The 230,686-nt window shown below is 70.2% G+C and carries 192 protein-coding genes, 7 tRNA genes and 4 pseudogenes (2 of these 203 only partly in view); 65 read left to right on the top strand and 138 right to left on the bottom strand.

The genetic code is table 11. The annotated features are described in order from the left end of the window. Window positions 1-3,803, bottom strand: partial view of a MobF family relaxase gene (gene mobF, locus ACIREO_RS05070; RefSeq protein ID WP_404105180.1) — the 5' portion only. 640 nt of this gene lie to the left of the window's left edge; 3,803 of the gene's 4,443 nt are visible here — the first part of the coding sequence; its start codon is at window positions 3,801-3,803; its stop codon lies beyond the left edge, outside the window. A 250-nt stretch (window positions 3,804-4,053) separates the two neighbouring features. On the opposite strand from mobF, the gene ACIREO_RS05065 reads away from it, so the two are divergent. Continuing rightward, the gene (locus ACIREO_RS05065; RefSeq protein WP_404105177.1) at window positions 4,054-4,767 is read left to right on the top strand and encodes a hypothetical protein; all 714 of its coding nucleotides are present in this window, start codon (window positions 4,054-4,056) and stop codon (window positions 4,765-4,767) included. Between the two features lie 327 nt (window positions 4,768-5,094). On the opposite strand, the gene ACIREO_RS05060 is transcribed toward ACIREO_RS05065, so the two are convergent. The 20 genes and pseudogenes from ACIREO_RS05060 to ACIREO_RS04965 form a co-directional block, all read right to left on the bottom strand. After that, entirely contained in the window at window positions 5,095-5,271 is a 177-nt protein-coding gene (locus tag ACIREO_RS05060; protein ID WP_404105174.1) for a hypothetical protein, read from the bottom strand. A 3-nt stretch (window positions 5,272-5,274) separates the two neighbouring features. Next, window positions 5,275-5,928, bottom strand: a complete 654-nt coding sequence (locus tag ACIREO_RS05055; RefSeq protein WP_404105171.1) for a hypothetical protein — start codon at window positions 5,926-5,928, stop codon at window positions 5,275-5,277. A 44-nt stretch (window positions 5,929-5,972) separates the two neighbouring features. Next, window positions 5,973-6,251: a DUF6211 family protein gene (locus ACIREO_RS05050; protein ID WP_404105168.1), complete on the bottom strand. Its 279-nt coding sequence runs from the start codon at window positions 6,249-6,251 to the stop codon at window positions 5,973-5,975. A 199-nt stretch (window positions 6,252-6,450) separates the two neighbouring features. Beyond that, a pseudogene (locus ACIREO_RS05045) lies at window positions 6,451-6,588 on the bottom strand (DUF6349 family protein); the annotation flags it as partial. 10 nt (window positions 6,589-6,598) lie between these two features. Next, window positions 6,599-7,078 carry a DUF6349 family protein gene (locus tag ACIREO_RS05040; RefSeq protein ID WP_404105165.1) on the bottom strand — a complete coding sequence of 160 codons (480 nt, stop codon included), beginning with the start codon at window positions 7,076-7,078 and terminating at the stop codon, window positions 6,599-6,601. Beyond that, window positions 7,075-7,473, bottom strand: coding sequence for a DUF6181 family protein (locus ACIREO_RS05035; RefSeq protein WP_404105162.1), 399 nt, complete (start codon window positions 7,471-7,473; stop codon window positions 7,075-7,077). The genes ACIREO_RS05040 and ACIREO_RS05035 overlap by 4 nt, the downstream gene beginning before the upstream one ends. Before the next feature lie 44 nt (window positions 7,474-7,517). Continuing rightward, entirely contained in the window at window positions 7,518-7,943 is a 426-nt protein-coding gene (locus ACIREO_RS05030; protein WP_404105159.1) for a DUF6197 family protein, read from the bottom strand. A gap of 61 nt (window positions 7,944-8,004) precedes the next feature. Continuing rightward, window positions 8,005-8,652 carry a hypothetical protein gene (locus tag ACIREO_RS05025; protein ID WP_404105156.1) on the bottom strand — a complete coding sequence of 216 codons (648 nt, stop codon included), beginning with the start codon at window positions 8,650-8,652 and terminating at the stop codon, window positions 8,005-8,007. A 72-nt stretch (window positions 8,653-8,724) separates the two neighbouring features. Continuing rightward, complete coding sequence (locus ACIREO_RS05020) at window positions 8,725-10,200, bottom strand: DUF3560 domain-containing protein (RefSeq protein WP_404105153.1); 1,476 nt, start codon at window positions 10,198-10,200, stop codon at window positions 8,725-8,727. A gap of 329 nt (window positions 10,201-10,529) precedes the next feature. After that, on the bottom strand, window positions 10,530-10,952 hold the full coding sequence (locus ACIREO_RS05015; RefSeq protein ID WP_404105150.1) for a DUF6409 family protein: 423 nt from the start codon (window positions 10,950-10,952) through the stop codon (window positions 10,530-10,532). A 119-nt stretch (window positions 10,953-11,071) separates the two neighbouring features. Then, window positions 11,072-11,962, bottom strand: a complete 891-nt coding sequence (locus tag ACIREO_RS05010) for a hypothetical protein (protein ID WP_404105148.1) — start codon at window positions 11,960-11,962, stop codon at window positions 11,072-11,074. Window positions 11,963-12,088: 126 nt separating this feature from the next. Then, window positions 12,089-12,448 (bottom strand): hypothetical protein, encoded by a 360-nt coding sequence (locus ACIREO_RS05005; RefSeq protein WP_404105145.1) that lies wholly within the window; start codon window positions 12,446-12,448, stop codon window positions 12,089-12,091. Between the two features lie 62 nt (window positions 12,449-12,510). Beyond that, on the bottom strand, window positions 12,511-13,143 hold the full coding sequence (locus tag ACIREO_RS05000; RefSeq protein ID WP_404105142.1) for a hypothetical protein: 633 nt from the start codon (window positions 13,141-13,143) through the stop codon (window positions 12,511-12,513). 500 nt (window positions 13,144-13,643) lie between these two features. Further along, window positions 13,644-14,423, bottom strand: a complete 780-nt coding sequence (locus ACIREO_RS04995; protein ID WP_404105139.1) for a hypothetical protein — start codon at window positions 14,421-14,423, stop codon at window positions 13,644-13,646. A 1,068-nt stretch (window positions 14,424-15,491) separates the two neighbouring features. Next, window positions 15,492-16,709 carry a hypothetical protein gene (locus ACIREO_RS04990; protein ID WP_404105136.1) on the bottom strand — a complete coding sequence of 406 codons (1,218 nt, stop codon included), beginning with the start codon at window positions 16,707-16,709 and terminating at the stop codon, window positions 15,492-15,494. A gap of 135 nt (window positions 16,710-16,844) precedes the next feature. After that, the gene (locus tag ACIREO_RS04985; protein WP_404105134.1) at window positions 16,845-17,267 is read right to left on the bottom strand and encodes a hypothetical protein; all 423 of its coding nucleotides are present in this window, start codon (window positions 17,265-17,267) and stop codon (window positions 16,845-16,847) included. Between the two features lie 66 nt (window positions 17,268-17,333). Further along, complete coding sequence (locus ACIREO_RS04980) at window positions 17,334-19,118, bottom strand: ParB N-terminal domain-containing protein (RefSeq protein ID WP_404105131.1); 1,785 nt, start codon at window positions 19,116-19,118, stop codon at window positions 17,334-17,336. 93 nt (window positions 19,119-19,211) lie between these two features. Next, on the bottom strand, window positions 19,212-19,676 hold the full coding sequence (locus ACIREO_RS04975) for a DUF6197 family protein (RefSeq protein ID WP_404105128.1): 465 nt from the start codon (window positions 19,674-19,676) through the stop codon (window positions 19,212-19,214). A 29-nt stretch (window positions 19,677-19,705) separates the two neighbouring features. Beyond that, window positions 19,706-19,948: a hypothetical protein gene (locus ACIREO_RS04970; RefSeq protein WP_404105125.1), complete on the bottom strand. Its 243-nt coding sequence runs from the start codon at window positions 19,946-19,948 to the stop codon at window positions 19,706-19,708. A gap of 67 nt (window positions 19,949-20,015) precedes the next feature. Beyond that, window positions 20,016-20,753, bottom strand: a complete 738-nt coding sequence (locus ACIREO_RS04965; protein WP_404105123.1) for a DUF2786 domain-containing protein — start codon at window positions 20,751-20,753, stop codon at window positions 20,016-20,018. 565 nt (window positions 20,754-21,318) lie between these two features. Between ACIREO_RS04965 and ACIREO_RS04960 the strand changes: the two genes are divergently transcribed. From ACIREO_RS04960 to ACIREO_RS04945, 4 genes and pseudogenes are all read left to right on the top strand, one after another. After that, complete coding sequence (locus ACIREO_RS04960) at window positions 21,319-21,735, top strand: hypothetical protein (protein ID WP_404105120.1); 417 nt, start codon at window positions 21,319-21,321, stop codon at window positions 21,733-21,735. Window positions 21,736-22,413: 678 nt separating this feature from the next. Then, window positions 22,414-22,764 carry a hypothetical protein gene (locus ACIREO_RS04955; protein ID WP_404105117.1) on the top strand — a complete coding sequence of 117 codons (351 nt, stop codon included), beginning with the start codon at window positions 22,414-22,416 and terminating at the stop codon, window positions 22,762-22,764. A 570-nt stretch (window positions 22,765-23,334) separates the two neighbouring features. Further along, window positions 23,335-23,880: a DUF1643 domain-containing protein gene (locus ACIREO_RS04950; RefSeq protein WP_404105114.1), complete on the top strand. Its 546-nt coding sequence runs from the start codon at window positions 23,335-23,337 to the stop codon at window positions 23,878-23,880. 165 nt (window positions 23,881-24,045) lie between these two features. Continuing rightward, window positions 24,046-24,721 (top strand): annotated as a pseudogene (locus ACIREO_RS04945) (transposase family protein). Between the two features lie 53 nt (window positions 24,722-24,774). Here ACIREO_RS04945 and ACIREO_RS04940 read toward each other — a convergent pair. The 4 genes from ACIREO_RS04940 to ACIREO_RS04925 all read right to left on the bottom strand — a co-directional run bounded on the left by ACIREO_RS04940 (window position 24,775) and on the right by ACIREO_RS04925 (window position 26,550). Further along, window positions 24,775-26,010, bottom strand: a complete 1,236-nt coding sequence (locus tag ACIREO_RS04940) for a tyrosine-type recombinase/integrase (protein ID WP_404105110.1) — start codon at window positions 26,008-26,010, stop codon at window positions 24,775-24,777. Between the two features lie 104 nt (window positions 26,011-26,114). Next, a tRNA-Ile gene (locus ACIREO_RS04935) sits at window positions 26,115-26,188 on the bottom strand. Window positions 26,189-26,399: 211 nt separating this feature from the next. Beyond that, window positions 26,400-26,472 (bottom strand) — tRNA-Asn (locus tag ACIREO_RS04930). Between the two features lie 5 nt (window positions 26,473-26,477). Further along, window positions 26,478-26,550 (bottom strand) — tRNA-Asn (locus tag ACIREO_RS04925). Window positions 26,551-26,741: 191 nt separating this feature from the next. Between ACIREO_RS04925 and ACIREO_RS04920 the strand changes: the two genes are divergently transcribed. The 5 genes from ACIREO_RS04920 (at window position 26,742) to ACIREO_RS04900 (ending at window position 32,575) form a co-directional block, all read left to right on the top strand. After that, the gene (locus tag ACIREO_RS04920) at window positions 26,742-27,044 is read left to right on the top strand and encodes a YtxH domain-containing protein (protein ID WP_404105107.1); all 303 of its coding nucleotides are present in this window, start codon (window positions 26,742-26,744) and stop codon (window positions 27,042-27,044) included. A gap of 64 nt (window positions 27,045-27,108) precedes the next feature. Next, window positions 27,109-28,554 carry an FGGY family carbohydrate kinase gene (locus ACIREO_RS04915; RefSeq protein WP_404105104.1) on the top strand — a complete coding sequence of 482 codons (1,446 nt, stop codon included), beginning with the start codon at window positions 27,109-27,111 and terminating at the stop codon, window positions 28,552-28,554. A 112-nt stretch (window positions 28,555-28,666) separates the two neighbouring features. Next, the gene (locus ACIREO_RS04910) at window positions 28,667-30,400 is read left to right on the top strand and encodes an ABC transporter ATP-binding protein (protein WP_404105101.1); all 1,734 of its coding nucleotides are present in this window, start codon (window positions 28,667-28,669) and stop codon (window positions 30,398-30,400) included. Continuing rightward, window positions 30,400-32,322, top strand: a complete 1,923-nt coding sequence (locus tag ACIREO_RS04905; protein ID WP_404105098.1) for an ABC transporter ATP-binding protein — start codon at window positions 30,400-30,402, stop codon at window positions 32,320-32,322. The genes ACIREO_RS04910 and ACIREO_RS04905 overlap by 1 nt, the downstream gene beginning before the upstream one ends. Before the next feature lie 43 nt (window positions 32,323-32,365). Further along, a complete protein-coding gene (locus tag ACIREO_RS04900) occupies window positions 32,366-32,575 on the top strand; it encodes a hypothetical protein (protein WP_404105095.1) in 210 nt (69 codons plus the stop codon). Between the two features lie 29 nt (window positions 32,576-32,604). Here ACIREO_RS04900 and ACIREO_RS04895 read toward each other — a convergent pair whose 3' ends face one another. The 5 genes from ACIREO_RS04895 to ACIREO_RS04875 form a co-directional block, all read right to left on the bottom strand. Continuing rightward, window positions 32,605-33,681 (bottom strand): RNA polymerase sigma factor, encoded by a 1,077-nt coding sequence (locus tag ACIREO_RS04895; RefSeq protein ID WP_404105092.1) that lies wholly within the window; start codon window positions 33,679-33,681, stop codon window positions 32,605-32,607. 190 nt (window positions 33,682-33,871) lie between these two features. Next, on the bottom strand, window positions 33,872-35,776 hold the full coding sequence (gene dnaG / locus ACIREO_RS04890; RefSeq protein ID WP_404105089.1) for a DNA primase: 1,905 nt from the start codon (window positions 35,774-35,776) through the stop codon (window positions 33,872-33,874). A 96-nt stretch (window positions 35,777-35,872) separates the two neighbouring features. Then, window positions 35,873-37,132, bottom strand: a complete 1,260-nt coding sequence (locus tag ACIREO_RS04885; protein WP_404105086.1) for an NAD(P)/FAD-dependent oxidoreductase — start codon at window positions 37,130-37,132, stop codon at window positions 35,873-35,875. Between the two features lie 118 nt (window positions 37,133-37,250). Next, window positions 37,251-38,561, bottom strand: coding sequence for a deoxyguanosinetriphosphate triphosphohydrolase (locus ACIREO_RS04880; RefSeq protein ID WP_404105083.1), 1,311 nt, complete (start codon window positions 38,559-38,561; stop codon window positions 37,251-37,253). 36 nt (window positions 38,562-38,597) lie between these two features. After that, window positions 38,598-39,503: a sirohydrochlorin chelatase gene (locus tag ACIREO_RS04875; RefSeq protein WP_404105080.1), complete on the bottom strand. Its 906-nt coding sequence runs from the start codon at window positions 39,501-39,503 to the stop codon at window positions 38,598-38,600. A gap of 199 nt (window positions 39,504-39,702) precedes the next feature. Between ACIREO_RS04875 and ACIREO_RS04870 the strand changes: the two genes are divergently transcribed. After that, entirely contained in the window at window positions 39,703-40,458 is a 756-nt protein-coding gene (locus tag ACIREO_RS04870; RefSeq protein ID WP_404105077.1) for a vancomycin high temperature exclusion protein, read from the top strand. Between the two features lie 67 nt (window positions 40,459-40,525). Next, window positions 40,526-42,598, top strand: coding sequence for a molybdopterin oxidoreductase family protein (locus ACIREO_RS04865; protein ID WP_404105074.1), 2,073 nt, complete (start codon window positions 40,526-40,528; stop codon window positions 42,596-42,598). A gap of 27 nt (window positions 42,599-42,625) precedes the next feature. Here ACIREO_RS04865 and cutA read toward each other — a convergent pair whose 3' ends face one another. Beyond that, window positions 42,626-42,964: a divalent-cation tolerance protein CutA gene (gene cutA / locus ACIREO_RS04860; protein ID WP_404105071.1), complete on the bottom strand. Its 339-nt coding sequence runs from the start codon at window positions 42,962-42,964 to the stop codon at window positions 42,626-42,628. Window positions 42,965-43,021: 57 nt separating this feature from the next. Next, the gene (locus ACIREO_RS04855) at window positions 43,022-43,600 is read right to left on the bottom strand and encodes an NADPH-dependent FMN reductase (RefSeq protein WP_404105068.1); all 579 of its coding nucleotides are present in this window, start codon (window positions 43,598-43,600) and stop codon (window positions 43,022-43,024) included. A 69-nt stretch (window positions 43,601-43,669) separates the two neighbouring features. On the opposite strand from ACIREO_RS04855, the gene ACIREO_RS04850 reads away from it, so the two are divergent. The 4 genes from ACIREO_RS04850 (at window position 43,670) to ACIREO_RS04835 (ending at window position 46,668) form a co-directional block, all read left to right on the top strand. Next, window positions 43,670-44,464, top strand: a complete 795-nt coding sequence (locus tag ACIREO_RS04850) for an aminotransferase class IV (protein ID WP_404105065.1) — start codon at window positions 43,670-43,672, stop codon at window positions 44,462-44,464. Between the two features lie 28 nt (window positions 44,465-44,492). Next, the gene (locus ACIREO_RS04845; RefSeq protein ID WP_404105062.1) at window positions 44,493-44,969 is read left to right on the top strand and encodes a DUF5990 family protein; all 477 of its coding nucleotides are present in this window, start codon (window positions 44,493-44,495) and stop codon (window positions 44,967-44,969) included. Window positions 44,970-45,322: 353 nt separating this feature from the next. Continuing rightward, window positions 45,323-46,012 (top strand): hypothetical protein, encoded by a 690-nt coding sequence (locus ACIREO_RS04840; RefSeq protein ID WP_404105059.1) that lies wholly within the window; start codon window positions 45,323-45,325, stop codon window positions 46,010-46,012. A gap of 23 nt (window positions 46,013-46,035) precedes the next feature. Then, entirely contained in the window at window positions 46,036-46,668 is a 633-nt protein-coding gene (locus ACIREO_RS04835) for a class F sortase (RefSeq protein WP_404105056.1), read from the top strand. Between the two features lie 6 nt (window positions 46,669-46,674). Here the strand turns inward: ACIREO_RS04835 and ACIREO_RS04830 are convergent, their stop codons facing one another. Further along, the gene (locus tag ACIREO_RS04830) at window positions 46,675-47,466 is read right to left on the bottom strand and encodes a sulfite exporter TauE/SafE family protein (protein ID WP_404105053.1); all 792 of its coding nucleotides are present in this window, start codon (window positions 47,464-47,466) and stop codon (window positions 46,675-46,677) included. Between the two features lie 147 nt (window positions 47,467-47,613). On the opposite strand from ACIREO_RS04830, the gene ACIREO_RS04825 reads away from it, so the two are divergent. The 3 genes from ACIREO_RS04825 to nirD are packed head-to-tail and all read left to right on the top strand — an operon-like array spanning window position 47,614 to window position 51,796. Next, window positions 47,614-48,852, top strand: coding sequence for an NAD(P)/FAD-dependent oxidoreductase (locus ACIREO_RS04825; RefSeq protein ID WP_404105050.1), 1,239 nt, complete (start codon window positions 47,614-47,616; stop codon window positions 48,850-48,852). Then, window positions 48,852-51,437 (top strand): nitrite reductase large subunit NirB, encoded by a 2,586-nt coding sequence (gene nirB, locus ACIREO_RS04820; protein ID WP_404105048.1) that lies wholly within the window; start codon window positions 48,852-48,854, stop codon window positions 51,435-51,437. Before ACIREO_RS04825 ends, nirB begins: the two co-directional genes overlap by 1 nt. Next, window positions 51,437-51,796, top strand: a complete 360-nt coding sequence (gene nirD, locus ACIREO_RS04815) for a nitrite reductase small subunit NirD (protein WP_404105045.1) — start codon at window positions 51,437-51,439, stop codon at window positions 51,794-51,796. Before nirB ends, nirD begins: the two co-directional genes overlap by 1 nt. A gap of 61 nt (window positions 51,797-51,857) precedes the next feature. Here nirD and ACIREO_RS04810 read toward each other — a convergent pair whose 3' ends face one another. The 5 genes from ACIREO_RS04810 to ACIREO_RS04790 all read right to left on the bottom strand — a co-directional run bounded on the left by ACIREO_RS04810 (window position 51,858) and on the right by ACIREO_RS04790 (window position 59,336). Next, window positions 51,858-52,274 (bottom strand): VOC family protein, encoded by a 417-nt coding sequence (locus ACIREO_RS04810; protein WP_404105043.1) that lies wholly within the window; start codon window positions 52,272-52,274, stop codon window positions 51,858-51,860. 116 nt (window positions 52,275-52,390) lie between these two features. Further along, on the bottom strand, window positions 52,391-53,389 hold the full coding sequence (locus tag ACIREO_RS04805; RefSeq protein WP_404105040.1) for an ArsR/SmtB family transcription factor: 999 nt from the start codon (window positions 53,387-53,389) through the stop codon (window positions 52,391-52,393). 521 nt (window positions 53,390-53,910) lie between these two features. Further along, entirely contained in the window at window positions 53,911-56,622 is a 2,712-nt protein-coding gene (gene ppdK, locus ACIREO_RS04800; protein WP_404105038.1) for a pyruvate, phosphate dikinase, read from the bottom strand. A 571-nt stretch (window positions 56,623-57,193) separates the two neighbouring features. Then, window positions 57,194-58,342 (bottom strand): tRNA dihydrouridine synthase DusB, encoded by a 1,149-nt coding sequence (gene dusB, locus ACIREO_RS04795; protein ID WP_404105035.1) that lies wholly within the window; start codon window positions 58,340-58,342, stop codon window positions 57,194-57,196. A gap of 46 nt (window positions 58,343-58,388) precedes the next feature. After that, window positions 58,389-59,336, bottom strand: coding sequence for a helix-turn-helix transcriptional regulator (locus ACIREO_RS04790; protein ID WP_404105033.1), 948 nt, complete (start codon window positions 59,334-59,336; stop codon window positions 58,389-58,391). A gap of 149 nt (window positions 59,337-59,485) precedes the next feature. Between ACIREO_RS04790 and ACIREO_RS04785 the strand changes: the two genes are divergently transcribed. Continuing rightward, window positions 59,486-60,907 carry an MFS transporter gene (locus ACIREO_RS04785; protein ID WP_404105745.1) on the top strand — a complete coding sequence of 474 codons (1,422 nt, stop codon included), beginning with the start codon at window positions 59,486-59,488 and terminating at the stop codon, window positions 60,905-60,907. A 107-nt stretch (window positions 60,908-61,014) separates the two neighbouring features. Here ACIREO_RS04785 and ACIREO_RS04780 read toward each other — a convergent pair whose 3' ends face one another. The 3 genes from ACIREO_RS04780 to ACIREO_RS04770 form a co-directional block, all read right to left on the bottom strand. Continuing rightward, window positions 61,015-61,212: a DUF6243 family protein gene (locus tag ACIREO_RS04780; RefSeq protein WP_404105030.1), complete on the bottom strand. Its 198-nt coding sequence runs from the start codon at window positions 61,210-61,212 to the stop codon at window positions 61,015-61,017. A 186-nt stretch (window positions 61,213-61,398) separates the two neighbouring features. Next, a complete protein-coding gene (locus ACIREO_RS04775) occupies window positions 61,399-61,602 on the bottom strand; it encodes a hypothetical protein (protein WP_404105028.1) in 204 nt (67 codons plus the stop codon). A gap of 94 nt (window positions 61,603-61,696) precedes the next feature. Beyond that, window positions 61,697-63,079 (bottom strand): glycine--tRNA ligase, encoded by a 1,383-nt coding sequence (locus tag ACIREO_RS04770; protein ID WP_404105025.1) that lies wholly within the window; start codon window positions 63,077-63,079, stop codon window positions 61,697-61,699. A gap of 166 nt (window positions 63,080-63,245) precedes the next feature. Here ACIREO_RS04770 and ACIREO_RS04765 point away from each other — a divergent pair, with 166 nt between their 5' ends. From ACIREO_RS04765 to ACIREO_RS04750, 4 genes are all read left to right on the top strand, one after another. Further along, on the top strand, window positions 63,246-64,223 hold the full coding sequence (locus tag ACIREO_RS04765) for a metal ABC transporter substrate-binding protein (RefSeq protein WP_404105022.1): 978 nt from the start codon (window positions 63,246-63,248) through the stop codon (window positions 64,221-64,223). A gap of 78 nt (window positions 64,224-64,301) precedes the next feature. Then, on the top strand, window positions 64,302-65,042 hold the full coding sequence (locus tag ACIREO_RS04760) for a metal ABC transporter ATP-binding protein (protein WP_404105743.1): 741 nt from the start codon (window positions 64,302-64,304) through the stop codon (window positions 65,040-65,042). Next, window positions 65,042-65,941, top strand: coding sequence for a metal ABC transporter permease (locus tag ACIREO_RS04755; RefSeq protein WP_404105741.1), 900 nt, complete (start codon window positions 65,042-65,044; stop codon window positions 65,939-65,941). Before ACIREO_RS04760 ends, ACIREO_RS04755 begins: the two co-directional genes overlap by 1 nt. A gap of 65 nt (window positions 65,942-66,006) precedes the next feature. Beyond that, complete coding sequence (locus ACIREO_RS04750; protein WP_404105020.1) at window positions 66,007-66,441, top strand: Fur family transcriptional regulator; 435 nt, start codon at window positions 66,007-66,009, stop codon at window positions 66,439-66,441. Between the two features lie 63 nt (window positions 66,442-66,504). Here ACIREO_RS04750 and ACIREO_RS04745 read toward each other — a convergent pair whose 3' ends face one another. From ACIREO_RS04745 to leuA, 4 genes are all read right to left on the bottom strand, one after another. Further along, window positions 66,505-67,317 carry an isoprenyl transferase gene (locus ACIREO_RS04745; RefSeq protein WP_404105018.1) on the bottom strand — a complete coding sequence of 271 codons (813 nt, stop codon included), beginning with the start codon at window positions 67,315-67,317 and terminating at the stop codon, window positions 66,505-66,507. Window positions 67,318-67,342: 25 nt separating this feature from the next. Further along, window positions 67,343-68,089: a DNA repair protein RecO gene (gene recO / locus ACIREO_RS04740; protein ID WP_404105015.1), complete on the bottom strand. Its 747-nt coding sequence runs from the start codon at window positions 68,087-68,089 to the stop codon at window positions 67,343-67,345. Between the two features lie 56 nt (window positions 68,090-68,145). Next, entirely contained in the window at window positions 68,146-68,844 is a 699-nt protein-coding gene (locus tag ACIREO_RS04735) for a TerB family tellurite resistance protein (RefSeq protein ID WP_404105012.1), read from the bottom strand. A gap of 202 nt (window positions 68,845-69,046) precedes the next feature. Continuing rightward, complete coding sequence (gene leuA / locus ACIREO_RS04730; RefSeq protein WP_404105010.1) at window positions 69,047-70,840, bottom strand: 2-isopropylmalate synthase; 1,794 nt, start codon at window positions 70,838-70,840, stop codon at window positions 69,047-69,049. 291 nt (window positions 70,841-71,131) lie between these two features. Here leuA and ACIREO_RS04725 point away from each other — a divergent pair, with 291 nt between their 5' ends. Both ACIREO_RS04725 and ACIREO_RS04720 read left to right on the top strand, forming a co-directional pair. Continuing rightward, complete coding sequence (locus ACIREO_RS04725) at window positions 71,132-72,208, top strand: M4 family metallopeptidase (protein ID WP_404105007.1); 1,077 nt, start codon at window positions 71,132-71,134, stop codon at window positions 72,206-72,208. Between the two features lie 63 nt (window positions 72,209-72,271). Beyond that, window positions 72,272-72,538 (top strand): protealysin inhibitor emfourin, encoded by a 267-nt coding sequence (locus tag ACIREO_RS04720; protein WP_404105004.1) that lies wholly within the window; start codon window positions 72,272-72,274, stop codon window positions 72,536-72,538. A gap of 35 nt (window positions 72,539-72,573) precedes the next feature. Here the strand turns inward: ACIREO_RS04720 and era are convergent, their stop codons facing one another. From era to ACIREO_RS04705, 3 genes are all read right to left on the bottom strand, one after another. Then, the gene (era, locus tag ACIREO_RS04715; RefSeq protein WP_404105001.1) at window positions 72,574-73,548 is read right to left on the bottom strand and encodes a GTPase Era; all 975 of its coding nucleotides are present in this window, start codon (window positions 73,546-73,548) and stop codon (window positions 72,574-72,576) included. A 51-nt stretch (window positions 73,549-73,599) separates the two neighbouring features. After that, a complete protein-coding gene (locus tag ACIREO_RS04710; protein ID WP_404104999.1) occupies window positions 73,600-73,953 on the bottom strand; it encodes a cytidine deaminase in 354 nt (117 codons plus the stop codon). Between the two features lie 66 nt (window positions 73,954-74,019). Beyond that, on the bottom strand, window positions 74,020-74,841 hold the full coding sequence (locus ACIREO_RS04705; protein ID WP_404105739.1) for a helix-turn-helix transcriptional regulator: 822 nt from the start codon (window positions 74,839-74,841) through the stop codon (window positions 74,020-74,022). A gap of 219 nt (window positions 74,842-75,060) precedes the next feature. Here ACIREO_RS04705 and ACIREO_RS04700 point away from each other — a divergent pair, with 219 nt between their 5' ends. Continuing rightward, window positions 75,061-76,473, top strand: coding sequence for an MFS transporter (locus ACIREO_RS04700; protein ID WP_404104996.1), 1,413 nt, complete (start codon window positions 75,061-75,063; stop codon window positions 76,471-76,473). 21 nt (window positions 76,474-76,494) lie between these two features. On the opposite strand, the gene ACIREO_RS04695 is transcribed toward ACIREO_RS04700, so the two are convergent. The 5 genes from ACIREO_RS04695 to ACIREO_RS04675 form a co-directional block, all read right to left on the bottom strand. Further along, complete coding sequence (locus ACIREO_RS04695; RefSeq protein WP_404104993.1) at window positions 76,495-76,848, bottom strand: MmcQ/YjbR family DNA-binding protein; 354 nt, start codon at window positions 76,846-76,848, stop codon at window positions 76,495-76,497. Then, on the bottom strand, window positions 76,845-78,128 hold the full coding sequence (locus ACIREO_RS04690) for a hemolysin family protein (RefSeq protein ID WP_404104991.1): 1,284 nt from the start codon (window positions 78,126-78,128) through the stop codon (window positions 76,845-76,847). The genes ACIREO_RS04695 and ACIREO_RS04690 overlap by 4 nt, the downstream gene beginning before the upstream one ends. Then, window positions 78,125-78,622, bottom strand: a complete 498-nt coding sequence (gene ybeY, locus ACIREO_RS04685) for an rRNA maturation RNase YbeY (RefSeq protein ID WP_277334053.1) — start codon at window positions 78,620-78,622, stop codon at window positions 78,125-78,127. Before ybeY ends, ACIREO_RS04690 begins: the two co-directional genes overlap by 4 nt. A gap of 12 nt (window positions 78,623-78,634) precedes the next feature. After that, window positions 78,635-79,657, bottom strand: coding sequence for a PhoH family protein (locus tag ACIREO_RS04680; RefSeq protein ID WP_404104989.1), 1,023 nt, complete (start codon window positions 79,655-79,657; stop codon window positions 78,635-78,637). Between the two features lie 127 nt (window positions 79,658-79,784). Beyond that, complete coding sequence (locus tag ACIREO_RS04675; RefSeq protein WP_404104987.1) at window positions 79,785-80,888, bottom strand: carbohydrate kinase family protein; 1,104 nt, start codon at window positions 80,886-80,888, stop codon at window positions 79,785-79,787. Window positions 80,889-81,291: 403 nt separating this feature from the next. Here ACIREO_RS04675 and ACIREO_RS04670 point away from each other — a divergent pair, with 403 nt between their 5' ends. Further along, entirely contained in the window at window positions 81,292-82,629 is a 1,338-nt protein-coding gene (locus tag ACIREO_RS04670) for an MFS transporter (protein ID WP_404104984.1), read from the top strand. On the opposite strand, the gene ACIREO_RS04665 is transcribed toward ACIREO_RS04670, so the two are convergent. From ACIREO_RS04665 to hrcA, 8 genes are all read right to left on the bottom strand, one after another. Beyond that, a complete protein-coding gene (locus ACIREO_RS04665; RefSeq protein WP_404104981.1) occupies window positions 82,614-83,606 on the bottom strand; it encodes an adenosine deaminase in 993 nt (330 codons plus the stop codon). The genes ACIREO_RS04670 and ACIREO_RS04665 overlap by 16 nt on opposite strands. Window positions 83,607-83,616: 10 nt before the next feature. Continuing rightward, window positions 83,617-84,525, bottom strand: a complete 909-nt coding sequence (locus ACIREO_RS04660; RefSeq protein ID WP_404104979.1) for a ribonuclease Z — start codon at window positions 84,523-84,525, stop codon at window positions 83,617-83,619. Window positions 84,526-84,541: 16 nt separating this feature from the next. Then, the gene (locus tag ACIREO_RS04655) at window positions 84,542-84,901 is read right to left on the bottom strand and encodes a histidine triad nucleotide-binding protein (protein WP_404104977.1); all 360 of its coding nucleotides are present in this window, start codon (window positions 84,899-84,901) and stop codon (window positions 84,542-84,544) included. 137 nt (window positions 84,902-85,038) lie between these two features. Further along, window positions 85,039-88,281 (bottom strand): S41 family peptidase, encoded by a 3,243-nt coding sequence (locus tag ACIREO_RS04650; protein ID WP_404104974.1) that lies wholly within the window; start codon window positions 88,279-88,281, stop codon window positions 85,039-85,041. 155 nt (window positions 88,282-88,436) lie between these two features. Next, the gene (locus ACIREO_RS04645) at window positions 88,437-89,183 is read right to left on the bottom strand and encodes a 16S rRNA (uracil(1498)-N(3))-methyltransferase (RefSeq protein ID WP_404104971.1); all 747 of its coding nucleotides are present in this window, start codon (window positions 89,181-89,183) and stop codon (window positions 88,437-88,439) included. After that, window positions 89,180-90,253, bottom strand: coding sequence for a nitronate monooxygenase (locus ACIREO_RS04640; protein WP_404104969.1), 1,074 nt, complete (start codon window positions 90,251-90,253; stop codon window positions 89,180-89,182). Before ACIREO_RS04640 ends, ACIREO_RS04645 begins: the two co-directional genes overlap by 4 nt. Before the next feature lie 121 nt (window positions 90,254-90,374). Next, window positions 90,375-91,514: a molecular chaperone DnaJ gene (gene dnaJ, locus ACIREO_RS04635; RefSeq protein WP_404104966.1), complete on the bottom strand. Its 1,140-nt coding sequence runs from the start codon at window positions 91,512-91,514 to the stop codon at window positions 90,375-90,377. Next, window positions 91,515-92,531 (bottom strand): heat-inducible transcriptional repressor HrcA, encoded by a 1,017-nt coding sequence (gene hrcA / locus ACIREO_RS04630; RefSeq protein ID WP_404105737.1) that lies wholly within the window; start codon window positions 92,529-92,531, stop codon window positions 91,515-91,517. 164 nt (window positions 92,532-92,695) lie between these two features. Here hrcA and ACIREO_RS04625 point away from each other — a divergent pair, with 164 nt between their 5' ends. From ACIREO_RS04625 to ACIREO_RS04615, 3 genes are all read left to right on the top strand, one after another. Next, window positions 92,696-93,418 (top strand): MBL fold metallo-hydrolase, encoded by a 723-nt coding sequence (locus ACIREO_RS04625; protein ID WP_404104963.1) that lies wholly within the window; start codon window positions 92,696-92,698, stop codon window positions 93,416-93,418. A 25-nt stretch (window positions 93,419-93,443) separates the two neighbouring features. Then, on the top strand, window positions 93,444-94,262 hold the full coding sequence (locus tag ACIREO_RS04620; RefSeq protein ID WP_404104960.1) for a DUF3097 domain-containing protein: 819 nt from the start codon (window positions 93,444-93,446) through the stop codon (window positions 94,260-94,262). A 121-nt stretch (window positions 94,263-94,383) separates the two neighbouring features. Further along, window positions 94,384-97,269: a hypothetical protein gene (locus ACIREO_RS04615; protein WP_404104957.1), complete on the top strand. Its 2,886-nt coding sequence runs from the start codon at window positions 94,384-94,386 to the stop codon at window positions 97,267-97,269. A 13-nt stretch (window positions 97,270-97,282) separates the two neighbouring features. Here ACIREO_RS04615 and hemW read toward each other — a convergent pair whose 3' ends face one another. From hemW to lepA, 4 genes are all read right to left on the bottom strand, one after another. Further along, window positions 97,283-98,515 (bottom strand): radical SAM family heme chaperone HemW, encoded by a 1,233-nt coding sequence (gene hemW / locus ACIREO_RS04610; RefSeq protein WP_404104954.1) that lies wholly within the window; start codon window positions 98,513-98,515, stop codon window positions 97,283-97,285. Between the two features lie 11 nt (window positions 98,516-98,526). Further along, a complete protein-coding gene (locus ACIREO_RS04605; RefSeq protein ID WP_404104951.1) occupies window positions 98,527-100,482 on the bottom strand; it encodes a SpoIIE family protein phosphatase in 1,956 nt (651 codons plus the stop codon). Between the two features lie 231 nt (window positions 100,483-100,713). Then, window positions 100,714-102,603: an AMP-dependent synthetase/ligase gene (locus tag ACIREO_RS04600; protein ID WP_404104948.1), complete on the bottom strand. Its 1,890-nt coding sequence runs from the start codon at window positions 102,601-102,603 to the stop codon at window positions 100,714-100,716. Window positions 102,604-102,891: 288 nt separating this feature from the next. Beyond that, window positions 102,892-104,766 (bottom strand): translation elongation factor 4, encoded by a 1,875-nt coding sequence (gene lepA / locus ACIREO_RS04595; protein ID WP_404104945.1) that lies wholly within the window; start codon window positions 104,764-104,766, stop codon window positions 102,892-102,894. A 215-nt stretch (window positions 104,767-104,981) separates the two neighbouring features. Between lepA and rpsT the strand changes: the two genes are divergently transcribed. After that, entirely contained in the window at window positions 104,982-105,248 is a 267-nt protein-coding gene (gene rpsT, locus ACIREO_RS04590; protein ID WP_389194523.1) for a 30S ribosomal protein S20, read from the top strand. A gap of 240 nt (window positions 105,249-105,488) precedes the next feature. Here rpsT and holA read toward each other — a convergent pair whose 3' ends face one another. Next, a complete protein-coding gene (holA, locus tag ACIREO_RS04585; RefSeq protein ID WP_404104942.1) occupies window positions 105,489-106,478 on the bottom strand; it encodes a DNA polymerase III subunit delta in 990 nt (329 codons plus the stop codon). Window positions 106,479-106,567: 89 nt separating this feature from the next. Between holA and ACIREO_RS04580 the strand changes: the two genes are divergently transcribed. Next, window positions 106,568-106,813: a hypothetical protein gene (locus tag ACIREO_RS04580; protein ID WP_404104939.1), complete on the top strand. Its 246-nt coding sequence runs from the start codon at window positions 106,568-106,570 to the stop codon at window positions 106,811-106,813. Between the two features lie 51 nt (window positions 106,814-106,864). On the opposite strand, the gene ACIREO_RS04575 is transcribed toward ACIREO_RS04580, so the two are convergent. Together ACIREO_RS04575 and ACIREO_RS04570 are read right to left on the bottom strand one after the other, a co-directional pair. Continuing rightward, on the bottom strand, window positions 106,865-107,749 hold the full coding sequence (locus tag ACIREO_RS04575; RefSeq protein WP_404105734.1) for a YceI family protein: 885 nt from the start codon (window positions 107,747-107,749) through the stop codon (window positions 106,865-106,867). 687 nt (window positions 107,750-108,436) lie between these two features. After that, window positions 108,437-109,255, bottom strand: a complete 819-nt coding sequence (locus ACIREO_RS04570; protein WP_404104937.1) for an arylamine N-acetyltransferase — start codon at window positions 109,253-109,255, stop codon at window positions 108,437-108,439. 124 nt (window positions 109,256-109,379) lie between these two features. Here ACIREO_RS04570 and ACIREO_RS04565 point away from each other — a divergent pair, with 124 nt between their 5' ends. Then, window positions 109,380-109,835, top strand: coding sequence for a pyridoxamine 5'-phosphate oxidase family protein (locus ACIREO_RS04565; protein ID WP_404104934.1), 456 nt, complete (start codon window positions 109,380-109,382; stop codon window positions 109,833-109,835). Between the two features lie 122 nt (window positions 109,836-109,957). Here the strand turns inward: ACIREO_RS04565 and ACIREO_RS04560 are convergent, their stop codons facing one another. The 5 genes from ACIREO_RS04560 to leuS all read right to left on the bottom strand — a co-directional run bounded on the left by ACIREO_RS04560 (window position 109,958) and on the right by leuS (window position 118,754). Continuing rightward, window positions 109,958-112,504 (bottom strand): ComEC/Rec2 family competence protein, encoded by a 2,547-nt coding sequence (locus ACIREO_RS04560; protein ID WP_404104932.1) that lies wholly within the window; start codon window positions 112,502-112,504, stop codon window positions 109,958-109,960. Then, on the bottom strand, window positions 112,501-113,241 hold the full coding sequence (locus tag ACIREO_RS04555; RefSeq protein ID WP_404104929.1) for a helix-hairpin-helix domain-containing protein: 741 nt from the start codon (window positions 113,239-113,241) through the stop codon (window positions 112,501-112,503). Before ACIREO_RS04555 ends, ACIREO_RS04560 begins: the two co-directional genes overlap by 4 nt. A 769-nt stretch (window positions 113,242-114,010) precedes the next feature. Then, window positions 114,011-114,856 (bottom strand): DegV family protein, encoded by an 846-nt coding sequence (locus ACIREO_RS04550; protein ID WP_404104927.1) that lies wholly within the window; start codon window positions 114,854-114,856, stop codon window positions 114,011-114,013. Window positions 114,857-115,035: 179 nt separating this feature from the next. After that, a complete protein-coding gene (locus ACIREO_RS04545; protein ID WP_404104924.1) occupies window positions 115,036-115,734 on the bottom strand; it encodes a hypothetical protein in 699 nt (232 codons plus the stop codon). A 146-nt stretch (window positions 115,735-115,880) separates the two neighbouring features. Next, window positions 115,881-118,754 (bottom strand): leucine--tRNA ligase, encoded by a 2,874-nt coding sequence (leuS, locus tag ACIREO_RS04540; protein WP_404104921.1) that lies wholly within the window; start codon window positions 118,752-118,754, stop codon window positions 115,881-115,883. Between the two features lie 527 nt (window positions 118,755-119,281). Here leuS and ACIREO_RS04535 point away from each other — a divergent pair. Continuing rightward, window positions 119,282-119,871, top strand: a pseudogene (locus tag ACIREO_RS04535) (NADH-ubiquinone oxidoreductase-F iron-sulfur binding region domain-containing protein); the annotation flags it as partial. A gap of 122 nt (window positions 119,872-119,993) precedes the next feature. On the opposite strand, the gene ACIREO_RS04530 reads toward ACIREO_RS04535, so the two are convergent. The 9 genes from ACIREO_RS04530 to ACIREO_RS04490 all read right to left on the bottom strand — a co-directional run bounded on the left by ACIREO_RS04530 (window position 119,994) and on the right by ACIREO_RS04490 (window position 125,005). Beyond that, window positions 119,994-120,066, bottom strand: a tRNA-Ala gene (locus tag ACIREO_RS04530). Between the two features lie 165 nt (window positions 120,067-120,231). After that, the gene (locus tag ACIREO_RS04525; RefSeq protein ID WP_033305681.1) at window positions 120,232-120,465 is read right to left on the bottom strand and encodes a hypothetical protein; all 234 of its coding nucleotides are present in this window, start codon (window positions 120,463-120,465) and stop codon (window positions 120,232-120,234) included. A 405-nt stretch (window positions 120,466-120,870) separates the two neighbouring features. Continuing rightward, window positions 120,871-120,943, bottom strand: a tRNA-Ala gene (locus ACIREO_RS04520). A 115-nt stretch (window positions 120,944-121,058) separates the two neighbouring features. Next, window positions 121,059-121,712 carry a histidine phosphatase family protein gene (locus tag ACIREO_RS04515; RefSeq protein ID WP_404105732.1) on the bottom strand — a complete coding sequence of 218 codons (654 nt, stop codon included), beginning with the start codon at window positions 121,710-121,712 and terminating at the stop codon, window positions 121,059-121,061. Continuing rightward, window positions 121,709-122,140 (bottom strand): ribosome silencing factor, encoded by a 432-nt coding sequence (gene rsfS, locus ACIREO_RS04510; protein ID WP_404104918.1) that lies wholly within the window; start codon window positions 122,138-122,140, stop codon window positions 121,709-121,711. Before rsfS ends, ACIREO_RS04515 begins: the two co-directional genes overlap by 4 nt. A gap of 60 nt (window positions 122,141-122,200) precedes the next feature. Further along, window positions 122,201-123,931 carry an LCP family protein gene (locus ACIREO_RS04505; protein ID WP_404104915.1) on the bottom strand — a complete coding sequence of 577 codons (1,731 nt, stop codon included), beginning with the start codon at window positions 123,929-123,931 and terminating at the stop codon, window positions 122,201-122,203. Between the two features lie 19 nt (window positions 123,932-123,950). Next, window positions 123,951-124,568 carry a nicotinate-nucleotide adenylyltransferase gene (nadD, locus tag ACIREO_RS04500; protein ID WP_404104912.1) on the bottom strand — a complete coding sequence of 206 codons (618 nt, stop codon included), beginning with the start codon at window positions 124,566-124,568 and terminating at the stop codon, window positions 123,951-123,953. A gap of 38 nt (window positions 124,569-124,606) precedes the next feature. Then, window positions 124,607-124,768 (bottom strand): hypothetical protein, encoded by a 162-nt coding sequence (locus tag ACIREO_RS04495; protein ID WP_404104909.1) that lies wholly within the window; start codon window positions 124,766-124,768, stop codon window positions 124,607-124,609. Between the two features lie 84 nt (window positions 124,769-124,852). Next, window positions 124,853-125,005 carry a hypothetical protein gene (locus ACIREO_RS04490; protein ID WP_404104907.1) on the bottom strand — a complete coding sequence of 51 codons (153 nt, stop codon included), beginning with the start codon at window positions 125,003-125,005 and terminating at the stop codon, window positions 124,853-124,855. A gap of 111 nt (window positions 125,006-125,116) precedes the next feature. On the opposite strand from ACIREO_RS04490, the gene ACIREO_RS04485 reads away from it, so the two are divergent. Next, on the top strand, window positions 125,117-126,289 hold the full coding sequence (locus ACIREO_RS04485) for a M48 family metallopeptidase (protein WP_404104904.1): 1,173 nt from the start codon (window positions 125,117-125,119) through the stop codon (window positions 126,287-126,289). Here the strand turns inward: ACIREO_RS04485 and ACIREO_RS04480 are convergent. The 5 genes and pseudogenes from ACIREO_RS04480 to proB all read right to left on the bottom strand — a co-directional run bounded on the left by ACIREO_RS04480 (window position 126,201) and on the right by proB (window position 131,471). Continuing rightward, a complete protein-coding gene (locus ACIREO_RS04480; RefSeq protein WP_404104902.1) occupies window positions 126,201-127,346 on the bottom strand; it encodes a hypothetical protein in 1,146 nt (381 codons plus the stop codon). The two genes, ACIREO_RS04485 and ACIREO_RS04480, sit on opposite strands and share 89 nt — an antisense overlap. 326 nt (window positions 127,347-127,672) lie before the next feature. Further along, window positions 127,673-128,278, bottom strand: a pseudogene (locus tag ACIREO_RS04475) (hypothetical protein); the annotation flags it as partial. 77 nt (window positions 128,279-128,355) lie between these two features. Then, window positions 128,356-129,639 carry a glutamate-5-semialdehyde dehydrogenase gene (locus ACIREO_RS04470; protein WP_404104899.1) on the bottom strand — a complete coding sequence of 428 codons (1,284 nt, stop codon included), beginning with the start codon at window positions 129,637-129,639 and terminating at the stop codon, window positions 128,356-128,358. 97 nt (window positions 129,640-129,736) lie between these two features. Then, complete coding sequence (locus tag ACIREO_RS04465) at window positions 129,737-130,222, bottom strand: hypothetical protein (RefSeq protein WP_404104897.1); 486 nt, start codon at window positions 130,220-130,222, stop codon at window positions 129,737-129,739. A 130-nt stretch (window positions 130,223-130,352) separates the two neighbouring features. Beyond that, window positions 130,353-131,471, bottom strand: a complete 1,119-nt coding sequence (gene proB, locus ACIREO_RS04460; protein ID WP_404104894.1) for a glutamate 5-kinase — start codon at window positions 131,469-131,471, stop codon at window positions 130,353-130,355. 297 nt (window positions 131,472-131,768) lie between these two features. Between proB and ACIREO_RS04455 the strand changes: the two genes are divergently transcribed. Further along, the gene (locus tag ACIREO_RS04455; RefSeq protein ID WP_404104891.1) at window positions 131,769-133,184 is read left to right on the top strand and encodes a polysaccharide pyruvyl transferase family protein; all 1,416 of its coding nucleotides are present in this window, start codon (window positions 131,769-131,771) and stop codon (window positions 133,182-133,184) included. A gap of 9 nt (window positions 133,185-133,193) precedes the next feature. On the opposite strand, the gene ACIREO_RS04450 is transcribed toward ACIREO_RS04455, so the two are convergent. Continuing rightward, a complete protein-coding gene (locus ACIREO_RS04450) occupies window positions 133,194-134,414 on the bottom strand; it encodes a glycosyltransferase family 2 protein (RefSeq protein ID WP_404104889.1) in 1,221 nt (406 codons plus the stop codon). Window positions 134,415-134,657: 243 nt separating this feature from the next. After that, window positions 134,658-135,839 carry an acyltransferase family protein gene (locus ACIREO_RS04445; protein ID WP_404104887.1) on the bottom strand — a complete coding sequence of 394 codons (1,182 nt, stop codon included), beginning with the start codon at window positions 135,837-135,839 and terminating at the stop codon, window positions 134,658-134,660. Between the two features lie 421 nt (window positions 135,840-136,260). Here ACIREO_RS04445 and ACIREO_RS04440 point away from each other — a divergent pair, with 421 nt between their 5' ends. Continuing rightward, on the top strand, window positions 136,261-138,276 hold the full coding sequence (locus ACIREO_RS04440; protein WP_404104884.1) for a glycosyltransferase family 2 protein: 2,016 nt from the start codon (window positions 136,261-136,263) through the stop codon (window positions 138,274-138,276). A gap of 59 nt (window positions 138,277-138,335) precedes the next feature. After that, window positions 138,336-138,935 carry a dTDP-4-dehydrorhamnose 3,5-epimerase gene (rfbC, locus tag ACIREO_RS04435; RefSeq protein WP_404104881.1) on the top strand — a complete coding sequence of 200 codons (600 nt, stop codon included), beginning with the start codon at window positions 138,336-138,338 and terminating at the stop codon, window positions 138,933-138,935. Window positions 138,936-139,028: 93 nt separating this feature from the next. Here the strand turns inward: rfbC and ACIREO_RS04430 are convergent, their stop codons facing one another. The 24 genes from ACIREO_RS04430 to ACIREO_RS04315 form a co-directional block, all read right to left on the bottom strand. After that, window positions 139,029-139,823, bottom strand: a complete 795-nt coding sequence (locus tag ACIREO_RS04430; protein WP_404104879.1) for a class I SAM-dependent methyltransferase — start codon at window positions 139,821-139,823, stop codon at window positions 139,029-139,031. 176 nt (window positions 139,824-139,999) lie between these two features. Beyond that, complete coding sequence (gene rfbD / locus ACIREO_RS04425) at window positions 140,000-140,884, bottom strand: dTDP-4-dehydrorhamnose reductase (protein ID WP_404104877.1); 885 nt, start codon at window positions 140,882-140,884, stop codon at window positions 140,000-140,002. Next, window positions 140,881-141,867 carry a dTDP-glucose 4,6-dehydratase gene (gene rfbB, locus ACIREO_RS04420; RefSeq protein ID WP_404104874.1) on the bottom strand — a complete coding sequence of 329 codons (987 nt, stop codon included), beginning with the start codon at window positions 141,865-141,867 and terminating at the stop codon, window positions 140,881-140,883. The genes rfbD and rfbB overlap by 4 nt, the downstream gene beginning before the upstream one ends. Continuing rightward, window positions 141,864-142,931 (bottom strand): glucose-1-phosphate thymidylyltransferase, encoded by a 1,068-nt coding sequence (locus ACIREO_RS04415; RefSeq protein WP_404104871.1) that lies wholly within the window; start codon window positions 142,929-142,931, stop codon window positions 141,864-141,866. Before ACIREO_RS04415 ends, rfbB begins: the two co-directional genes overlap by 4 nt. Before the next feature lie 149 nt (window positions 142,932-143,080). Further along, window positions 143,081-144,316, bottom strand: a complete 1,236-nt coding sequence (locus tag ACIREO_RS04410) for a glycosyltransferase family 2 protein (RefSeq protein WP_404104868.1) — start codon at window positions 144,314-144,316, stop codon at window positions 143,081-143,083. Window positions 144,317-144,451: 135 nt separating this feature from the next. Continuing rightward, window positions 144,452-146,497: a hypothetical protein gene (locus ACIREO_RS04405; RefSeq protein ID WP_404104866.1), complete on the bottom strand. Its 2,046-nt coding sequence runs from the start codon at window positions 146,495-146,497 to the stop codon at window positions 144,452-144,454. Between the two features lie 130 nt (window positions 146,498-146,627). Then, the gene (locus tag ACIREO_RS04400) at window positions 146,628-148,130 is read right to left on the bottom strand and encodes a D-ribitol-5-phosphate cytidylyltransferase (protein WP_404104863.1); all 1,503 of its coding nucleotides are present in this window, start codon (window positions 148,128-148,130) and stop codon (window positions 146,628-146,630) included. 350 nt (window positions 148,131-148,480) lie between these two features. Continuing rightward, window positions 148,481-149,923 carry a GTPase ObgE gene (gene obgE, locus ACIREO_RS04395; RefSeq protein ID WP_404104861.1) on the bottom strand — a complete coding sequence of 481 codons (1,443 nt, stop codon included), beginning with the start codon at window positions 149,921-149,923 and terminating at the stop codon, window positions 148,481-148,483. A gap of 139 nt (window positions 149,924-150,062) precedes the next feature. Then, complete coding sequence (gene rpmA, locus ACIREO_RS04390; protein WP_404104859.1) at window positions 150,063-150,320, bottom strand: 50S ribosomal protein L27; 258 nt, start codon at window positions 150,318-150,320, stop codon at window positions 150,063-150,065. 14 nt (window positions 150,321-150,334) lie between these two features. Further along, the gene (gene rplU, locus ACIREO_RS04385; protein ID WP_018551604.1) at window positions 150,335-150,655 is read right to left on the bottom strand and encodes a 50S ribosomal protein L21; all 321 of its coding nucleotides are present in this window, start codon (window positions 150,653-150,655) and stop codon (window positions 150,335-150,337) included. A 373-nt stretch (window positions 150,656-151,028) separates the two neighbouring features. Further along, the gene (locus ACIREO_RS04380; protein ID WP_404104856.1) at window positions 151,029-155,066 is read right to left on the bottom strand and encodes an Rne/Rng family ribonuclease; all 4,038 of its coding nucleotides are present in this window, start codon (window positions 155,064-155,066) and stop codon (window positions 151,029-151,031) included. 229 nt (window positions 155,067-155,295) lie between these two features. After that, entirely contained in the window at window positions 155,296-156,075 is a 780-nt protein-coding gene (locus ACIREO_RS04375) for a TIGR03936 family radical SAM-associated protein (RefSeq protein ID WP_404104853.1), read from the bottom strand. A gap of 122 nt (window positions 156,076-156,197) precedes the next feature. Beyond that, window positions 156,198-157,331, bottom strand: a complete 1,134-nt coding sequence (locus ACIREO_RS04370; protein WP_404104851.1) for a hypothetical protein — start codon at window positions 157,329-157,331, stop codon at window positions 156,198-156,200. A 75-nt stretch (window positions 157,332-157,406) separates the two neighbouring features. Beyond that, the gene (locus ACIREO_RS04365; protein WP_404104849.1) at window positions 157,407-159,332 is read right to left on the bottom strand and encodes a TIGR03960 family B12-binding radical SAM protein; all 1,926 of its coding nucleotides are present in this window, start codon (window positions 159,330-159,332) and stop codon (window positions 157,407-157,409) included. A 50-nt stretch (window positions 159,333-159,382) separates the two neighbouring features. Beyond that, window positions 159,383-160,909 carry a CHAD domain-containing protein gene (locus ACIREO_RS04360; RefSeq protein WP_404104847.1) on the bottom strand — a complete coding sequence of 509 codons (1,527 nt, stop codon included), beginning with the start codon at window positions 160,907-160,909 and terminating at the stop codon, window positions 159,383-159,385. 51 nt (window positions 160,910-160,960) lie between these two features. Beyond that, window positions 160,961-162,154, bottom strand: coding sequence for a rod shape-determining protein RodA (gene rodA, locus ACIREO_RS04355; protein ID WP_404104844.1), 1,194 nt, complete (start codon window positions 162,152-162,154; stop codon window positions 160,961-160,963). Then, entirely contained in the window at window positions 162,154-164,331 is a 2,178-nt protein-coding gene (gene mrdA, locus ACIREO_RS04350; protein ID WP_404104841.1) for a penicillin-binding protein 2, read from the bottom strand. The genes rodA and mrdA overlap by 1 nt, the downstream gene beginning before the upstream one ends. A 64-nt stretch (window positions 164,332-164,395) precedes the next feature. Further along, on the bottom strand, window positions 164,396-165,058 hold the full coding sequence (gene mreD / locus ACIREO_RS04345) for a rod shape-determining protein MreD (protein ID WP_404104838.1): 663 nt from the start codon (window positions 165,056-165,058) through the stop codon (window positions 164,396-164,398). A gap of 11 nt (window positions 165,059-165,069) precedes the next feature. Then, a complete protein-coding gene (mreC, locus tag ACIREO_RS04340; RefSeq protein ID WP_404104836.1) occupies window positions 165,070-166,128 on the bottom strand; it encodes a rod shape-determining protein MreC in 1,059 nt (352 codons plus the stop codon). Window positions 166,129-166,224: 96 nt separating this feature from the next. Further along, a complete protein-coding gene (locus ACIREO_RS04335; protein ID WP_404104833.1) occupies window positions 166,225-167,244 on the bottom strand; it encodes a rod shape-determining protein in 1,020 nt (339 codons plus the stop codon). 293 nt (window positions 167,245-167,537) lie between these two features. Then, window positions 167,538-167,951 carry a nucleoside-diphosphate kinase gene (gene ndk / locus ACIREO_RS04330; RefSeq protein ID WP_014156293.1) on the bottom strand — a complete coding sequence of 138 codons (414 nt, stop codon included), beginning with the start codon at window positions 167,949-167,951 and terminating at the stop codon, window positions 167,538-167,540. A gap of 123 nt (window positions 167,952-168,074) precedes the next feature. After that, window positions 168,075-168,437 (bottom strand): DUF4233 domain-containing protein, encoded by a 363-nt coding sequence (locus ACIREO_RS04325; RefSeq protein WP_404104831.1) that lies wholly within the window; start codon window positions 168,435-168,437, stop codon window positions 168,075-168,077. Window positions 168,438-168,440: 3 nt separating this feature from the next. After that, window positions 168,441-169,964, bottom strand: a complete 1,524-nt coding sequence (locus ACIREO_RS04320; RefSeq protein ID WP_404104828.1) for a bifunctional folylpolyglutamate synthase/dihydrofolate synthase — start codon at window positions 169,962-169,964, stop codon at window positions 168,441-168,443. Between the two features lie 123 nt (window positions 169,965-170,087). Continuing rightward, the gene (locus ACIREO_RS04315; protein ID WP_404104826.1) at window positions 170,088-172,709 is read right to left on the bottom strand and encodes a valine--tRNA ligase; all 2,622 of its coding nucleotides are present in this window, start codon (window positions 172,707-172,709) and stop codon (window positions 170,088-170,090) included. 137 nt (window positions 172,710-172,846) lie between these two features. On the opposite strand from ACIREO_RS04315, the gene ACIREO_RS04310 reads away from it, so the two are divergent. After that, a complete protein-coding gene (locus ACIREO_RS04310; RefSeq protein ID WP_404104824.1) occupies window positions 172,847-173,881 on the top strand; it encodes a hypothetical protein in 1,035 nt (344 codons plus the stop codon). 69 nt (window positions 173,882-173,950) lie between these two features. Here ACIREO_RS04310 and clpX read toward each other — a convergent pair whose 3' ends face one another. From clpX to ACIREO_RS04285, 5 genes are all read right to left on the bottom strand, one after another. Next, window positions 173,951-175,249 carry an ATP-dependent Clp protease ATP-binding subunit ClpX gene (gene clpX, locus ACIREO_RS04305; protein ID WP_404104821.1) on the bottom strand — a complete coding sequence of 433 codons (1,299 nt, stop codon included), beginning with the start codon at window positions 175,247-175,249 and terminating at the stop codon, window positions 173,951-173,953. Between the two features lie 156 nt (window positions 175,250-175,405). Continuing rightward, on the bottom strand, window positions 175,406-176,089 hold the full coding sequence (locus ACIREO_RS04300; protein WP_404104818.1) for an ATP-dependent Clp protease proteolytic subunit: 684 nt from the start codon (window positions 176,087-176,089) through the stop codon (window positions 175,406-175,408). 67 nt (window positions 176,090-176,156) lie between these two features. Further along, window positions 176,157-176,762, bottom strand: a complete 606-nt coding sequence (locus ACIREO_RS04295; RefSeq protein WP_404105729.1) for an ATP-dependent Clp protease proteolytic subunit — start codon at window positions 176,760-176,762, stop codon at window positions 176,157-176,159. 285 nt (window positions 176,763-177,047) lie between these two features. Further along, window positions 177,048-178,463: a trigger factor gene (gene tig / locus ACIREO_RS04290; RefSeq protein ID WP_404104815.1), complete on the bottom strand. Its 1,416-nt coding sequence runs from the start codon at window positions 178,461-178,463 to the stop codon at window positions 177,048-177,050. Between the two features lie 150 nt (window positions 178,464-178,613). After that, window positions 178,614-178,690: transfer RNA gene (locus ACIREO_RS04285), tRNA-Pro, on the bottom strand. A gap of 167 nt (window positions 178,691-178,857) precedes the next feature. On the opposite strand from ACIREO_RS04285, the gene ACIREO_RS04280 reads away from it, so the two are divergent. Then, a tRNA-Gly gene (locus ACIREO_RS04280) sits at window positions 178,858-178,931 on the top strand. Between the two features lie 61 nt (window positions 178,932-178,992). Here ACIREO_RS04280 and ACIREO_RS04275 read toward each other — a convergent pair. Continuing rightward, complete coding sequence (locus tag ACIREO_RS04275; protein ID WP_404104812.1) at window positions 178,993-179,343, bottom strand: DUF1330 domain-containing protein; 351 nt, start codon at window positions 179,341-179,343, stop codon at window positions 178,993-178,995. 109 nt (window positions 179,344-179,452) lie between these two features. Beyond that, window positions 179,453-179,647 (bottom strand): hypothetical protein, encoded by a 195-nt coding sequence (locus ACIREO_RS04270; RefSeq protein ID WP_404104809.1) that lies wholly within the window; start codon window positions 179,645-179,647, stop codon window positions 179,453-179,455. 469 nt (window positions 179,648-180,116) lie between these two features. Here ACIREO_RS04270 and ACIREO_RS04265 point away from each other — a divergent pair, with 469 nt between their 5' ends. Continuing rightward, on the top strand, window positions 180,117-181,280 hold the full coding sequence (locus tag ACIREO_RS04265) for an acyltransferase family protein (RefSeq protein ID WP_404104806.1): 1,164 nt from the start codon (window positions 180,117-180,119) through the stop codon (window positions 181,278-181,280). Between the two features lie 48 nt (window positions 181,281-181,328). Here ACIREO_RS04265 and ACIREO_RS04260 read toward each other — a convergent pair whose 3' ends face one another. Next, window positions 181,329-181,829, bottom strand: a complete 501-nt coding sequence (locus tag ACIREO_RS04260) for an HD domain-containing protein (protein WP_404104803.1) — start codon at window positions 181,827-181,829, stop codon at window positions 181,329-181,331. Window positions 181,830-181,980: 151 nt separating this feature from the next. Between ACIREO_RS04260 and ACIREO_RS04255 the strand changes: the two genes are divergently transcribed. Next, a complete protein-coding gene (locus ACIREO_RS04255) occupies window positions 181,981-183,159 on the top strand; it encodes a cation:proton antiporter (protein WP_404104800.1) in 1,179 nt (392 codons plus the stop codon). 158 nt (window positions 183,160-183,317) lie between these two features. Here the strand turns inward: ACIREO_RS04255 and ACIREO_RS04250 are convergent, their stop codons facing one another. Further along, window positions 183,318-184,463: a PP2C family protein-serine/threonine phosphatase gene (locus tag ACIREO_RS04250; protein ID WP_404104798.1), complete on the bottom strand. Its 1,146-nt coding sequence runs from the start codon at window positions 184,461-184,463 to the stop codon at window positions 183,318-183,320. Between the two features lie 104 nt (window positions 184,464-184,567). Between ACIREO_RS04250 and ACIREO_RS04245 the strand changes: the two genes are divergently transcribed. Further along, window positions 184,568-185,800: a GNAT family N-acetyltransferase gene (locus ACIREO_RS04245; protein ID WP_404104795.1), complete on the top strand. Its 1,233-nt coding sequence runs from the start codon at window positions 184,568-184,570 to the stop codon at window positions 185,798-185,800. 46 nt (window positions 185,801-185,846) lie between these two features. On the opposite strand, the gene ACIREO_RS04240 is transcribed toward ACIREO_RS04245, so the two are convergent. Together ACIREO_RS04240 and ACIREO_RS04235 are read right to left on the bottom strand one after the other, a co-directional pair. After that, the gene (locus tag ACIREO_RS04240; protein ID WP_404104792.1) at window positions 185,847-186,668 is read right to left on the bottom strand and encodes an Fpg/Nei family DNA glycosylase; all 822 of its coding nucleotides are present in this window, start codon (window positions 186,666-186,668) and stop codon (window positions 185,847-185,849) included. Window positions 186,669-186,745: 77 nt separating this feature from the next. Continuing rightward, the gene (locus tag ACIREO_RS04235; RefSeq protein WP_404104789.1) at window positions 186,746-187,234 is read right to left on the bottom strand and encodes a ribose-5-phosphate isomerase; all 489 of its coding nucleotides are present in this window, start codon (window positions 187,232-187,234) and stop codon (window positions 186,746-186,748) included. 259 nt (window positions 187,235-187,493) lie between these two features. Here ACIREO_RS04235 and ACIREO_RS04230 point away from each other — a divergent pair, with 259 nt between their 5' ends. Both ACIREO_RS04230 and ACIREO_RS04225 read left to right on the top strand, forming a co-directional pair. Further along, on the top strand, window positions 187,494-188,933 hold the full coding sequence (locus ACIREO_RS04230) for an amino acid permease (RefSeq protein WP_404104786.1): 1,440 nt from the start codon (window positions 187,494-187,496) through the stop codon (window positions 188,931-188,933). 90 nt (window positions 188,934-189,023) lie between these two features. Then, complete coding sequence (locus ACIREO_RS04225; RefSeq protein WP_404104783.1) at window positions 189,024-190,331, top strand: FAD-binding oxidoreductase; 1,308 nt, start codon at window positions 189,024-189,026, stop codon at window positions 190,329-190,331. Here the strand turns inward: ACIREO_RS04225 and ACIREO_RS04220 are convergent. Further along, complete coding sequence (locus tag ACIREO_RS04220; RefSeq protein ID WP_404104780.1) at window positions 190,312-190,905, bottom strand: biotin transporter BioY; 594 nt, start codon at window positions 190,903-190,905, stop codon at window positions 190,312-190,314. The two genes, ACIREO_RS04225 and ACIREO_RS04220, sit on opposite strands and share 20 nt — an antisense overlap. A gap of 262 nt (window positions 190,906-191,167) precedes the next feature. Between ACIREO_RS04220 and ACIREO_RS04215 the strand changes: the two genes are divergently transcribed. Together ACIREO_RS04215 and ACIREO_RS04210 are read left to right on the top strand one after the other, a co-directional pair. Beyond that, on the top strand, window positions 191,168-192,565 hold the full coding sequence (locus tag ACIREO_RS04215; RefSeq protein WP_404104777.1) for an amino acid permease: 1,398 nt from the start codon (window positions 191,168-191,170) through the stop codon (window positions 192,563-192,565). A 119-nt stretch (window positions 192,566-192,684) separates the two neighbouring features. Continuing rightward, window positions 192,685-194,100 carry an amino acid permease gene (locus tag ACIREO_RS04210; RefSeq protein WP_404104774.1) on the top strand — a complete coding sequence of 472 codons (1,416 nt, stop codon included), beginning with the start codon at window positions 192,685-192,687 and terminating at the stop codon, window positions 194,098-194,100. 39 nt (window positions 194,101-194,139) lie between these two features. Here the strand turns inward: ACIREO_RS04210 and ACIREO_RS04205 are convergent, their stop codons facing one another. After that, window positions 194,140-195,105 (bottom strand): ArsR/SmtB family transcription factor, encoded by a 966-nt coding sequence (locus ACIREO_RS04205; RefSeq protein ID WP_404104771.1) that lies wholly within the window; start codon window positions 195,103-195,105, stop codon window positions 194,140-194,142. Window positions 195,106-195,165: 60 nt separating this feature from the next. Here ACIREO_RS04205 and ACIREO_RS04200 point away from each other — a divergent pair, with 60 nt between their 5' ends. After that, window positions 195,166-196,368, top strand: coding sequence for an MFS transporter (locus ACIREO_RS04200; protein ID WP_404104768.1), 1,203 nt, complete (start codon window positions 195,166-195,168; stop codon window positions 196,366-196,368). Between the two features lie 100 nt (window positions 196,369-196,468). Here ACIREO_RS04200 and ACIREO_RS04195 read toward each other — a convergent pair whose 3' ends face one another. After that, the gene (locus ACIREO_RS04195) at window positions 196,469-196,921 is read right to left on the bottom strand and encodes a GNAT family N-acetyltransferase (RefSeq protein ID WP_404104765.1); all 453 of its coding nucleotides are present in this window, start codon (window positions 196,919-196,921) and stop codon (window positions 196,469-196,471) included. Between the two features lie 125 nt (window positions 196,922-197,046). On the opposite strand from ACIREO_RS04195, the gene ACIREO_RS04190 reads away from it, so the two are divergent. Both ACIREO_RS04190 and ACIREO_RS04185 read left to right on the top strand, forming a co-directional pair. Beyond that, window positions 197,047-198,108: a glycerophosphodiester phosphodiesterase family protein gene (locus tag ACIREO_RS04190; protein WP_404104762.1), complete on the top strand. Its 1,062-nt coding sequence runs from the start codon at window positions 197,047-197,049 to the stop codon at window positions 198,106-198,108. Between the two features lie 97 nt (window positions 198,109-198,205). Further along, window positions 198,206-198,847 (top strand): superoxide dismutase, encoded by a 642-nt coding sequence (locus ACIREO_RS04185; protein ID WP_404104759.1) that lies wholly within the window; start codon window positions 198,206-198,208, stop codon window positions 198,845-198,847. A gap of 118 nt (window positions 198,848-198,965) precedes the next feature. Here the strand turns inward: ACIREO_RS04185 and ACIREO_RS04180 are convergent, their stop codons facing one another. The 3 genes from ACIREO_RS04180 to ACIREO_RS04170 all read right to left on the bottom strand — a co-directional run bounded on the left by ACIREO_RS04180 (window position 198,966) and on the right by ACIREO_RS04170 (window position 202,556). Further along, window positions 198,966-200,435: a pyridoxal phosphate-dependent decarboxylase family protein gene (locus ACIREO_RS04180; protein WP_404104756.1), complete on the bottom strand. Its 1,470-nt coding sequence runs from the start codon at window positions 200,433-200,435 to the stop codon at window positions 198,966-198,968. Beyond that, window positions 200,425-201,795, bottom strand: coding sequence for an MFS transporter (locus tag ACIREO_RS04175; RefSeq protein WP_404104754.1), 1,371 nt, complete (start codon window positions 201,793-201,795; stop codon window positions 200,425-200,427). The genes ACIREO_RS04180 and ACIREO_RS04175 overlap by 11 nt, the downstream gene beginning before the upstream one ends. A 110-nt stretch (window positions 201,796-201,905) precedes the next feature. Further along, entirely contained in the window at window positions 201,906-202,556 is a 651-nt protein-coding gene (locus ACIREO_RS04170; protein ID WP_404104751.1) for a DsbA family protein, read from the bottom strand. A 133-nt stretch (window positions 202,557-202,689) separates the two neighbouring features. Between ACIREO_RS04170 and pepN (ACIREO_RS04165) the strand changes: the two genes are divergently transcribed. From pepN (ACIREO_RS04165) to ACIREO_RS04150, 4 genes are all read left to right on the top strand, one after another. Then, on the top strand, window positions 202,690-205,278 hold the full coding sequence (gene pepN, locus ACIREO_RS04165) for an aminopeptidase N (protein ID WP_404104748.1): 2,589 nt from the start codon (window positions 202,690-202,692) through the stop codon (window positions 205,276-205,278). Between the two features lie 172 nt (window positions 205,279-205,450). Then, window positions 205,451-206,458, top strand: coding sequence for a hypothetical protein (locus tag ACIREO_RS04160; protein WP_404104746.1), 1,008 nt, complete (start codon window positions 205,451-205,453; stop codon window positions 206,456-206,458). Window positions 206,459-206,602: 144 nt separating this feature from the next. After that, complete coding sequence (locus ACIREO_RS04155; protein WP_404104744.1) at window positions 206,603-209,911, top strand: S8 family serine peptidase; 3,309 nt, start codon at window positions 206,603-206,605, stop codon at window positions 209,909-209,911. Between the two features lie 185 nt (window positions 209,912-210,096). Next, complete coding sequence (locus tag ACIREO_RS04150) at window positions 210,097-211,125, top strand: aspartate-semialdehyde dehydrogenase (protein ID WP_404104741.1); 1,029 nt, start codon at window positions 210,097-210,099, stop codon at window positions 211,123-211,125. Between the two features lie 65 nt (window positions 211,126-211,190). On the opposite strand, the gene ACIREO_RS04145 is transcribed toward ACIREO_RS04150, so the two are convergent. Together ACIREO_RS04145 and ACIREO_RS04140 are read right to left on the bottom strand one after the other, a co-directional pair. Further along, entirely contained in the window at window positions 211,191-211,538 is a 348-nt protein-coding gene (locus ACIREO_RS04145; protein WP_404104738.1) for a type II toxin-antitoxin system PemK/MazF family toxin, read from the bottom strand. Further along, window positions 211,525-211,755 (bottom strand): ribbon-helix-helix domain-containing protein, encoded by a 231-nt coding sequence (locus ACIREO_RS04140; protein WP_404104735.1) that lies wholly within the window; start codon window positions 211,753-211,755, stop codon window positions 211,525-211,527. The genes ACIREO_RS04145 and ACIREO_RS04140 overlap by 14 nt, the downstream gene beginning before the upstream one ends. 140 nt (window positions 211,756-211,895) lie before the next feature. Here ACIREO_RS04140 and pepN (ACIREO_RS04135) point away from each other — a divergent pair, with 140 nt between their 5' ends. Continuing rightward, window positions 211,896-214,472, top strand: a complete 2,577-nt coding sequence (pepN, locus tag ACIREO_RS04135) for an aminopeptidase N (protein ID WP_404104732.1) — start codon at window positions 211,896-211,898, stop codon at window positions 214,470-214,472. A 184-nt stretch (window positions 214,473-214,656) separates the two neighbouring features. On the opposite strand, the gene alc is transcribed toward pepN (ACIREO_RS04135), so the two are convergent. The 6 genes from alc to ACIREO_RS04105 all read right to left on the bottom strand — a co-directional run bounded on the left by alc (window position 214,657) and on the right by ACIREO_RS04105 (window position 220,322). Next, window positions 214,657-215,802, bottom strand: a complete 1,146-nt coding sequence (gene alc / locus ACIREO_RS04130; RefSeq protein ID WP_404104730.1) for an allantoicase — start codon at window positions 215,800-215,802, stop codon at window positions 214,657-214,659. Window positions 215,803-215,861: 59 nt separating this feature from the next. Further along, window positions 215,862-216,782, bottom strand: a complete 921-nt coding sequence (locus ACIREO_RS04125; RefSeq protein WP_404104727.1) for a LysR substrate-binding domain-containing protein — start codon at window positions 216,780-216,782, stop codon at window positions 215,862-215,864. Window positions 216,783-216,860: 78 nt separating this feature from the next. Beyond that, window positions 216,861-217,073: a hypothetical protein gene (locus ACIREO_RS04120; RefSeq protein ID WP_277335962.1), complete on the bottom strand. Its 213-nt coding sequence runs from the start codon at window positions 217,071-217,073 to the stop codon at window positions 216,861-216,863. Between the two features lie 38 nt (window positions 217,074-217,111). Continuing rightward, window positions 217,112-219,265, bottom strand: coding sequence for a 4-alpha-glucanotransferase (gene malQ / locus ACIREO_RS04115; RefSeq protein ID WP_404104724.1), 2,154 nt, complete (start codon window positions 219,263-219,265; stop codon window positions 217,112-217,114). Next, entirely contained in the window at window positions 219,266-219,580 is a 315-nt protein-coding gene (locus tag ACIREO_RS04110; RefSeq protein WP_404104721.1) for a hypothetical protein, read from the bottom strand. It lies immediately after the preceding gene. 205 nt (window positions 219,581-219,785) lie between these two features. Then, window positions 219,786-220,322, bottom strand: coding sequence for an HNH endonuclease (locus ACIREO_RS04105; RefSeq protein ID WP_104785722.1), 537 nt, complete (start codon window positions 220,320-220,322; stop codon window positions 219,786-219,788). 316 nt (window positions 220,323-220,638) lie between these two features. Here ACIREO_RS04105 and ACIREO_RS04100 point away from each other — a divergent pair, with 316 nt between their 5' ends. The 9 genes from ACIREO_RS04100 to ACIREO_RS04060 form a co-directional block, all read left to right on the top strand. Further along, entirely contained in the window at window positions 220,639-221,700 is a 1,062-nt protein-coding gene (locus tag ACIREO_RS04100) for a mechanosensitive ion channel family protein (protein WP_404104719.1), read from the top strand. A gap of 147 nt (window positions 221,701-221,847) precedes the next feature. After that, on the top strand, window positions 221,848-223,008 hold the full coding sequence (locus ACIREO_RS04095; protein WP_404104717.1) for an ROK family transcriptional regulator: 1,161 nt from the start codon (window positions 221,848-221,850) through the stop codon (window positions 223,006-223,008). Between the two features lie 143 nt (window positions 223,009-223,151). After that, window positions 223,152-224,492 carry an ABC transporter substrate-binding protein gene (locus ACIREO_RS04090; RefSeq protein WP_404104714.1) on the top strand — a complete coding sequence of 447 codons (1,341 nt, stop codon included), beginning with the start codon at window positions 223,152-223,154 and terminating at the stop codon, window positions 224,490-224,492. An 11-nt stretch (window positions 224,493-224,503) separates the two neighbouring features. Next, window positions 224,504-225,502, top strand: a complete 999-nt coding sequence (locus ACIREO_RS04085; RefSeq protein WP_404104711.1) for a carbohydrate ABC transporter permease — start codon at window positions 224,504-224,506, stop codon at window positions 225,500-225,502. A 1-nt stretch (window position 225,503) separates the two neighbouring features. Next, window positions 225,504-226,412: a carbohydrate ABC transporter permease gene (locus tag ACIREO_RS04080; RefSeq protein WP_404104708.1), complete on the top strand. Its 909-nt coding sequence runs from the start codon at window positions 225,504-225,506 to the stop codon at window positions 226,410-226,412. A gap of 5 nt (window positions 226,413-226,417) precedes the next feature. Continuing rightward, entirely contained in the window at window positions 226,418-227,683 is a 1,266-nt protein-coding gene (locus tag ACIREO_RS04075) for a 6-phospho-beta-glucosidase (protein ID WP_404104706.1), read from the top strand. After that, complete coding sequence (locus ACIREO_RS04070) at window positions 227,674-228,642, top strand: N-acetylglucosamine kinase (protein WP_404104703.1); 969 nt, start codon at window positions 227,674-227,676, stop codon at window positions 228,640-228,642. Before ACIREO_RS04075 ends, ACIREO_RS04070 begins: the two co-directional genes overlap by 10 nt. 288 nt (window positions 228,643-228,930) lie before the next feature. Further along, window positions 228,931-230,322, top strand: a complete 1,392-nt coding sequence (locus ACIREO_RS04065; protein ID WP_404104700.1) for a hypothetical protein — start codon at window positions 228,931-228,933, stop codon at window positions 230,320-230,322. Window positions 230,323-230,333: 11 nt separating this feature from the next. Beyond that, a protein-coding gene (locus ACIREO_RS04060; protein WP_404104697.1) for a glutamate ABC transporter substrate-binding protein crosses the window boundary here: on the top strand, window positions 230,334-230,686 show its 5' portion. 688 nt of this gene lie beyond the right edge of the window; 353 of the gene's 1,041 nt are visible here — the first part of the coding sequence; its start codon is at window positions 230,334-230,336; its stop codon lies off the right edge, out of view.

The following is a 230,686-nucleotide window of genomic DNA, read 5'->3' as shown; positions in this document are numbered from 1 at the left end:
AGCGACCTGGGGCCTGCACCGGCAGCAGCCTCCCGTTCGGCACGGTCGGCGGCGGCTTCCGCCTTGTCGGCCGCCGCCGCTGTGGCGCGGGCGGCGACGGCTGCCTTGCGCACAGCGTCACGCAATGCTGCGTTACCGAGGTGAGCGTATGGGCGGGCAGCCGTCGGCGCGGGTTCCGAAGGTGTGGCCGGTGCCGGGATGGGTGCGGTGTTCGCCGTTGCGGGGCGGTCCTCGTGCTCCGGAGCCTCTTCGGGAGTGTCGGCGTCGTGGTGCTCGTCAGCGCCGGGGGCGCGCGGGATCGGGAGGTCCGCTACGGCCTGGCGGACGTGTGCGGGAACGGCGTTCTTCGGGAGTTCGGTGAGGATCATGCGTTCCTCGGTGCCGTTCTCGATCTCGCGGATGAGGCCCGCGACGGCGCGGTCAAGCTGTTCTTGGTCGGTGAGTGCGTCGCCGTGGCGGGCGCGGTCGGCGTCGGTCTCGTAGACGGAGAGCGGCAGGAACAGGTGGGACTCGGCCTTGTCCCTCGACATCATGGTGTAGAGGGCGTTCGCCTGGGCGCCGGGTCCGTAGACCAGTGCCTCTTGGACGGTGAGGCCCTGCGACTTGTGGCCGGTGATCGCGTATCCGAGGCTGAGCCCGCCCTGTGCGATGTAGTCGGCATCGACCCATTCGGCGACGTCACGGTGACCGTCGGCGGTCTTCTCCCGCCACTCGACCAGAACGCGGCGTTCCTCGTCCACGGCGCGCACGATTCCGCGGTAGCCGTTCAGGACGTCTTCGTTCTGCCCTCGGCTCTTCTTGCCCCGGTAGTCGTTGACCCGTAGGAGAACCTGGTCGCCGACGGACAGGGTCAGCTCGCCGCCACCGGGCAGCGCGTAGGCGTGCTCGGGACCGGTGAGGTCGCCATTCTCCTTCCGCAGTGCACGGGCGCCGGTGTTCAGCTCTTCCACAATCTCGTTGGTGGCGGCGAGCATGAGGAGCTGCTGCACGGCGGTGTGGTCGTCGGTGTGCGCGGCCCGCTTGTCGGCCCAGACGGTGAGCATCGCGGCGAGGGCGGTGTCCTTGTCCGCGAGAGCGTGCACGCGGCCGGTTCCGGCGAAGGTGCGGAGCGATTCCACACGGTTGTCGTCGCGCCACAGTTCCAGTGCCCGGCGCTCGACCATGTCCTTCTGGCGGAAGTTCTGGCTGAGGGTGAGCCCGCCCACGAGGTGGTGCACGGCGGCGAAGCTGCCGCCGATGCCGGGCGAGTGGAGCTGCTTGGGGTCGCCGATGCCGACGACCTTCGTGCCGGTTTCCGCGGCGTGGGTGAGAAGTTCGGCGATGTCGCGGTCATCGCACATCGCGGCTTCGTCCACGACCAACACGTCCACGCCGGTGAGGCCGGGGCCACCGGCGCGGATGCCGGTGAGCCACGACGCCAGGGTGCGGGACTCGATCCCTGCTTCGGCCTTCAGGTTCGCGGCGGCGACGGCGGCCGTGCTCGCGCCGGCGATGACCACACCGTGCGCCTCCCATGCCTGGCGCGCGGTGTCCATGATCGTGGTCTTGCCCGATCCGGCGATGCCCACGACGGCGTCGATTCCGTGCCCGGCCGTGAGTAGCCGTTCGAGGACGGCACGCTGCTCGTCGGAGAACGCGAAGGTGCCGCCGTGCTGGGCTTCGACGGTGGACAAGGTCATGTCGACTGTGTCGTTGCTGATGACGGCGGCCTGTGTGCTGAGCCGGTTCGTAGCCTCGGAGACGATCAGTGCTTCGGCCGCCACGACATCCGCCGTGGTGTACCGGTCAGAGTGCGCGAAGTGCTGGGCGCCCTTCGGGTTGAGCTGGACCGCGTATCCGGCGTGCCGGAGTACGGAGTTGGTGAGCTGTTCGGCTTCGGCGGCGTCCGCGACGCCGTACGGGAGGGCGTCCAGCACGGCGGCGATGGCGGCGGCGTGCGTGAATTCCTTGGAGTGGCTGGTCAGCCCGGTCTTGGGGTCGAAGACCTGGGCGCATAGCTCGTCCAGGGCGGGGTTCTGGTCTGCTCGGGCATGTTCCATCGCGCTGGCTGCGATGGCGTCGGGGTCGTCTCCGGCTGCACGGCCCTCGGCCTGCCAGTAGGCACGGAGAACATCGTCCCCGATCCCGGCCTCGCCGTTCTTCGCGGCCTTGGACGCGGTGGAAGCGGCGGTGCGCTCACGGGTCGTGGCGCTGTCGTAGTCGATGCCGAGTTTCGTCAGCAGGTCCCGGACCTGGCTGTCGCGCTTACTGAACAGCCGGATCGTGGCCTCGGGAATCGCTGCGATCTCCCACGCGCCAGTCCGCTCCTCGTGGCGGAAGCTGATGCCGAACTCGTTGGTCAGCTCGCGGCGGATGCGGGCGTTCATGAGGGACTGGGTCGCGCGGGTGTGCCGGTGGAGGTCGCGGCCCCCGCTGGCCATCGTGGACCACTTGCCGTCGGCGCCCTTGACCATGTTGGCGAGGGTGAAGTGCAGGTGGAAGTGGGGATCTCCGTACAGGGCGCCGTCGACGGGACGGGCGGCGCGGTGGACCATCATCCACCCGGAGAACCCGCTCGTCTTCACGGTCTCGGCTTCTTCACCGTCGCCGTGGTGGCCGCGCATCGCGTACGCGGTCCACCGCTCCAGCGCACCGATGGACTCCCGGCCGGCTGCCGTGTAGATGCCCTCGACCTGGGCGGCAATCTCCTCGGGCGCGTACGCGAGGAACGCGGACTTCGACTTCGCCAAGTCCAAGGTGACGTCGGCACCACGGTTGCCGACTTGCACGCGGCCTTCGAGGAGCGCGGCCTTGATCTCCTCGGCGTCCCACACGTCCTCGGGCGTGAGCCCTGCGGCCTTGGCCATCGCGACGGCTTCGCGGACGTCCATCGGCAGGTCCCGGAGACGGCGTGCGCCTTCGCCTTCGGTCTGGGCATACCGGCGCTTCATGGACGCGGCGTCGAACAGGTCGGCGGGCTGCTGGCCGGTCTCGGTGGCGCGGGCCTCGACCGCGCGCAGGAGTGCACGGGCGTCCAGGTGGCCACCCGCCTCTGCGGCGATGGCCTTCTCCACCGTGTCCTCGCCGTAGAGGTCGACGGCGTTGATGCCGACGGCGTCGGCGAGCTTCAGCACCGTCGAGATGGGGACGCGGTGCGTCTCGCCGAACCGCTTGAGTTGGCTCTCCATCCGGCGGAAGGCGTCCTGCTTGCGCTTGGAGTCGAGCAGGGAGGCCGGGTTCACGCTGCGTTCGGCGGCGGCGCGGCGGATGGCGCGGGCCAGTGGGACGGCGGGGAGCTTGGCGGCCGGCGCAATCGCCAGCTTGGGGTCCACGAGGGTCTGCCCGGTCCGCGGATCTTCGCCCAGCATGAGGCGCCGGGCGGCCGGGAACTGCTCTGGGGCGAGCACGCTGCCGGGCACGATGCCGAACTCGCTGGGCCCGCCGCCGATCCAGACCAGGGGCCGTTCGCTGGCGTCCAGGTGGTAGTCCACCTGTCCGTCCGCACTCCGGGCGGGGAGGGCCTGTTGGCCGTAGAGGTCGCGGGCGTCGAGCCCGACTGCTGCGGCGACTTCGACGGCGTCGAACCCGGTGAACCGCGCAGCGCCCTTGCTGCGGAGGAGTCCGCGGGCGCGGTAGAAGGCGCGCTTGGCCTCGCGGTTCGCGAGGAGGGAGGCGACGGGGGCACTGGCGGCTTCGGCCTTCGCCTCGATGGCGGCAATGAGTGGCGCGGCGTCGACAGCTACGGACTTACCGCATCCGTGGCCGCCGGTAAGGCGGTACTCAACCTGCTCGTCGGACGGGCCGATCATGGTCACCCATCCCATCGGCCCGCTCACCCCCCGCTCTCATCCGGTCAGTTTCGGTCGTCTTGGCTGATTGTATCGTCACGAAGTGACGATACCTTGGTCCTCTTAAATCAAGATCATGATCAACGATGAGGGCCCTCGGACACTCAGGGCGGCGTGGTCGTTCCTGCGGATCAGGCTCGTGGAGCCTGATGTCCTGTTGGACTGTTACCTCGGCTTCGCTAGAAAGAGCGCGGCTCGCTCATCAGGTGCGTAGTAACCTGTGGCCGTGGATACGGGGGACGCCAAGACTTGGGGGCAACGCCTCTCGGGGTACAGCACGCAGGTGCTCTTGGAGGCCGCCGCAAAGGAGTCGAACATCTTCGCCGCAGAGGATGAGGATGTTCGCTGGTGCATCACCATCCCGCACGCATGGAACGAGCGCCTAGTGGTGATCGACGGGCAGTCCAGACTTTCGACTGTCCTGTTGGCCGATCGCTTCCTCGCGGAATTGCGGACGCTCAGCGAAGAGATCGCCGAGGAAGCGATTCAGGGCCGGCGCCTTCGTGGTCGCCTGCGTGCCACTGCTGAGCAAGACACAGGTCTCCCGTGCATCGTTTTCGATCCGGAGTCTCGTTCTGGTTCCCCAACTAGGCATGGGTGGTCCTGGGCCCACCACACGGCCGACGTCTTGGAGTACGTCACTACGGGCGGCTCGACCGAGTACGCCCTTCGCTTCAGCCACGATCCCCCTTGGTCCGATGACCCGCTCTGCCGCGCGGAGGCGGCGCTCGAAAGGGTCATGAAGCAAGTTTTGGCCATCAGAAGCGCCGCCCTGGCGGCTCTTGGACTGCTGGTCTTCCCGGCGTGCGGCTTCGCCTGGAGTGTTCCACCGCACGCGGCGTCGCCGTGCGGAGTTCTCCGGCTCGCCACACCAATCGTTCCCGGTGCACCGAGCCTTCGGCCATGGCCTCACAAAACGACCATGACCCTAGCTGCCTAGCCCTGTCGGGGCGGTAGCCTGTACAGGACGGATTCAACGGATTCATGCGCTTCGACTTTCGCACGAGAGCGCTACTCGTGGTGCTGGCGGTTCTTCTCTCGCTCACTGCATCGCTTACCGCAGCGCTTCTGTCGTACTCCACAGGCGGAGGCGGACACCAGGCAGTCGGCTGGGGCGCTGGGACCTTCGCGGGATCGATGACGATCACCCTTGGCGTGCTGGTGATCTTGCTGACCTGAGGAGGCAGATCACCCGCCCTACTGGTTGCTGAATGAACGGGTCGGCCCCGCTCTGGGGCCGACCCGACGACTTATCAGCGACAACCTCCTAGCGGCAGATGGGCCACTCCCCGAACGGCAGGGGTGGCTGGCCGTGGGCCTCGCGCACAGCTTCCTCCGTACCGCATGTGGTGCAGATGGAGACCTCGCGGTCGGTGGTCAGACGGGAACGTGCGGGCCGTTCACCGAGCGGGCCGCCGCAGCGCGGACAGCGGGTGTCGGGCACGGGTCACTCCTCGGGGTGCTCGCGGGCGGACTTGATGATGTTGTTCCAGGTCGGGCGGGAGTAGGTCTTCTCCGTCAGCTCTAGGAGCTGGGGGATCAGCTCGGCGTTCGCGGCCTTGGGGTTCGCCGCGATGGCCTTCCGGGCGAGGGTCAGCCGCTCGTCTCCCTGGTACGGGTAGGCCAGCCCGCGGCGGCCCGCAGGTCGCCCGCCGGCGTGGCCGCGGCCCTTCCGGTCCGCGAGGTACTGCCACAGCCTCCAGCGCTTCCACTTCGGACGCCGCCGGGTCGGGAGTTCGTCCCAGTCGTCCGGTGCCGGCCATCCCTCGGGGGGGGTCTTGACGTAGTGGGAGACGGTGGTGGAGTCAGCGAACCCGCAGACCTTCGCGGCTTCGGCAGGGCCGACCATCTCTTCGGGGTCGCCGTCGAGCTTCGGCGGATTGGTGGTGCTGGCGGCGGCGCGCTGCCGCTGAAGCTCGTGGTGCCACGCCGTCCATACGTCGCCGTCCCAGTGCATGACGCCGTCGATGGTCTCCGCGACGGGCGGGTGCCCGTTGTTCTCCCGGTCGGTCCAGAGGTTCTGAAGGGTCGGCTCGCTGATGCCGTGGACCTTGCGCAGGTCCGCGCGTGAGTAGAGCGTGCGGCCGGTCTTGGGGGACACGGTCGCCTCCTGTTCTTGGTCGGGGTCGCGACCGCTCGAAGCGGTCACTGGATGTCGTCCGGGTCCGGGTCCGGCGTCCACCTACGGGTGCCTGCTGGTTCGAGCCGGGTGAGGGCGGCTATGTCGGCCAGGGGAACGGCGGCGGCCCAGTCGGCGCGGTCGGGGTGGTCGACGGGGAGGTTGAGCACGAGGTGTCGGCCCGTCGGGGGGAAGTCCTCGACGATGACGAAGCTGTCGGCGGGATTAGCGCCGATGCTGTTACCTCTGGTGAGCTGGGCGATGTCGCCGGGCTGGGGACAGTCGGGGTGTCGGTCACGTAGCATGGTGGGGTTCTTTCTGGTGAGAGAACACTGACGGCCAGCGCCTTGTTGCCCTTGTGCGCTGGCCGTCGTCTGTTGTCTGGGGTGCGTGACGCCCGGGGGGCGCACTGCCGGTCGGAGGTTGCCCGCTCCGCTGACGGCGGAGTAATTAAACCACCTTCGGGTTGAGCGGGTGGGGCCCTGATCCGGAGGACGGCGGTCATTAGAAGAGGGCCGCCTGATCTGCGAGGCGTCGGCCCCGATCGCGCGGTGGCCGAGTGACGTGGAGTTCGTAGCGGGGGCGTCCCGCGTGCGGCGGGAGGTGAGCTTCGCGGCGGTGCCGCCTCCAGGCGACGACGGGGGCGCCCTGGTCATATCCAGCCCGCCGGGTACCCGGTGGTGAGCTGAGCCCAGCGGCTCGGGCTCCGTGGGACGGCCCACCGGTCCTCGACCGTGGTGATCGGCGGCAGTGTCCGCCAGCTGGGGAAACAGTGGTCGTGCGCGTCCTCCACCGCCTCGTTGTCACCATCCCCGAATCCGTGGCCGGAGTGCACTGGGCCTTCCCACTCGCACGCGAGACACCCGCCGCGGAACTCCTGCTCGTCCCCCCGGCGGCCGGTCGGCCGGCTGCGGGAGAGCAGGGTCGGGGTGTTGTGTGCGGGCGGGTCCAGTTCGTGGCCGAGATCGCTGTACGCACCGCCGGGATGTCCGGGCTGGATGTGCCACGCCTGCGCCGCAGTCTCGGGCCGGTGGCGTGTCCGCGCGTTGCGCACTCGCCAGTAGTACGTCTGCCGTGCCCGTGCTCCGGTCGGCTCGGTGGCGGTGGCGGTGGCGGTGGCGGTGGCGGTCACGGTGTCCTGCTTCCGGCGGCGAGCACTTCGCGGAGGGGGTCCGCGAGCACGGCCTGTTCGTCGGGGGCGTCGAGGAACCGGGACCCGTACGCGCGGCGCACGGCGCGGCGGGCGTCCTGGTGGCGGTTTAGCTCTGGGTAGTACGGCGATCGGTCGAGCACGTCATACCCGTGTTGGGTGAGCACGTCGGCGATGAGGGACCGGACCTGTACGGGGTCGAGGGTGGAGAGGTCGGCTTCTCCGGGGGCCGCGAGGAGTACGCGGATCAGCTCGGTCGCGCTGAGTCGAGGGTGGAGGGGGACGCTGAGTCGGTGGACGCCGTCCCGGCTGGGTGTGGCGGCTCCTCGGCGGCTCGGTGTCCTGGTGGTGCTGCGGTCTTCTGTCGTCTCGTCCATCGTGTGGGCCTTCGGTGACTGGGGATGCTGGCGGGCGGTGGGGGTCAGAACAGGGCGTGTTCGGCCCGGGCGGCGGCGGTGCGGAACGCGCGGGCAGCGTCGGCGGCGGTACGTCCGGGCGCGGCGCTCCACCGGTCGATGACCTCTCGGTGCAGGGCCTTGACTGCGGGGTCGTCCGCGTCAACGGGGTGCCCGGCGAGGGCTTCCGCGAGGATGGCGAACGCCTGGTCGCGGGCGTGGTTGATGCGGTCCCAGTCGTACGTCCGGCCGGCGGCTCCCCGCCCGTGGCCGGCGGCGACTTCGAGGGCGCCGCGCGGCCAGCACGGCAACGTGGCCGTACGGCCTGGACCGGCGAACAGACGGGGACCCAGATGGATGCCGACGTGTTCGATGTGGCGGGCGGCCCATTCCAGGATCGCGGCCGGAGTGTCGGCGATGACGATGCTCTCGGGAGTGTGGCGGGTCGGCACGGTGCTGTCCTTCGGAAGAGCGGGGGCGGCGGCTCGCTGCCGCCGCCCCTCGGTCGGGCTGCTAGTGGTAGGCCGGGATCAAGCGGCGGACCTTGTCCTCTCCGATGCACCCGCCCTTGTGACGGCGCGCGCTCGGCGGCTCTCCGTTGCGCCCGCGCAGGTGTGACCAGAACTTCGGGCCTTCCCAGGGGCACAATTCACAGCTGAGGAACCAGTGGTTATCGCTGCCGGGAAACCCGGTGAGGACTGCCCGCCAGTGGTGGGCCGCGAGTCCCGCGAACGCGATCTGCGCGCCCTCGATGTTGCGATCGTTGACCGGCATCCGCGGGTGGAGGAGAGGCACCGGCCCGCACAAGGGCGTGGGGGGTTCGGCAAGCACCTGGTCCAGGGGGACGGCGCCGATCCGACCGGCGGTGTACTCCTCCGCGAGATGGGCGGCGGCCATATCGGTGCCAGGGGTTCCCTTGGGCGGACGGCGGAGGTTGCGTTCGCCCTCGGTGGTGAGGACGAGCCAATCCCGGTGCCACCTGAAGGCGCGGCCGATGACCTGGTCTTCGCCAACGATCACGGGGTATCGGCACTGGATGTCGGGGGCGCCGACGCGGTACTTCGGGAGGGTGGTGCCCTCGGTTGCGGGGACGATGAGATTGCCCGCTTCGGTGTCGGGGGCGGTGATGGTCGCGGGTCGTTCGAGGAGTTGCGTGGTCATGGCGGTGCCCTGTTCTGGTGAGAGAGGGGCCCGCCCCGGTGTGCTCGGCCGCCGGGGCGGGAGGGGGTGTGGTTACGCGGCCTCGGCGGGGGCCTGCGTGGCGGCGGTCCATTCGCGGCGCGGGGTGATGCCCAGGTCCGTAAGGACCGGGCCCAAGCTCCCGTTGTCCGGCGTCCATTCCCAGTCCGTACCTTCGACGCCGGGCCGGTCGGTCCAGGTGAGCATGTAGGAGCGGCCGGAGGTCCGGGGATCGCCGCACACCGCCTTCGCCTCGCGGCGGGGCAGGGCCCACAAGGCGCGCTTGCGGGAGCGGCGGGAGTTCTTCGAGGTGATGAGCACCAGTGCCATGTCCTCCTGCCCGTTTGCCGTTTCGGCGGGGGCCGTCGCCGGGGTCGGCCCCCCTTCAGGGGCGTGTTGACCGAGAGCCCAGCGGTGCGCTTTCGCGTGCCAGGGGCTGGGGTGACTGGTCGGGCACGTCTCAGCCGCCGGTACCGGCTCCTTGACCGGCGGGGCCTGCTGGGCCTGCTCCTCGTGCTCGGCGGCCTCGGCCCGAGGCGGCTGCGGCATCTCGTCGGCGCTCTTGCGCCCGGACACGTCGTCGTAGGGAGCGGTCCAGGTCCAGCCGTCGTGACGGTTGTCCGCCGAGCGAACGACGCGCTGACCGACGCCGTTGTGAATGTGCGGGATCGTCACCGACTTCGGGTTGACCCGCAGGACCTCGTACCAGGTGCCTCGGTACAGAACGAAGTCCCCGCGCGTGAAATCGGCTTTCGACCACGTCTTGAAGCCCTCGGCCTCGGCGTCCTTGATGACCTGCTCCCAGTGGGCGATCTCTTCCGTCAGCTCCTGGTGCTCGGTCTCCAGCTCGGGGTCTGACGGACTCCGGGAAAACCCCTTGGCGGACTCGCCACGCTGCCACTTCTCGACTGCGCGAAGGTCGGTCCGCAGCTTGTCGAGACGGCGGAGCGTGCGGCCTGGGTCCTTTTTGAACCGCTCGTAGTTCGCGGCGGCCTGTGCCCGGCCGGTCCAGTGGGCGGCGCGGTCGCTCTCACCGATGCTCTTGCGCATCGCGTTGTCCATCCGCGCGTGATCACGGCGGGCGCGGCCCTCGGAGTGGTGTCCGATGAGGATGGGCTGACCGAAGGCGAACCGCTCGGATATTTCGTGGCTCGACTTCCATGCGGCCTCGGAATTCTGGGCGGCGCTGGAGGCGTATCCGCCGAACCTCTCCGCCCGGCCTTCGGCCTTCTCTTCCCGCTCTTTCTCGGCATCGGAGAACGAGCGGCGGTCGGCATTGTCGATGGTCAACGTGACCTCGAAGCCTGCGTCTCGGAGTCGCTGCGCGAGGAGTTCGAGCGAGGGGGTGTAGGTGGCGTGGTCGCGGCTGTGCGGGAGGTACCAGCAGTCAAGGTTCCTGCTCCAGCGGAAGGGCTGGCGCTGGGTCCGGCCGTACTCGCGGAGTCGCAGGATCTCGGCCGATCCGTCGCCCCGGCTGGTCCCCTCGATCAGGGTTCCTTCTCGGCGGGTGTGGGTGATCTCGATAGTCACTGATCTGGCGTTTCCTGGTGAGAGTTTGGTCCGTCCGCAGGGCGGACCGTGCGTTGGCAGCGGCGCTGCACCACGGGCGCGGGCCGTGAGGGACGATCGGCTCGCGGGTCGTCGCGCCTGCGCGATGACAGGGGCTGTCGCGCCCCCGCGGGGCGCGTCCGCTGCGGTCCGGTGCCCGTCGTCGGTCGGGGGAGCCGCCTGCGGCGGAGTCGGCCGGCGGCGGTGAACGCACCGGACCTGTCCTGCCGCCCCGAAGGGGTGTCCGCTGGGGGGCTGGGGGCCTGCCGGTCCGGAGGGTTGCCCTCCCCCGGACCGGCGGGGCCTTGGTGTCAGCTGCGGTGGAGCGTGTGCCGGGCGGCCGGGTCGGCGTCGGCGAGTCCGGTCCGCTCGCGCCATGCCTGGCGGACGGCGGCGCGGAGCGCGTCCCCGTCGTCGTAGGCGAACCGTCCCCGGCGCAGGTCGCGGACGATGTCGCGGAACGTGTCCTGGTGCATCGTGGTCAGCGTGTCGTCAAGCGGGGTCAGCTCGTGCGGGAACATCGCCTGGACGCTGTCGCCCGGCTGCGGGGCACCGAGGGTGAAGAACCAGACCACGGACATGGTGGCCCCGTCCGCGAACTCCGGCCCGCCGAACGGGCCGACGACGACGGCGGGGCGGGTGTCGAGCTGGTGGCCCCGGAACCAGGGGCCTCCGATCACGAGCGTCGCGGTGGGGAAGTCCTGGACGGTGGGCTTCTTGTCGGTGGTGAGCATGTCTCGTCCTGTCTGGTGAGAGATTCCGCCGGGGCCGGTCGGCCCCGGCGGCGGTGTCGGTCGGGGGGTTGCCCTCCCCCTTCCGACACCATTAATTAAACCATGTTCTTGGGTCTGGGTCAACCAGTCACGGCAAGTTCGCGGCGGCGCTCGGCGGCCGTGGTGACGGCGCGGGCAATGGCACGGCCGGTCTCGATGGCCCGTACGGCGGACTCGTGAACCGGGGGCTTCCTGTCCTGGGTGACGATGCCCGCGAGCGGCGGCATGACGGCGGGGCCCGGATTGATTCCGAGGATGAGCGCGGCCACGTGCGCGGCTGAGGCGACCTCGGCGGCGTGCTGGCCGGGAAGGGGCGCGTCCGCCTCGGTGATACGTCGCCACGCGTGGCCGTACAGCAGGATGCGGACGGCGTTGTCGGGGGCGTCCTGGGTGAAGTCGAACCCTCCGGCCTGCTCGGGGTCCTCGTGATACTGGTCGCGGTACTGGTTCACCAGGACATCGCGGATGACCTCGGCGGCGAGCGGGGCGGCGGCGGGCGGCTCGTAGGCGTCGCCGTCGGTCTGACTGATGTCGAAAACCGGCCCAGCCTTGAACCCGGACACCTTTCGCGTCTCACCCTCGGCGGCCTCACTGGCGGCCTCTCGCTGCCCCCCGTCGGCGGCTGCGGCCGTGGCCTCCTGCCCCTCCTCGGACCGCCGCTTGATCGGCGTCCAGATGCGGAGGGAAGTGGACCCCTTAGCCGGGAAGCGCCCGACCTTTCGCCAGTCTCCGGAGCTGAGTACGTGGGTGGCGTTCGGGCACTGGGCGGCGATGGCCATGCAGTTGGTGGGGCTGCGGTCGTCGCGGTCCGTGGGGGTCAGGTTCGCGGCCGTGCGCATGACGGCGACCCAGAACTCTTCGCTGGCGACCATCGCGCCGTACGCGCGATCCATGACGGCTTCGAGTTCACCGCGCATCTTGGCGGAGTAGGCCCGGCGCTCTTCGTCGGTCATCTTGGCCTTGCGGGGCATGTCGCGGTCCTCCTGGTGAGAGATAGGCATCCGGGGCCGGCTGGCCCTCGGGGTGTCGGTTGGGGGGTTGCCCTCCCCCTTCCGACACCATTAATTAAACCATATTCCTGGGTGATCGGCAACCCCCTAAATCCAGTACAACCCTGCTTCGTTGCTCACAGCGCGATATGCGGCTATGACCTCGTCCTCTATTCGCGTCCAGCGTTCGAGGATATCGGGGGCGGTCTTGTTGTCGCCGGCCGCGCGCGTGGCCCTGCGCCATACAATGGCGATTTTGAGTGTGCGGAGTTGAGATCGGGTCAGTTCCCATCGGCCGGAATCCGGGAGTTGATTACCGTAGGCCATCGCTACGGCGTTGTTGATGTGCTCGGTACTGGACCACACATTTTGGGTGGTCTGAAGCGCAAGGGCGCGTTTGAGGGTGCACCGCAGGTGCGGGGCCTGCACGATCCATTGCGGTTCGATGACGAATATCTCGGCGCTCATCACAGGGCCTTTCTGTCCGGGGCGGCGCACTGCGGAAGCGCGCCGCCCTGAAACGTGGGGAATTAGAGGGCGTATCCGTCGACGTATTCGCCGTACTCGTCTTCGGGGGTCTGAACGCTGGGGAGAAAACGGCTCACCGCGAATACAACGGCGTCGGCGATAACCCGGGGCACATCGTTGAGTACGAGGCTCACCGCGTCGCCGTCGAGTCCGATACGGACCTCTCCCGGTTCAAGGTTCATGTAAACGGAAGCAGATGTGCCATCAACCCGGGTCCGGGCTCCGGGGAGGCGGGCGGAGAGATCGCGTGCGGCCTCCTCGACATCCCGCCGCGTCTCGGCCTGTGCGCGGTTGTGCTCGGTCACCCGCTCGTGAACGTCACGGTGGGCGGGGATGAGGTCGGCGGCGATCCGGGCCGCGATGCCTGCCGGGTCCTCGGTCATGGCGACTCGGACGGTGTCGCGCTCGCCCCTGCGGAAGGGGTAGTCGGTGGCAGGGAACGCACCTCGGATGTGCAGGTGGCCGGGGTCATCAAACCGCTCGGAGAGGTGAAGCTGTCGGCCGTCCAGGTGGGTGAAGGTGGCGGCGTGGTCCAGCTCCTGGACGCCGTGGCGGGCGGGCTGCGGTCGCCAGTTCCCGCCGAGTTCGAGAGCGATCGGGTGGGCCAGCTCCGCGACGGTGAGAGGCGTGTTCATCGTTCGTTCTCCTGGCGAGAGAGGTTGTCGGCGGCCGGTCGGCCTGCCGTGTGCCGGTCGGGGGTTGCCCTCCCCTTCCGACATAACTAATTAAACCACGTTCTAGGGGTCGGGTCAACCTGAACATGGGCCCTGACCTGCCCTTTTTTGCCCCACCTCCCCGCACCCGCTCGGCCGGGCTCGGCCACCACGGGCCTGGGCGGGGTTCCCTCCTCGGTCGGACAGCTCCGCCGTATCAGGGTTCCGGGCGCGGTGTCCTGGCTCGCGTAGCGACCGCGTAGCGGCTTGGCCTGGACGCCGCGCCCGGGTTCCTGATACGCCCCTTGGGGTGTCCGGCCGAGGAGGGAACCCCGCCTTCACCACCCGCACCACAACGCTCCCGCACCCGACCAACCAGCCCCCACCCCCTCCGAGGAGGACCCGCCGGAGGCAGCCCTTCGCACTGGCCGGCACAGCAGTCACGGCAAGGCGGACTCCATGGTCGAGTAAGAGTAAGCCTCTTACAACGACAAACGATTTTTCTGCTTCTCCCCAAAGAGGTGATAGGAAATGCGAGACCACTCTTTGTGGAACGCATCCACGAACTCGACCGATTGCGCACCAGCGCGACTATGAGCAACCCCCCAAGACATGAAGAGAATACTCAGCGAATCCCTTACCGAATCCAGCATTACTGCAAGGTCGGCTTGCGGGAGAGATTCTAGATCCTCCGGTATCGAAAATAGCTCCCCCATCACTGGGTGAGCCGTGTTGAGTCGAATTATCGTGCGCCCTGCTATGTGTTGAACATGAAAGAGTTCACCGTCATAATCGGAGTCCAAGCCGTTCAGGACAACCGTTCCTTCTCCTTCTTCCCCTCGCAGACTCGCAAGATGCTTTTCCATTCGCCCATCGCCGCTCTTCTCGACCGAGGGCGCTGATACTGAAGCCTTTGGTTGATCTCCTTCGACCGCTTGAGACAACGCAGGATTATTGGCAGCGTCCCACAGTCCGTGAAATCGCAGCACGAGCGCCTGCTCGTCGGGTTGGGTGACCGACCACCTTCCCAGCATACGAACGACTGCTTCCAGCTTGCTCCAGCGTGGAAACGAAGTTCCTTTGAGCATGCTGCTGACAGTCTCATGCGAGACCACATCGGACAGGTCTGATTCCCTGACGGCTTGGCTGATCCGACGGACCCCCGGCTGTCCGGCTTTTCGGTACAGGTCGTGCAGCGATACCAGCAGTTCCCGGTGAGCCCCCGACTCCACGGTTGCTCGACTCGGCATAGGTACGGCCATCTACATCCCCCGTCAGATTGCGTCAGGAAGCATGTTGCCCTGACCTCAGTAGAGGCGTCAACTTCCGTCAGGCCGCACTCTATCGCCGTGTCTATCCTCGTCAGCTTTTGCCACTTTGGTACAGCTTCCGTGCCAGCAACATCGCCGTAGCTACAGAGTGGAGGGAACATCGAGAACAGCGGGGAGATAAACGATGGACTGGGATCAGGTCACGCTTTTCATTCTGAGCTTTTTCGGGTTCTTGGCACTCTTCTTGAATTTGACTGTCGGGTTCCTGCGCCAGCTCCCTGAGCTGATCAGCGCATGGCGAAGACTGCGTTCGACGGTTCATGAACTTACCGATAGCGGTAGCGCAGAACCGGAACCACCGATGCCCTCAGAAGCCGGTGCCACAGTCGAAGCGCAAAGGGGCACGGAAGGGAACGGTCAACTTGGCCCTGGTGGATGACGCTGCGCCGACAACCCGGCTTCCGCTGATCTGCGAGGATCGCGGCCTGCCTGACGACCTGGATGCACGTCTGTGGAGACGGGTCTCCCGCTGTGACGGCCTGGGGACGGACGGCGCAAGAATTCTCGGACATCGGGTGTTTCTCGGGAGTCTCAGGGGGAGTCGGCCGCGTGCCGTGGCCTCCTTCTACGGATGCCGCCCGTGGTCGCGCGGAGCGCGACGGACAGTGCCGTCGTGCCGAAAGGCACGTCCTTCGGCCCGGCGTCCGGACGGGGCGGGAGGGCCGCCCGCGGCCCGGACGCTCCGGCCGGCTGCGAGCCGGGCCAGGCTGAGCCGTCCCGGAGGGACGCCCTTCGTACGGGGGCCGGTGAGCGGGGCCGGCCGCCGACGCGGGCGGGCCCGGACGGCGGGGGGCGGAGCGTGGGGGGGGGGGGGGGGCCCCCCCCCCCCCCCCGGCCGGGGGGGGGGGGGCCGCCCGGGGGGGGGGCCCCCCGGGGGGGGGGGGGGCCGCCGGGGGGGGGGGGGGGGGGGGGGGGGGGGGGCCCCCCCCCCCCCCCCCCCCCACGGCCCGGCGGCCGGGGTCCGGCCGGGCGGTGGCTCCCGCCCGGCCGGGGCTGCTGCTACGCGGCGACGGGTTCGCGTGCCGCGACGCGGCACCGGGTGAGCACGGTCTGTGCGGTCTCGCCGTAGATGCTGTGGTCCTTGACCGTGCCGGTCAGCTCGACCTCGTCGCCCTGGTCGGGGACGTCGGCGGCGGAGCTGAACCAGACAAACACGTTGCCGCTCGGGTCCATGAACTTCACCAGTCGGCGGCGCTGGGTCTGGTAGCCGTACGTCCGGCCCTCAAGCTCGATCACGGTGGTGACGGTGGCGGCGGTGGTGATCCGCTCGCCCACCGTGCCCTGCGGCTTCGAGTTCTGGGCGGCCCGCTCGGTGGCTTCCTTCTCCTGGTCGCGGTACCAACCGGCGATGGCGGACACGAGCGTCGGCAGGTGGCGCGGGTCGACGGTCTCACCCTTGGCGAGCTGGCCCACCTTGTGGCGGTAGTCGGAGAGGCTGCCGTATCCCTGGACGGCCCATGCCCGGACGGCGGCGGCGGCGGTCGGCGCGTCGGGGTCGGCGTCGATGGCGGCCCGCCAGTCCATCGGGGCCTTGCGGTCGAAGAAGTACGCTTCGACGCCGTCGGCGGTCGGCTGGGTGTTCTTCCACTGCTCGGACCGGCTGTAGAACCTGCCTTCGGTCTTCACGATGGCGGCGGTGACCCGCAGGACCTCGATCGCCGGGACCCGGAGATCGGCCGGGATGCCTCCCTCTTCGCCGTCCCAATCGGAGTCCTTCAGCGTGCCGAACCTCCACAGGGCTTCAAGGCCCTTGATCGGCAGACCTGTGTACGGCTCGACGCATGTGGTGCCCAACTGCCGCATCTCGCCGTTCTCGTGGCGAGCAAGGTAGGTGGCGGTGCGGTGGCGGGCGACGGCGCACCCGTGGCAGAAGTTCTCGATGGCGCGGTACTGGCGGGCGGCCTCGGCATCCTCCTCGGGCAGACCGGGGAACAGGCTGGTGATCGTCTCGCCCTCCTCGTCATGGTCCAGGCGGGCGATGACGGTCCAGCCGTGGTGACGGGGGATGTCGCCGGAGATCTTCACGGTGACGGTGGGGCGCTTACCGATCAGGCGGCCGTCGATGTCGTGGTAGTCGGCCAGGAAGGGCGTGGAGATGTCGAGCGTGTACGCGGTGAGGTGGTGGACGGCGGCGCGGGCGTTGGTGGCCTCGACAAGCTGACGGACGCGGGACTGGGCCGTGGCGGGGATGGAAAACCGCATGGCTGCGCTGGTCATCGTGAGTGCTCCTGCTGGTGAGAGAGGAATCGCGGGCCCGGCCGGGCGGGTTGCCCTCCGCGTACGGCCGGGGTCGGGCCGACTGGCGGCCCGTCGTGTCGGAGAGGGGTTGCCCTCCCCCTCCGACACCGTTAATTAAACCATGTTCTGGGGTGTGGGGCAAGCATCCCGGCCGGGGATGTCGAGTGCGGCTCGGTCGCGGAGGAACGCGGCGAACAGGGCGGCGGTGTAGCTGTCGGCGGTGCCGTACGTGCGGCGGCAGTCCAGTGCTCCGATGCGCTCGCCCCGGTGGTGGACGGGGAACGCTGCGCCGGGGGCCGGGATGGCGAGCGCGTACAGTCCGCGCGGGGTGTCCACGCGCAGGATGACGGCTGCGGCCTGGTGGTCGTAGGCGGCGGACCAGCGGCGGGGCCCGATGCCGAACTCTGCGAGTCCGGCCGCGATGGCGCGGGCCTGCATGATGTCGGCGGTGGTGCCGGGGTCGGGCTCGGCGGGGGCGGGGACGCATCCGCAACCGTGGTCGTCGGCGTGGGTCTCGAACAGAGCTGTACGGGTCACTGTGGGGCTCCTGGGGTGGCCGGGGGCGAGAGGATTCCCGCCCCCGGCGTCGGGCGGCTGAGGTGGTTAGGCGGCGGCTTCGTCGTCGCTGGCCGGGTCGTCGGCCTCCTCGGCGTCCGGCTCGCCCTCCTCCTCGTCGGTGCCGGGCTCCTGCTCCATCTCCGGCTCGTTGCCCGACGTGATCGCGCGAGGCTTCTTCTTCGACGGGTCGTACGGCTCGTCGTCCATGACCGACTGCTCAATGGGCGTGAGCGGGTATCCGAGGGACGCGAGCACCTGGAACCAGCGGCCGGTGGGCGTCCGCGTCCACGGGGCGCGCTGACTGTCCGTCCTCCACGCGGACCGGTTCGCGCACTTCTCCCGTACGGCGGCGATGGCGGCGAACTGAAGTTGCGGGGCCCTGCGGGAGTCCTTGGCGACGTGCCCGGCGAAGCTGCCCCGGTCCTTGGCCTGCTCGGTGCTCAGCCCCAGGAAGGCGGCCAGGATCTCCGTCGTCGGTTCCTTGTTCAGGTCGTCACAGATCCCCCAACTTCCGTTCAGCAGTGCGTTGGTAACGTGCCCGATCAGGGTGTTGGTCGTGGCCTTCGGGAGGTTGCGCCGCTTGATCAGGTCGGTGATCCACTTCCGGCGCAGGGCCTCGGCCGCGTCCCAGTCGATGTTCCCCTTCTTGACGGCGGCGCGGGCGGCGCGCTCGGCCTCTACCTCGGCGGCGGTCTTCGTGCCGCCGCCGCTGCCGCTGCTGCTGCCCTCGGGCACCGTGTGCCCGTACAGGCCGGGGGCGGAGCAGTAGGGCTCGTACCGGTCTGCCCGCCGGTCGTCGAACACCCACACCAGCCCCTTGCAGTCGGCGTGCTCCTCGGTGCTGATGCCGCGCAGTCGCCATACGGGCATGGCGCGCTCGGACAGCTCCTCGGCGTCCCGGATCTTCTGCCCGGCCCCCTCCAGCTCCGCGCGGTGGGCCTCGGCCTTGGTCCGCTTGTCCCGCTTGGTCCGCTCGACGGCGATGGCCCAGTCAACGTCTCCCTCGTCGGCGTCGGCGTCGTCGTCGGCGGCGGCCTCGGTGATCGAGGCGAGCGCTTCGGCGTCGTCGGCGAACTCCGAGAGCGCGGCCAGGTGCTCGAACGTCCACTCATAGCTGCTCGCGCCGCTGACGGCGGCCGACAGCTTCTCGTCGGACCGGACCTTGACCAGCGTCTTGACGTCTTTCTGCCGCACGCCTGCGGCCTTGGCGATGCGGCCGACCTGCGCGCCCGCCTCGGCTGCGCTGAACATCGCCTGGTTCATCTCGGACGTGGTCAAGCCCTTGCGGTGCTGGGCGGTCGTGATCATGTCGAGGAACTGTCCGGCCGCGTCGCGGTCGTCGTCCTCCCACTCGTACGGGAGGTGGGTAAGACCCGCGTCCGTCGCGGCGTGGTAGCGGCGGTTTCCGTCGTTGACCTGGAGGACTCCGCCGTCGCGCCGCTGGATCTTGACGGGGATGCGGCACCCCTCGGCGCGGAGCGATTCCACGAACGGCGCGCTGATGTCCAGGTCTTCGCGGGCGTTCTTCGGGTGCGGGGTGAGCGCGTCGATCCGGATCACGGGGCGCGGGGTGACCGGAACGGTCTCCAGACCTGCGGCGACGGCGGCGGCCAGCCGCTGGAACCCGTCGATGACCTGTGGCACGTCGCCGTGGGTCCGCACGACGTACAGCGGCTCCACAACGCCGTTGTCCTTCACGCCGGCCAGCAGATCGGCCGGGGCCTCGATCTCGCGGACGTTGCCGGGGTGCGCGGCGAGTTCGGCGACCGTGAGGGTCGGCCACGGGGCAGGGGTGGTCTGGACGCCGGCCTGGGTCTGGGTGTTCGTCATCGGTCTTTCTCTTTCTGGTGAGAGTTCTTCGGGCCGCTCGGCCCGGTGACGGTGTCGGTCGGGGGGTTGCCCTCCCCCTTCCGACACCATTAATTAAACCATGTTCTTGAGGGTGGGGCAACCAAGGGTGCTGTGATCGCCGTCACTCGGGTACAGCGCTGCGGCGGCGCGGATCATCGCGGCGGCCTCGACGGTGGTCCGCTCGGGCTCATCCCCCCAGCACCACAACAGGGTGCGCCGGTAGGCGTCCTCCGTGAGCCGCAGCTTTCGCCACCGAACGCCGGACACGGGACGACCGTTGACGTAGTTGCTCAGCACCACAAGGGAGTCGAACAGAGCGCGCTGGAAGATGTCCCACGGTTCACCGCGCACGGACCAGCGGGGCCGGACGGAGCGCACGCCGCGTTCCCACGCGTGCAGCACCGTGCACGGGGCGGTGTCGCCCATCCGGCCGGGCTGCCAGAGGTGGTCACCCTGGTAGAGCCCTACCCGCTCGATGTGGTCGGCGGCGGCGGTGAGGATGCGGGCAGGGGTGGCGTGCGGCTTCCGGGACGGCATCGTGTCCTCCTGGCGGTGGTTGATGGCGGTCAAGTGGTGACGTGCTGGGCAGACTTGGCCGTGATGGTGCACTCGACGCACTGACACGGCGTCTGCCACTGCCACCCGGCCACGGAGATGATCGAGTAGGCAAGGGCGGCGGCTTCGCTGATTCGGCCGGTGCCGGGCTCCTTCGGCGTCGCGGCGGCCCACGTGTAGGGGAAGCTGTAGGTCTGGAAGTAGTGGCGGCCGTTCTCGTCGGTCTTGTGGAATCGGGCCCATTCCATGTACATGCATGGCTCCTCGGCGCTTCGAGCGGGGGCCGGGGCGGCGGGCTGCCGCCCCGGCCGGGACGGGAGGTCAGGCCGCGAGCGCTCCGGCGGTCTGGGCACCGATGCGGCGGGTGCCTCCGATGTCGGCGCGGTTGCCTGCGGCGGCTCCGTCGCCGTATCCGCTGCCGCTGTACGAGCCGCGCGAAGTCCTAACGTGCGGGTACTCCTCGCGGTAGGCGGCTTCCACCATCGCGTCGCGGTCGGCCAGTACGAGTTCACCGCTGCGGCCCGTGGCCGACGTTTCCCCGCTGGCGGCGGCGCGGGCGGCCTGCTCGATCGCCTTGAGCCGTTCTATGACGCGCTCGATGAACCCGATGGTCCACGAGTTGCGCCAGGCTCGTGCACTGCGGACGCCGTACGGGACAACCTGCGCGCTGAGCCCGCCGAGCATCTGAATCAGAAGGGAGGCGTACAGGACTTCCGCGCGCTGGATGTCGGACTCATGGCCGACGATGTGAACGCGGCGCACCTTGCCCCGCACACCCATGTGCACGGCCTTGCACCCGACGCTCTGAGCGATGAAGCAGATCAGCCGGACGCGGGACATGGCCCACGGGTTGGGGAGGTCGACGTACTTCGCGGTGAGCGCGTCCCGCGACGGCTGCCCGTCGCTCAGCATGGCCTCTTCGACGCCGTACTTCGCCATCATCTCGAACGCCCGCCTCCGGGCCAACTCCGCCTCCGACTCCGGCGCACGGGGGTCCTCCGCCGTGGCGAGCAGAGCGCGGATGGTGTCGAGCTTTCCGGGGGCCTTCGTGGTGCTCACGTTCGTTCTCCTGGTGAGAGAGGTTGTCGGCGGCCGGTCGGCCTGCCGCGTGCCGGTCGGGGGTTGCCCTCCCCTTCTGACATAACTAATTAAACCATGTTCTAGGGGTCGGGTCAACCTGAACATGGGCCCTGACCTGACCTTTTTCGCCCCACCTCCCCGCACCCGCTCGGCCGGGCTCGGCCACCACGGGCCTGGGCGGGGTTCCCTCCTCGGTCGGACAGCTCCGCCGTATCAGGGTTCCGGGCGCGGTGTCCTGGCTCGCGTAGCGACCGCGTAGCGGCTTGGCCTGGACGCCGCGCCCGGGTTCCTGATACGCCCCTTGGGGTGTCCGGCCGAGGAGGGAACCCCGCCTTCACCACCCGCACCACAACGCTCCCGCACCCGACCAACCAGCCCCCACCCCCTCCGAGGAGGACCCGCCGGAGGCAGCCTGTCCGTCCCCGCCGGCACCCAACGAACCCGTGGTTCGAGATGTCCGCGGACCTGTGCCTACGGTGCGCGGGATAAGCAGTGATTTCGAACAGAACTGGGGGCACGGGTGAGCACCACTTCGGCAGGACCGGTGAGCGCGGCGGAGCTGCGGCGGCGGGTTCGCGCTGCTGAAGCGCTGAAGGCGAAGACGCGGGAGATGGCCGCCACAAACGCGTTGACCGCGCGTGAGGCCGCGGTGAAGGCGGCCAAGGCGAAGGAGGAGGCCGACGTCACCGCGCGGGAAGCTGCCGCTGTAGTCCTACGGCTGTTCGACAACGACGCCGAGTTGGTCTCGGAGCTTCTTGGTGTGCCGGCGGAGGAACTGGAGCGCGAGGCGAAGCCTGTTACCGCCGCTCGCGCGAAGGAGATCATCGAATCGCTGCGGGCCCGCGCCGAGCGCCCCCGTCCCACCCGGGCCCGTAAGCCTCGGGCGGATGCGGCTTCCTCGACCTCGGGCATCCCGGCCCCGGCCGCCACTGCGGACGATAGCCGGGCTGATGCCGCCTGAGAACGACCTCAGGCCCGGACTCTTCCCGCTCGCGGCGGTGAACGAGTCCGGGCCCGTTCACGTTGATGAGCAACTTGCCCTCATAGGTGAGCCAACGCCCGTTCGCATACCGGCTGTTGAGTGGTCGGTCTGGCTGGCGAACGAGTCCGTTCAAGCCCGGTACTGGGCAAAGGTCTACCGAACCTCGTCAACCGAGGACTGCTGGTTCTTCTTCGGCGCGATCTCCAGCACCGGCCATGCCAGCTTCAGGGCGGCGTCGCGGCCGGGCAGGACGCGACGCGGCACGGTGCCGGGCCACCTCTACGGGTACCAGCTCGCGCACGGTGTCATACCTCGACTCGGCTGGGGAACCGACAGCCCGACCGTCTGCCACACCTGTGACAACCACTCCTGCCAGCAGCCGACTCACCTGCGGATGGGCACGGCGGCGGAGAACCGAGCCGAATGGCTGGCCCGGCGCAGAGACCCGGGAAGTCCCCTCGCCGACCTCCGCGGCCCGGCCGGACGCTCCCGTGCCATTGGTGCCGCCATCCGGGCCGGCCTGGAGGGCGGGGAATCCGCAGAGGCAATCGCCGCTCGCATCCAGGAGGCGGTCTCCGCAGGCCGCCCCCTCAGCCTCTGGTGACGTGCGGCCGAGTTCCGTACCGCAACAGCCCGCTCCGTGGCTAGAGTCCGCTCATGTCACAGCATCAAGAGCTCATACACGGCAGGCTCGTCGTCACCCAGAAGATCGCCTACATCACCCCCGCCCAGCGCCGTGAGATAGGCATGACTACGCGTGAGGCGCACCAGAACGCGCTGTACCTCATCGACCCTTCGCGGATGGTTCCTCCGGGCTGTGACATCCAAGGTTGTGCCTACCGGCCGTCAGAGACAGCCCATTTCAGCACCACCGAATGGGCTACCCATCGCGTCTCGAAGTCGAGGGGTTTGTTCCGCAAGCGCAGGGCCTATTTCTCGTGTCCAGAGCATCTGGACACCGTGAAAGCCGCGCTTGTCCTCGGCCACAGCGGCGAACCCAACCCCTGACCCTCGTACGGCCCGTCGGCACGTGCTCGGCAACGAATGTTCGCCATCGAGGAAGAGGAGAGGGCGAAGAGATCCACCTCCACTTCTACGCGGACTCCATCGCCCGGATCACGACGGTGCACATTGGTGACAGCCGGGTCGGAGACCCAAGGCGTCGACTTCGCCGGGACTTGACCCTCTGAATCGTTCGTGGCTTGCCCCTACTCCGACAGGTTCCCCCATCGGCGGAACAGCGCTTCGGCTCGGCGGACCGAGTCCAGGCCGGATCGCTTCGGAGGACCAAGTGCAGGCCGCTGTGGATCGGTGTACTACGACCACGAACATCGCCCCTCAGGGGTCGATGGGCACTCGTCGGCCCGCGTCCACTTCAACGTTGGACGAGTCTCGTGACCAGCGGGCCTACCCCCTCAATCACGGTGTGCGTCACCTCGAACCCTTCGGCCACCGCTCACTCCACCCTCGATACCCTTCCAGCAAGCATGAACCAACGAGCTAGCCAAACGCAGGTCCCCCGAGAGCGCATACCGTCACGACCGTCTACCGAACTCGAAACCTGCCGATAGGGGTGCCATGACTACCCGGGTCGCTATTTCTGGAGCTGACAAGCGGATACTGTGTGCGATCCTGCTAAACCCGCCTCTGCGTCCGGCAGTGGATACGATCTCGCACCGCAATCTCCTCTCCGCACTACCGCTAACTGGCTGCACCGAGCTGAGACTGGCCAATCTGATCGATCTCCAATCCAAGGACCAGACACACCTGGCCAGCCTCGTCGTGACCGGGCCGGATCTTGATAGGTCCCGTCAGCAGCTTTCCGAGGCGATTGAAGGGGCTGACGAGATTCTGTTCGCTTGGGGCACCGGGAGGATCACCGGCGTCGTGGGAAAGCTTCTTAAGGAGCAGGCCGCATGGGTGCGAACGCAAGTGAACACCCGTGGCCATTCGAAGATCTGGATGGTCGCCGGCACACCAAGGCATCCTTCGCGGTGGCGGCAATTCGTCGGCCCAGAGAAGCGACGCGTCGAAGGGAACTCATTCGAAGAGCGCCTGACTAAAGTGCTAAGGGCTGTCCCGCAACAACCGACATCTCTCGGTCCGAGGCCTCCGATCCTGTAGCTGGAGGCCACTCAAGCCGAAGCCAGCCCCGTCAAGTCCGAACCCTCCTGGAAGCAGGCTGCCGTAGCGGCCTGCGGCTTTGCTGTCACCGCAGTAGGCGTAGTCATGGTCACTCTCGTTGCGACACACAGCTCCGCAGATCCACCGTGCTGCCAGGAGCCTCGCGTGCTTGCCTACCCGTCGTCCATCGACCTGTCCAGTCGCACCCTGCGGTTTCTGGCCGGACAACTCACCTGTCGGCGGCAGGAGATCGGTACGCGGTGGCGACGACTGACATCAGGGCGTCAGGCCCTGCTCGCACCCGCCCACCTACGGTGTGGTGACACCTATGCCCAGCTCGCCGCGGGGTCTGGCATAGGGATCGCGACCGCCTTCCGCTACATACGCGAGGCCGTCGACGGACTGGCCGCCTTCGTCCCACCCCTGGCCGAGACGATGAAGACGATCCGGATGAAGCCGTGATCCTGGGCGGCACCCTGCTGCCGATCGACCGGACGAACGGCTCTTGTGGGCCTCACCCGCACTGCCCGGATCAACTCACGACCTGACCGCAGCCCGCACCCACGGCATCATCGACGCGCTCGCCGAGGCAGGCGTGAAGTGCTGGGTGCACAAGGCTTACCAGGGCGCCGGCCGAACGGCCCGCGTGCCGTTCCGAGGTCGTCGGCTCAAGCGATGGAAGCGCCAGCACAACAGCAGTCACGCCAAGATCCGCTGCCTCGGTGAGCAGGCCATGGCCATCCTCAAAGGCTGGCGCCTGCTCCGCAAGCTCCGCTGCAGCACCAACCGGATCACCGACATCGTGAAAGCCGTTCTCGTCCTTCACCACGCTTCAACATGAGGTTGAAAAGGGCTCACTGTCTGACCTGCGGGTTTCGGCGGGCGGCTGGAGTACTAAGCCGCCTTGGTCATGCCGTCCGGAATCTTGGCGCGCATCGCCCACTCGACGGCGGCTACGACTTCGTCGTCCGAGGCCTCCAGCAGGTGTCCATACCGGTCGACGGTCGTCGTGATCGACTCATGGCCGAGCCGAGCCTGGATCACCGGCAGCGGGACCTTGCCGGCGATGAGCCAGGACGCGTGCGTGTGGCGAAGGTCGTGGATGCGCGGCCTCTTGGTGAGGCCAGCCGAGTTGGCCGCGTCCAGGGCAGGCTTCCAGCGGTGCGCATGGAACACACCTGAGTGCCAGGCTCCCCCTTCGGGGGCCGTGAAGATCAGGTCGGTCGGCTTCTTCCCCAGACAACGGCGCTGGAACAACTCCACCTGCTCCGGCGTCAGCACGAGGGTGCGACGTGACTTCTTCGTCTTGGGGGCGCCGAGGAACGTCCCGCCCTCGCCGCGTCTCTTCCAGGCCCGCTGCACGCGGAGCGTGGGCCTTTTGCCCACCAGTGTGAAGTCCCGGGGCTGAAGCGCCGTTATCTCGCCCCACCGGAGCCCTGTGCTCACCAGGGCATCGACAATGTCCACGGCGTCCGCCCGGACGTGCTGCCGAAGAACTGCGTACTCATCGGGTTCGAGGAACACCTCGTCGTCCTCGGTGTCGTTCCCCTTGGGGAGCCGGGTGTGCGCGCAGGGGTTCGAGTCACGCAGCGCCGGATCGGCGGTCACGGCCGACTGGAGAATGCTGAACAGCAGGCCGTGCAGGTTCGCGATCGTCTTGGCGGCGTACGGCCGACGCTTGGTTCCCGCAGGATGCAGCGGGCCAGGCTTGCCGCCCTGGAGGTCGAGGATCCACTGACTGATGTGGGCGCGTGTGAACCGCGGGCCTCTGTCGGAAACCGACAGGTCTCCGAACCAGGGAATCAGATGGTTATCGATGAATCTGGTGTAGTTCGTGCGTGTGTGATCCGATATGTCGGTGAGTAGCCCAACGTAGACGTGTGCGTACATCGCGAACATCTCAGCGTCAGGCACCGGGGGCTCGTCAGGCTTGACGAAGCCCCTGCCTTTGATCCACCCCGGGGGCCATTGCTGTCCGTGACCGTTCACCAAGTCCCGGAACCGTTCCGCCGGGTCGAGATCCTCAAAGGTCTCGTTGCACCACGGGTCGGTGCGACCGCCGCCGGCCCGCCAGTAAACGGTGTGGGAGGCCCCTCCGGAGCTCAGCTTTTTCGTCTTGATGTAGGCCATGGAGACAAGCGTACGAGGCCTCGGTGCGGTACCCGTGCGGTACTCCGCTTGCCCGACGCGCGCCCAAACGGGCGTTTCTGCAGGTCACGACGTTTCTGCTGGAGTGGGGCGGGTGGGACTCGAACCCACGGCCGACGGATTATGAGTCCGCTGCTCTAACCGGCTGAGCTACCGCCCCGTCTCGGCGTGGCGCGTACAAGTGTGCGCGCCTTCTGCCGCAGCATAGCCGGTCATACGATCTCCTGCTCCGGATGGTCGGCTTCGCATGACCATGAAGACTTCGCTGCGTGCTGCCCGGTTCCGGGCGGTGCGGAATCCCCCCGAAAGAGTCACGGACCGGTCCGTGCGGGCACGCGAAAAAGGACCCCGAAGGGCCCTCTTCCGTACCGCTCCCCCGACTGGACTCGAACCAGTAACCCTCCGGTTAACAGCCGAATGCTCTGCCAATTGAGCTACAGGGGATCGCGCTCCCCCGACTGGACTCGAACCAGTAACCTGCCGGTTAACAGCCGGCTGCTCTGCCAATTGAGCTACAGGGGATTGCTGCGTTGCCTCGAATCGTACCTGCCTGGCGGCTGCCGAGCGGCGCGCGTTCGCTGCGACACATACATTAGCGCAAGCAGGGGGGTGCTCCGCCAATCGGTATCTCCCGGGGTGATCTCGGTGTGTGCGGGTAGGCGGGCAGCACACGTCGCACGGAGCGAAGACGGAGCGAAGGAAGGGTGGCAGCCATGCGGTACCGGCTCACGTTCATCGCCGGAGTGGCGCTCGGTTACGTGCTCGGCACGCGAGCCGGGCGCGAGCGTTACGAGCAGCTGAAGAAGGCCGCGCAGACGCTGGCCGAGAACCCCGCCGTACGGAACGCGGCGGAGTCCGCCGCGCACGGCGGCCGGGACTTCGCCGGCAAGGCCTACCACTCGGTGAGCGAGAAGGTCGGGGACAAGGTCCCCGTGTCCGTCTCCGACCGGGTGCGCTCGCTGCGGGAGCGCAACGGCCACGCCGGCAGCGACGACTGGGGCACGACGAACACCTGAGTCCCGTTCCGTACCGGGCACCGCCCGGTACGGAACAGTCCGGCAGTGCGGCAGAATCGTGTCCATGGGCATAGTGGCCGGCTTGGACAGTTCATCCGCCTTCACGCACATCGTCGTCTGCGACACGGACACCGGTGCGGTGCTGCGGCAGGGGTACGCCGCGCATCCCATCGAGGCCAAGGCCTCCGAGGTGGATCCGCAGGCGTGGCTGCTCTCACTCGGTGAGGCGGCCTCCGGAGGGCTGCTCGAAGGCGTGCAGGCCATCGGTGTCTCCGCGCAGCAGCACGGTCTGGTGCCGCTCGACCGCCAGGGCAATCTCGTACGGCCGGCGCTGCTCGGAAACGACCGGCGCGCGCAGGCCGCCGCGGCCGATCTGGTCGACGGGCTCGGAGGGCGGCAGCCCTGGGCCGAGGCCGTGGGTGCCGTGCCTCAGGCCGCGCAGCCCGTGGCGAAACTGCGCTGGCTGGTGCGGGCGGAGCCGGAGAACGCCCAGCGCGTCGCCGCCGTCCTGCAGCCGCACGACTGGCTGGTGTGGCAGCTCCTCGGCCGGCCCGCGCGCCGGACGACTGACCGCGGCGCCGCGTCCGGCACCGGTTACTGGTCGGCCGGCTCCGAGTCCTACCGACCCGATCTCGTGGAGCTCGCGCTCGGCCATCAGGCCGTGCTGCCCGAGGTCCTCGGCCCGGCCGACGCCGCCGGGACGACTCCGGAGGGGCTGCTGATCTCGGCGGGCACCGGCGAGACCATGGCCGCCGCCTTCGGGCTGGGTGTCGCCGTCGGGGACGCCGTCGTGTCGCTGGGGGCCTCGGGATCGGTGATGGCCGTGCACCACGAGGCGCTGGCCGACCCCACGGGGATGATCACCTCCTTCGCCGACGCGACGGGGATGCATCTGCCTGTGGTCCACACGTCGAACGCGGTGCGCGCGCTGCGCGGCACCGCCGAGATGCTGGGCCTGGACAGTCTCGACGAGCTGTCCGCGCTGGCGCTGAAGTCGACGCCCGGCGCCTCGGGACTCGTCCTGCTCCCCTATCTGGAGGGTGAGCGCACCCCGGACCTGCCGCACACCGCGGGAACACTGAGCGGGCTGCGGCGCGAGTCGATGAAGCCCGAACACCTGGCGCGGGCCGCCTTCGAGGGGATGCTCTGCTCGCTGGCCGACGCCCTGGACGTGCTGCGGGACAGGGGTGTGGAGGTGCGGCGGGTGTTCCTGCTGGGCGCCGCCGCCGAACTCCCCGCCGTACAGGCGCTGGCGCCCGCCGTGCTCGGCACCCAGGCCGTCGTGCCGCAGCCCGCCGAGTACGCGGCGCTGGGCGCAGCCCGGCAGGCGGCGTGGGCTCTCGGGGTCTCGCAGGGGACGCTCGACCCGCGTACTCCGCCGGCCTGGCAAGGTGCGGCGGCGCAGGTGCTGGAGCCGGGTGAGGAGCTCGCCGTGGGCCGTGCGGTACGCCAGCAGTACGGGGCGACCCGGGACCAGATCCACCCCGGTGCGTTCGGCGGAACCGTCTGAGGAGCGCCGTCCCGGAATTTGACCGGGACTTGGATAAAAGCGTTGGCAGTCGGGGTCCGGGGTGCCGGAGTATGGACCGGCCTCTGCACTTCGCCGACTCCGAGAGACTCGCGTGCTCATAAAACTCCTGCGGACCTATCTGGGTCCGTACAGACGTCCGATCGTGCTGTTGGTGCTGCTCCAGCTCCTGCAGACCTGCGCAAGCCTCTATCTGCCCAGTCTCAACGCCGACATCATTGACAACGGTGTCGTGACGGGCGACACGGGTTACATCCTGGAATTCGGCGGCGTGATGATCGCCGTCAGCGTCATCCAGATCGTCTGCAACATCGGGGCCGTCTACTACGGCGCCCGGACGGCCTCCGCCCTGGGGCGCGACGTGCGGGCGTCGATATTCGACCGGGTGCAGTCGTTCTCCGCCCGTGAGGTGGGGCGGTTCGGGGCTCCTTCGCTGATCACCCGTACGACCAACGACGTGCAGCAGGTCCAGATGCTCGTCCTGATGGCGTTCACGCTGATGGTGTCGGCGCCCATCATGTGTGTCGGCGGCGTCATCATGGCGCTCGGCCAGGATGTCCCGCTGTCGGCGGTGCTGCTGGCCGTGCTGCCGGTGCTCGGCATCTCGGTGAGTCTCATCGTGCGGAGGATGCGTCCCCTGTTCCGCACGATGCAGGTGCGGCTGGACACGGTGAACCGCGTGCTGCGCGAGCAGATCACCGGCAACCGCGTCATCCGCGCCTTCATCCGTGACGACTACGAGGAAAAACGCTTCCGCGGCGCCAACACGGAGCTGACGGACGTCGCGGTGTCGACGGGGCGGCTGATGGCCCTCATGTTCCCGACGGTGATGACCGTGGTGAACCTGTCGTCGATCGCCGTGGTCTGGTTCGGGGCGCACCGCATCGACAGCGGCGGGATGCAGATCGGGGCGCTGACCGCGTTCCTGGCGTATCTGATGCAGATCGTCATGTCGGTGATGATGGCCACCTTCATGTTCATCATGGTGCCGCGCGCCGAGGTCTGCGCCGAGCGCATCCAGGAGGTGCTGGAGACGGAGTCGAGCGTGGTGCCGCCCACCGCGCCGGTCACCAAGCTGCTCAAGCACGGCCATCTGGAGATACGGGGCGCGGAGTTCCGCTTCCCGGGCGCCGAGGAGCCGGTGCTGCGCTCGGTCGATCTCGTGGCGAGGCCCGGGGAGACGACCGCGATCATCGGGTCGACGGGCAGCGGGAAGTCCACGCTGCTCGGGCTCGTACCGCGGCTGTTCGACGCGACGGACGGCGATGTGCTCGTCGACGGTACGGACGTACGGACGCTGGATCCGGTCCTGCTGGCGAAGACCGTGAGCCTGGTCCCGCAGAAGCCCTACCTGTTCTCGGGGACGGTGGCGACGAATCTGCGCTACGGCAATCCGGACGCGACCGACGAGGAGCTGTGGCACGCGCTGGAGGTGGCGCAGGCGAAGGACTTCGTGGAGCAGCTGGAACACGGGCTCGACGCGCCGATCGCTCAGGGCGGCACCAATGTCTCCGGTGGCCAGCGGCAGCGGCTCGCGATCGCGCGGACGCTGGTGCAGCAGCCGGAGATCTATCTCTTCGACGACTCGTTCTCGGCCCTGGACTACGCGACGGACGCCGCGCTGCGCGGTGCGCTGTCCCGCGAGACGGCGGAGGCGACCGTGGTGATCGTCGCGCAGCGGGTGTCCACCATCCGTGACGCCGACCGCATCCTGGTGCTGGACGAGGGCCGGGTCGTCGGGTCCGGCAGCCATCACGAGCTGATGGACGGCAATGAAACCTACCGGGAGATCGTGCTCTCCCAGCTGACGGAAGCGGAGGCCGCCTGATGGCAGGACCGGGCGGACGGATGATGGCCGGACCCACCGAGCGGTCCATGGACTTCAAGGGGTCCGGGAAGCGGCTCCTGAGACGGTTCAGCAAGGAGAAGTCCTCGCTGTATCTGATGCTCGGCGCCGGAACGCTGAGCGTGGCGTTCTCCGTGGTGGGGCCCAAGATCCTGGGCGGGGCCACGGACCTGATCTTCGCGGGTGTCGTCGGACGGCAGATGCCGGACGGCACGACGAAGGAGCAGGCCGTGGACGGCCTGCGCGAGCAGGGCAACGGCGGGCTCGCCGACATGCTGGGCGGGGTGGACTTCACGCCCGGCGAGGGAATCGACTTCGGTGCGGTGGGCCAGGTCCTGCTGGCGGCACTGGTCGTGTACGTCGGCGCGGGGCTGCTGATGCTGGTCTCGAGCCGGCTGTCGATCCGGGTGATCAACCGGGTCGTCTTCCAGCTGCGCGAGGACCTGCAGACCAAGCTGGCGCGGCTCCCGCTCTCCTATTTCGACCGGCAGCAGCGCGGTGAGGTGCTGAGCCGGGCGACGAACGACATCGACAACATCTCGCAGACGATGCAGCAGACGATGGGCCAGCTCATCAACTCCGTGCTGACCATCGTCGGTGTGCTGATCATGATGTTCTGGATCTCACCGCTGCTCGCCCTGGTCGCGCTGGTGACGATCCCGCTGTCGGTGTTCGTCGCGGCGCGGGTAGGCAAGCGCTCGCAGCCGCACTTCGTGGCGCAGTGGAAGGTGACGGGCAAGCTCAACGCCCACATCGAGGAGATGTACACCGGCCACAACCTGGTGAAGGTGTTCGGACGGCAGGAGGAGTCCGCCAAGGACTTCGCCGAGCAGAACGACGCACTGTACGAGGCGGGCTTCAAGGCCCAGTTCAACAGCGGGATCATGCAGCCGCTGATGATGTTCGTGTCGAACCTGAACTATGTGCTGGTCGCGGTCGTCGGAGGGCTGCGGGTCGCGTCGGGCGCCCTGTCGATCGGTGACGTGCAGGCGTTCATCCAGTACTCACGGCAGTTCTCGATGCCGCTGACGCAGGTCGCGTCGATGGCGAACCTGGTGCAGTCGGGCATCGCGTCCGCGGAGCGGGTCTTCGGCCTGCTGGACGCCGAGGAGCAGGCGCCCGACCCGGATCCGGCGGAGCGCCCGAAGGAGCTGCGCGGCAGCGTCTCGCTGGAGAACGTGTCCTTCCGGTACGCCCCGGAGAAGCCGCTCATCGAGGATCTCTCGCTGAGCGTGGAGCCCGGTCACACGGTCGCGATCGTCGGACCGACCGGCGCCGGCAAGACGACGCTGGTCAACCTGCTGATGCGGTTCTACGAGGTGACGGGCGGCCGGATCACCCTCGACGGAGTCGACGCGGCGAAGATGTCGCGCGACGAACTCCGTTCGGGCATAGGCATGGTGCTCCAGGACACCTGGCTGTTCGGCGGCACGATCGCGGAGAACATCGCCTACGGCGCCTCGCGCGAGGTCACCCGGGAGGAGATCGAGGAGGCCGCGCGGGCGGCCCACGCCGACCGTTTCGTCCGTACGCTGCCCGACGGTTACGACACTGTGATCGACGACGAGGGGTCCGGGGTCAGCGCGGGCGAGAAGCAGCTGATCACCATCGCGCGGGCGTTCCTGTCCGACCCGGTGATCCTGGTGCTCGACGAGGCCACCAGCTCGGTGGACACCCGTACCGAGGTGCTGATCCAGAAGGCGATGGCGCGGCTGGCCCACGGCCGTACGAGCTTCGTGATCGCTCACCGGCTCTCCACGATCCGGGACGCGGATGTGATCCTGGTGATGGAGAACGGCTCGATCGTCGAACAGGGCACGCACGACGGGCTGCTGGCGGCCGAGGGGGCGTACGCCCGCCTGTACGCCGCGCAGTTCGCGGAGGCGCTGGCCGAGGTCGACTGACGGTTCCGTCCGGCAGCGGTGCGAGTGGAAACGGGGGGCGGGGATGGCAGAGCACGAGGAGGGCTGGAGGGCCGGCGCCGGTCGCGGGACGGGTGTCGCGCTCGGCATCGGCGTGGGTGCGGGTCTCGGCGCGGCGTTCGGTGCGCTGACCGGCGATCTGGCGCTGGGCGTCGGCGTCGGGATGGCCCTGGGCGTATCGGTCGGCGCCCTGCTGGGCGCGGCGGCGGAGAAGCGGAAGGGCGGCGGCTCGTAGGGAGTCCGGCGAGCCGCCGCGCCCGCTGCTCAGTCCAGATAGCCGCGGAGCTGGTCGGCGAAGGCGTGGTCCCGCAGCTTGTCGAGCGTCTTGGACTCGATCTGGCGGATGCGTTCGCGTGTCACGCCGAAGATCCTTCCGATCTCCTCGAGCGTGCGGGGCCGCCCGTCATCCAGCCCGTAGCGGAGCTGGACGACCTTCCTCTCCCGCTCCCCGAGGGTGGAGAGCACCACCTCCAGGTGTTCGCGCAGCAGGAGGAAGGCCGCGGTCTCCACGGGTGAGGCGGCGTCGCCGTCCTCGATGAGGTCACCGAAGGCGACGTCGTCCTCCTCACCGACGGGTGCGTGCAGGGACACGGGCTCCTGGGCGAGGCGCCGGACCTCGACGACGCGCTCGGGCGTCAGGTCGAGCTGGGCCGCGACCTCTTCGGCGGTGGGCTCGTAGCCGCGCTCCTGGAGCATGCGGCGCTGGACGCGTACGACCCGGTTGATCAGCTCGACGACATGCACCGGGACCCTTATGGTCCTGGCCTGGTCGGCCAGCGCACGGGACATGGCCTGGCGGATCCACCAGGTCGCGTACGTCGAGAACTTGTAGCCCCGTGCGTAGTCGAACTTCTCGACCGCCCTGATCAGTCCGAGGTTCCCCTCCTGCACCAGGTCGAGCATGGTCAGGCCCCGGCCCACGTAACGCTTGGCCACGGAGACCACGAGGCGGAGGTTGGCCTCGATGAGCCGGCGTTTCGCCATCCGCCCCATGACCACGAGCCGGTCCAGGTCGAGGGCGAGCCGGGAGTCGGGGTCGGCGGTGGAGGCGAGCCGTTCCTCGGCGAAGAGTCCCGCCTCGACGCGGCGGGCGAGGTCGACCTCCTCGGCGGCGCTGAGCAGCGGTATCCGCCCGATCTCGCGCAAGTACTGGCGGAAGAGGTCGGATGTCGGGCCGCCGGCCTCCGGGCGGCTCCGCGGCGCGGATGGCTCGGGAGGCTCCACCGGTTCCTCCAGCACCGGTTCGGGCGTGCCCGCCGTCTCCGGGTGACGTGTGACCCGGTTCTGCGCGGGAATCGCCGGGACATGCTCGGTCGTGGGCGGCACGGTCCGGGTCTGCACGGGGGCGACCTCCAGGTGATCGCTGCCGGACCGCGGGGGTGGAGGTCCGCCCTGGGCGGACCGGCCGCGCTCCGACGACTCAGGAACCGCCACCCAGTGTGGGGTACGACACATCGCTGCCACGAGGGGCGTGCGGTGACTTTTTGTGTCCGGAGGGCAACCACGGGACGCCCTCGGGCGCCGACCCGGGTCAGAGGGCGTCGGCGCCGTGGCTCCGCAGCGACTGGGCGTACTGCTGGAGGACCCACACCTCGTTCTGCGCGGCGGCCAGATGGTCAGGGGCGACATTGCTGCCGAGGCGGGCGAGACTGCCCTGGACGTCGTCGATCCTGCGGTCGACGGCGCGCAGCCGGACCTTGACCAGGTGATGGCCCGCGTACGACTCGTCGATGGACTTGCCGTGGAAGACCTCGACCGCGAGCTCGGTGACGAGCTTGCGCACCGAGTCGTTGGGGGTCGCGTCGAGCACCTGGACGAGGTACTCGCGGGTCTCGGCGACACCCAGCTCCGCGCCGCCCGCCTCCGCGATGCACTGGCGCACCGCGGCGTACGGCGGGGCGGTGAACTCGTCGATGCCGTAGGCGTCGAAAGCCGGGGAGACCAGGGCGGGCCTCTGCAGAGCGAGCTTGAGGAGCTCGCGCTCCGTGCGGTGGGCGGGGCTGCGGAGATTGAGCGCGGGGCCGGACGGGACGACGGGTGCCTGGCTCTGGTGCTGCGCGCCGGTGCCCGCGGGGGCCCGCGCGGGCCCTCGCTTGTCCCCCCGCCCTCGGGCCCACTGGGCGAGCTGGTTGACCCGGTGTACGACGAATTCCTGGTCGAGGATGCCCACGAAGCCCGCGAGCTGGACGGCCACCTCTCGCTGCACGCTGCTCGTCTTGATCTTGGCGACGACGGGCGCCGCCTCGTCCAGGGCGGCGGCGCGGCCGGCCGGGGTCTCCAGGTCGTACCGGCCGACGATCTGGCGGAGAGCGAACTCGAAGAGCGGGGTGCGGGGCTCGACCAGGTCGCGGACGGCGTCGTCACCCTTGGCGAGCCGCAGGTCGCACGGGTCCATGTTGTCCGGGGCGATCGCGATGTACGTCTCGGCGGCGAACTTCTGGTCGTCCTCGAAGGCGCGCAGGGCTGCCTTCTGGCCTGCCGCGTCACCGTCGAAGGTGAAGATGACCCGGGCGCTGCCGTTGTCCATCAGGAGCCGTCGGAGGATCTTGATGTGGTCGCCGCCGAACGCCGTCCCGCAGGTGGCGATGGCCGTGGTGATCCCCGCGAGGTGGCAGGCCATCACGTCGGTGTAGCCCTCGACCACGACGGCCCGGCTGGACTTCGCGATGTCCTTCTTGGCCAGGTCGATGCCGTACAGCACCTGGGACTTCTTGTAGATCGAGGTCTCGGGGGTGTTGAGGTACTTCGGGCCGTTGTCGTCGTCGCGGAGCTTGCGCGCGCCGAAGCCGACGATCTCGCCGGAGGTGTCGCTGATCGGCCACATCAGCCGGCCGCGGAAGCGGTCGATGGGGCCGCGGCGGCCGTCCTGGGAGAGGCCGGAGCTGATGATCTCCTTGTCGCTGAAGCCCTTGCCACGCAGATAGCGGGTGAGGTGGTCCCAGCCCGCGGGGCTGTAGCCGACACCGAAGTGGGCCGCCGCGTCCTGGTCGAAGCCGCGTGCGGCGAGGAACGCCCGGCCGACCTCCGCCTCCGGTCCGTTCAGCTGCTCTCGGTAGAAATCGGCGGCGATCTTGTGGGCCTCGACCAGGCGGATGCGCTCTCCGCGCTGGTGGGAGGGGTTGTAGCCGCCCTCCTCGTACCGCAGGGTGATGCCGGCCTGACCGGCGAGGCGCTCGACCGTCTCGGAGAAGGTGAGGTGATCGATCTTCATCACGAAGGCGATCGTGTCGCCGCCCTCCTGGCAGCCGAAGCAGTGGAACAGGCCCTTGCCCGGGCTCACCTGGAAGGAGGGGGACTTCTCGTCGTGGAAGGGGCAGAGCCCCTTGAGGTTTCCGCCGCCCGCGTTGCGCAGTTGAAGGTATTCGGACACGACGGCGTCGATCGGGACCGCGTCCCGGACCGCCTTCACGTCGTCGTCATTGATCCTGCCTGCCACGCGTGAAGTCTACGGGTGGGGCCGGTCGTCCGGGACCGGCCGGCAGCGGGGGGCCCCCCCCGGGCGCCGGCCGGCCCCGGACGGCCGGGCCACCGGTCAGAGCAGGGAGTCCAGGGGCACCGAGGGGTCGCCCAGGGTGTCCGGGTCGACCGGCCGGGCGGCCCTGATCAGCTTCTGGATGCTCTCGGTGACGTCCCACACATTGACGTTCATCCCGGCGAGGACCCGGCGGTCCTTCAGCCAGAAGGCGATGAACTCGCGCTTGCCGGCGTCGCCCCGGATGACGACCTGGTCGTACGAGCCGGGCGGCGCCCAGCCGGAGTACTCGAGACCGAGGTCGTACTGGTCGGAGAAGAAGTACGGCACCCGGTCGTACGACACGTCCTGGCCGAGCATGGCCTTCGCTGCGGCCGGGCCGCTGTTCAGGGCGTTCGCCCAGTGCTCCACGCGCAGCCGGCCCCCGAAGAGCGGATGGTCCACGGACGCGATGTCCCCGGCGGCGTAGATGTGCGGGTCGGAGGTGCGCAGGGAGGCGTCGACGACGACACCGCCGCCCTCGGACCGGCCCGCCATGTCGAGCCCGGCGGCCTCGGCGAGCGAGGTGCGCGGCGCCGCGCCGATCGCGGCGAGCACGTCGTGGGCGGGGTGCTCCTCGCCGTCGTCGGTGCGGGCGGCGAGGACCAGGCCGTCCTCTCCGGTGATCTCGGTGAGGCGGGCGCCGAAGTGGAAACGGACCCCGTGCTCGGCGTGCAGATCGGTGAAGATCTGGCCGACCTCCGGGCCGACGACGTGGTGCAGCGGGGTCGGCGAGGGGGCGACGACGGTGACCTCGGCGCCGTACCCCCGGGCCGCCGCGGCGATCTCGAGGCCGATCCAGCCGGATCCGGCGATCACCAGGTGGCCGTTGTCACGGCCGAGGGCGGCGAGGACGTTGCGCAGCCGGTCGGAGTGGGCGATGCGGCGCAGGTGGTGCACGCCGACCAGGCCGGTGCCCGGGATGTCGAGACGGCGGGGCTCGGCGCCGGTGGCGAGCAGCAGCTTGTCGTAGTGGACGACCGTGTTGTCGCCGAGCTGCACGGACCGGCCGGACCGGTCGATGGAGGTGACGACCTGGCCGAGGTGGAGCTCGATGTCGGCGCCCGCGTACCAGGCGGTCCCGTGGACGAAGACGGAGTCCCGCTCCTCCTTGCCCAGCAGGTATCCCTTGGACAGGGGAGGCCGCTCGTACGGATGGTCGCGCTCGTCGCCGATGAGGATCACCCGGCCGCTGAAGCCCTCCGCCCGGAGTGTCTCGGCCGCCTTCGCTCCTGCCAGCCCTCCGCCGATGATGACGAACGTCCGATGTGCGTCGACCACTTGATGCCTCCTCGGTACTGTGCTGCGCGGCGCCGCCACCTGCGAGCGTCCCGCACGCAGCGTGATGGCGAAAGAGGGTGTACCCCGGCCGGGTCACCGCCGCCGGCATGTGGCCCGGTCATGGTCCAGTCTGCCCAACGCCTGTGAGACTCCCGTGGAGGGACCGCGCGGATGCGTCCGTCAGTGCGGCGATCTGGTCGACGAGGACCCTCTTGCGGGCCCGGTCGTCGGGGGCCGCCGCGTGCAGGGCCCGGAACTGCGGCTCGAGCCCTTCGGGCGCGCGGGCGGTGAGCGCGGCGGCGAGCTCGGCGATGACGATCCGCTGGTCTGCGCGGATGACCTCCTGCTCGGCCCGCTGCATGACGTAACGGTCCGCGACGGCCTTGAGCACGGCGCACTCGTTGCGCACCTCACGCGGGACGATCAGCTCGGCGCCGTATCTCCCGAGCCGTCCCGGCCCGTACGCGGCGTGGGTCGCGGCCTCGGCGGCGAGGCAGAACCTGCCGATGAGCTGGCTCGTGGTGTTCTTCAGCCGGGCCTGGGCGACCGCGGTGCCGTCGTAGCCTCGCGGCCACCACTCCTGGGCGGTGAGCCGGTCGAGGGCGTCGGCGAGCTCCTGGGGGGCGGTGTCCGCCGGGACGTACCGTCCGATGGCCACACCCCAGATCTCCTCGCGCTCCGGCTCGGAGAAGAGGCAGCCGGCGTCGATGTGTCCTGCGTGCAGTCCGTCCTCAAAGTCGTGCACCGAGTAGGCGACGTCGTCGGACCAGTCCATGACCTGGGCCTCGAAGCATCTGCCGTCCTGCGGGGCGCCCTCGCGAACCCAGGCGAAGACCGGCAGGTCGTCCTCGTACACCCCGAATTTCGGTGAGCCGGGGTCGGTGGGGTGCGCGCCCCGGGGCCAGGGGTACTTCGTGGCGGCGTCCAGGGCGGCCCGGGTCAGGTTGAGTCCGACGCTGACGAGCTCCCCGCTGCGGGGGTCGCGGACGAAGCGCTTGGGTTCGAGGCGGGTCAGCAGGCGCAGCGACTGGGCGTTGCCCTCGAAGCCGCCGCAGTCCGACGCGAAGTCGTTGAGCGCCTGTTCGCCGTTGTGGCCGAAGGGCGGGTGGCCCATGTCGTGGGAGAGACAGGCCGTCTCGACGAGATCGGGGTCGCAGCCGAGCGCGTCACCGAGCTCCCGGCCGACCTGGGCACACTCCAGGGAGTGGGTGAGCCGGGTACGGGGGCTGGCGTCCCAGGCCAGGCCGCGGGTGCCCGGCGTGACGACCTGGGTCTTGCCGGCGAGCCTGCGCAGGGCGGCGGAGTGGAGCACCCGGGCGCGGTCGCGCTGGAAGGCCGTACGTCCGGGCCGTTTGTCGGGCTCGGTGTCCCACCGCTCGGTGTCAGCGGCGCCGTAGGGCGTGTGCCTGGGGTCGTGCGTACCGTCCATGTTCCCGAGATTAGACGGACGGGCTGACAGGGAGGGTCAGGCGGTGGCGAGGAGCCGCGGGGGCGCCAGGGGTGCGTGGGCGGGCGCGGTGCCGGTCAGGGCCTGGTCGTAGCGGTGGAGCAGGAGGCGTGCCATCGCGGGGTGCGCGCCGAGCGGTGCGGCGGCGATGCCCGGGGCGGCGGCGGCCGAGACGGTCGCGAAACGGCCGGGGGCAGTGAAGTACGACGCGAGTGCCACGCGCCGGCGGCCGCGGTCGGCGAGTGCGCGCAGTGCGGTGGGTACGTCGGGGGTCGCCGCCGAGGCGTACGCGGGCACGACGGGCACCCCGCCGAGGCGGTCGCTGAGCATGGCGGCGGTACGGCGCGCGTCGACGTCGGAGTCGGGGTCGCGCGACCCGGCGGCGGCGAGCACGACGGCGGCGGCGCGGTCCTTACCGTCCTCGTCCCGCCAGCCGGCCTCCAGGAGACGCTCGTACAGGGTCTCGACGAGCAGCGGGTGCGGTCCCAGGGGGGCCGCCACACGGGTCCGGAGGTGGCCGGCGGCCGCCGCGGCGAGGGGCAGGTCGTGCCGGACGTGGTGGCCACGGCCGAGCAGCAGCGGTACGAGCACGGCGTCGCCCCGCCCGATGCCGTCCAGTGTGTCCGGCAGCAGGGGCTCGTTCAGCTCGATGTGGCCGAGCCTGACGTCGAGGCCGGGCCGGAGCTCCCGTACCCGGTCCAGGAGCTCCAGGACGGTGCGCAGGGCCTGCGGGTCCCGGCTGCCGTGTGCGACGGCGACCAGGGTGGGGGCGGATCTCCGGATGCGGTACATGGGCCTGCGGGTTCCGTTCAGGGAGACGAGGCTGAGCTGGGTTCCGAGCTGGGAGGTGATGCGGGTCAGAAGTTGCGCCGTGCTGTCGAGGGGCAGGGACTCACGGGGGTGTTCCGATGCCGGCTCCGTCATGGACCGATGGTGCCGGGCGGACGTTGCCGTGCCGTTTCGCACCGGTGACGGGTGTTTGCCTCTGCCTCACAGGGCGGGGGCCCTGGGTGTCAGCGCGTGTTCACACCGGAGTGTGAATCAAGGATCGGCCGCGAACCTTTCGCCCTCGTCGCTCGTCCTTCCCCTTGAGGGATCCGGTACGAGCGCGGGGGGCGCGGGCATGCGGCTGAGGACACCGGGAGGGCTCCGTGCGGCGGGGCGCGGGGCCCTGCGAGGGCTCGCCGCCGCGCGGCCACGGCTGCCGAGGACACGGCGGGGGCAGCGGCGGCTGGTGCAGGCGCTGATGGTCGTCTGCGCGGTGGCGCTGGCGCCCGCGACCTGGCTGCACACCACGGCCGACGCCCGGGTTCGGACGACGGCCGACGCCCCGGCGCGGGAGGTCGCCGTGGTGTTCGGGGCGGGGCTGTGGGAGGGCCGTCCGTCGCCGTATCTCGCGCACCGGCTCGACGCCGCCGCCGAGCTGTACAGGACGGGCAAGGTCCGGGTCGTGCTGGTCACCGGGGACAACAGCCGCGTGGAGTACGACGAGCCGGACGCCATGCGCACGTACCTCGCCGGTCGCGGGGTGCCGGACGGCCGGATCGTCAGCGACTACGCGGGTTTCGACACCTGGGACTCCTGTGTCCGGGCCAAGAGGATATTCGGGGTCGACCGGGCCGTCCTGGTGAGCCAGGGCTTCCACATACGGCGGGCGATCGCCCTGTGCCGCTCGGCCGGGATCGACGCGTACGGGGTGGCCGTCGACGACGTACACGATGTGACCTGGTACTACGGCGGGACACGGGAGGTGTTCGCGGCGGGAAAGGCGCTCATCGACGCCGTGTTCGAGCCGGATCCGCACTTCCTGGGCCCGCGGGAGCCAGGGGTGACGGAGGCTCTGGCGGGTGACCTCACGGCGCCGGGCGGGGCGGGCTGAGGCGGGCGTACCGGGGGCGTAACCGGACGCACCGGTACTCGTAATACCGGCCTCGCACGCTGGGGGTATGGCCACCGAGACGTCCACCCACTGCCCGTACTGCGCGCTCCAGTGCGGGATGAAGCTGCGACCGGTCACCGACGGCGGGGTGGTCGAGGTCGTGGAGCGTACGGAGTTCCCCGTCAACCGGGGAGCGCTGTGCGGCAAGGGGCGCACGGCTCCCGCCCTGCTCGCCGCGGGGGTGCGGCTGGCGGGGCCCCTCGTGCGCGACGAGGGCGGTGAGCTGGCGCCGGCGAGCTGGGACGAGGCGCTGGAGAGGATCGCGGACGGGCTGCGCGGGACCCGGGCGGAGCATGGCGCCGACGCCGTGGGGGTGTTCGGCGGGGGCGGGCTCACCAACGAGAAGGCGTACGCCCTCGGGAAGTTCGCCCGGGTGGTGCTCGGCACCTCGCAGATCGACTACAACGGCCGTTTCTGCATGTCGTCGGCGGCAGCCGCGCACCAGCGGGCCTTCGGCCTCGACCGTGGGCTGCCGTTCCCGCTGGAGGACATCCCGCGGACCGGGTGCGTGATCCTGGTCGGCTCGAACCTCGCGGAGACGATGCCGCCCGCGCTGCGCTATCTGACCGAGCTGCGGGAGAACGGCGGCCGGCTGATCGTCATCGACCCGCGCCGGACCAGGACCGCCGAGCAGGCCGATCTGCACCTGGCACCCCGGCCGGGCACCGACCTCGCCCTCGCGCTCGGCATGCTGCATCTGGTCGTGGCGGAGGGACGGGTGGACGAGGAGTTCGTCCGCACCCGGACGAACGGCTGGGACGAGGCCAGGGCGGGTGCGATGGCGCACTGGCCGGAACTGGTGGAGCGCCTCACCGGGGTGCCGGTGCCGCAGCTGCGCGAGGCCGTGGAGATGTTCTGCGGGGCGGAGAGCGGGATGGTGCTGACCGCGCGGGGGCCCGAGCAGCAGTCCAAGGGCACGGACACCGTGGGGGCGTGGATCAACTTCTGTCTGGCCACCGGCCGGGCGGGCCGTCCGCTGTCCGGCTACGGCTGCCTGACCGGGCAGGGCAACGGTCAGGGCGGCCGGGAGCACGGCCAGAAGGCCGACCAGCTGCCTGGTTACCGCAAGCTCACGGACCCGGCGGCGCGCCGCCATGTGGCGCGGGTGTGGGGCGTCGACCCCGACACGCTGCCGGGTCCTGGGCGCAGTGCGTACGAGCTGCTGGACGCGCTGGGGCAGGATGTGCGGTCGTTGCTGGTCATGGGGTCCAACCCGGTCGTGTCGGCACCGAACGCCGGGCACATCGAGGAGCGGCTCAAGTCGCTGGACTTCCTGGCGGTCGCCGATGTGGTGCTCTCGGAGACGGCGGCGCTGGCCGATGTGGTGCTGCCGGTGACGCAGTGGGCGGAGGAGAGCGGGACGACGACCAGCCTGGAGGGGCGGGTGCTGCTGCGACAGCGTGCGGTCACCCCGCCGGAGGGGGTGCGCAGCGACCTGGAGGTGCTTCACGCGCTGGCCGGGGCCCTGGGGCACGGTAAGGGATTCCCGGCCGATCCGGAGGAGGTCTTCGAGGAGCTGCGCCGGGCGTCGGCGGGCGGTCCGGCCGACTACGCGGGAATCACCTACGCCCGGATCGCGGCGGAGGACGGGGTCTTCTGGCCCTGCCCGGACGAGCAGCACGCCGGGACGCCGCGGCTGTTCCTGGAGCGGTTCGCGACGGACGACGGCCGCGCCCGGTTCGTCCCTGTCACGCACCGGGCCGCTGCGGAGGAGACGGACGCCGAGTACCCGGTGGTGCTGACCACCGGGCGGGTCGTGTCCCAGTACCAGTCGGGGGCGCAGACCCGCCGGGTGGCCGAGCTGAACGCCGCCGCGCCCGGCCCGTTCGTGGAGCTGCATCCCCGGCTCGCCGAGCGGATCGGGGTGGCCGAGGGCGAGGAGGTCGCGGTCACCTCGCGGCGGGGGCGTGCGGTGGCACCGGCGCGGATCACCGTGGCGATCCGGCAGGACACCGTGTTCATGCCGTTCCACTGGCCGGGCGAGGGCCGGGCCAACTCCCTGACGAACCCGGCGCTGGACCCGGTGTCGCGGATGCCGGAGTTCAAGGTGTGCGCCGTGCGGGTGGAAGCCGCCGGCTGAGCCGGAGCCGGAACAGCCGGACGTCTGTCACAGCGTCGCGACGGGCGCCGTCTCCGCCGACACCCAGGCCAGGTAGCGGTCGCTGCCGCGCACGACGGGCGTCGCGATGATCTCGGGCGTCGCGTAGTCGTGCGCCGCGACGAGATGGGCCTCCAGCTCGTCGTAGCGCCCGGCCGTCGTCTTGAACAGCACCTGCCACTCCTCGGCTGTCTCGACGGCGTCCTGCCATCGGTAGACGGAGGTGACGGGCGCCGAGATCTGGGCGCAGGCGGCGAGTCGTGCCTCCACCGCGCCCCGGGCCAGGGTGCGGGCCTTCTCCTCGCTGTCCGTCGTGGTCATCACGGTCAGCCATGCGGGCTCGGTCATCCTGGTCTCCTCGTTCTCGGCGTCCGTGCGGCCCCTCGATTGTCGGGCTTCGCCGCGTCAGCCGCCGTACGGGTGCCGGGTCCTGGCCTCGCGCAGCGCATGGCCCCACCAGACCAGCTGGTCGAGCATCTTCTTGGCCGCCCCGTCGGTCTGGTCCGGGTCCTTGGGCACACCCCGGTCGTCGAAGAGCGCACCCGCGTTGTGCAAGGACACGGTGTCGCGGATGGAGACGGCATGCAGTTCGGCGAAGACCTGGCGCAGGTGTTCGACGGCCCGCAGCCCGCCGGAGATTCCGCCGTACGACACGAACGCGACGGGCTTGGCCTGCCATTCGGCGAAGTGCCGGTCGATGAGGTTCTTCAGCGGGGCCGGGTAGGAGTGGTTGTACTCGGGGGTCAGCACGACGAAGGCGTCCGCCTGTGCCAGCAGCGGGGCCACCTCGGCGGCCCCGGTGGCAGGCGGCTCGGTCTCGGCGACATCGATCAGCTCGGTCTCGATGTCCGGGTGGCCGGCCGCCCGCCCGAGGAACCATTCGGCGACGACGGGGCCGAAGCGGCCCTCGCGGTTGCTGCCGAGGATGACGGCCACCTTCAGCGGGGCGTCGGACGGATCGGGAACAGCTGTGTTGAAGTCCATGTACCGCAGACTCACACCTCAACCATGATTGAGGTCAAGTGCCGCATCGCGAGATCTACGCTGGAGGTCATGACGACTTCGATACCGGACCTCTACATCGAGTTCGACGGCCGCCCCGCAACCGCGGAGGATCTGCGGATCCCGGCCTTCGCCGGCTACGGCCACTTCACCGCGATGCAGGTCAGGGACCGCACGGTGCGCGGCCTCGACCTGCATCTGGACCGGCTGGACTCCGCGAACCGGGAGCTGTTCGGACTGCCACTGGACGGCGGGCTCGTACGCGGACTGATCGGGCACGCGCTCGACGGCGCCGGGGTGCGTGACGCGTCGGTCCGGGTGCACGGGTTCCTGCCGCCGGGCACCACGGAGACGGTGACGATGGTGACGGTACGGGAGCCGGCCCGTGCGGACGGCGCACCGCAGAGCCTGATGTCGGTCCCCTTCGCGCGCTCCCTGCCGCACATCAAGCGCCCCGGCGAGTTCTGCCAGATCCATTACGGACAGCAGGCCCGGCGAGCGGGCTTCGACGAGGCGCTGCTGACCTCGCCCGGCGGCATGGTGACCGAAGGGTCGATCACCAACATCGGCTTCTGGGACGGCGCTTCGGTCGTCTGGCCGGACGCCCCGGCACTGACGGGCATCACCATGGCGCTGCTGGAGAGCGGACTCGCGCGGACGGACCGGCCCTCGGTACGGCGCGGTGTGACGCTGGACGGGCTGGGCGCGTACCGGGCGGCGTTCGTCACCAACTCGCAGGGCATCGCACCGGTCCACCGGATCGACGACCGGCCCTTCGACGTCGACGAGGGCTTGATGAAGCTGCTCGGCCGGGTCTACGAGGACGCCCCGCGCGGAACCGTCTGAGCTTCTCGGCATGCGGGACCATGGGGGCATGCAGATCCATATCGAAGCATCGGACCTCCCGGGCCGCACCTGTGGTCCCGACACCGACTTCGCCGGTTTCGACAACATCCACGTCGGCGTGCAGTGCAAGGACCGCCCCGGCGAGCTGCTCGGCCTGCATCCCGGTGACGCGGCGCGCGCCTCCTGGACCCTGGACTGCACCGCCGTGCCCACCGTGGAGGGCGTCGAGGTCTCTGGGCCGTACATCCAGAACCGGCTCGGGGGGCGCTTCGTCTATCTGTCCTGGGGCACGGTGGACGGCTCCGGCGTCTTCACCATGTTCCGCCGGGCCAAACTGATGATGAGTGACATCGACCCGGAGGTCCTGGAGGCCGCCTCCCGGACGGGGCACCTCACCGCGCGCCTGCGTCTGACCGACGGCAGAGGACAGCCGCGGTGCGCCCGCGTGCGCCCGCCGGACATCGATTGGTCCGCGACGGACGGGAGCGGCCCTCGGAGAGCCTGAGCCGCGGAGACAGGCCACCGCCCTCACCGGTCCCAGGGGGGGATGGGCCGGTGAGGGCGGCTGCCGTGGGGCCGACGGGGGGCTGCCGTCCCGTGGGGGGGTAAAGACCGTGTTCCCGGCCGACGGGAACCCATTCTTGTGACCTACGTCACACTTGCCTGGAGGGTGGACTCACCCGATCGGCACCCGACGGGGGCGCGGCCTCCACCACCGCCGCGACCTGCGCCGGGCCGGACATACAGGCGCACCCCCGGGTCCGTACGGGTGATAACTGACCATGCGTCAGCATGCGGCGCAGGGGCGGGGCCCGTTACCTCGAAGGCAGGACACATCCGTCTGCCCGGAGGATTCCCATGCGCAGCCCCGCCCGCCTCGTGACCGGTACCGCCGCCGCGGCCCTCACCGCCGCCGCGCTCGGCCTCGCCATCCCGTCCGCCCACGCGGACAGCCTCGGCAGACCGGAGCTCGCCGCCGCAACGGCCGCACCAGGCTCGGCGGAATGCGAGCCCGAGGACACGGACGCGGCGGCCTTCTGCGACAGCGGCGGGACGGCGGCCGGGGACCTGGGAACGCTCGACAGCCCGGAGCCCGGGGATCCGGGGCCGGCCGACGCCCCCGACCCGGCCGGAGACCTGGAGACGGCCGAGGATCCCGCAGCGGTCCCGGGGTCCTCCTGGCCGGGGACGACGGAGGAGGACGGCGGGGCCGGGACCGGGGACGAGGCCGGCGAAGAGGCCGGAACGCTCCAGCAGCCCGGGACCGGCGCGGGGACCGCGCCCGGCACGGACCCGGGGACCCGACCCGGCCCCGTGCCGCCGCACGCGACCGAACCCGGATCCGCGAAACCACCCGTGCCCCCGGGGCACAGGCCCACGACCTCCCCCAGCCCCAGCCGGCCTTCCGGGCACGTCGGGACGGGTGTCGGCGGCAGCGCCGCCCCCGACACCGCCCAGCTCGCCGCGGGCGCCGGTCTCGTCGGAGCGGCGGCCGTCAGCGGTCTCCTGCTCATGCGACACCGCCGCGCCGACGGCGCACGTCGCTGAGGTCGGCCGGCGAAGGACGACACGTGGACAGGAAGGCGCTGAGAGCGAGGGCCTGGCTGGTGGGCGTCGCCGCGCTGTGCGGCATATGGCTGGTCCACAACGGCGCGGTCATCCGGACCGTCGCCCCCCAGCCGTCCACCGCCGAGGCCTTCGCGGCGGGCCCCGAGCTTCGGGCCGGCACCCGGGTCGCCGAACCGCTGCGCCCCTCCGAACCGGTCAGGATCCGCATCCCCGGCATCGGCGTGGACGCGCCCATGACGGGTCTCGGACTGGCGGCCGACGGCAGCCTCGACGCACCGCCCGCCGGGAACCGCAACCTCGCGGGCTGGTTCGAGGGCGGGACGCCCCCGGGCGCCAGGGGCACTGCGATAGTGGCCGGTCATGTCGACAACGCGGAGGGGCCGTCCGTGTTCTACGCGCTCGGGTCCGTGAAGAAGGGCGCCGGGGTCGAGATCGACCGCGGCGACGGCCGCACCGCCGTCTTCTCTGTCGACGCGGTCGAGGTGTACGAGAACGACGAGTTCCCGGACAAGCGTGTCTACGGCGCCACTCCGCACGCCTCGCTGCGGCTGATCACCTGCGGCGGCGGCTTCACCCGCGAGACGGGCTACCAGGGCAACGTGGTGGCGTACGCCCACCTCACCGAGGTGCGCTGACGCTGTTCAGGCCGTCCACTGGTCGAAGCCGAGCTTGGCGACCAGCGAGAACACCACGACGAGCAGGACCCCTCGGACGAAGTCGCTGCCCTTCCGGAGAGCCATCCGCGCCCCGAACATCCCGCCCGCCAGATTGAATACGGCCATGAGCGCGGCCAGCTGCCACAGGACGGTGCCCTGGTAGGCGAACATCGCCAGCGCGCCGGCGTTGGTGCAGACGTTCACGATCTTGGCGGTGGCGGAGGCGGTGACCAGGTCGAGGTGGAGCACGGCGGTCAGTGCCAGCACGAGAAACGTGCCCGTCCCGGGGCCGAACAGCCCGTCGTAGAAGCCGATACCCCCGCCGACCAGCACGATCGCGGTGACCGTGCGGGCCCGGGTGACCTTCTTGCCCGTCCCGTCGCCTGCCGCCGCCGTGCCGAAGGACGGCCGCAGCATCACGAAGGCCGCCACGGCGAGCAGCACCACCATGATCACCGGGCGCAGGAGGTCGCTGCTGATGCCCGCGGCGAAGAAGGCTCCGGTCATCGATCCCACCAGCGCCATGAGCCCGATCCGCACGGCGGTCCCCACCCGCACCGGCGCTCTTCGTACGTAGGTCACGGCGGCACCCGAGGTGCCGACGATGGCGACGGCCTTGTTGGTGCCGAGGATGTGCGCGGCCGGGACGTGCGGGAGCCCCAGCAGCAGGGCGGGCAGGAGGAGGAGCCCGCCGCCTCCCACCACCGCGTCGATCCAGCCGGCCGCCGCGGCGGCCAGACAGAGCAGGACGAGGGTGGTCAGCGTTATCTCGGGCATGACCGTGACCCTAAGCAGGTGGTGGGTACACCGTCCAACCGGTTCCATCGCCCTCACAGAGAGCGTGACGACGCGCTGAGCGCAAGGTTCCTCCCGGGAAACAGGAGGGATGCGGTCGGGTAACACCCGCCGCGCACTCTCATTGGCATGAGGACACAGACGGAGAACGCGGCACGGGTGGTGGTGATCGGCGCCGGGATGGCGGGTGCGCGGCTCGCCGCCCGGGTCCCCGGTGTCACCGTCATCGGCGAGGAGTCGCACGCGCCGTACAACAGGGTGCTGCTGGCCGAGGTGCTCGCCGGCCGGTACGAGCCGGACGTGATCGCGCTGCCGGCCGCCGACGTGCGGCGCGGGGTGCGTGCCGTGCGAATCGACCGGGCGGAGCGGCGGGTGCTCTGCGACGACGGCGGTGTCATCGGCTACGAGCACCTGGTGCTGGCGACCGGCTCCAACCCGGTGCTGCCACCGCTGCGGGGCCTGGGCCACACGCTGCCGGACGGGGTGCATCCCTTCCGTACCCTCGACGACTGTCTGGCACTGCGCGCCGCTGTGCGCCCCGGTGTGCGCGCCGTCGTCATCGGCGGCGGACTCCTCGGGGTCTCCGCCGCCCGCGCCCTGGCCGAGTGCGGCGCCCAGGTGGTGCTGGCCCAGCAGGGCGAGCACCTCATGGAGCGGCAGCTGGACGCCGAGGCGTCCGGGATGCTGCGCCGTCACCTGGAGGCCCTCGGGGTCGAGGTGCACACCGAGTGCCGGGTGCGCGGGCTGCGCTGCACCGACGGGGACACCCCGGCGGTGCGGGCCGTGGAACTGGCCGACGGCTACGAGCTGGAGGCCGAGATCACGGTGCTGGCCTGCGGGGTCCGCCCCAGGGCGGGTCTGGCGCAGGCGGCCGGCCTGGAGGTCCGCAAGGGCATCGTCGTGGACGACGAGCTGCGTACCTCGGACCCGTACATCCATGCCGTCGGCGACTGCGCCGAACACGCCGGGACGGTCTACGGCCTGGCGGGCGCCGCGCTCGAACAGGCCGACGTGCTGGCCGAGGTGCTGGCCGGACGCCCCGCCCGCTACGGGGGCACCCGGGCACTGACCAGGCTCACCCTGCGCTCCCCCGCCGCCGCGCCCGTCGCCGCGGGGGCCTCCGGCGGACTCGACCTGGCCGCCTTCGGCGACTCCCGCCCGATGCCCGGCGACGACGTGATCCGGCTGGCCGACGCCACCCGGGGCGCGTACCGCACGGTCGTCGTCCGGGGCGACCGGCTGGCCGGCGGGGTGCTCTTCGGCGATCTCGCCGCCGTCGGCACCCTCGCCCGGACCTGGCAGGACGACGACGCCCTCCCCGCCGACATGTCCCTGCTCCACCTGCTCACCAACGACGGAGGCTCCTGATGCCGGTGTCCACTCCCCCGACCGCCCCCACCTCAGGCGTGCCGACGATCGTGGTCGTCGGGCACGGCATGGTCGGACAGCGGTTCCTGGAAGCGCTCGCCGACCGCGGCCTGACCGCCGCCATGGGCACCGCCAGAGTCGTCGTCCTCTGCGAGGAGCCCCGCCCCGCCTACGACCGGGTGCAGCTGACCTCGTACTTCTCCGGGAGGACGCCGGAGGACCTCTCGCTCGTCGAGCCGGACTTCATGGAGCGCCACGGCATCGAGCTGCGCGTCGGTGACCCGGCGGAGAGCGTCGACCGTGAGGCGCGCACCGTCACCGCGCGCTCCGGGGAGATCTTCTCCTACGACACGCTGGTGCTGGCCACCGGCTCGTACCCCTTCGTTCCGCCCGTTCCCGGCAAGGACGCCGAGGGCTGCTTCGTCTACCGCACCATCGAGGACCTCCTCGCGATCGAGGAGTACGCGAAGACCGCGAAGACCGGTGCGGTCGTCGGCGGCGGGCTCCTCGGTCTGGAGGCCGCGGGCGCCCTGAAGGGCCTCGGACTGAACACGCACGTCGTGGAGTTCGCGCCCCGGCTGATGCCGGTCCAGGTCGACGACGGCGGCGGCGCCGCGCTGCTGCGCACCATCGAGAACATGGGCCTCTCCGTCCACACGGGTGTCGGCACCCAGGAGGTGACCGCGGGCGAGGACGGCAGGGTCGACGGCATGGCGCTGTCGGACGGCTCCTCGCTGGAGACCGATCTCGTCGTCTTCTCCGCCGGCGTACGCCCCAGGGACCAGCTGGCCCGCGACTGCGGTCTGGCGGTCGGCCCGCGCGGCGGCATCATCGTCGACCAGGAGTGCCGCACCTCCGACAGCGACGTGTTCGCGATCGGCGAGTGCGCGCTGGCCTCCGACGGCCGGGTATACGGGCTGGTGGCGCCGGGTTACGAGATGGCCCTGGCGGTAGCCGAGGTGATAGCGGGCAACACCGCCTCCTTCACCGGCGCCGACCTCTCGACGAAGCTGAAGCTGCTCGGTGTGGACGTCGCCTCCTTCGGTGACGCGCACGGCGCGGCCGAGGGCTGCCTCGACGTCGTGTACTCGGACTCCCGCTCGGGTGTCTACAAGAAGCTGGTGATCGGCCAGGACGGCACGCTGCTCGGCGGTGTCCTGGTCGGTGACGCCGACCAGTACGGCACGCTGCGGCCGATGACCGGCACGGTGCTCCCCGTCGCCCCGGAGCAGCTGGTGCTGCCGGCCGGTGCGGGCGGCCCGGTCACCCTCGGCCCGTCCTCGCTGCCCGACGAGGCCGTGATCTGCTCCTGCCACAACGTCACCAAGGGCGCGATCTGCGAGCACACCACGCTGCCCGAGGTGAAGAAGTGCACCAAGGCGGGCACGGGCTGCGGGAGTTGCGTCAAGGTCATCGGGCAGCTGCTGCCGCAGCCCGAGGACCAGGGGCTGTGCGACTGCTTCGCGTACACCCGCAGCGAGCTGTACGAGATCGTCCGCACCCTGGGCGTCACGACGTACGCCGAGCTCCTCGACTCGCACGGCCGCGCGGAGGCCCGGGGCGGCGACGGCTGCGAGGTCTGCAAGCCCACGATCGGCTCGGTCATCGCCTCGCTGGCCCCCACGGTCGGCGCGAGCGGCTACGTCCTGGACGGTGAGCAGGCTGCCCTTCAGGACACCAACGACCACTTCCTGGCCAACCTCCAGCGCAACGGCTCGTACTCCATCGTGCCGCGCATCCCCGGTGGTGAGATCACCCCGGAGAAGCTGATCGTGATCGGCGAGGTGGCCCGCGACTTCGGCCTCTACACGAAGATCACCGGCGGTCAGCGGATCGACCTGTTCGGCGCCCGCGTCGACCAGCTGCCGCTGATCTGGACGCGCCTGGTGGACGCGGGCTTCGAGTCGGGGCACGCGTACGGGAAGTCGCTGCGCACGGTGAAGTCCTGCGTGGGGCAGACCTGGTGCCGCTACGGGGTGCAGGACTCGGTCAGGATGGCCATCGACCTGGAGCTGCGCTACCGGGGGCTGCGTTCCCCGCACAAGCTGAAGTCGGCGGTCTCGGGCTGCGCCCGGGAGTGCGCGGAGGCCCGCGGCAAGGACTTCGGGATCATCGCCACTGCGCAGGGCTGGAACCTCTACGTCGGCGGCAACGGCGGCGCCACCCCGCGCCACGCGGACCTGCTCGCCCAGGACCTCTCCGACGCCGAACTGGTCCGTCTCATCGACCGGTTCCTGATGTTCTACATCCGTACGGCGGACCGCCTGGAGCGCACCTCGACCTGGCTGGACCGGATCGAGGGCGGCCTGGACCACGTACGGGACGTCGTCGTCCACGACTCGCTGGGCCTCTGCGACGAGCTGGAGCGACTGATGGCCGACCACGTCCGCGGCTACCGCGACGAGTGGGCCGAGACCATCAACGACCCGGAGAGGCTGCGCCGCTTCGTCACCTTCGTCAACGCCCCCGACGCACCCGACCCCTCGGTCAAGTTCGTCCCCGAGCGCGACCAGGTCAAGCCCGACCTGGACATCCTCGCCGGGCCCGTGCTTGCCATCCGCACTCTTGAAGGGACTCCCTCCTGATGACGACCCGGACGATGGAAACGGCGCAGGACACCCGGACGATCCAGCTCGCGGACGGGGACGGCTGGCTCACGGTCTGCGACCGCGAGCTGCTGACCCCGGGGCGCGGTGTGGCGGCGCTCCTCCCGGACGGCCGGCAGGTCGCGCTGTTCGTGGACCGGGCGGGGCGCGCGTACGCGATCGACAACCGTGACCCGTTCACCGGTGCGTACGTCCTCTCCCGGGGCCTGGTCGGCTCCGCCGGGGGACGGCCGTTCGTGGCGTCGCCGCTGCTGAAGCAGCGCTTCGACCTGGAGACGGGCGCCTGCCTGGACGACGACGACGTCACCGTGCCGGTCTTCCCGGTCCGCGGGGACTGATCCCGGGCCGTGCGGCGGTGGGCCGCGGCATCCGCGCCGCGGCGCACCGCCCTGCCGGCTGTCAGGCCCCGCCCTCGACCGCGGCCGGGTCCATCCAGACGACCTCCCAGATGTGGTGGTCGGGGTCCTGGAAGGAACGGCCGTACATGAAGCCCATGTCCTGGGCCTCGTTGGCGGGCGAGCCTCCCGCGGCGAGCGCGGCGTCGGCCATCTCGTCGACCTTCTCGCGGCTCTCCGCGCTCAGGGCGAGAAGGACCTCGGTCGTCTTCGAGGCGTCGGCGATCTCCTTCTTGGTGAAGTCCTTGAAGCGCGGCTCGGTGATGAGCATGGCGAAGATCGTGTCGCTGATGACCAGACAGGCCGTCGTCTCGTCGCTGAACTGCGGGTTGAAGCCGAAGCCGAGCTTCGAGAAGAAGTTCTTCGTCGTCTCGAGGTCCTTGACCGGCAGGTTCACGAAGATCATCTGTGGCTGGGGCATGATGTTCCACTCTTCCGTCCGGCACTCTGCGGTGCTCCCGCGCGCTCCGTACGAGCGCTTGCAAGAGGTAGACCGGGGCGGCGCGCAGAACTCATCGCCCGTACGCCGGCGGCTCCTCAGGACACGGCGACCGGGGCTCCGCCCCTGAGCAGCGCGGCGCCCAGCGGGGTGAGGGTGTGCAGGACCGAGCTGCCGTGGCGCAGGGTGCGGACGAGGCCGGCCTCGCGGAGCACACAGGCGTGCTGGCTCGCCGAGGCCAGGGACACCCCGGTCCTGCGGGCCAGCTCGCTCGTCGTGCAGCCGTTGCCTATGGACCGCAGGACCACTGAGCGGGTGTGGCCCACGAGCCTGCCGAGCCAGGGGCCGGGCTCGGCGGAGGCCGGGGCACCGGGGTGGGTGACCGGGTAGACGAGGACCGGCGGCAGGTCCGGGTCGCGGTAGACGACGGGGGTGCCCCGGCAGAAGTACGACGGCTGGAGGAGCAGACCTCGCCCGTCGAGGCGCAGTTCACGGTCGACGGGGTAGTCCGCCTCCAGCACGGGGGCCCGCCAGCGGATCATCGGCGGCAGGGTGGCCAGGAGCTCGTCCGCGCCGCCGTCCAGCAGGGCACGGCCCCGGACGGCCCGGTCGGCCTCGACGCTCGCCCTGATGTGCGGCCAGTACGGCTCGACCGCGGCGCGGTGGTAGGCGCGCAGGGCCGGGATGAGCCGCCCCAGCGGCTCCGTACGCCCCTCGGCGAGCGTCTCCGGCAGGGCGCCGGACGACCGCCGTGCGCGGGTGGCGCTCCCCGCCAGCAGCCCGATTTCCTGCCGGATACGGTCCTCGGGTGTGTCACGCAGGGCCTCCATTCCGGCATCGAGCCCGAACGGCTCGGCGCCTCCCCCGGAAGGCGTCAGGAAGTCGGGGAAATAGCCGCGGGGCGGAACGACCGCGGACAGCAGACGTACTTCGCCATTCAACCGGGCGCGGGATTCCCTCCGCCATTTCCCGAACACCGTGGAACCCCGCCGGTCTCTCAACCGGTGAAGACTGAGAATGGTCTCCCACATCGCGTCCGGTCTCGTGGCCATCCGCACGCGCGAAAGGTCCGCCCCGGACATATGGATACGCAGCACTGATCCCCCACCTGTTGCACCCGCAATTGCCCCCACCGAAGCGTATGCACAGCGTCACAGGAGGTCACCACGGGGTTTCGGCCACAGTTGAAATGTCTCGCCCGTATCCCCGTCAACCGAAAAGCTGTACGACGTCGGGTGCGCATCCGGCGTCACCGAATGAGCGGGTGAGGGCCGTGGGGGGCTTCGCCTGTTCGGCGGCGGTGAGCGACGGTGCGGCTCCGCACCCGGCAGGGGTAAGCGGGTGCGGTCCGGGGGTGGGGATCCCCGGACCGCACCCGGGCCGTACGTCTCTGATTTGCGCACCGAACGGTGAAAAGCCAACTACTTCGAATGGTTCGCCGTTCAATTGACGAAGCGGCGGCTGACGAAGCGGCGGCACCCCCGCACAGGGTGCCGCCGCTTCCGGGAAATCCGGTTTCCGCCGGAGGACCGATGAGGGTCTCTGTGATCCGCCGGCGGTTTCCGGAGTCGTGGTGGGGCAGGCCGCCGGGGTCCTGAGGTCACCCGGCGGCCAGGGATCAGCGGCTGTCGCTGCCCCGCGGTCCGGCGGCGGCCCTGCCCGCTTCCAGCCGGGCGACCGGAATGCGGAAGGGCGAGCAGGAGACGTAGTCCAGGCCCACCTCGTGGAAGAAGTGCACCGACTCCGGGTCCCCGCCGTGCTCACCGCAGATGCCGAGCTTGAGGTCCGGGCGGGTGGCCCGGCCGGCTTCCACGGCGCTGCGCACGAGGGCGCCGACTCCGTCCTTGTCGATCGTCTCGAACGGCGACACCCCGAAGATGCCCTTCTCCAGGTACGCCGTGAAGAACGAGGCCTCCACGTCGTCGCGGGAGAAGCCCCACACGGTCTGGGTGAGGTCGTTCGTGCCGAAGGAGAAGAACTCGGCGGCCTCGGCGATCTGACCGGCGGTCAGCGCGGCGCGGGGCAGCTCGATCATCGTGCCGATGCTCAGCTTCAGCTCCGTACCGGTGGCCGCCTCGACCTCCGCGATGACACCGTCGGCCTCGTCGCGGACGATCTCCAGCTCCTGGACCGTGCCGACGAGGGGAATCATGATCTCGGCACGGGGGTCGCCCTTGGCGTTCTTGCGCTCCGCCGCCGCCTCCGCGATCGCACGGACCTGCATCGCGAACAGACCGGGGATGACCAGACCGAGACGCACCCCGCGCAGGCCGAGCATCGGGTTCTGCTCGTGCAGCTTGTGCACGGCCTGGAGGAGGCGCAGGTCGTTCTCGTTGGCGTCCTTGCGGGACTCGGCGAGCGCGACCCGCACGGAGAGCTCCGTGATGTCGGGCAGGAACTCGTGGAGCGGCGGATCGAGCAGCCGTACGGTGACGGGCAGCCCGTCCATCGACTCGAACAGCTCGATGAAGTCGGCCTTCTGGAGCGGCAGCAGCGCGGCCAGCGCGGCCTCACGCTCGTCGTCGGTGTCCGCGAGGATCAGCTTCTCGACCATCTCCCGGCGCTCGCCGAGGAACATGTGCTCGGTGCGGCACAGACCGATGCCCTGGGCCCCGAAGCGACGGGCCCGCGAGGCGTCCTCGGCGTTGTCCGCGTTCGCCCGTACCCGCAGCCGGCGTACCCGGTCGGCGTACGCCATGATCCGGTGCACGGCGGCGACGAGCTCGTCGGCGTCGTCGGCGCCCGCGTGCATGCGGCCCTCGAAGTACTCGACGACCGGGGACGGCACGACCGGTACCTCGCCGAGGTACACCTTGCCGGTGGAGCCGTCGACGGAGACGAGGTCACCCTCCTCGACGACCGTGTCCCCGACCGTGAGCCGGCGGCGCTTGGTGTCGACCTCGATCTCCTCGGCGCCACAGACACAGGTCTTGCCCATGCCTCGCGCGACGACGGCTGCGTGCGAGGTCTTGCCGCCGCGCGAGGTCAGGATGCCCTCGGCGGCGATCATGCCGTCGAGGTCGTCGGGGTTGGTCTCCCGGCGGATCAGGATGACCTTCTCCCCCGACCGCGACCACTTGACGGCGGTGTACGAGTCGAAGACGGCCTTGCCGACGGCCGCGCCCGGCGACGCGGCGATCCCGCGCCCCAGCAGGACGGTCGTGGCCGCGTCGTCGAAGCGCGGGAACATCAGCTGCGCCAGCTGGGCGCCGTTGACCCGCTGCAGCGCCTCGGCCTCGTCGATGAGCCCCTGGTCGACGAGCTGGGTGGCGATCCGGAAGGCGGCACCGGCGGTGCGCTTGCCGACCCGTGTCTGGAGCATCCAGAGCTGACCGCGCTCGATGGTGAACTCGATGTCGCAGAGGTCCTTGTAGTGGGTCTCCAGCGTCTCCATGATCTTCATCAGCTGGTCGTACGACGCCTTGTCGATCGACTCCAGCTCGGCGAGAGCCACCGTGTTGCGGATGCCCGCGACGACGTCCTCGCCCTGGGCGTTCTGGAGGTAGTCGCCGTAGACGCCCTGGTGGCCGCTGGCCGGGTCACGGGTGAAGGCGACGCCCGTACCGGAGTCGGGGCCGAGGTTGCCGAAGACCATCGAGCAGACGTTGACGGCCGTGCCGAGGTCGCCGGGGATGCGCTCCTGGCGGCGGTAGAGCTTCGCCCGGTCGGTGTTCCACGAGTCGAAGACCGCCTTTATGGCCAGGTCCATCTGCTCACGCGGGTCCTGCGGGAAGTCCCGTCCCGCGTCCCTGGTGACGATCTTCTTGAACTGCTTGACCAGCTTCTTCAGGTCGGCCGCGTCCAGGTCCACGTCGACGGTGACGCCCTTGGCCTCCTTGGCGGCCTCCAGCGCCTCCTCGAAGAGGTCCCCGTCGACGCCGAGCACCGTCTTGCCGAACATCTGGATCAGGCGGCGGTACGAGTCCCAGGCGAAGCGCTCGTCTCCGGCCTGGGCGGTGAGTCCGACGACCGAGGCGTCCGAGAGACCGATGTTGAGGACCGTGTCCATCATGCCGGGCATCGAGAACTTGGCGCCGGAACGGACGGAGACCAGCAGTGGGTCGTCGGCCTGGCCGAGGGTCTTGCCCATCCGCTTCTCGAGCGCCGCGAGGTGCGCCCCGACCTCGTCGCGCAGCTCGGCCGGCTCGTCACCGCTGTCGAGGTAGACCTTGCAGGCCTCGGTGGTGATGGTGAAGCCCGGAGGGACGGGCAGCCCGAGGTTGGTCATCTCGGCGAGGTTGGCGCCCTTGCCGCCCAGGAGATCCTTCAGATCCTTGTTGCCCTCGGTGAAGTCGTAGACGAACTTCTGGAGGTCTTTGTGTTCCGACACGGGTCTCGGCTCCTCGAGGACGCGGTGGCTGCCCTGACGGCGAGGAACATACCCAGATCGAAGGTGTCTGGGTACGGCCACTTGCGCGTCATGAGGGCTCAACCACCCGTCCGCCAGCAGATCGAAAGTAACGCACCGGCACACACCGGAAGGGAGGATCGTTCACCTCTTGAAGCAATCATCACGAAGGGTGCGCACTTGCGGGCGTAAATCTGACACAGAGTAGGGGCCGCTTTGATCGATCAAAGCAACCCGGCCTGGCACCCAGTGCCGCCATTTGAGAAGTACAGCCTCCCAAAGAACGCTCATCTGAGCCGATCACCCCTCAGAGGTGGCGAGAATCACGCTCGTACCCGCGCTCAGATGTCACCATCCGGACGCCCGCAAGTCGATCATCGGTAACCCCAGAGCTACGCATGATTAACAGAGGGTGAGCAAGAGTCCACCAAAGGAGAGCAGGCCCACACGTCTGCCGCGAAATCGCAGTGAACGCACCGTGTTCGAGCAGAAAAGCCCGCTCATGTGAGCGGGCCTCTCCTGGGGCACTCGGTGCCCTGTGTCCGGGGGCTGCTCAGCCGCCCGAGGTGTCCAGCTCCGCCTCGGCGCCCACGCCCGCGCAGTCGTACGGGTCCTTGAGCCAGCCGTCCGGCAGCGCCACCCGGTTGTTGCCGGAGGTACGCCCACGGGGGCCGTCCGCGCCGTCCGGCCAGGGCTGGTCCAGGTCGAGCTCCTGGAGCTGTCCGCCCAGCTCGTCCAGTGACGAGGTGACCGCGAGCCTCCTGCGCATGTCCGAGCCGACCGCGAAGCCCTTGAGGTACCACGCCACATGCTTGCGGAAGTCGATCACACCCCGGCTCTCGTCGCCGATCCACTCCCCCAGCAGCGTCGCGTGGCGCAGCATGACGTCCGCGACCTGACGCAGGGCGGGCGCCTGCCTCGTCCCCGTGCCCTCGAAGGCGCTGACGAGGTCGCCGAAGAGCCAGGGGCGACCCAGGCAGCCACGGCCGACGACGACACCGTCGCAGCCCGTCTCACGCATCATCCGCAGGGCGTCGTCCGCGCTCCAGATGTCGCCGTTGCCGAGGACGGGGATCTCGGGGACGTGCTCCTTGAGGCGCGCGATGGCGTCCCAGTCGGCCGTGCCGCCGTAGTGCTGGGCGGTGGTCCTGCCGTGCAGGGCCACGGCCGTGATGCCCTCCTCGACGGCGATGCGGCCCGCGTCGAGGTAGGTGGTGTGGTCGTCGTCGATGCCCTTGCGCATCTTGATGGTGACCGGAAGATCGCCCGCCTCGGCCACCGCCTCGCGGAGGATCGCGCGGAGGAGGGGCCGCTTGTACGGGAGCGCGGAACCGCCGCCCTTGCGGGTGACCTTGGGGACGGGGCAGCCGAAGTTCAGGTCGATGTGGTCGGCGAGGTCCTCGTCGACGATCATGCGGACCGCCTTGCCGACGGTGACCGGGTCCACCCCGTACAGCTGGATCGAGCGCGGGGTCTCGCTCGCGTCGAAGTGGATCAGCTGCATGGTCTTCTCGTTGCGCTCGACCAGCGCCCGCGTGGTGATCATCTCGCTGACGAACAGCCCCTTGCCGCCGGAGAACTCACGGCACAGGGTGCGGAAGGGCGCGTTGGTGATACCGGCCATGGGCGCGAGCACGACCGGCGGCCGCACCGTGTGCGGGCCGATCCGGAGCAGCGGGAGGGCGGGGGCGAGCGTGGTCATGGCCCCATTGTCCCGTACGCGGGCGGCGGCGCGGATGCCCGCCCGCTCAGCCCTCGGAGACGGACCCGGTGAGGGCCGCCGTGCGCGTCTCGACGAGGGGCTCCGCGTGCGGCTCGGCGACCGTCTCCCCGTACGGCTCCGCGAGGATCGTCTCCATCAGCCGCTCCACCCCCAGCCGCGACTGCTCGTCCGAGGGGACGTACGTCACCATGCGTGGGCCCGCCGAGGGGCCGAGCCACAGGTCGGTGTGGTCGAGCCTGAGCAGCCCCACCCGGGCGTTACGGAAGATCTTGGTGCGGTTCGAAGGTCCGACGACCTCGTGCCGGGCCCAGATCTCCCCGAATTCCGGCGAGGCGGCCTCCAGCCGCCGCAGCAGTGCCTTCCATGCGGGCTCGGCCAGGTGCTCCGCCATCGCGGCGCGGAACTTGGCGGCCATCACCCGGTGCATGGCGGGCAGATCGACGACGGAGGCGCGCCAGTCCTCGTTGATGTAGGCGAGCAGCATGCAGTTGCGGTCCTCGGGGGCGACGGCGTCCAGATCGCAGAGCAGCCGGCCGTAGGTGCGGTTGTAGGCGAGGATGTCGTACCGGCTGTTCTGGATGCAGGCCGGGAAGGGCTCCAGGCGCGTGAGCATCTCCTGGAAGGCCGGGGTGACGCCGGCGCAGTCCGACCCCGGCGCGGGGTCGACGGCCCCGGCGAGGGCGAAGAGGTGGGTGCGTTCGCTGCGGTCGAGCAGCAGGGCGCGGGCCAGGGAGTCGAGGACCTGCGGGGAGACCTGGATGTCGCGCGCCTGCTCCAGCCATGTGTACCAGGTGACGCCGACGGCCGAGAGCTGTGCGACCTCCTCTCGGCGCAGACCTGGGGTACGACGGCGGCGGCCACGGGGCAGGCCGACCTGCTCGGGAGTGATCCGCTCACGGCGGCTGCGGAGGAACCCGGCCAGCTCGTGCCGCCGGATGTCGGTCTCGGGTACCTCGGTCGCCACGGTCGTCATGCTCCCAGGGTGCCGAATGCCCGGGCGTATTGCCAGGTGCTCCGTGTACCAGGATAAGGAGACTCTGGTACCAGGCTGAGTACCGGTTCATTGTCGGTGTCGTGAGTGAATCATCTGTACTGACGAACGCATCCGCTGCCCGCACCCCGATGGCACGGTACGACCACCCCGCGCCGGTGCTCGGCGGGCTCGGGCTGTTCACCGTGCTGCTGGGCGCGGCGCTCCCGCTCATCGACTTCTTCATCGTCAACGTCGCCCTGCCCACCATCGACCACGACCTGGCCGCGGGACCCGCTCTGCTGGAGCTGGTCGTCGCGGGCTACGGCCTCTCCTACGCCGTGCTGCTCGTCCTCGGCGGGCGGCTCGGCGACATGGCCGGACGGCGCAGGCTCTTCCTCATCGGGATGGCCGCCTTCGGTCTCACCTCTCTCGCCTGCGGACTGGCCCCGGACGCCTGGACCCTCGTCGGGGCGCGGGTGGCGCAGGGCGCCGCCGCGGCCCTGATGCTGCCGCAGGTGCTCGCCACCATCCAGTCGTCCACGGCCGGACACCGCAGGGCGCGGGCCATGAGCCTGTACGGGGCGACCGCCGGGCTCTCCATGGTCGCCGGCCAGATCCTCGGCGGCGTCCTGGTCTCCGCGGCCCCGCTGTCCTCGGTGTTCGGTGAGAGCGCCGGCTGGCGCTCGGTGTTCCTGGTCAACGTCCCGGTGGTGGTCGCCGGGCTGATCCTGGCCGCCCGTTCGATGCCCGAGACCCGCTCGGACCGGCCCGCTCCCGTCGACGTACCGGGAACGCTCCTGCTGGCCGCCTCCCTGGTGACACTGCTGGCTCCGCTGACGGAGGGCCGGGCCGCGGGCTGGCCGCTGTGGACCTGGGTGTCCCTGGGCCTGTTCCCGTTCGCTGCGGCCGCCTTCTACCGGGTGGAGCGGCGGGCAGACGCGCAGGGGCGGACACCGCTCGTGCCGCCGAGCCTGCTGCGGCTGAAGTCGCTGCGGCGCGGTCTGGTCCTGGTGGTGCCGTTCTCGATCGGCTTCGGGGGCTTCATGTTCGTGATCGCGGTGGCCCTCCAGCAGGGGCTGCGGATGGGTCCGGCCGCGGCGGGGCTGTCGCTCGCGCCGATGGCCATCGCCTTCTTCGCGGCATCGCTGGCCGGCCCCCGGCTCGTACGGCGCTTCGGCAGCCGGGTCGTGACGGCCGGCGGACTGATCCAGGGGGTGGGCGTCACGGTACTGGCCCTGACCGTCTGGAGCTCCTGGCCGGCTCTCGGGCTGCTGGGTCTGCTGCCGGGCATGGCGATCTCGGGACTGGGGCAGGGGCTGCAACTCCCCGTCCTCATCCGGATCGTGCTGTCCGACGTGCCGTCCGAGCGGGCGGGGGTGGGCGGTGGCGTGATGACCACCACCCAGCAGGCCGCCCTGGCACTCGGGGTCGCCACGCTCGGGACGCTGTTCCTCTCCCTGGCATCGAGCTCGGGGATGAGGGACGCCCTGATCGTGACGCTGCTGGTGCAGCTGGCGGCCGTCGTGCTGACGACCCTGCTGAGCCTGCGGCTGCCCCGCACGGTGAGGTGAGGTGAGGGCGGACGGACACGGGCCCGGATCACCGAGGTGATCCGGGCCCGTGGTCGTACGGGTGTTGCGTCGTACGGGTGTTGGGCCGTACGGGTGTTGCGAGGAGGTCAGCTCTCGGCCGGTGCGTCCTGCGCCGGAGCGGACCCGGCGGCGCGCTCACGCATCTTGCGCACCAGCTCCTGCTTCTTGTCCTCGGCGACCTTGCGGTCGTTGTCGCGCGCGGGACCCGCGCCCTGCTGTTCGGCGCGGGACAGCTTCTTGCGCTGTCCGCCCACGCCGAGGAGGTTGTTGCGGCTCTTGGCCACGGCGTTCTCCCGTTCTTGAGTTGAGGAAGTGAGGATGACGTGTCGTGTATCGATCCGATGGGCGACGGGCGGTCGGGCCCGTCGCGCGCTCACTCGTAGATCTGGAAGAACGAAGACATAGCGAAAAGGTACCCCGGCCGGAGGGGCACCTCATCCGGTTTTTTCCGGCCACACCCCGTCGTCGGCTCAGGCGGTCGGGTCGACCGTGGCCTGGTGGGCCTCGGCCAGGTGCTCCTCGGCCTTGAGCCAGGGCAGGAACTGTGCCCCCTTGCGCCATCCGCAGGTGTCGCAGGTCAGTTGCCGCTGCATCCCCGACTTCCTTACGTGGACGACGTGTTCACGGCCGTGCTGGTCCCATCTGCTGACCTTGCTCGTGGTCATGGACGGCATCCTGGCCTCCCTGTGGACGAGTGCGCCCAGTGTGCACGACGCCCCCGGTTCCGTGCGGCGGAACCGGGGGCTTCGTGGTGAAGAAGTGACGCGGTCAGCAGCCCAGGAGACGGGAGCCGAGGTAGCTCTGGATCTGGTCCAGGGAGACGCGCTCCTGCTTCATCGTGTCGCGCTCACGCACGGTCACCGCGTTGTCGTCGAGGGTGTCGAAGTCGACGGTGACGCAGAACGGCGTGCCGATCTCGTCCTGGCGGCGGTAGCGGCGGCCGATGGCGCCCGCGTCGTCGAACTCGATGTTCCAGTTCTGCCGCAGGTCGGCGGCGAGGCCCTTGGCCTTCGGCGACAGCTGCGGGTTGCGGGACAGCGGCAGGACGGCGACCTTGACCGGCGCGAGGCGCGGGTCGAGGCGCATCACGGCGCGCTTCTCCATGACGCCCTTGGCGTTGGGGGCCTCGTCCTCGTTGTACGCGTCGAGGAGGAACGCCAGCAGCGAGCGACCGACACCGGCCGCGGGCTCGATGACGTACGGCGTGTAGCGCTCGCTCTTCTCCTGGTCGAAGTAGGAGAGGTCCGTGCCCGACGCCTTGGAGTGCGCCGTGAGGTCGTAGTCCGTGCGGTTGGCGACGCCCTCGAGCTCGCCCCACTCGCTGCCGCCGAAGCGGAAACGGTACTCGATGTCAGCGGTGCGCTTGGAGTAGTGGGAGAGCTTCTCCGCGGGGTGCTCGAACCACCGCATGTTCTCCTCGCGCAGGCCGAGACCGGTGTACCAGTTCCAGCGCTGCTCCATCCAGTACTCCTGCCACTGCTCGTCCTCGCCCGGCTTGACGAAGAACTCCATCTCCATCTGCTCGAACTCGCGCGTGCGGAAGATGAAGTTGCCCGGAGTGATCTCGTTCCGGAAGGACTTGCCCATCTGCGCGATGCCGAACGGCGGCTTCTTGCGCGAGGTCTGCTGCACCTGCCCGAAGTTGGTGAAGATGCCCTGGGCGGTCTCGGGGCGCAGGTAGGCGACCGAGCCGGAGTCCTGGGTCGGGCCGAGGTGCGTGGAGAGCAGGCCGGAGAACTGCTTGGGCTCGGTGAAGGTGCCCTTGTTGCCGCAGTTGGGGCAGTTGAGGTCGGCCAGGCCGTTCACGGGAGGCTTGCCGTGCTTCTCCTCGTACGCCTCCTCCAGGTGGTCCGCGCGGTAGCGCTTGTGACAGGAGGTGCACTCGGTGAGCGGGTCGGAGAACGTGGCGACGTGACCGGACGCGACCCAGACCTCGGGGGCAAGGATGACCGACGAGTCGAGACCGACCACGTCCTCGCGCGAGGTGACCATGTAGCGCCACCACTGGCGCTTGAGGTTCTCCTTCAGCTCGACGCCCAGTGGCCCGTAGTCCCAGGCGGCCTTCTGGCCACCGTAGATCTCACTGCAGGGGTAGACGAAGCCACGGCGCTTGCTCAGGCTGACGATGGTGTCGATCTTGTCGGCGGCCACGGTGCTCTCTTCATTACGACGGCGAGGAACGGCGAATGGCCCAGATTACCGGCGGGCGCACCCCCAGGATCAAATCGGTGGGGCCCATCGCGGTCACGGGGCTCAGATCCAGGCATCTCATCAGCCTTGTTGACAATCGTTTCCACTTTTGTTGAAAATGACTGTCATGAACGTACGTCGCCTCATACCCACAGCCGCCGTCGCCGGGGCAGTCGCCCTCGGCCTCACCGCGCTCTCCGCCTGCTCCTCCTCCGACGCGGCCGAGGGCGGGAGCGACGGCAAGCTGGACGTGGTGGCGTCCTTCTACCCGATGCAGTTCCTGGCCGAGGAGATCGGCGGGTCGCACGTCTCCGTCACCTCGCTGACGAAGCCCGGCGTGGAGCCGCACGACCTGGAGCTCTCCCCCCAGCAGATCGGCGGTCTGAGTGACGCCGACTACATCCTGTATCTCAAGAACGTCCAGCCCGCCGTCGACGACGCCGTCGCACAGGCCGGCGTCAAGAACACGGTGGACGCGGCCGGCCTCACCACGCTCGAGAACCACGGCACCGAGGTCGACGGACACGACCACGGCGCCGAGGAGGGCGGAGAGCACGAGGGTGAGGAGCACACCGAGGAGGCCGGCCTCGACCCGCACATCTGGCTGGACCCGGTGAAGTACGCCGAGGTCGCCGAGGGCGTCGGGAAGTCCCTGGAGAAGGCGGACCCCGACAACGCCGCGGACTACCGGAAGAACACCGCGACGCTGGTCGCCGAGCTGAACAAGCTGGACAAGGCCTACGAGACCGGGCTGAAGAACACCGCGACGAAGACCGTCATCACCACGCACTCCGCCTTCGGGTACCTCGCCGAGCGCTACGGCCTCACCCAGGAGGGCATCGCCGGCCTCGACCCCGAGACCGAGCCCAGCCCGGCCAGGATCGACGAGATCCACCACGTCGCCGAGGAGAACAAGGCCACCACCGTATTCTTCGAGACGCTCGCCAGTGACAGGACCGCCAAGACCCTGGCGAAGGACCTCGGACTGAAGACCGGCGTCCTGGACCCGCTCGAGGGAATTACCGACAAGTCCGCCGGCGCTGACTACATCGAGGTCATGCAGTCCAACCTGACCGCGCTGCAGAAGGCCCTCGGCGCGAAGTGACCCGAGCAGCACCCCGACCCAGCCGCAGCACCGGAGGCGATCGTGCCTGAGTCCAGTACGCCAGAACCCGTGATCAGCATGCGCGGAGCCACGGCGACGCTCGGCGCCCGCCCGGTGCTGCGCGGTGTCGACCTCACCGTCCGCAGCGGCGAGGTCGTGGCGCTGCTCGGCGCCAACGGATCCGGCAAGTCCACCGCCGTACGCTCCGTCATCGGCCAGGTGCCGCTCACCGGCGGGACCGTCGAGCTGTTCGGCACGCCCCTGCGCCGCTTCCGCCGGTGGGCCCGCGTCGGTTACGTACCGCAGCGCACCACGGCGGCGGGCGGCGTGCCCGCCACGATCCGCGAGGTCGTCGCCTCCGGGCGGCTGTCACGTACGAGGTTCGGGCTGCTCGGCAAGGCCGACCGGACGGCCGTGGACCACGCCATCGGGCTCGTCGGCCTCGCCGACCGCGCCAAGGACTCCGTGGACGCCCTCTCCGGCGGCCAGCACCAGCGGGTCCTGATCGCCCGCGCGCTCGCCGCCGAGCCCGAGGTGCTGATCATGGACGAGCCGATGGCCGGCGTCGACCTGGCCAGCCAGGAGATCCTCGCCGCGACGCTGCGCGAGCAGGTCGCCGGCGGGGCGACGGTGCTGCTCGTCCTGCACGAGCTCGGCGCCCTGGAACCCCTGATCGACCGGGCGATCGTCCTGCGCGACGGCTGCGTCACCCACGACGGACCGCCCCCGGAGGCCATGGGCCAGCACGCCCTCCCCGGCCACGACCACGTACACCCCCACGCGGCCTCCGAGCCCGTCCGGACGGGACTGCTGACCTGATCATGCTGGAATTCCTGAACCCTCCCTTCATGCAGCGGGCCCTGATCGCGGCCGTCCTGGTCGGGATCACCGCCCCCGCCATCGGCATCTATCTGGTCCAGCGCCGCCAGGCCCTGATGGGCGACGGCATCGGGCACGTCGCGATGACCGGCGTCGGCCTCGGCTTCCTGCTCTCCACCAACCCCGTCTGGATGGCGACGCTCGTCGCCGTGGCCGGCTCGGTCGTGATGGAACTGATCCGCTGGTACGGACGCACCCGCGGCGACATCGCCCTGGCCATGCTGTTCTACGGCGGCATGGCGGGCGGTGTGATGCTGATCAACCTCTCGGACACCGGATCCAACGCCAACCTGACCTCGTTCCTGTTCGGCTCCCTGTCGACGGTCTCCGAGGAGGACGTCACCGCGATCGTCGTGCTGGCCGCCTTCGTGGTGCTGGTCACCGTGGGGCTGCGGCGGCAGCTGTTCGCGGTCAGCCAGGACGAGGAGTTCGCCCGGGTCACCGGACTGCCGGTGCGTGTGCTCAACCTGCTGGTCGCCGTGGTGGCCGCGGTCACCGTCACCGTGGCGATGCGGGTCGTCGGCCTGCTGCTGGTCAGCGCGCTGATGGTGGTGCCGGTCGCCGCCGCGCAGCAGATCTCGAAGTCCTTCAAGGTGACGTTCGTCCTGGCCGTCGTCATCGGTACGGCCGTCACCCTGGCCGGCACCGTGACCTCGTACTACCAGGACGTGCCGCCCGGCGCGACGATCGTGCTGCTGGCCATCGCCGCGTTCATCGTGCTGACGGCGCTCGCCACGCCGCTGGCCCGCAGGCGGGCCCGGGGCCGCGCCGGCGAGGAGGACCGGTGCACCCTTGAGGTACCGGCGGCCCGCCCGGCGCAGGACGACGCTCGGGTGTGACCGTGCCGCCGGGACGGGCTGGCACAATGGCCCGACATACGTACGGGCGACACGAGGAGGCAGCTGTGGCGACGGCGCCGATCAGTGGCACGAACGCGGCTCCGGTACGCGGCCGGTCCACCCGGCAGCGGGCGGCGGTCGCGGCGGCGCTCGACGAGGTCGACGAGTTCCGCAGTGCCCAGGACCTGCACGACGTGCTCAAGCACAGGGGAGACTCGGTCGGACTGACCACGGTCTACCGCACGCTCCAGTCCCTCGCCGACGCGGGCGAGGTCGACGTCCTGCGCACGACCGACGGCGAGGCCGTCTACCGGCGCTGCTCGACCGGTGACCACCATCACCATCTGGTCTGCCGCGTCTGCGGGAAGGCCGTCGAGGTGGAGGGTCCCGCCGTGGAGCAGTGGGCCGAGACCATCGCGGCGCAGCACGGCTATGCGAACGTGGCCCACACGGTGGAGATCTTCGGGACCTGCTCGGACTGCGCGGCCGCCAAGGGCTGATCACGGGCTCAGGGCGACCGGCCTCGGAGGGGGCCCCGGCGACGGGGCCCCCTCCGCGCGTCCTCAGCCCTTGGTGATCTCCTCGGCGCCGCCGAAGCGCCGGTCGCGCCGGGCGAACTCCAGGCAGGCGTTCCACAGGTCGCGGCGGTCGAAGTCCGGCCACAGCACGTCCTGGAAGACCATCTCGGCGTACGCGCTCTGCCAGATCAGGTAGTTGGACGTGCGCTGCTCCCCGCTGGGGCGCACGAAGAGGTCCACGTCCGGCATGTCCGGGTAGTAGATGTACTTCGCGAACGTCTTCTCGTTGACCTTCGAGGGGTCGAGCTTCCCGGCCGCGACGTCCTCGGCGATGCGCTGCGCCGCGTCGGCGATCTCCGCCCGGCCGCCGTAGTTGACGCAGAAGTACAGCGTCATCTTGTCGTTGTCCTTGGTCTGCTCCTGGGCGACCTGGAGCTCCTGGACGACGGACTTCCACAGCTTCGGCATGCGGCCGACCCAGCGGATACGGATGCCGAGCTCGTCCATCTCGTCGCGGCGCCGGCGGATGACGTCGCGGTTGAAGTTCATGAGGAACTTCACCTCGTCCGGCGAGCGCTTCCAGTTCTCCGTGGAGAAGGCGTACAGCGAGAGGTTCTTGACGCCCATCTCGATGCAGCCCTTGAGGACGTCCATGACGACGCCCTCACCGACCTTGTGGCCCTCGGTGCGTGGAAGGCCCCGCTCCTTGGCCCAGCGTCCGTTCCCGTCCATCACGACGGCGACGTGCTTGGGCACGATCTCGCCGGGGATCTTCGGCGGGGTGGCGCCGGAGGGGTGCGGCTCGGGGGCCTTGTACTCACGCCGGTTACGGCCACCGAGCATCCCGCGTACTGCCATGGGCTTCTCTCGTCTCCCTGTGTCACTACTTCTCCACGTACCGCAGCGAGCGCAGGCCGCGCTCCAGATGCCAGTGCAGATATGCGGACACCAGCCCGCTCCCCTCCCTGACATGACGCGCCTCGGACGCGTCCGCCGTCTCCCAGTCACCGCTGAGCAACGCGCTCAGCAGTTCGACGGCCTCAGCCGAGGGTACGACGCTGCCGGGCACCCGGCAGTCGCCGCATATGACGCCGCCCGCCGCGACCGAGAAGAACCGGTTCGGGCCCTGCATTCCGCACTTGGCGCAGTCGACGAAGCTGGGGGCGTAGCCGTTGACGGCCAGGGAGCGCAGGAGGAACGCGTCCAGGATGAGATTCGGCGCGTGTTCGGCGCGCGCCAGGGTGCGCAGCCCGCCGACGAGCAGCAGGTACTGCTGGACCGCGGGCTCACCCTCGTGGTCGGTGAACCGCTCGGCGGTCTCCAGCATCGCGGTGCCGGCGGTGTAGCGGGCGTAGTCGGAGACGATTCCGCCGCCGTACGGAGCGATCGTCTCGCTCTGGGTGCAGAGGGGAAGGCTCCGGCCGATCAGTTCGCTGCCGCGTGCGAAGAACTGCACGTCCACATGGGAGAAGGGTTCGAGCCGCGCCCCGAATTTGGACTTGGTGCGGCGCACCCCGCGCGCCACGGCGCGCACCCGCCCGTGGCCGCGGGTCAGGATCGTGATGATCCGGTCGGCCTCGCCCAGCTTCTGCGTGCGCAGCACGACGCCGTCGTCCCGGAACAAGCTCATACGCCCATTGTCGCCCACCGGGGCACCCGGAGGGCCCGCGAGGGCCCACGGAGGCTCTACGAGGGCGTACGGGCGGCGGCAGCGAGCAGCTTCGTCGTGTCGGCGGGGAGGAGCTGGAGCGCGCCGCCCACCGTGGTCAGCGCCTCGCGTTCCGCCTGGCTGTACGGGCCGTCGGCCAGCGCGATCCTCGCGCCCCGCAGCAGGAGCGCCTCACGGCCGGGCCCGGCCAGGTGCGGGGCGAGCGGCCGCAGGACCTCGTGGAGCTCGATGGCGAGGGCGGCACCGCAGGCCTCGGCCGCCGGGCCGGTGCCGTCCCCGGTGTCGGCGGCGAGCACCTCGACGATGGTGAAGAGCTGCTCCTGGGAGCAGTCGTCGAGCCCCGCGTCGCGGACGGTGGCCGCTGCGGTCTCCAGGACCGTACGGGAGGTGGTGCCGCCCGCGGCGAGCACGGCGAGCGTGACGGTGTGCACGGCCTCCCGCAGCATCGCCGAGAAGCGGGTGGTGGTGGGGTGGTCGAGGGTGTCGGGTGCGAAGTGTGTCCCGCAGGCGGCGCATTCGACGACGGGGCCGGCGCTGCCCCGGGCCAGCAGCGGCAGCCCGAGGACGGTGAGGCGGTGGCGTCCTGTGAGGCGGCGGTAGTTCCGGTCGCCCCCGCAGGAGGGGCAGAAGAACTCGCCGTCGCCGACCGTGTCCCAGACGGTGCGGATGCCGTAGATACGCAGTTTTATGGCGCGTTGCCCTTTGGCTGCCCGCACGTCGCACACCTCCGTAACGCCACGGCAACATTGCCGCGTTGGACGTGATGTTAGCCACATGCGTGATGTCGCGTCAGTATCCCGGAGGTCAAAACACCGGGATATGGCCGAACCCCGCCCACCTTCGGGAGGTGAACGGGGTTCTCGGGCCGGGCAGTTCGGTGGCGTATCAGTTGTATGTCCGGAATGCTGCCGGAAGGTGTCAGCGGGCCGCGCGGTTGACCGCGGAGACGACCGCCTTCAGCGACGCGCGCGTGGTGTTGGCGTCGATGCCGATACCCCACAGCACCTTGTCGTCGATCGCGCACTCGATGTAGGAGGCGGCCTGCGCGCTCGCGCCCTCGCTCATCGTGTGCTCGGTGTAGTCCAGCAGCCGTGCGTCGATGCCGATGGCCTGCAGCGCTGTGAAGAACGCGGAGATCGGTCCGTTGCCCGTGCCGGTCAGCACGGTGTCCGAGCCGTCGACGGTGGCCTCGACGGTGATCGTGTCCTGGCCGTCGGAACCGGTCGTCGTCTGGCCCGACCGGATCTGCACACGCCCCCAGGCGTTCTCGGGGCTCGGCAGGTACTCGTCCCGGAAGGACGACCAGATCGCGGTCGGCGTGACCTCGCCGCCCTCGGCGTCGGTCTTGGCCTGAATGATCCTGGAGAACTCGATCTGCATCCGGCGCGGCAGGTCCAGCTTGTGGTCGTTCTTCAGGACGTAGGCGATTCCGCCCTTGCCGGACTGCGAGTTGACCCGGATGACCGCCTCGTAGGAGCGGCCGACGTCCTTCGGGTCGATCGGCAGGTAGGGCACCGCCCACTCGATGTCGTCGACGGTCTTCCCCTGGGAGGCGGCGTCGGCCTCCATGGCGTCGAAGCCCTTCTTGATGGCGTCCTGGTGGGAGCCGGAGAAGGCGGTGTAGACCAGGTCACCCGCGTAGGGGTGGCGCGGGTGGATCTCCATCTGGTTGCAGTACTCGCTGGTGCGGCGGATCTCGTCGATCTGCGAGAAGTCGATCTGCGGGTCCACGCCCTGCGAGAAGAGGTTCATGCCCAGCGTGACCAGGTCGACGTTGCCGGTGCGCTCGCCCTGGCCGAACAGGCAGCCCTCGATGCGGTCGGCGCCCGCCATGATCGCCAGTTCGGCGGCGGCGACGGCGGTTCCCCGGTCGTTGTGCGGGTGGACCGACAGGCAGACGTGCTCACGGCGGGTCAGGTTGCGCGACATCCACTCGAAGCGGTCCGCGTGGGTGGAGGGCGTCGACCGTTCCACGGTGGCGGGCAGGTTGAGGATGATCTCGCGGCCCTCCTCGGGCTGCCAGACGTCACAGACGGCCTCGCAGACCTCCAGGGCGAAGTCGAGCTCGGTGTCGGTGAAGATCTCCGGGCTGTACTGGTAGCCGAAGATCGTCTCGTCGCCCAGGATCTTGTCCGCGTACTCCATGACCAGCCGCGTGCCGTCCACGGCGATCTGCTTGACCTCTTCCTTCGAGCCGCGGAAGACCACGCGGCGGAAGGTGGGTGCGGTCGCGTTGTACAGGTGGACGGTGGCGCGCCGTGCGCCGACCAGCGATTCGACGGTGCGCTCGATCAGTTCCTCGCGGGCCTGCGTCAGGACGGAGATCGTCACGTCCTCGGGGATCGCGCCCTCCTCGATGATGGAGCGCACGAAAGCGAAGTCGGTCTCGCCGGAGGACGGGAAGCCGACCTCGATCTCCTTGTAGCCCATGCGTACGAGCAGGTCGAACATCTCGCGCTTGCGGGCCGGCGACATGGGGTCGATCAGGGCCTGGTTGCCGTCACGCAGATCCGTGGACAGCCAGCGGGGCGCCACGGTGATGCGGTTGTCCGGCCAGGTGCGGTCGGAGATGTCCACGGCCTCGTAGCCGCGGTACTTGTGGACCGGCATCCCGGAAGGCTTCTGCAGCTGCTTCGCGTTGGTCACCGGGGTGGGACCACCGACGGGGGCGATCACGGCATCGGTGTGCGCGGGGGAATTCACTGCGGTCATGGCGTACGGCTCCTCTGAGGTCCAGCAGGGCGGCCGACTGTGTCGCTGCAGCAGCGAACTCCGCGGGGAGGGAGTCGGCCTACGACTACAGGCCCTCGCCGCGGCAGCTAAGAAGGAGCAGCCCGAAACGCATGATGCGGCAACACTAACCGAGGGGCGCCTGGTGCGTCGGTCCGTATCAGTATGCGGGATCGGCCTTCGATGGAGGCGGAACAGTGATACATCACTCTATTTCGTCAATCCTGATCGCAACCAGTGACAGCGTGGTGACGGAGTGCCACAGTCATTTGCATGCAGCTTCGACCGAACAACGGCTTCCAGCCCGTCTTCTGCACCATCGTGCCGCCCCACGTCCTCGACAAGCTCTCCCAGGCGGACGACCCGCTCCTGGCCGATCCCGCACGGCGCACCCTGGAGGCCGACGGGGCCCGGCGCAACCACCGGCGGGTGACCGCGCTCGCCCGGACACTCCAGACCACCCGCACCTCCGCCCCGGTCCCCACCAAGCCCCATCGCACCCTGTACGACTGCCGGCACGGCACGGACCTGCCGGGCGTCAAGGTCCGTGACGAGGGCGACGAGGCGACTCAGGACGCCAGCGTCAACCGTGCGTACGCGGGACTCGGCGCCACCTTCGACCTCCTGCTCACGGAGTACGGCCGCAGCTCGATCGACGGCAAGGGGCTGCCCCTCATCGGCTCCGTGCACTACGACGAGAAGTACAACAACGCGTTCTTCGACGGCGAGCAGATGGTCTTCGGGGACGGCGACGGCGAGATCTTCCTCGACTTCACCGTCGCGATCGACGTGATCGCCCACGAACTGGCGCACGGACTCACCCAGTACACGGCCAACCTGGCGTACGAGGGCCAGTCGGGCGCGCTCAACGAGTCCGTGTCGGACGTCTTCGGCTCCCTGGTCAAGCAGTACTCGCTGGGCCAGAGCGCCGACCAGGGCGACTGGCTGATCGGCTCGGGGCTGCTCGCCCCGCGCGTCAGCGGCGTGGCACTGCGCTCGATGAAGGCACCGGGCACGGCGTACGACGACGATGTCCTGGGCAAGGACCCGCAGCCCGGGTCGATGGACGACTACGTCGACACGGACGAGGACAACGGCGGGGTCCACATCAACTCCGGCATCCCCAACCGGGCCTTCTATCTGCTGGCCACGGCGCTCGGCGGTAACGCCTGGGAGCGGGCCGGCCGGATCTGGTTCGACGTGCTGACCGGTGGTGAGCTGGCCCAGGACGCGTCCTTCACGGACTTCGCCAAGCTGACCGTCGCGGCGGCGCAGCACAGGTTCGGCGAGGGCGACGAGGGTGAGGCGGTGCTCAAGGCATGGTCGGAGGTGGGCGTGCCGACCCGGTGACCGGGTAGACACACACGCGGGGCCGTCCGATCGGGGTCAGGTGTCAGGCAGGAGCCGGTACGCATGCGCATTCAGGTGAGCCGGACCGGCGGGTTCGCCGGCATCGCACGCCGCGGCGAGATCGAGACCTCGGGACGGCCCGACGCCGCCGACTGGGAGGCCCTGGCCGAGTCGGTGCTCGCCGCCGGCCGGGGCGGCCCGTCCGCGGGAGTGCCGGACGGCTTCCGCTACCGGATCACGGTCGGCGACCACACCGTCGACTGTGCCGACCCACGGCTGACGGAGGCGCAGCGGACGCTGATCTCCCGGGTCCTGAAGGAAGGCGCGTAGTCCCGGGCCCCACCGACGGGGCCCGGGGGCCGGGCTCAGAACCCGAGCTTGCGCAGCTGCTTGGGGTCGCGCTGCCAGTCCTTGGCGACCTTCACGTGCAGGTCCAGGAAGACCGGCGTGCCCAGCAGCGCCTCGATGTGCTTGCGTGACTTGGTGCCGACGTCCTTGAGCCGCTTCCCCTTCGGGCCGATGATGATGCCCTTCTGGCTGGGCCGCTCGATGTAGACGTTCGCGTGGATGTCGAGCAGCGGCTTGTCCGCCGGCCGGTCCTCGCGGGGCAGCATCTCCTCGACGACGACGGCGATGGAGTGCGGCAGCTCGTCCCGTACGCCCTCCAGCGCGGCCTCGCGGATGAGTTCCGCGACCATGACCATCTCCGGCTCGTCGGTGAGGTCGCCCTCCGGGTAGAGCGGGGGGCTTTCCGGCAGCAGCGGGGCGATCAGGTCGGCGAGCAGGCTCACCTGCTGGTCCTTCACCGCCGAGACCGGAATGATCTCCGCCCACTCGAAGCCGAGCTCGTCGGACAGCGCGGAGACGGCCAGGAGCTGCTCGGCGAGCGCCTTGGACTCGACCAGGTCGGTCTTGGTGATGATCGCGATCTTCGGCGTCTTCTTGATCCCGGCGAGTTCCTTGACGATGAACTTGTCGCCGGGGCCGAGCTTCTGGTCGGCGGGCAGGCAGAAGCCGATGACGTCGACCTCGGCCCAGGTGGTCCGCACGACGTCGTTCAGCCGCTCCCCGAGCAGCGTGCGCGGCTTGTGGAGGCCGGGCGTGTCCACCAGGATCAGCTGGGCGTCGTCGCGGTGCACGATGCCCCGTACCGTGTGCCTGGTGGTCTGGGGGCGGTTGGAGGTGATCGCCACCTTCTGACCGACCAGAGCGTTCGTGAGGGTGGACTTGCCCGCGTTGGGGCGGCCCACGAAGCAGGCGAAGCCGGCCCGGTGGGGGGCGGTGTTCTCAGCCTGCTGCGCAGCAGCTTCTGTGTTCGGTCGAGCGCTCATGGCGCCCATTCTCCCCGATCCCGGCGGCGCCGTTGCACAGCAGGGCGCCGCCGCCCCGGATCAGCCCGCGGCGGTGACGGACCGGAGCGTGCCGTCGGGCCCCGCGAGCAGCACGGGAGTGCCGGGCCCGCCCAGGTCACGGACGGCGGCCCGGTCGGCGTCCGAGGGGGTCGCCGCGTCGGAGACCACGGCCGCCGCCTCCAGAGATGTGGCGCCGCTGGCCACCGCCATCGCGACGGCGGTCTGCAGCGCGCTGAGCTTCAGCGACTCCAGGGCCACGGTGCCGGCGGCGTACGTACGCCCTGTCTCGTCCCGTACGGCGGCGCCCTCCGGCACTGCGTTGCGGGCGCGGACGCTGCGCGCCAGCGTGACGATCTTGCGGTCCTCGGCGCCGAGGTCTGTGCTGTCGGTCATGTGCTGAGCATACGAAGGGGGCGTGAGCCCGCCGGTCGACGGGGTCGCTTCATCCACGGGACCGCTTCATCCCGGGACGGGGTACATCGAGCCGCGCCGGCCCTCGGGCGAGTCGAGCCACTGGAGCTTGGCCTCCGTGCCGGTGTCCGGGAGCGGCGTGTGGAGCACGACCACCAGGTCGGGGCGAGCGGGCACCCGCAGCTGGGTGGACTCCACATACAGCGTGCCGACGAGCGGATGTTCGAGTTCCTTGCTGATCTGGCCGCCCGGGGCGACGTCACGCCGGTCCCAGAGCACCGCGAATTCGGGGCTGAGCTCCCGCACCTCGGCGACCACGGCCCGAAACCCCTCGTCCCCTGGGTGCTCGGAGCACGCGGCCCGGAACTGGGCGACGACCTGGGCGGCGATGGTGTCCCAGTGGGTCGCCCTGGCCCGGTACACGGGGTCCGTGAAGAACGCGATCATGCAGTTCTGCACGATCCCGGGGCGCATGCCGAGCACCGCCGACGCCGCGTCGTTGTAGAGCACGGTGTTCCAGTAGCGGTCCATGATGTGGGCCGGGAAGGGCATCCAGGCGTCGATGAGCCGGTTCAGTCCCGCGCACATGTCCTGGTTGGCCGGATCGACCTCCGGCGCCGGCGGGTTGAGCCCGGCCAGGGCGTACAGATGGCGGCGCTCCGCGCTGCTGAGGCGCAGGACCCGGGCCACGGCGTCCAGGACCTGCGGTGACACGGTGATGTCGCGGCCCTGCTCCAGCCACTGGTACCAGGAGACGCCCACGCCCGCGAGGACGGCGACCTCCTCGCGGCGCAGCCCGGGCGTGCGCCGGCGTGCCCCGCCGTCCGGCAGGCCGGCCTCGGCCGGGGTGACCCTGGCCCTTCGGCTCATCAGGAACTCACGCAGCTCGCCGAGCCGGTGGGACTTGTCTTCGGTGCCGGTCCGGACCGTGGCGGTCCGGACCGCGCTGTTCCGGGCCGGTGAGCTGTTCTGGGCCGGTGAAGCCACGTACTCCCCCTGGTGTCCGTGTCGCGCACCTGCCTGGTGGTGCGGCCAACAGGATAAGTGCCCGCTCCCCACGGTTATTCCGGTGGATCCAGGCTGTGGGGCATGCCGATCGAAACCCCGACTCCTGTGTCCGCCGCCGCCATCGCTCCCTTCGCCCCCGCGCCGCCCGCGCTCTCCGGGCGGGACCGGCTGGTGCTCTTCGTGCTGTGCGCCACCCAGTTCATGGTGGCGCTCGACTTCTCCGTACTGAATGTGGCTCTGCCCGTCCTCGGCGAGGACCTGGGGCTGAGCCGGTCCGGGCTCCAGTGGGCCGTCACCGCGTTCGCCCTGCCGTCCGGCGGCTTCCTGCTGCTCTTCGGCCGGATCGCCGATCTCTACGGCCGGCGCAGGCTGTTCCTCACCGGGCTCGCCGTCTTCGGGGCGTCCTCGCTGCTGGCGACGCTGGCCTGGGACCCGGCGTCCTTCCTGGCCGGGCGGGCGCTCCAGGGGCTCGGGGCCGCCGTGATCGTGCCGACCGGGATGTCCCTCCTGACCACGACGTTCCCGGAAGGCCCGCTGCGGGACCGGGCGCTGGGCATCAGCGGGACGCTGCTCTCGATGGGTTTCACCGTCGGGATGGTGGCGGGCGGTGTGCTCACCGACACGCTGGGCTGGCGCTCCACGATGGGGCTGCTGGCCGGCGCGGCGGTCATCGTGTTCGTCCTGGCGCCGAAGGTGCTGGGCGAGTCGCGTACGCCGGACCGGACGAAGCTCGACGTGCCCGGTGCCGTCACCGTCACCGGCGGTCTGCTCGCGCTGATCTACTCGCTGTCGACGGCCGCCGAGCGCGGCTTCGGTGGCGCGGACGTGCAGATCACCCTGGTGCTGGGAGTGGCCCTGCTCACCGCGTTCGTGATCGTCGAGTCCCGCTCGGCGGCCCCGCTGGTCTCCCTGCCGATGCTGCGGCGCCGTACGGTCGCGTTCGGCAACCTGGGCGGTCTGGCCACGTTCTCGATGATGAGCACCATCGTCTTCGTCCTGACGCTCTACCTCCAGGAGCTGCTGCACCTGTCGGCCTTCGGGACGGGGCTCGTCTTCGGGGTCCAGGGCTTGGCGTCGGTGGCTGCCGGGGTGTACGCCCCGAGGATCGTCGGCCGGATCGGCGCACGCCGGACACTGGTCCTGTCCCTGATCGGCCAGGGCGTGTTCATCGGGTCGCTGCTGGGCCTCGGCGAGGACTCCGGTGTCTGGCTGGCCACCGTGGCAGTGTCGCTGGCGAGCGCCTTCCACCTCGGCGCCATCATCGCCTACGGACTGACGGTGACCTCCGGCGTGCCGAACGAGGAGCAGGGCCTGGCGACGGGTCTGGTCACCACGACACAACAGGTGGGCATCACGATCGGCATCCCGCTGCTGGGAGTGCTGTCGACCACGCAGGATTCACTGTTCGAGGGCGTACGGCTGGTGGCGGCCATCGCGGCGGTCATTCTGGTCGCGACAGGGCTGGCGGTGGGTGCCGGTCTGCGGCGGGCCTGACGGCGCACGCCCCGCGGGCCCCTACGGCCGGTCCAGGCGCAGCCGTTCCGCCTTGGGGAGCCCGGCCACCACCAGGTCGTAGCTGTCCTCCACGAGCTCCCGGACCATCTTGTCCGGGAGCTCGGAGACCGTCACGGTGTTCCAGTGCCGCTTGTTCAGGTGCCAGCCGGGGACGACGGCGGGGTACTCCTTGCGGAGCCGCAGTGCGTCGTCCGGATCGCACTTGAGGCTGATCTTCAGAGGCCGCGCGTCCAGCGCGCTCAGGGCGAACATCTTGCCCAGGACCTTGAAGACCGAGGCGTCGGGCCCGAAGGGGAACTCCTCCGCGCTCGCGTTGAACTCCAGGCAGAACGTGCGCAGCTCCTGGGGCGTCATGCCGATTCCGTTCCCTCCGGTTCCACCAGCACCGTGACGATCTTGTTCCTGCGGCCCGCCGGGGACTCCGCGGTGAGACGGAGCTTGCGCCCGTCGGGAAGGTCGACGATCGAGGAGGCTCCGGAGATCGGGACCCGCCCGAGCGCCTTAGCCAGCAGACCGCCGACCGTCTCCACGTCCTCGTCGTCGTACGCGTCGAGGCCGAACAGCTCCCCGAGGTCACCGATGTCGAGCCGGGCGGTCACCCGGAAGCAGCCGTTCTCCAGCTCCTGGACCGGCGGGAGTTCGCGGTCGTACTCGTCGGTGATCTCGCCGACGATCTCCTCGAGGATGTCCTCGATGGTGACGATGCCGGCCGTGCCGCCGTACTCGTCGATGACGACGGCGACGTGGCTGCGGTCCTGCTGCATCTCGCGCAGCAGGTCGCCGGCGTTCTTCGTGTCGGGGACGAACGCGGCGGGGCGCATCGCCGTGGAGACAAGATCCGCCTCCGCTTCCCGGTTGATGTGCGTCTTACGGACCAGGTCCTTGAGGTAGACGATCCCGACGATGTCGTCCTCGTTCTCCCCGGTGACCGGGATGCGCGAGAAGCCGGAGCGCAACGCGAGGGTCAGCGCCTGACGGACCGTCTTGTACCGCTCGATGCAGACCAGGTCGGTTCGGGGCACCATGACCTCGCGCACGAGGGTGTCACCGAGCTCGAAGACCGAGTGCACCATGCGGCGCTCCTCGTCCTCGATGAGCGACTCCTGCTCGGCGAGGTCGACCATGGCACGCAGTTCGGCCTCGCTGGCGAAGGGGCCCTTGCGGAAGCCCTTGCCCGGGGTCAGCGCGTTGCCGATGAGGATCAGCAGCTGCGGGATCGGGCCCATGACCCTGGCCAGCGGCAGCAGGACGTACGCCGCGGCGGTGGCCGTGTTCAGCGGGTGCTGGCGGCCGATGGTGCGCGGCGAGACCCCGATGGCGACGTAGCTGACGAGGACCATCACACCCATGGCGAGGGCCAGCGCCTGCCAGGTCTCCGGGAGCTCCTTGAGGCAGGCGTAGGTGACGAGCACCCCTGCCGACATCTCGCAGGCGACCCGCACCAGCAGGGCCACGTTGAGATAGCGGGTCGGGTCGGCGGCGACCTGCTCCAGCTTGGCGCTGCCGCGCCGCCCGGCCCGGACGGCCTCCGCCGCCCGGAAGCTGGACGTGCGCGCGATGCCGGCCTCGGCGCAGGCCGCGAGCCAGCCGACGACGATCAGCAGGACGGCGCCGGAGACGAGAGGGACGCTCACGAGACGGTGGGGGCGGGGGACGGGCCGGTCAGCCCGCGCTCACCGCGCCAGCCGTCGACGATCGCCGCCTGGAGGCCGAACATCTCGGCCTTCTCGTCCGGCTCCTCGTGGTCGTACCCGAGGAGGTGCAGCACCCCGTGGACGGTGAGGAGCTGGAGCTCCTCATCCATCGAGTGCTGCGTCTCGGCGTCCTCGCCCTGCTTCTTCGCGACCTCCGGGCAGAGCACGATGTCACCGAGGAGCCCCTGCGGGGGCTCCTCGTCGTCCTTGGCCGGGGGACGGAGCTCGTCCATCGGGAAGGACATGACGTCCGTCGGACCGGGGAGGTCCATCCACTGGATGTGGAGCTGCTCCATGGCGGCGGTGTCCACCACGATCACCGAGAGTTCGGACAGCGGGTGGATCCGCATCCGGGCGAGCGCGTAGCGGGCGATGTCGAGGATCGCCTGCTCGTCGACCTCGGTTCCGGACTCGTTGTTGACGTCGATCGACATGGTGCGCTGCGACTACTTCCCGTTGCGGCCGTTCCGGCCCTCTGCGTTGTCGTACTTCTCGTACGCGTCGACGATACGGCCGACGAGCTTGTGCCGGACGACATCCTGGGAGGTGAGCCGGGAGAAGTGCACGTCCTCGACACCTTCCAGGATCTCCTGGACCTGGCGCAGTCCGCTCTTGGTGCCGGTCGGAAGGTCCACCTGGGTGACGTCGCCGGTGACGACGATCTTCGAGTCGAAGCCGAGGCGGGTGAGGAACATCTTCATCTGCTCGGCGCTGGTGTTCTGCGCCTCGTCCAGGATGATAAAAGCATCATTCAGGGTCCGGCCACGCATGTAGGCGAGCGGCGCGACCTCGATCGTGCCCGCGGCCATCAGCCGGGGGATCGAGTCGGGGTCGAGCATGTCGTGCAGCGCGTCGTAGAGCGGGCGCAGATACGGGTCGATCTTGTCGAAGAGCGTGCCGGGCAGGAAGCCGAGCCGCTCCCCCGCCTCGACGGCGGGCCTGGTGAGGATGATCCGGCTGACCTGCTTGGACTGCAGGGCCTGGACCGCCTTCGCCATGGCGAGATAGGTCTTGCCGGTGCCCGCTGGGCCGATGCCGAAGACGATGGTGTGCTTGTCGATCGCGTCGACGTACCGCTTCTGGTTCAGCGTCTTGGGGCGGATCGTGCGGCCACGGCTGGAGAGGATGTTCTGGGTGAGCACCTCGGCGGGGGTCTCGGCTCCGTCCCCGTCGCCGCTTCCGCTCGCCCTGAGCATGGCGATCGAGCGTTCCACAGCGTCCTCCGTCATCGGCAGCCCGGTGCGGAGCACCAGCACCATCTCGTCGAACAGGCGCTGGATGAGAGCGACGTCCGCCGCGCTTCCAGTCGCGCTGATCTCGTTGCCCCGGACATGGATGTCGACGGCCGGGAACGCCGTTTCGATGACGCGCAACAGCGAATCGCCCGACCCCAGGAGCATCACCATGGGGTGTGCGGCCGGGATGCTGATCTGGGCGCGCGCCTGCGGCTGTGTAGGTGACTGAGTCATGGGCCGGCCCTCGGGCCTGCGCATACCTCCCGTTGCAGGGCAGTCGCTGCTCGACCGCCTCTGGAGTACCAGCCTACGACTCCCCACCGACAACGCCGAGAGGTTTTACCCGGTGATCATCAGCCCTTCACTGGCGGAAGCCGATGGTGGGGACGGCACGGCGCAGGGGCCACGGCCTGCTCGTGGCGGGCAGCAGCTCGTCCAGGAAGGCGTAGCGCTCCAGTGCCGCAGGGTCCTGATCGGCGCAGGTGCGCACCTGCTGCCACCAGCCGGCGATCTCCGCCCATCCGGGTGCGGACAGTGATCCGCCGAACTCCTGGACCGACAGGGCGGCCGTCAGTCCTGCGAAGGCGAGGCGGTCGGCGAGCGGCCAGGCGGCGAGTGTCCCGGTGACGAACCCGGCGACGAAGACGTCGCCCGCCCCGGTTGGGTCCAGGGCCTCGACCTCGATGGCGGGCACCTCGGCGGCGGTCCCGGCCTCCCGGTCCACGGCGTACGCGCCCTCGGCCCCCAGGGTCACCACGGCGAGGGGGACCCGCTCGGCCAGGGCGTGGGCGGCGGCGCGCGGGCAGTCCGTGCGGGTGTAGCGCATGGCCTCCTCGGCGTTGGGGAGGAAGGCCAGGCAGTGCCCGAGGTCGGGAAGGGCGTCCAGGTCCCAGCGGCCGGTCTCGTCCCAGCCGACGTCGGCGAAGACCATCGCGCCGCTCCGGGCGGCCCCGGCCACCCAGGGCTCGCTGCGGCCGGGGGTCAGCGAGGCGACGGCGGCGCGGGCTCGGGGCGGGCAGCGGGGGAAGGTGCGGCCGGGCGTCACGGTGGCGGCGGGGGCCGGTGCCTCATGGCCGTGCGAGACCATCGTGCGCTCGCCCTCGTACGCCATGGAGACGGTGACGGGTGAGTGCCAGCCGGGGACCGTGCGGGACATGGACAGATCGATGTCCTCGCCCTGTTCGAGGGCGTCCCAGCAGTACTCGCCGTAGTGGTCGTCGCCGAAAGCGGCGGCAAGCGAGGTGTGCAGGCCGAGCCGGGCGAGGGCGGTGGCCATGTTGGCGACACCGCCGGGGCTGGAGCCCATCCCCCTGGCCCAGGACTCCGTACCGCGTACCGGTGCGCTGTCCAGGCCGGTGAAGATGATGTCGAGGAAGACCGTGCCGGTCAGGAAGACGTCACAGGCCGGGTCCTGCGGGGCGCGCAGCCCGAGCAGCGGGTCGATGGCTGGATCAGCTGTACTCACCGTGCGCTCCCCGGCTGCGGCAGATCTGGACTGTGCGAGATGCGGCCAGTGTGCCGGATCCGCTCCGGCATCCGGAGGGTCCGCGCCGCATCGCGCGAATCCACCCTCACCTGCATAAACCTGCGCAGCTACCCGGCTCCATCACGCATAAACCTGGATGTGACTCAGATCACATCGAGCCGACTGTCCGTCGCCTGGGCACGCTTGATACAAATTGCCCCGCGAGCACCGTTCGGGACAGTTGACGAGAGTGCCGCTTCTCCCGCGTTTTCTCGCTTCACCCTCCTTCGCCGTACCCAGCTCCACCCTCCCCTGCCTCACCTCTGCCTTGCCCTCCCCTGCCTTGCCCCGCTCCATCCCCCTGCCTTCTTCCGCCTCTTCTGGCATGTCTTCAGGAACGCCCATGTCCTCGCGCCCCCACGCCGCGTGGCCCCTGGTCGCCGTGTTCACCGCCGGTTACCTCGCCGCCTATCTGCTCCCCACCATCGTCGGCTGCCTCAGCACCTACCTGGGCCTGAGCCCGGCCCAGGCCGGCCTGGTCGGCAGCGCCCTCCTGCTCAGCTCCGCCTCGGCCGGCTTCGCTCTGGCGGGGCGCGTCGAGAGATTCGGACCGCGTGGACCGGCCCGCGCGGGACTCCTGCTGGCCGTGCTCGGCTACGGCTGCGCGGCGCTGACCACCTCGGTGCCACTGGTGATCGCGGGGGTCGTGGCCGGCGGTTTCGGCTCCGGCACGGCGACCGCCGTCGCGGCGTCCGGCATCGCCGCGCAGCGCGATCCGCACCGGACCTCCTCGCTCGGGCTGCTCAGCGTCTCGGCGACGGCGGGAGCCCTCTATCTGACGATCCCCCACCTGGGCGGCGGCCACCGGCTGCCCTTCGCCTCCATCGCGCTGGTCGCGCTGCTCGTCTGGCCCGCGACCTCCCGGCTGGGCGGCTCCGCACCGGTGGGCGGGACCACGCCGGTTCAGGGGCGGCTGCCGCACCGGCGCTCGGGTCTGGTGCTGGCGGGCGGGATGCTCGTCTGGTCCATGGCGCAGAACGCCCTGTGGGGTGTGAGCAGCCGCATCGGCGCCGTCCAGGTGGGCCTCTCCGAGGTGACCATCGGCGCCGTGTTCGCCGCCGCGCTGGGAGCGGGACTGCTCGGCGTGATGGGCGCGGGCGTGCTGGGAGCCCGGCTCGGGCGGGCGGTGCCGATCGGCCTCGGAACGGTGATCATCGCGGGGAGCATCGTGCTCAGCTCGTCGGCCGACGGCCTGGGCTCCTTCGCGACCGGTGAGATCACGTGGAACACCTTCTACCCGGTGGTCCTGTCGTATCTGATCGGGCTGGCCGCCTCCCTGGACGTGCGCGGCCGCTGGGCGGTCCTCGCGGGTTCGGCGGCTTCCGTCGGTACGGCCTGCGGCCCCCTCCTCGGCAGCGTGCTCTCAGAGCAGGCGGGCTACGCGGTGATGGGGCTGGTCCTGGGAGCCGTCACCCTCCTGGTCGCGGTCCCCGTCACCGCGGTGGCTCTGCACACCGGTGGCCGGCCCCTGGTGCCCGGCTCCGTACGGCGCAGGGGCGGTGCCCCTGCCGCCCTGCTCGCCGCCACGACCAACAGCCTGTCCGGCGCGGTGCCCAGGCTGGGCGCGCCGGAACAGGCGGTCGCGGAGATCAGCGTGCCCGCGCTGCGGCGCAGGCGGCTGGTGCGGAGCGCGATCCGGACGGCGGGACCGGACGGCGGTTCCGGTCAGTCGAACACGTAGGCCTCGACCTCGGCGAGGTAGCGCGCCCTGCGCTCCTCGTCGTGGTCGAGGAAGGCCGCCTCGAAGGAGTTGCGGGCCAGGGTGCGCAACTGCTCGCGGTCGAGGCCGAGCGCCTCGTGCACGGCGTGGAAGGTGTCTCCGACGTATCCGCCGAAGTAGGCGGGGTCGTCGGAGTTCACCGTGCAGAGCAGGCCCGCGTCCATCATCGACCGCAGCGGGTGCTGCTCCAGGACGTCGATGGCGCGCAGCCTCACGTTGGAGAGCGGGCAGAGCGTCAGCGGGATCCGCTCGGAGACCAGCCGGTCCACCAGCTCCTGGTCCTCCATGCAGCGCAGGCCGTGGTCGATCCGTTCGACGCCGAGGACGTCGAGGGCCTCCCGGATGTACTCCGGCGGGCCCTCCTCCCCGGCGTGGGCGACCTTGCGCAGGCCGAGGGCGGTGGCGGCCGCGTACACCTCGCGGAACTTCGCGGGCGGATGCCCGACCTCCGCCGAGTCGAGGCCCACGGCGCTGACGCGGTGCAGGTACGGCTTCGCGGCCTCCAGGGTCTCCAGCGCCGATTCCGCGGACCTGTCGCGCAGGAAGCACATGATCAGCTGGGTGGAGATGCCATGGGTCTCCTCGCTGCGGTCCAGCGCCCTGCCGAGCCCCTCGATCACGGTGCCGATCGGGACCCCGCGGTCGGTGTGGGCCTGCGGGTCGAAGAAGATCTCCGCGTGCCTGACGCCCTGGGCGGCGGCGCGGGCGAGGTAGGCGTCGGCCAGCTCGGCGAAGTCGTCCTCGGTGCGCAGGACCGCCATGAGGGCGTAGTAGAGGTCGAGGAAGCTCTGCAGGTCGTCGAAGAGGTAGGCGGTGCGCAGCGCCTCGGTGTCCGCGTGGGGCAGGTCCACGCCGTTGCGCGCGGCGAGCGCGAAGGCCAGCTCGGGTTCGAGGGTTCCTTCGATGTGGAGGTGGAGTTCGGCTTTGGGGAGGTGCACGGGGTTCTCGTTACGTGTGGCGGGTGGGTACCGGGACCCTGATCAGGTCCTGGCCGATGGTGAGTTCGCCTTCGAAGCCGGCTGCCCTGGCCTGGCGCTCGAAGACGTCGGGGTCGGTGTAGCGCTGGGAGAAGTGCGTCAGCACGAGGTGCCGTACGTCCGACTCCTTCGCGATCCGGGCCGCCTGGCCGGCGGTGAGGTGACCGTGGTCGGCGGCGAGCCGGCTGTCCTCGTCGAGGAACGTCGACTCGATGACCAGCATGTCGCATCTCTCGGCGAGGGCGAAGGCGCCGTCGCAGAGCCGGGTGTCCATGACGAACGCGAACCGCTGTCCGCGGCGGGTCACGGAGACCTCTTCCAGCGGGGTGCCGCGCAGGGCCCCGTCCCGCTGGATCCGTCCGACGTCGGGCCCGCCGATGCCGTGCTCGGCCAGCTTCACGGGCAGCATGCGCAGACGGTCGGGCTCGGTGAGCCGGTAGCCGTAGGACTCGACCGGGTGCGAGAGCCGGTGGCTGTCGAGGGTGTAGGCGTCGGTGGTGGCGAGGACGCCGTCGGCGGCGACCGGGGCCTCGGTCAGCTCGACGGACTCGCGGTAGGCGGTCGCGTAGCGCAGCCGGTCGAAGAAGCGCTGCCCGCTCGCCGGGTAGTGCGCGGTGACGGGGTGCGGGACCTGGTCGAGATTTATCCGCTGGATCACACCGGCGAGGCCCAGAGAGTGGTCGCCGTGGAAGTGCGTGACGCAGATCCGGTCGATGTCGTGGGCGGCGACGCCCGCCCGCAGCATCTGGCGCTGGGTTCCCTCGCCCGGGTCGAAGAGGATGCCCTCACCGTCCCAGCGCAGCAGGTAGCCGTTGTGGTTGCGGTGACGGGTCGGCACCTGGCTGGCGGTGCCGAGGATCACGAGCTCTCGTACGGACACGGGTGGTGGCGCCTGTCTAACCGGGGGGCCACTGCATGCCACGGCCGCCCAGGACGTGGGCGTGCGCGTGGAAGACGGTCTGCCCGGCGCCCGCACCGGTGTTGAGGACGATGCGGTAGCCGCTCTCCGTGATCTTCTCGTCGGCGGCGACCAGACCCGCCTCGCGCAGCACGTCGGCGGCGGCCCCCGGGTCAGCGGCGGCGAGCGAGGCGGCATCCGGGTAGTGCGCCTTGGGGATGACCAGGACGTGGGTGGGCGCCTGCGGGTTTATGTCGCGGAAGGCGACGGTCGTGTCGCTCTCCCGGACGATGGTCGCCGGGATGTCACCCGTGACGATCTTGCAGAACAGGCAGTCGGTCTGCGGCTCTCCCGCCATGGGGCGCTCCTGGGTCGTGGTGATCGGTTACGGGCAGCCTAACGGGCGCCGCGCGACGGAAGACGGCCAGCTCGGGGCCACACGGCAAACGGGGGGGCGGCGGCGCGAGTCCGCCCCGCGCCCCCGCCCGTGCCGCGCTACTCCGCCCCGTCCGCCGACGGCAGTCGCGGGGCCGTCTTCGCCGGGGTCCGCGTCAGCGACTCCAGCGCGATCCGGATCGCCTCGTCCACCTGCGGGTCCCGCCCCGCCACGTGGTCCTGTGGGGCCATCACGACCTCGACGTCCGGGTCGACGCCGTGGTTCTCGACGCCCCAGCCGTATCCCTCCAGCCAGAAGGCGTACTTCGGCTGGGTGACCAGCGTGCCGTCGACCAGGCGGTAGCGGCTGTCGATGCCCACGACACCGCCCCAGGTGCGCGTGCCCACCACCGGGCCGATGCCGAGCGCCTTGATGGCCGCGTTCACGATGTCGCCGTCCGAGCCGGAGAACTCGTTCGCCACGGCCACGACCGGTCCGCGCGGCGCGTCACCGGGGTAGCTGGAGGGCCGCATGCCGCGCGGCAGGTCCCAGCCGACGATGCGGCGGGCCAGCTTCTCGACGACCAGCTGCGAGGTGTGGCCGCCCCGGTTCTCGCGTACGTCCACCACCAGCCCTTCGCGGGCGACCTCGGTGCGCAGGTCCCGGTGGATCTGCGCCCACCCCGAGCCGACCATGTCGGGGACGTGGAGGTAGCCGAGGCGGCCGCCCGACCGCTCGTGCACGTACGCACGCCGGCCGGCGACCCACGCGTGGTAGCGCAGCGCCTCCTCATCGGCGACGGGGACGACGACGACATGGCGGGGCTCGCCGCCGTCGACCGGTGAGACGGTCAGTTCGACGGGCTTGCCGGCCGCGCCGGCGAGCAGGGGGGCGGGGCCGGTGAGGGTGTCGACGGGGTGCCCGTCGACCGCCAGGATCGCGTCGCCGGCGCGCACGGCGACGCCGGGCGCGGCGAGCGGGGACCATGCCGCGGGGTCGGAGGTCTCCGAGGGCAGGATCCGGTCGACGCGCCAGCGCCCGTCGTCGGCGCGGGAGAGGTCGGCGCCGAGCAGTCCCTGCCGGGCGGAGTCGTCGCCCGGGCCACCGGGCGGCCTCACGTAGGCGTGGGAGGTACCGAGTTCGCCCTGCACCTCCCAGAGCAGGTCCATCAGGTCGTCGTGGGTGGAGACCCGGTCCAGCAGCGGCCGGTAGCGGTCCAGGACGCCGTCCCAGTCGACGCCGCCCATGTCGGGGCGCCAGAAGTTGTCCCGCATGACGCGGCCGGCCTCGTCGTACATCTGGCGCCATTCTGCGGCCGGGTCGAGGGTACGGCGGACACGGGAGAGGTCGACGGTGACGTGGGTTTCGCCGTCGCCGTCGGACTCACCTGACACCCGGCTGTCGGAGGGTACGACCCGCAGTGTGTCGTGGCTGTGCAGGACCAGCCTCCTGCCGTCGCCGCTGACCGCGAACCGGCTGATGCCGGAGGCGACTTCCTCGCAGCGCAGCTTCTCCAGGTCGTACCGCTCCAGAGTGGGTTCGGGGCTACGGGCGCCGGGCGTGGCGGCGCTGGTACCGAGCACTCCGTTCACCGGGTGGCGCAGCCACAGCAGCCCGTCCCTGGCGGCCCGGAGCGAGGAGTAGCCGGCGGCCTCGACGGGGAACGGCACGATCCGGTCGGCGAGACCGTCGAGGTCGACACGGGTGATGGGGAGCGCGGTGGGGTTGTCCTCGCCGTCGCCGCCCTTCTCCTTCTCGACCGGGCGGCCGTGGAGCTGCGGACCGAACGGTGAGGGCGTGGTGGCGGCGAGTGTCAGCAGGTGGGGCCGGCAGGATCCGACGAACGCCATGTCGAAGACGTGCGCGTCGTAGATCGGGTCGAAGACCCGCTCGGAGAGGAAGGCCAGGTGCTTCCCGTCGGTGGTGAAGGCGGGGGCGAAGTCCCGGAACCGCAACGGGGTGGCCTCGGTGACCGACAGGTCCGCGATGTGGGCCAGTCTGAGCTGGCTGAGCGGCTCGGGGCCGGGGTGCGACCAGGCGAGCCAGGCGGAGTCGGGCGAGAAGACGAGTCCGGACGCGTCCCCGTCCTCGCTGCGGTCCACCTCGTGCACCTCGCCGCTCTCCCGCTCGACGATCAGCACCCGCCCGTCGTGCGCGGCGACGGCGAAGCGGCTGCCGTCGGGGGCGGGGGCCAGATCCAGGACCCGGCCGATCCGGCCTGCCGCGAGGCGGCGCGGCACAGCGCCGGGCGCGGTGCCGGTGGCAGGCGCACACTCCAGCGCGTCATCGCCCTCGGCGTCGGTGACCCAGACGACGTGCTGGCCGCCGTCGGCCTGGAAGGTGTGCGGGAGCCTGGCCCGTACGCCGGGTTCGGCTGCGAGCGCGCGGGCCGGGCCCTCTCGGTGGGTGACCCAGTGGACGGCGCCGCGGGACCCGACCGCGCTGCCGCGGCCGGTGCGGTCCGGGGACGCGCTGTACGGATGGCTGCCGGCGTCCACGGAGTGCGGCTGCAGGTCGGCGCGCTGTCCGCCGAGCCGGATGTCGAGACGGCGGGGGCCGTCGCTCTCCGGACCGTCCAGGAGCCAGAGCTCACCGCCGCTGGCGTAACTGATCCGGGTGCCGTCGGTGGTGGCGTGCCGGGCGTAGAAGCCGTCCATGCCGGTGTGGCGGCGCAGGCCCGTGCCGTCGGGCAGGGAGGAGTACAGCGCGCCGACACCCTCGTGGTCGCTGAGGAAGGCGATGCGCTCACCGACCCACATCGGGCATTCGAGGTTGCCGTCGAGGTCCGCGTGGACGCGGGTGAACTCCTCGGGGGCGCCGTCCGCGGGCCGGTCGGCCGCGGCGATCCAGAGCTTGCCGGCCGTCCCGCCCCGGTAGCGCTTCCAGGCGGCGGCCTCGCGTCCCATCGTGGCCGAGAGCAGCAGGATCCGCCCGCCGGGTCCGTACGCGAGCGAGCCGACCGGCCCGTACGGCAGGGTCCGGGCGGGGCTGCCGTCGACCGGGACGGCACGGGCCCAACTGCGCCGCAGTGACATCTGCCCCTGGGTGCTGATCGCCAGCACGTCGCCGTCGGGAGTCCAGCCGCGTACGGACGTGCACGCGTCGCCCCAGTGGGTCAGCCGCCTGGAGGGGCCGCCGTCGGACGGCGCGATATGTACCTCGGGGGCCCCGTCCCGGGTGGACGTCCAGGCGACGAGGGTGCCGTCGGGAGAGATCCGCGGCTGGGTGACAGGGCGGTTGTCGGCGCTCACACGCCAGGCTCGGCCGCCGTCGAGCGGCGCCAGCCAGACGTCGTCCTCGGCGGTGAAGGCGATCAAGTCGCCCTGGACATGGGGATACCGGAGGTAGGAAGGCTGCGTCACACAGATCACCCTATGGCCTCTCGTTCGGACCACGCCGGGCTCGCGGGGGTCTGGCACCGCTCCAGGGGCGGAAGTTGGCCGGAGTCCTCCGTGAGGACCCTGCCGCGCGCTCTCCGCACAGCCGGCGCCGGCCACCCTTCCGCGGGGGCCTTCGGCTACGACCAGCGGCCCGTGCGGCCCAGCAGCAGTGCCGTCGCCGCCGTACCCGCCGTGGAGGTGCGCAGGACGGTCGGCCCGAGCCGGCAGGTCCGGGCACCGACGGCCGCGAACGCTGCCAGTTCGTCCGGTGAGACGCCGCCCTCGGGGCCGACGACAAGGATGATTTTGCCCGCTTCGGGCAGGGCGACGGTGGCCAGGGGCTCACTGTCGTGGTCGCGGTCCTCGTGCAGGACGACGGCGAGGTCCGCGGTGGCCAGCAGGGCGGCGGCCTGCTTCGTGGTGAGCACGTCCGTGACGTCCGGGAAACGCACCCGGCGCGACTGCTTGCCCGCCTCGCGCGCCGTGGTGCGCCACTTGGCAAGGGATTTGACCCCCCGGTCGCCCTTCCACCGGGTGACGCAGCGCGCGGCCTGCCAGGGCACGATCGCGTCGACACCCGTCTCGGTCATCGTCTCCACGGCGAGCTCGCCCCGGTCGCCCTTCGGCAGCGCCTGGACGACGGTGATGTGGGCGGCCGGCGCGGGCTCCTCACGCACCGGCTCCAGACCGGTGACCACGAGCCGGTCCTTGCCCTCGGCCGCCCGTACGACGCCTTCCGCCCAGCGGCCCCGCCCGTCGGTCAGGACGACGTCCTCCCCGGGGTTCAGCCGCTTCACGGACACGGCGTGCCGCCCCTCGGGGCCGTCCAGGACGAACTCCGGCCCGCCGGGCAGCTGTTCGACGACGAAGACCGGTGCCGTCACTGGGCACTCCTCACACTCACTGCCGCACGCGCGGCTTCCGTTTCGGCGGCGAGCAGGCCCACGAGCTCCCCGGCGGGCAGCTCGCGTGCCATCCGGTGGCCCTGGCCCGCCCACAGGGCCATGCCCTGCGCGTCCCCCGTCCTGGCGGCGGCCTTGCGCAGCCCACTGGTCATCTGGTGCACCTGCGGGTAGGCGGCGGGGGCGTACGGGCCGTGCTCCCGTACGAACCGGTTGACCAGCCCCCGCGCGGGGCGGCCCGAGAAGGCCCGGGTCAGGGCCGTGGTCACGAACAGCGGGTTGGTCAGGGCCTGCTTGTGCAGCGGGTGCGCTCCCGACTCCGGGCACGCCAGGAACGCCGTACCGAGCTGGGCGGCGTCGGCCCCGGCCGCCAGGACGGCCGTGATCTGGGAGCCGCGCATCAGCCCGCCGGCCGCGACGACCGGAAGCCGCACCGACTCGCGGACCTCGGCGATCAGGGCGAGCAGCCCGGTGCCGGTGAGGCCGCCCTGCGGGTCGTCCCGGTGCGTGGACTGGTGGCCGCCCGCCTCGATGCCCTGGACGCAGACTGCGTCGGCGCCCGCCCACTTGGCGTTGCGCGCCTCCTGGGCCGAGGTGACCGTGACGACGGTGAACGTGCCGGCCGCGGCGAACGCGTCGAGGACCTCGCGGGTGGGGCAGCCGAAGGTGAAGGAGACGACGGGGACCGGATCCTCCAGCAGGATCGCGACCTTGGCCTCGTAACCGTCGTCGCCGCTGGAGTCCGGGTCGCCGAGCGGGGTCTCGTACCAGGAGGCCTCTCCGGCGAGCTGTTCACGGTAGATCTCGACGGAGCCCGCGTCGGCGACCAGCGGCTGCGGCGTGAAGAGGTTGACGCCGAAGGGTCCGCCGGTCATCCTCCGGAGCTGTTCGACCTCGTTGTACATCCCGTCCGCCGTCTTGTAGCCGGCGGCGAGGAATCCGATCCCTCCGGCCCCGGCGACGGCGGCGGCCAGCTCCGGCCGGGAGACGCCTCCCGCCATCGGGGCCTGCACGATCGGGTACCGGCAGAGATCGGTCAGCGCCAAGGACATGACCGCATCGTGCCACGTCCAGCGGATCGTGCCGAATCAGCCCTTTCACACACCCGCCGGACCCCCGCGGACACAGCGGCGCCCGCCGGTACGGGACCGGCGGGCGCTGCGGTGACAGGGTTCAGCGGCCGTTGAAGGCATCCTTCAGGCGGGAGAAGAGCCCCTGCTGCCCCGGCTGGAACTGACCGGTGGGCCGCTCCTCGCCGCGCAGCACGGCCAGCTCCCGCAGGACGCGCTCCTGCTCGGGGTCCATCTTCGTCGGGGTCATGACCTCGACGTGCACGATCAGGTCGCCGCGCCCGCCACCACGCAGGTGCGTGATGCCGCGCCCGTGGAGCGGCACCGACTGGCCGGACTGGGTGCCCGGCCTGATGTCGACTTCCTCCAGCCCGTCGAGCGTCTCCAGCGGCACCTGGGTTCCCAGCGCCGCGGCCGTCATCGGGATGGTGACCGTGCAGTGCAGATCGTCGCCGCGCCGCTGGAACACGGCGTGCGAGACCTCGTGGATCTCGACGTACAGGTCTCCGGCGGGGCCGCCGCCGGGGCCGACCTCACCCTCGCCCGCGAGCTGGATCCTGGTGCCGTTGTCGACACCGGCGGGGATCTTCACGGTCAGGGTGCGCCGCGAGCGGATGCGGCCGTCACCGGCGCACTCGGGGCACGGGGTCGGCACGACGGTGCCGAAGCCCTGGCACTGCGGGCAGGGCCGCGAGGTCATGACCTGGCCGAGGAAGGACCTGGTGACCTGGGAGACCTCGCCGCGGCCGCGGCACATGTCACAGGTCTGCGCGGAGGTGCCGGGTGCGGCGCCCTCGCCACTGCAGGTCGTACAGACGACCGCCGTGTCGACCTGGATGTCCTTGGTCGTGCCGAAGGCCGCCTCGTTGAGGTCGATCTCCAGCCTGATCATGGCGTCCTGGCCTCGCCGGGTCCGCGAACGGGGCCCGCGCTGCGCGGCGTTGCCGAAGAACGCGTCCATGATGTCGCTGAAGTTGCCGAAGCCGCCGGCTCCGAATCCTCCCGCGCCACCGCCGCCGCCCGACTGGGACAGCGGGTCGCCACCGAGGTCGTAGACCTGCTTCTTCTGCGGATCCGACAGAACCTCGTAAGCGGCGTTGATCTCCTTGAACCGCTCCTGGGTCTTCGGATCCGGGTTGACATCCGGGTGCAGCTCGCGTGCGAGCCGACGGAATGCCTTCTTGATCTCGTCCTGAGATGCGTCGCGGCGCACGCCTAGTACGGCGTAGTAGTCCGTGGCCACTTACGAATCCGCCAGGATCTGTCCGACGTAACGTGCCACTGCGCGTACCGCTCCCATCGTTCCGGGGTAGTCCATGCGGGTCGGTCCGACCACGCCGAGTTTGGCGACTGCCTCGTCGCCCGAACCGTAGCCGACCGCGACGACGGACGTGGAGTTGAGTCCCTCGTGGGCGTTCTCGTGCCCGATCCGTACGGTCATGCCTGAGTCCGTTGCCTCACCGAGCAGCTTCAGCAGCACGACCTGCTCCTCCAATGCCTCCAGCACCGGCCGGATCATCACAGGGAAGTCGTGTCCGAAACGGGTGAGATTGGAGGTGCCACCGATGATCAGCCGCTCCTCCGTCTCTTCGACCAGAGTCTCGAGGAGAACGGAGAGCACCGTCGACACGGTTCCCCGGTCCTCGTTCTCGAAGGACTCCGGCAGGTCCTGCACCAGCTGCGGGACGTCCGCGAAGCGTCGTCCGACGACCCGGCTGTTGAGCCGGGCCCGCAGATCTGCCAGTGAGGTGTCACCGAAGGGTGCAGGACAATCGATCATACGCTGTTCCACCCGGCCCGTGTCCGTGATCAGGACGAGCATCAGCCGGGCCGGGGCCAGCGACAGCAGCTCCACGTGCCGCACCGTCGACCGGGTCAGCGAGGGGTACTGCACGACGGCGACCTGCCTGGTCAGCTGCGCGAGCAGCCGGACCGTGCGGCCCACGACGTCGTCGAGGTCGACCGCGCCGTCGAGGAAATTCTGAATGGCCCGGCGCTCCGGCGACGACAGGGGCTTGACTCCCGCGAGCTTGTCGACGAAGAGACGGTAGCCCTTGTCCGTCGGAATACGCCCCGCACTCGTGTGCGGCTGGGCGATGAAGCCCTCGTCCTCCAGCACCGCCATGTCGTTGCGGACAGTCGCCGGGGAGACCCCGAGGCTGTGCCGCTCCGTGAGCGCCTTGGAGCCGACGGGCTCCTCGGTGCCGACATAGTCCTGGACGATGGCGCGCAGCACTTCGAGTCTGCGTTCGCTGAGCACCGCGCACACCTCCAGCTGTGGTTCTTCGGCGTCTGCCTGGCACTCTGTGCGTTCGAGTGCCAGCAATCCCCCGGTCAGTGTACGGGGGCGGGGTGGGCCCGGGGCAAGGGCGACCGGCCACGCCGTCGTGGGACTGCGCAGGTCGTTGCCGATAGCGTCGCCGTATGGACGTCTCTTGGGAAGAGTTCGGCTGGGAGCGGTTGGGCAACGGTACGGGACGGCGGCGCCTTCCCGTCTGGGACGCGACCGCCGCACTGGTGGCCGGGGCGGACGCCGTGCTCCTCTACGACACGGGTGCGACGCTCCGTGAGGGAGTCGGGCTGCGCACCCAGGCGGAGGCCCTGCTGGGCCGGAGGGTGACACATATCGCACTGAGCCATCCGCACTTCGACCATGTGCTGGGCACCGCCGCCTTCTCCGGGGCGGAGGTGTACGGGGCGGTCGGCACGGCGGAGCTGCTGGGGCGGGGCGGGGAGGAGCTGCGCGCGGACGCGGTGCGGCACGGGATGAGCGAGGCGGACGCGACAGCCGCCACGGACGCCCTGGTGGCCCCGCGGCACCAGGTGAGCGGCGAGTGGACGCTCGATCTCGGCGGCGGGTTCCAGGTGCTGCTGGCCAATGTGGGGCCCGGTCACAGCGGCCACGATCTCGCGGTGCTGGTGCCGGGCTCACCCGTCGTGGTGCTCTGCGGCGATCTGGTCGAGGAGTCCGGGGAGCCGCAGTCGGGCCGGGACGCGGTCCCCTCGCACTGGCCGGCCGCGCTGGACCGGCTGCTGGAGCTGGGCGGCGAGGACGCGCTGTACGTGCCGGGGCACGGGGCGGTGGTGGACGCGGCGTTCGTACGGGCGCAGCGCGATCAACTGGTGGCCCGCTTCGGCGTGTCGTGAAAGGGGAGCCGTTTATCGTCGTGCCATGCGCAGCTACCAGCCGGACCTGACTCCGCCGTGGAAGAAGTCCGCCCCCGCCCCTGAGGTCCCCGCCGAGCCCGATCTGGTCGTCGAGGAGGCCGTCTCCGGCTTCTGCGGGGCGGTGATCCGGTGCGAGAAGACGGCCCAGGGGCCGACGGTCACCCTGGAGGACCGCTTCGGCAAGCACCGGGTCTTCCCGTTGGAGCCGCGCGGCTTCCTGCTGGAGGGCAGGGTGGTCACCCTGGTACGCCCGTCGGCCGGCGGCCCCGCCCGCCCCTCGCGTACGGCCTCCGGCTCGGTGGCGGTCCCCGGGGCACGGGCACGGGTCGCGCGGGCGGGCCGGATCTATGTGGAGGGGCGGCACGACGCCGAGCTCGTCGAGCGGGTCTGGGGCGACGACCTGCGCATCGAGGGCGTGGTGGTGGAGTACCTGGAGGGTGTCGACGACCTGCCGGCGATCGTGCGGGAGTTCGAGCCGGGCCCCGACGCCCGGCTCGGTGTCCTGGTCGACCATCTGGTGCCCGGTTCCAAGGAGTCCCGGATCGCCGCTCAGGTCACCGACGCGCACGTGCTGGTGGTGGGGCATCCGTACATCGACGTGTGGGAGGCCGTGAAGCCCTCGTCCGTGGGCATCCCCGGGTGGCCGGTGGTTCCGCGCGGCCAGGACTGGAAGACGGGCGTGTGCCGTGCGCTGGGCTGGCCGGAGAACACGGGTGCGGCCTGGCAGCACATTCTTTCCAAGGTCGGCTCGTACAAGGACCTGGAACCGCAACTGCTGGGGCGAGTCGAGGAATTGATCGACTTCGTCACCCTTCCTGCGTGATGTCCCGGGGCCGTTGAGGAGGATCCGGTACCGATCCCCTTGAACGCCTGCGCCGCACACGCACCATCCGTTATTGAGAGATGACGGCAGGGCCGGGCGCAGCGGAAGGCACGGGGGGCTGATGACGCGCGAAGTGTGGCGGGACGGGGCGGAGAACGAGGCGGCCTCCGCTGTCTTCCACCTGATACAGCAGCTGATCGACCAGTACCGGGTCAACCGGCCGGTGATGCCGTTGGTGGTGGCGCAGGCGGAGGACGCCTCGGCCGGGCCGGAGATCGACAGCAGGGTCGAGCAGATCGTCCATCAGGTCCACCGGGCGAACCAGCTGCGCCGGGTCCCGGTGAAGCTGCTCGAAGGCCGCGGTGCCACCCCGTACGAGGCGGCACTCTCCATGGTCCGCACCCTCACCGAGCGCCCCTGGGAGACCCGGGGCACGTCGCAGTACAAGCCCTTCGCCTTTCCCCGTTCCCGGCTGCTCGACGCCATCGAGCAGGCCACCGCGACGGTCGTCGCCGAGCCGGACGGGGGTTCCGCCCGTGAGCGCGACGAGGGGATCCTGGAACAGCTGGGCAGCCTGCGCTGGCGGGCCAGGCGGTCGGGGCGCGGCACCTGGTGGGACTCGCTGCGCGCCTCCGTCCGTCCGGAGACCTTTCTGGGGGCCGTCTTCATCGCCGTGCTCAGCGTGCTGCTGGGCGAGATCGGCTGGGTGCTGACCACTCTGGTCGCCGCCGCGGCCCTGCTCGGCCTGACAGTGGTGCGGCTGATGACGAGGGCGGCGCCGCCGCTGCTGTGGCTGCGCCCGGCCAGCCGATGGCTCGCGACCACGTCGTCACTCGCCGCGTCGAGCACCGCCTATCCCTCCGACGGCTGGTCGCGTTTCTCCCCCAGCGGTTCGTGGCGGGTGATCCGGGCGCGGGCGGCCGCTGTCGCGGAGCGGGTGGCCGACGCGGGCGCGGGCGACGAGCACGCGCGCCAGTTCCACCTGGAGCTGCGGGTCCAGGCGCTGCTGGAGGACCTGCTGGACAGCTACCGGGCACACGCCCTGGACTGGCGGCGCAGCAAGCGCACCGTCCCGCCGGTCGTGTTCCTGCCCACGGCCACCCAGGACAACGGCGGCATCCTGCTCATCAACGCCATCAACAACGTGCGCTCGCGGCGCAGCGAGGTCGATCCGCTGCTGCTTCTGGCCTCCCTGCCCGCCGACCGGATCATGCGGCACACCCCGCCGCTGCCTCCGGAGCCGCCCGCGAACGGCGGCGCCAGCTCGGGAGCCCGCGCACGGTACGAGAACTGGGTCGAGGACCTGAGCGTCGGCCAGGCCCCGGCCGCGGCGGTGACGCTGGCCTGGGTGCTGCGGCTGCCGCTCTCCACCGGCCAGCTGACCCATGAGCACGCCCACGCCCAGCTCGTCACCCACCGGGTCCGCAGGACCTGGGCCTGGTGGGTGATGTCGGGGAGGACCGTCGCCCTCGTGCTGGTCTGCGCACTGCTGGGAACCTTCCTGTGGAGTCAGCACTGGAAGGAGACGTACTGCTACGGCCCGCTGGTCGGCCGCAGCACGGACTCGGTCCGGCTGGAGGGCCCCGGAGGCGCCAAGGAGTGCATCGGAGTGGCGACGGTCCCCGAGGTCCGCTTCGCCGAGGGCAACACCCTCCAGCTGAACGGGGTGGGCAAAGGCGTCACCTTCGAGCGGATCGAGCAGGCGATAAGGGAACAGAACGCTGCCATAGGGCCGGGCGAACCGCACGTCACCGTCGTCTACGCGGGCCCGCTCACCGGCACCGACAAGAACCGGGAGGACACCCGCAAGGGCCTGGAGGAGCTGACCGGTGTCTACCTCCACCAGCGGTTCGTCAACGACACAGCGAATCGTTCCGTCAAGCTCCGGGTCCTGACGGCAAACGGCGGCAAGGACATGCTGCGGCAGACGACGGCGGTCAGGAGGATCATCGACGTGGCCCGGCGGGACTCCTCCGTCGTCGGCGTGGTGGGCCTCGGCCGCAACACCACGGAGAGCGCCGAGGCCACCGGGCTCCTCCAGCGCGCGGGACTGCCCGTGGTGGACAGCACGAACTCCGGCAGCGACCTGGCCCGCCTGTACCCGAACTACTTCGGCCTCGCCGCGACCGACGAGGAGCAGGCGGACGCCCTCGGGCTGCTCGCGGGCCAGTTGGCGGACGGGCTGTCCGATCCGCAGGCTGTCGTCCTGTCCAGGAAGGTGGGCAACGAGGACAAGGACCGCTACACCACCGAGCAGCGCAGGGTCGGTCTGGAGATGCTGGACGAGTCCGGCTTCGGCCTGGCCTCCGACACCCAGTACTCCTTGTCCAAGGACGGCGGATCCGCGAATCTCGACGCGCCCCTGCACTTGATCTGCGGGGCGGAACGCGTGCCCGACGCCCTGTACTTCGCGGGCCGGGTCGAGGACGTCAACACGCTGATGTCCGGCCTCGGCCAGACGGCCGGCTGCTCGGACAAGGCGATCACGGTCTTCACCGGCGACGACCTCACCAAAGCGCGCTTCGACGACTCGACGAAGCTCGCGGACAAGGTGACGCTCTACTACGGCGCGCTCGCACCCATGAGCCAGGGCGCCGGCCGGGCGTTCTACGAGGACTCCCGCAAGGCCCTGCAGTCGCTGCTTCCCGAGGGGCAGGAGCTCGCCGCGCTGCCGAAGGAGCGCCCGTACGAGGACATGCTCTTCGCCAGCGGGCAGACCGTCATCTCCTACCAGGCGACGGCCGCCCTCTACGCCGCCGCGACGCGCAGCGACAATCCGCAGAGCGCGGCGGAGACCTGGGCGACGCTCTACTCGGTGGCCCTGCACGACATGCCGACCGGGACCATCACCTTCCGGGGGACGATTCCGTACGCCGACCAGAAGGTGCACGGCCTGAACATCGTCGAGGTCACCCGTCCGGGGCCGGACGCGCGGAGCCGCGTCGTGTGCGGCCGGGCCGCGGGTGACCGGGCACCGCTCACCCGCGCGGACTGTCCGGTGTCGTAGGCCCGGCCGGTTCTCAGTCGACCAGGTCCCGCACCACGGCGTCGGCCAGCAGCCGCCCGCGCAGTGTGAGGACCGCGCGGCCCTCGCCGTGCGGTCCGGGCTCCAGCAGCCCGTCCTTCACCGCGCGGCCCGCGGCCGCGAGGCCGGCGGGGGCGAGCAGCGACAGCGGGCAGCCCTCGACGAGCCTCAGCTCCAGCAGGATGCGCTCGACCCGCCGGTCCTCGTCGCCGAGCACCTCTCGGCCGGCCCCGGGCGAGCGGCCCTCGGACAGGGCCTGCGCGTAGGCCCCTGGGTGCTTGACGTTCCACCAGCGCACCCCGCCGACGTGGCTGTGGGCTCCGGGTCCGGCGCCCCACCAGTCGGCTCCGCGCCAGTACAGCTCGTTGTGCAGGCAGCGGCCCTCGGGCGTACGGGACCAGTTCGACACCTCGTACCAGGAGAAGCCCGCCGCCGCCATCGCCTCGTCGGCGATCAGATAGCGGTCGGCGTGGACGTCGTCGTCCGTCATCGGGACCTCGCCGCGGCGGATACGCCGGGCGAGTTGCGTCCCCTCCTCGACGATCAGCGCGTACGCCGACACATGGTCGGGTCCGGCACCGATCGCCGCGTCGAGGGAGGCACGCCAGTCGTCGTCGGACTCACCGGGGGTCCCGTAGATCAGGTCGAGGTTGACGTGGTCGAAGCCGGCCTCACGGGCCTCGGCGACACATGCCTCGGGCCGGCCGGGCGTATGGGTGCGGTCCAGGATCTTCAGGACGTGCTGCCGCGCGCTCTGCATGCCGAAGGAGACACGGTTGAAGCCGCCCTCCCGCAGCGCCGTCAGATAGGACGGGTCGACGGACTCCGGGTTGGCCTCCGTGGTGATCTCGGCGTCCTCCGCGAGCCCGAACTCCTCACGGATCGCCGCGAGCATCCGGACGAGGTCGGCGGCGGGCAGCAGGGTGGGCGTACCGCCGCCGACGAAGACCGTGCGGACGGGGCGGGGGTCGTCGCCGAGCACCTTGCGGGCCTGGCGGACCTCCTCGACAAGGTGGGCCGCGTAGTTGTCCCGGGAGGCCAGGGCGCCGCCGGAGCCCCGCAGCTCGGTCGCGGTGTACGTGTTGAAGTCGCAGTAGCCGCAGCGGGTGGCGCAGTAGGGCACGTGCAGGTAGAAGCCGAGCGGCCGTTCGGCGGCGCCTTCCAGGGCATGGCGGGGCAGTGCCCCGTCGTCGGGCACGGGCTCACCATCGGGCAGTACGGAAGGCATACCGTCCATTGTCACTCGCCGGCGGAGCTGCCCCGCACATCGGCGTATCCGTCGACCTGCAGGACGAGCAGCGCCAGGTCGTCGTCGGGCGGGCGCTCGGCGAAGTCGTGGACGGCCTGCTTGATCCGGTCGGCCATCCCGGCGGCCGGAAGCCCCGCGCAGCCGGCCAGGACCCGTGCGAGGCCGTCGCCGTCGTCGAACATCAGCCGCCCCGAGCGCCGCTCCGTGACCCCGTCGGTGACACAGAGCAGGCTGTCGCCGGGCATCAGCTCGAAGCTCTGGCTCTCGTACGCCACGTCCTCGACGATGCCGAGCAGGACCTGCGGCTCGGCGGCCGGGCTCACGGAGCCGTCGGGGCGCAGCAGCAGCGGGAGCGGGTGGCCGGCGCTGGCCACCGTGCAACGCACCCCGCCGTCCGGGAGCGGCACGAGGTCGCCGTACAGCAGGGAGAGGAAACGGGACTGGGAGCCGTCCTGGGCCTGCTCGCCGCCCTGGATCTGCTGGCCGCCCGCCGCCGCGACCATCAGGGCGGCGGCCTCGGCCGCTTCCATCGCGTCGTCCAGGAGGAGCCGGTTGAGCCGGTCGAGGACCTCGCCGACGCTGAAGCCTTCCCGGGACAGCAGGCGCAGCCAGGGCCGGGCCAGGCCGGTGACCACGGCGGCCTCGGGGCCGCTGCCCTGGACGTCTCCGAGCACGAAGCACCAGCGGCCGCCGGGGCACGGGAAGAGGTCGTAGAAGTCGCCGCCGACGACACCGTCGTCCCCCGGCTCGTACACCAGCGCGCTGGTGACCCCGGGTATCTCGGCCACCTTGCTCGGCAGCAGGCCGCGCTGGAGGATGCGGCTGATGGTGGCCTGGCGGGTGTAGGCGCGGGCGGCGCCGACGGCGAGGCCCAGCCGGCGCACGAAGTCCGCGAGGAGGGCCGCGGCGTCGTCGGGGATGTGGTCGGCGCCCTCGCGGCCCACCAGGACCGCGCCGAGCGTGCGCCCGCCCGAGATGATGCGGTGGGCGAGCGCGGCACCTGTGGCCTTCCCGTACCCCGCCGTCGCGCATCCCGGCCAGGGCATCGGTACGGGGCCGGTGCCGACGCTCCCGGGGAGGCGGAGCGGCTCCTTCTCCAGTGCGGGGCGCAGCAGCTCGGCCCGCGCCTCGTCCCTGTGCCAGATCCCGGCGAGCCTGGGGGCGGCCCCCGGGCCACCGCCCTCGCTCTCCAGCCATATCGCGCACCAGTCGGCGAGCCGCGGCACCAGGAGCCCGCCGGCTGTCGATGCCACCAGGTCCTCGTCGAGCTGGCCCGCGAGGAGGCCGGAGGCCTCGGCGAGGAAGGAGAGCCCACCGCGCCCGCCCCAGCCCACGTCGTCGCGCGCGGCGTGCCCGGCCGTGGGGGCGATGATCCTGCCGGTGCGCGGGCCGGAGCCCTGGGCGCTGCCGCCGGCGGCAGGGGTGTCGGGCAGTCCGTAGCGGTCGTCGCCGGGGAGGCGGGCCCAGACGGTCTTGAGGCCGGTGCGGTAGGTGATACCCCAGGATTCGGCGAGGGTCGCGACGAGCTGCAGCCCCCGGCCGTACTCGGCGGGGTCGGGCCGCTCGGCCCGGTCGTCGCGCACCGACCTGGCGGGATGGTGGTCGGTGATCTCCAGGACCAGCGCGGCCGGCTCGGGCCCCGCCGAGTCCTCCAGTCCGAGGAGCAGCTCGACCGTCGTACCGGCGTGCACGACCGCGTTGGTGACCAGCTCGCTGGCCACGGTCAGCGCGTCGTCGGTGAGCCGTTCGCCGAACTCACCGGTCGAGGGCAGGCCCAGCCCGGCCCATTCGGCGAGCGCCGCCCGGACGAACCTGCGGGCCGCGGCCGAGGCCTGCGGGATTCCGGGCAGGCTCGTGCGCGCGACCCGGCGGGGATCGACGCCCTGACCGGGCAGGACGGTGCCGGGACGCTGAACGATGTCCCGCTGCAAGGGAATGGGACCCACGGTGCGGCTCCTGACGGTCTCGCGTAACGCCGCTGACGTATCCCGACAGGGTGACAGACCGGGCGTGCCCATAAGCGCCGAGTGACGGAAGTGGCCGGAGCCGGACAGAAACGGGCCGGGGCCGGTGGGACGCTCCCGCGCCCCACCGGCCCCGCTCCGACGTGCTCCTGTGCTGTTACGCCTCTGCCTGCACGCCTCTGCCGTCGCGCCGCTGCTGTCGCGCCTCCGCTGTCACGCCTCGCGGGAGCCCGCGTACATCTCGTCGATGAGGTCCTTGTACTCGCGCTCGACGACCGGCCGCTTCAGCTTGAGGCTGGGGGTCAGCTCGCCGTGCTCGATGTCGAGGTCGCGCGGCAGGAGCCGGAACTGCTTGATGGTCTGCCAGCGCTGCAGCCCCTCGTTGAGCCGCTTCACATAGCCCTCGACGAGCTCCACGGCCTGCGGGGAGGCCACCACGTCGGCGTACGGCTTGCCGCCCAGCCCGTTCTCCTCCGCCCAGCCGAGGATGGTCGGCTCGTCGAGGGAGATGAGGGCGGTGCAGAAGTTACGGTCCGCGCCGTGCACCAGGATGTTGGAGACGAACGGGCACACCGCCTTGAACTGTCCCTCGACCTCCGCCGGGGCGATGTACTTGCCGCCGGACGTCTTGATCAGGTCCTTCTTGCGGTCGGTGATCCGCAGGTAGCCGTCCTGGGAGAGCTCGCCGATGTCGCCGGTGTGGAACCAGCCGTCGGACTCCAGGACCTCGGCGGTCTTCTCGGGCAGCCGGTGGTAGCCCTCCATCAGACCGGGTCCGCGCAGCAGGATCTCACCGTCGTCCGCGATCCGGACCTCGGTGCCGGGGAGCGGCTTGCCCACGGTCCCGGTGCGGTAGGCCTCGCCGGGGTTGACGAAGGAGGCGGCGCTGGACTCGGTGAGTCCGTAGCCCTCCAGGATGTGGATCCCGGCGCCGGCGAAGAAGAGGCCGATGTCGGGGGCAAGGGCGGCGGATCCGGAGATGCAGGCGCGGAGCCGGCCGCCGAAGGCCTCGCGGATCTTCGCGTAGACGAGGGCGTCGGCCGTCTTGTGCTTGGCGGCGAGGCCGAAGGGAACGGACGCCTTGCCGGTGCGGCGGAAGTTGTCCTGCGACACCTTCGCGTACTCGCGGGCGACACCGGCGGCCCACTGGAAGATCTTGTACTTGGCTCCGCCGCCGGCCCGTGCCTTGGCTGCGACCCCGTTGTAGACCTTCTCGAAGATGCGGGGTACGGCCGCCATGTAGGTCGGGCGGACCACCGGGAGGTTCTCGATGATCTTGTCGACGCGTCCGTCGACCGCCGTGACGTGACCGACCTCGATCTGGCCGGAGGTGAGCACCTTGCCGAAGACGTGCGCGAGCGGCAGCCAGAGGTACTGGACGTCGTCCGAGTTGATCATCCCGGTGGCCACGGTGGCCTTGGCCATGTACGACCAGTTGTCGTGCGGCAGCCGTACGCCCTTGGGGCGGCCGGTGGTGCCGGAGGTGTAGATCAGCGTCGCCAGCTGGTCCGCGGTGATGGCGGAGACCCGGTCGGTGATCGCGTCGGGATTCTTCACCAGGTACTCGTTGCCCCGGGCCTCCAGATCGGCCAGCGTCAGGAGCCAGCCCTCCGGGTCGCCCTCCGCGGGCTCGGCACCGGCCGGGTCGATGACGACGACATGCGCCAGCTCGGGCAGGTCCGCCCTGTTCTCCCGGGCCTTCGCCAGCTGGGCGGCGTCCTCGGCGATCAGGACACGGCTGTCGGAGTCGGCCAGGATGAAGGCGGACTCCTCGGTGTTCGTGGAGGGATAGATCGTCGTGGTCGCCGCCCCGGCGCACATCACTCCGAGGTCGACGAGGATCCACTCGACGCGGGTCGAGGAGGCGAGCGCGACCCGCTCCTCCGGCCGGACACCCAGAGCGATCAGACCGGCCGCGACGGCGTGGACCCGCTCGGCCGCCTGCGCCCAGGTGAGCGACTTCCAGTCGTCCGGTCCCTGCCCCGAGGCGGCCGGCACCGGGTAGCGGTAAGCCTCCCCGTCCGGGGTGGCCGCCACGCGGTCGATGAAGAGAGTCGCCACGGAGGGCGGTCGGCTATCGATCAAGGTCTGTGTGTCGCTCACGACGTCCTCCGGGCCTGCGGCATTGCTACGACCGGCTTATGGGTGCTGCTGCTTGTATGTCCTGCTTCTCGTGCCCGCTCGACCTGCTTGTTTAACTGGCGAGTAACTAACGGGTGGTGATCAGAGTAGAGCGAGTGGGACCGTCGCGTAAGGGGCAACAGGCAGCCGCTTGAAAACGAACCGGGCCCCTGTGCCGCGGTCGTCCGCGGCACAGGGGCCCGTTGGGCTACTCCCGGGTACGCCCGACGGCGTACTCCCGAGTGGTCCCGTACGGAGGCGGGGCGGGCGCTACTTCTTGCCCTTGCTCTCGCCGGCCGACTCGTCGGTCGACAGGACGGTGATGAACGCGTCCTGCGGCACCTCGACGTTGCCGACCATCTTCATCCGCTTCTTGCCTTCCTTCTGCTTCTCCAGCAGCTTCCGCTTACGGGAGATGTCACCGCCGTAGCACTTGGCGAGGACGTCCTTGCGGATGGCGCGGACCGTCTCACGGGCGATGACCCGGGAGCCGATGGCCGCCTGGATCGGCACCTCGAAGTTCTGCCGGGGGATGAGCTTCTGCAGCTTGGCGACGAGCCGGACGCCGTACGCGTACGCCTTGTCCTTGTGCGTGACCGCCGAGAAGGCGTCGACCTTGTCGCCGTGGAGCAGGATGTCGACCTTGACGAGCTGGGCGGACTGCTCGCCGGTGGGCTCGTAGTCGAGCGAGGCGTAACCACGGGTCTTGGACTTCAGCTGGTCGAAGAAGTCGAAGACGATCTCGGCGAGCGGCAGGGTGTAGCGGATCTCCACCCGGTCCTCGGAGAGGTAGTCCATGCCGAGCAGGGTGCCGCGCCGGTTCTGGCAGAGCTCCATGATCGCGCCGATGAACTCGCTGGGCGCCAGGACCGTGGCCCTGACGACCGGCTCGTGCACCTTGTCGATCTTGCCCTCGGGGAACTCGCTCGGGTTGGTGACGGTGTGCTCCGTGCCGTCCTCCATCTCGACGCGGTAGACCACGTTGGGGGCGGTCGCGATGAGCTCCAGACCGAATTCCCGCTCGAGGCGCTCACGGACCACGTCGAGGTGCAGCAGGCCGAGGAAGCCGACGCGGAAGCCGAAGCCGAGCGCGGCCGAGGTCTCCGGCTCGTACACCAGGGCGGCGTCGTTGAGCTGGAGCTTGTCCAGGGCCTCGCGCAGGTCCGGGTAGTCCGAGCCGTCGAGGGGGTAGAGCCCGGAGAACACCATCGGCTTGGGGTCCTTGTAGCCGCCCAGCGCCTCGGTCGCCCCCTTGTTCAGGGAGGTGATGGTGTCACCGACCTTGGACTGCCGGACGTCCTTCACACCGGTGATGATGTAGCCGACCTCGCCCACACCGATGCCGTCGGCCGGGGTCATCTCCGGGGAGGAGACACCGATCTCCAGCAGCTCGTGGGTGGCGCCCGTCGACATCATCCGGATGCGCTCACGCCTGTTGAGCTGGCCGTCGACGACCCTGACATAGGTGACGACGCCGCGGTACGCGTCGTAGACCGAGTCGAAGATCATCGCGCGGGCGGGGGCGTCCGCCTTGCCGATCGGGGGCGGGACGTCCCGGACGACCCGGTCGAGCAGCGCGTCCACGCCGATACCGGTCTTCGCGGAGACCTTGAGCACATCCTCCGGCTGGCAGCCGATGAGGTTGGCCAGCTCCTCGGAGAACTTCTCGGGCTGCGCGGCGGGCAGGTCGATCTTGTTGAGCACCGGGATGATGGTGAGGTCGTTCTCCATCGCCAGGTAGAGGTTGGCCAGCGTCTGCGCCTCGATGCCCTGCGCAGCGTCGACCAGGAGGACGGTGCCCTCGCACGCGGCCAGCGAGCGGGAGACCTCGTAGGTGAAGTCCACGTGGCCCGGGGTGTCGATCATGTTGAGGATGTGGGTCGAGCCCTTGTCCTCGCCCTCGTTGGGCGCCCACGGCAGACGGACCGCCTGGGACTTGATGGTGATGCCGCGCTCGCGCTCGATATCCATCCGGTCGAGATACTGGGCGCGCATCTGCCGCTGGTCGACCACGCCCGTCAGCTGAAGCATCCGGTCGGCAAGAGTCGACTTGCCGTGGTCGATGTGCGCGATGATGCAGAAGTTGCGGATCAGCGCCGGGTCGGTACGGCTCGGCTCGGGCACGTTGGTAGGAGTCGCGGGCACGCAGGGTCCTGATTCTTGAGACGTCGGACGCCGTGTCTCGGGTCGATGTCGGGTCGGACGGATCGATACGTAGCCTCCATGCTCCCACGCCTGAGGGGACGGGACCGGTTTGGGCCGGTCCGAGGGTGACTGCTACCGTGGGCAGCTGTGCCTCGTGGCCCTCAGAAGCGGCGTGGCGCACATAGAAGATCCAACGAACCTGAAAAGGCTCTTTCGTGGCGAACATCAAGTCCCAGATCAAGCGGAACAAGACGAACGAGAAGGCGCGCCTGCGTAACAAGGCCGTCAAGTCCTCGCTCAAGACCTCGATCCGCAAGGCCCGTGAGGCTGCCGCTGCCGGTGACGTCGAGAAGGCCACTGTGGCCGTCCGCGACGCCTCCCGCCAGCTCGACAAGGCTGTCTCGAAGGGCGTCATCCACAAGAACGCCGCCGCCAACAAGAAGTCGGCGCTGGCTGTCAAGGTTGCCGCCCTCCAGGGCTGAGCTACTGATGTGATCGCCGGAAAGGACTCAGCGGGCCCTCTCTCCCGCTCCTGACCGGCACCCGTGCCGCACACCGAACCTGCGTTCGCCACGCGGGTGCGGCGCACCAAGCGTGAGTCGAAGGCCCCGGCCGTGTCCTCCCCAGGACGACGGCCGGGGCCTTCGCTCGTCCGGACAGGGGTCCCGGCTCGTCCGGAGAGGGGGTCCTGGCTCGTCCGGACACAGGGGCCCGGAGGGGGCTCAGCGGCCGCCGGAGCGTGCCGCGCGGGCGACGGCGACCACGGCTTTCTCCAGGGCGTACTCGGGGTCGTCCCCGCCGCCCTTCACACCCGCGTCGGCCGCCGCCACCGCGATCAGCGCCGCCGCCACACCGTCCGGTGTCCAGCCACGCATCTGCTGACGGACCCGGTCGATCTTCCAGGGCGGCATACCGAGCTCACGGGCCAGGTCCGCGGGCCGGCCACCGCGGGCCGAGGAGAGCTTGCCGATCGCCCGGACGCCCTGGGCGAGGGCGCTGGTGATCAGGACGGGGGCGACACCGGTGGACAGTGACCACCGCAGCGCCTCCAGCGCTTCCGCCGCCCGGCCCTCGACCGCACGGTCGGCGACAGTGAAGGAGGACGCCTCCGCACGGCCTGTGTAGTAACGGCCGACGACGGCTTCGTCGATGGTGCCCTCGACATCCGCGGTCAACTGCGAGACGGCGCTGGCCAGCTCCCGCAGATCACTGCCGATGGAGTCCACCAGCGCCTGGCAGGCCTCCGGGGTCGCCGAGCGCCCGAGCGCCCGGAACTCCGACCGTACGAAGGACAGCCGCTCGGCCGGCTTGGTGGTCTTGGGGCACGCCACCTCACGCGCCCCCGCCTTCCGCACCGCGTCCAGCAGCCCCTTGCCCTTGGCACCGCCCGCGTGCAGGAGTACGAGGGTGATCTCCTCGGCGGGGGCACCCAGATACGCCTTGACGTCCTTGACGGTGTCGGCGGAGAGGTCATGCGCGTTACGCACGATCACCACCTTGCGCTCGGCGAAGAGCGAGGGACTCGTGAGCTCCGCGAGTGTGCCGGGCTGCAACTGGTCCGAGGTGAGGTCGCGGACGTCCGTGTCGGCGTCGGAGGCGCGGGCCGCCGCCACCACATGCTGCACGGCGCGGTCCAGGAGCAGGTCTTCCTGGCCCACGGCGAGCGTGACGGGGGCGAGCGGATCGTCGGTGGAACTACGTCTGGTGGCCATCGCGGTCCAGCATCCCACGCCCCTGTGACAAGGCCGCGGGGCAGCCGCCCCGGCGCACCGCTCACCCCGGCGTACCGGAGAATGACCGGGTGAGCGATGTGAGACATGTGCTGGTGCTGCCCGACCGCGACACGGCCGAGGAGGTCGCCGGGGAGCTGTCCGACCGGTTCGGCGTCACCGAGGAGCCGCAGTTGGTGCGGGATGCCCTGGCGGGCGAGGACGACGCGGAGGACGCCCAGTGGCTGGTGGTGGTGGAGGACCCGGCCGCACGGCTGGACCCCGCGGCCCTCGACGCGTTCGCGGCGGAGCACGAAGGGTGGCTGGAGGCTCCGTAGCCGCATGGCGCCGAGCCGCATGGCGGTGTGGCCGGGCGCCTGTACGGAAAGTCAGCTCTTGGGGATGATCTGGATGTCCATCTCGATCTTGATGCTCGGGCCGACCACGGCGATGCCACGCGCCAGCATCGTCTGCCATGTGAGCGTGAAGTCCTCACGGTGCAGCTCGGTGGTGGCCCGGCAGGCTGCCCGGGTCTCGCCCTCCAGGCCGTTGCCCAGCCCGAGGTACTGGGTGTCCAGCGTGACGGTGCGGCTCACACCGTGCAGGGTGAGCGCACCGGTGACGCCCCAGCGGGTGCCGCCGCGGTGGACGAAGCGCTCGCTGTAGAACTCGAGCGTCGGGTAGCGCTCGACGTCGAGGAAGTCGCCGGACCTCAGGTGGTCGTCGCGCATCTGGACGTTCGTGTCGATCGACGAGGCGTCGATGATGACGTGCATGGCAGAGTCCTCCATGCGGTCGGCGATCCGCACGGCACCGGCGAACGTGTTGAACCTGCCGTGGATGCGGGCCATGCCGATATGGCGTGCGGTGAAGCCGATCTGGGTGTGCGAAGGCTCGATCTCCCAGTCCCCCGGGTCGGGGAGCTGCGGGGGCTGGGCCACCTGGAGGGAGACGTCGCCGAGGCTCGAGTGGCCGCCCTGGGCCACGGTGACCGGACCGTGGAACGGAGTGAAGCCCTCGGCCGTGACCCCCAGCCGGTAGTCACCGGTGGGAACGGTGGCGACGACGTTGCCGAAGGGGTCCGTCTCTCCGCCGACGACCTTGCGGCCGGAGCTGTCGGTGACGACGAAATCGGCCTGCCGTACGGGCTCGGAGACGGGGTCCAGCACCCGGCAGGTCAGCATTCCGGCGTTCTGCGGCACCGGGAGCCCTGCGAGGGCGTTGCTCTGCACGGTGCCGGACTTCGCTCTGCTGCCTATCCAACGGCCGAACATGTCCACGTACTCCCCAGGGGCGGTTCTCACCTCGGGCCCCTGACAGCCGGACGTCGTTGTCGGAACAGTGGCCCGCCGACGAATACACATTCGATCACCGTTGCGACGTTCGAGGCAAACGCTGCAGCTCAGAGGGGGTTGTGAGCTGCTGCCGTTTTTGTGTGCAGTAGTGAGTTGTAGTGCCTGGGAGTGAGCGTGGCGGCGGGGCGGGCAGGGGCGGGAACAGGCGCTCTGGTGTCGTATGGGTGACCTTGGTGGTGGCGGTACGGGACCGGCTCAAGCACCTCACACCCCAGGACGAGACCGTGCTGCGTGCGGTCGGATCCGCACCCTTGACGTGGGGATCAAGACGCTGCGGCACCGACTGTCCCTCCCGATCGGGCAGAGGGGCACCAAGCGTGCGGCCGGTGGCTACCGGTCCAGGCGGGAGTGGTTTCAGAAGTCGCGTCGCCTCACCGCCCTGGAAGCCCGGCACGCCGCCGCAGTCGTAGACCGGGAGGCCGGACGGGTACGGGTGGTGCGGGGCGGCAAACGCCTGTTCAACACCCGCCACCGGGTTCGGGAACGAGACGATCCGCGTCGCAGCGAACCGAGCCGTACGCCGCTGTACGCAGGTAGTACCGAAGGTCCGTATTGACCGGGCCCCGGAGCCCCGTACGTGCGTGCGTGCCGCAGTGATCACGGCGGTCAGCCCCGGGGGCGCACCGTGGGCGGGCGGGTGAGTGCCAGACCGAAGTGGTCGCGGTAGGCGGCGAGTACCTCGGCGTCGTCGTCCAGCTCCGTCTCGTGCCGCTCGCCCCGCACGGTCGTGATCAGGGTGCGGCCGCGGAGCGTCACCCGGCCGTCTTCGGTGCGCCGGGAGCAGATGAGCGACCGGGCGAAGTGGGAGTCCGGCGAGGTGCGGTGGTACCAGGCCCCGGCCCGGAAGTCCGCCAGTACGCGCGGCCGCAGCTCCAGGCGGAACTGCCGCGAACCGTCGCGCAGCAGATCGAGGTCCCCCTGCGGTGCCTCCCTGAGGCGGAACCTGCCGCAGGGATCGTCCTGCTCGGTGCGGGCCTCCAGTTCGAGCGGGTGCAGGGCGTGGTCGCCGAACCCGACGTCGGCGAGCCACGGGCCCGTACCGTCGTCCGTCTCCACGCGCAGCGCGACGTGGTCGTACGGGATGCCGAGGCGTCCGCCGTCGCCGAACACCCGTGCCTGGAGGAGGGTGACGCGGAAGCCCAGCTCGCGCAGCAGCGCGGCGAAGGCGCCGTTGAGCTCGTAACAGAAGCCGCCCCGGCGGTCCCTGACGATCTTGTCGACGAGTCTCTGCTCCTCCAGGACGATGTCCTGGGCCAGATGGATCGAGAGGTTCTCGAAGGGCACGGTCAGCAGATGGCGGAGCTGCAGCTCGCACAGCGCCCCGGCACCGGCACGGGAGGGGCGCGTCGCACCGATGCGTTCCAGATAGGCGTCCACCCAGGCGGGGGCAGGCGCGGGGGCCTGCTGCCGCGGTTCCTCGTTCATGCCGGAAGTCTGTCGCGGTACGCCGGGCGGCGCCATGAGCATCTGGTCCTAGGACCGTTCCTAGGACCTCTCCTAGGACTGCCGACCGATGCGGTGGCCGCTGCCCGTGGCTAGCGTGTCGGCCATGACGGAGCGAGAGCAGGCACGCGGCCCGGAACAGCGCAAACAGGACGCACTTGATCGTCTGGAGAAGGACGCAGACGTATGGGTGGCGACGGCCTCCGCCGACGGCGTGCCGTGTCTGGTGCCGCTGTCGTTCGTGTGGGACCGGGGCACGCTGCTGCTGGCCACCCGGCGCACCAATCCGACGGCGCTGAACGTGACTCCGACCGGACAGGCCAGGCTCACTCTCGGGCACACCCGCGATGTGGTGCTGATCGAGGGAACGGCGGAGATCGTGGAGTGGGCGGACCTCTCCGCCGCATCGGGCGACGCCTTCGCCGAGAAGCTCGGCTGGGACCTCCGCGGACGTAACACATGGGTGTATCTGCGCATCACTCCGTACACCGTCAAGGCGTGGCGCGAGGTGAACGAGCTGGCCGGCCGCGAGCTGATGCTCGACGGCACCTGGCTGATCTGACTGCAGGGGCCCGTCCGGGAGCAGGTGCCCGTCCGGGAGCGGCGGCCCGTCCGGCGGCGGGGCCGTGCTCGACAGGGACGGCCGGCCCGGGAGCAGGGCCCGGCATCGGGTGTGCCTCGGGTTCATGACCGGCCCGCCGCGCGCAGCCCCGCGCCGGAACCCGTCACCGCGATCGCACCGTGGATATCGGTGCGCAGAACCTTCGCCCCCGTCGCCTCCAGTGCTTCGACCGTACGGGCCGCCGGATGGCCGTACGGATTGCCTCTGCCGCAGCTGATCAGGGCGAACCTCGGGTGTGCGCTGCGCAGGAGCGCGGCGTCCTGGTGGCCGGAGCCGTGGTGTGCGACCTTCAGCACATCCACCCGGGGCAGCGCCGGGTGGGTGCGCAACACCCCCTGCTGAGCCGGGGGTTCCAGGTCCCCGAGGAGCAGCAGGGTCAGGCCGCCCGACCGGACGAGGAGCGTGACGCTGGAATCGTTCGGCTCCTCGGTCACGTGGACCGGTGCCGCCCCCAGTACGCCGGCCGCGGGCCAGAGCACCTGCCAGTCGAGCTGCCCCGTCCGGCGGCGCTCCCCCGGAACGGCCCGGGTCATGGGGACATGCGCCGCCGCGGCCGTTCTCTTCACGAAGGCCGCCTGTTCCGGCGGTTCGTCGAGGCTCGTCGTCTGGATCGCGCCGACCTCGCGGCCCCTCAGCACGCCGGGCAGACCGCGCACATGGTCGGCGTGGAAGTGGGTCAGCAGCAGCAGAGGCACACGGGTGATGCCGAGGTCGCGCAGACACCGGTCCACGAGACGGGGTTCAGGACCGGTGTCCACGACCACTCCCGTGCCGTCCCCGGCGGCGAGCACCATGGCGTCTCCCTGCCCCACGTCGCACAGCGCGAAGGCCCAGCCCGGCGGCGGCCACCCCGTCATGAGCCGGGTGAGCGGCACCGGTCTCAGCACCGCGAGCACCAGCAGGAGCGCGGCGGCGGAGCAGACCCAGGGGTGGCGGGCCAGGCGTCGGGCCGACAGCACCAGCAGCGCTGTCAGGACGGCCAGGAGGGCCGCGCCGCGCCAGCCGCCCGGCCAGTCGGCCTCCGCCCCTGGGAGTGCGGCCCCGGTGCGGGCCACGGAGGCGATCCACCCGACCGGCCAGCCGGCGATCTCGGCCAGCACTTCGGCGGCGGGCATGGACGCGGGCGCTATGGCGAGCGCGGCGAAACCCAGGACCGTCGCGGGCGCCACCGCGAATTCGGCCAGCAGATTGCAGGGGATCGCCACCAGGCTGACCCGCGAAGCGAGGACCACGACCACGGGTGCGCAGACCGCCTGAGCTGCTCCCGCGGCGGCCAGCACCTCCGCGAGCCGTGCCGGGGCCCCGTGCCGCTGGAGGGCGTCGCTCCACCTCGGAGCGAGGGTGAGGAGCGCCCCGGTGGCGAGCACGGACAGCAGGAACCCATAACTGCGGGCCAGCCACGGGTCGTACAGCACCAGCAGCAGAACGGCCGTGGCCAGTGCGGGAATCAGAGATCTACGCCGTCCCGTCCCGATGGCGAGCAGCGTGATCAGGCCGCAGGCAGCCGCGCGCAGGACGCTCGGCTCGGGGCGGCAGACGATCACGAAGGCGAGCGCGACCCCGCCACCGGTCAGGGCTGTCATGCGCAGGGAGATGCCCAGCCGGGGTGCCAGGCCCCGGCGTTCGCTCCGCGACGCCGTTCCCGGTGGGCCGATGAGGAGGAAGAGCAGGATCGAGAGGTTGGCCCCGGACACGGCGAGCAGGTGGGTGAGGTCGGTGGCCTTGAAGGCGTCGTGCAGGTCGGGCGGGACCCGCGAGGTGTCGCCGACGACCAGCCCCGGCAGGAGGGCCCGCGCATCGGCGTCGAGCCCGTCGGTGGCCTCGCGCAGGCCGGACCGCAGCTGCCCCGCCGTACGTTGGAGAAGGGTGGGCTCGGTGGTGATCCGCGGTGGGTCGTCCGCGTCCGTGCCGAGGACGGCGGCGATGCGCTCTCCCTCGTGACGCGGTGGAGCGAGCCTCCCACTGACGCGGAGGCCCGTCGAGGGCAGCAGCCGCTGCCACCGCGCCGCCTCGTCCCCCGGGGCGACCATGACGAGGACGGGGGTGCGGAGCCTGGTGACCGTGCCGTCGGGAGCGGTCAGCCGGTCGATCTCGGCGTCCAGCAGCAGGGAGACGGGCGTGCTGTGATCCCCCTGAACCCGCGGCCGGGTCCTCCGCGGGTCGGAGGTGACGGTCACCTCCACCACGACCCACGCATACGACTCGGCCAGTCCTGGGACGGGCCCACTGCGGGAATCCGCGCCGTGGAGCCCGGCCGCCGCCGCACCGGCCGCCGCGCAGAGCAGCGCTCCGGCCACGGCCGTGATCCGCGTCCCGGCACGCCGGGGCTGCCTCCCCGGCCCTGGATCTGCCGAGCCTGCCGGAGCCGTCGCGCCCCGGGCTCCTGCGCGCGCCACGATCCGGGGTACGGCGATGAGGCACAGACCCGCGCACGCACAGAGAACCGCCCCGGCCGCTACCCACCGGCCCGGCGCCCCCAGCGCCAGGACGGAGGCCGCCCAGGCCGCCAGCGCGGGAGGGACCAGCCGCAGATCGGCCGGAGCCTCCTGGCGCGGGTCGGCAGCCCCCAGCCGCCTGCCCGAATCCGTGTGGACGTCAGGTCCGGTCATGGCCTGACCAGCGGCCGGAGGTCCGCGAAGCGGCGGTCCCCGATGCCGTTGACCTCACGCAGCTCGTCGACGGAGCGGTAACCACCGTGTTCGGTGCGGTAGTCGACGATGTGCTGGGCGAGCACCGGTCCGACTCCCGGCAGGGTTTCGAGCTGCTCGACGGTTGCCGTGCCGAGGCTCACCGGCACCGCCGGACCGGCCTGTCCCGCCGCCCCGCCACCTGCCACCTCTCCGCCCGCAGGGGGCGTCGCACCGGGTAGTCCCACCGCCACCTGTTCGCCGTCCGTCAGTACGCGCGCCCGGTTGAGCGCGGTGATGTCGGTGCCTTCACGGACACCTCCTGCGGCGCGCAGGGCGTCCGCGACGCGGGAGCCGGCCGGAAGGCGCTGGATCCCGGGCCGGCGCACCTTCCCGCTCACATCGACGACGATCTGCCCGCCGGGTGCGGCACCTGTCCGCGCTCCCGCGTCCGGACCGGGTGTGAGGCCCGGTGGCTGCGCGTTCGGCGACCCCGGCCCGCCCGTCTGGACCGCGGCGGCCTCCTCGACCCGGTCGGGAGCGCGTACGGACTCAGGGCGGGCCGACCAGAAGTGTGCCGTCGCGAACACCGCGGCGCCGACCAGGACAACGGCGAGCGCGGCGAGCGCGCGTGGCTCCAGGCCGCATCGCAGCTGCACCCACAGGGGTAGCCGGTCCCGCAGAGCGGGCCCCGCCTCTCGCCACCACGGCGTTCGCACGGCGGATCCGCCACGTACTCCTCGATGCGGCAGAGGTGGCGGTCCCGTCGGGGAGGCCACCGCGGAGCTCACGTCGGGCGTCGTGGGCGGCGGCGCGGCAACGGCCCAGGAGGGTGCGGCGCGGGCACTTCCGGCCCCGCCGGACAGCGCCGTTGCCGGACGCGCCGCGACCGTACCCGCCGTCGCGTCGGCGGCAGGCGCTGGAGCGGAACCGGGAACCGGCCGGGGCGCAGTCGCCGACCGGTCTGCGGCCATGAGCGCGTCGGCGCGGAGCCGGGAAGCCGCCGCGGTCTCGGCGTCCGACCCACGCACGGTGCGCCGCCGGTGCCCGTGCCTCGCGCCGGACGCGGCGCCCGGCGAGGTGCCGGCCGCTCCACCGGGGCGGACACCGGGCCTGTGCCGGATACGCCCTGCCGGGCCTGGCCCGTGGGACGCACGGCGTGTGGCACGGTGTCCGGCCCCATGCCCGGACGGGTGCGTGGGCGGGTCCATGGCCGCGTGCGCGGGCAGATCCGTGTGCCGCCGCGTGGGCACGTTCGTGGGCACGTTCGTGGGCACGTCCGTGGGCGGAACCATGGGCGGATTCCTAGGCGGATTCGTGGCACCGCCGGTGTGGCTCCCCCGGTCGATGGCACCGCCGGCTGCGAGAAGTGAACGGAAGGTCATGCCTCACGACGCTAGACACTTCCGAGGAAATCTGCCGAGCCGCCCCAATTATGGTGGATAACTGACCAGTTGTGGATAACCGCATCACCCGCAGGGGTGGAATTCAGCGCGGTGCGACCACCGCTCCCAGCAGTCCCGGCCCCGTGTGAGCTCCGATCACCGCACCCACTTCGCTCACATGCAGGTCCACCAGACCCGGGACCCTCCCCCGCAACCGCTCCGCCAGCCGCTCGGCCCCCTCCGGAGCGGCCAGGTGATGGACGGCGATGTCCACGGCTCCGGTGCCCGCCCGGGCGGCCACGATCTCCTCGAGTCGTGCGATCGCCTTGGATGCCGTCCGCACCTTCTCCAGCATCTCGATGCGTCCGCCGTCGAGTTGAAGGAGTGGTTTGACGGCCAGCGCCGACCCCAGCAACGCCTGGGCGGCACCGATGCGCCCGCCCCGGCGCAGGTAGTCCAGCGTGTCGACGTAGAAGAACGCCGAGGTGCCCGCCGCCCGCTTCTCGGCCGCTTCGACCGCCTCGTCCAGCCCGCCACCCGCCTCGGCGGCCTCGGCCGCGGCGAGCGCGCTGAATCCCAGAGCCATGGCGACCATGCCGGTGTCGACCACGCGCACCGGCACGGGTGCGTCCTGCGCGGCGACCACAGCGGCGTCGTACGTGCCGGAGAACTCGGCCGACAGATGGAGGGAGACGATGCCCGAGGCCCCCGCCCCGGCCGCGGCTCGGTACGCGGCGGAGAAGACTTCAGGGCTGGGCCGTGACGTGGTGACGGAGCTGCGCTTCTGCAGGGCCAGCGCCAACGACCGGGCCGAGATCTCCGTGCCCTCCTCCAGGGCCTGATCACCCAGGACGACGGTCAGCGGCACCGCGGTGATGCCGTGCCGTTCCATCGTCTGGGGCGGCAGGTAGGCCGTTGAATCGGTGACGATCGCGACATGGCGGGACATGAGCCGGAGATTACCTTCCGGGGCGGGGGCACGGCAGCCCGGGACCACCCTGCTGATCATTCCCGGTCCGTCCGGTATCCATCCCTGACGGCCCTCGGACCTTCTGAAGACGTTCAGGACGCGCAGTCACCCGCCGCCCCGACGGCGGACCGCGTCTCCGGCTCCCCGGCTGACACCCGTCAGTTCGTGGTCTCCGGCCTGGCGGACTTCTGCCACGGGTAACCCGTGCGCGGCCGCGGGTCCGCGGGATCGAGCGACGGGGGCGGGGGCGCCTCCTCGTCGGCGGGCCCGCTCCAGCTGTGCCCGGCCGTATCGCCCTGTGCCGCCGGTTCCTCCGTCGTCCAGTGACGCAGCGCCCCGGCCTCCAGGTCGATCTGCGCGTTGAGCGCGGCCAGATCGTCGTCGGCGAACTGCCTGGCCCGGTCACGCGCCGCCCAGCGCAGCGATTCCGCCGAGTGTGTGATGCGCTCCGTGCGCTCCTTCAGCTCCGGCAGCAGCGAGGCGACCGTCGCCCGGTCCGGCTCACGCTCCAACCGCTTGAGGTCGTTGTCGAGCTCGCGTCCGTGCGCGCTGAGGCGCTGGAAGAGCCCCAGCGACTCCGAAAGGGAAGCGTCCTCCGTCGCCCCGGCGTTCAGCGCGTCCTGGGTGGCCCGCATCGACGTACGAAGCGTGAGCCTCAGCTGCGCGAGCTCACCCGCCACGCCCGGCTGACCGTAGCTCTTGGCCCGCAGGGCGGTGTCCTCGACGGAGCGGCGCGCCTGCGTGATCGTCCGGTCCACACCGCGCTTGGCCGCGCGCACCGCCTTCACACCGGCGTACACCCCGAGCGCCATGAACGCCACGAACAGCAGCGTCAGGATCAGAATCACGGATTCCATGAACGCCCCTCGGGTTGTCGGATCGACTGCCGGAGTGCGGTCGCCCTTCTACCGTAAACGGAACGGGCAGGCCGAGGGTTCCACCGGAACCCCCAACCTGCCCGTAGGGGAAAGCCCTGGCCCGCTCTCCCACGGACGGCCCCCCGTTACGCGGGGACGATGTTGACCAGCTTCGGCGCCCGCACGATCACCTTGCGGATCCCGGCCCCGCCCAGTGCGGCGACGACGTTCTCGTCGGCCAGGGCCAGCGCCTCCAGCTCCTCGTCCGAGATCGACGGGGAGATCTCCAGGCGCGCCCTGACCTTGCCCTTGACCTGCACCACGCAGGTCACGGTCTCGTCCACGACGTACGCCGGGTCCGCGACCGGGAAGTCCTGGTGTACGACGGACTCGGTGTGACCCAGCCGGCGCCACAGCTCCTCCGCCACGTGCGGCGCCAGCGGTGCGATCAGCAGCACCAGCCGCTCGGCGACCGACCGCGACAGCGGCCCGCCCGCCTTCGTCAGGTGGTTGTTCAGCTCGGTGACCTTGGCGATGGCGGTGTTGAACCGCATCCCCGCCATGTCCTGGCCGACACCGTCGATGGCCTTGTGCAGCGCCCTCAGCGTGTCCTCGCCGGGCTCCGTGTCCACGACGGTGACCTCACCGGTCTCCTCGTCGACGACGTTGCGCCACAGCCGCTGCAGCAGCCGGTACTGGCCGACGACGGCCCTGGTGTCCCACGGACGCGAGACGTCCAGCGGCCCCATCGCCATCTCGTACAGCCGCAGGGTGTCCGCACCGTACTCACCGAAGATCTCGTCCGGCGTCACGGCGTTCTTCAGGGATTTGCCCATCTTGCCCAGGACACGGCTGACCTTCTCGCCGGCGTGGTAGTACGCCCCGTCGCGCTCCTCGACCTCGGCGGCAGGGACCGCGATACCGCGGCTGTCGCGGTAGACGAAGGCCTGGATCATGCCCTGGTTGTACAGCTTGTGGAACGGCTCGACGGACGAGATGTGCCCCAGGTCGTGCAGCACCTTCGACCAGAAGCGCGCGTACAGCAGGTGCAGCACGGCGTGCTCGGCGCCACCGACGTACAGGTCGACGCCACCGGTCGGCTGCCCCTCGCGCGGCCCCATCCAGTACTGCTCGATCGCCGGGTCGACCAGCCGCTGGTCGTTGTCCGGGTCCAGGTAGCGCAGCTCGTACCAGCAGGAACCCGCCCAGTTCGGCATGGTGTTGGTCTCGCGGCGGTACTTTCGCGGACCGGCGCCGTCGCCCAGGTCCAGGGTGACGTTGACCCAGTCGGCGTTCCGGGACAGAGGGGTCTCGGGCTGAGTGTCGGCGTCCTCCGGGTCGAAGGTGCGCGGTGAGTAGTCCTCGACCTCGGGCAGCTCCAGCGGCAGCATCGACTCGGGCAGCGGGTGGGCGATGCCCTCCTCGTCGTACACGATCGGGAAGGGCTCTCCCCAGTAGCGCTGACGGCTGAACAGCCAGTCACGCAGCCGGAAGTTGACGGTGCCCTCGCCGGCCCCGCGCGCCTTCAGCCACTCGGTGATCTTCGCCTTGGCATCGACGACGCCCAGGCCGTCCAGCGAGACCTCCTCATTGACGGAGTTGACCAGCTTCGCCTCGTACGAGGCGAACGCGTCCTCCCACGCCGAGGTGTCCAGGCCACGGCCGTCCGACGGCTCGACGACGCAGCGCATCGGCAGCTCGAAGGCGCGCGCGAAGGCGAAGTCGCGCGCGTCGTGCGCCGGTACGGCCATGATCGCGCCGGTACCGTAGCCCATCAGGACGTAGTCGGCGATGAAGACGGGAACCATCTCGCCGTTGACCGGGTTGGTCGCGTAGGCCCCGGTGAAGACACCGGTCTTGTCCTTGGCCTCCGCCTGGCGTTCCACATCGGACTTGGCCGCGGCCTGCTTGCGGTACGCGGTGACGGCCTCGGCCGGGTTCGCGTGGCCGCCGGTCCAGACCGGGTGAGTGCCTTCGGGCCAGGCGGCGGGGATGATCCGCTCGACCAGCTCGTGCTCGGGCGCCAGCACCATGTAGGTCGCGCCGAACAGCGTGTCCTGACGGGTGGTGAAGACGGTGATGTCTCCCGCTCCGTCGACGGGGAAGTCGACGCGCGCACCCTCGGAACGGCCGATCCAGTTGCGTTGCTGCAGCTTGATGGCCTCAGGCCAGTCCAGGCCGTCCAGGTCGTTCAGCAGCCGGTCCGCGTAGGCGGTGATGCGCATGTTCCACTGACGCAGCTTGGCCTTGAAGACCGGGAAGTTGCCGCGCTCGGAGCGGCCGTCGGCCGTCACCTCTTCGTTGGCCAGCACGGTGCCCAGTCCGGGCGACCAGTTCACAGGGGCGTCCGAGGCGTACGCCAGGCGGAACTGTCCCAGGATGTCGGCGCGGTCGGCGACGCTCAGTGTGTCCCAACGGCCGCCGCCGGGGACCGGGCGCTCACCGCTCTCGAACTGCGCGACCAGTTCGGCGATCGGGCGGGCCCGGTCGGCCTCGGCGTCGTACCAGGAGTTGAAGATCTGCAGGAAGATCCACTGGGTCCACCTGTAGTAGTCCGGGTCGATCGTCGCGAAGGAACGGCGCTTGTCGTGCCCCAGGCCCAGCCTGCGCAGCTGGACCTTCATGTTCTCCATGTTGGCCTCGGTGGAGGCCCGCGGGTGCGTGCCCGTCTGCACGGCGTACTGCTCGGCCGGCAGGCCGAAGGCGTCGAAACCCAGGGTGTGCAGGACGTTGTGGCCGGTCATCCGCTGGTGACGGGCGTAGACGTCCGTGGCGATGTAGCCCAGCGGGTGACCGACATGCAGCCCCGACCCCGAGGGGTAAGGGAACATGTCCATGATGAACTTCTTGGGCTTGGCGGCCAGCTCCGGATCACCCGCCAGGTCACCGGTCGGGTTGGGTGCCTCGTACGTCCCCTCGGCGTCCCAGAAGTCCTGCCAGCGTGCCTCGATGTCGGCGGCCATCGCAGCCGTATAGCGGTGCGGCGCGGCCACCTCGACCGCGGAATTCGTCTCGCTCATGATCCTCAAAGCTCCATCGATCGTCATCTGCCGGCGCCCACGTCTACGGACACACGTCTACGGAAACGAAAAATCCCCTCGCACAGGAGGGGACGCCGCGCCGAGTCCGACCAGGCAATCTCACCGGTCGGAAATGATCAGCGCGGCTCGCTAAGCAGAAGGCGTACGGCACGCATGGCGTCAGGGTACCGCACAGGCCCGGCGCCCGGCCCGGCACGTAGGCGGCCCGGGAGCCGCACGGAGCCGCCACCGACTCGACCGGAAGGCCCACCAGCGGCGCGAACCTTCCACATGACCCACACACTCCGGAGGTCACTCCGCGTACTGCCCCCTATCGGGGCAACAGTTCAAACCTCGTACCGGCCGGTAGACGGCGACCTGGCATGCGGCAACGGGACCGCACTGCCGAGCCATTCGGAGTCGCCCCCATAAAGCCTCATCGCAGGATCCGTACCTTCCCCTTCATGAGTCCGAGCCCAGGGACGAGCCGCCCGGTACAGGGCGGGCTGACCGTCGCGGCGCTGGTGCACGCCGGCCTGCCCGACGAACCCGGAACGGTCCTGCTCACGGTCTCCGGAGCCGTGGCGCGCCCGATGGTGATCGAGGTACCCACCGGAGTTCCCCTGCGCTACGTCCTTCAATTGGCCGACGCCCCCCGCTGCCCCAGGGTGTGCTCACCGGTGGCTACCACGGCAACTGGATCGGCGCGGCCGCCACTCACACGACGCCATGGTCTCCAGAGCCTCTCTGGCCGCGGCGGGCGGCGCTCTCGGTGCCGGCGCCATCCTGCCGAACGGGCCGGAGACCTGCCCTATCGGTGAGTCGCTGAGGATCGCGAACTGGCTGGCCGCCGAGACCGCGGGCCAGTGCGGCCCGTGCAAGCTGGGGCTGCCTGCCGCCGCGGGGGGTCTCTCCGACGTGTTGAACGGCGGCGGCCCCGCAGCGCTGGAGGCGCTCCGCGAGGTGACCCAGGCTTGAAGGGCCGTGGGCCGTGCAAGCACCGGACGGATCCGCCGGTTTCCTGGCCCCCACCCTCTCGGCGTTCACGGACGACCTCGCCACGCACGTGCTGGACGGCGGCTACGAACAGGCGCCCGCCGGACGCCCCGCGCTGCCGAACGCCCCGCGCGGGGCCCTGGGCAGCGGACGCGGCTGACCCGCACGCTGCCGGGCGGCGGCGGAGGTGACGGATACAACAAGAAGCGGGTCATCCGATTCGGATGACCCGCTTCCTCGCTGTGGAGCTAAGGAGAATTGAACTCCTGACCTCCTGCATGCCATGCAGGCGCTCTACCAACTGAGCTATAGCCCCGTGTTGTGTTGCCGACCGCCTCGGTCTCCCTGGCGACATCGAGAACATTACACGGTCACACCGGCCCATCAAAAATCGTTTCCACTCTGTCCGCATATGGCCAGTGCGCACCGCCCTGACCAGCGGTTGCTCCGTGCCGTGAGCAGTCCGGCCGGAGGTTCCGCGTCAGGCGGTGGCGAAGGAGTAGAACCGCTTCAGGGTGCAGTGCTCCTCGAGCAGCCGGCCGTAGATGGGCTCCCCCTCCAGCTCCCGGTACGTCTCGATGGGGTCGCCTTTTATGATGAGCGCCCGCGCGCACTCCTCACACCAGTACTGGAACTCCGCGTTGACAGGGTCCATGTCGCGGACGATGGGCGTACCGCTGCCGCACCAGTCGCACTTCCTCCTGTGTGCACCCATCCGGTCAGCTCCGAAGATGGCCGCAGGCCGTGCACGCGAAGGAGTCCTCTTGCGAGGCGTCAGGGGAGCGGGTCGCGGTGGGGGTAAGGAGCGGGCCCGGGGCCCGTACGCGGCTCGCAGGCATCGCGCTCCTCCCGATCGGTACGTCGCCCCCTCCGGCGCTCCGATTCTGCCATGACCCCGCAAGGAGGTCAGCCCGACGACCGCCCTGCTGCACGCCTTGGCCCCCGAGGAGGGGCGCCGTCACGGCGGGCGTACCTGCGAAGAAGGAGCTGGAGCGCCCTGTCGGCCCTTGTCCCAGGCGGGCCAGGGCAGTTGAGGCACCACCGGCACGGGCCCGCGCACCGGAGCCCCATAATCAGCAAAAAAAGATCCCGCCCCCTGCCGGGGACGGGATCTTGACTGTGGAGCTAAGGAGAATTGAACTCCTGACCTCCTGCATGCCATGCAGGCGCTCTACCAACTGAGCTATAGCCCCGCTGTTCGCTGTGTTTCCTGCGTTTCCGCGCTGCGAACAAGAAGAACTTTAGCCTGCGACGAGCCGGAAAGTGAAATCCGGCCCCCGCCGCCCGGAGGGAGCCTCCGGGCACCCGCTAGTCGTCGTCCCCGAGCACCGGTTCGGGAAGTGTCCCGGCGTTGTGCTCGAGCAGCCGCCAGCCGCGCGCGCCCTCTCCCAGAACGGACCAGCAGCAGTTGGACAGCCCGCCGAGCCCCTCCCAGTGGTGGGCCTCGAGACCGAGCAGACGGCCGATGGTCGTCCGGATGGTGCCGCCGTGGCTCACGACGACGAGCGTGCCCGCGTCGGGCAGCTTGCCGGCGTGTTCCAGAACCACCGGGGCGGCCCGGTCGGCGACCTCGGTCTCCAGCTCGCCACCGCCCCTGCGGACCGGCTCACCGCGCTTCCACGCGGTGTACTGGTCGCCGTACTGCCCGACGATCTCCTCGTGCGTGAGGCCCTGCCAGGCACCCGCATACGTCTCACGCAGCGCGGAATCGTGTGCGACATCGAGACCGGTGACCGAGGCGAGCTCGGCGGCCGTGGCGGCCGCCCGCCGCAGGTCGGACGCCACGATCGCGTCCGGCTGCAGCGAGGCGAGCAGCCGGGCGGCGCGGCGGGCCTGACCGACGCCGGTCTCCGTCAGCTCGATGTCCGTCGAGCCCTGGAAACGGCGCTCCAGATTCCACGCCGTCTGGCCGTGCCGCCAGAGGACGATCTTGCGGCCCCTGCCGCTGCCGCTGCCGTTCAGCTCTGGTCACCTTCCGTGATGCCGTTGAGCTGGGCGTGCTCCTCGGCCTTGCCCCGGGTCTTGAGCGCGTCCTCAGGGAGGTCGATCTCGGGGCAGTCCTTCCACAGACGCTCGAGCGCGTAGTACACGCGCTCCTCGCTGTGCTGGACGTGGATCACGATGTCGACGTAGTCGAGAAGGATCCAGCGGGCGTCGCGGTCACCCTCGCGGCGCACCGGCTTGGCGCCGAGCTCCTTCAGCAGCCGCTCCTCGATCTCGTCGATGATCGACTTGACCTGACGGTCGTTGGGAGCCGAGGCCAGCAGGAAGGCGTCGGTGATCGACAGCACGTCGCTGACGTCGTAGGCGATGATGTCGTGCGCGAGCCGGTCGGCCGCCGCCTGGGCGGCGGCGTTGATGAGCTCGATGGAGCGGTCCGTGGCGGTCACATGCAGGCTTTCGTCGGCGGTCAGATCGACCTCTAGGGTCTCACGGACCGCCGACAGCCCTTACGACGTCTGCTCGGCGATCTTGTAGTCCTGTCCGAGGGCGACGGACACGTCGGCGTTCGCGGCGGGCTCGCCCTTCTTCACGGCGCTCTCCGGCAGGCCCAGGGTCTTGGCGACCTCGACGGCCTTCACCTTGTCCTCCGCGTCCCCGTAGACCACCTCGGACGATGCCGTGGCGTCCGCCTGGCCGCTGTCGACGAAGGCGTAGCCCCCGTTGACGAGCTGAACCCTGGCGTACTCCGTGCCCTTCGTGTCCCCCGTGACGTTCTTGATGCCGACACGCACAGCCGCGCCCTGCTCCGGAGCCTTCACCTTGCCGCCCAGGACATCCTTGACGACGCTTTCGGTCGCCTTCTCGGTGAGGGTTCCGTCGCTCTGGACCGGGAGCAGCTCCGTCTTGTAGTCGCCCACCTTCGCGTGCCCCGCGAGCTTCGCCAGCGAGACGCCCAGGTCCTGCTCAGGCAAGGAGGGGTCGAGGATCTGCGCGAGGGTCTGGATGGTGACGGTCGCTGCCTTGGGGTCCTCCGACAGCTTGCGCAACACGCTGCGCATGACCTGCCCGAAGCGCGTCAGCTGCTTGGCCTCCGGCTCGCCCGCGCCCTGGTAGGTGGCGTATGCGACGGCCATCGGGCCGCTCAGCGTCTGCGCCTTCCCCTTGTTCACGAGGGGCGCCTCGCCCTTCTTGGAGTCGGGCACAGCGGTGTCGGTGTCGACCTCGATGTTGCCCACGAGCTCCACGAGATTCTCGAGGTAAGGGGTGTCGAGGCGCCAGGTGCCGCTGATGCTGGTGCCGAGCAGGGTGTCGATGGACTCACGGGTGCCGGTGGACCCGTCGTCGTCGACGGACTTGCCGAGCGTGGTGGTGGACCCGTCGTCCGCGGCCACGGCCAGCGAGTTGGGGAGCAGGACGGTGGTGCCCTGTCCGGTGGTGACGTTGTCGACGAGCAGCGCCGTCGAGGTGCCGCCCTTCTTGGTGTTGTGCAGATGGACGACGATGACGTCCCGCTTCTGCGGGCCCGTCGCCGCGGCGTTCTGCGCGTCCTGGCCGGAGACTCCTGGAATCTTTCCCGCGAACCACAGGTAGCCCGCTCCGCCGACGACCACGAGAGCCACCACGACTATGAGTGCGACCATCCGGTTGTGCCCGCGTCGGCGTGCTTCCTCGCGGCGCTCGCTTCGGCTCTCGGTGAATTTCAGCCAGTCGATGACATCTTCGGAGTCCTCGTCGGGCTCCTCGATGAAGGAGAACTGCTCGGTGCGGTAGTCACGGTCGGCACGGCGTGGTCCGGGAACGGCGGTGTCCGGTGCCGGTTCGGGTTCACGCCGCTGTTCCGGGAGCGGGGGCGGAGGCGCGGCCGCCGGGGCGGCAGGGGCCTGGGGGGCGTTCCACTGCTGGGTGGAGTCGTCCACCACGGGCTGCCGGCCCGTGTCGTAGCCGTACGCGCCGTAGCCACCGCCGCCTTCGTCGTACCCGTATCCCTGCTGCGTGGGCTGCGCCTGCTGCTGGGGCTGGGGCTGCTGGGGGGCGTACGGATCGTACTGCTGCGCACCGGCGTACGGGTCGTAGCCGTAGCCCTGCTGCTGCCCGTCCTGCTGGGGCTGCTGGGGCTGCTGGGCATACGGGTCGTACTGCTGCTGGCCCTGCTGCTGGTAGACCGGCTGTCCGTACTCGTCGTAGCCGATGATCTGCGGCTGCTGGTACGGGTCGTACGGGTTGTGTCGGTCGTTCACAGGTGCCCCTCTCCGTGGCTCATTCGCCGCGGTACAGCTGGCGCTTGTCGATGTAGCGGACGACACCGTCCGGCACCAGGTACCAGACCGGCTCCCCCTGCGCGACCCTCGCACGGCAGTCCGTGGACGAGATCGCCAGCGCGGGCACCTCCACCAGCGAGACCCCGCCCTTGGGCAGCCCGTCGTCCGTCAGCAGATGACCCGGCCGGGTCACACCGATGAAGTGGGAGAGCGAGAAGAGCTCCTCGGCGTCCCGCCAGGTCAGGATCTGGGACAGCGCGTCGGCGCCGGTGATGAAGAAGAGGTCCGCGTCGCCGTGGACCGCGCGCAGGTCCCGCAACGTGTCGATGGTGTACGTCGGTCCGCCGCGGTCGATGTCACTGCGGCTGACCGAGAACTGCGGGTTGGAAGCCGTCGCGATGACCGTCATCAGATAGCGGTCCTCGGCCGGCGACACCTGCTTGTGGCTCTTCTGCCAAGGCTGCCCGGTCGGGACGAAGACGACCTCGTCGAGGCCGAAGTGGGCTGCGACCTCGCTGGCCGCCACCAGGTGTCCGTGATGGATCGGGTCGAAGGTCCCGCCCATCACGCCGAGTCGGCGCTTGCCGCGGCCGGTAGGCACTTCCTGCTCTCCCATGCGTGCAGACCCTACTGGCACAGCTGTTCGCCTCTGCCTCAGCGGTCGCGGTTGAAACGGGTGGTGATCCACAGCAGGAGCAGCAGCACGACGAACGCGCCGCCACCGGTGAGGTACGGGCTGAGGCTTTCGTGGTTACCACCCTGCTCGCCTTCGGAGGCGAGGGTGACCAGCTGGTGCGCGGTGCTCGAGAGGCTCATCTTCTGCAGGACCTATCCATCGGGAATCAGGAGGGAGACGTCGCGCACATCGTATGCGGGCGTCGCGGGCACGCTCACGCCGACTCAGTCGTTCTTGTCGTCGTTGCGGTATCCGCGCAGGAGGAACCAGGCGAGCAGGGCAGCTCCGACGAGCGAGACGAGCAGCACGATCCGGAGCGTGTTGCCCGGTCCCTGGTCCTCGGACACGGCGGCGAGCATGACGGCGGTGTGCGGCATTCCGGGCGCTCCTCAAAGTTATCCACAGCCCCCCGCACACCGTAGCGCCAGCACATACGCTGGCTTTTGTCAGGGGGACGAGCAACGTCTCGTACGAACAGGGGGCCATCCATGACCGACGCCAGTCACGAGAGCGTGCCGAGCAGGCACCGCAAGCGATTCCCGGACATTTCCTCACGGGCGTACGAACACCCGGCGGACCGCTCGGCGCTGGTGGCGCTGCGCAGGCTGAGCGGTTTCGACACCGTGTTCAAGGCGCTGAGCGGCCTGCTGCCGGAGCGCAGTCTGCGGCTGCTCTTCCTGTCGGACTCCGTCCGGGTGAGCGACGCCCAGTTCACACACCTCAACGACATGCTGCGGGACGCGTGTTACATCCTGGACCTCAAGAAGGTTCCGCCGATGTATGTGAACCAGGACCCGCAGCCCAACGCCATGTGCATCGGCCTCGACGAGCCGATCATCGTGGTGACGACCGGGCTGGTGGAGCTGCTCGCCGAGGAGGAGATGCGGGCCGTGGTCGGCCACGAGGTGGGCCATGCCCTCTCCGGCCACTCGGTGTACCGCACGATATTGCTCTTCCTCACCAATCTCGCGCTCAAGGTGGCGTGGATCCCCCTCGGTAATGTCGCGATCATGGCGATAGTGACCGCGCTGCGCGAGTGGTTCCGCAAGTCGGAGCTGTCCGCCGACCGCGCCGGGCTGCTGGTGGGGCAGGATCTGCGCGCCTCGATGCGCGGGCTGATGAAGATCGCCGGCGGCAATCACCTCCACGAGATGAATGTGGACGCCTTCCTCGCCCAGGCCGACGAGTACGAGAAGGGCGGTGACCTCCGCGACTCCGTGCTCAAGATCCTCAATGTGCTGCCCAGGACGCATCCGTTCACGACGGTCCGTGCGGCCGAGCTGAAGAAGTGGTCGGAGACCCGGGACTACCAGCGCATCATGGACGGCCATTACCCCAGGCGCGACGAGGACAAGGACGCGTCCGTGACGGATTCCTTCCGCGAGTCCGCGTCGCACTACGCCGACACGGTGCGCACCAGCAAGGACCCGCTGATGAAGCTCGTCGGGGACATCGCCGGCGGCGCGGGCGACCTGGGAGGCAAGCTCCGGGACAAGTTCACCGGTGCGGCCGGCGGAAACGCCGGCCGTGGCGGTGGTGACGCGGGCAAGGGCGGCGCCCCGTCCTCGGACGCTACGGACGCTGCGGACGGTTCCGAGGGGACCTGGCGGCGTGCGGACCCTGAGGAGGGCCCTGAGGAGGGCCCTGAGGCGGGGAGCTGACGGCCAGCGTGCCGCAGAGCGCCGCCCCGGGCACACCCGTGGCATAGGGGTCGGTGCCGGTGGGGCCTCGGGTGTCCGCCCGCTCGCCTGCGAGCAGCGGACGCAGCGCCCCCGTCGTATCCGCCGAGCACGACTGCGGGCCGGCCTGGACGTAGGCGCTGCGCACCTCCAGCCGGTGCAGGCGGATGTCCTCGCGGTCGAGCAGGAAATGCAGGACGCGGCGCACGGTGAACAGCGAGGCCCCGTCGGCCCGGTGGGGGCCGGACACGGCGGGTCGCAGCGCATAGGTGAAGGTGTGGTCGGACACCACCTCCAGGGTGTCCGCCCCCGCCTCGGTGTACGAGAGAGTGCCCTGGACCCGGATGTCGGCGTCGGCCAGTTCCACCTCGGCAGGGTCGAAGCGAACCAGCCAGCCGGTCGCGCTGTGCTCGCCGTCGTCAGTCGGTGAGTCCACGCTTCGGTCGAACTGCGCCGTCTGGTCCGGGTCGAGCAGCCGTCCGACCGGCCGGACGACCCCCGCGGTGAGTACGTCGGGGTCGAGGGAGGAGCCCACCAGGTAGTCCTTGACCGTGACCAGGGCGATGGTCACCTGGCTGTCCGAGAAGTTCTCCGTCCGCCGGACCGGCGGAAGGTTGATGCCTGCGGCTCCCGTGCGGTGACCTGCGGCCGGGCCGTCGGCGAGGAGCGACTCGGCGGTCCCTCCGGGTACGGGGCTTCGGGGGGCGAGTGGGACCACCGTGGTCCGAAGGGGTTCGGCGCGTCTGCCGACGGGCGTCGGGTAGGGGTTGCGGAAGCCGATGTAGACGGCAGCGGCGAACGCCAACGCGATCAGCATGACGAGAGCGATACCCGCCCTGGAGCGGTGCCGACGGGCGCCGCCCCGGCCGGGAAGGGAGCGTACGGCGCGCGCGTGGTCACCCATGCGCTCCTGGGCGGAGAATTCCTGCAGCCGGGCAGCGCGGACGAACGATTCGTCGAAGACGAGTGAGCGGTACTCGTCCTCGTTGCCCGAGGGGTTCTCGGGCGGCCCTTCCGGCGGTTCTCCGCGGCCTGTCATGACTACTCCCGATCTCCGCGCCACCGGCGGGGGCCTGGCGCCGGGATCCGCCTCAGCCGCTCGGCATCGGGCGGACCTGTCCGTCACGGGTTCGGCACATGCACACGTGGCCGGCCCTCTTCCCGGGGACGGGGACGAGAGGAGGGTCACAAGGTCATACCTTCAGATTGGGTCGATCCTCATCAAGCTAAACGCCCCGCAGGCGGGAGCGCAGGACGAGCGCCGCCGGGAGGGCGGCCAGGGGACGGGACGGGAGCGCACGCGGTCCCACCGCCGGAACACGCCCCCTCGGTGCCCTGGCCCCGCACGCACCCGGAGCCCGGCTCAGGTGTGCGGGGAACAGCCGAAACCGCGGGGCGGGAGTAGTCGGCCGAGGCGGACGGAGCCACGCCCGGCTTGTCGACGCCGCTGGTCACCGGCGGTGGGACCGGTGGGACCGGCTCCTGCCGGTTGGCCGCAGCGCCGCGGTACACCGCGCTGAAGGCGAGCGCCACCATCCCGATCCCCATCAGCAGAGCGAGCAGCCAGGCGACCGGCCGGTGCCACCGGGACGAGCCCCGGTAAGGGCGCAGGGAGCCGCCGTGAGGCCCGTAAGGGCTGTTGTCGGCCTCGTAGGCGCCGTCGGGGTCGTCGAGGCCGTAGGAGCCGCCGAAGGCCCTCTCGCGGCCGTACGCGCCGTTCTGGCCGTAGCCGTCGTCGTAGAGGTCGTCGTCAAGGGCTCCGCCGCCGGAACGCGCCCTGCGCGCCTCGGCTTCTGCGCGGTCCTGCGCGGCGGCCAGCAGGCGCTCGACCGCGCTGGGTTCGTGGATCTCGGCGGACCGGACGAAGTCCTCGTCGAACACCACGGAGGCGAAGTCCTCGTCCGCGCCCCCGCGGTCGTCGTCGGGCTCCCAGCCGTCCGGGAACGGCCTGCCCCCCACGTCGTCCGGCACAGCTTCAGCGTAGCCCCGGCGGGGCGATTTGGGCAGGGAGCCCACACATTCGCCCGCCCCGCCCCGGGGCCGCCGGGCTAACGGATGTGGCCGTCGCCGGTGACGATGTACTTCGTCGACGTCAGCTCGGGCAGCCCCATGGGCCCACGGGCGTGCAGCTTCTGTGTGGAGATACCGATCTCGGCGCCGAATCCGAACTGGCCGCCGTCCGTGAAGCGCGTGGACGCGTTCACGGCGACCGTCGTGGAATCCACCAACTGGGTGAACCGGCGGGCCGCCGCCTGCGAGGTGGTGACGATCGCCTCGGTATGGCCGGAGGACCAGAGCCGGATGTGCGCCACAGCCGATTCCAGCGACTCCACGACCGCGGCGGCGATGTCGTACGAGAAGTACTCGGTCTCCCAGTCCTCCGGAGTCGCGGCCACGACGGTGGCCTTGGACCCCTCGGCGTACGCGAGCACCCGCTCGTCGCCGTGCACCGTCACCCCGGCCTCGGCCAGCGCGTCGAGGGCGAGGGGCAGGAAGTCCGCCGCGATGTCCTTGTGGACCAGGAGGGTCTCGGCGGCGTTGCAGACGCTCGGCCGCTGCGCCTTGGAGTTGACCAGGATGTCGACGGCCATGGCGAGATCGGTCTGCGCGTCGACGTACACGTGGCAGTTGCCGGTGCCCGTCTCGATGACGGGCACCGTCGACTCCTCCACGACCGTGCGGATCAGGGAGGCACCGCCGCGCGGGATCAGTACGTCGACGAGGCCACGGGCCCGCATCAGTTCGCGTACCGAGTCACGGTTCTCACCCGGGACGAGCTGCACCGCGTCCGCCGGGAGGCCGGACCCGCCCACCGCGTCACGGATCACCCGCACGAGAGCGGTGTTCGAGGCGTACGCCGACGAGGATCCGCGCAGCAGCACCGCGTTGCCCGACTTCAGGCAGAGCGCGGCGGCGTCGACCGTCACATTGGGACGGGCCTCGTAGATGATGCCGACCACCCCGAGCGGAACCCGCACCTGACGCAGGTCGATGCCGTTGGGGAGGGTGGAGCCGCGGACCACTTCGCCGACCGGGTCGGGCAGCGCCGCCACGTCACGGGTGTCCGCGGCGATCGCGCGGATGCGCTCCGGCGTGAGCGTGAGCCGGTCGACGACCGACTCGCTCGTCCCTGCCTCCCTGGCCTTCGCGACGTCCTCGGCGTTGGCCTCGACGATCTCGCTGGTGCGCACCTCGAGCGCGTCCGCGATCGCCAGCAGGGCGTCGTCCTTCGCCGCGCGCGGGAGTGGCGCGATGTCGTCGGCGGCTGCGCGTGCCCGGTAGGCCGCCTGGGCGACCGGGGACATGTTGTCGTACGGCGAAAGCGTGGTCATGCCCGCAGGGTAATGCGCACGCTGCGGGCATCCGTCACGTATCCCGTGATGCGAGACAGGCGTATCGGTGGCTGTGCACCCGGCCCGTACGCCCCCGTCAGTACGGGTGCACCCCGACGGGGGCGGCCGGTGGCGGTCCGTACCCCTCGGCGATACGCAGGTGGTACGTCTCCCGGTCGATGACCTCGAGACCGACGATCTCCCAGGGCGGGAGCTTCGCGCTGGAGCGGTGTTCACCCCACAGCCGCAGCGCCACCGCGGCGGCGTCGTGAAGGTCCCGGGCCTCTTCCCAGTAACGGATCTCCGCGTGGTCGTTGGCATACCGGCTGGTCAGCAGGAACGGATGATCGTGCGCCAGCTGCTCCAGTCCGCGTCTGACCTCCTTCAGCGGTGTCTCGCTGCCGGAGACGCTGAGGGTGATGTGCCACAGCTTGGAGCGGGTCAGTTCCTCTTCCGTCACCACCGGTTCCTGGTCGGTGGTCCGGTCGGTGGGCGTACCGACGAAGTCGGCTCCCGCTCCGACGCTGGTCAGGGCACGGCTGCCCGTTCCGCGGGGCAGCGCCCCCGGGCGCGCTCGTCTCACCGGCGGCCTCCTGTGAATGTGTAGCTGTGCCGACCCCTTTGTATCCCCGTGACAAAGTTGACCAGCCTGGGGCCGGGTGTGGGGCGGTTTTCGTGAAGGTCTCCGCCCGAAGGCTGGACTTTCAGCCGTTTCAGGGGGTCGGGCGAGGCGCGAGGACGACGAGATCGTCCCTGTGTACGACTTCCCGTTCGTACGCGGGGCCCAGCTCGCGCGCGAGGTCGCGGGTGGACCGTCCGAGCAGCTGGGGGATCTCCTTGGCGTCGAAGTTGACGAGCCCGCGGGCGACGGCCCGGCCTGCGGGGTCCCGCAGCTCGACCGGGTCCCCCGCGGAGAACTCGCCCTCGACCGCGGAGATTCCGGCTGGCAGCAAGGACGTGCGCCGTTCGACGACGGCGCGCACGGCTCCTTCGTCGAGTGTGAGGGCACCCTGCGGGGTCGAGGCATGGGCCAGCCAGAGCAGCCGGTCGGCCGACCGGCGCCCGGTGCGGTGGAAGTACGTGCCGGTGTCGCGTCCAGCGAGGGCGTCGGCGACATGGCTCGCCGAGGTGAGGACGACAGGGATGCCTGCGGCGGTCGCGATCCGGGCGGCCTCGACCTTGGTCACCATGCCTCCGGTGCCGACACCCGCCTTGCCGGTGCTGCCGATGGTGACGCCTTCCAGGTCGGCCGGCCCGCTCACCTCCGCGATGCGGGAGGTGCCCGGCCTGCTCGGGTCCCCGTCGTAGAGGCCGTCGACATCGGACAGGAGGACGAGCAGGTCCGCATGGACCAGATGGGCGACGAGCGCGGCGAGCCGGTCGTTGTCCCCGAAGCGGATCTCGTCCGTGGCCACCGTGTCGTTCTCGTTGACGACGGGGAACGCACCCATCTCCAGGAGCTGGTCGAGCGTGCTGTAGGCGTTGCGGTAGTGAGCGCGCCGGCTGGTGTCGTCGGAGGTGAGGAGCACCTGCCCGACCCGTACGCCGTATCGGGCGAAGGATGCGGTGTAGCGGGCGACGAGCAGCCCCTGGCCGACGCTGGCCGCGGCCTGCTGCCGTGCCAGGTCCTTGGGCCTGCGGACGAGTCCGAGGGGGGCGAGGCCGGCCGCGATGGCGCCGCTGGAGACGAGCACGATCTCGCGCTCCCCGCCGCTCCTGACCTTGGCGAGGACGTCGACGAGCGCGTCCACCCGATCGGCGTCAAGCCCTCCGGCCGCGGTGGTGAGCGAGGAGGAGCCGACCTTGACGACGATCCGCCGGGCATCGGTCACACCTGGCCTGCGCCCCGCGCCGCCCTCGGAGGATGCAGGGAGCGCGCCTTCGGGCTCCCTTGCCGCGCCTTCGGATTCCGTTGCCCCTGACACGTACGCCCGTCCCCATCACGTCGTCCTGCTCGGTTCTCCTCAATCTACGCGAGGGGGCGGGGCAGGTACCGAGCCGTCTCAGCTGCTGTCTCCGCGCGGACGTCACCACACACACCGGTCGGCCCGGGTCACGTTTCGACATGCCCCCGAATGGTGTCATTTACGCAATCTCCACCTGCCATTCATAGAGCTACCCTCTATTGCGTGACAGATGAACTCACCCGCCAGAGGCGTATCCTTCTCAGATCGGGCAAAAGCCCCTTCGATGTAGCGTCGCTCGAACAGTCCCTCGACAGAGATGTCTTCGCGACCAACGCGGGCAACCTGATCTTCAGCGACGCGGCGCACAAGATTCTGACGACTCCGCGGGCAGAGGTCTTCTCCAACGGCATCCGCACGGATGCTGCGGCGGCCGAGCGCATAAACGAGGAGTTCGACGTATTCGTCGTGCCTCTGGCGAACGCCTTCCGCCCCACGTTCGAGCGGCCCCTGAAGCGGATGACGCAGCTGATCAAGCGGCTGCGCATCCCCGTCGTCGTCCTGGGCGTCGGCGCTCAGGCCGACCTCAAGTACGACGCTTCCCGGCTGAAGGCGATGGAGCCGACCGTCAGGGAGTTCGTCACCGAGGTGCTCAACCGCAGTGCCTCCATCGGCGTGCGGGGCGAGTTCACCGAGCAGTACCTCAAGAACATGGGCTTCAAGGACGTCGAGGTCATCGGCTGCCCCTCCATGTTCATGTACGGCGAGACGTTCACCCTCGAGAAGAAGTCCGAGTCGCTCACCGCGGAATCCCGCATCTCGGTGAACGGATCACACAGCGCCGTACGCGCACACGGCCTCGACGCCATCATCCGGCAGGCCCACAAGCGCTATCCGAACCTGCGGTTCATCGGGCAGAACCTCCTCGAGGCCCAGCTGCTGCACTGGCGGGAGACGTCGAACCCGATCGGCGCCCAGACCTCGATGCCGACCCATCCGTCCCACCCGATGTACCGCGAGGGCAAGGTCCGGCTCTACGTCGACCCGGCCACCTGGATCGACGAACTACGCGCGTTCGACTTCTCGTTCGGCTCGCGCATCCACGGAAACATCGCGGCGCTGCTGGCAGGAGTCCCGAGCACCGTGCTCTGCAGCGACTCGCGGACCCTGGAGCTCTGCCGCTACTTCGGCATTCCGCACCGCAAGATCTCCGAGACGCCCAAGAACACCGACCCCGCCGAGTTGTACGAGGCGGCGGACTTCGGCGAGCTGGTGAACGGCCACAAGGAACGCTTCCTCCGCTTCACCGGCTTCATGGAGAAGAACGGCCTGGAGAACACCTTCCACCACGGCGACGGCGGGAAGGCCTTCGACGCGCAGATGTCCAAGCTCGCCCTCCCGCCCGCCGCCCGGCCGTGGACCGACTCCGACCCGGAGACCCTGCGCGGCCGCTTCAGCTGGATGCAGAGCCGGCTGGAGGAGCTGACGGAGGAGAACAACGAGCTGCGGCGGATCCAGCTCACCGGGCGGCCCGACGGACTCGGCACAAAGGTGCGAAACGGTGCGGGCTCCGCCGCCTACCGGCGCGCCCGGCGCGTGGTGGGCCGGCCTGTCAGGAAGTTCCTGCGCCCGGAGCAGTGAGGCCAGGCCTCAGTGCGCCCGGTGCGGGATGCGCCCGGCGGACCGGGCCGCCCTGCCCGCCCTGCGCACCAGACGGCGGGTGATCGAGGTGACGGTCTGCTGCTTCGGCGCCTCGATCCGCCTGCCACCGATCCATTCGGTCACGGTCAGTTCGTACGCGGAGGCGGGCAGCCCCGCATCCTCGCCGAAATGCGGGTAGGCGAGGTACGCGCTGCCCCGGAGTCCCTTGCGGACGACCTCGGGCACATTCTTGTCCGCTATGAACCTGAGGATGTCCAGGAGCAGATCGAGCCGGCCCCCGGCCACACAGGCCAGCCGCAGCCGCTCGTTCACCTTGAGGCGGCGGCCCAGTCCCGGCGACCAGTAGGCCTTGATCAACGGGGCCGCCAGCTCCATCTTCTCCGCACGGACCGCCTCGGACTGCCGCAGCAGGGAAGGGCCGAACTGCGGGAGCAGGGTGATGGCGAAGGGCCGGACCATGAGGCCGTCCCGCTCGGGCCCCGGGGGCACCTGCTCCGCGATGAGCCCGGCCAGCGCCCGGGCGGAGTCGAAGCGCAGCCGGTGGCTTCCGCTCTTCGTCACGTGCTTGCCGTCGTCCCGGCCCACCAGGTAGTAGCAGGTGTAGTCGGCGACGACGGACACCCCGTCGCCGCGAAGGTACGCCTCCATGGTGAAGAGCGCGTCCTCGCCGGTCTTCAGCCCTTCGTCGAAGGTCAGCCCGAGCCGCACGAGCATCTCCCGCCGGAAGAGCTTCTGCGCGCTCAGAGTGAACTTGATGTGCGAGGAGAAGAGGTCCGCCCGCTCGACGGTCTCCTTCCACATCGACTTCGGCGCTCCCCGGTTGACGCCCACGACCTTGCCGAGCACCACGTCGGTGCCGGCCCGGTCGCCCATCGCGACCAGCCGTTCGAGTGCTTCCTCGCCGAAGTAGTCGTCGGCGTCGAGGAAGAAGACGTAGCGTCCCCGGGCCAGCCCGAGTCCGACGTTGCGCGGCCCGCTGGGCCCGCCGGAGTTCTCCTGGCGGATGACCCGGGTCTCGATGGAGGTACGGGCCGCGAACTCCTCCAGATACTCCCCCGTGCCGTCCGTGGACCCGTCGTCCACGGCGATGATCTCGATACGGTCGGTCGGCAGAGTCTGTGCCTCCACGGACTCCAGGCAGCGGATCAGGTACGGCATCGCTTCGTAAGCGCCGATCACGACACTGACGTCTGGTGTGTTACTGGTCATTGTTCCCCGTCCGCATCACTCGGGAGAACACAGGCTCCACCGGATACCCACGTGTGTTCCCCTCCCCGATAGAGGACGGGCAGTCTCTGCACAAGGTTGCGTCGAAAGGGCGACTTTTGTTCACCTGGGCGACGTCTCCTGCACGCCCGGACATCGCCTGACTTGCCGGGACCCGGGGACCCGGGGACCCAGGGCCGGCCGAGCCGGGACAGGGGCAGGGACGCCCCCGAGGCGGATCCGGCGTCAGTGGAAGCGCGGCCCGCTCACGCTTTCCAGGCGCCCGGAGGGTTCCCTTCCCTCCGCGCTGCTCCCGTGTTCCGGCTCCGCCGCCCTTCCGCTCCGCGGGGACGGTCCCGCGGGTGAAGCGGAACCTGCGTCCTTGAGCCGCATCGCCGGACGCTCCACCAGGTGCCAGGAGAGCATCGCGGCCGCCGCCGCACCTGCCAGCGACATCGCGAGGTACGGCCAGAAGCCCCAGCGCGCCAGCCCCAGCGCGACCAGGGACTGCTGCACGACGAAGCCGTAGATGTAGATGCCGTACGAGTAGTCGTGGCGCGCGCCGATGCGCCGGAACGGCGCCGGGAGCCGGATGGCGAGCCACAGCAGCAGGTAGGCGAAGGCCGGCAGGCCGACGACGAAGAGGTAACCGAAACGGAGACTGCCGAGCAGGACCAGGGCCGACGCCACACCCAGGACGTCGCTGACCGGGATGCGCTCGCGGTACAGCTCGATCAGTGTGCCGAGGGCAAAGGCGAAGCTGAGGTAGAGGACGACGTCCGGGTCGAACCGGCCCGTCACCTCGAAGAACTCGATGGCTCCGTGGTACGTGGAGTCGTCGAAGCCCGCCCAGAACGGGGTGTGGACCGCGTCCCGAAGGATCAGCCAGCCCAGCACGGCGACGAGGAGGAGCACGACCGGCCGTGCCCGCGCGAGAGCACCGGTCACAGCGAGCAGGGCCACCCCGATGTAGCAGAGCACCTCATAGCGAAGCGACCACAGGGCGGCGTCAAAGCTGGGGCTGTGCGCGAGGCCCGAATCGCCGGCGGCGGCCACCACACCGGAGACGTCGTTCTGCCGTGGCGCGACGGCCCAGTTGGACGCCATGTAGTCCAATGGTCCGCGGCCGTGGCCCCAGAAGCCCTCCAGCCCGCCCTGCTGCCTCCAGTACAGGAAGGGGGCGACCACGAAGGCGGTCACCGCCAGACAGACCCACAACCCAGGCAGCAGCCGCAGCGCGCGATGCCACAGGAAGCGCCCCAGCGACAGCCTCTTGCCACTGCGCGTGACGAGGATGCCGGAGAGCACGAAGAAGCCGTAGACGGACAACTTGCCGAGGTCGGTCTGCCCGTGACTGAAGTGATGGCCGAACTCGCTGTCCCCGAAGCCCAGGACACTCGCATGGGAGACGACGACGGCGGAGGCCAACGCGAGCCTGATGACCCCGAGGCTGTTGTTCCGACCCGAGAAACACTCCGCCACAGAACCCTGTGACCAGCGTGGACGGCGGATACCGTGGTCGATGCGCGAAGAGATAGGCGGTCTCCCAGAACAGCTGAGCGGGGCGCCCGTGCACCGGGTTCCGCTCACCGGGCGTGTATGAGAACGAGCGAACGCCAACGTACACCGGCTACGTTCCGTCACGTCCACCGACGAGAACCCGGAGCACTTCGGATGAAGCCCGAGCCACCGGCACGTGACACCGCGCCAACAGATATCCGAACTGTTCGATCCGGACAGCCGCTAGAGTACTCCGGGCGGTACCCCTGCCTCGAAACCGGCCGCCAGCTTCAACCCCCCACCTTGTCGTCCATGTTCTCAGAGATGGGGCACAGTAGTGTCAGTCAAAGTGAGTGTCGTCATTCCGGTTTACAATCCGGGCAAGTACATCGATCCGTGCATCGATTCCCTGCTGCGTCAGACCCTCCCCTCGAATGACTTCGAGGTCCTTTTCGTCAATGACGGGTCGACCGATGACACCCGCGAACGGCTCGAGGCGCTGGCGACCGAGCACCCGCATTTCCGTGTGATCACCATTCCGAATTCAGGATGGCCCGGAAAGCCCCGCAACATCGGAGTGGCCGAGGCCGAGGGCGAATACGTACAGTTCGTCGACCAGGACGACTACCTCGCCACCGAGGCCCTGGAACGCCTCTACGCGATCGGGCACAGGAACAGTTCCGACATCGTCATCGGCAAGGTCGCCAGCAACTTCCGCGGTGTCCCGCACGGCGTCTTCAAGACGACCCGCGAGAAGTGCACGCTGCGCGACGCCCCGTTGTACGACAGCCTGACCCCGCACAAGATGTTCCGCACGGAATTCCTCCGCGAGAACGGCATCGCCTACCCCGAGGGCAAGCGACGGCTCGAGGATCAGCTCTACATGATGCAGGCGTATTTCCCCGCGAAGGCCGTCTCGATCCTCGGCGACTACACGTGCTACCACTACTCGAAGCGCGATGACGGGAAGAACGCCGGTTCAGCAAAGATCGTCCCCTCCGGCTATTACGGGAACCTCCGCGAGGTCCTCGATGTCGTCGTGGAGAACACCGAGCCCGGAGACTTCCGCGACCTCCTGCTGCGCCGCTTCTACCGCGTGGAGATGCTGGGCCGTCTCAGCGAGCCGGCCGTCCTCAAGTACACGCCCGAGTACCTCGACGAGATGTGCGACGCGGTCGAGGACGTGGCCAAGGACTTCATGCACGACGGTGTCCACGAAGGACTGGGCTCCATCCAGCGGCTGCGCTCCACGCTGCTCCGCAACGACGACCGCCAGGGCCTCCTGCGGATCGCCCGGTTCACCCGGGCCGTCAAGGCGGCGGCCCGCATCGAGGAGTTCGCCTGGCAGCCCGACGGCCGGATCGCTCTCACCGTGACCGGCCGCCTCGTCCATGGTGACGACCGGGCACCGCTGAAGCTGCTCCGTCGCGACGACCGCTACTTCCTGCACCCCGACTTCACCGAGGGGCTGCTGCCGGACGGCGAACTCCTGGACGTCACGGACGACATCGGGAAATACGCCGGGGAGATGTCTCTGCGTAACCGCGAGACGGCCGTCGAGTGGTCCTGCCCGGCGAAGTTCACGACCGAGATCGAGGATCTCGGTGACGGCACCTGCGAAGTGGTCCTGCACGGCTCCGGCCATGTGTCCTCGGAGGCAGTCAAGGGACGCGGCCGCGTCTCCCGCGGTTTCTGGGACGTATGGGTACCGCTGCGCGGCCTGGGCCTGGTGCGCAAGGCGCGGCTCGGCGCGGACCGTGCGGAGCATGTGGACGCCGCGTGCCTGCCGGCATCCCTCGGCTCCCCCGCCCGGGCGGTCATTCCGTACTTCACCGACCCGCACGGCAACCTCACGCTCGATGTGGCCCGCCGCGGCAAGAAGCTGGCCACGTACCTCGAAGGCCGTCCGGTCCTGCTGGTACCGAGTAACAGGCCCGAACTCCGGCTGGGCCTTCTCACCGTCGCCGCGACGGCCCAGTCCTCGGCTCAGCTGGTGCTGTCCTCGTCCGACGCCTCCCACACGTTCCCCACCGCGCTGGTCCCCACGGAAGGACGCGCCCACCTCCCCCTGCCCACCCGGGCCGCGGGCGTCCCGGCCGGTACCTGGCAGCTGTCCGTGCGTCTGGACGGCCCGAAGAACGCCGCACTCCCCCTTTTCGAGGTCTCCGTCGACGCCCGCGGCCGGATCAAGCTGCCCGTCGGTCTGGCCGAAGCCGACCCGGACCTCGTGAGCCGGGTGGTCTCCAAGCGCCGGAAGGTGACCGTACGGCGTTCGCTGCGCACGGTCGGCGGCCGACTCGTGCGCCGTCTCCCCGGCAGGGCCCGCAAGAGCGTGCGGCGCCTGGCGGCGCGGATCGTCGGCTGACCGGACGTCTCCTCCAGCACCTGAACCAGCACCAGTACGAGTACAAGGACGTGATCACCATGCGGCAGCTTTCCATCCCGGGAGCCCTGGTCCATGAACCGAAGGTCTTCCCGGACAGCCGCGGCAGCTTCCACGAGTGGTTCCAGGGCGCTGGCTTCGCAGAGGGGGCCGGACACCGGCTGCGGCTCGAACAGGCCAACTGCTCGGTGTCCAGCAGGGGAACCCTCCGGGGGATCCACTTCGCCGACGTACCGCCGAGCCAGGCGAAGTACGTCAAGTGTGTGCGGGGCGCGGTTCTCGACGTCATCGTCGACATCCGGGTCGGCTCCCCGACGTACAAGCAGTGGGAAGCCGTTCGCCTGGACGACGTCGACCACCGGTCCGTCTACCTCGCGGAAGGCCTCGGCCACGCTTTCATGGCTCTGACGGACGACGCCACGGTCGTGTACCTGTGCTCGGAGGGCTACTCCCCCGGCCGCGAGCACGGCATCAACCCCCTCGACCCGGAGCTGGGCATCGAGTGGCCTGCCGAGGTCACCCCGCTGCTCTCCGACAAGGACGCCGCGGCCCCGGCCCTGGCCGAAGCGGAGAAGCAGGGCCTCCTGCCCTCGTACGAGGACTGTCTCGCGTACTACGCGGAACTGCGCTCCCGCGACTGATCCACGGAAGCGGCGGAAGACGGGAAGCCCCCGGTCCAGAAATACGGACCGGGGGCTTCCCCGTGCGTGAATGCGGAGATCGGCCTCTTCGGCTCAGACCGCCTTGGCCTCCATACTCTTTCGCAGCGGAGCGAAGGCCGACCGGGGGCGGCGGAGATTACGCGCCCGGGCGAGCACCGGCCAGAAATCCGCACCGAGGAGAACCTCGGGCTTGACGGCGTTTTTGCGCACCAGCACCTCGTCGGGCACATTCTGCGGATCGGGTACGACGTACTCCTCGATGATCTTGTCGTACGCATTCTTCAGGACGGTGCTGCCGGGGTCGGCTCCGAAGACCACCACTACTCCGGTGGGCTCCGTGTCCACTTCCACGACCAGCAGGTCGGGACGGAAACGGCGCAGCACCTCAGCGACCTTGTAGACGTCTCCGGTCCAGAATTTCGTATGCCGGTCCCTGGCCGCCTCGTCCACGTCACGCGGGAGCATGTCGTCAAGGACGATCACGCTCGACCAACGCGAGTGCCGCTCGACATTCATGAAGTCCCGCAGCGCGTACTCGAAGAGGTGCATGCCGTCGATGAAGGAGAGTTCCAGCTTCGGATCGGCGCCGAGCACATTGAGCGGGTCGCGGCGAGCCAGGGCCCGAAACGGATTACGCCCGTTACGCAGGTGCAGCAACGGGTCCTTGCGTGCGAAGAAATCATCACTCGTGGCCTTGACCAGGTGAACATCGCAGCTGATGTCCGTCACCACACGGAAGGCCGGATCGACGGCAACGGAGGGAACCCTGGAAAGGGCCAGGCTCCTGCCGTCGTTGACGCCGATCTCCAGATAGTTCCGGGGACGGTAGACACGGTGCAAGGACCGAAGAAACTCATGGCGGTTCACGTGGAGCAGCCCTTCGACAGGGACCAACTGGCCTGGTTTTCCGAAGAAGCTATCCCATGAATGTGTCCTACGGCAGCCTTTCTGTACGACATTCGTGAGCTGGGGCCCAGGTAAGGCAACGGCCGGGCTTCCGTGGGGAAATGTCCCGGCCGTTGCCGCTGCCGTCGGCGGGAGGTTCAGTGGCGTTCGGCTGCGACCAGTACGGGAAACGCCTGCTCCAGCGCGGAATGCCAGTCGCCTATCGGCTCGATCCCGGCAGCCGCCCAGCGGTCATGCCCCAGCACGCTGTACGCGGGGCGCGGAGCCGGCCGCACGAAGGCCGCACTGGTCGTGGGGCGCACTCTCTCGGGATCGGCACCCAGCAGCCCGAAGATCTCCCGGGTGAGGCCGAACCAGGTCGTCTCGCCGCCGCTGGTGCCGTGGTAGACACCCGCTGGAGCGGTCCCCGTGAGCGCTGCCTGCCCGAGCTGAACGAGCCGGTCCGCCAGATCGACGGTCCAGGTCGGCTGACCGCGCTGGTCGTCCACCACATCGAGGGTGTCCTTGATGCCCTCCAGCTTGATCATCGTGCGCACGAAGTTCCCGCCTCCCGCGCCGTACAGCCAGGCCGTCCTCACGACGTACCCGGTGTCCGGCAGGATGCCCAGGACCGCGCGCTCCCCGAGCAGTTTGGTCCGTCCGTACGCGCTGCGCGGCCCGGTGGGGGCGTCCTCGGTGTACGGCTCCTCCGCGTCCCCTGCGAAGACGTAGTCGGTGGAGACCTGCAGCAGCACGCTGCCGTGCTCGCGGCATGCTTCGGCGAGGACCTCGGCGCCTCTGCCGTTGACCCGCAGGGCGGCTTCCTCCTGGGTCTCGGCGTCGTCGACGGCCGTCCAGGCGGCACAGTTGACGACCACGGCGGGGCGGTACTTCTCGAACCCGGCCCGGACCGAGGCGGGATCGGTGATGTCCACATCGCCACGTCCCGCGGCGACCGCGGTGACGTCCTCCCCGGCGAGCCGGGCCATGACGTCCTGACCCAGCATTCCGTCGGCTCCGGTGACCAGCCAGACGGCGCTCACAGCGCGGCCCGGTCCTTCAGCGGCTCCCACCAGGCGCGGTTGTCGCGGTACCACTGCACGGTCTCGGCGAGGCCCTGCTTGAAGTCCTTACGGGGCACGTAGCCGAGCTCCTCCCTCATCTTGGTGCAGTCCACCGAGTAGCGGCGGTCGTGGCCCTTGCGGTCCTCGACGTAGGTCACGCTGGTCTCCCAGTCCGCGCCGCAGGCCTCCAGCAGGAGGCCGGTGAGCTCCTTGTTGGAGAGCTCGGTGCCACCGCCGATGTTGTAGACCTCGCCGGCCCGGCCCTTGGTGCGGACGAGCTCGATCCCCTGGACGTGGTCGTCGATGTGCAGCCAGTCGCGGACGTTGGCCCCGTCGCCGTACAGCGGCACGGTCTTGCCGTCCAGCAGGTTGGTGACGAAGAGCGGGATGACCTTCTCGGGGAAGTGGTGGTGCCCGTAGTTGTTGGAGCACCGGGTCACCCGGACGTCGAGACCGTGCGTGCGGTGGTACGAGAGGGCGATCAGGTCGCTGGACGCCTTGGCGGAGGAGTACGGCGAGTTGGGTTCGAGCGGGTGCGTCTCAGGCCAGGAGCCCTCGTCGATCGACCCGTAGACCTCGTCCGTCGAGATGTGCACGAACGTCTTGATGCCGGCCAGGTACGCGGCGTGGATCAGGGTGTGTGTGCCCACGACGTTCGTACGGACGAACTCGGCGCCGCCGTCGATGGAACGGTCCACATGGGACTCGGCGGCAAAGTGCACCACCTGGTCGTGCTCGGCCATCAGCTTGCCGACGAGCTCGGGGTCGCAGATGTCCCCCTGCACGAAGGCGAAGCCCGAGTGGTCACGAACCTCGTCGAGGTTGGCCGGGTTACCCGCGTAGGTGAGCTTGTCGAGCACCGTGACCGCGACATCGCCCGGCCCCTCGGGGCCCAGGAGGGTACGGACGTAGTGGGAACCGATGAAACCGGCCCCGCCGGTCACCAGGATGTTGGTCGTCATGAGGAGATCTGCACCTTGCTGTGGTCGCCGAGGACAAGTCGGTGGGCGGAGGGGCTGCGGGGCGCCGGGGTCACTTCGACGTTACGGCCGATGAGCGACGCCTCGACGCGCCTGACTCCGACGATGGACGCGTCCTTCAGGACGATTGAGTACTCGATCTCGCTGTCCGCGATGTTGCAGCCTTCGGAGACCGAGGTGAACGGGCCGACGTAGGAGTCGCTGATCACCGAGTCCGCGCCGATGATCACGGGACCCACGATGCGGCTGCTCGTGACGCGCGCCCCCGGCTCGATCCGCACACGTCCGATGATCTCACTGTTCTCGTCGACCGTCCCCTCCACGGAAGGCTCCAGGGTCTCCAGGACGGAGCGGTTGACCTCCAGCATGTCGGTGACGTTGCCGGTGTCCTTCCAGTACCCGGAGATGGTCGTCGAGCGGACGTCGCGCTGCTTGTCGATCAGCCACTGGATGGCGTGGGTGATCTCCAACTCGCCGCGCCAGGACGGCTCGATCGAACGCACGGCTTCGTGGACCGCGGGGGTGAAGAGATAGACGCCGACGAGCGCCAGATCGCTCTTCGGCACCTTCGGCTTCTCCTCGAGCGAGGCCACCCGGCCCTGGTCGTCGAGTTCCGCGACACCGAAGGCGGTCGGGTTGGGCACCTTCGTCAGAAGGATCTGAGCCTCGGGGCGCTCCGCGCGGAACTCCTCGACGAGTCCGGAGATGCCGCCGACGATGAAGTTGTCGCCGAGGTACATGACGAAGTCGTCCTCACCCAGGAAGTCGCGGGCGATGAGCACCGCGTGCGCAAGGCCCCGTGGCTCGTCCTGTGGGATGTACGTGACGTCGATGCCGAGCGCGGAACCGTCACCGACAGCCTCACGGATCTCCGGAGCCGTGTCACCCACGATGATGCCGACATCGGTGATCCCGGCCTCGGCGATGGCTTCCAGACCGTAGAAGAGGACCGGCTTGTTGGCCACCGGAACCAGTTGCTTGGCCGACGTGTGTGTGATGGGACGCAGGCGGGTGCCCGCCCCGCCGGAGAGTACGAGAGCCTTCACGTTGTCCTGTCCCGATGGTGTGTGCCGGTCCCGTGCAGGACCAGTAATTTTTATGCAAGTTTATCTCTGCGTTCATCCGCCGCCCTTTCGCGAGAGGCCGTGAGAGCCATCCGAGGGGTGACGGGCCATGCACCGGCGCCGCCGGGACCTCAGCCCACGCTCATGCGCACACGCCAGCGCCGCAGGTCTTTGCGCGCCCGACGGGCGACGCGCCGCAACGTGGACGGCCGTGGCACCGGCCCCGGCGGACTCTTCGGTCTTTCGACCCGGCGGCTCCCGTGCCAGTCCGGCACGGTGACCTCGTAGTCCGCGTCGCGGAGGCCGGCACTCCTGTCACGGAAGTGAGGAAAGGCAAGGAAGAGCTTGTCGCCGCTCTCCGAGCTGACCAGTTCCGGAACTTCCTTGGCCTGCAGGAACCTCAGCACGTCAGCCAGCAGGTCGAGACGTCCGTGGGCCACACAGACCAGTCTCAGCCTCTCGCCCACCTTGATTCTGCGGGCCACACCATCGGTCCAGTAGGTCTTCATCAACGGAGCCGCGAGCTCCATCTTGTGTTTCTGTTCGCTTTCCCGCTGATTCAGGATGCCCGGGGCGAACTGCTGGAGCAGTCCGACCGTGAAAGGCCGCACCATGAGGAGATCACGCTTCGGACCGGCCGGCTCCAGTCTGTGGATGAGCGCCATCATGGCTTCCATCGCTTCGAAACGCAGTGTGTAACTGCCCCTCTTGGTGGCGTGGTTGCCGTCGTCGCGGCCGACCAGGTAATAGCAGGTGTAATCGGCGATGACCGAGACACCCGCTCCCCGCAGATACGCCTCCATGGTGAAGAGGGCGTCCTCACCTGTCCTGAGGTCCTCGTCGAAGCGCAGCCCGAGACGATCCAGCAGCTCACGCCTGAAGAGTTTCTGCGCGCTCAGCGTGTAAATGACCTTGGAATGATGGACGTCGACACGCTCCTGGGTCCGCGACCACATCGACCGGGGTGCTCCCCTGTTGAGGCCGACCACCTTGCCGAGCACCACGTCGGTACCGGCCCGGTCCGCCATCTCGACCATGCGTTCCAGGGCCTCGTCACCGAGGTGGTCGTCCGCGTCCAGGAAGAAGACGTAGCGGCCGCACGCCCTGCCGATTCCGACATTGCGGGGACCACTCGGACCCCCTGAATTCCTCTGCCTGATCACTCGGGTGGGAACCTGCGAACGGGCCGCGAACTCCTCCAGGTACTCCCCGGTGCCGTCGGTCGAGCCGTCGTCGATCGCGACGATCTCGATGCGATGGGCGCCGATGGTCTGCGCCTCCACCGATTCGAGGCAGCGCACGAGATACGGCATCGCGTCGTACGCACCGACAATGACACTGACATCCGGAATATGTGTGACGTTCACACAAACAGAAGACAGCCGGAACGGGCCAGTGGTTGTGCGACGTCACCCACCCGGTACGTGACTAGTAACACAAACGGCCCAGTAGCACCCTCGTCTGGGCTACTGGGCCGTTCGGTCGGACAGATGCGGCGTCGATCAGCCGCCCACGGGTTCGCCCAGACTCCGGGCGACACCGATGTTGCGCGCCTCCGCCTTGGCGGACAGATCCTGGACCGCCTTGTCGAACTGTTCGATGGAGGTGGGCTCGTCGGGGCCGAGCAGATACTGCTTCAGCTCACGCCGGGCCTCTCCCAGGGAGTCGGCCGCCGGGTCGGTGACGGCGGCCATCAGCTCGTCCAGCTCGGTCGCCGAGTTCGAGAGGATCACCGCGGCGCGTACCGCGGTGTTCTGACGCCGGAATTCCTCCACGCCCATCGCGGCCGAGTCGGTCACCGCGTACGGCTTGCCGCTCGCGATGAAGTCCGAGACCACGCTGGAGATGTCCGAGACCATGGCGTCCGACTCGTTGAAGCAGTCGTACAGACGGGGCGCGGCCCCGACGATGACCTTGTGCTCCCACCAGCCGGTCGAGCGCCAGTAGGCGTCGTTCCACTCTTCCCTGAGCTTCGCGGTCTCCGCCTCGATCTCGGGGTCGACCTTGGCGTCCCGGGACTGCTCGGCCTCGTCCCTGTCGGTCTGCGAGCTGCCGGCGAGCTGGGACAGCCGCGTCTCGATACGGAGCATCCCGGCCCGCGCCTCGGCCTGACCGGCCCTCAGAGTGTCCCGCTCCTTCGCCCACCGGGGGTCGGCGGCGCGTTCGGCCGCGGCCTGCTCGATCATCGCGGTGATACGAGCGTGCACGGCCTTCGCCTGGCGGCTGCGGGTACCGGTGAAGGGGTGCGGCTTGTAGAGCACCCGGACCGGCTGCTCGGCGGTGAGCAGACGCCTGACGATGTTCTCGCCCGCCAGCAGCAGCGAGGTGTTGCCGGGGTTGTCGTCCCAGCCTTCCCAGGTGGGGGCGTACAGCACGGTCGGGACCGAGTTCTTCGGGGCGCCGGTCCACGGCTTGATCGAGGCGAGCTGGGGGCGCCCCACCTCGACGATGTCCTCGTCGCGGATCCCGACGTCGGCCAGTGCGTAGCGGTCCCGCCCGGCCTTCCCCGCGGTCCACACCTCGTCGTACACCTTGCTGTACGGGTTGACGCTGGCGAGCTTGTCGCTGTCGCCGTGGCCGATGAAGACGTGCTTCATGGTCGGGACCCGCAGCATGTGGATGTTCTTGCCCACGTTGGCCGCGTACAGGGCCACGCGGACCGACGAGAGGTCCAGGTTCATCAGGTGGACCCCGCCGGGCACGCAGAGCACCGGCACCGAGGTCATGGCCAGCTGGGGGACGATGTTGCGCTCACGCAGGAAGATCAGCGGCCGCCCGCCGAGCTGGGTCATCGTCTCCAGCCACATGTTCACCTGGTACGCCGAGTCCTTGGACCCGGAGAAGTACATGATGACCGTCGGCCGGTAGCTGCCCAGCCAGGCGTCGACCGCCGCGAGGACCTTGGTGTCCGGCGGGGCGAGCCGACTGGGGCGCACGTAGGGCAGCAGCGCGGCGAGGTAGAGGATCGCCAGGCCGAGCATCAGCGCCAGACCGGCGTAGGCGATGGCGGTCCTGCCGGTCTCGATGGCCACCAGCACGCCGATCAGCCCGAACAGGTCCAGGTGCAGCATCTTCTCGGCCGGACGGCTCATCAGCCTGCGCGGCGGGGCGCTCCCGATGGCCACGGCGCTCAGATCGATGTTCCGGGTGACCACCGGCAGCTTGCGGCGCAGCCGGATGAGGGTGACCATCGCGCTCTGCGGCGCCTGGAGCCCGTAGAAGGCCAGCAGGCAGGCCACGGTCACGTAGAAGAGGGGCGCCTCGCCGTAGCCCATGCGCGAGAGCAGCAGGACCAGCAGCAGCTGGCGCACCAGGAAGCGGATCGAGAGACCCGCGCGCACCGCGGCCAGCCGGTTGATGAGATAGCTGCCGCAACGGTGCAGATAGTTGTCCGCCGCATACGTCACGAAGGCGGCCGCCGCGAAGAACCACAGGTTGGGAACTATCGCCGCGACCATGACGCAGGGGAAGCCCAGACCCAGGAGAAGCGCGGCGGCCAGCTCCGAACCACTGCCGACACGAGCCAAACGAATGGCTTTCGAAATCACGAAGTACCGCTCCTGAGAATGCCGACTGAATGACCTTGCGGGGAAATTGTGAAGAGCGCCTGCACGCACTCGGACCCCGCCGGATTCGCCCTTACGGCGAACCGACGGGGTCCGAATAGTCGATCACTGATTATGACACATCGATCTGACGGTCCAGTACCGAGGCCAGGGCCTGCTCGAAGCCCGAGGCCTCGCTCGCGCCCCGGGTCGGGTCCTGCTGACGGACGTCGATCACATGGCCGGTCATCTCGGACAGCAGGACGTCGACCGACGTACGGGCCACGGCCTCGGAGGAGAGCAGCGAGCCCACCGGCTCCTCGCCGAACGCCTTGGTCCGCATCGGCGTCGCGGTCCGCTCGGGGTTGACGCAGTTGACCCGGACCCCGTCCCCCGCCCACTCGTCCGACAGCGCCTGGGTGAGGTTCACCATGGCGGCCTTGGTGGAGGAGTAGAGGCTGTACTCGGCGCGGCCACGGGTGTAGCTGCTGGAGGTGTAGAGCAGCAGCTGGCCCTTGGTCTCCGCCAGGTACTTGTACGAGGCGCGGGCGATCTGGACGGGCGCCAGGTAGTTGACGTTCAGCGCCTCCTGGATCGTCGCGGTGTCGGTCTCCGCCAGCTTGCCGATGCGCAGCACCCCCGCGGTGTTGACCACGTAGTCGATGCGCCCCGTCTCCGCGTACGCCTTGGAGAGCGCTTCGTCGACGTGCTCCGGGTTCTCGATGTGCGTCCCGGTGGTGGAGCGCCCCAGGGCGTACACCTTGGCGCCGAACGACTCCGCGAGCGAAGCGATGTCGGCACCGATGCCGTACGACCCGCCGAAGACCACCATCGTCTTGCCGGTGAGCAGCTCCCGGTACCCCGACTCGCCCGCCGGCTGCGGAACAGCCGTCGAGGCCAGCTGGAACAGCTTGTCGGCGATGAAGACGTCGACCGGCTGGGTGACCTTCATGTTGTACTCGTCGCCCGCGACGACGTAGATCGGGACGTCCGGCAGGTACTTCAGGACGACCGAACAGTCGTCGGTGGCCTGGAAGTTGGGGTCACCCGAGGCGACCTCGTAGGCCCGCCGGATGGTCGACAGCTTGAACGCCTGGGGCGTCTGGCCGCGTCGCAGCCGGGAGCGGTCGGGTACGTCCGTGATGAACGCGCCGTCCTCGCCGTGGGTGCGGGTCACGATGATGGTGTCGGCGGACGGGATGGCGACGTCGACCGCCTGGTAGCGGTCGAGGGCATCCACGCAGTCCTTGATGACCCGCTGGGACAGGAGCGGACGCACGGCGTCGTGGAACAGGACGTTGCGGTCCTCCCCGTCGGCCAGGCCCTCGCCGAGTGCCGCGATGGCACGCTCGGTGGTCTCGTTGCGGGTCGAACCGCCCTCGATCACCTTGATGACTTTGGTCAGGCCGGCCTTCGTGACGATCTTCTCGACATCGGAGACATAACCCGGAGCCATAAGGACGATGACGTCGTCGATCGATTCGGCCTGCTGGAAGATGCTCAGAGTGTGCTCGATGACCGCTTTGCCGGCGATCTTCAGCAGTTGCTTCGGTATCGACAGACCCACGCGCTGACCGGTACCGCCGGCGAGTACGACTGCCGTGGTGCGGACTTGGGCTATGTACTGCTCAGACACAGACGACCTACCTCGCGAAGGCTGGGGAACATCCCGATGGTTACACTCTCCGTTACCATCTCGCAAGGCGGACGTCGAGTGCGCCTCACCCGGCGAACACCTGCCGTTCCCCGGCCGGGCAGGAGAAACACCCGAACCGCAGCCGTACGAGCAGGTGACCGACGCCACACGCGTGAGCGGCATGGGGCACCTTTGAGCGGGCTCCCGCACACCGGCTTTCACCCGGGCGGCCCATGCGCGCCTCCGGTGCCCCGGCGTGGGGCACTGTGACGCGCCCAGGTCCGGATGGCCCACTGCACCCGCGTCCCGCCCGGCGGACGCCTCTCCGTCGCCGGGCGGGACCTGCGTGCTCAGTCGTTGAAGGGCTTGAACCCGTCGTACTCGCGCTGCGCGACATCGGCCTCGGACTCGCGCTCACGGCGGCGCTGCGCGGCGGGGCGCGGAGCCTCCAGGCGGTGGTCCTCGCCACGGCGGCCCAGCATCTCGGCACCGGCGGCCATGGACGGCTCCCAGTCGAAGACGACCGCGTTGTCCTCGGCACCGATGGCCACACCGTCGCCGGCCCGGGCACCCGCCTTGCGCAGCCCGTCCTCGACACCGAGCCGGTTGAGCCGGTCCGCGAGGTAGCCGACGGCCTCGTCGTTGTTGAAGTCGGTCTGCCGGATCCAGCGTTCGGGCTTCTCGCCGCGTACGCGGTAGATGCCGTCCTCCTCCACGGTGACGGTGAAGCCGGCGTCGTCGACGGCCTTGGGACGGATGACGACCCGGGTCGACTCCTCCTTCGGATTGCTGGCCCTCGCCTCGGCGATGATCCCGGCAAGGGCGTACGAGAGGTCGTTGAGACCCTTGTGCGCGATGGCCGAGACCTCGAAGACGCGGTAGCCGCGCGCCTCCAGGTCGGGGCGGATCATGTCGGCGAGGTCCTGGCCGTCCGGGATGTCGACCTTGTTGAGGGCGACGATGCGCGGGCGGTTCTCGAGACCGCCGTACAGCCGCAGCTCCTCCTCGATCATGTCGAGGTCGGAGACGGGGTCACGGTCCGACTCCAGCGTCGCGGTGTCCAGGACGTGCACGAGGACGGAGCAGCGCTCGACGTGCCTCAGGAACTCCAGGCCCAGGCCCTTGCCCTGGCTGGCGCCCGGGATGAGCCCCGGGACGTCCGCGATCGTGTAGACCGTCGAGCCCGCGGTGACGACGCCCAGGTTGGGGACGAGAGTCGTGAACGGGTAGTCCGCGATCTTCGGCTTGGCGGCGGAGAGCACCGAGATGAGCGAGGACTTGCCGGCGCTCGGGTAGCCGACGAGCGCGACGTCGGCGACGGTCTTGAGCTCCAGGACGATGTCCCGGCTCTCCCCCGGCTCGCCGAGCAGGGCGAAGCCGGGCGCCTTGCGGCGGGCGGAGGCCAGCGCGGCGTTGCCGAGGCCGCCACGGCCGCCCTGGCCCGCGATGAACGTGGTCCCCTGGCCGACCAGGTCGGCGAGGACGTTTCCGGCCTTGTCGAGGACGACGGTGCCGTCCGGCACGGGCAGCACGAGGTCCTGGCCGTCCTTGCCGGAACGGTTGTCACCGGCGCCGGGCTGGCCGTTCGTGGCCTTGCGGTGGGGGCTGTGGTGGTAGTCCAGCAGCGTGGTCACGGCCTGCTCGACGACGAGGATCACATCGCCGCCGCGCCCGCCGTTGCCCCCGTCGGGACCGCCCAGCGGCTTGAACTTCTCACGGTGCACGGAGGCCACGCCGTGGCCTCCGTTACCCGCGGCGGCATGCAGCTCGACGCGGTCCACGAAGGTGGTCATGGTGGGTGCCTCCAGGTACTACGGAAAAATACGGGAATGTCTCTTGACGTAACGCGCCGAGGGCGGACCCGCTTCCCCGGTTACCGGGAAAGCTGAGATCCGCCCTCGGAAGGTGCTGTGTCGCTCGTCGCAGCCTGGATCAGGCGGCGACGGGAACGATGTTCACGACCTTGCGGCCACGGTGCGTACCGAACTCCACCGCACCGGCGGTCAGCGCGAACAGCGTGTCGTCGCCGCCACGGCCTACGCCCGAGCCCGGGTGGAAGTGGGTGCCGCGCTGGCGGACCAGGATCTCACCGGCGTTCACGGCCTGACCGCCGAAGCGCTTCACGCCGAGCCGCTGGGAATTGGAATCGCGCCCGTTCCGAGTGGACGATGCGCCCTTCTTATGTGCCATGTCTCCTCAGTCCCTTACTTCGCAGCCGCGGGGATACCGGTGACCTTGATCGCCGTGTACTGCTGGCGGTGGCCCTGGCGACGGCGGTAACCCGTCTTGTTCTTGTAGCGAAGGATGTCGATCTTCGCGCCCTTGTGGTGGTCCACGATCTCGGCCTGGACCTTGATGCCGTCCAGGACCCAGGGGTCGCTGGTCACGGCGTCACCGTCGACAACGAGCAGGGTCGAGAGCTCGACCGTGTCGCCAACCTTGGCGGTGGGAATCTTGTCAACCTCAACGATGTCGCCGACAGCAACCTTGTGCTGTCGACCACCGCTGCGCACGATGGCGTACACGCGGATCTCTCTCTCACTCGGAACGGATCCCCTGAAGCCAGCCGCCCGCACGGGCCGGAGCCCGGGACGATCCGGAAGGATGAGCGGCCTCTGCCGGCACGGGTGCGCGATGCGCGCGCCGAAGCCGGAAGGGATGTGCTCAGGGGTAGGTGCGTACGGAAACACACCGAGTGTTCAGAGTACGGACAGCCGCCTTGCCGGTCAAACCGGCCCCTGCCCGGCCGAGGAACCGCCCGGAGGGCGCGTACGAGGCCTGGGGACCGGCGGGGGCGCCGACAAGCCCGCAGGGCTGCCCTTGCGCCGCTCACACGCGTGTGTGGCCCCGCCTCGGCCGAGGCGGGGCCACACACGCTGTCACTTCACGGCCGGCCCTCTAGTCGGTCGGGGCCGTCACGGAGGGCGACGACTGCTCGGCGGCTGAGGTCTTCTTCGCCGCCGCCTTCTTCGTCGTCTTCTTCGCCGCTGTCTTCTTCGCGACCGTCTTGGTGGCCGTCGTCTTCTTGGCGGGCGCCTTCTTCGCCGTGGCCTTCTTGGCGGTCTTCCGCGCCGCGGTCTTCTTGACCGGCGCTTCCGATTCCGCCGCTTCGGTGCCCGGGGCGCCGGACTCGTCGGAGCCGGTGCCCGTGACCACGACGGCCGCTGCCTCTTCGGCGCCGGCCGGCGAACCCGCCGGAGTAGTTACCTTGCGGGTCGCCCGGCGACGGGCGCGCGGCGGGGCAGCCGGAGCGGACTCCTCGTCAGCCGCCGGGGCCTCGGGCGCGGCCGCCTCCTCGGAGGGAGCGGGCGCCGGGGCCTCCACGACCGGGTCCTCGACCGCGACGGGCTCCGCCGCGGGCTCGGCCGGATGGACCGGAGGCGTCACGTCGGCCTGCTTGGGCGAGCCCGCCGGAGCGGTCGCCTTCCGGGTCGCCCTGCGACGCGTACGCGCCGGAGGAGCGGTCTCGGCCTCCGGTGCGGCGGGAGCCTCCACCGGGGTCTCGGCCACCGGCTCGGGCTGCTGCTCCTCGGCCACCGGGGCCGCCGGAGCGGCCTCGGCCACCGCGGCGGGCGCACCGGCCGGAGCCGTGGCCTTGCGGGTCGCGCGCCTGCGGCCACGGCCACGCGACGCTGCCGCCTCGGCCTCGGCCGGGCTGCTGTACAGCTCCTCGTCAGCCACGAAATCCGGCTCGGGCAGCGCCACCGGGGCGGCGACCTCGGCGGCCACCTCGGCCTCGGTCTCGACCTCGGCCGACTGCTCGTGCTCGTGGTCCTGGCCGTGCTCGTGGTCCTGGCCGTGCTCGTGCTCGTGTCCCGCGCCGCCGCGGCCGCGCTTCTTGGAACGCTTGCCACCGCCGCCACCGGCGGCCGTGGGCTGCTCCATGTGGACGATCACACCGCGACCGTTGCAGTGGACGCAGGTCTCGGAGAACGACTCCAGCAGACCCTGGCCCACCCGCTTACGGGTCATCTGGACCAGGCCCAGCGAGGTGACCTCGGCGACCTGATGCTTCGTACGGTCGCGGCCCAGGCACTCCAGCAGGCGCCGCAGCACCAGGTCCCGGTTGGACTCCAGCACCATGTCGATGAAGTCGACGACGACGATGCCACCGAGGTCGCGCAGCCGCAGCTGGCGCACGATCTCCTCGGCCGCCTCCAGGTTGTTCTTGGTGACGGTCTCCTCGAGGTTTCCGCCCTGGCCGGTGAACTTGCCGGTGTTGACGTCGACGACGACCATCGCCTCGGTCTTGTCGATCACCAGCGAGCCGCCGCTCGGCAGATAGACCTTGCGGTCCAGCGCCTTCATCAGCTGCTCGTCGATGCGGTACGTCGCGAAGACGTCGACCTCGGAGGTCCAGCGCGACAGCCGGTCCTTCAGGTCCGGTGCCACGTGCGAGACGTAGCCGTGGATGGTGTCCCAGGCGTCGTCACCGCTGACGATCACCTTCGAGAAGTCCTCGTTGAAGATGTCCCGGACGACCCGGACGGTCATGTCGGGCTCGCCGTAGAGCAACGTCGGCGCGTTGGAGCTGCTGGTGCTCTTCGACTTCTTCTGGATCTCTTCCCACTGGCCCTGCAGCCGCTCGACGTCGCGGCGCAGCTCGTCCTCGCTCGCGCCCTCGGCGGCGGTGCGCACGATGACGCCCGCGTCCTCGGGAACGATCTTCTTGAGGATGGTCTTCAGCCGGGCCCGCTCGGTGTCGGGCAGCTTGCGGCTGATACCGGTCATGGAGCCCTCGGGCACGTAGACCAGGTAGCGGCCGGGCAGCGAGACCTGGCTGGTCAGGCGGGCACCCTTGTGGCCGATCGGGTCCTTCGTCACCTGGACGAGGACGGACTGGCCGGACTTGAGCGCGGTCTCGATGCGGCGCGGCCCGTGGGCCATGCCGAGCGCCTCGAAGTTGACCTCGCCCGCGTACAGGACGGCGTTGCGGCCCTTGCCGATGTCGACGAAGGCGGCCTCCATGGACGGCAGTACGTTCTGCACCTTGCCCAGGTAGACGTTGCCGACGTAGCTGGTGGCCTGCTCCTTGTTGACGTAGTGCTCGACGAGCACGTTGTCCTCGAGGACGCCGATCTGGGTGCGCTCGCCGCTCTGGCGGACGACCATGACGCGCTCGACGGCCTCACGGCGGGCCAGGAACTCGGCCTCGGTGATGATCGGGACGCGGCGGCGGCCCTGCTCGCGGCCCTCGCGGCGGCGCTGCTTCTTGGCCTCCATGCGCGTCGAGCCCTTGATGGACTGGACCTCGTCGAAGCCGGTGCCGAGCTCGCGCTCTGCTTCCTTCTTACGCGGCTCACGGACCTTGACGACCGTGCGCTCCGGGTCGTCCGCGCCCGTGCCCGCACCCGTGTCCTCGCCGGAGGCGTCCCCGCTGCGGCGGCGACGACGGCGACGGCGACGGCTGCTGCTGGAGCCGGAGGAGGACTCGTGCTCCTCGTCGTCCTCGTCGTCATGCGTCTGCTGCTCGTCCGCGGACCGGTCCGAGGCGGCGTCGTCCTGCTGCTCCACGTCGTCCGTGTCGCCGGCCTCACCGCGACGGCGGCGACGGCCACCACGGCGGCGACGGCGCGAGGGGCGGTCCCCGAACTCGTCCGTCTCGTCGCCCTCGTGCTCGGCGTCCGTCTCGGGCTCGGCCTCGTGGCTGTCCTCGGCGGGGGCGGCGGCCGGGGCGGACTGCTCGGCCGGAAGCGTTACCGGAGCCGCGGCCGGCTCAGTCTCGACGGCCTCGCCACGACGGCGGCGGCGACGGCGCGAACCGCCCTGGGGCGCGGCCTCGGCCTCGGCGGGGGCCGTGGTCCCGGTGGCCTGTCCGGCCTCGGCCCTGCGCGGCGCGCGGTCCTGGGGCTTCTGCTCCGCGACGGCCTCGTCGTTCTCTTCGTGCGCCGGGGCGGAACCCGCGGCGGCAGCGGCGGCAGCGGTCTCCGGGGTCTGGAACATCGGCTCGGAGAAGACGGGGGCCTGGAACACGGCCACGGCGGGGCGCGTCGCACGACGTCCCTTACGGGCCGGCTCCTCGGCCTTCCCGGTGAACTCGGGGCGGCCCGCGGCGGCGGTGGCCCGGCGGCGCTGGCGGCCTCGCGGTGCGGCTTCCTCGACCTCCTCGGTCTCGGAGGCCAGCTCCTCGGTCACTGCGGCGGGAGGGTTCTCACCCTTCTCGGCGGCTGCCTCGGCGACCTCCTCGACGGGCTGCGGGGTGCCGGCCGGAGCCGACGCCTTACGGGAGGCACGGCGGCGGGAGCGGGCCGGGGGCTCGGCCTCGGCGGCGGGAGCCTCTACGGCGTCCTCACTCCGGGCGGCCTCGGCGGCCGGTTCGGCCACGATCGCGGCCGGGGCCTCGGTGCTCTGCGCGCCCTGCGGCGTACCGGCCGGAGCCGACGCTCGGCGGCGGGCACGGCCGCGCGGCGCGGCGGCGGGCTCGGACGGCTCCGCAGGGGCTTCGGCGACCGGCTCGGGAGCCTTCACCGGCTCGGTCACGGTGTCCTGCGCGACAGCCTCGGCCTGCTGGGGGGCGCCTGCCGGCGCGGTGGCCTTACGGGTGGCGCGGCGGCGGGAGCGTGCCGGGGGCGCCTCCTCCTCGACGGTCTCCTCCGCCTCTTCTTCCTCGGCCGGGGTCTCGGCGGCGGGCTCGGTGACCGGCTCGACGACCTCGGCGGCGCCCTGCGGCGCACCAGCCGGAGCGGTCGCCTTACGGACCGCACGACGACGGGCACGCGCGGGCGGCGCGACCTCGGCAGCCGGCTCGGACGGCTCGGCGGCAGCGGCCGGTATGGCCGGCGTGACGTCCTCCGCGGCGGCCGCACCCGGCGCGCCCGACGGCGGGCCGGCGGGGCGGGACGCCGCGCGGCGCCTGCGGCGCGGCGGCAGCTTGTCCCCGGGGGCGTTGTTGTCTTCTGTGTTCCCGGTGTTACCGGGTTCGTTCGGCTCGTGCATGCGGGCGGTTCTCCCGTCGCGCTCCCGGGCGCCACGCCTGATTCCGGTCCGACGCGATTCGCGCGATGTGCGCGATACCGCCGTCCGGGGCGCGGGCGCCGCACGGGAGCTGATGTCTGGCTCGCCGGTTCCGTACGCGTCACGCACGGCCTGGCGAAAGTCTTATGGGGCGGTGCGCGGCCCGACCCAGGTGGCTCCCGAGTCCAAGGGCTGCGCTACAACGACCGCCTTACGCGGTGCCTGCACCTTCCGGCGCCGTCGCGGCGGCGGCCGGATCGGCCGTGGATACGGCCGGGGCTGCCTCGCGGTCGGGCGCGAGCGGGTCGGTCACCGTGCCGGACTCCTCATCGAAGAGCCCCTGCGCCAGCCTGGTCACCGCTGCGGGGACCGGCGGCGCCAGGTCGGCCACAACTCGGAGACCGGACAGGACGTCGTCGGGTCGCACGGCAGGTGTCACGTGCCGCACTACCAGGCGCAGTATCGCACAGGGCCTGTCCCCGGACCTATCAGGCTGTGGATCAAGAGCCTGCAGGTCCGCGACAGCCGCACGGGCGTCGAAGGTCCGCATGCCGTTCTTCGCGCGGCGCTGGACCTCGACGGTCTCGGCGCCCAGGAAGGCGGCCACGGCCTTTTCGGCGTCCTCGACGGTGACCCCGTCCAGCCGCATCTCCCATACGGAGGCGGTCAGCCGGTCGGCGAGGCCCGAGGTGTGGGCCTCCACCGCGTCGATGATGTCGAGACCGTCCGGCATCGACGCGTTGAGCAGCTCGCGGAGCGTTCCGGGATCCCGCGCCTCGCTGAGGGCGATCTCCAGGAACTCGGCCTCGCTGCCCGTCCCCGTGGGGGCGGCGTTGGCGTACGACACCTTCGGGTGGGGCGTGAAGCCCGCCGAGTAGGCCATGGGCACCTGGGAGCGGCGCAGCGCCCGCTCGAAGGCGCGCTGGAAGTCTCTGTGACTGGTGAACCGGAGGCGGCCCCGCTTGGTGTAGCGCAGTCTGATGCGCTGCACCGCCGGTGCGGGCGGCGGGCCTTCGGGCTGTCGCTTGCCCAGTGGTTCTTCTCCTCGGTGCGGGGCGGCCGCGGTGGCGTGCCGCCCACGAAATACGGGGTGCCCCGGGGTGCCGCTCCGGCTCACCCCCGGCTGACGGTTTTGTCGGCAGACAGGGAGATCTCGGACGCGGGCGCCGCGCTGGGGACAGTCGTTGTCCTACCCAGGGTACGCGCAGCGGACCCTTCGAGTTCCCGCGCGTCCGTGACCTGCGGCGTTCCCACCAGCGCGCGCCAGGCATCCCTGCGCGCCGCGCGGAGGGTCTCCCGGGCCGAGGCCAGTGCGCCGCGCGCCGCGCGTCCCGCCTCGATCGCGGCCCGTTTGACGGGCGCCCCGACCGCGTCGCGCAGGAAGTGCCCGACCGGCGTGCACACCGTGCGGTAGGCCCAGGCCACCGGCGCACCCACCAGATGCCACGCCAGCCAGGCCAGAACGCGGCCGACGGCGCGCGAGACGTATCCGGCGATCCGCCAGGCGACGCCCACGGCGGCCACGATCTCCCGGCCCACCGGGGCGAGGACCCGCCGGTACACGCATGCGACCGGCAGCACGAACAGCGTCATGACCAGCCACGCCGCACCGGTCCACAGCGCCGACGCCACGGCGGCGAGGCCCCGCCCCAGCATCCCGAGCGTCCACGCGATGCCGTGACCGACCGGAGTCAGCACCCACCGGTACGCCCACACGGCCGGCAGGACGAACAGGTGGATGACGAGCCAGGCCACCGCGATGCCGAGCGGCTTCAGTACGTAACGCCATACGCCGGTGGCGGGCCACACGAGCAGCACGGTCAACAAGGCGGTCGCCGCCGGCACGAGCAGCCGGTCGTACACCCACCGGAGCCCCTGTCCGGCCGGGGTGAGCACCGCCGTGTGGAGCCACACCAGCGGCGCGACGACCCCGTACCGGACGAGGGGGACGGCCACGTATCTCCACAGGCCCACCCAGGGCCACACCAGGAGGGCCACGGCCAGCCACACGAGGGCACGGCCGACCGGGGCGAGCACCTCGTCGTACAGCCACTCCAGCGCCCGCCCGAGGGGGCGCAGCAGCACGCGCTCCGCGACACGTCCTCCCGCGACGAGAAGGTCCCAGAGCATCCGGACCGGCAGGACCAGGACGAGCACCACGATCCTCACCGGAATTCTGACGAGGGTCGTCAGACAGCCCTCCCCGCCTTCGTACGGCGGGGGTGTGCGGTGCTTGTCGAGGTCCATGCCGGGAAGGACGCGAACGCCCGGCCCGGGGTTTCCCGGGCCGGGCGTTCGTCACCGGGCTGTTGCCCGCGGGACCTACTTCACGACCGTCAGCGGCAGGAGCTTCTTGCCGGTGGGGCCGATCTGGATGTCGAGGTCGAGCTGCGGGCACACGCCGCAGTCGAAGCACGGCGTCCAGCGGCAGTCCTCGACCTCGGTCTCGTCGAGGGAGTCCTGCCAGTCCTCCCAGAGCCAGTCCTTGTCGAGGCCGGAGTCCAGGTGGTCCCAGGGCAGGACCTCTTCGTACGTCCGCTCGCGGGTGGTGTACCAGTCGACGTCGACGCCGAAGGAGGGGAGCGCCTTCTCCGCGCTCCTCATCCAGAGGTCGTAGCTGAAGTGCTCGCGCCAGCCGTCGAAGCGGCCGCCGGACTCGTAGACCTCGCGGATGACGGAGCCGACCCGGCGGTCACCGCGGGAGAGCAGGCCCTCGACGATGCCGGGCTTGCCGTCGTGGTAGCGGAAGCCGATGGAGCGGCCGTACTTCTTGTCGTCGCGGATCTTGTCCCGGAGCTTCTTCAGCCGGGCGTCGGTGTCCTCGGCGCTGAGCTGCGGGGCCCACTGGAAGGGGGTGTGCGGCTTGGGCACGAAGCCGCCGATGGAGACGGTGCAGCGGATGTCGTTCTGCCCGGAGACCTCACGGCCCTTGGCGATCACGTTGACCGCCATGTCACCGATCTGGAGGACGTCCTCATCGGTCTCGGTGGGCAGGCCGCACATGAAGTACAGCTTCACCTGGCGCCAGCCGTTGCCGTACGCGGTGGCGACCGTCCGGATCAGGTCCTCCTCCGAGACCATCTTGTTGATGACCTTGCGCATGCGCTCGGAGCCGCCCTCGGGGGCGAAGGTGAGACCGGACCTGCGGCCGTTGCGGGTCAGCTCGTTGGCCAGGTCCACGTTGAACGCGTCGACTCGGGTGGAGGGCAGTGAGAGACCGACCTTGTCGTCCGTGTACCGGTCGGCGAGGCCCTTGGCGATGTCGCCGATCTCGGAGTGGTCCGCGGAGGAGAGCGACAGGAGGCCGACCTCCTCGAAGCCGGTGGCCTTGAGCCCCTTCTCCACCATCTCGCCGATGCCGGTGATGCTTCGTTCCCGCACGGGGCGCGTGATCATGCCGGCCTGGCAGAAACGGCAGCCGCGGGTGCAGCCGCGGAAGATCTCCACGGACATCCGCTCGTGGACGGTCTCGGCGAGAGGGACGAGCGGCTGTTTGGGGTACGGCCATTCGTCGAGGTCCATGACGGTGTGCTTGGACACGCGCCACGGCACGCCGGACTTGTTGGGCACGACGCGGCCGATGCGGCCGTCGGGGAGGTACTCGACGTCGTAGAAACCGGGGACGTAGACGCCACCGGTCCTCGCGAGACGGAACAGGACCTCTTCGCGCCCGCCGGGCCGGCCCTCGGCCTTCCAGGCGCGGATGATCTCGGTGATCTCCAGGACGGCCTGCTCACCGTCGCCGATGACCGCGCAGTCGATGAAGTCCGCGATCGGCTCGGGGTTGAACGCGGCGTGGCCGCCCGCGAGCACGATCGGGTGGTCGACGGTGCGGTCCTTGGACTCCAGCGGGATGCCCGCGAGGTCCAGGGCCGTGAGCATGTTGGTGTAGCCGAGCTCGGTGGAGAAGCTGAGGCCGAACACGTCGAAGGCGCCGACGGGGCGGTGGCTGTCCACGGTGAACTGGGGCACCTTGTGCTCGCGCATCAGCTCCTCGAGGTCCGGCCACACGCTGTACGTGCGCTCGGCGAGGACGCCCTCGCGTTCGTTGAGCACCTCGTAGAGGATCATGACGCCCTGGTTGGGGAGTCCTACCTCGTAGGCGTCGGGGTACATGAGTGCCCAGCGGACGTCGCATTCGTCCCACGGTTTGACGGTGGAGTTCAGCTCACCGCCGACGTACTGAATGGGCTTCTGCACATGCGGGAGCAGAGCTTCGAGCTGCGGGAAGACCGACTCGGCAGACATCTGAGGACCTTCGTAGCTGGCAGGGGTGACCATCAAGCGTAACCCGGTGCTCAGCCTTTCAGCGCCGCGCGCGGTCCGGGCCGTGACGCCCGCGCCCAGACCTCGGGAAGCTCGCGCTCCCGTGCGCTCGCCGCGGCTTCCTCCCTGCCGTACAGGAGACCCCACGTGAACGCGGACTCGCCCGCGCCGTGAGCCTGTACGGCCAGGGTGCGCAGGGCGTCCCGGGCCACGACGCTGTCCTGGTGGTCGCCGAGGACCGACTGCACGGACTTCATCCGCTTGGCGAACTTCTTGGCAGGCTTCCCCAGCGCCGGCCTGGCGGCCTCGGCCGCGTACCGGACACGCTTGGCCGCCTTGCGCGCTTCGTGCATGGCCACGTCGCGTTCCCCGCCCGGGCGCTGTTCCAGGGCGTCCCCGACGCGGCCGGCGAGGCGTTCGTAGTCCTTGAGCACGGCGCGGGGCAGGGCGTCCGCGGCCGGCCGGGCAGCGGCGGGGAGCAGGGGCGGGTCGGCGAGAAGGGCGTCCAGGGAGTCCAGCAGGGCCAGGTAGCGCTCCGCGTCGAGCACGGCGGCGACCCGCCGCCGTGAACCGGTGCGCCTGGCGACGGAGGTGAGCGTCAGCCGGGCACTCACGGGTCCCAGGAGCAGGGTGGCGGGCAGATTGGAGGCGTGGGAGCGGAGCCGTTCGTCGAGGACTTCCTGGTCACGGTCGACCCCGAGCTCGGCGGCGAGCCACTTCAGCTCGTCGCGGAGCGGGTCGGTGACGGTCCGGTCCAGAATTTTGCGGTACGTCCTGAAGGCGCTGCGCAGCCGGCGGGTGGCGACCCGCATCCGGTGCACGCTGTCGGGCAGGTCGCGGCGTACGGCGGGGTCGAGATCGACGAGGGCCGCGGTCTGACGGCGTACGTAGGCGAGCACATGGTCGCCCGCGGTGCGCGGGGAGGGTTCCTTCTTCGTCTGCCGCCGCTTCCCCGGGGCGGTCTCTTCCAGGGCCCTGGCCAGCTTGGACGGTGAGGACGAGGGCCGGACGCCGGCCTTGCGCAGCCGCCGCTCGACCGCGTCGAGGAGGGCCGGGTCGCCGTCGTCGGCCAGCTCGACCTCCAGCTCGGTCCACGCCGACGTGGTCCCGTGCCCTTCTTCGGTGAGGCGCTCCGCGAGGACCTCGTCGACGCTCAGCTCGGCGAGCAGGGCACCGTCCTCGTCGAGGAGGTGGTGGACGTCCCTGGCGGAGAGGATCCGGACGACGGGGGTCACCGGGGTATGCCGTACGCGGGAGCGGAGCAGCTCGCCGAGGGCGGGCGGCAGGGTGTCGGTGAGCGGGGCCTGGATCTCGTCACGGACGCCGGCGGAGACGGGGATCTTGAGGTGCCACCCGGCGTCGTCCCCGCCTGTTCTGCGGCGCAGCGTGAGGGAGTCCGCGGCCAGCCGGAAGTCCTGGGTGTCGTAGTAGACGGCGTCGAGTTCGCGGAGGCCGCGGTGGACGACCTCGGAGACCCCGGCCGTACGGGTCAGGTCGGGCAGCTGGGTCTCGGGAGTCGCTTCGTACTTCCGCTCGATCTCACGCTTCGAGTCCGCCATATGACGAACCTATCCGCGATGCCCTCGGATATGCAGGTCGGACGGAAGTACTCAGGCCGACATCCGCCGTTGCACCTTGATCGACTGGAGCAGCCCGACCGCCACCCAGACGGCGAACATCGATGAACCTCCGTACGACACGAAGGGCAGTGGGAGTCCGGCCACCGGCATGATCCCGAGAGTCATCCCGATGTTCTCGAAGGACTGGAAGGCGAACCAGGCGATGATGCCGGCGGCGACGATCGTCCCGTACAGCTCGGTCGTCCCACGGGCGATGCGGCAGGCGCGCCAGAGGACGACGCCGAGCAGGACGATGATCAGTCCGGCTCCGAGGAAGCCGAGCTCCTCGCCCGCGACGGTGAAGACGAAGTCGGTCTGCTGTTCGGGGACGAACTGCCCCGTCGTCTGGGAACCGTTGAAGAGCCCGGTGCCTGTGAGTCCGCCGGAGCCGATGGCGATGCGGGCCTGGTTGGTGTTGTAGCCGACGCCGGCCGGGTCGAGTGCCGGGTTGGCGAAGGCCGCGAAGCGGGCGATCTGGTAGTCGTCGAGGACGCCGAGCTGCCAGACGGCCAGCGCGCCCGCCGTGCCCGCGCCGAGGAGCCCGAAGACCCAGCGGTTGGACGCGCCGGAGGCGAGGAGCACCCCCAGCACGATGACGGCCATCACCATGACGGAGCCGAGGTCGGGCATCAGCATGACGACGGCCATCGGGACGAGTGCCAGTCCGAGTGCCTTGGCGACGGTCCGGTGGTCGGGGTGCTGCTGGTCGCCCGCGTCGACCCGGGCGGCGAGCAGCATCGCCATCCCGAGGATGATCGTGATCTTGGTGAACTCGGAGGGCTGGAGGGAGAAGCCGCCTGGGAGCAGGATCCAGGCGTGCGCGCCGTTGACGGTGGCGCCCAGCGGGGTGAGGACCGCGAGGACGAGCAGGACCGACAGCCCGTAGAGGACCGGTACCGCTCCCCGCAGGGTGCGGTGTCCGAGCCAGATGGTGCCGATCATCAGCGCGAGGCCGATGCCGGTGTTGAGCGCGTGCCGGAAGAAGAAGTAGTACGGATCGCCGTGCGTCAGGGACTCGCGGCCACGGGTCGCCGACCAGACCAGCAGCGAGCCGACGAACGACAGCGCGACGGCCGATCCGAGCAGCGGCCAGTCCAGCCGCCGCACGACGGAGTCACGGGCGCTGAGCTTGGCCCAGACGGTGCGTTCCTCGGGGGCGTAGCGCGAGACGGAGAAGCCTGCCATCAGTCGCGCCTCCCCACGGTCGCGGGCAGGGCGCCCGCGAGTGCCTGCGTGCCGTCGTCGACGGGCGCGGGGGTGTACGGCTTGATCTTGGGCGACTCGATCTGGCCGTCCGGCTTGATCTTGGGCAGGCTCTTCTGGGGCGCGGGCAGCAGCGCCTTCTTGAGGTCCTGCTTGCCGCCGGCGTCGAGCCCGTAGAGCGCGTTGTAGATGTTGCGCACGGCGGGGCCGGACGCGCCGGAGCCCGTACCACCCTGGGAGATGGTCATGACGACCGTGTAGTCCTTGGTGTACGTGGCGAACCATGAGGTCGTCTGCTTGCCGTAGACCTCGGCCGTGCCCGTCTTGGCGTGCATCGGGATCTTGTCCTGGGGCCATCCGCCGAATCGCCAGGCGGCGCTGCCCCGGGTCGCGACTCCCGCGAGGGCTTCGTCTATTTTGTCGCGCGTGTCCGCCTTCTTGAAGGGCAGCTTGCCGTGGGACTGGGGCGCGATCTCCTGGACGGTCTTGCCGTCGCCGCTGACGACCGCCTTGCCGACGGTCGGGTCGTACAGAGTGCCGCCGTTGGAGATCGCGGAGTAGATGGTCGCCATCTGGATGGGTGTGACGAGCGTGTCGCCCTGCCCGATCGAGTAGTTGACGGAGTCACCGGCGCGCATCTTGTTGCCCTCGATGCAGCCTTCGTACGCGATCTTCTCGACGTACGTGCCGTTCTTCTTGCCCTGCTTGCACCACGCCGCCTTGTTGGCGTCGTAGAAGTCCTGCTTCCACTGGCGGTCGGGAACGCGGCCGGCGACCTCGTTGGGGAGGTCGATGCCGGTCTCCTTGCCGAGCCCGAACTGGTGGGCGGTCTTGTAGAACCAGTCCGCCGGGTCCTTCTTCGGGTTGTTGCCTCCGTCCTTGGCCCATTCCTTGTGCGCCAGGCCGTAGTAGACGGTGTCGCAGGAGACCTCGAGCGCGCGGCCGATGCTGATGCTGCCGTAGCCCTGTGACTCGAAGTTCTTGAAGGTCTGGCCGCCGACGTTGTACGAGCTGGGGCACGGGTAGTTGCCGTCGAAGTCGTATCCGGCGTTGACGGCGGCGGTCGAGGAGATGACCTTGAAGATCGATCCGGGTGCGGCGGTGCCCTGGATGGCGCGGTTCAGCAGCGGGAAGTTGGACTTCTTGCCGGTGAGCTTCGCGTAGTCCTTGGCGGAGATGCCGCCGATCCAGGCGTTGGGGTCGTACGTCGGCTGGGAGGCCATGGACACGACGCGGCCGGTCTTGGCCTCCATGACGACGACGGCACCGGAGTCCGCCTTGTAGAACTCGTTGGTGTTGCGGTCCATCTCCTTGCGGGCCGTCTCCATCGCCTTGTTGAGCTCGTACTCGGCGACGGCCTGGACCCGGGCGTCGATGGAGGTGACGACGTTGGCGCCGGGCTGGGCCTCGTCGTTCTGCGCCTGGCCGATGACACGGCCGAGGTTGTCGACCTCGTACCGGGTGACGCCGGCCTTGCCTCGGAGTTCCTTGTCGTACGTGCGCTCCAGGCCGGAGCGGCCGACCTGGTCGGAGCGGAGGTACGGCGACTCGGTGTCCTGGGCCTTGGTGACCTCTTCGTCGGTGACGGGCGAGAGGTAGCCGAGGACCTGGGCGGTGTTGGCCTTGCCGGGTGCGGCGTAGCGGCGCACGGCGGTGGGCTCGGCGGTGATCCCGGGGAAGTCCTCGGCGCGCTCACGGATCTGGAGGGCCTGCTGCGTGGTGGCCTCGTCGGTGACCGGGATCGGCTGGTAGGGCGAGCCGTTCCAGCAGGGCTGCGGGGTCTTGGCGTCGCAGAGACGGACCTTGTCCAGGACGTCCTTGGGCTTCATGTCCAGGACACCGGCCAGCCGGGTGAGGACTCCGACGCCGTCGTCCTTCATCTTCATCAGCTCGGTGCGGCTCGCGGACACGACGAGACGCGTCTCGTTGTCCGCGAGGGGCACTCCGCGCGCGTCGAGGATGGATCCGCGGACGGCGGGCTGCACGACCTGCTGGACGTGGTTGTTCTTGGCCTCGTCGGTGTACTCCTGGCCGTTGCGGATCTGGAGGTACCAGAGCCGGCCGCCGAGCGTCAGGAGCAGGGAGAAGACGAGGACCTGGATGACGACGAGACGGATCTGGACCCGCGGGGTCCTGCCCGTCTCCGGGATATTGCTCACGGGGTGCCCCCGGTGCTGGTGGGTCGGCCGGGCGTACGGGGGTCGCTCCCGGAAGAGAACAGCCTCACAGTCGCTTGACCCCCTTGATCCTTCCTGCGCGTGCGGCACGGCCACGGGCCGCTCTCAGGCGCATCCCGCCCCGCTGGCTGCCGATCCGCAGCCCCGTGCCGGTGGCCAGCCAGCCGGCGGCGACGTCCCCGCTGCCGGAGCTGTCGGCGATCGGGTCGCTCTCGGTGCGTCTGGCGAGCGCCATGATCAGCGGAACGGTGAACGGGGCGAGGAGCAGGTCGTACACCGCGGCGGTGAACAGCAGGCTGCCCAGGCCCACATGACGGGCGGCCGTGTCGCCGACGAGGGCGCCGACACCGGCGTACAGCAGGGTCGACCCGAGCGCCGCGGCGACGACGAAGGCCATCGGGGTGAAGGCCGACTTGAGCTGGCCGGTCTCCGGCCGCGCCAGTCCGGCGAGGTAGCCGATGACGCAGAGGACGAGGGCATAGCGTCCGGCGGCGTGGTCGGCGGGCGGCGCCAGGTCGGCGAGGAGGCCCGCGCCGAAGCCGATGAGGGCGCCGCTGACGTGCCCGTACACGAACGCGAGGCCGAGGACGACGAGGAGCAGCAGGTCGGGGGTGGCTCCGGGGAGCTGGAGACGGGCGAGGACGGAGACCTGGATGACGAGGGCGACCACGACCAGGGTGACGGAGAGCAGCGTCCGGTTGAAGCGCATGGGGATCAGCTCTATTCCTGCTCGTTCGCCGCGTCGCCGGCGGGCGCGTCGGCGTCGCCGGAGGCGTCCGGGGAGGCACCGGGGGACGCGGAGGCGTCGGGCTTCTCGTTGACGTTCCCGACGACCTTTCCGCTGCCGTCGACGAGGTCGCCGTTCGGCTGGACGGTGACGGTGACGGTCGGGGTGGGCTTGGGCTTCTCCGGCTTCTTGGGCTGCTTCGGCAGCACCATGTCGCGGGGGTCCTCGCGGGGCGCCTGGACGACGATGCCCACGACGTCGAGCTTGGTGAAGCCGACGAACGGGCGGACGAAGACCGTCCGGGTGAGGTCTCCGCCGGACGGGTCCACGCGGACGACCTCGCCGACCGGCACGCCGGGGACGAAGGGCTTGTCCTTGCTGGAGCCGAAGGTGACCAGCCGGTCGCCCTTCTTCACGTCGGCCTTGCCGTTGAGGAACTGCACGGACAGCGGCCGGGATCCCTGGCCGGTGGCGAAGCCGAGCTCGTCGGTCTTCTCCATCCGGGTGCCGACGGTGAAGTCGGGGTCGTTGGCCAGCAGGACGGTCGAGGTGTTCGGGCCGACGGTGGTGACCCTGCCGACCAGCCCCTCACCGTTCAGCACGGTCATGTCGCGCTTGAGGCCGTCGTTGGCCCCCGCGTCGATGGTGATCGTCCAGGAGAAGCCCTGGGCCGCTCCTATGGCGATGACCTCGGCGCCCTTGATGCCGTACTGGCCGGCCCCGGCGCTCTTCAGCATGGTGTCGAGCTGGCGGACCTTGCTGGTGTTGCGGTCGTCGCTGCCCAGCTTCGTCTTCAGCGCGGCGTTCTCGTGCTCCAGTGCCGCGATCCTGTCGTGCCGGTCACCGGAGTCCCGTACGGCGCCGATGGCGTTGCCCACCGGATCCACCGCCGCCGAGACGCCGTTCTCGACCGGTCCGAAGACCGTGGCGGCGGCCTGCCGGGCTCCGTCCACCGGTGACTCCTCGCCACCGCGGATATCCACCGTGATCAGGGCGAATGCGATGGCGATCAGCAGCACCAGGAGCAGCCGGCTCTCTCGTGTGTCCCTCACGTGCGGCGGCCGTGCCTTCCTCGTCGGAATGTTCGTGCCTGTATACCAACGTTCCGCCGTACGGGAGCGCAGTGCCCGTACGGCGGAACCTCGTGTCTACCGTCGGGGCTGGGCGTCCAGCACCTGCTGGAGTGCTTCGAACTCCTCGACGCACTTACCGGAACCGAGGGCCACCGAGTCCAGCGGGTCCTCGGCGATGTGGATCGGCATGCCCGTCTCATGGCGGAGCCGCTCGTCGAGACCGCGCAGGAGGGCCCCGCCGCCGGTGAGGACGATGCCGCGGTCCATGATGTCGCCCGAGAGCTCCGGCGGGCACTTGTCGAGCGTCGTCTTCACGGCGTCGACGATCGCGTTGACCGGCTCCTCGATGGCCTTGCGGACCTCGGTCGCGGAGATCACGACGGTCTTGGGCAGGCCCGAGACCAGGTCGCGTCCGCGGATCTCGGTGTGCTCGTCCTTCTCCATCTCGAACGCCGACCCGATCGTGATCTTGATCTGTTCGGCGCTGCGCTCACCGAGGAGGAGGGAGTACTCCTTCTTGATGTGCTGGATGATCGCGTTGTCCAGTTCGTCTCCGGCGACCCGGATGGACTGGGCGGTGACGATTCCGCCGAGCGAGATCACGGCGACCTCGGTGGTGCCGCCACCGATGTCGACGACCATGTTGCCGGTGGCCTCGTGGACCGGCAGGCCGGAGCCGATGGCCGCGGCCATGGGCTCTTCGATGATGTGCACCTGGCGCGCACCGGCCTGCGTCGACGCCTCGATGACGGCGCGTCGCTCGACCCCTGTGATGCCGGAGGGCACACAGACGACGACCCTCGGGCGGGCCAGGTAGCGACGCTTGTGGATCTTGAGGATGAAGTAGCGGAGCATGCGCTCCGTGATCTCGAAGTCGGCGATCACGCCGTCCTTCAGGGGCCGCACGGCAACGATGTTGCCCGGCGTGCGGCCGATCATCTTCTTTGCCTCGGCGCCGACCGCCAGGATTCCGCCGGTGTTGGTGTTGATGGCCACGACGGACGGCTCGTTCAGAACGATGCCGCGCCCCCTGACGTACACCAGCGTGTTGGCAGTCCCGAGGTCGATAGCCATGTCACGGCCGATGAACGACATTGAGTTCCCCTTGTTCCCCATGAGGATGTGTCGGGCCTTCCCTAGAAACGAAGAATGGCTTGTTTTAGGTAGGCGAGGGTTGGCGCTGCGGGCGTGGAGGCTTCCATCGTAGTGCCGTATGCACGGACACAGCGCGAGGGTCCTTCGCCATGGCGAGTGGAACGGCTGCCCGTTCCACCCATGGTGACGTTACGTCGGGGGGATGCGTTCCCGCGATACGTGACCCTATGCCGAAGGGCGACCGAATTACTTCGGTCGCCCCAGGTCATGAGCGCTGATTGGCGGAGCCGAAGTCAGGAAAGTCCGGGAAAGAAGAGCTTGAGTTCTCGCTCTGCGGACTCCTCGGAGTCCGAGGCGTGGATGAGGTTCTCCCGGGTGATGGTGCCGAAGTCACCACGGATCGAGCCGGGCGCGGCGGCGATCGGGTCGGTGGGGCCGGCCAGAGCGCGGACGCCCTCGATCACCCGCTCGCCTTCCGCCACCAGAGCGACGACGGGGCCGGAGGCCATGAACTCGACGAGCGGCTCGTAGAACGGGCGGCCCTTGTGCTCGCCGTAGTGCTGCTCCAGGGTCTCCTGGTCGAGCGTGCGCAGCTCCAGCGCGGTGATCGTCCAGCCGGCCTTGCGTTCGATGCGGCCGACGATCTCGCCGATCAGCCCACGCCGTACGGCGTCGGGCTTGAGAAGGACGAGGGTGCGCTGAGTCATGTGCGGCTCCTTGCAGACTTCCGGTGCGGGTGAGGGCGAGATTACAGGGGTACTCGAATGGCCCTACGGCCGGGTTTACTCTGCGTCATCCTTGGGCCTCTCGTCAGGATCAAACGAAAGACCCTAGGCCGGAGCCTCTGTGCTCTCCTGCGCCTCGGCCTGGGCCGCCCACCGCACCTTGGCCTCGTCGATCCTGCGGCCGTAGTGCACCGAGGCCCACCACAGGGCACCGAAGATCACACCGAGGATGAACATCATCGGGACGAAGAAGCCGCTCAGCACCAGCAGGACCTGGAGCGTCCAGCCGAGCTGCACCCCGCCGGGCCGGGTGATCACACCGCAGAGCAGGACGGACAGCAGCATGCCGACGCCGCAGACCGTCCAGACCGTGCCCATGGACAGGTCCTCGGACTTCATCGCCACGAGTCCGGCGAAGCCGATGACGAAGAATTCACCTATCAGCGTCGATGCACAGAGCATACGCACAGGTCAGCGCCTTCCCAGAAGCAGCCGGGCCTCGCCGACCGTGATCACGGATCCGGTCACCAGGACGCCGGCGCCCGCGTATTCGGCCTCTTCCTCGGCGAGGGTGATCGCCGCCTCCAGCGCGTCGTCCAGGCGCGGTTCGACCTGGACGCGCTCGTTGCCGAAGACCTCGACGGCGACCGCGGCCAGGGCGTCCGCGTCCATGGCGCGCGGGCTGGAGTTCTGGGTGACGACAACCTCCGCGAAGATCGGCTCGAAGGCTTCGAGGAGCCCCCGCACGTCCTTGCCGTCACTCGCTCCGACGACACCGATCAGCCGCGAGAAGCTGAACGCCTCGGAGACTCCCTCGGAGGCGGCGAGGGCGCCGGCCGGATTGTGCGCCGCGTCCAGGACGACGGTGGGGCTGGACCGGACGACCTCCAGGCGGCCCGGCGAGAGCACCGAGAGGAACGCCTTGCGGACCGCTTCGACGTCGAGGCTGCGGGCCTGCTCCGCGCCGATCCCGAAGAACGCCTCGACGGCGGCGAGCGCCACCGCCGCGTTGTGCGCCTGGTGCGCCCCGTAGAGCGGCAGGAAGATGTTGCCGTACTCGCCGCCCAGGCCCCGCAGGGTCAGCAGCTGGCCGCCGACCGCGATCTCGCGGGAGACGATGCCGAACTCCATGCCCTCGCGGGCGACCGTGGCGTCCACCTCGACGGCCTTCTTCAGCATGACCTGCGCGGCGTCGACCGGCTGCTGGGCCAGGATCACCGTCGCGTCCTGCTTGATGACGCCGGCCTTCTCCCCCGCGATCTCCGCGGGGGTGGAGCCGAGGCGGTCGGTGTGGTCGAGCGAGATGGGGGTGACCACGGCGACCGAGGCGTCGATGACGTTCGTCGCGTCCCAGGTGCCGCCCATGCCGACCTCGACGACCGCGACATCGACCGGCGCGTCGGCGAACGCCGCGTACGCCATGCCCGTCAGCACCTCGAAGAACGAGAGCCGGTAGGGCTGCTGGGCGTCGACCATCTCGACGTACGGCTTGATGTCGTTGTACGTCTCGATGAAGCGCTCCGCGTCGATCGGGGCGCCGTCCAGGCTGATCCGCTCGGTGATCGACTGGACATGGGGAGAGGTGTAGCGGCCGGTGCGGAGCTCGAAGGCGCTCAGCAGGGCCTCGATCATGCGGGCCGTGCTGGTCTTGCCGTTGGTCCCCGTGATGTGGATCGAGGGATAGGCGCGCTGGGGCTCACCCAGCACGTCCATCAGGGCCGCGATACGGGTCACCGAGGGCTCGAGCTTGGTCTCGCCCCAGCGTCCGGCGAGCTCCTGCTCCACCTCGCGCAGCGCCCGGTCGGTCTCGGGGTCGGTGGGCCGGTCGGGGACCGCCTCACCCTGAGGGGGACCCGACTGGGTGCGCAGCGTCCGGCTCCCGGCCTCGATCACCGCCAGGTCGGGGTCGCGCTGGGTCTCTTCGTCGACGATCTCCGCGAAGGTGTCGTCGGGGTCGGACTCGTCGTGCCGGTCTGAAGGGCGGGGCTTACTCACGGGGCCAGTCTACGGATGGGCACCGACATCTCGCGCAGCGCCCGGCAGACTGTGGACAGACGGTGCGGCGAAGCCCCCGCACCCCCGGTCGGTCGGGAGTACGGGGGCTTCGCCCTCAGAACATCAGCTCTGCGGAAGGCCCGCCAGCTGTGCCCCGATCCGCTCGATGTCGGCCTCGGCCTTGGCGAGCCGGCCACGGATCTTGTCGACCACGTTGTCCGGCGCCTTGGCGAGGAAGGCCTCGTTGCCGAGCTTGCCGGTGGCCTGGGCCTTCTCCTTCTGCGCCGCCTCCAGGTCCTTGGTGAGGCGCTTGCGCTCGGCCGCCACGTCGATCGTGCCGGACAGGTCCAGGGCGACGACCGCCCCGGCGACCGGGAGGGACGCAGTGGCCTGGAAGCCGTCCCCGGCGGGCTGGAGGCGCAGCAGCTGGCGGACGGCCGCCTCGTGCGGGGCGAGCGCGGTGCCCGTCAGGGTCAGCTCGGCAGGAACCTTCTGGCCGGGCTGGAGCCCCTGGTCGTTGCGGAAGCGGCGGACCTCGGTGACGACCTGCTGGACGAGCTCGATCTCCTTCTCGGCCGCCTCGTCGCGGAAACCGGAATCCGTCGGCCAGTCGGCGATGACGACCGACTCGCGGCCGGTGAGCGCGGTCCACAGCGACTCGGTGACGAAGGGGACGATCGGATGCAGCAGCCGCAGCATCACGTCGAGGACCTCGCCGAGGACCCGGCCCGAGACCTCGGCCGGACGGCCGCCCGCGAAGAACGTCGTCTTGGACAGCTCGACGTACCAGTCGAAGACCTCGTCCCAGGCGAAATGCCGCAGCGCCTCGCTGATCTTGGCGAACTGGAAGTCGTCGTAGTACGCGTCGACGTCCGCGACCGTCTTGTTCAGCCGCGAGAGGATCCAGCGGTCGGTCACCGACATCTCGTCGGCGGACGGCAGTTCGCCCTCGATGGTCGCGCCGTTCATCAGCGCGAAGCGGGTGGCGTTCCAGATCTTGTTGGAGAACTTCGCCGAACCCTGGACCCAGTCCTCGCCGATCGGGACGTCGGTGCCCGGGTTGGCTCCGCGCGCCAGGGTGAAGCGCAGTGCGTCAGAGCCGTACTTGTCCATCCAGTCCAGCGGGTTGACGACGTTGCCGAAGGACTTCGACATCTTCTTGCCGTGCTCGTCGCGGACCATGCCGTGCAGGACGATCGTCCCGAACGGCGGGACGCCGTCGTTGACGTACAGGCCGAACATCATCATCCGGGCGACCCAGAAGAACAGGATGTCGTAGCCGGTGACCAGGACGGAGTTCGGGTAGAACTTCGCGAGGCTGTCGGTCTGTTCGGGCCAGCCGAGCGTGGAGAACGGCCACAGACCGGAGGAGAACCAGGTGTCCAGGACATCGCTGTCCTGCGTCCAGCCCTCGCCGGTCGGCGCCTCGTCGTCGGGTCCGACGCAGACGACCTCGCCGTTGGGGCCGTACCAGACGGGGATGCGGTGGCCCCACCAGAGCTGGCGCGAGATCGTCCAGTCGTGGAGGTTGTCGACCCAGTCGAAGTACCGCTTCTCCATCTCCTGCGGGTGGATCTTGACCTTGCCGTCGCGGACGGCGTCACCGGCCGCCTTGGCGAGCGGTTCGACCTTGACCCACCACTGGAGGGAGAGGCGCGGCTCGATGGTCGTCCTGCAGCGCGAGCAGTGGCCGACGGAGTGGACGTACGGGCGCTTCTCGGCGACGATCCGGCCGTCGGCGCGCAGGGCGGCGACGATGGCGGAGCGGGCCTCCAGACGGTCCAGGCCCTGGAAGGGGCCGGGGACGGTGATGACGGCACGCTCGTCGAGGACCGTGAGGAACGGCAGGTCGTGGCGCTTGCCGATCTCGAAGTCGTTCGGGTCGTGCGCCGGGGTCACCTTGACGGCGCCGGTGCCGAACTCGGGGTCGACGTGGTGGTCGGCGACGACCGGGATCGTGCGGTCGGTCAGCGGCAGCTTGATCTGCTTGCCGACCAGGTGCCTGTAGCGCTCGTCGTCGGGGTGGACGGCGACTGCGGTGTCACCGAGCATCGTCTCGGCGCGGGTGGTGGCGACGACGATGGTCTCGTCGCCCTCGCCGTACTGCATGGAGACGAGCTCGCCGTCGTCCTCCTGGTACTCGACCTCGATGTCCGAGATGGCGGTGAGGCAGCGCGGGCACCAGTTGATGATGCGCTCGGCTCGGTAGATCAGCTCGTCGTCGTACATCTGCTTGAAGACGGTCTGGACGGCCTTGGACAGGCCCTCGTCCATCGTGAAGCGCTCACGGGACCAGGCGACGCCCTCGCCGAGGCGGCGCATCTGTCCGGAGATCTGGCCGCCGGACTCGTTCTTCCACTGCCAGACGCGCTCGACGAAGGCCTCGCGGCCCAGGTCGTGGCGGGACTTGCCCTCCTTGCCGAGCTCACGCTCGACGACGTTCTGGGTGGCGATGCCTGCATGGTCCATGCCCGGCTGGTAGAGCGCCTCGAACCCCTGCATCCGCTTGCGGCGGACCAGGGCGTCGATCAGCGTGTGCTCGAAGGCGTGGCCCAGGTGCAGGGATCCGGTGACGTTGGGCGGCGGGATGACGATCGAGTACGGCGGCTTCTCGCTGTGCTCGTCGACCTCGAAGTAACCGCGTTCCACCCAGCGCTCGTACAGCTTCCCCTCTACCTCGGCCGGCGCGTACTGGGTCGGCAGTTCGGGGGTGCTGGCTGGCTGCTGCGCTGCGTTCTCGGTCACGTCACACAGTTTAGGGGCGTCACAGTCGTGCACTGAAACCGGTTTGTTCAGTAACGGTGTACGCCCGGATGTCCTATGCGAGCGCCGCTTCCGTCAGGATGTTCGGAACGCATAAGCATTCTGGAGGGGACAGCGCAATGAGCTACAACCAGCCGGGCCCGTACGGCGGGCAGCCGCCTCAGGGCCAGCCCGGACCGTACGGCCAGCAGCCGGGCCCGTACGGGCAGCAGCCAGGCCCGTACGGCGGCCCCCCGCCGCAGGGTCCTCCGCAGGGCCAGCCGCAGGGTCCTCCGCAGGGGCAGCCCGGCTACGGCTACCCGCAGCAGGCCCCCCAGGGCGTCCCGCCGCAGCAGCAGCCCCCGCAGGGCTACGGCTACCCGCAGGGCCAGCAGCCGGGCCCCTACGGCCAGCAGCCGCCCACCCCGCCGTACGGCGGCGGCCAGCAGGCGTACCCCGGGATGCCCCAGCAGCCGGCCCCGAAGAAGAAGACGGGCCTGATCATCGGCGCGGCCGTGGTGGCGCTGGCCGTCGTCGCGGGCGGGGTGTACTTCCTGACCTCGGGCGGCGGCAGCGGCGACGTGGCGGACTCCACCAAGGGCTACAAGCTCACGCCGGCAGCGTCGGTGGACGACTACAAGCAGGACTCCACCAAGGCGCAGGCCTCGGCCCCGATGACCGGCACGGACAAGACCAAGGCCGAGGCCCTGGGCGTCAAGAACCCGAACGAAGTCGGCGCGGGGTACACGAGCGGTGACCTCAAGGTGAACCCGCTCACCACCAAGATGCTTCTCCTCCAGGGCATGTGGGGCGAGATCGAGGACCCGGCGAAGGCCATCGACGGCTCGTTCAAGAGCGCCGAGACGGAGGCGGCGATGGACGAGGACTCCAAGGGGTCGCTGGTCGGCAGCCCCAAGAGCGTCAAGCCTGCCGGCTTCAAGGGCGCACTGATGAAGTGCCAGGACGTCAAGATCGTCAACGACGAAGCCGACGGTACCGCCGCGAACGGCCCCAAGGAGATGATCATGCCGGTCTGCGTCTGGGCCGACTACAGCACCGTGGGCGTGGTGATCGGCGTCGACATCGGCGCAGCCATGACCAACAAGTCGATGACCCAGGACGAGGTGGCGACCCTCGCCGCCAAGCTCTACAACACCTCCCGCACCAAGGTCTGATCCCGCACACGCCGAAGGGGCGCCCAGCCATCGGCCGGGCGCCCCTTCGGCGTGTGCGGTGCGCTGCCGCTACGCGGACTTCTCGTGGCGGCCGTCGTCGTTCTTGCCGATCGTGCGCGGCTCGCGCGGGACCAGCGTCGGGTTGACGTTGTTGCGGACGACGTCCGGGGTGATGACCACGCGGGCCACGTCCTTGCGGGACGGGACGTCGTACATCACGGACTGGAGGACTTCCTCCATGATGGCCCGCAGACCACGCGCGCCCGTCTGGCGCAGGATCGCCTGGTCGGCGATGGCCTCCAGCGCCTCGCGCTCGAACTCCAGCTCCACACCGTCGAGTTCGAACAGCCGTTGATACTGCTTCACCAGGGCGTTACGCGGCTCGATCAGGATCTGGAGCAGCGCCTCGCGGTCCAGGTTGTGGACCGAGGTCAGCACGGGAAGACGGCCGATGAACTCGGGGATCATCCCGAACTTCACCAGGTCCTCAGGCATGACCTCCTGGAACTGGTCGCTCGCCTGGATCTCCAGCTTGGAACGGATCGTGGCGCCGAAACCGATGCCCTTGGCGCCGGCCCGCGACTCGATGATCTTCTCCAGGCCCGAGAAGGCGCCGCCCACGATGAACAGGACGTTCGTCGTGTCGATCTGGATGAACTCCTGGTGCGGGTGCTTCCGTCCGCCCTGCGGCGGCACGGAGGCGGTGGTGCCCTCCAGGATCTTCAGCAGGGCCTGCTGGACGCCCTCGCCGGATACGTCGCGCGTGATCGACGGGTTCTCGCTCTTGCGGGCGACCTTGTCGATCTCGTCGATGTAGATGATGCCGGTCTCGGCCTTCTTGACGTCGTAGTCAGCGGCCTGGATCAGCTTCAGCAGGATGTTCTCGACGTCCTCGCCGACATAGCCGGCCTCCGTCAGCGCCGTCGCGTCCGCGATGGCGAACGGGACGTTGAGCATGCGGGCCAGCGTCTGCGCGAGGAGCGTCTTGCCCGAACCCGTGGGGCCCAGCAGCAGGATGTTGGACTTGGCGAGCTCGATCGCGTCGTCGCGACTCGCACCGCCGCCGTTCTCCCCGGCCTGGACCCGCTTGTAGTGGTTGTACACAGCGACCGAGAGGGCCTTCTTCGCGGGCTCCTGCCCGACGACGTACCCCTCGAGGAACTCGTAGATCTCGCGCGGCTTGGGGAGCTCCTCCCACCGCACCTCGGAGGTCTCCGCGAGCTCCTCCTCGATGATCTCGTTGCAGAGATCGATGCACTCGTCGCAGATGTACACACCGGGTCCCGCGATGAGCTTCTTCACCTGCTTCTGGCTCTTTCCGCAGAACGAGCACTTGAGTAGGTCGCCGCCATCACCGATGCGTGCCACGAGGTGCTTCCCCTTCGCCTGGGAGCAGCCTGGTTCAGCGGCTCCTGGTGCCTCTATCCGACGGTACCTTGCCTGGCCCCCCGTACGGGCCCCCCTTGGCACGGTTCACACGGCCGGGGCCGTGCGGACGGACTGTGCCAAGGGGAAAGACCGACGTCAGACGGATGCGCCTGCTGTGGTCTTACGGGTGGAGACAATCTGGTCCACCAGACCGTACGCGAGTGCGTCGTCGGCGGTAAGGATCTTGTCGCGCTCGATGTCCTCGCTGATCTTCTCCAGCGGGGTGGTGGAGTGCTTCGCCAGCATCTCCTCGAGCTGGGTGCGCATCCGCAGGATCTCGTTGGCCGCGATCTCCAGGTCGGAGAGCTGCTCACGGCCGGTCTGCGAGGACGGCTGGTGGATCAGCACACGGGCGTGCGGGAGCGCCATGCGCTTGCCCGGGGTGCCCGCGGCCAGCAGGACGGCGGCGGCGGAGGCGGCCTGGCCCATGCAGACCGTCTGGATGTCCGGCTTCACGAACTGCATCGTGTCGTAGATCGCGGTGAGCGCGGTGAACGAGCCGCCGGGGCTGTTGATGTAGATCGAGATGTCACGGTCCGGGTCCATCGACTCCAGGCACAGCAGCTGCGCCATGACGTCGTTGGCCGAGGCGTCGTCGATCTGGACGCCCAGGAAGATCACGCGCTCCTCGAAGAGCTTCGCGTACGGGTCGTACTCACGCGTGCCCTGCGAGGTCCGCTCCACGAAACGGGGGACGATATAGCGGTTGTCCACCTGCGGGCCGGTGTAGAGGCCGCTCGCGGAGGCGCCGGAGAAGTTGTTCATGTGGGTGTTCACCATCCTGGTGGCGTATCTGTGGGCTGGAGGTCTCGGCGTACGAGAGGGTGCGGTGTGGTGCACGCCTGGATCAGGCGCCGGTGCCGCCGCCGCCCGGGATGCCCGACGCGACCGAGATGATCTCGTCGATGAGGCCGTACTCCTTGGCCTCCTCGGCGGTGTACCAGCGGTCGCGGTCGCCGTCGCGGATGATCGTCTCCACGGTCTGGCCGGAGTGGCGGGCGGTGATCTCCGCCATCCGCGTCTTCGTACGGAGCAGGTACTGCGCCTGGATCTTGATGTCCGAGGCGGTACCGCCGATGCCGGCCGAACCCTGGTGCATGAGGATGTCGGTGTTCGGGAGCGCGAAGCGCTTACCCGCAGTGCCACCGGTGAGCAGGAACTGGCCCATCGAGGCCGCCATGCCCATACCGATGGTGACCACGTCGTTCGGGATGTACTGCATGGTGTCGTAGACCGCCATGCCGGCTGTCACCGAACCGCCGGGGCTGTTGATGTAGAGGTAGATGTCCTTGTCGGGTTCCGCGGCAAGGAGCAGAAGCTGTGCGGTGATCTTGTTGGCGATGTCATCGTCGACCTGCTGACCAAGGAAGATGATGCGTTCGCCGAGCAGTCGGCTGTAGACCTGGTCACCGAGGCCTCCACCGAGGGACGGCTCTCCGGCGGCGTAGGGCATCAGATTCGTCACGTATCCACCTGCTCGTCTCTGACGGCTCCGGCCGTCTCAGCGTCTTCGTACCGGGTGGGCCGGGACTACCCGACCCTTCCTCTTCATGGACCCTAACGCGCAGGTGGGACAACGCCATCCCGCTTCCCCAACTGTTCGCTGGGAGCGCAAGGTAAGCAGTCCGCACAAGGGTCCCGGTCGGTTCCTCCCGGGCGCGGGCCGATACGACGGCGGGCCCCGGACTGGTACGTCCGGGGCCCGCCGTGCGGATCAGATCAACGGTCGGATCGAGGCTCAGGCCTCGTTCTTCTCGTCCTTCTTCTCTTCGGCTGCCTCGGTGGTGCCCTCGGCGGCCTCGACCGTCTCGGTGGCCGTGTCCGTGGTGTCCCCTGCTTCTTCTTCGTCCTCGAGCTCGACGACCTCACCGTTGGTGTCGACGACCTTGGCGGCCTCGACGACGACGGCGAGCGCCTTGCCGCGGGCGACCTCGCCGACGAGCATCGGCACCTGGCCGCCTTCGACGACGGCCTGGGCGAACTGGTCGGGGCTCATGCCGGAGGACTGTGCCCGGCGCATGAGGTGCTCGGTGAGCTCCTCCTGGTTGACGTTCAGCTTCTCCTTGTTGACGAGCTCGTCAAGGATGAACTGGGTCTTGATGCCCTTGACGGCCTGCTCGGAGGTCTCGCTCTCGAACTCCTCCAGGGTCTTGCCCTGGATCTCGAGGTACTTCTCCAGGTCGAGACCCATCTGGCCGAGCTGGTGGTGCTCCAGGTTGTGCTTGCGGGTCTGGACCTCGTCCGCGAGAAGCTTCTCGGGGATCGGGACCTCGGCCAGCTTCAGCAGCTCCTCGAGCACGCGCTCCTGGGCCTGGGTGGCCTGGTCGTACTGCTTGGTGCTCTCAAGGCGCTTGCGGCTGTCCTCGCGGAGCTCGGCGAGCGTGTCGAACTCGCTCGCCATCTGCGCGAAGTCGTCGTCCAGCTCGGGCAGTTCGCGGGAGGCGACGGCGGTGACCTTGACGGTGACCTCCGCTGCCTTGCCCTCGGCGGAGCCGCCCTTCAGCTCGGAGGTGAAGGTGGCCTCGCCACCGGCCTCCAGGCCGGTCACGGCCTCGTCGATGCCTTCGAGGAGCTCGCCGGAACCGATGGTGTACGAAACACCCGCGGCCACGCCGTCCTCGAGGACCTCTCCGTCGACCTTGGCCTCCAGGTCGATCGTCACGACGTCACCTTCGGCGGCGGCGCGCTCGACCGGGTTGGTCGAGGCGAAGCGCTCGCGGAGCTGGTCCACGGCCTTCTCGACGTCCTCGTCGCTGACATCGAGGGCGTCGACGGTGACCTCGATGCCGGAGTAGTCCGGAATCTCGATCTCGGGGCGTACGTCAACCTCCGCGGTGAAAGACAGCAGCTCGCCGTCCTTCAGCTCGGTGATGTCGACCTCCGGCTGGCCGAGGACGTTGAGCTCTCCCTCGTTGACGGCCTCTGTGTAGAACTTCGGGAGGGCGTCGTTGACGGCCTCCTCCAGCACTGCACCACGGCCGAACCGCTGGTCGATGATCCGGTTGGGGATCTTGCCCTTGCGGAACCCCTTCACCGTGACCTGCTGGTTGATCTTCTTGTACGCCGCGTCGAGGCTGTCCTTGAGCTCCTCGAAGGGCACCTCAATGCTGAGCCGAACCCGGGTCGGGTTCAGGGTCTCCACGGCGCTCTTCACGGTTCGGTCTCCTTGGTGGCTGACTTCTTGGGGTTCTGCTGGGCCGCCGAGAGGCGGCTTCGCGGACCGAGCCCGGTACATCAGACACACGGGCACGCAATTTGCATAGTAACGGCAAGGGGGAGGACTCCCACAATGCGATCTTGCTGGTGGTCGGGGTGGCCGGATTCGAACCGACGACCTTCCGCTCCCAAAGCGGACGCGCTACCAAGCTGCGCCACACCCCGTCGGTGCGACACGTAGGGTACATGCAGAAGGGCGCCGCGCAGACCGTTTCACGCAAGCGGTCACCGGGACCGTCGCGGGGCACGCCGATACGGGTGTGCGCGCACCTTCCCCGACCCGCTACGATGCTTTCCGTACCGCGGTCCACCGGACCCGCGGTGCGGTGCTTGCGGGCGTAGCTCAATGGTAGAGCCCTAGTCTTCCAAACTAGCTACGCGGGTTCGATTCCCGTCGCCCGCTCCAACGGCTCAGGGCCGGGTGGAGGATTTCCCTCCGCCCGGCCCTGAGTGTTTTCCCGTTCTCTTCACTCCCCGGCAGGCAGCGCGTCCCGCAGAGCCTTCACCGCGGCAGCCGGGTCGTACCCCTCGGGGACGCCCTCGACCAGGATGATGTCGCCCTCGATGTGCCGCGAGCGCAGCGGTGCGATCTCCCGGTACGCGGGTGAGTCCCACCAGGCCCGGGCCTCGTCGATTCCGGGGAAGCCGATCATCACGACGTGCCCGGGCCAGCTGCCTTCCTTCACCTCGTGCGGCGTGACGTGGACGAGGTAGCGCCCGCCGTGCGCCTCGAAGGTGCCGGGGAGCCGCTCGATGTACTCGGCGACCTCCGGGTGCGGAGGGGCCTCCTGCAGGTGGGCTATGACGTAGGCGGGCATGCCGTCCTTCCTGACGTGCGGGCCGGCGCACTCCCGCGCACCCTGACCCGCTCCATGCGTAGGCCCCCCCTCGGCGGCCGTCCGCCGGGCGGGGGTCACGGAGAGGTCCTCAGAAGCTGATCTGGTTGATCGTGTCGGCTATCGAGTTCATGAATCTGTTGATCGACGGCGCGATGCCCGTCGAAGCGAGGAAGAAGCCGAAGAGCACGGCGACGACCGCCGGCCCCCCCTTGATGGATCCGCCGCGGATGAACACCACCAGGACGATCCCCAGCAGAAGCACCACAGACAGTGAAATGGCCACGACTGATCACACCCTTGGTCGGTCCGCCTTGCCGGCCCGGCGGCGTGCGGCCCAGCACGCCTCCGTCGCGTCCATCGTGCCACCAACTCCCCCGTGCCTGCTGCCGGGTGATGGAGAGGGATGACCGGATCGCGCCATCCTGACGCCCGGGCGCACCTCCCGCGATCCGGCGTGCGCCGCCCCCGGCGGGCGGCCGCCCGGAAAGCTGTGCGTCTGCTGTGCGCAGGACAGTTCGAATATCGATCGATGTGATCGTTTCCATATCCCCACAGTTCATTCACAGCGATTTGGGGGGAGTTCGTGCGACGAAATTCACTCTCCCCAACCACTCGCCGATATGCACCATTTAAGCCGGATGAATCAGCACGTAACGGGCGGTTGTCGGTGGTTTCGCTTTCGAATAGCCGGGAACACGCGATATCTCTTGCGGGTTTTACGCATGCCGATCGTCGGGTCTAAGGTGCATGAGATGTCCAAAGCTCCCAGCGAAATTCAGAGGGCCTCGATCACCCCGGAGACCCGGGAGTCGGAGCCGAGACATGAGCAGATCCTGACGGTCACGGAGGCCCCCTCCCCCGCTGCTGGGACCGCACCAGCCCGCGCGGATGCGCCCGCACCGGCCAAGCGTCGTGACGCGTACTTCGACAATGTGAAGTACCTCGCGATCGTGTTCGTCGCCGTGGCCCACGCGTGGGAGCCCGTGATGGAGGGCAGCCGCGCGACGCGAGCGCTGTACATGGTCGTGTACACGTTCCACATGCCGGCGTTCATCCTTGTCTCCGGATATTTCTCGCGGTCGTTCAACATGAGCGCGCCCAAGGTGAAGCGTCTCGTCACCGGAGTCGTGGTGCCCTATGTGCTGTTCGAGACCGCGTACTCGCTCTTCAAGCGCTACGCCGGCGGCGAGCAGGACGCGTCCATCACCCTGCTCGACCCCTTCTTCCTCACCTGGTTCCTGATCGCCCTGTTCATCTGGCGGGTCACCACACCGATCTGGCAATCGCTGCGCCACCCGCTCCCGGTGGCCCTCCTGATCGCGGCGCTCGCCTCGGTCTCGCCCGGCATCGGCGACGATCTCGACCTGCAGCGCGTCTGCCAGCTCCTGCCGTTCTTCGTGCTCGGCCTGCTGATGAAGCCCGAGCACTTCCAGCTGATCCGGCGGCGCGAGGTGCGGATGCTGGCCGTTCCGCTGTTCGCCGCGACCCTGGCCTTCGCCTACTGGATCGCCCCGCACATGCAGCTCGGCTGGTTCTACCGCAGCGACAGCGCCCAGGAGATGGACTTCCAGTGGTGGGCGGGGCCCGTGATGACCCTGGCGATGTTCGGTTGCGCACTGCTGCTCACCGTCGCGTTCCTCGCCCTTGTCCCGCGCCGCCACATGTGGTTCACCGCGCTGGGCGCCGGGACGATCTGCGGCTATCTGCTGCACGGCTTCCTGATCAGGGCTGCCGACTACTACGACCTGTTCGACCGCTACGAGTGGCTCTCGGGGCCCGTGGGGCTCGTCCTCGTCTCCCTCGTCGCCGCCGTCGCCGTGACCCTGCTGTGCACCCCGCCGGTCCGGCGCGCGCTCCGCTTCGCGACCGAGCCGGACATGAACTGGGCGTTCCGAAAGAGCCCAGCCAAGCGCTGAGCCTGTCCGGATCGGCCCCTCACGCCAGGGGCCGGTCCCACCGGTGCGTCAGCCGGTCGCGGGGTTGGCTTGATCCCGCCGTTCGGCGGGCCTGACACCCCCGTCGAGCCCCAGCAGGCCGCGCACCTGCGCATATTTCTCGCTCAGCCGGGTACGGGTCGCCGGCTCCAGGACCGCGAGCCGGTCCGGATCCGCATTGTGTGCCAGATCCGACTCCTTGATCAGCAGCGCGCCGGGCGTGGCGAGAATCCGCCCGGTGTACGTGAAGAGGTCCTCGCCGTCCCGCTTGGTGACGGCGAGGACCATTTCTTTTACCTGCCGGGGAAGTGACGCCTCGTCCAGCCACTGCCGGGAGAGCGCGCCGTCCTCGACCGCGTCGTGCAGCCAGGCGGCGGCCATCTGCTCCTCGCTGCCACCCCGGATCCGCACACCCTCGGCCACTGCGGCCAGGTGTTCCACGTACGGGCGCCCCGCCTTGTCCGTCTGCCGGCGATGGGCCTCGCGGGCGATCGCCTCCACCTGGGACAGGGTCAGATACGGGATCGGCATGGGCCGACTGTACGCCGGTCGCCGTGGCGTTTCGAAGGGTCAGCCAGTGCACCCCGGATCGTTCGGTAAACTAATTACTGACGATTCCTTGACGCACTCTTGACCGAACGAAGGAGACGGGCTCATCGGACACGCAGACACGCTCATCGCCATGGGGGGCGCGTTCCTCGCCGCCGCCATCCTTGCCCGCGTCGGCGGCCGCATCGGACTGCCGACCATCCCCCTGTTCATCCTCGCCGGGATCCTCCTCGGCCCGCACACACCCGGGGTCGTCCTCCTGGACGACCCGCACGACCTGGAGATGCTCTCCGCGCTCGGCCTCGTGCTGCTGCTCTTCTACCTCGGCCTCGAGTTCCACCTGGACGATCTGAAGAAGGGCGGGCGCAAGATGGCGCTCGCCGGCGGCACCTACCTCGTCCTGAACGTCGGTGCGGGGCTCGGCTTCGGCTTCGCGCTGGGCTGGGGCACCTCGGAGGCGCTGGTGCTCGCGGGTGTGCTCGGCATCTCGTCGTCGGCCATCGTCACGAAGGTCCTGGTGGACCTCGGCCGGATCGGCAGTCCGGAGACGCGGCCGATCCTCGGCATCATCGTCGTCGAGGACGTCTTCCTCGCCCTCTACCTGGCCGCTCTCCAGCCGATCCTGTCCGGTGCGGACAGCCTCGGCGCTGCGGTGCTCGACGGCGGCAAAGCGTTCGGTTTCCTGCTGCTGCTCGCGCTGGTGGCCCGGTTCGGCACGAAGCTCATCGGCAAGCTGATGAACACCAAGGACGACGAGCTCCTCGTCATCTCCTTCCTCGGCGTCGCCGTCTTCGTGGCCGGGGTCTCGGAGTGGTTCGGCGTCGCCGACGCGATCGGCGCGTTCATGGTCGGCCTGATGCTGGGCAGCACCACCTCGGGCACCCGCATCCTGAAGCTGGTGCATCCGCTGCGGGACGCGTTCGGCGCGATCTTCTTCTTCGCCTTCGGGCTGTCCATCAACCCCGGCGACCTGCCCACGGTGCTGTGGCCGGTGCTGGCAGCCGTGGCGGTGACCGTCGCGATGAACGTGTTCGCCGGAATGGCCACGGCCAGGATCTACGCCTTCGGTCCGAAAGCCACGGCGAACATCTCCACCACCCTGCTGGCGCGCGGTGAGTTCGCGCTGATCCTCGCCACGATGGCGGCGGGCGCGGGCCTGGACGAACGGCTCTCCCCGTTCATCGCCGGATATGTGCTCCTGCTCGCGGTCCTGTCCCCCCTGGCCGCCGGCCGCTCTCACTGGCTCGCCCGGATCCTTCCCGGAGGACGTGCACGGGACCAGGAGACCGACAAAGAGCCGGTTCCGGTCTGACGTGCGGACGCCCCGGGTGCGCGGACCGTCCCCGCACCCGGGATGACGCCTCCGGGACGAGACCTCTCGGGACCACGTAGCCGGGATGACCTCACGTTCGAGTGACAGCCGGACACCCTGCTTTGACGCCCGCCCGGTTTCGACCGCTTCCGTACGGTTCAGGCGCGGCGGGACAGCAGCAGGAGCGCGCGGTCGTCGTTGACGTCCTTCGCGCAGGTCTCGATCAGATGCCAGGCCGCGCCCTCGAAGCCCGTCGCGACATAGCGGTCGGCCTCCCCTGTCAGCCGGTCGATGCCCTCCGCGATGTCCCGGTCCGACGCCTCCACCAGGCCGTCCGTGAAGAGCATCAGAACGTCCCCGGGCGCCAGCGAGCCCTTCACCGCGTCGAACTGCGCTGCGTCGTACACACCGAGCAGCGGGCCCTCGGCGGCCTTCTCCTCCCACCGGCCGCTGCCCGCGTGCAACTGCAGTGCGGGGGGATGGCCGGCCGAGAGGAGTTCGTAGTCGCCGGACTCCAGGTCCAGGACGAGATGGATGGAGGTGGCGAAGCCCTCGTCCCAGTCCTGGCGCAGCAGATAGCCGTTGGCGGCGGGCAGGAAGCCGTGCGGCGGCAGGGAGCCCAGGAGGCCGCCGAAGGCTCCGGACAGCAGGAGGGCGCGGGAGCCCGCGTCCATGCCCTTGCCGGAGACGTCGGTGAGCACGACTTCGAGGGTGCGTCCGCCGTTGGTACGCGCGGCGACGACGAAGTCGCCGGAGAAGGACTGGCCGCCCGCCGGGCGGAGAGACATCTCACGGTGCCAGCCCTCGGGCAGCCGCGGGAGGGCGCTCTGGACCCGGATCCGCTCGCGCAGGTCGAAGAGCATCGTGCCGCCGCGCCGCCACGGCACCCCGACCCTGGCCCGGAACTGGGCGAGGACCAGCCCGAAGAAGCCGCAGGCCGCGACGGTCAGGACGGTGCCAGGTGTGACCCGGGCGGGGCCCTCCGCGTAGGGGCCCAGGGTGACGGACTCCACGATCAGGGCCCCGGCCGCCGTCGCGTAGAGGCTCAGCAGGCTGGCCGGCCGCAGCAGCAGACCGCCCGCGACGATCGGCAGAGCCAGGGCGGTCGGAGAGCACCAGACCGGGTTGAGCAGCGTGACGCAGGTGATCACCGGAATGACGACCAGCAGGCCGGCCAGGGCTATCCAGTCGGATCCGTCACCTCGGAAGTAGTCGACGCCGGACCTGCGCAGCGCGATGCGCGCCCGGTGCGCTGATCTTCGCCACCGGGCGGGGTAGGTGTCTGCTCCTCTGCGACGGGCCATTGCCCGGACCTTATCCACCCGGCGGCCTCCGGTGCAGGGGGACCCGGTGACAATGTGTTCGAAACGGGTTCGCCCACGCCTCGCCGCCCTGGTAAGCAGGGGTCATGACTACGGACTTGCGAGTGCTGTCGGCGGCGGAATCGGATGCCTGGTTCGGCTGTCTCCAGTTGGCTTTCGGCGGGATCCTCTTCTCCCCCGAGAGCCGCGAGATGTACGCCGCCCTGGCCGAGCCGCAGCGTGCGCTCGCCCACTGGGACGGCGCGGACTGTGTGGGGACGGCCGGTTCGTACAGCTTCCGGCTGACCGTGCCCGGCGGGGCCGCGGTGCCGGCCGCCGGGGTCACGGGGGTGAGCGTCTCCTCGACGCACCGCAGGCAGGGGCTGCTGACGGCGATGATGCGACGCCAGCTGGACGACGTCCACTCCTGGGGCGAGCCGCTCGCGGTTCTGCTGGCGTCGGAGCCCGGCATCTACGGCCGCTTCGGCTACGGCGCGGCCACGGCCGAGATGAACCTGCGGATCGACACCTCCCTGGTCCGCCTCGCGCTGCCTCCGGGCACGGACGGGGTGCGGGTGCGCCGGTCGTCCCCGGCACAGGCGCTCGACGCATGCGAGGCGGTCTACGGGCGGCTGGCGGCGGCCCGGCCCGGCACCCTCCTGCGCCAGCCCGGCTGGGAGCGGGTGCCCGTGAACGACCCGGAGAGCGGCCGGAAGGGCGGCTCCGCGCTGCAGTGCGTCCTCGCGGAGCGGGACGGCGAGGTGACGGGGTACGTCACGTTCCATCTGAGGCCCGCCTGGGACGATGCCGGCCCCCGGGGCACGGTGGCGGTACGTGACCTGGCGGCGCTGGACCCCGCCTCGTACGCGGCGTTGTGGCGCTACCTGTTCGGGATCGACCTGACGACGTCGGTCGAGTGCCACAACCGGCCCGCGGACGACGCCGTGCTCCGGCTGGTCTCCGACGTCCGGCGCTGCGACGTGCGGCTGCGCGACGGGATGTACGTGCGTCTGGTCGAGCTGGGTGCGGCGCTGGAGGCCCGGAGCTACCGGGCCCCTGTCGACGTGGTGCTGGAGGTGGAGGACACCTTCTGCCCCTGGAACGCGGGGCGTTGGCGGCTGACCGCCGACGCGAAGGGCGCGGCCACCTGCCGGCGGACGGACGACGAACCCGAACTGGCTCTCTCGGTCACCGAATTGGGGGCCGCTTATCTGGGCGGGGTGTCGCTGACGACGCTGGCGGCGGCCGGGAAGGTGCGGGAGCTGCGGATGGGGGCCCGGGCGGAGGCCGCGCTCGCGTTCTCCTCGGACGTGCAGCCGTGGTATCCCCACGGTTTCTGAGGCCGGGCGGCCCCCGGTCCCTGAGGCCGGGCGGCCCTCGGTCCGCCTACCGGCCCTGTACCGAGGGCTGGCAGACCGGGCACCAGAAGAGGTTGCGGGCCGCCAGGTCCGCCGTACGGACCTCGGTGCCGCAGATGTGGCACGCCTGCCTGGCCCGGCGGTAAACGTACACCTCGCCGCCGTGGTCGTCGACGCGCGGGGGCCGGCCCATCGCCTCCGGCAGATGCTCGGGGCGGACCGTGTCGATGCGGTTGTTCCGGACGCCCTCACGCATCAGGGCGCCGAGGTCGGTCCAGACCGCATCCCACTCACCGCGCGTGAGGTCCCTCCCCGGGCGGTACGGGTCGATGCCGTGCCGGAAGAGGACCTCGGCGCGGTAGACGTTGCCGACGCCCGCGACGACCTTCTGGTCCATCAGCAGGGCGGCGACCGTGACGCGGCTGCGGGAGATCCGTTGCCAGGCCCGCTCGCCGTCCTCGTCCGCGCGCAGCGGGTCCGGGCCGAGGCGGTCGTGTATCGCGCGCTTCTCGGGGCCCGTGATCAGGGCGCATGTGGTGGGTCCGCGCAGATCGGCGTGGTGGGCGTCGTTGAGTAGGCGCAACCGGACCGTGTCGGTGGGCAGCGGCGCCGGAGCGGCACCGAAGCCGAGCTTGCCGAAGAGGCCGAGGTGGATATGGACCCAGACCGATCCCTCGAAGCCGAGGAAGAGGTGCTTGCCGTGCGCGTCGACGCCGGTGAAGGTCCGGCCGTCCAGCAGTGCCGCACTGCCGGAGAACTTGCCCTGGGGGCTGCTCACCCGCACCGGGCGGCCCGCGAACCGCTCGTGGTGGTCCGCGGCGAGGCGGTGGATCGTATGCCCCTCGGGCACGGCGTGGCTCCTGGTGACGCGCTTGTGCCGCCGGGGTGTACTGCCCCGGCGGCACAGGGAAGGCGGGTGCGGGCCGTTCAGCCCTGCTGCGGGTGGTGGGCCGGGATCGGGGGGAGCTCGCCGGTGTTCTCGTACGCCGAGAGCATCTCGATCCGGCGTGTGTGGCGTGCCTCACCCGAGTACGGGGTGGCCAGGAAGATCTCGACGAACTTGGTGGACTCCTCCACCGTGTGCATCCGGCCGCCGATGGCCACGACGTTGGCGTCGTTGTGCTCTCGGCCGAGCGCGGCGGTCTGCTCGCTCCAGGCGAGCGCGGCGCGGACGCCCTTGACCTTGTTCGCGGCGATCTGCTCGCCGTTGCCGGAGCCGCCGATGACGATTCCGAGGCTGTCCTTGTCCGCGGCCGTCCGCTCGGCGGCACGGAGGCAGAACGGCGGGTAGTCGTCCTGGGCGTCGTAGATGTGAGGACCGCAGTCGACGGCCTCGTGGCCATGGGCCGTGAGCCACTCGACGAGGTGGTTCTTCAGTTCGAAGCCGGCATGGTCGGAGCCGAGGTACACGCGCATGGTGCGAAGTGTGGCACGGACGGGGCGGGGTAATCGCCAGCGGGGTCGGGACCCACCGGGCTTTCCGCGGACCCGGTTCCGGTCCGGTTCTGTGTGCGAGTTCTGTGTGCGAGGCCACACGGGCAACGATCAGGACAAGAAACAGGTGAACGGTTCCATACCGGGGCCGGTCGGGCTTGAATGCGTGATCTTGCCTTCACACCGTCCCCCGTCAAGGCAATACCGACACACATGATCAGAAAACGTAAGGATCCGATCCATGACGTCGCAGACGACTCAGGCCGAACCGGGCCAACAGCCCGGCGAGCGGGGTAAACCGGATCCCCCGGACGGGCTTCAGGCCGGGCTCAAGAACCGTCATCTCTCGATGATCGCCATCGGCGGCGTGATCGGAGCTGGTCTCTTCGTCGGCTCCGGCGCCGGCATCGCCGCCGCGGGACCGGCCATCCTCCTGTCGTACGCGCTGGTCGGCCTCATGGTCGTCTTTGTCATGCGAATGCTCGGCGAGATGGCCGTCGCCCGGCCGAGCTCCGGTTCCTTCTCCGCCTACGCCGACCAGGCCCTGGGCCGCTGGGCCGGCTTCTCCATCGGCTGGCTGTACTGGTTCTTCTGGGTCGTGGTGCTCGCCGTCGAGGCCACGGCGGGTGCCAAGATCCTGGAGGGCTGGGTCCCCGGCGTACCGCAGTGGGCGTGGGCCCTCATAGTCATGGTGGTGCTGACGGCGACCAACCTGGTCTCCGTCGGCTCGTACGGAGAGTTCGAGTTCTGGTTCGCCGGAATCAAGGTCGTGGCGATCGGCGCGTTCGTCATAATCGGCCTGCTCGCCGTCTTCGGCATCCTGCCGGGTTCGGACGCCGCGGGGTCGGGCCTCGCCCATCTCACGGACACCGGCGGGTTCTTCCCCAAGGGGCCGGGGGCCGTCCTCACGGGTGTGCTGATGGTCGTCTTCTCCTTCATGGGCAGCGAGATCGTGACGCTGGCGGCAGGTGAGTCCGAGGACCCGCGGCGCGCCGTCTCCAAGGCGACCAACAGCGTGATCTGGCGTATCGCCATCTTCTACCTGGGCTCGATCTTCGTCGTGCTCACACTGCTTCCGTGGAACGACGCGTCGATCATCAAGGACGGTTCGTACGTCGCCGCGCTGAACGTCATCGGAATCCCGCACGCCGGCCAGATCATGAACGTCATCGTGCTGACGGCCGTGCTCTCCTGCCTCAACTCCGGCCTCTACACGGCCTCGCGCATGGGCTTCTCGCTGGGACAGCGGGGAGACGCGCCCAAGGCGTTCGCCAGCGTGAACAAGCGGGGCGTGCCGCAGGTGGCGATCTTGTCTTCCGTCGTGTTCGGCTTCGTCGCCGTGTTCTTCAACTACCAGTGGCCCGACACGGTGTTCGCGTTCCTGCTGAACTCGTCCGGCGCCGTCGCCCTGTTCGTATGGCTGGTGATCTGTTTCACCCAGCTGCGGATGCGCGGCATCATCCTGCGCGAGTCGCCCGAGAAGCTCGTCGTGCGGATGTGGCTCTTCCCGTATCTGACCTGGGCGACGATCGCGATGATCTCCTTCGTCCTGGTCTACATGCTGACCGACGACGCCGCACGCGAGCAGGTGCTGCTCTCGCTGCTGGTCGCGGCGCTGGTGGTGGCCGTCTCGCTGGTGCGTGAGGCGCGCAGCCGGAAGGCCAAGGCGCCGGTCGAGTGATCGGTACGCATACCTGACGGCGCATGTCAGGTATAGCCGGAAGGCTCTCCCTCGCCACGCGATCCCGCGAGCGAACGGAGAGCCTTCGTCATGAGCACCACCCCCGCGGTCGAGAGTTTCCAGACCGCCTTCCCCATCCGTCCCGGTCTCCTGGTGGAGGCTTCGAACGCAGCCGATGTCCAGGCCGCGGTTCGGGACGCCGCCGCGCGCGGCCTCTCCGTCGCCGTCCACGCGACCGGGCACGGGCTGCCGGGCCCGGTCGAGGGCGGGGTGCTGATCCGCACCCGCCGGATGGACACCGTGCGGGTCGATCCGGAGCGCCGCACCGCGCGTATCGGGGCGGGCGCGACCTGGGGCGACGTCGTCGCGGCGGCGGCCCCGCACGGGCTGGCCCCGCTGAACGGCTCGTCGCCGGGCGTGGGAGCGATCTCGTACACACTGGGCGGCGGGCTGCCCGTCCTGGCCCGGGAGTTCGGCCATGCCGCCGACCATGTCCGCTCACTGGACGTGGTGACCGCCGACGGGGCGCTGCGCCATGTCACCCCGGACAGTGAGCCGGACCTCTTCTGGGGGCTGCGCGGCGGCGGCCACCGGCTGGGCGTCGTGACGGAGCTGGAGATCGGCCTGGTTGCCGTGGACCGGCTGTACGGCGGGGCGCTGGCCTTCGACGGGGACGTGGCCCCGGCGGTGCTGCGGCGTTACCTGGAGTGGACGCGGAGCGTGCCGGAGACCTGCACCTCGTCGGTGGCGGCGCTGCTCTACCCCGATATGCCGCAGCTGCCGGAGCCACTCCGGGGGCGGTACGTGGTCTCGGTGCGCGTCGCGTACACGGGCCCGGCCTCGGACGGGGAGGCTCTGGTCGCCCCGCTGCGGGCGGTCGGGCCCGCGCTCTCCGACTCGCTGCGGGAGATGCCGTACACCGAGAGCCACACCATCCACAGCGACCCGCCGTTCCCGCACGCCTACTACGGCGAGGGCCTGATGCTCCGTGACCTGGACTCCGGGGCCGCCGGGCGGGTGCTGGAGCTGACGGGACCGAAGGCCCCGACGATGACGGTGGTCCAGCTCAACCACCTGGGCGGCGCCCTGGCCGCGTGGCCCGCCCACGACAACGCCGTGCCCTACCGGGACGCGGGTTTCCTGTTGCGGCTGCTGTCACCGCTGGACGGTACGGACATGACGGCGGTACGGGCGCTGTACGCGCGAGTCGCCGGGGAGACGGCGCCGTACGCCCTTGGCCGCGCGCTGAACTTCTCGTTCGGGGGCGGGGACCGCACCGAGGACCTGCACGGCCCCCGGACACGCGAGAGGCTCGCCGGTCTGGTGTCGCGTCACGACCCGGCGAGCCTCTTCGGTGGTGCCTACCAGCAGGGGCTGGTCAGCCGCGACGTCCGATGAGCTTCCAGGAGGCGGGCAGCGCGCCCATGGCCAGCGCGGCCTTCAGGGCGTCGCCGATCAGGAACGGCACCAGGCCGGCCGCGATCGCGGCGCTCACCGACATGCCGGTGGAGAGCGAGAGGTAGGGCACGCCGACCGCGTAGATGACGAGGGAGCCGGCCGCCATCGTGCCCGCGGTGCGCAGGACGGACCGGTCACCGCCCCGGCGGGCCAGGCCGCCGACGACCGTGGCGGCGAGCAGCATGCCGAGGACGTAGCCGAACGAGGCGCCGCCCGGTCCTGAGGTGCCCTCGGAGAACCACGGCATGCCGGCCATGCCGACGAGTGCGTACAGGGCGAGGGAGAGGAAGCCGCGGCGGGCGCCGAGCGCGGTGCCTATGAGCAGCGCGGCGAAGGTCTGGCCGGTGACGGGGACCGGGGAGCCGGGGACGGGCACCGCGATCTGGGCCGCGATGCCGGTGAGGGCGGCGCCGCCGACGACGAGCGCCGTGTCCACGGCGTAGCGGTGCCGGGCTGCGGGCAGCAGGTCGGCGAGGACCGCTCCGGAACGGACGGGGGCGGCAGCAGTGCTCATCGGGACTCCGCGGGTGAGGTCGGCAGGCAGGGACGGACTGTGAGTGACGTTAGCCGACGGCACATCCATCGATCACCATCAGCCGCCCACAAAGCGGCGGTTGACGGCTTAGTCGGGTTCACACAAAGAGCGCCGCGCAATCACTCATCGGCGTGATGCTGGTCACGAAGGTGGGGGTGTGCCCAGCCCTTCGTTCAGGAAGGGGCGCCGCCTCGTGAGACTGTAGGTTCCCCATAAATAACCCGAGAGTGATCCGCAGCTCATGCACGACGCGCCCCCCACGCACCCCTCCCTCCCGTCCGAGCCCCTGGCCCACGGCCTGAAGCAGCGGCATCTGACGATGCTCGGTCTGGGCGGGGTGATCGGGGCAGGTCTCTTCGTCGGGTCGGGCGCCGGGATCGCCGTCGCCGGGCCCGCCGTCGTCGTCTCGTATCTGATCGCGGGCGTGCTCGCGATGCTGGTGATGCGGATGCTCGGCGAGATGTCGGCGGCGATGCCCGCGTCGGGTTCCTTCTCCGTCCACGCGGAGCGCGCGCTGGGCCGCTGGGCCGGCTTCAGCGTGGGCTGGCTCTACTGGTTCATGCTGGTGGTGGTGCTCGCCGTGGAGGCGACGGCCGCCGCACAGATCGCCCACGCCTGGGTGCCCGCGGTGGACCAGTGGCTCTGGGTGCTGCTGTTCATGGTGGTGTTCACCGTGACCAACCTGACGGCCGTGAAGAACTTCGGCGAGTTCGAGTTCTGGTTCGCCGCGCTGAAGGTGGCCGCGATCGTGGCCTTCCTGGTCCTCGGCCTGCTGGCCGTCCTCGGCGTCCTCCCGGACACCGGCCCGGTGGGCCTGGCCAACCTGACCGGCCAGGGCGGCTTCCTGCCGAACGGCTGGGACGGCGTGGTCTCCGGTGTGCTGACGGTGGTGTTCGCCTTCGGCGGCCTGGAGGTCGTGACGATCGCGGCGGCCGAGACCGACGATCCGGCGCGCGCCGTGGGGCGTGCGGTGCGCAGCGCGGTGGTGCGCATCCTCTTCTTCTACGTCGGTTCGATGCTGGTGATCGTGACCGTGCTGCCGTGGACCGCCCAGCAGGCCGGACTCAGCCCCTATGTGAAGGTCCTGGATTCGATCGGGGTGCCGTCGGCCGGGCAGATCATGAACATCGTGGTGTTCGTGGCGCTGCTCTCGGCGCTCAACGCCAATCTGTACGGCTCGTCCCGGATGATCTTCTCGCTGGCCGAGCGCGGCGAGGCGCCGCGCGGACTGCTGAAGGTGCCCGGCGTGCAGGGTGGCGGGGGCGGGGTGCCCCGCCGGGCGGTGCTGGTCTCGGTGGCCTTCGGCTTCGTCTCCGTACTGCTCAATCTGGAGTGGCCCGACACCGTCTTCCTCTACATGCTCAACTCGGTCGGGGCGGTCCTGCTGTTCGTCTGGGGCCTGATCGCCGCCTCGCAGCTGCGGCTGCGGCGCCGGCTCGAACGGGAGGCGCCGGACGCTCTCACGTTGCGGATGTGGTGCTTCCCCTACCTGACGTGGGTGACCCTGGCGGGTCTGCTGGCCGTCCTGCTGCTGATGCTCACCGATGACGTGGCGCGCCCGCAGGTGCTGTGGTCGGCGGGGGCCACCGCGCTGGTGCTGCTCGTGGCGGGCGCCCGGGAGCTGCGGGCGAGGGCGTAGGCGGATGTGCACCATGTGTGAGCCCGGTGACCGTATAGCGGACAGCGGTTCCCCGTGGACGGGGCTCGTGGCCAGACTGTGGGCCATCCCCTGTCCCGACCAGTGAACAGAGCCTGTCCATGTCCCGGACCACCGCGCCGCCCCCCACGGACGCCGCCGCCCCCACCGCCGACTCGGCGCTCACCCACGGCCTCAAGCAGCGCCATCTGTCGATGATCGCCCTGGGCGGCGTGATCGGCGCCGGACTGTTCGTCGGCTCGGGTGCGGGCATCGCCGCGGCCGGTCCGTCGATCGTCATCGCGTACGGGATCTCCGGGCTGCTGGTCATGTTCGTGATGCGGATGCTCGGCGAGATGTCCGCGGCCAACCCCGCGTCCGGCTCCTTCTCCGTCCACGCGGAACGCGCGATCGGTCCGTGGGCCGGCTTCACCGCCGGCTGGTCGTTCTGGGTCCTGCTCTGTGTCGCCGTCGGACTGGAGGGCATCGGCGCCGCGCAGATCGTCACGGGCTGGCTGCCGGGCACGCCGGAGTGGGCCTGGGTCGCCCTCTTCATGGTGATCTTCCTCGGCACGAATCTCGCCGCCGTCAAGAACTTCGGTGAGTTCGAGTTCTGGTTCGCCGCGCTCAAGGTCATCGCGATCACACTCTTCCTGGTGCTGGGTCTCCTCGCGATCCTTGGCGTGCTCCCCGGCACCGACTCCCCCGGCACCTCGAACCTCACCGGGGACGGCGGCTTCATGCCGCACGGCTCGGAGGGGCTCATCATCGGCCTGCTCGCCTCCGTCTTCGCGTACGGCGGCCTGGAGACGGTCACCATCGCGGCGGCCGAGTCCGAGAACCCGGTGCGGGGTGTCGCCAAGGCGGTGCGTACGGCGATGTGGCGCATCGCCGTCTTCTACATCGGCTCGATGGCGGTCATCGTGACCCTCGTGCCGTGGGACGACCCCACGGTCGCCGAGGTCGGCCCGTTCTACGCGATGCTCGGCCACCTCGGCATCAGCGGCGCCGCGGAGATCATGAACGTGGTCATCCTGGTCGCCCTGCTCTCCGCGATGAACGCGAACATCTACGGCTCCTCGCGCATGGCCTGCTCCCTGGTCGCCCGCGGCCAGGGTCCGAAGCTGCTCGGCAAGGTCTCCTCGGGCGTCCCGCGCAACGCCGTGCTCGCCTCCTCCCTCTTCGGCTTCCTGTGCGTGCTGCTCAGCTACTGGCGCCCCGAGGACGTCTTCCCCTGGCTCCTCAACATGATCGGCGCGGTGATCCTGGTCGTCTGGATCTTCATCGCCCTCTCCCAGCTGATCCTCCGCAGGCGCACGGAGCGCGAGACCCCGGACCTGCTCGTCGTCCGGATGTGGCTCTTCCCGGGCCTGACGATCCTGGCGCTGGCGGCCATGGCCGGCATCTTCGTCCTGATGCTGCGCCAGCCCGACACACGCGACCAGCTGCTGGCGACCGGAGCGCTGACAGCTGTACTGATCGTGACAGGCCTGGTGCGGCAGAAGCGGGCGGAACACCGCGCGCCGGCCGAGAGCTGAGCACACCGCCGCCCGGCGGGAGCGCGGCCGGGAACGCGCTCAGCCCGCCTGGGCCCGCAGGACCACCTCGCCCGTCTCCGTGCGGAAGTAGAGCACCGACCGGCCCGACCTGCGGCGCCCGGCCAGGCCCGCGTCCAGGAGCACCTTCAGGTGGCGGCCCACCGACCCCAGCCCCTGGCCGGTGAGCGCCACCAGTTCCGTGGTGCTCCTGGGACGGTCGAGCAGCACGAGGACCCCGGCCCGCGCGGGCCCGAGCAGCCGGCCGAGGCTGTCGGGGACGGCGGGCCGGTCCGCGTCCGACAGGGTTCCGGAACAGGCGTACACGACCGCGTACCGTTGCGCGGCGGCATCCCAGGAGACCCAGCCCTGACGTGGCGTGACGGGTACGAACACCAGCCGTACGCCGACGAGTTCACGCGCCGGATAGTCGCGCGGGTTGACCTGGAGGCGGCTGTCGCCGAGCCAGCGCATGCCGGGTTTCAGCGTGTCCAGCGCGGCGGCCCAGCCACCCTGGCTGAGCTGTCCCGCGCGCGCCACGATGTCCGCCTCGATGATCCGGCGGCGGCGCGGCCAGTCCGGGAGCACGATGCGCTCCCATACCCATTCCAGCAGGTCGGCCCCCTTCTGCGGCAGGTCCCGGCGGTCGAGTGGAGCCGGGAGCGGGCCGCCTCCGGCCACCTCCAGATCGGCGCGGGCACCGTCGGGTGACGTCTCGCGCACGCGGGCCAGCTCCTGGGCGAACGTGGTCCCGCCGGCGGGAGTGGGGGTGAGGAAGTCCGCGTTCCAGTGGCCACCGAGACCGGTGCGTACGAGCTGCGCGGTGACCGGGTCCTCGGCGAGAAGCTTCCGGTAGGCGGGCCGGTGGGCGTCCGACCACGCGCGTTCGGCCGGGTTCGCGGCCGCTCCACACTCCAGGAACTGGAGGGTCGCGGTGGCCTCGGCCATTTCCGACACGACGAACCTCCCCGCGGCGAGGGTGTCCGCGTTGACCTGCCACAAGCCCATGGTTTCGCCTCCGCGCGAAACAGTAACGACTGTACGTAACCGTGGCCGAGACTCCCCGGCATGCTCACCTACCGGGAAGTGTTCCGCGTGCCGCAGTTCGGGCCCCTCTTCGCGGCGAGTGCCCTGCAGGGTGCCGCCTCGACGACGAGCGGACTGGCCCTGGGTGTCCTCGTGTTCACCACGACCGGGTCGCCGCTGCTCTCCGCGCTCTCCATGTTCGGTGCCTCCCTCGCCCAGTTGATCGGCGCGACGCTGCTGATGTCGGCGGCCGACCGGCTCCCGCCGCGAGGAGCGCTGAGCGGCGCTGCGCTCGCCTTCGGCGTCGGGACCGCCGTCCTGGCCGTCCCCGGGCTTCCGCTGCCGCTGGTGTTCGGCATCGTCCTGGGCGAGGGGGCCGTCGCGGCGGTGACCGGCGGGGTGCGCTACGGGCTGCTCAATGAGGTGCTGCCCAAGGACGCCTATCTGCTGGGGCGTTCGGTGCTCAACATGTGCTCCGGCACCATGCAGGTCTGCGGCTACGCGGCCGGGGGCGTGCTGGTCGCCACGCTCTCCCCGCGCGGCACGCTGCTCGTGGCGGCGGCCCTGTACGCCGCCGGCGCCACGGCGGCATGGTTCGGCCTGGCGCGCCGTCCGCCCCGCGCCGCCGGGCGGCCGTCGGTGGGCGAGACCTGGCGGACCAACGCGCTGCTGTGGTCCTCGGCTCCTCGGCGGCGCGTCTACCTCTCGCTCTGGCTGCCCAACGGGCTGGTCGTCGGTTGCGAATCGCTCTTCGTCCCCTACCGGCCGGACCGTGCCGGACTGCTCTTCGCCTGCGCGGCGCTCGGGATGCTGGCCGGAGACACGGTGACGGGCCGCCTGGTGCCGGCGCGGTGGCGTGGAAGGCTGGGCACGCCACTGCTTCTGCTGCTGGCCGCGCCCTATCTGCTGTTCGCACTGCGCCCGGCGCTGCCCCTGACGCTGGCCCTCGCGGCCCTCGCGTCGACCGGCTTCTCAGCGAGCCTGCTGTTCCAGGAACGGCTGATGTCGCTGACCCCCGACGCGATGACCGGCCAGGCGCTGGGCCTGCACTCCTCCGGGATGCTCACCATGCAGGGCGTGGCGGCAGCGCTCGCGGGCGCCCTCGCCCAGCGGTTCTCCGCCGCTACGGCAATCACGGTGATGGCCACGGCCTCGGTCGCGGTGACGCTGCTCCTGGCACCGGGGCTGAGGCGCGGTGGCCCGGTCGCCACGGGCGCCCACGCCTCCGCCGACGGTCCTGCCTGATCCGCGAGGCCCGCCGCCCGTCAAGGACTACTCCCCCATGTACGTATGCGTCTCGGCAGAGGACACACCCTCACACACCGCCGGGCCCGGCGCACCGCTCTCAGGTGAGGGCGACCGCCAGCAGCGGCAGTTCGCGGTCCTGGACCGAACCGGAAGGGGTGGTACCGATCCGCACCGCACCCATCGCCGTGTAGAACGGCTCGGCGTTCGGGTCGGCGTCGATGGTGAGCCGTACGAACCCGAGCCGGCGGGCCTGCGTCATGGTGTGCTCGAACAGGAGCCGGCCCAGGCCCCGGCCGATGGCGTCCGGTTCGACGAACATCATGGCGAGGGCGCCTCCGGGTGGTTCCCCGGACAGGGTGGTGAAGCCCAGGACGCGGCCGTCCTCCTCCGCGACCGCCGTGCGCCCGCCCGCCGTATCGCCCGGGTGGACGGTCAGTTCGTCGCGGCAGGCGGCCATGAACGCCTCGTCGTAGCCCCAGTGGGCCTTGGAACGGAGAGCCAGCGCGGTCAGCGCCTCGGCCTCTTCGGGCCGCCCCGGCCGTAACTGCATTCTTCCTCCTCCGCCGACTGCCGAGTACCGTACGCGTGGCCGTACATGAGGCAGCAAGGTTCCGTCCACCCTGGCGTAACCCCGTGTGGCTTCGGTGGTTGCTCCACGCCCACCGAGGAGCCCGCATGTCCTTCCAGCATCCGCGACGCCGCTCGATCCTCCTGGCGACAGCGGCCGTCTCCGCCGCAGCCACGGCACCTGCCGTCGCCTCCGAACCGCACGGGGGCGGAAGAGGCCCGCTCGTCATCGGCCACCGGGGCGCCGCCGGGTGGCGGCCCGAACACACCGCTGTGGCCTACGCCTTCGGGGTGCGGGCCGGGGCCGACTGGATCGAGCCGGACCTGGTCCCTACGAAGGACCACGTCCTGGTGGTGCGGCACGAGAACGAGATCTCCGGCACCACGGACGTGGCCCGGCACGCGGAGTTCGCCGGACGCCGCACCACGAAGACGGTGGACGGGAGGGCCGTCACCGGCTGGTTCACCGAGGACTTCACCCTCGCCGAGCTGAGGACCCTGCGCGCGGTCGAGCGGCTCCCCCTGGTCCGTAACCGCAACACGGTCTTCGACGGCCGCGAACGGATCATGACCTTTCAGGAGGTCATCGACCTGGCCCGAGCTCTGTCGAAGGAGTCCGGCCGCCGGATCGCGGTCTTCCCGGAGACGAAGCACCCGGTGTACTTCCGCTCGATCGGCCTGCCCCTGGAGCCGGAGCTCATCAGGCTCATCCGCCGCAACCGGCTGACCGCGCGCGACTGCGTCGTCCAGTCCTTCGACCCGTCCAGCCTCCGCGAGGTGGCCGCCGCGCGGCTGGGGCTCCCGCTGTGGCAGGCGCTGGGGACGAGCGGCGGACCGTACGGCCACCCGGCGACGTACCAGGAGATGATGACGCCGGCGGGGCTGCGCGAGATCGCCTCGTACGCCGGATGGATCGGCCCGGACAAGTCCTCGCTGATCCCCCCGCTCACCCTGCTGGAGGACGCCCACGCGGCCGGGCTGAAGGTCGGGGCGTACACCTTCCGCGCCGAGAACCAGTACCTCCCGGCCGAGTACCGCAGGGGCACCGCGCCCAACGACTTCGGTGACGCCTTCGCGGAATACGCCTTCCACTTCGGCCGGGGCGTGGACGCCGTCGTGACGGACTTCCCCGACCTCGCGGCGATCGCGCGCGACGCCCTCCGGTCCTAGGACGAACGGCTGATCACCTTCGGGCCCTCCTCCTGCTAGCCTGCAATTGCGACAGAGTTGCAATAACAACCAGTTAGCAGTTGGAGGGTTCGAACCCATGGCCACGTACACGCTTCCGGAACTCCCGTACGACTACGCGGCGCTCGAACCGGTCATCAACCCGCAGATCGTCGAGCTCCATCACGACAAGCACCACGCCGCGTACGTCAAGGGTGCGAACGACACCCTGGAGCAGCTGGAAGAGGCCCGGAGCAAGGAGGCCTGGGGGGCGATCAACGGCCTCCAGAAGAACCTCGCGTTCCATCTCTCCGGCCACATCCTGCACTCGATCTACTGGCACAACATGACCGGTGACGGCGGCGGCGAGCCCCTCGCGGCGGACGGTGTGGGCGATCTGGCGGACGCGATCGCGGAGTCCTTCGGTTCGTACGCCGGCTTCAAGTCCCAGCTGACGAAGGCCGCGGCCACCACGCAGGGCTCCGGCTGGGGCGTCCTGGCGTACGAGCCGGTCAGCGGCCGGCTGATCATCGAGCAGGTCTACGACCACCAGGGCAACGTCGGTCAGGGCTCGGTGCCGATCCTGGTGTTCGACGCCTGGGAGCACGCCTTCTACCTGCAGTACAAGAACCAGAAGGTGGACTTCATCGAGGCCATGTGGCGCGTCGTCAACTGGCAGGACGTGGCGAAGCGCTACGCCGCGGCCAAGGAGCGCGCGGACGTGCTGCTGCTCGCCCCCTGACCCGGGAACCCCGAGCGTCCTGCCTCGTGATCGTCTTCTCAACCTTCACCTGGCAGGCGGATGGACGGAGAGCCCCCGCGAGGACATGACTCGCGGGGGCTCTCCCATGTGCGGGGGCTCAGACCTGGAACACCGAGCCGATGAACTCCGACAGCAGCCGCTCCTTCAGCGGCCCCGGCAAGGCGTCCAGCAGGACCAGTACAGGTGCCGTCCGGCCGGGCAGCCCCGCTCCCCCGCCGAGGCCGGCGAAGGCGAGCACGGCCGCGACCTCGTCCGGCCCGAGCGTCCGCGGGTCCAGTCCGGCGGCGAGTTCGGCGAGCCCCGGGTCCACCGTCACGGGCTCCAGGGCGCGGGCCTTCGCCAGGGCGGCCCCGATGTCGTCGAGCAGGGCGTCGACCTGACCGGCCGTCGCCGGGGTGAGCGTGAGGTGGAGGTTGGGCGGGAGGCCGTCGAAGGAGAGCTGCGGCTGGAGGTACCAGCCGAGCTCGCGCATCTCGTCGGCGAGATGGAGGAGCAGGCTGAGGTCGGGCGCGCCGCCCTCCTCCCGGGCGACCGTGAACGCGACGAGCCCGGCGGCCGGTTCACCGAGCACCCGTACGCCCTCGCTCGCCCGCAGCCCCGCGAGCAGCCGGTCCGACGCCTCGGCGACCCGGCCCGCCAGCGCGGTGTAGCCCTCCTCCCCCACGTACTGGAGGACCGCCCAGGCCTGGGCCAGCAGCCCGCCGGACTTGGTGCCCTGCACGGTCGGGTTGACGACCGGATAGCCGGGCCAGCCGGCGTGCGCGAAGTACTGGTGGCGGCGGAGCTCGGCGTCGCGGTAGAGCACCACGGAGGCGCCCTTGTCCGCGTACCCGTACTTGTGCAGGTCGACAGAGAGGGAGGTGACGCCGGGCACGGAGAGGTCGAAGGGCTCCACCTCGCGCCCGGCACGCCGCAGGTAGGGGAGGATCCAGCCGCCGATGCACGCGTCCACATGGCAGAGCACTCCGCGTGCGGAGGCCGCCGCGGCGATCTCGGCGACGGGGTCGATGACCCCATGGGCGTACGAGGGCGTGGAGGCGACCACCAGTGCGGTGCGGTCGGTCAGCGCGGCGGCCATGGCGGGCGCGTCGGCGCGGAAGGTGGCGGGGTCGACGGGTACGACGACCGGTTCCAGGCCCAGGTAGGCGGCGGCCTTGTGGAAGGCGGCGTGGGCGGTGGACGGCAGCACCAGCTGGGGTTCGGTGATCCCGCGTACTGTCCGGGCGTGGTCGCGGGCCGTCTTGACGGCGAGCAGGATGCTCTCCGTGCCGCCGCTCGTGAACGTCCCCTGGGCGCCGGGGTGTCCGAGGAGCGCGGCGACGGCGCCGACCACGTCGTTCTCCAGCCGGGCCACGCTCGGGAAGACCGTGGGGTCGAGCCCGTTGACCGTCGCGAACGCGGTGTACGCCTCGGCGGCCAGCTCGTCGAGGCCGTCGAGACCCGCGTCGTAGACGTAGGCGAAGGTGCGGCCCCCACGGGTGGGCGCGTCCGCCCGGCGCAGGGCGCGCAGCTCGGCGAGCACCTCGGCCGCGGGGCGGCCGTCGGGCAGGGCGGGGTCAGCCGGCACGGGCGGGCTCTTCCTGGAGGGGGCGGGTCACGGTCGGGGTCACGTGGTAGCGGCGCAGCAGCAGGAGGCTCGCGGCGGCGAGCACGGCGGGCAGCACGCTCATCCCGGCGGTGATCCCGGTCAGCGCCGCCTCCGGCTGGTCCACCTGGTGCGTGGCGTCGGAGGAACGGAAGCCGGTCACGGCCAGGACGAGGGCGAACACCCCGGCGCCGAGCGCGAAGGCGAGGGTCTCGGCCGCCGTCCACAGCCCGGTGAAGGTCGCTGCCCTGCGTCTGCCGGTGGTGACGGCGTCGGCGGCGAGGGTGTCCGCGAGCATCGTCAGGGGCAGCAACTGCAGCCCGGCGTAGGCGGTCCCGACGAGGACGACCGCCGCGTAGCCGACGGCGGGACCGGCGGCACCGGTGAAGGCGAGGAGCACCGCTCCGGCCGTGTAGAGCAGCGACGCGCACCACTGGGCGTACGTCACCCCCTTGCGGCGGGCGAGCCGGTTCCACAGCGGCATGAAGAGGACCAGTGGGCCGATCAGGCACGCGAACAGCGGGGTGATCGCGCCCGCCGAGCCGAGGGTGTACGTCGCGAAGTACTGGACGCCCGCGAGCATCACGCCGATGGCGAGGGCCTGGAGGGTCCACATCCCGGCGAGGTACAGGAACGGCGTGCTGGAGCGGGCGGCGGCGAGCTGGGCCCGGAGAGTGGGTTCGGCCTCGCTGCGGGCGACTGCCGGCGCGCGGCGGGTGGCCGCCCACGCCCCGAACATGCCGACGGCCAGCAGCACGGCGACGGCGGCGCCCATCAGCCGGTAGCTCTGCGGGGTGTCTCCGTCGGCGTGCGCGATCGCGGGGGCCAGCGCACCGGACAGCAGGATGGCGACGCCGAGGAATCCCACCCGCCAGCCGAGGACGCGCCCGCGTTCGTGCGGGTCCTCGGTCATCTCGGCCGGCATGGTCACGTACGGCACCTGGAACACGGCGTACGCGGTGGCGGCGAGCAGGAACAGGACCGCGACGTAGCCGGCCGCCGGGGCGCCCCGCAGCGGAGGTGCGGCGAAGATCAGCGCGAAGAGCGGCGGCAGGGTGAAGGCACCGGTCAGCAGGAACGGCCTGCGCGGGCCGCCGCGCAGTCGGCTGCGGTCGGAGAACGCGCCGACCAGCGGATTGATCAGGACGTCCCAGGCCTTGGGCAGGAAGACGGCGGCGCCCGCGACGGCGGCGGGCACGGCGAGGACGTTGGTGAGGTAGTAGAGCAGGATCAGGCCCGGCACGGTCGCGAAGGTGCCGGTGCACAGGGAGCCGAGGCCGTAGCCGATCCGCACGGTGCGCGGCAGGGGGGCAGCGCAGTGATCCGGACCGGCAGATGGCATGGGCAGATCATGAACGACGGTTCACGCCGTCGGCAAGGGCCCGGGCCCGCCCGGAGCCGGCTCGCCTCCGCGGGGCAGGCACGGCGGCCCGCCCCGCGCAAGGCGCGTGGTCAGTCGAAGACCGGGCCCTGCGTACGGGTCCGCTTGATCTCGTAGAAGCCGGGGATCGACGCCACCAGCAGTGTGCCGTCCCAGAGCTTCGCCGCCTCCTCGCCCTTCGGGGCAGGCGTGACGACCGGGCCGAAGAACGCGATCTGCTCGCCGTCGGCACCGGGCACGGCGATGACCGGGGTGCCGACGTCCTGGCCGACCTTGTCGATGCCCTCCTGGTGGGAGGCGCGCAGCTCCTTGTCGTACGCGTCGGAGTCGGCGTACTCCAGGAGCCCGGCCGGCAGGCCGACGTCGGCCAGGGCGCCCGCGATCGCCTCGCGGGTGGGGCCCTCGCCGTTGTTGTGGATGCGGGTGCCGAGGGCCGTGTAGAGCGGGCCGACGATCTCGTCGCCGTGCTTCTGCTGGGCCGCGACGACGACACGGACGGGCGCCCAGGCCTGGGTGCGCATCATGTCCTGGTACTCCTCGGGCAGCTCGTCGATCCTGGGCTCGTTGAGCACCGCCAGGCTCATCACGTGCCAGCGGACCTCGACGTCGCGGACCTTCTCGACCTCCAGCATCCAGCGGGAGGTCATCCAGGCCCAGGGGCAGAGCGGGTCGAACCAGAAATCGGCCGGAACCTTGCCTGCGGCCGTGCTGTTCTCGGGCATGTCTCTCCTCATGAGGTCGGTCTGCGCCTGTGAGCCGCAACACCACGGCCCCCTCCGGCCATTCCCGTGCGCGGGCGCAGAACGGCGCATGGGAGGATCAATGGTCTTCGAACGAGACACAAAGGAGTGCTCCGTGCCCGGTGAGAACCTGTCCCGCGACGAGGCCCGCGCGAGGGCCGAGCTGCTGACCGTCGACGGTTACGAGGTCGCCCTCGACCTCCGTTCCGCCGTCGGTGAGCCCGACGGGGGCGACGAGACCGGTCCGCGCACCTTCCGCTCGCAGACCACGATCCGCTTCCGCGCTGCCCGTGCGGGCGCCTCGACCTTCGCCGATCTGCTGGCCCCGTCCGTGGACGCGGTGACGCTGAACGGCAAGGCCCTGGACCCCGCGGCCGTCTTCGACGGCACCCGGATCGCCCTGGAGGACCTCGCCGGAGGCGAGAACGTCCTGGTGGTCGACGCGCGGTGCGCGTACAGCCGGACCGGCGAGGGCATGCACCGCTTCGTCGACCCGGAGGACGGCGAGGTCTACCTCTACACGCAGTACGAGCCCGCCGACGCACGGCGCGTCTTCGCCAACTTCGAACAGCCCGACCTCAAGGCGCCCTACCGCTTCGAGGTGACGGCGCCCGAGGGCTGGCGGGTCTGGAGCAACGGCGCGGAGGAGTCGCAGGAGGGCGAGATCCACCGGTTCGCGGAGACCCTGCCGATCTCGACGTACATCACGGTGGTCGTCGCGGGGCCGTACCACTACGTGAGCGACCTCTACACCCGGACGTTCGACGACGGTTCGAAGCTGGAGGTCCCGCTCGGCGCGATGTGCCGCAAGGGGCTCGCGCGCTACTTCGACGCCGATGACGTCTTCCTGCTCACCAAGCAGGGCCTGGACTTCTTCCACGACAACTTCGACTACCCGTATCCCTTCGGGAAGTACGACCAGGCGTTCGTGCCGGAGTACAACCTCGGGGCGATGGAGAACCCGGGCCTCGTCACCTTCCGCGAGGAGTACATCTACCGCGGAAAGGTCACGTCGGCCTCCTACGAGCGCCGCGCCAACGTCATCCTGCACGAGATGGCGCACATGTGGTTCGGCGACCTGGTCACCATGCGGTGGTGGGACGACCTGTGGCTGAAGGAGTCCTTCGCCGACTTCATGGGGACGTTCTCGATGGTGGAGGCGACCCGCTTCACCAACGGCTGGACCACCTTCGCCAACAACCGCAAGGCATGGGCCTACCGCGCCGACCAGCTGCCGTCCACGCACCCGGTCACGGCCGACATCCGTGACCTGGAGGACGCCAAGCTGAACTTCGACGGCATCACGTACGCCAAGGGCGCCTCGGTGCTCAAGCAGCTCGTGGCGTACGTGGGACGGGACGCCTTCCTGGAGGGCGCGCGCCGCTACTTCAAGGCGCACGCCTACGGCAACACACAGCTGGGCGACCTGCTCTCGGTGCTGGCCGAGACGTCCGGGCGCGACATGACGGCCTGGTCGCGCGCATGGCTTCAGACGGCGGGGGTCAACGTCCTGACGCCCGTCGTGACGTACGACGCGGAAGGCCGGATCGCGGAGCTCACCGTGACCCAGGAGGCCGCCGCCTCCCACCCGGAGCTGAGGCCGCACCGGGTCGCGGTGGGCCTGTACCGGCTCTCCCCGGAGGGCGGGCTCGTGCGGTACGCCCGCGCCGAGACCGATGTCGCCGGCGAGCGCACCGTGGTCACGGAGCTGGCCGGGAGCGACAGGCCCGACCTGGTCCTGGTCAACGACGACGACCTCACGTACTGCAAGGTCCGCCTCGACGAGGGATCGCTGGCCACCCTGCGCGAACACCTCGGCGACATCTCCGACCCGCTGGCCCGGGCGCTGTGCTGGTCCGCGCTGTGGAACCTGACGCGCGACGCGCTGCTGCCGGCCCGGGACTTCGTCTCGCTGGTGCTGACGCACGCCGGCCGGGAGAGCGACATCGGTGTCCTTCAGATGCTGCACGCCTGGGCGCAGTCGGCGCTGGTGCACTACGCCGCACCGGCCTGGCGCGAGGAGGGCGGCCGGGCCCTGGCCGAGGGCGCTCTCGCGGAGCTGCGGCGCGCGGAGCCGGGCAGCCAGCACCAGCTGACGTGGGCGCGGTTCTTCGGGGCCGTCGCGGCGTCGGACGCGGACTTCCAGCTGCTGGGTGAACTGCTCGACGGCTCGGCCGTGATCGACGGCCTGGACGTCGACCAGGAGCTGCGGTGGGCGTTCCTGTCCCCGCTGGCCTCGCACGGCAAGGCCGACGAGGCGGCCATGGACGCCGAACTCGCCCGGGACGACACGGCGTCCGGCAAGCGGCACCATGTGCGGTGCCTGGCCTCACGCCCCTCGGCGGCGGTCAAGGCCCAGGCGTGGGCGATCGTCGTGGAGTCGGACAAGCTGTCCAACGCGCTCGTCGGCGCGACGATCGCGGGCTTCGGACAGCCCTCGCAGCGTGAACTGCTGGCGCCGTACACGGCCTCATACTTCGAGGCGATCGAGCGGGTCTGGGCCGAGCGTTCCATCCAGATCGGCATGGACGTGGTCAAGGGCCTGTTCCCCGGGTTGCAGGACGATCCCGCGACCCTCACCGCGACGGACGCGTGGCTGACCTCGCATCCGGACGCGGCACCGGCGCTGCGGCGGCTGGTCCTGGAGGCGCGGGACGATCTGGCACGGGCGCTGCGGGGTCAGGAGCGCGACGCGGCGGCGTGAGATTCCGGCGCACGCCCCGCACACACGTGCGGGGCGTGCGCCTCACAATCCCCGTCCCGACCACCCTTTTCGGCATTCGAACTGTCGTACTTTTAGGACGGCGTTGTCCTGGATTGTCGACGGGCGTGTAACACGGGTTATCGCGCCGCGAAGCTGCGGGAACCTCCCCGGCATGACCCAGAACACCCCGCTGTCCCCGCGCCCCGTCCACGAAGTGACCCACCGCGTGCAGTCCGCCGCGCAGCTGCGCGCCCACGGTGTGAGCGCCGCGCAGACCGCCGCCCAGTGCCTGCCCGGCGGCCCTTGGCAGCAGCTGCTGCCCGGTGTGTACCTTCTGCACCCCGGACCGCCCACGAACAACGACCGGGTGCGCGGCGCCCTTCTGTACGCGGGGCGGCCCCCGGCCGGCGCCCGCCGGACCGTGCCCGCCCAGTCGGGACCCGGCTACGGCGACTCCATGGTCACGGGGCTGGCGGCACTGGCCCTGTACGGCTTCACGTCGGCGCCGCCGGTGATCGCGCTGCACCGGATCGATGTGCTGGTGCCGCGCACCAGGCGACTGCGTTCCACCCGGTTCGTGCAGGTGACCCGGGCCGCCGCACTCCCCCGTCCGCAACGCCGTCTCGGGGTGCCGCTGGCCCCGGTGGAGCGGGCGCTCGCCGACGCGGTGGCCTCGCTCGCGGACGCCTCGACGGTGCGCAGGATTCTGACGGAGGCGGTGCGTGGCGGGCACTGCGAACCCGCGCCCGTCGTACGGGAGCTGAACGACGCCAAGCTGCTGGGCCGCGCGCATGTGGTGGACGCGGTGGAGGCGTTGCTCGTCGAGGGCCGGGCGATCGCGGAGGGCCGGCTGTACGAGATGGTGCGCGCCCACGGCCTGCCCCAGCCCCTGTGGAACGTGGAGCTGTCCCTGCCGGGCGGCAGCTTCCTGGGCGGCGTGGACGCGTACTGGCCGGAGCAGGCGGTGGCGCTCGAACTAGGCGCCCGCTCGCCCCGGGAGGAGCATGTCGCCTTCGCCGCGGAGCGGGAGCATCTGGAGCGGCTCGGGGTGACGGTGGTGCGGGCGACACCGAAGCAGCTGCGGGACTCCACGGCACAGCTTTCGGTGGTGCTGCGTACGGCGATGATGGCGGCCGAGGACCGCGAGCCGCCCGCGTACGTCGTGGTCATGCCCAGGTGAGTGGCGTAATCGCACAGGTGGCGGATCTACGCCATGTCACTTTCTCGTCCCCGCCAAGTCTCCACAAACCCCTGTCATTTACGAAAGGCTGAGCGGTCATCGGGTACCAAATTCCGGACTCTCTCTTTCTTTCACAAAACAGGGATGCTGATGACCAAGGAATCCCCCAGCTCCATACCCGGGGCGAGACGCGCGGCGCGCATCGCGGCCGCAGCCGGTCTGGCGGCCGCGCTGGCCGCCTCCGGCGCCGCCCCTGTCTTCGCCGCCGACGACCCGGCGGCCTCGCCGGTGAAGCCCGCCGCCGCGAGCACGAAGGGCGACAAGCTGGGCGAGGCCGACGCCGATGTGCTGGCGAAGGCCGAGGCCAAGGGCGAGAAGAACATCACGATGATGGTCGCCACCGCCCCGGGCGCCACCGAGGAGGTCGCCGAACAGCTGGACGCCGTCAAGGGGTCCGTGCTGGGGCAGACGTACGACAAGCTCGGCTACGTCCGTGCGACCGTGCCGACCGCGACCGCCGACACCACCATCAAGGCGGCGCAGAAGCTGTCGTCCGTCCACGGCATCGATCTCAAGCAGGAGATCAAGCTCGACGACCCGACGCCCGCCGGCGACCGGGCCGCCGGGGCCAAGCAGACGAAGTCCACGGGAAGTTACGCGGCGCCGAACAAGAAGACCCCGGCGAAGAACCCGTACAACCCGTCGTTCGAGACGGGCGCGGTCGACTTCGTCCAGCAGCACCCCAAGGCGGACGGCCGCGGGATCACCATCGGTGTCCTGGACTCCGGGGTCGACCTCGGTCACCCCGCGCTGCAGAAGACCACCACCGGCGAGCGCAAGATCGTCGACTGGGTGACGGCGACGGACCCCGTCAGCGACGGCGACGGCACCTGGCTGCGGATGGACTCGTCCGTCGAGGGCCCGACGTTCACCGCCGGAGGCAAGACGTACTCGGCGCCGGACGGCTCCTACAGCTTCAAGGAGTTCAAGGAGGCCGCCACACGGGGCGGCGACATGGCGGGCGACCTCAACCGCGACGGTGACACCACCGACACGTGGGGCGTGCTGTACGACCCGGTCACCGGCACCACGCGGGTCGACCTGAACGGCAACGCGGACTTCGGCGACGACGCCGTACTGAAGCCGTACAAGGACAAGCACCAGGTCTCCTACTTCGGTACGGACGACCCGCGGACGGACGTCGTCGAGCGCATCCCGTTCGTCGTCGAGACCCGCAAGGACGTCGTCGTCGACGCGGCCGGCACCACGGCCGACTACGTCAGCATCGGGGTCATCCAGAGCGAGCACGGCACGCACGTCGCGGGCATCACCGCGGCCAACGGCCTGTTCGGCGGCGAGATGAACGGTGCGGCGCCCGGCGCCAAGGTCGTCTCCTCGCGTGCCTGCACCTGGTCCGGCGGCTGCACCAACATCGCGCTGACCGAGGGCATGATCGACCTCGTCGTCAACCGCGGTGTCGACGTCGTCAACATGTCGATCGGCGGCCTGCCGCCCCTCAACGACGGCAACAACGCCCGCGCCGAGCTCTACAAGCGGCTCATCGACATCTACGGCGTCCAGCTGGTCATCTCGGCCGGCAACGACGGCCCGGGTGTCAACACGATCGGTGACCCCGGCCTCGCCGACCACGTCATCTCGGTCGGCGCGTCGATCTCCAAGGAGACCTGGGCCGCCAACTACGGCTCGAACGTCTCCAAGAAGTACGACATGCTGCCCTTCTCCTCACGCGGTCCGCGTGAGGACGGCGGCTTCGCGCCGATCCTGACGGCCCCCGGCGCGTCCATCAACACCACCCAGACCTGGATCCCCGGCGGTCCGGTCAAGGAGGCGGGCTACTCCCTGCCCGCCGGCTACTCCATGCTGCAGGGCACCTCGATGTCCTCACCGCAGGCCGCCGGTGCGACGGCGCTGCTGCTGTCCGCCGCGAAGCAGAAGCACATCGAGCTGCCCCCGGCCGATCTGCGGACCGCGCTGACCAGCACCGCCACCCACATCAAGGACGTGCCCGCGCACGCTCAGGGTTCCGGTCTGATCAACATCGTCGGTGCCTGGAAGCAGATCGAGAAGAAGGGCTCCGCGGCGCACGAGTACACCGTGAAGGCCCCGGTCGACACCGCGATCGACTTCGCGCTGAAGACCCCGGGCTTCGGCACCGGCCTGTACGACCGTGAGGGCGGCCTGAAGGCCGGCCAGAAGAAGTCGTACGACGTCACGGTCGTCCGCACCACGGGTCCGGACAAGGCCGTGAAGCACAAGCTGTCCTGGAAGAACAACGACGGCACCTTCTCGCTCACCGGTTCGAGCACCGTCTCGCTGCCGCTCGGCAAGCCGGTGACCGTCAAGGTCCAGGCGAAGCCCCGCACGGCGGGCGTCCACAGCGGGATCCTGGTGGTGGACGACGCGAAGACCATCGGCGTGGACCAGCAGATCCTCTCCACTGTGGTCGTCGCCAAGGACCTGGTGAAGCCGGGTTACGCGTTCTCGACGACCGGCTCGGTGCAGCGCAACGGCACCACGTCGTACTTCCTGAACGTCCCGGAGGGCTCCGAGACCCTTGAGGTCGCGATGAGCGCCCTGCGCTCGGGCAGCCAGACCCGCTTCATCTCCATCCACCCCTACGGGGTCTCGGTGGAGGACAGCTCGACGATCTACTGCTACCCGAACTACGAGAACCCGACGAACACCTGCCGCCCGGACACGCGCTCCTACAAGGACCCGCAGCCCGGCGTCTGGGAGATCGAGGTCGAGGCCCGCCGCACGTCGCCGCTGCTGGACAACCCGTACAAGCTGGATGTCTCGCTGCTCGGCGCCTCCTTCGACCCGGCGGTGCAGACCATCCCCGAGGCGAAGATCGGCACCCCGGCCGCGGTGGACTGGACGGTCACCAACAACGCGGGCGACCTGGAGGGCGCGCTGAAGGGCGGCTCGCTGGGCTCGGCCGACGTCGAGCGCCCGTCGATCTCCACGGGCGGCGAGTACACGAAGACGGTCACCATCGGTGAGGGCGTCGAGAAGCTGGACGTCGCCATCGGCAACACCTCGGACGCCAACGCCGACATCGACCTGCGTGTCCTCAAGGGCGCCACCGAGGTGGGTGCCTCGACGACGGCGGGCTCGGAGGAGTCGGTCAGCCTCGTGAACCCGGCGGCCGGCACGTACACCGTCGTCATCGAGGGCTACTCGGTCCCGGCGGGCACCACCGAGTACGACTACCGCGACGTCTACTACTCGTCGTCGCTCGGCGAGATCAAGGTCGACGAGTCCAAGGCCGTGAACCTGGCCAACGGCGCGTCCACCCAGGTCGGCGCCGAGGTCGTGGTCGCCGGTGCGGCTCCCGAGGGCCGGCAGTTCTTCGGCGAGGTCCAGCTGGTGAACACCCGCGGTACCGCGGCGGGCACCGGCAGCGTCGTGATCGAGAAGGTCGCGCCGTAGCCGTCACGGCTGTGTGATCCGTACGACACCGGACGGCTGTGGGGCGGGTGCTCGCAAGGGCACCCGCCCCACAGCTCTGTGCGCACCCTGTCCGGCTGCCGGACAATGGATTGGACAAGGAAGCCGGGGACATACACATCATGGACCGGCAATCGTGCCCGTTCGCCATCAGTGAGGGAGTTCCAGTGAAGGTCGGAATCGTCGGCGCCACCGGTCAGGTCGGCACAGTCATGCGCAGGATCCTGGCCGAGCGGAAGTTCCCCGTCGCCGAGCTGCGGCTCTTCGCCTCCGCGCGTTCCGCGGGCTCCACCATCACCTACGAGGGCACGGACATCACGGTCGAGGACGCCTCCACGGCGGACTACACCGGTCTGGACATCGTGCTGTTCTCCGCCGGCGGCTCGACCTCGAAGGCGCTGGCCGAGAAGGTCGCCTCGCAGGGCGCCGTGGTGATCGACAACTCCTCCGCCTGGCGCAAGGACCCCGAGGTCCCGCTGGTGGTCTCCGAGGTCAACGCGCACGCGATCAGGAACCGCCCCAAGGGCATCATCGCCAACCCGAACTGCACCACGATGGCCGCCATGCCCGTGCTGCGGCCCCTGCACGACGAGGCGCAGCTCGACGCGCTGACCGTGGCGACCTACCAGGCGGTGTCCGGCTCCGGTGTCGCCGGTGTCGCGGAGCTCCACGGCCAGGCGTCCAAGGTCGTCGCCGACGCGGACAAGCTGACTCACGACGGCGATGCGGTCGACTTCCCCGAGCCGGCCGTCTACAAGCGCCCGATCGCCTTCAACGTGCTGCCGCTGGCCGGCTCGATCGTGGACGACGGTTCCTTCGAGACCGACGAGGAGCAGAAGCTCCGCAACGAGTCCCGCAAGATCCTGGAGATCCCGGAGCTCAAGGTGTCCGGCACCTGCGTCCGGGTCCCGGTCTTCTCCGGCCACTCCCTCCAGATCAACGCCCGTTTCGCCCGTCCGATCAGCGTCGAGCGCGCCTACGAGCTGCTGAAGGACGCCGAGGGTGTCGAGCTCTCCGAGATCCCGACCCCGCTCCAGGCGGCCGGCAAGGACGCCTCCTACGTGGGCCGTATCCGGGCCGACGAGACCGTCGAGCACGGCCTCGCGCTGTTCGTCTCCAACGATAACCTGCGCAAGGGCGCCGCGCTGAACGCGGTGCAGATCGCGGAGCTGGTGGCGGCGGAGCTCAAGGGCTGACGCCTTGCACGGCGAAGGGGTGGCCACCGGATCCCGGTGGCCACCCCTTCGTCTGCGTGCCCGTGTCAGAGGGCGAGGTGCCTGCGCAGGGCCGTGTCGATGTCGGCCATGCGCCGGCGAGGGACAGTGCCGACGCGCCGGAGGAACCGCTCGTGAGCCATAGCACGCACCTGCTCGCATAGCGCTTTGGAATCCTTGGGCAGACCGGACTCGTCCGCATGTAGCAACACCTGGAAGGGATAGACCCGAGAGGTGTTGGAGGTCAGCGGCACCACCGTGACCACGCCCCGCCGGGTCCGGTCCACCACGGCGTTCGCACCATCGTTCGAGACGATCACCGAGGGGCGAGCCTTGTTGGCCTCGCTCCCCCGCGCCGGTTCGTATGCGACCAAGTAGATGTCACCGCGCTTCATCGGTCAGCCCATCCCTGGAGAACTGGTCCCAGAACGCGGCATCGTCACTCGCATCCCACTCCGCGAAAGCCGCCTCGTAGTCCGCCTCCAGGTTGGAGGCGCGCAGAGCCTCGATGGCGGCGTGTATCACCGCCGACCGGGAATTCGCTTCGGTCTTCGCGGCGTACTCGTCGACGAAGGCGACATCCTCCTGCGGCAGGCTCACACTGATCTTCATGCCATTCATCCTACCGAGGTAGGAACAGCGCAGCCACCCGAAGGCGTCACCTTCGTCGCACCTCGAAGTGAAAGCATCGCGCTGCGCCCACCCCACGTGGAAGGATGGCCAAAAACGTCACATATCAAGGAGATGACCGCGTGCCTGGCACGAATCTGACCCGCGAAGAGGCACAGGAGCGCGCGCGCCTGCTGACCGTGGACGCGTACGAGATCGACCTCGACCTCTCCGGCGCGCAGGAGGGAGGCACCTACCGGTCCGTCACCACCGTGCGCTTCGACTCCGCCGAGGCCGGTGCGGAGACCTTCATCGATCTGATCGCCCCGGCGGTGCACGACATCGTGCTGAACGGCAAGGACCTGGACATCGCCGCCGTCTTCCGGGACTCCCGGATCACGCTGAAGCACCTCCTGGCCGGTGCCAACGAGCTGAAGGTCGTCGCCGACTGCTCGTACACCAACACCGGTGAGGGCCTGCACCGGTTCATCGACCCGGTCGACGAACAGGCCTATCTGTACACCCAGTTCGAGGTCCCGGACGCCCGCCGGGTGTTCGCAGCGTTCGAGCAGCCCGATCTGAAGGCGACCTTCCGGTTCACCGTGAAGGCGCCGTCCGGCTGGACGGTGATCTCCAACTCGCCGACGCCCGAGCCCAAGGACGACGTCTGGTCCTTCGAGCCGACGCCGCGTCTCTCCACCTATGTCACGGCCCTGATCGCCGGTCCGTACCACGCGGTCCACAGCACCTACGAGAGGGACGGCCAGGTGGTGCCGCTGGGCATCTACTGCCGCCCCTCGCTCGCCGAGTTCCTCGACGCGGACGAGATCTTCGCCGTCACGCGGCAGGGCTTCGACTGGTTCCAGGAGAAGTTCGACTACGCGTACCCGTTCGCCAAGTACGACCAGCTCTTCGTCCCGGAGTTCAACGCGGGCGCGATGGAGAACGCCGGCGCGGTCACCATCCGCGACCAGTACGTGTTCCGCTCCAAGGTGACGGACGCGGCGTACGAGGTGCGGGCCGCGACGATCCTCCACGAGCTGGCCCACATGTGGTTCGGCGACCTGGTCACCATGGAGTGGTGGAACGACCTGTGGCTGAACGAGTCGTTCGCCACGTTCGCCGAGGCCGCGTGCCAGGCGGACGCCGAGGGATCGAAGTGGCCGCACTCCTGGACCACGTTCGCCAACTCCATGAAGACATGGGCGTACCGGCAGGACCAGCTGCCGTCGACGCACCCGATCATGGCGGACATCCAGGACCTCGACGACGTCCTGGTGAACTTCGACGGGATCACGTACGCGAAGGGCGCCTCGGTCCTCAAGCAGCTCGTCGCGTACGTCGGCCAGGACGCGTTCTTCAAGGGCGTGCAGGCCTACTTCAAGGCGCACGCGTTCGGCAACACCCAGCTGTCGGACCTGCTGGGCGCGCTGGAGGAGACCTCCGGCCGCGACCTGAAGACCTGGTCGAAGGCGTGGCTGGAAACGGCCGGGATCAACATCCTGCGCCCGGAGATCGAGACCGACGAGAACGGCCACGTCACCTCCTTCACCATCCTCCAGGAGGCCCCGGCGCTCCCCGCCGGAGCGAAGGGCGAGCCCACTCTGCGCCCGCACCGGATCGCCATCGGCTGCTACGACCTCGACAAGGCCGGGAAGCTGGTCCGCACGGACCGGATCGAGCTGGACGTCGACGGCGAGCGCACCACCGTGCCGTTCCCGTCCGGCGCGGCGCGCCCCGCCGTCATCCTGCTCAACGACGACGACCTGTCGTACGCGAAGGTCCGCCTCGACGAGGAGTCGCTGCGGGTCGTCACCGCACACCTGGGCGACTTCACCGAGTCCCTGCCGCGCGCCCTGAGCTGGGCCTCGGCCTGGGACATGACGCGCGACGGCGAGCTGGCGACCCGCGACTACCTCGCGCTGGTCCTCTCGGGGATCAGCAAGGAGTCGGACATCGGCGTCGTGCAGTCGCTGCACCGCCAGGTGAAGCTGGCCCTGGACCTCTACGCCGCCCCGGAGTGGCGCGAGGCGGGTCTGAACCAGTGGACCGAGGCGACGCTGGCGCATCTGCGTGCGGCGGAGCCGGCGAGCGACCACCAGCTCGCGTGGGCCCGCGCCTTCGCCGCGACGGCGCGCAGCCCGCTCCACCTGGACGTGCTGCAGTCGCTGCTGGACGGCACCCAGGAGATCGAGGGCCTGGCCGTCGACACGGAGCTGCGCTGGGCGTTCGTGCAGCGCCTCGCCGCCACGGGCCTCATCGACGAGGAGGAGATCGCCGCCGAGTACGAGCGCGACAAGACGGCCGCGGGTGAGCGTCACGCGGCGTCCGCACGCGCGGCCCAGCCCTCCGAGGAGGCGAAGGCCGAGGCATGGGCGTCGGTCGTCGAGTCGGACAAGCTGCCGAACTCCCTGCAGGAGTCGGTCATCGGCGGCTTCGTGCAGACCGACCAGCGTGAGCTGCTGGCTCCGTACGCGGAGAAGTACTTCACGGCGGTGAAGAGCGTCTGGGACTCGCGCAGCCACGAGATGGCCCAGCAGATCGCGGTCGGTCTGTACCCGTCCCTCCACGTCTCGCAGGAGACCCTGGACGCGACGGAGGCCTGGCTGGAGTCGGCACAGCCGAGCGCCGCGCTGCGCCGGCTGATGTCGGAGTCGCGGGCGGGTGTGGAGCGTGCGCTGAGGGCACAGGCGGCGGACGCGGCGGCGGCCCGCGCATAGCGGAGCACGCACAGCGGGGGGCGTCTCCGTCAGGAGGCGCCCCCTTCGTGGTGCGTGTACGCCTCTACGCGTCACCCCGAGGACACGGACAGCAGAGGCTTCCCCACGGCGCGGCCTTCCCGCAGCCTCTGGAAACCGCCCAGCGGGCAGGCGCTGTCGCGCAGCCGCCCGCCGGGCGGGAGCGTCAGCGCCTGGACTGCTCGTGGCGCCGGGCCAGTTCGGCCGCGCCCGCCTCCGTCAGGGAGCCGTGCAGGCGCATCCGGGCCACGCCACCGTCGGGGTAGGCGTCCAGGCGTACGTGGGTGACCACGGCCTCGGCGTCCAGGACGAAGCGGTGCGGGGTGTCGGGCTGGAGCCGGGTGCGCGGGAGGATCTCGAACCACTCTCCGCTCTCACCGTCGCGGCCCTGGAGGCCGATCCAGCCGGCCGCGTTGCCCTTGAGGTAGGCGGTGTCGATCTCGACCGCGCGCACGGCGCCCTGCGCGGGCAGCCGGAAGCGCACCCAGTCGTTGGTGTCGCGGACCCGGCGGCGGCGGTTCTCCCAGCCGTCATCCATCTTGCGTGAGGTGCCGGGCAGGATGATCTGGGCCGGCGAGGAGTAGAAGCGGTCCGAGGCGTCCTCGTACATGCCGCCGTTCAGGATCGAGATCAGGTCGATCGTGCCCAGCGCCGCGAGCCAGGCCGGGTCGGGGACGACCTCGCCGTGGACGCGGAGGCGGGCGATGCCCCCGTCGGGGTGCTGGCATATCCGCAGGTGGGTGTAGTGACGGCCGCCCGTGACCTCGAAGCCGTTGGCGGCGTGGCCGCGTACGGGGGACGGCGGGACGAGCTCCTCCCACTTCACGTCGTCGGCGAGGAGCTCCTCCGGCGCGGGGGCGCCTTCCACCGACGTCGCCTGGACGGAGACGCGCTGCGGGTAGTTGCCGCGGAAGTGGGCGGTGTCCACGACGACGCCGCGGATGATTCCGGGGGTGCCCAGCCGGACGATCGCCCAGTCGTGGTCCTCGGGTGCGGGGAAGGGGTGGTCCGCGTCCGCGCCCCGGCGGCGTCGGGTCTCCCAGCCGTCCATGATCTTGCCCTTGTGGCCGAAGCGCTCGGGGTCGAAGACGGCGGGCTCGCGGATCAGGAGGTTCTCGCGCTCGGCGAAGAACTCGTCGTTGGCGGCGATCACACCCGCGCCGAGGCGGCGGTCCGCGAGGTCGACCAGCTCGGTGAAGGGGAAGTCGTCCGACCGGTAGTCGGCGTAGGGGTCACCCCCGCCGTAGGGGGCCGCGTCGTTGGCGTGCGGGTCGTTGGAATCGGGCTCCGTCTGGATCTTGTCGGTGGGCATGTGTCCACTGTGCTGCCGCACCACCGATCAGGTCCATCGAATGTTTTCGTACGGTCCTTTCAGTTCTGCTGAACGTTCTCCGCCGCCCGCTGGAGCGCCGTCAGCACCCGCGCGACCGCCGGACCGCGTTCCGCCCCCTGCCGCACCGCCGCGACCACATGGCGGTACGGCCGGTCCTCGTCCAGGACCCGCATCTCCACGCCGTCGCGCGGCCGGTCGGAGGCCGAGACCATCCGGGGGATCAGGGCGACGCCCATGCCCGCCCGCACCATGGCGAGGATCGCCGTCCAGCCGGCGGCGCTGTGGGCCTGCTCGGGGACGAAACCCGCGGCCTCGCACGCGGCGGTGGTGATCTCCGACCACGGGCCGGATCCGCCGAAGATCCAGGGTTCCCGGGAGAGATCCGCCAGCCGGAGGGCGGGCGCCCCGGCGAGAGGGTGGCCGGCGGGCAGTGCCACGTCCAGCGGGTCGGCCAGCAGCGGCAGCAGGGTGAAGCGGGGGTCCCGGGCGGTCGGGGCGTGCGCGGCCAGGGAGAGCGCCAGGTCCACCTCACCGGCCGACAGCAGCTCGTAGGCCTGGGCCGCCTCCGCCTCCCGTACGCGCACCTGCGGCCCGGGCCGGCCCCCGGCCTCCAGGAACCGCACGGCCGGTACGACGAGCGCGGGAACGGCGGTCGAGAAGGCGCCGACCCGCACCAGGCCCGCCTCGCCCCGCAGATAGCCGGTCAGCTCGGCGTCGGCCCGCTCCAGCTGGGCGAAGACCGCCTCGGCGTGGCGCAGCACGAGATGGGCGGCGTCGGTGAGCCGGACGCGGCGGCCCTGCGCCTCCAGCAGTGTGACGCCGAGCTGCCTGGAGAGGTTGGTGAGCTGCTGCGAGACGGCCGACGGGGTCATGAGCAGGGCTTCGGCCGTGGCGGTGACCGTGCCCCGGTCGCGCAGGGTGCGCAGGATGCGGAGCTTCTTGACGTCCCACTCGGTCATGGCCGAAACCTACCCGCCACCCGGACATGCCGATGCGCCGCGCGGTACGTGGTACCGGCGGCGCACTCGGAAGAGGTTCTAAGCCTGCTTCTTGGACTTGTCGAGGACCATGACGAGTCCCACGATCACCAGGAACAGGACGATCGGGAGCGCGACGTAGAGGCCGAGGGTCTCCAGCACGTTCAGACCCGGGCCCGGGTCGTCACCGTCGTCGCGGGTCAGCGCGAGCGCCGGGGACGACATGAGCAGCATCATCAGCGTCGTACCGGCCGCGACGGCGCCGGCGCGCATAGCGTTCTTCTTGTCCACGGAGCAAACGTAGCGAACGCCTACGAGGGGCGCGCGCCCGGGGGTGCCGTAGGGGGCTCCTGGCCGTCCGTCATCACGGCCATCAGCCTGTGCAGCCGGGGCGAGGCGGTGATCTCCTCCAGGGTGACGGGGTGACCGTCCGCATCGGCGATGGGCAGGCGCCAGTTGGGGTACTGGTCCCAGGTCCCGGGGAGGTTCTGCGGACGGCGGTCGCCCACCGTGTCCGGGAGCCAGACCCCGGCCATCCGGGCGGGGGTGCGCAGCAGGAAGCGGTGGACGGCGCGGACGGCCGCCTCCTCGTCCCCCTCGCCCTCGGGCAGCAGCCGGAGGCGGGCCAGGCAGGCCAGCCACTCGGCGGTGTCGGCGGCGTCCTCGGCCAGCTCCTGCTCCAGGCTCCGAGCGAGCAGCCCGAGCCGGTGGCGGAGCGTCACGTGCTCGCCCGTCAGCCGGGCGGCGGTGGACGGCAGATCGTGGGTGGTCGCTGTGGCCACGCAGCCCTCGCGCCACTTCTCGGGGGCGAGCGGCCGCCCCCTGCCGTTCCAGTCGCGCTCGAACCAGAGCACGGAGGTGCCGAGCACCCCGCGCCGGGCGAGCGCCTCGCGTACGCCGGGCTCGACGGTGCCGAGGTCCTCCCCTATGACGACGGCACCGGCCCGGTGCGCCTCCAGGACGAGGACGGCGAGCATCGCCTCGGCGTCCTGGCCGACATACGCCCCCTCGGTGGGCGGGAGCCCCTCAGGCACCCACCAGAGCCGGAAGAGGCCCATGACGTGGTCGATGCGCAGCGCTCCGGCATGGGCGAGGAGACCGCGCAGGAGGTGGCGGTAGGGGGCGTAGCCGGACGCCGCGAGGGCGTCGGGGCGCCAGGGGGGCAGGCCCCAGTCCTGGCCGTGCGCGTTGAAGGCGTCGGGGGGCGCGCCCACGGACATGCCCTGTGCGAAGGCGTCCTGCTGCGCCCAGGTGTCGGCGCCGTCGGGATGGACGCCGACGGCGAGGTCATGGACGATCCCGACGGCCATCCCGGAGTCCCGTGCGGCGCTCTGGGCCGCGGCGAGCTGGGTGTCCGTGAGCCAGGCGAGCCGGCAGTGGAAGTCGACCCGGTCCAGGAGCTCGGTGCGGGCACGGGCGCTCTGCGGGGAGCGGGGGTCCCGCAGCCCCTCGGGCCAGGTGCGCCACCGGGGGCCGTGCACCTCGGCCAGGGCGCACCACAGGGCGTGGTCCTCCAGGGCCTGTCCCTGTCCGGCGAGGAAGTCGCAGTAGGCGGCGCGGCGGCCGGGGGTCAGGGGGACCTCGTGGACGATCTCCAGGGCCTGCCTCTTGAGCGCCCACACGGCGTCCCGGTCGATCAGCGCGCCCTTGTTCAGCACGGCCTCGCGCAGGGCCGCGGCTTCCTGGCGCAGGTCGTCCAGGGCCGCTCTGCCCGGCTCGGAGACATGGCCGTACTCCGGGATCGACTCGATGTGCAGATGGACCGGGTCGGGGAAGCGGCGCGAGGAGGGGCGGTACGGGGACGGGTCGGTGGGGCTGCCAGGCACGGCGGCGTGCAGCGGGTTGACCTGGACGAAACCGCTGCCCAGGGTCCGTCCCGCCCAGGCGGCGAGGTCGGCCAGGTCGGAGAGGTCACCCATGCCCCAGGAGCGGGCGGACAGCATGGAGTAGAGCTGGACGAGGAAGCCGTGCGTCCGCGCGGGTGGCTGGGGCACGCGGTCCGGGGCGACGACGAGCGTGACGGTGGCGTGGCGGTGGTCCGGGGTGCGCACGGTCAGCCGGTGTACACCCAGCGGCGGCTCGGTCCACCAGGACGGTGTCCGCGGCGTGCTCGCGTCCGGGGCGGGGGCGGGCGCTGGGAGCACCCTCATGCGCAGGGGCGAGCGCGCGCCGGTGGCCCCCGGTTCGGGGTCGACGGTCAGGAGCGCACCGGGCGGCAGTGCGGTGAGCGCGGCCGGCAGCGGCTCTCCCGACCAGGTCACCACCGTCGGCGGGAGCAGTCGGGAGGCCGCTGCCGATTCGGCTGCGGCGAGTGATCTCCGTACCTCCGCGGGAGTGGCGGCGTCGACGCCCAGCGCGGCGAGCACGGCCGTGACCGTGTCGTCGGGGACGGACACCGTGACATCCGCGGACGGGGAGAAGGAGGTGGCGACGCCGTGCAGTGCGGCGAGCCGGGACAAGCCCATTCAGACTCCTGGGGACTCCATGCCCCCTGCGGTGCCGGGTGCTGTCGGCTCGCTGGTCAGAGGGGCGACGGCGGCGAGCGGTGGCTCGCTCGTGAGGGGTGTGGCGTCGGCGAGCGGAGGCTCGCTGGTGAGCGGGGCGCTGTCGGCGAACGCGGATTCGCCGGTCAGGTGGGCGACCTCCGCGAGCGGCAGCTCACTGATCATCGGAGGGGCGGTGAGGGTCGGGGACGTCGCGCCTGCCAGCGGATCGGGACCCGTGAGGCTCGGCACCTGTTTGGAAAGGACGGAGGGCAGAAGCTGCGCGGAAGCGGGCATGTCGGCCTCCTGGCCGTGGACAACAGGACACAGCAGACCTACCCAGCAGGCGCGGGAGCAGGCGTGGACGTGACATAGGCGTTATGACAACGAGCCCAACGTGCCGTGGGTCACACTTCGTTCCCCGGAACGCCAGATATGGGCCGTTTTCAGCCAGTCGGCGGTCCTGGCCGTCCCGGCCGCGCGCCACACGGCGGCACATCCCTCAGGCGGAGACGCCGTCGATCCGGGCCATCACGTCGTCCGCGCCGAACGGCTGCAGATAGGGCAGCCAGCGCGGATCCCGGTGCCCGGTCCCGATGATCCGCCAGGCGAGACCACTGGGCGGCGCCGGCTGGTGGCGCAGCCGCCAGCCCAGCTCGGGCAGATGACGGTCCGCCTTGACGTGGTTGCAGCGGCGGCAGGCCGCCACCACGTTGTCCCAGGCGTGCTGCCCGCCGCGGCTGCGCGGGATGACATGGTCGACGCTGGTCGCGGCGGCCCCGCAGTACATGCAGCGGCCCCCGTCCCTCGCGAAGAGCGCCCGGCGCGTGAGGGGAACGGGCCCCCTGTAGGGGACCCGTACGAACCGCTTGAGGCGGACGACGCTGGGCGCGGGCACAGCACGGGTGGCACTGTGCATGAAGGCGCCGGACTCCTCGAGGCAGATGGCCTTGTTCTCGAGGACGAGGACGAGCGCGCGGCGGAGTGGTACGACGCCGAGCGGCTCGTACGAAGCGTTGAGAACCAGGACGTGCGGCACGGTGGATGCCTCCTTGTACGCCGGCGACGCGTGGCTCGCGCCGGGACGATCCGATCTCAGTCTCTCCTCATGCCTGGTCCGAGCGCCACCACGTGCGGGTAACGGGCCGGGAGGATTTTTCTCACCGCCGTCCGTCCGCACGCCCCGGGCACACCGGAACAGGTGCTCCAGCAGGGCCGCGGGACCCGCTGTGGGATCGGCCACACCCCGTGCGCCCCGGGGTGAGACGTGTGTCTCCCTCCCCGACGGCAACGAACCGGTGCCCCCGCTTCGTTACTCTGGTTGGTCTGCTGTCCCCCATATGGAGGTCCCCGCCGTGCCCCTGTCCGCCCTCCTGGCCGCGGCCCCGTCCCCCGGGGCCGCGGGCTCGCTGGACGAAGCCGCCGAGCGGGCCGGGAACGCCGCAGGCTGGGTCGAGGAGAACTGGTCCACCTGGCTGAACACCGGTCTCCGTATCGTCCTCATCGCGGCCATCGCGATCGTGCTGCGCTACCTGATCCGGCGCGCCCTGACCAACCTCATCGACCGGATGAACCGCAGCGCCCAGGCGGTGGAGGGCACGGCACTCGGCGGCCTGCTGGTCAACGCGGAACGCCGCCGCCAGCGCTCCGAGGCCATCGGCTCCGTGCTCCGCTCGGTCACGTCGTTCCTGATCCTCGGCACCGCGGCCCTGATGATCCTGGGCGCCTTCCAGATCAATCTGGCCCCTCTGCTGGCCTCCGCGGGGGTCGCCGGTGTGGCGCTGGGCTTCGGCGCGCGCAACCTCGTCACCGACTTCCTCTCGGGCGTCTTCATGATCCTTGAGGACCAGTACGGCGTCGGCGACCAGATCGACGCCGGTGTCGCCTCCGGTGAGGTCATCGAGGTCGGTCTGCGGGTCACCAAGCTGCGCGGTGACAACGGCGCGATCTGGTACGTGCGCAACGGCGAGGTGAAGCGGATCGGCAACCTCAGCCAGGGCTGGTCCACGGCCGGTGTCGACGTCACGGTCCGCCCCATGGAGGACCTGGAGCTCGTCCGCAAGGCGATCACCGGCGCGGGCGAGACCATGACCAAGGAAGAGCCCTGGTCGGAGCAGCTGTGGGGCCCGGTGGAGATGCTCGGCCTGGACGCGGTGCTGCTCGACTCGATGACCCTGCGGGTCACGGCGAAGACCATGCCCGGCAAGGCCCTGGGCGTCGAGCGCGAGCTGCGCTGGCGCATCAAGCTGGCACTGGACGCCGCCGGCATCCGGATGATCGGCACCCTCCCCCTCCAGGCGGACGGGGACGCCGCCGACCCGACGGCGAGCGTGGCGGCCCCCTCGGCGTACGCGTCGGCGACGTCGCCGCAGTCGCTGGCGGCGACCCCGATACCGCCAACCAACCTGGCGAAGTGACCGGCTGAGACGTCCGGTGCGCACAGCGCCCCCGCAGGTAACGCTTTGGTTGCCTCGGGGGCGCTTCCCATTGACGGCCCGGTGACGCCGCCCATACCTTCCTCTCACCGATAGGAAAGTTTCCTAATAGAGGCAGGCGCGTCGTCCATGGCCGGAACCACACCAGGCACCCCCAGCGTTCTGCGTGCCATGAACAACCGGGCGGCGCTCGATCTCCTGGTCGCCCAGGGGCCCCTCACCCGCACGCGCATCGGCGAGCTGACCGGGCTCTCCAAGCCCACCGCCTCCCAGCTGCTGGCGCGTCTGGAGGAGGCGGGTCTGGTCCGCTCCACGGGCAGCCAGAGCGGGCGCCCCGGGCCGAACGCCGTGCTCTACGAGATCAACCCGGACTCCGCCCATGTCGCGGCGCTCTCCGTCGGGCCCACCGGGATCGACGCCGTGGTCGCCGACATCACCGGCACGGTGGTCGGCTCCTGCCGTGTGGAGGCCGAGGCGGTCGCGGAGGACGTACGCCACCGCACAGCCCAGCTCGTCGCCGAGGCCGTGGACGGCGCGCTGCGTCCGACCGGTCTCGGCCATGACGACCTCGCCGCCGTGGTGGTGGGTACTCCCGGCGCGATGGACCCGCACACCGGGCAGCTGCGCTACGCGCCCCATCTGCCCGGCTGGCACTCACGCACCCTGCTCGCCGACCTCGCCGAGGTGGTCGGCAGGCCCGTCGTCATCGAGAACGACGTGAACCTCGCCGCCGTCGCCGAGCAGTACGAGGGTGCCGCGCAGGACCACGACCACTTCGTGCTCGCCTGGCTCGACGAGGGCGTCGGCGCCGCGATCGTGCTGGGCGGCACCCTCCTGCGCGGCGCCACAGGCGGCGCGGGGGAGATCGGCTACATGCCGCTGCCGGGCGCACCGCTCGCCCGGGGCGGCGCGGCCGACTGGGCGGCTCCGGACGCGGGGGGCGGCTTCCAGAGCCAGGTCTCCTCCCCCGCCGTACGTGACCTGGCCGGAGGCAGGCCGCTGGCGGAAGCTCTCGCCGACGAGGCGGTGCGCGCGGAGGTCGCCCGCAGGCTGGCCGCCGGGCTCGCCTCCGTGGTCGCCGTGGTCGACCCCGAGCTGGTCGTCCTCTCCGGCCTGGTGGCCCAGGCCGGCGGGGAGGAGCTCCGCGAGCGGGTGGAGGCCGAGATGACCGGGCTGGCCCTGCCCAGGCCGCTGCTCCGCATCAGCGACATCCAGGGCGACCCGATCCTGACCGGCGCGCTGCGAACCGCCCTCGCCCAGGCGCGCGACAGAACCTTCGACACCGCCTGAGACCCGTCCGACGCCGCCCCGTGCCGCCCGTACCGGGTGGTCCGTACGGCACCCCCATGCCCGGTGAGCCTCGCGCGCCCCGGCCCCCAGCCGTACCTCCACGTTCCACCGCCCGTCCCTTCTCCCCGCAGAGGAAGTCCGCCATGGCGCTACGGCGCATTCGTACCCGCGTGCCCCTGGCGCTCGGCGCAGCCGCGTTGCTGCTGTCCGGCTGCGCGAATCCGAGCACCGGCAGCAACACCGACGACCCCACGAAGCCGGTCACGCTGAGGTTCTGGCACGGGTGGTCGGCGCCCGGCGAGGTCGAGGCGATCAACGAGAACATCGCCCGGTTCGAGAAGCTCCACCCCAACATCGACGTCGTCTCCACCGGCAACGTGAGCGACGAGACGATCAACCAGGCGCTGCGGGCGGGCGGTGGCGACGCCCCCGACGTCGTCACCTCGTTCACCACGAACAACGTCGGCCAGTACTGCTCCTCCGGCATGTGGGCGGATCTCGACCCCTTCCTGAAGAAGAGCGGGATCGACAAGGCGAAGATCTTCCCGAAGACCCTGCTCGACTACACGCAGTACGAGGGTGTGCAGTGCGCGTCACCCCTGCTCGCCGACGCGTTCGGCATGTACTACAACAAGGACGCCTTCGAGGAGGCGGGCATCAGCCGGCCTCCGCACACCATGTCCGAGATGAGGGCCGACGCGGTCAAGCTGACACGGAAGAAGAAGGACGGCTCGCTGGAACGCGCCGGTTTCATGCCGAACTTCCAGCTCTACCAGAACTCCCCCGACCGGATGTTCGCGCAGTGGGGTCCGGAGTACTTCGACGGCGAGGGCAAGGCGCGGCTCGCCGAGGAGCCCAGGACCGAGGAGTTCTTCACCGCCATGCGCGGTCTGTCCGACGCGCAGGGCGGCTACGGCGCCATGGAGAAGCTGCGCGCCGGCTTCGGTGACGAGATGTCGTCCCAGAACGGCTTCCTGACCGGCAAGCTCGCCATGCACCTGGACGGCGAGTGGCGCGGGCTGATGCTCGACGAGGCCAAGGCGGACTTCGACTGGGGTGTCGCACCGCTGCCGGTCCCCGACGACCAGGCGGACACCTACGGACGCGGCTATCTGACGGGCACCGTCGCCGGTATCGCGCACAGCAGCCGACACCAGAACGCGGCGTGGGAGCTGGTGAAGTACCTGACGACCGACACCGATGCCGTCGTCCACTTCGCCAACGCGATCCACAACGTGCCGTCCACCTTCGAGGCGCTCAAGTCACCTGACCTGGACGCGGATCCGGCCTTCCGGACCTTCATCGGGATCGCGCAGAACCCGCACAGCCAGGCCGTTCCGCCCTCGAACAACGGCGGTCAGTACATCACCTCGTTCATGGACTTCTCGCAGTCCGTCGAGGCGGGCAGGACCAAGGACCTGCACGGCGCCCTGAAGGAACTCGACGAGCAGATCGACGCCGACAACCTCCAGTCGGAAAACTGAGGAGCCGAGTCATGGCACTTTCCCTCTCCACCTCGGCGAAGTCCGCCGGACGGGGAACCGAACCGAACCCCCGCAACTCCCCTCTGCGGCGCAAGCGGAACCGCGAACGGCTGCGCACCCTGGGATTCCTCTCGCCCTGGCTGGTCGGCTTCTCGGTCTTCTTCGGCTACCCGCTGATCGCGACCGTCTACTTCTCCTTCATGCACTACAACCAGATCAAGGAGCCCACCTTCGTCGGGCTGCGGAACTGGAAGTACGTGCTGGAGCAGATGCCGCTGTTCGGCCCGGCCCTGTGGAACACGCTGTGGCTGGTCGTCGTGATGGTCGCGCTGCGCGTGGTGTTCGGTCTCGGTATCGGCCTGCTGATCACGAAGATCAAGACAGGGGTCGGGCTGTTCCGAACGGCCTTCTACATCCCGTACCTGGCCCCGCCGGTCGCGGCCACCGTCGCCTTCGTCTTCCTCCTCAACCCGTCCACCGGGCCGGTCAACGAGGTCCTCTCGTGGATCGGTCTGCACGGCCCGAGCTGGTTCAACGACCCGAACTGGTCGAAGCCCTCGCTGGTGCTGCTCTCCCTGTGGGGCATCGGCGACCTGATGGTCATCTTCATGGCCTCGCTGCTGGACGTGCCGAAGGAACAGTACGAGGCCGCCGACCTGGACGGCGCGGGCGCCTGGACGAAGTTCCGCTACGTCACCTGGCCCGCCATCACCCCGATCGTGCTGTTCGCCGTCGTCACCGGCGTCGTGCAGACGATGCAGTACTACACACAGGCCCTCGTCGCCGGGAAGCTCGCCTCCGGCGTCTCCATCGGCCCCGGCACGGTGATCCAGCCCGGCTACCCGGACCACTCCACCCTGACGGTGCCGCAGCTCGTGTACTCGATGGGCTTCCAGAACTTCAACACCGGTGCCGCCTGCGTCCTCTCGCTGGTGCTCTTCGCCATCGCCATGGCCGTCACCCTTCTGCTGATGCGCAAGAGCGTCGGCCTCATCCCGGCGGAGGACTGAGATGACCACGACCACCACCACCCTCACCAGGCCGGACACCGCGGTGGCGAGCCGCCCGAGCGGCTCCGACGCCGCGAGACACCGCCGTAAGCGGGTCCTGAACTGGATCGCGGTCCACTCCGTGGCCGTCGCGCTCGCCCTGTTCTTCGTCCTCCCGTTCGTCTTCGTCTTCCTCACCTCGGTGATGAGCGACGGGCAGGCGATGAGCGGCGAACTGTGGCCGGACTCCTGGAACTGGTCGAACTACTCGACCGTGTTCCACACCCCCGGTTTCCTCGACTGGTGGCGCAACTCGCTGATGTACGCACTGCTGGGCACCGTGTTCACGGTGTGTTCCTCGGTGCCGGTGGCCTACGCGCTGGCCAAGTTCCGTTTCCGTGGCAGGCGTACGGCGATGATCCTCGTCATCTCCACGATGATGCTTCCGCCGCAGGTCATCATCATCCCGATGTACCTCGTGTGGGCCCAGCAGTTCCACCTCTCGGGCTCGCTGTGGCCGCTGATCATCCCCATGGCGTTCGGCGACGCCTACTCGATCTTCCTGCTGCGGCAGTTCCTGCTCACCATTCCGCAGGAGTACATCGAATCGGCGAAGGTCGACGGATGCGGTGAGTTCCGCACACTGCTCAAGATCGTCGTACCGATGGCCAAGCCGGGCATCGCGGCCATCGCGCTCTTCCAGTTCTTCTACTGCTGGAACGACTACTTCGGACCGCAGATCTACGCCGCGCAGAATCCGGGCGCCTGGACCCTGAGCTACGGCCTGGAGTCCTTCAAGAGCGCCCACGCGGTCAACTGGAACCTGACGATGGCCGCGACCCTGCTCGTCATGGCGCCGGTCATCATCGTGTTCTTCTTCGCACAGAAGGCCTTCGTAGAAGGCGTCACCCTCACCGGAGTAAAGGGCTGAGAAGCATGAAGCTCGCAGTAGTTGGCGGCGGGTCCACCTACACCCCCGAACTGATCGACGGTTTCGCGCGGCTGCGGGACACCCTGCCGGTCGAGGAGCTCGTGCTCGTCGACCCGGCGGCCGACCGGCTGGAGCTGGTCGGCGGCCTGGCGCGGCGGATCTTCGCCAAGCAGGGCCACCCCGGCCGGATCGTCACCACCTCCGACCTGGACGCCGGGGTCGCAGGCGCCGACGCGGTGCTGCTCCAGCTCCGCGTCGGCGGGCAGGCCGCCCGCAACCAGGACGAGACGTGGCCGCTCGAATGCGGCTGCGTCGGCCAGGAGACCACCGGGGCGGGCGGTCTCGCGAAGGCGCTCCGTACCGTGCCGGTCGTCCTCGACATCGCCGAGCGGGTGCGCCGCACCAGTCCCGACGCCTGGATCATCGACTTCACCAACCCGGTCGGGATCGTCACCCGGGCGCTGCTCCAGGCCGGGCACAAGGCCGTCGGTCTGTGCAACGTGGCGATCGGCTTCCAGCGGAAGTTCGCCGCGCTGCTCGGCGTGACGCCGGGCGAGGTGTACCTCGACCATGTCGGGCTCAACCACCTGACCTGGGAGCTCGGGGTGCGCCTGGGCGGCCCGGACGGCGAGAACGTCCTGCCGAAGCTGCTCGCGGAACACGGTGACGCGATCGCCGGCGACCTTCGCATGCCCCGGCAGATCGTCGACCGCCTCGGCGTGGTCCCCTCGTACTACCTGCGGTACTTCTACGCCCACGACGAGGTCGTGCGGGAGCTGGGCACGAAGCCGTCCCGCGCGGCCGAGGTCGCCGCGATGGAGAAGGAACTCCTGGAGATGTACGGCGACCCGGCCCTGGACGAGAAGCCGGCGCTGCTGGGCAAGCGGGGCGGTGCCTTCTACTCGGAGGCGGCCGTCGACCTCGCGTCCGCGCTGCTCGGCGGGGGCGGCTCCGCGGTGCAGGTGGTCAACACGTACAACAAGGGGACGCTGCCGTTCCTGCCGGACGACGCGGTGATCGAGACGCAGGCCCGCGTGGACGGCACGGGCGCCACCCCGCTCGCGGTCCCGGCGCTCGACCCGCTGTACGCCGGGCTGATCGCCAACGTGACGGCGTACGAGGACCTGGCCCTGGACGCCGCGCTGCGCGGCGGCCGTGACCGGGTGTTCAAGGCACTGATGGCCCACCCCCTGATCGGCCAGTTCGAGTACGCCGAGGCGCTCACCGACAAGCTGATCGCGCACAACCGGGAGCACCTGGCGTGGGCCTGACCGCACATGTGCTCGCGATCGACGCGGGCAACAGCAAGACCGACGTGGCCGTGATCGGTGCCGACGGGACCATCCTCGGCACCGGACGCGGGGGTGGCTTCCAGCCTCCGATCGTCGGGATCGGCACGGCCGTCGACGGGCTGGCGGAGGCTGTCCGGCCCGCCCTCGCGCAGGCGGGGGCCGACCGCGTCGACCATGTGTCGGCCTGCCTCGCCAACGCGGATCTCCCGGTCGAGGAGAGTGAGTTGGCCGAGGCGCTGGGCGCCCGTGGCTGGGGCGGCACCGTGGAGGTGCGCAACGACACCTTCGCGATACTGCGCGCGGGGGTCGACGAGCCCCGCGGCGTGGCCGTGGTGTGCGGCGCGGGGATCAACTGCGTCGGCATGCGGCCGGACGGGGCGACCGCCCGCTTCCCCGCGATCGGGCGGATCTCCGGTGACTGGGGCGGCGGTTCGGGGCTGGCCGAGGAGGCGATGTGGTTCGCGGCGAGAGCCGAGGACGGCCGCGGCGAGCCGACCGAGCTGACGCGGACCCTGCCGGGGCACTTCGGGCTCGACACGATGTACGCGCTGATCGAGGCGCTCCACCTGGGGCACATCCCGTACGCACGCCGGCACGAGCTGACACCGGTGCTGTTCTCCACCGGTGCGGCCGGTGACCGGATCGCGCGCGGTCTGGTGGACCGGCTCGGCGACGAGGTCGTGGTGATGGCCTCCGTCTCGCTGGACCGGCTCGGCCTGCTGGAGGACGAGGTACCGGTGGTGCTGGGCGGCAGCGTGCTGGCGGCCCGCCACCCCGCCCTGGACGACCGGATCGCGGAGCTCCTCGCCGTGCGCGCCCCGAAAGCGGTGGTGCGGGTCGTCTCGGCTCCGCCGGTGCTGGGCGCCGGGCTGCTGGGTCTGGACCACACGGGGGCTGCGCCCGCCGCGTACAACAGGCTGCGGGCGCAGTACGCCTGAGGGCCGGAGGGGCCGGGCGTCCCGTCGCCGTGCGGCGCGGGGCGCCCCTCCTTACGGGAACCGATCACCTGCCCCGAACGTGTTCATGGTGAAGAGATCAGTCCGCTCGGAGGCCCGCCCGGCCGACCGCCTTGATCGCCTGCGCTCGTCCTGATCGAATACGGGGGACGGGGCGGGATCCGGGCATTCCTGGTGGACTGCGTCTCCGGGGGCCATACTTCTGGCCAGGACGAGTCGTCCCCCGATCGGCCGGGGGCCCGCCGTCGTCATGACCGAGGGGGAGGTCAAGTGACATACCCGCCGAGCGGGACCGCGCTGCGGGAGCCGGAGCCGGACGTGCCGTCCGCGCCCGTGACCGTACCCGCGCAGCGCCGTGGTGTCCCGTCCGCGGCTGCCGAACGGCTGCGCGCCGCGGCGACGACCGAGCCGGGCAGACTGCAGATCATCGGCGCCGTACTGGCCCTGCTGGTCGTGGTGTTCGGGGCGGTCACCGTCACGGAGGTCTCCGGGCGGGCGTCGTCCGCCGACGACGTGGTGACCCGCAGTCAGCCGCTGAGCGCGGACGCCGCGAGCATCTACCGCTCGCTGGCCGACGCGGACACGATGGCGGCGAGCGGCTTCCTGGCCGGGGCGCAGGAGCCCCCGGGTGTGCTCAAGAAGTACGACGCGGACGTCAAGGAGGCCTCCCGGCTGCTGGTGAAGGCCGCGGCGAGCGCCGATGCCTCGACCTCGTCGCACCAGGAGATCACCACGCTGGGTGAGCTGCTTCCCGAGTACACGGGTCTGATCGAGCGGGCCAGGGCCAACAACCGGCAGGGACTGCCGCTCGGCGGCGCCTACCTCCGGTACGCCAACCAGAAGATGACGAACGAGATCCTCCCGGCGGCCGAGCGGCTGTACGCGGCGGAGACCGGCCGGCTCTCCACCGACTCGTCCGACGCGCGCAGTTGGCCCTTCCTCTCACTGGCCGTCGGCATGGTGGCGCTGGCCGCCCTGGTGTGGATGCAGCGGCGCAACTACCGCAGGACGAACCGCGTCTTCAACCACGGGCTGCTCGCCGCGACGGCCGCGGCCACGGTGGTACTGCTGTGGCTGGCCGTGGGGCACACGGTGGCCCGGGCGGAACTGCGGAGCGCGATGGTGAACGGACAGCAGTCACTCGACGTCCTCAACAAGGCCAGGATCAACTCCCTGAAGGCACGCGCCAACGAGAACCTCACGCTGGTCGCCCGAGGTGCCGTTCTCACCCCGGACGGCACACGGGACAAGTACGAGACCGACTACAGCGCGGGCATGAAGGCGCTCGGCACACAGCTCGCGAGCGCGCAGAAGCTCGCCGGCGACGACTCCACGGGACGCGAGCCCGTGAAGGCCGCAGTCACCAGCGTGTCCGAGTGGCAGGAACGCCACAAGAAGGCCCGGGCGACCGACGACCAGGGCGACTACGACAGCGCGCTGTTGCAGATCATCGACCCGAAGAACTCCACGGGTGAGTCCTTCGAGAGGGTCGACGACGCGCTGGAGACGGCACTCGCCCACGAACAGGGCCAGTTCGACGCGGCGGCCGAGGACGGCCGCGGGGCGCTGGGCGGGCTGCCGGCCGGTGCCGCCGTCCTCGCCGTGCTGGGCGCGGCCGGCGCGATAGTAGGGGTCAACCGCAGGCTCTCGGAGTACCGGTGAGGGGACGAGCGATGACCAGGGCCAAGGGCTGGGTTGCGCGCGGCAGGCTGCGCGGCTGGGGCGGTGTGACGGGCATGGCGGTGGCCTGCGTCGTCACGGCCTCGCTCACCCTGCTGCCGCTGGCACACGGCGAGGGGGCGCTGGGCGGGCTGGACACGGGCCCGGGCGCCACCTCCGCGGTGCCCGTGAAGGCCGGGGAGTGCAAGGACCCCGAGGCGAGCCTGCCGGCGTCGGGCGACGACGGCCCGAGCATCGAGAAGATCAGGAAGCGCGGCAAACTGGTGGCCGGTGTGGACCAGAACAGCTTCCGGTGGGGCTACCGGAACCCGGAGGTCCGGTCCGGCACGCTCGAAGGCTTCGACAT

This window comes from Streptomyces sp. NPDC102441 (assembly GCF_044765585.1).
In the GTDB taxonomy this organism is placed as follows: domain Bacteria; phylum Actinomycetota; class Actinomycetes; order Streptomycetales; family Streptomycetaceae; genus Streptomyces.
The sequence above is the reverse complement of the archived record's forward strand: the minus strand, read 5'-3'. Positions and strand labels throughout refer to the sequence as shown.

Bases quoted from the DNA above. Each gene is read 5' to 3' on its own strand.
- ACIREO_RS04260 (WP_404104803.1), bottom strand. From the start codon at position 181,829: ATGCCGATCCCGTATCTGACCCTGTCCCAGGTGGAGGCGATCGCCCGC.
- ACIREO_RS04700 (WP_404104996.1), top strand. From the start codon at position 75,061: ATGCCGATCGAAACCCCGACTCCTGTGTCCGCCGCCGCCATCGCTCCC.
- ACIREO_RS04810 (WP_404105043.1), bottom strand. From the start codon at position 52,274: ATGCCCCAGCCACAGATGATCTTCGTGAACCTGCCGGTCAAGGACCTC.
- ACIREO_RS04200 (WP_404104768.1), top strand. From the start codon at position 195,166: ATGCTCACCTACCGGGAAGTGTTCCGCGTGCCGCAGTTCGGGCCCCTC.
- ACIREO_RS04110 (WP_404104721.1), bottom strand. From the start codon at position 219,580: ATGCCCGCTTCCGCGCAGCTTCTGCCCTCCGTCCTTTCCAAACAGGTG.
- ACIREO_RS04570 (WP_404104937.1), bottom strand. From the start codon at position 109,255: ATGAACGAGGAACCGCGGCAGCAGGCCCCCGCGCCTGCCCCCGCCTGG.
- ACIREO_RS04085 (WP_404104711.1), top strand. From the start codon at position 224,504: ATGGCACTTTCCCTCTCCACCTCGGCGAAGTCCGCCGGACGGGGAACC.
- ACIREO_RS04335 (WP_404104833.1), bottom strand. From the start codon at position 167,244: ATGTCGTTCATCGGCCGTGACATGGCTATCGACCTCGGGACTGCCAAC.
- ACIREO_RS04940 (WP_404105110.1), bottom strand. From the start codon at position 26,010: ATGGCCTACATCAAGACGAAAAAGCTGAGCTCCGGAGGGGCCTCCCAC.
- ACIREO_RS04915 (WP_404105104.1), top strand. From the start codon at position 27,109: ATGGGCATAGTGGCCGGCTTGGACAGTTCATCCGCCTTCACGCACATC.
- ACIREO_RS04655 (WP_404104977.1), bottom strand. From the start codon at position 84,901: ATGGCGGGAGAGCCGCAGACCGACTGCCTGTTCTGCAAGATCGTCACG.
- ACIREO_RS04955 (WP_404105117.1), top strand. From the start codon at position 22,414: ATGTCACAGCATCAAGAGCTCATACACGGCAGGCTCGTCGTCACCCAG.
- ACIREO_RS04265 (WP_404104806.1), top strand. From the start codon at position 180,117: ATGTCCAAAGCTCCCAGCGAAATTCAGAGGGCCTCGATCACCCCGGAG.
- ACIREO_RS04640 (WP_404104969.1), bottom strand. From the start codon at position 90,253: ATGTCCTTGGCGCTGACCGATCTCTGCCGGTACCCGATCGTGCAGGCC.
- ACIREO_RS04195 (WP_404104765.1), bottom strand. From the start codon at position 196,921: ATGCAGTTACGGCCGGGGCGGCCCGAAGAGGCCGAGGCGCTGACCGCG.
- alc (WP_404104730.1), bottom strand. From the start codon at position 215,802: ATGCCCACCGACAAGATCCAGACGGAGCCCGATTCCAACGACCCGCAC.
- ACIREO_RS04125 (WP_404104727.1), bottom strand. From the start codon at position 216,782: ATGACCGAGTGGGACGTCAAGAAGCTCCGCATCCTGCGCACCCTGCGC.
- ACIREO_RS04880 (WP_404105083.1), bottom strand. From the start codon at position 38,561: ATGGACGGTACGCACGACCCCAGGCACACGCCCTACGGCGCCGCTGAC.
- ACIREO_RS04365 (WP_404104849.1), bottom strand. From the start codon at position 159,332: ATGTCTGCCGAGTCGGTCTTCCCGCAGCTCGAAGCTCTGCTCCCGCAT.
- ACIREO_RS04765 (WP_404105022.1), top strand. From the start codon at position 63,246: ATGAACGTACGTCGCCTCATACCCACAGCCGCCGTCGCCGGGGCAGTC.
- era (WP_404105001.1), bottom strand. From the start codon at position 73,548: ATGGGCGCCATGAGCGCTCGACCGAACACAGAAGCTGCTGCGCAGCAG.
- ACIREO_RS04725 (WP_404105007.1), top strand. From the start codon at position 71,132: ATGCAGCTTCGACCGAACAACGGCTTCCAGCCCGTCTTCTGCACCATC.
- ACIREO_RS04295 (WP_404105729.1), bottom strand. From the start codon at position 176,762: ATGCCCTACGCCGCCGGAGAGCCGTCCCTCGGTGGAGGCCTCGGTGAC.
- ACIREO_RS05010 (WP_404105148.1), bottom strand. From the start codon at position 11,962: ATGCCCCGCAAGGCCAAGATGACCGACGAAGAGCGCCGGGCCTACTCC.
- ACIREO_RS04870 (WP_404105077.1), top strand. From the start codon at position 39,703: ATGCGGCTGAGGACACCGGGAGGGCTCCGTGCGGCGGGGCGCGGGGCC.
- ACIREO_RS04950 (WP_404105114.1), top strand. From the start codon at position 23,335: ATGACTACCCGGGTCGCTATTTCTGGAGCTGACAAGCGGATACTGTGT.
- ACIREO_RS04250 (WP_404104798.1), bottom strand. From the start codon at position 184,463: ATGGCCCGTCGCAGAGGAGCAGACACCTACCCCGCCCGGTGGCGAAGA.
- ACIREO_RS04300 (WP_404104818.1), bottom strand. From the start codon at position 176,089: ATGGTGAACACCCACATGAACAACTTCTCCGGCGCCTCCGCGAGCGGC.
- obgE (WP_404104861.1), bottom strand. From the start codon at position 149,923: ATGACCACCTTCGTGGACCGCGTCGAGCTGCATGCCGCCGCGGGTAAC.
- rfbB (WP_404104874.1), bottom strand. From the start codon at position 141,867: ATGACGACCAACATCCTGGTGACCGGCGGGGCCGGTTTCATCGGTTCC.
- leuA (WP_404105010.1), bottom strand. From the start codon at position 70,840: ATGACCGCAGTGAATTCCCCCGCGCACACCGATGCCGTGATCGCCCCC.
- ACIREO_RS04970 (WP_404105125.1), bottom strand. From the start codon at position 19,948: ATGTACATGGAATGGGCCCGATTCCACAAGACCGACGAGAACGGCCGC.
- ACIREO_RS04980 (WP_404105131.1), bottom strand. From the start codon at position 19,118: ATGACGAACACCCAGACCCAGGCCGGCGTCCAGACCACCCCTGCCCCG.
- ACIREO_RS04525 (WP_033305681.1), bottom strand. From the start codon at position 120,465: ATGGGTGCACACAGGAGGAAGTGCGACTGGTGCGGCAGCGGTACGCCC.
- ACIREO_RS04155 (WP_404104744.1), top strand. From the start codon at position 206,603: ATGCTGATGACCAAGGAATCCCCCAGCTCCATACCCGGGGCGAGACGC.
- ACIREO_RS04080 (WP_404104708.1), top strand. From the start codon at position 225,504: ATGACCACGACCACCACCACCCTCACCAGGCCGGACACCGCGGTGGCG.
- ACIREO_RS04990 (WP_404105136.1), bottom strand. From the start codon at position 16,709: ATGACCAGCGCAGCCATGCGGTTTTCCATCCCCGCCACGGCCCAGTCC.
- recO (WP_404105015.1), bottom strand. From the start codon at position 68,089: ATGAGCTTGTTCCGGGACGACGGCGTCGTGCTGCGCACGCAGAAGCTG.
- ACIREO_RS04615 (WP_404104957.1), top strand. From the start codon at position 94,384: ATGACGCGCGAAGTGTGGCGGGACGGGGCGGAGAACGAGGCGGCCTCC.
- ACIREO_RS04205 (WP_404104771.1), bottom strand. From the start codon at position 195,105: ATGGGCTTGTGGCAGGTCAACGCGGACACCCTCGCCGCGGGGAGGTTC.
- ACIREO_RS04120 (WP_277335962.1), bottom strand. From the start codon at position 217,073: ATGCGCGCCGGCGCCGTCGCGGCCGGTACGACGCTGATGATGCTGCTC.
- ACIREO_RS05025 (WP_404105156.1), bottom strand. From the start codon at position 8,652: ATGACCACGCAACTCCTCGAACGACCCGCGACCATCACCGCCCCCGAC.
- ACIREO_RS04490 (WP_404104907.1), bottom strand. From the start codon at position 125,005: ATGCCGCACACCGCCGTCATGCTCGCCGCCGTGTCCGAGGACCAGGGA.
- ACIREO_RS04235 (WP_404104789.1), bottom strand. From the start codon at position 187,234: ATGCGCGTGTACCTCGGCTCCGACCATGCCGGCTTCGAACTGAAGAAC.
- ACIREO_RS04075 (WP_404104706.1), top strand. From the start codon at position 226,418: ATGAAGCTCGCAGTAGTTGGCGGCGGGTCCACCTACACCCCCGAACTG.
- ACIREO_RS05000 (WP_404105142.1), bottom strand. From the start codon at position 13,143: ATGAACACGCCTCTCACCGTCGCGGAGCTGGCCCACCCGATCGCTCTC.
- ACIREO_RS04785 (WP_404105745.1), top strand. From the start codon at position 59,486: ATGGCACGGTACGACCACCCCGCGCCGGTGCTCGGCGGGCTCGGGCTG.
- ACIREO_RS04480 (WP_404104902.1), bottom strand. From the start codon at position 127,346: ATGACAGGCCGCGGAGAACCGCCGGAAGGGCCGCCCGAGAACCCCTCG.
- ACIREO_RS04215 (WP_404104777.1), top strand. From the start codon at position 191,168: ATGCACGACGCGCCCCCCACGCACCCCTCCCTCCCGTCCGAGCCCCTG.
- ybeY (WP_277334053.1), bottom strand. From the start codon at position 78,622: ATGTCGATCGACGTCAACAACGAGTCCGGAACCGAGGTCGACGAGCAG.
- ACIREO_RS04560 (WP_404104932.1), bottom strand. From the start codon at position 112,504: ATGACCGGACCTGACGTCCACACGGATTCGGGCAGGCGGCTGGGGGCT.
- ndk (WP_014156293.1), bottom strand. From the start codon at position 167,951: ATGACTCAGCGCACCCTCGTCCTTCTCAAGCCCGACGCCGTACGGCGT.
- ACIREO_RS04550 (WP_404104927.1), bottom strand. From the start codon at position 114,856: ATGTCCCGCCATGTCGCGATCGTCACCGATTCAACGGCCTACCTGCCG.
- ACIREO_RS04225 (WP_404104783.1), top strand. From the start codon at position 189,024: ATGAGCACCACCCCCGCGGTCGAGAGTTTCCAGACCGCCTTCCCCATC.
- ACIREO_RS04485 (WP_404104904.1), top strand. From the start codon at position 125,117: ATGACCGACGCCAGTCACGAGAGCGTGCCGAGCAGGCACCGCAAGCGA.
- ACIREO_RS04850 (WP_404105065.1), top strand. From the start codon at position 43,670: ATGACGACTTCGATACCGGACCTCTACATCGAGTTCGACGGCCGCCCC.
- ACIREO_RS04670 (WP_404104984.1), top strand. From the start codon at position 81,292: ATGTCCTCGCGCCCCCACGCCGCGTGGCCCCTGGTCGCCGTGTTCACC.
- ACIREO_RS04845 (WP_404105062.1), top strand. From the start codon at position 44,493: ATGCAGATCCATATCGAAGCATCGGACCTCCCGGGCCGCACCTGTGGT.
- ACIREO_RS04865 (WP_404105074.1), top strand. From the start codon at position 40,526: ATGGCCACCGAGACGTCCACCCACTGCCCGTACTGCGCGCTCCAGTGC.
- ACIREO_RS04975 (WP_404105128.1), bottom strand. From the start codon at position 19,676: ATGCCGTCCCGGAAGCCGCACGCCACCCCTGCCCGCATCCTCACCGCC.
- ACIREO_RS04370 (WP_404104851.1), bottom strand. From the start codon at position 157,331: ATGGACCTCGACAAGCACCGCACACCCCCGCCGTACGAAGGCGGGGAG.
- ACIREO_RS04275 (WP_404104812.1), bottom strand. From the start codon at position 179,343: ATGCCCGCCTACGTCATAGCCCACCTGCAGGAGGCCCCTCCGCACCCG.
- dusB (WP_404105035.1), bottom strand. From the start codon at position 58,342: ATGACCACGCTCGCCCCCGCCCTCCCGCTGCTCCGGATCGGCCCGCAC.
- ACIREO_RS04920 (WP_404105107.1), top strand. From the start codon at position 26,742: ATGCGGTACCGGCTCACGTTCATCGCCGGAGTGGCGCTCGGTTACGTG.
- ACIREO_RS04575 (WP_404105734.1), bottom strand. From the start codon at position 107,749: ATGTTCGGCCGTTGGATAGGCAGCAGAGCGAAGTCCGGCACCGTGCAG.
- rfbC (WP_404104881.1), top strand. From the start codon at position 138,336: ATGCGGCAGCTTTCCATCCCGGGAGCCCTGGTCCATGAACCGAAGGTC.
- ACIREO_RS04140 (WP_404104735.1), bottom strand. From the start codon at position 211,755: ATGAAGATCAGTGTGAGCCTGCCGCAGGAGGATGTCGCCTTCGTCGAC.
- ACIREO_RS04625 (WP_404104963.1), top strand. From the start codon at position 92,696: ATGGACGTCTCTTGGGAAGAGTTCGGCTGGGAGCGGTTGGGCAACGGT.
- ACIREO_RS04470 (WP_404104899.1), bottom strand. From the start codon at position 129,639: ATGACCACGCTTTCGCCGTACGACAACATGTCCCCGGTCGCCCAGGCG.
- ACIREO_RS04210 (WP_404104774.1), top strand. From the start codon at position 192,685: ATGTCCCGGACCACCGCGCCGCCCCCCACGGACGCCGCCGCCCCCACC.
- ACIREO_RS05050 (WP_404105168.1), bottom strand. From the start codon at position 6,251: ATGCTACGTGACCGACACCCCGACTGTCCCCAGCCCGGCGACATCGCC.
- ACIREO_RS04565 (WP_404104934.1), top strand. From the start codon at position 109,380: ATGACGGAGCGAGAGCAGGCACGCGGCCCGGAACAGCGCAAACAGGAC.
- ACIREO_RS04190 (WP_404104762.1), top strand. From the start codon at position 197,047: ATGTCCTTCCAGCATCCGCGACGCCGCTCGATCCTCCTGGCGACAGCG.
- ACIREO_RS05035 (WP_404105162.1), bottom strand. From the start codon at position 7,473: ATGGACGAGACGACAGAAGACCGCAGCACCACCAGGACACCGAGCCGC.
- ACIREO_RS04720 (WP_404105004.1), top strand. From the start codon at position 72,272: ATGCGCATTCAGGTGAGCCGGACCGGCGGGTTCGCCGGCATCGCACGC.
- ACIREO_RS04995 (WP_404105139.1), bottom strand. From the start codon at position 14,423: ATGGCCGTACCTATGCCGAGTCGAGCAACCGTGGAGTCGGGGGCTCAC.
- ACIREO_RS05005 (WP_404105145.1), bottom strand. From the start codon at position 12,448: ATGAGCGCCGAGATATTCGTCATCGAACCGCAATGGATCGTGCAGGCC.
- ACIREO_RS04745 (WP_404105018.1), bottom strand. From the start codon at position 67,317: ATGGCAGTACGCGGGATGCTCGGTGGCCGTAACCGGCGTGAGTACAAG.
- ACIREO_RS04695 (WP_404104993.1), bottom strand. From the start codon at position 76,848: ATGACGCCCCAGGAGCTGCGCACGTTCTGCCTGGAGTTCAACGCGAGC.
- ACIREO_RS04775 (WP_404105028.1), bottom strand. From the start codon at position 61,602: ATGCCGTCCATGACCACGAGCAAGGTCAGCAGATGGGACCAGCACGGC.
- ACIREO_RS04255 (WP_404104800.1), top strand. From the start codon at position 181,981: ATGGGGGGCGCGTTCCTCGCCGCCGCCATCCTTGCCCGCGTCGGCGGC.
- cutA (WP_404105071.1), bottom strand. From the start codon at position 42,964: ATGACCGAGCCCGCATGGCTGACCGTGATGACCACGACGGACAGCGAG.
- ACIREO_RS04230 (WP_404104786.1), top strand. From the start codon at position 187,494: ATGACGTCGCAGACGACTCAGGCCGAACCGGGCCAACAGCCCGGCGAG.
- rodA (WP_404104844.1), bottom strand. From the start codon at position 162,154: ATGGCAGGCTTCTCCGTCTCGCGCTACGCCCCCGAGGAACGCACCGTC.
- nadD (WP_404104912.1), bottom strand. From the start codon at position 124,568: ATGGGAGAGCAGGAAGTGCCTACCGGCCGCGGCAAGCGCCGACTCGGC.
- ACIREO_RS04220 (WP_404104780.1), bottom strand. From the start codon at position 190,905: ATGAGCACTGCTGCCGCCCCCGTCCGTTCCGGAGCGGTCCTCGCCGAC.
- ACIREO_RS04160 (WP_404104746.1), top strand. From the start codon at position 205,451: ATGACCCAGAACACCCCGCTGTCCCCGCGCCCCGTCCACGAAGTGACC.
- ACIREO_RS04145 (WP_404104738.1), bottom strand. From the start codon at position 211,538: ATGAAGCGCGGTGACATCTACTTGGTCGCATACGAACCGGCGCGGGGG.
- malQ (WP_404104724.1), bottom strand. From the start codon at position 219,265: ATGGGCTTGTCCCGGCTCGCCGCACTGCACGGCGTCGCCACCTCCTTC.
- ACIREO_RS04360 (WP_404104847.1), bottom strand. From the start codon at position 160,909: ATGGCGGACTCGAAGCGTGAGATCGAGCGGAAGTACGAAGCGACTCCC.
- ACIREO_RS04170 (WP_404104751.1), bottom strand. From the start codon at position 202,556: ATGCCCGAGAACAGCACGGCCGCAGGCAAGGTTCCGGCCGATTTCTGG.
- ACIREO_RS04790 (WP_404105033.1), bottom strand. From the start codon at position 59,336: ATGACGACCGTGGCGACCGAGGTACCCGAGACCGACATCCGGCGGCAC.
- nirB (WP_404105048.1), top strand. From the start codon at position 48,852: ATGCCGGTGTCCACTCCCCCGACCGCCCCCACCTCAGGCGTGCCGACG.
- ACIREO_RS04680 (WP_404104989.1), bottom strand. From the start codon at position 79,657: ATGACTCAGTCACCTACACAGCCGCAGGCGCGCGCCCAGATCAGCATC.
- ACIREO_RS04185 (WP_404104759.1), top strand. From the start codon at position 198,206: ATGGCCACGTACACGCTTCCGGAACTCCCGTACGACTACGCGGCGCTC.
- ACIREO_RS04900 (WP_404105095.1), top strand. From the start codon at position 32,366: ATGGCAGAGCACGAGGAGGGCTGGAGGGCCGGCGCCGGTCGCGGGACG.
- ACIREO_RS05015 (WP_404105150.1), bottom strand. From the start codon at position 10,952: ATGCTCACCACCGACAAGAAGCCCACCGTCCAGGACTTCCCCACCGCG.
- rpmA (WP_404104859.1), bottom strand. From the start codon at position 150,320: ATGGCACATAAGAAGGGCGCATCGTCCACTCGGAACGGGCGCGATTCC.
- ACIREO_RS04380 (WP_404104856.1), bottom strand. From the start codon at position 155,066: ATGCACGAGCCGAACGAACCCGGTAACACCGGGAACACAGAAGACAAC.
- ACIREO_RS04090 (WP_404104714.1), top strand. From the start codon at position 223,152: ATGGCGCTACGGCGCATTCGTACCCGCGTGCCCCTGGCGCTCGGCGCA.
- holA (WP_404104942.1), bottom strand. From the start codon at position 106,478: ATGGCCACCAGACGTAGTTCCACCGACGATCCGCTCGCCCCCGTCACG.
- ACIREO_RS04495 (WP_404104909.1), bottom strand. From the start codon at position 124,768: ATGAGCCTCTCGAGCACCGCGCACCAGCTGGTCACCCTCGCCTCCGAA.
- ACIREO_RS04450 (WP_404104889.1), bottom strand. From the start codon at position 134,414: ATGACCAGTAACACACCAGACGTCAGTGTCGTGATCGGCGCTTACGAA.
- ACIREO_RS04310 (WP_404104824.1), top strand. From the start codon at position 172,847: ATGAGCTACAACCAGCCGGGCCCGTACGGCGGGCAGCCGCCTCAGGGC.
- ACIREO_RS04905 (WP_404105098.1), top strand. From the start codon at position 30,400: ATGGCAGGACCGGGCGGACGGATGATGGCCGGACCCACCGAGCGGTCC.
- ACIREO_RS04705 (WP_404105739.1), bottom strand. From the start codon at position 74,841: ATGAGCCGAAGGGCCAGGGTCACCCCGGCCGAGGCCGGCCTGCCGGAC.
- ACIREO_RS04175 (WP_404104754.1), bottom strand. From the start codon at position 201,795: ATGCCATCTGCCGGTCCGGATCACTGCGCTGCCCCCCTGCCGCGCACC.
- ACIREO_RS04245 (WP_404104795.1), top strand. From the start codon at position 184,568: ATGACTACGGACTTGCGAGTGCTGTCGGCGGCGGAATCGGATGCCTGG.
- ACIREO_RS04855 (WP_404105068.1), bottom strand. From the start codon at position 43,600: ATGGACTTCAACACAGCTGTTCCCGATCCGTCCGACGCCCCGCTGAAG.
- nirD (WP_404105045.1), top strand. From the start codon at position 51,437: ATGACGACCCGGACGATGGAAACGGCGCAGGACACCCGGACGATCCAG.
- ACIREO_RS04095 (WP_404104717.1), top strand. From the start codon at position 221,848: ATGGCCGGAACCACACCAGGCACCCCCAGCGTTCTGCGTGCCATGAAC.
- ACIREO_RS04825 (WP_404105050.1), top strand. From the start codon at position 47,614: ATGAGGACACAGACGGAGAACGCGGCACGGGTGGTGGTGATCGGCGCC.
- mreD (WP_404104838.1), bottom strand. From the start codon at position 165,058: ATGCGCTTCAACCGGACGCTGCTCTCCGTCACCCTGGTCGTGGTCGCC.
- hemW (WP_404104954.1), bottom strand. From the start codon at position 98,515: ATGCCTTCCGTACTGCCCGATGGTGAGCCCGTGCCCGACGACGGGGCA.
- ACIREO_RS04840 (WP_404105059.1), top strand. From the start codon at position 45,323: ATGCGCAGCCCCGCCCGCCTCGTGACCGGTACCGCCGCCGCGGCCCTC.
- leuS (WP_404104921.1), bottom strand. From the start codon at position 118,754: ATGAGCGAGACGAATTCCGCGGTCGAGGTGGCCGCGCCGCACCGCTAT.
- ACIREO_RS04875 (WP_404105080.1), bottom strand. From the start codon at position 39,503: ATGACGGAGCCGGCATCGGAACACCCCCGTGAGTCCCTGCCCCTCGAC.
- ACIREO_RS04710 (WP_404104999.1), bottom strand. From the start codon at position 73,953: ATGACCGACAGCACAGACCTCGGCGCCGAGGACCGCAAGATCGTCACG.
- ACIREO_RS04760 (WP_404105743.1), top strand. From the start codon at position 64,302: ATGCGCGGAGCCACGGCGACGCTCGGCGCCCGCCCGGTGCTGCGCGGT.
- ACIREO_RS04545 (WP_404104924.1), bottom strand. From the start codon at position 115,734: ATGGAATCCGTGATTCTGATCCTGACGCTGCTGTTCGTGGCGTTCATG.
- ACIREO_RS04620 (WP_404104960.1), top strand. From the start codon at position 93,444: ATGCGCAGCTACCAGCCGGACCTGACTCCGCCGTGGAAGAAGTCCGCC.
- ACIREO_RS04830 (WP_404105053.1), bottom strand. From the start codon at position 47,466: ATGCCCGAGATAACGCTGACCACCCTCGTCCTGCTCTGTCTGGCCGCC.